Origin of the sequence: Candidatus Accumulibacter meliphilus (assembly GCF_036625345.1) — a bacterium.
Classification (GTDB): Bacteria; Pseudomonadota; Gammaproteobacteria; order Burkholderiales; family Rhodocyclaceae; genus Accumulibacter; species Accumulibacter meliphilus.
In genome coordinates this window covers 56119-286804 of record NZ_JAZKTZ010000007.1, presented here as the reverse complement: position 1 = coordinate 286804, position 230686 = coordinate 56119, and the positions used below count along the sequence as shown (strand labels likewise).

The 230686-nt window shown below is 62.3% G+C and carries 186 protein-coding genes, 3 tRNA genes and 14 pseudogenes (2 of these 203 running past the window's edge); 102 read left to right on the top strand and 101 right to left on the bottom strand.

The genetic code is table 11. The features are described from left to right. The 8 genes from V5B40_RS16155 to V5B40_RS16120 form a co-directional block, all read left to right on the top strand. Window positions 1-749: the 3' portion of a GspE/PulE family protein gene (locus V5B40_RS16155; RefSeq protein ID WP_332355436.1), read on the top strand. Its footprint begins 973 nt before the window's first position; the window shows 749 of its 1722 coding nt (coding positions 974-1722); the start codon falls outside the window, past its left edge; its stop codon occupies window positions 747-749. 5 nt (window positions 750-754) lie between these two features. Beyond that, window positions 755-1957, top strand: coding sequence for a type II secretion system F family protein (locus V5B40_RS16150; protein WP_332355435.1), 1203 nt, complete (start codon window positions 755-757; stop codon window positions 1955-1957). Between the two features lie 4 nt (window positions 1958-1961). Then, window positions 1962-3503, top strand: a complete 1542-nt coding sequence (locus V5B40_RS16145) for a hypothetical protein (protein ID WP_332355434.1) — start codon at window positions 1962-1964, stop codon at window positions 3501-3503. Further along, on the top strand, window positions 3500-4102 hold the full coding sequence (locus tag V5B40_RS16140; RefSeq protein WP_332355433.1) for a hypothetical protein: 603 nt from the start codon (window positions 3500-3502) through the stop codon (window positions 4100-4102). The genes V5B40_RS16145 and V5B40_RS16140 overlap by 4 nt, the downstream gene beginning before the upstream one ends. Before the next feature lie 42 nt (window positions 4103-4144). Further along, on the top strand, window positions 4145-4612 hold the full coding sequence (locus V5B40_RS16135; protein ID WP_332355432.1) for a hypothetical protein: 468 nt from the start codon (window positions 4145-4147) through the stop codon (window positions 4610-4612). Window positions 4613-4740: 128 nt separating this feature from the next. Then, a complete protein-coding gene (locus V5B40_RS16130) occupies window positions 4741-5928 on the top strand; it encodes a hypothetical protein (RefSeq protein WP_332355431.1) in 1188 nt (395 codons plus the stop codon). Then, entirely contained in the window at window positions 5925-6692 is a 768-nt protein-coding gene (locus tag V5B40_RS16125; protein WP_332355430.1) for a type II secretion system protein, read from the top strand. Before V5B40_RS16130 ends, V5B40_RS16125 begins: the two co-directional genes overlap by 4 nt. A gap of 118 nt (window positions 6693-6810) precedes the next feature. Continuing rightward, window positions 6811-8094 (top strand): adenylate/guanylate cyclase domain-containing protein, encoded by a 1284-nt coding sequence (locus V5B40_RS16120; RefSeq protein WP_332355429.1) that lies wholly within the window; start codon window positions 6811-6813, stop codon window positions 8092-8094. Between the two features lie 43 nt (window positions 8095-8137). On the opposite strand, the gene V5B40_RS16115 is transcribed toward V5B40_RS16120, so the two are convergent. Beyond that, window positions 8138-9859, bottom strand: a complete 1722-nt coding sequence (locus tag V5B40_RS16115; protein ID WP_332355428.1) for an ATP-binding protein — start codon at window positions 9857-9859, stop codon at window positions 8138-8140. Between the two features lie 200 nt (window positions 9860-10059). Here V5B40_RS16115 and V5B40_RS16110 point away from each other — a divergent pair, with 200 nt between their 5' ends. Next, a complete protein-coding gene (locus V5B40_RS16110; RefSeq protein ID WP_332355427.1) occupies window positions 10060-10776 on the top strand; it encodes a prepilin-type N-terminal cleavage/methylation domain-containing protein in 717 nt (238 codons plus the stop codon). A 101-nt stretch (window positions 10777-10877) separates the two neighbouring features. Here V5B40_RS16110 and V5B40_RS16105 read toward each other — a convergent pair whose 3' ends face one another. After that, the gene (locus V5B40_RS16105) at window positions 10878-12848 is read right to left on the bottom strand and encodes a monovalent cation:proton antiporter-2 (CPA2) family protein (protein WP_332355426.1); all 1971 of its coding nucleotides are present in this window, start codon (window positions 12846-12848) and stop codon (window positions 10878-10880) included. A 111-nt stretch (window positions 12849-12959) separates the two neighbouring features. On the opposite strand from V5B40_RS16105, the gene V5B40_RS16100 reads away from it, so the two are divergent. The 5 genes from V5B40_RS16100 to V5B40_RS16080 all read left to right on the top strand — a co-directional run bounded on the left by V5B40_RS16100 (window position 12960) and on the right by V5B40_RS16080 (window position 16683). Further along, window positions 12960-13943 (top strand): KpsF/GutQ family sugar-phosphate isomerase, encoded by a 984-nt coding sequence (locus tag V5B40_RS16100; protein WP_332355425.1) that lies wholly within the window; start codon window positions 12960-12962, stop codon window positions 13941-13943. A 64-nt stretch (window positions 13944-14007) separates the two neighbouring features. Next, entirely contained in the window at window positions 14008-14604 is a 597-nt protein-coding gene (lptC, locus tag V5B40_RS16095) for an LPS export ABC transporter periplasmic protein LptC (protein WP_332355424.1), read from the top strand. After that, window positions 14601-15197 carry a lipopolysaccharide transport periplasmic protein LptA gene (gene lptA / locus V5B40_RS16090; RefSeq protein ID WP_332355423.1) on the top strand — a complete coding sequence of 199 codons (597 nt, stop codon included), beginning with the start codon at window positions 14601-14603 and terminating at the stop codon, window positions 15195-15197. The genes lptC and lptA overlap by 4 nt, the downstream gene beginning before the upstream one ends. Before the next feature lie 283 nt (window positions 15198-15480). Beyond that, window positions 15481-16032, top strand: coding sequence for a phasin family protein (locus tag V5B40_RS16085; RefSeq protein WP_332355422.1), 552 nt, complete (start codon window positions 15481-15483; stop codon window positions 16030-16032). A 102-nt stretch (window positions 16033-16134) separates the two neighbouring features. Beyond that, complete coding sequence (locus tag V5B40_RS16080) at window positions 16135-16683, top strand: phasin family protein (protein ID WP_332355421.1); 549 nt, start codon at window positions 16135-16137, stop codon at window positions 16681-16683. 113 nt (window positions 16684-16796) lie between these two features. On the opposite strand, the gene V5B40_RS16075 is transcribed toward V5B40_RS16080, so the two are convergent. From V5B40_RS16075 to hrpA, 3 genes are read right to left on the bottom strand one after another with little or no spacing between them, the layout of a single operon-like run. Next, the gene (locus tag V5B40_RS16075; protein ID WP_332355420.1) at window positions 16797-17555 is read right to left on the bottom strand and encodes a competence/damage-inducible protein A; all 759 of its coding nucleotides are present in this window, start codon (window positions 17553-17555) and stop codon (window positions 16797-16799) included. After that, window positions 17552-18304 carry an EI24 domain-containing protein gene (locus V5B40_RS16070; RefSeq protein ID WP_332355419.1) on the bottom strand — a complete coding sequence of 251 codons (753 nt, stop codon included), beginning with the start codon at window positions 18302-18304 and terminating at the stop codon, window positions 17552-17554. The genes V5B40_RS16075 and V5B40_RS16070 overlap by 4 nt, the downstream gene beginning before the upstream one ends. A gap of 43 nt (window positions 18305-18347) precedes the next feature. Next, entirely contained in the window at window positions 18348-22319 is a 3972-nt protein-coding gene (hrpA, locus tag V5B40_RS16065) for an ATP-dependent RNA helicase HrpA (RefSeq protein ID WP_332355418.1), read from the bottom strand. A gap of 687 nt (window positions 22320-23006) precedes the next feature. Here hrpA and V5B40_RS16055 point away from each other — a divergent pair. From V5B40_RS16055 to V5B40_RS16045, 3 genes are all read left to right on the top strand, one after another. Further along, entirely contained in the window at window positions 23007-23981 is a 975-nt protein-coding gene (locus tag V5B40_RS16055) for a zinc transporter ZntB (protein WP_332355416.1), read from the top strand. A 194-nt stretch (window positions 23982-24175) separates the two neighbouring features. Then, on the top strand, window positions 24176-24925 hold the full coding sequence (gene aqpZ, locus V5B40_RS16050) for an aquaporin Z (protein ID WP_332355415.1): 750 nt from the start codon (window positions 24176-24178) through the stop codon (window positions 24923-24925). An 87-nt stretch (window positions 24926-25012) separates the two neighbouring features. After that, window positions 25013-25561 carry a peroxiredoxin-like family protein gene (locus V5B40_RS16045; RefSeq protein WP_332355414.1) on the top strand — a complete coding sequence of 183 codons (549 nt, stop codon included), beginning with the start codon at window positions 25013-25015 and terminating at the stop codon, window positions 25559-25561. 47 nt (window positions 25562-25608) lie between these two features. Here V5B40_RS16045 and gltX read toward each other — a convergent pair whose 3' ends face one another. Together gltX and V5B40_RS16035 are read right to left on the bottom strand one after the other, a co-directional pair. Then, complete coding sequence (gene gltX, locus V5B40_RS16040) at window positions 25609-26997, bottom strand: glutamate--tRNA ligase (protein ID WP_332355413.1); 1389 nt, start codon at window positions 26995-26997, stop codon at window positions 25609-25611. 77 nt (window positions 26998-27074) lie between these two features. After that, window positions 27075-30047 (bottom strand): sensor domain-containing diguanylate cyclase, encoded by a 2973-nt coding sequence (locus tag V5B40_RS16035; RefSeq protein WP_332355412.1) that lies wholly within the window; start codon window positions 30045-30047, stop codon window positions 27075-27077. Window positions 30048-30475: 428 nt separating this feature from the next. On the opposite strand from V5B40_RS16035, the gene V5B40_RS16030 reads away from it, so the two are divergent. From V5B40_RS16030 to V5B40_RS16000, 7 genes are all read left to right on the top strand, one after another. Further along, the gene (locus V5B40_RS16030; protein ID WP_332355411.1) at window positions 30476-33097 is read left to right on the top strand and encodes a cytochrome c; all 2622 of its coding nucleotides are present in this window, start codon (window positions 30476-30478) and stop codon (window positions 33095-33097) included. A 19-nt stretch (window positions 33098-33116) separates the two neighbouring features. Next, window positions 33117-34088, top strand: a complete 972-nt coding sequence (locus V5B40_RS16025; protein ID WP_332355410.1) for a hypothetical protein — start codon at window positions 33117-33119, stop codon at window positions 34086-34088. Window positions 34089-34119: 31 nt separating this feature from the next. Continuing rightward, complete coding sequence (locus V5B40_RS16020; protein WP_332355409.1) at window positions 34120-36321, top strand: hypothetical protein; 2202 nt, start codon at window positions 34120-34122, stop codon at window positions 36319-36321. A 24-nt stretch (window positions 36322-36345) separates the two neighbouring features. Continuing rightward, on the top strand, window positions 36346-37872 hold the full coding sequence (locus tag V5B40_RS16015) for a cytochrome c (protein ID WP_332355408.1): 1527 nt from the start codon (window positions 36346-36348) through the stop codon (window positions 37870-37872). Between the two features lie 10 nt (window positions 37873-37882). Then, entirely contained in the window at window positions 37883-39358 is a 1476-nt protein-coding gene (locus V5B40_RS16010; RefSeq protein WP_332355407.1) for a c-type cytochrome, read from the top strand. A 411-nt stretch (window positions 39359-39769) separates the two neighbouring features. Beyond that, window positions 39770-40129 carry a hypothetical protein gene (locus tag V5B40_RS16005; protein ID WP_332355406.1) on the top strand — a complete coding sequence of 120 codons (360 nt, stop codon included), beginning with the start codon at window positions 39770-39772 and terminating at the stop codon, window positions 40127-40129. Beyond that, window positions 40126-40530 (top strand): hypothetical protein, encoded by a 405-nt coding sequence (locus tag V5B40_RS16000; protein ID WP_332355405.1) that lies wholly within the window; start codon window positions 40126-40128, stop codon window positions 40528-40530. The genes V5B40_RS16005 and V5B40_RS16000 overlap by 4 nt, the downstream gene beginning before the upstream one ends. 236 nt (window positions 40531-40766) lie before the next feature. Here V5B40_RS16000 and V5B40_RS15995 read toward each other — a convergent pair whose 3' ends face one another. The 3 genes from V5B40_RS15995 to V5B40_RS15985 form a co-directional block, all read right to left on the bottom strand. After that, window positions 40767-41522, bottom strand: a complete 756-nt coding sequence (locus V5B40_RS15995) for a hypothetical protein (RefSeq protein ID WP_332355403.1) — start codon at window positions 41520-41522, stop codon at window positions 40767-40769. A 160-nt stretch (window positions 41523-41682) separates the two neighbouring features. After that, window positions 41683-43059: a patatin-like phospholipase family protein gene (locus V5B40_RS15990; protein ID WP_332355402.1), complete on the bottom strand. Its 1377-nt coding sequence runs from the start codon at window positions 43057-43059 to the stop codon at window positions 41683-41685. A gap of 199 nt (window positions 43060-43258) precedes the next feature. Further along, window positions 43259-44149: a M23 family metallopeptidase gene (locus V5B40_RS15985; RefSeq protein ID WP_332355511.1), complete on the bottom strand. Its 891-nt coding sequence runs from the start codon at window positions 44147-44149 to the stop codon at window positions 43259-43261. Window positions 44150-44432: 283 nt separating this feature from the next. Between V5B40_RS15985 and V5B40_RS15980 the strand changes: the two genes are divergently transcribed. Together V5B40_RS15980 and V5B40_RS15975 are read left to right on the top strand one after the other, a co-directional pair. Beyond that, window positions 44433-45047, top strand: coding sequence for a zinc-binding dehydrogenase (locus tag V5B40_RS15980; protein WP_332355401.1), 615 nt, complete (start codon window positions 44433-44435; stop codon window positions 45045-45047). 222 nt (window positions 45048-45269) lie between these two features. Continuing rightward, window positions 45270-46571 carry an N-acyl amino acid synthase FeeM domain-containing protein gene (locus V5B40_RS15975; protein ID WP_332355400.1) on the top strand — a complete coding sequence of 434 codons (1302 nt, stop codon included), beginning with the start codon at window positions 45270-45272 and terminating at the stop codon, window positions 46569-46571. A gap of 100 nt (window positions 46572-46671) precedes the next feature. Here the strand turns inward: V5B40_RS15975 and V5B40_RS15970 are convergent, their stop codons facing one another. Further along, the gene (locus tag V5B40_RS15970; protein WP_434735882.1) at window positions 46672-47826 is read right to left on the bottom strand and encodes an AraC family transcriptional regulator; all 1155 of its coding nucleotides are present in this window, start codon (window positions 47824-47826) and stop codon (window positions 46672-46674) included. A gap of 168 nt (window positions 47827-47994) precedes the next feature. On the opposite strand from V5B40_RS15970, the gene icmF reads away from it, so the two are divergent. Together icmF and V5B40_RS15960 are read left to right on the top strand one after the other, a co-directional pair. Next, complete coding sequence (gene icmF, locus V5B40_RS15965) at window positions 47995-51264, top strand: fused isobutyryl-CoA mutase/GTPase IcmF (protein WP_332355399.1); 3270 nt, start codon at window positions 47995-47997, stop codon at window positions 51262-51264. 152 nt (window positions 51265-51416) lie between these two features. Next, window positions 51417-52718, top strand: a complete 1302-nt coding sequence (locus tag V5B40_RS15960) for an acetyl-CoA hydrolase/transferase family protein (protein ID WP_332355398.1) — start codon at window positions 51417-51419, stop codon at window positions 52716-52718. 336 nt (window positions 52719-53054) lie between these two features. Here the strand turns inward: V5B40_RS15960 and V5B40_RS15955 are convergent, their stop codons facing one another. Next, window positions 53055-53549, bottom strand: coding sequence for an OmpA family protein (locus V5B40_RS15955; RefSeq protein ID WP_332355397.1), 495 nt, complete (start codon window positions 53547-53549; stop codon window positions 53055-53057). A gap of 207 nt (window positions 53550-53756) precedes the next feature. On the opposite strand from V5B40_RS15955, the gene V5B40_RS15950 reads away from it, so the two are divergent. Further along, window positions 53757-54206: a hypothetical protein gene (locus tag V5B40_RS15950; RefSeq protein WP_332355396.1), complete on the top strand. Its 450-nt coding sequence runs from the start codon at window positions 53757-53759 to the stop codon at window positions 54204-54206. Then, window positions 54203-55186, top strand: coding sequence for a CapA family protein (locus V5B40_RS15945; RefSeq protein WP_332355395.1), 984 nt, complete (start codon window positions 54203-54205; stop codon window positions 55184-55186). Before V5B40_RS15950 ends, V5B40_RS15945 begins: the two co-directional genes overlap by 4 nt. Window positions 55187-55199: 13 nt before the next feature. Here V5B40_RS15945 and V5B40_RS15940 read toward each other — a convergent pair. From V5B40_RS15940 to V5B40_RS15925, 4 genes and pseudogenes are all read right to left on the bottom strand, one after another. Further along, window positions 55200-55412: pseudogene (locus V5B40_RS15940) on the bottom strand (pseudouridine synthase); the annotation flags it as partial. Between the two features lie 27 nt (window positions 55413-55439). Then, the gene (locus tag V5B40_RS15935) at window positions 55440-55847 is read right to left on the bottom strand and encodes a YchJ family protein (RefSeq protein WP_332355394.1); all 408 of its coding nucleotides are present in this window, start codon (window positions 55845-55847) and stop codon (window positions 55440-55442) included. 102 nt (window positions 55848-55949) lie between these two features. Beyond that, complete coding sequence (locus V5B40_RS15930) at window positions 55950-57377, bottom strand: DEAD/DEAH box helicase (RefSeq protein WP_332355393.1); 1428 nt, start codon at window positions 57375-57377, stop codon at window positions 55950-55952. A 486-nt stretch (window positions 57378-57863) separates the two neighbouring features. Beyond that, complete coding sequence (locus V5B40_RS15925; protein WP_332355392.1) at window positions 57864-58097, bottom strand: hypothetical protein; 234 nt, start codon at window positions 58095-58097, stop codon at window positions 57864-57866. A gap of 601 nt (window positions 58098-58698) precedes the next feature. Here V5B40_RS15925 and V5B40_RS15920 point away from each other — a divergent pair. Beyond that, window positions 58699-60207 (top strand): SLC13 family permease, encoded by a 1509-nt coding sequence (locus V5B40_RS15920; RefSeq protein WP_332355391.1) that lies wholly within the window; start codon window positions 58699-58701, stop codon window positions 60205-60207. Between the two features lie 204 nt (window positions 60208-60411). Next, the gene (locus V5B40_RS15915) at window positions 60412-61755 is read left to right on the top strand and encodes a TRAFs-binding domain-containing protein (RefSeq protein ID WP_332355390.1); all 1344 of its coding nucleotides are present in this window, start codon (window positions 60412-60414) and stop codon (window positions 61753-61755) included. An 84-nt stretch (window positions 61756-61839) separates the two neighbouring features. Here V5B40_RS15915 and V5B40_RS15910 read toward each other — a convergent pair whose 3' ends face one another. Both V5B40_RS15910 and V5B40_RS15905 read right to left on the bottom strand, forming a co-directional pair. Then, window positions 61840-62256 (bottom strand): hypothetical protein, encoded by a 417-nt coding sequence (locus tag V5B40_RS15910; RefSeq protein WP_332355389.1) that lies wholly within the window; start codon window positions 62254-62256, stop codon window positions 61840-61842. A gap of 32 nt (window positions 62257-62288) precedes the next feature. Continuing rightward, window positions 62289-65021: a cation-transporting P-type ATPase gene (locus tag V5B40_RS15905; protein ID WP_332355388.1), complete on the bottom strand. Its 2733-nt coding sequence runs from the start codon at window positions 65019-65021 to the stop codon at window positions 62289-62291. A 579-nt stretch (window positions 65022-65600) separates the two neighbouring features. Here V5B40_RS15905 and V5B40_RS15900 point away from each other — a divergent pair. Both V5B40_RS15900 and gpmI read left to right on the top strand, forming a co-directional pair. Beyond that, complete coding sequence (locus tag V5B40_RS15900; RefSeq protein WP_332355387.1) at window positions 65601-66365, top strand: hypothetical protein; 765 nt, start codon at window positions 65601-65603, stop codon at window positions 66363-66365. Between the two features lie 252 nt (window positions 66366-66617). Further along, a complete protein-coding gene (gene gpmI, locus V5B40_RS15895) occupies window positions 66618-68258 on the top strand; it encodes a 2,3-bisphosphoglycerate-independent phosphoglycerate mutase (protein ID WP_332355386.1) in 1641 nt (546 codons plus the stop codon). A gap of 56 nt (window positions 68259-68314) precedes the next feature. On the opposite strand, the gene lysA is transcribed toward gpmI, so the two are convergent. Together lysA and lptM are read right to left on the bottom strand one after the other, a co-directional pair. Then, window positions 68315-69586, bottom strand: coding sequence for a diaminopimelate decarboxylase (gene lysA / locus V5B40_RS15890; RefSeq protein ID WP_434735881.1), 1272 nt, complete (start codon window positions 69584-69586; stop codon window positions 68315-68317). Then, the gene (gene lptM / locus V5B40_RS15885; RefSeq protein WP_332355384.1) at window positions 69583-69765 is read right to left on the bottom strand and encodes an LPS translocon maturation chaperone LptM; all 183 of its coding nucleotides are present in this window, start codon (window positions 69763-69765) and stop codon (window positions 69583-69585) included. Before lptM ends, lysA begins: the two co-directional genes overlap by 4 nt. A gap of 36 nt (window positions 69766-69801) precedes the next feature. Here lptM and cyaY point away from each other — a divergent pair, with 36 nt between their 5' ends. Further along, window positions 69802-70122, top strand: a complete 321-nt coding sequence (gene cyaY, locus V5B40_RS15880) for an iron donor protein CyaY (protein WP_332355383.1) — start codon at window positions 69802-69804, stop codon at window positions 70120-70122. Between the two features lie 39 nt (window positions 70123-70161). Here cyaY and V5B40_RS15875 read toward each other — a convergent pair whose 3' ends face one another. Genes V5B40_RS15875 through V5B40_RS15865 form a run of 3 tightly spaced genes read right to left on the bottom strand, consistent with a single transcriptional unit; the run spans window position 70162 to window position 72612 of the window. Next, window positions 70162-70434: a DUF6587 family protein gene (locus V5B40_RS15875; protein ID WP_332355382.1), complete on the bottom strand. Its 273-nt coding sequence runs from the start codon at window positions 70432-70434 to the stop codon at window positions 70162-70164. Beyond that, on the bottom strand, window positions 70427-72325 hold the full coding sequence (feoB, locus tag V5B40_RS15870; protein WP_332355381.1) for a ferrous iron transporter B: 1899 nt from the start codon (window positions 72323-72325) through the stop codon (window positions 70427-70429). The genes V5B40_RS15875 and feoB overlap by 8 nt, the downstream gene beginning before the upstream one ends. Next, entirely contained in the window at window positions 72322-72612 is a 291-nt protein-coding gene (locus tag V5B40_RS15865) for a FeoA family protein (protein ID WP_332355380.1), read from the bottom strand. The genes feoB and V5B40_RS15865 overlap by 4 nt, the downstream gene beginning before the upstream one ends. 351 nt (window positions 72613-72963) lie before the next feature. On the opposite strand from V5B40_RS15865, the gene V5B40_RS15860 reads away from it, so the two are divergent. From V5B40_RS15860 to V5B40_RS15845, 4 genes are read left to right on the top strand one after another with little or no spacing between them, the layout of a single operon-like run. Continuing rightward, complete coding sequence (locus V5B40_RS15860; protein ID WP_332355379.1) at window positions 72964-74376, top strand: ATP-binding protein; 1413 nt, start codon at window positions 72964-72966, stop codon at window positions 74374-74376. Window positions 74377-74396: 20 nt separating this feature from the next. Beyond that, on the top strand, window positions 74397-74963 hold the full coding sequence (locus tag V5B40_RS15855; protein WP_332355378.1) for a response regulator transcription factor: 567 nt from the start codon (window positions 74397-74399) through the stop codon (window positions 74961-74963). An 18-nt stretch (window positions 74964-74981) separates the two neighbouring features. Continuing rightward, on the top strand, window positions 74982-75389 hold the full coding sequence (locus V5B40_RS15850; protein ID WP_332355377.1) for an RNA-binding S4 domain-containing protein: 408 nt from the start codon (window positions 74982-74984) through the stop codon (window positions 75387-75389). A 26-nt stretch (window positions 75390-75415) separates the two neighbouring features. Continuing rightward, window positions 75416-75835 (top strand): DUF2784 domain-containing protein, encoded by a 420-nt coding sequence (locus tag V5B40_RS15845; protein ID WP_332355376.1) that lies wholly within the window; start codon window positions 75416-75418, stop codon window positions 75833-75835. Window positions 75836-75911: 76 nt separating this feature from the next. On the opposite strand, the gene V5B40_RS15840 is transcribed toward V5B40_RS15845, so the two are convergent. From V5B40_RS15840 to V5B40_RS15785, 12 genes are all read right to left on the bottom strand, one after another. Continuing rightward, a complete protein-coding gene (locus V5B40_RS15840) occupies window positions 75912-80867 on the bottom strand; it encodes an ATP-binding protein (protein WP_332355375.1) in 4956 nt (1651 codons plus the stop codon). 121 nt (window positions 80868-80988) lie between these two features. Then, window positions 80989-81597 carry a nucleotidyltransferase domain-containing protein gene (locus tag V5B40_RS15835; RefSeq protein WP_332355374.1) on the bottom strand — a complete coding sequence of 203 codons (609 nt, stop codon included), beginning with the start codon at window positions 81595-81597 and terminating at the stop codon, window positions 80989-80991. A 33-nt stretch (window positions 81598-81630) separates the two neighbouring features. Continuing rightward, on the bottom strand, window positions 81631-83409 hold the full coding sequence (locus tag V5B40_RS15830; protein WP_332355373.1) for a hypothetical protein: 1779 nt from the start codon (window positions 83407-83409) through the stop codon (window positions 81631-81633). Next, window positions 83406-86942, bottom strand: a complete 3537-nt coding sequence (locus tag V5B40_RS15825; RefSeq protein ID WP_332355372.1) for a protein kinase domain-containing protein — start codon at window positions 86940-86942, stop codon at window positions 83406-83408. Before V5B40_RS15825 ends, V5B40_RS15830 begins: the two co-directional genes overlap by 4 nt. Window positions 86943-87074: 132 nt before the next feature. Continuing rightward, complete coding sequence (locus V5B40_RS15820) at window positions 87075-87422, bottom strand: nuclease-related domain-containing protein (protein ID WP_332355371.1); 348 nt, start codon at window positions 87420-87422, stop codon at window positions 87075-87077. A 125-nt stretch (window positions 87423-87547) separates the two neighbouring features. Next, on the bottom strand, window positions 87548-88501 hold the full coding sequence (gene xerC / locus V5B40_RS15815; RefSeq protein ID WP_332355370.1) for a tyrosine recombinase XerC: 954 nt from the start codon (window positions 88499-88501) through the stop codon (window positions 87548-87550). 18 nt (window positions 88502-88519) lie between these two features. Next, on the bottom strand, window positions 88520-89173 hold the full coding sequence (locus V5B40_RS15810) for a DUF484 family protein (protein WP_332355369.1): 654 nt from the start codon (window positions 89171-89173) through the stop codon (window positions 88520-88522). Continuing rightward, complete coding sequence (gene dapF, locus V5B40_RS15805; RefSeq protein WP_332355368.1) at window positions 89170-90000, bottom strand: diaminopimelate epimerase; 831 nt, start codon at window positions 89998-90000, stop codon at window positions 89170-89172. The genes V5B40_RS15810 and dapF overlap by 4 nt, the downstream gene beginning before the upstream one ends. Continuing rightward, window positions 89997-90605 (bottom strand): GNAT family N-acetyltransferase, encoded by a 609-nt coding sequence (locus V5B40_RS15800; protein ID WP_332355367.1) that lies wholly within the window; start codon window positions 90603-90605, stop codon window positions 89997-89999. Before V5B40_RS15800 ends, dapF begins: the two co-directional genes overlap by 4 nt. Before the next feature lie 186 nt (window positions 90606-90791). After that, entirely contained in the window at window positions 90792-91421 is a 630-nt protein-coding gene (locus V5B40_RS15795) for a glutathione S-transferase family protein (protein WP_332355366.1), read from the bottom strand. A gap of 81 nt (window positions 91422-91502) precedes the next feature. Further along, window positions 91503-92918, bottom strand: coding sequence for a dihydrolipoyl dehydrogenase (locus V5B40_RS15790; RefSeq protein WP_332355365.1), 1416 nt, complete (start codon window positions 92916-92918; stop codon window positions 91503-91505). 63 nt (window positions 92919-92981) lie between these two features. Continuing rightward, window positions 92982-93269, bottom strand: coding sequence for an encapsulin-associated ferritin-like protein (locus tag V5B40_RS15785; protein ID WP_332355364.1), 288 nt, complete (start codon window positions 93267-93269; stop codon window positions 92982-92984). Between the two features lie 449 nt (window positions 93270-93718). On the opposite strand from V5B40_RS15785, the gene V5B40_RS15780 reads away from it, so the two are divergent. Next, window positions 93719-94987, top strand: coding sequence for a plasmid pRiA4b ORF-3 family protein (locus tag V5B40_RS15780; protein ID WP_332355363.1), 1269 nt, complete (start codon window positions 93719-93721; stop codon window positions 94985-94987). A 91-nt stretch (window positions 94988-95078) separates the two neighbouring features. On the opposite strand, the pseudogene V5B40_RS15775 reads toward V5B40_RS15780, so the two are convergent. The 13 genes and pseudogenes from V5B40_RS15775 to V5B40_RS15715 all read right to left on the bottom strand — a co-directional run bounded on the left by V5B40_RS15775 (window position 95079) and on the right by V5B40_RS15715 (window position 107465). Then, a pseudogene (locus tag V5B40_RS15775) lies at window positions 95079-95809 on the bottom strand (DUF4172 domain-containing protein). A gap of 86 nt (window positions 95810-95895) precedes the next feature. Beyond that, window positions 95896-96239 (bottom strand): annotated as a pseudogene (locus V5B40_RS15770) (DNA methyltransferase); the annotation flags it as partial. 61 nt (window positions 96240-96300) lie between these two features. After that, window positions 96301-96780 carry an AbrB/MazE/SpoVT family DNA-binding domain-containing protein gene (locus V5B40_RS15765; RefSeq protein WP_332355362.1) on the bottom strand — a complete coding sequence of 160 codons (480 nt, stop codon included), beginning with the start codon at window positions 96778-96780 and terminating at the stop codon, window positions 96301-96303. Continuing rightward, window positions 96761-99799, bottom strand: a complete 3039-nt coding sequence (locus tag V5B40_RS15760; RefSeq protein ID WP_332355361.1) for a type I restriction endonuclease subunit R — start codon at window positions 99797-99799, stop codon at window positions 96761-96763. Before V5B40_RS15760 ends, V5B40_RS15765 begins: the two co-directional genes overlap by 20 nt. 51 nt (window positions 99800-99850) lie before the next feature. After that, complete coding sequence (locus tag V5B40_RS15755) at window positions 99851-100081, bottom strand: hypothetical protein (protein WP_332355360.1); 231 nt, start codon at window positions 100079-100081, stop codon at window positions 99851-99853. Beyond that, window positions 100078-100572, bottom strand: coding sequence for a DUF4411 family protein (locus tag V5B40_RS15750; protein ID WP_332355359.1), 495 nt, complete (start codon window positions 100570-100572; stop codon window positions 100078-100080). The genes V5B40_RS15755 and V5B40_RS15750 overlap by 4 nt, the downstream gene beginning before the upstream one ends. Beyond that, entirely contained in the window at window positions 100569-101720 is a 1152-nt protein-coding gene (locus tag V5B40_RS15745; protein ID WP_332355358.1) for an ImmA/IrrE family metallo-endopeptidase, read from the bottom strand. The genes V5B40_RS15750 and V5B40_RS15745 overlap by 4 nt, the downstream gene beginning before the upstream one ends. Continuing rightward, on the bottom strand, window positions 101717-103036 hold the full coding sequence (locus tag V5B40_RS15740) for a restriction endonuclease subunit S (protein ID WP_332355357.1): 1320 nt from the start codon (window positions 103034-103036) through the stop codon (window positions 101717-101719). Before V5B40_RS15740 ends, V5B40_RS15745 begins: the two co-directional genes overlap by 4 nt. Next, complete coding sequence (locus V5B40_RS15735; RefSeq protein ID WP_332355356.1) at window positions 103033-105162, bottom strand: type I restriction-modification system subunit M; 2130 nt, start codon at window positions 105160-105162, stop codon at window positions 103033-103035. Before V5B40_RS15735 ends, V5B40_RS15740 begins: the two co-directional genes overlap by 4 nt. A gap of 231 nt (window positions 105163-105393) precedes the next feature. Next, on the bottom strand, window positions 105394-105723 hold the full coding sequence (locus V5B40_RS15730) for a hypothetical protein (RefSeq protein WP_332355355.1): 330 nt from the start codon (window positions 105721-105723) through the stop codon (window positions 105394-105396). 299 nt (window positions 105724-106022) lie between these two features. Further along, entirely contained in the window at window positions 106023-106358 is a 336-nt protein-coding gene (locus V5B40_RS15725; RefSeq protein WP_332355354.1) for a type II toxin-antitoxin system RelE/ParE family toxin, read from the bottom strand. Then, the gene (locus tag V5B40_RS15720) at window positions 106358-106633 is read right to left on the bottom strand and encodes a type II toxin-antitoxin system Phd/YefM family antitoxin (protein WP_332355353.1); all 276 of its coding nucleotides are present in this window, start codon (window positions 106631-106633) and stop codon (window positions 106358-106360) included. The genes V5B40_RS15725 and V5B40_RS15720 overlap by 1 nt, the downstream gene beginning before the upstream one ends. A gap of 520 nt (window positions 106634-107153) precedes the next feature. Beyond that, window positions 107154-107465, bottom strand: a complete 312-nt coding sequence (locus V5B40_RS15715) for an integration host factor subunit beta (RefSeq protein ID WP_332355352.1) — start codon at window positions 107463-107465, stop codon at window positions 107154-107156. Between the two features lie 157 nt (window positions 107466-107622). Between V5B40_RS15715 and V5B40_RS15710 the strand changes: the two genes are divergently transcribed. The 3 genes from V5B40_RS15710 to V5B40_RS15700 are packed head-to-tail and all read left to right on the top strand — an operon-like array spanning window position 107623 to window position 109731. Further along, the gene (locus tag V5B40_RS15710) at window positions 107623-108456 is read left to right on the top strand and encodes a DUF5677 domain-containing protein (RefSeq protein WP_332355351.1); all 834 of its coding nucleotides are present in this window, start codon (window positions 107623-107625) and stop codon (window positions 108454-108456) included. Continuing rightward, on the top strand, window positions 108431-109393 hold the full coding sequence (locus V5B40_RS15705; RefSeq protein ID WP_332355350.1) for a recombinase family protein: 963 nt from the start codon (window positions 108431-108433) through the stop codon (window positions 109391-109393). Before V5B40_RS15710 ends, V5B40_RS15705 begins: the two co-directional genes overlap by 26 nt. After that, a complete protein-coding gene (locus V5B40_RS15700; protein WP_332355349.1) occupies window positions 109390-109731 on the top strand; it encodes a hypothetical protein in 342 nt (113 codons plus the stop codon). The genes V5B40_RS15705 and V5B40_RS15700 overlap by 4 nt, the downstream gene beginning before the upstream one ends. A 614-nt stretch (window positions 109732-110345) precedes the next feature. Here the strand turns inward: V5B40_RS15700 and V5B40_RS15695 are convergent. The 13 genes and pseudogenes from V5B40_RS15695 to V5B40_RS15640 all read right to left on the bottom strand — a co-directional run bounded on the left by V5B40_RS15695 (window position 110346) and on the right by V5B40_RS15640 (window position 125292). Next, complete coding sequence (locus tag V5B40_RS15695; protein WP_332355348.1) at window positions 110346-111806, bottom strand: class I SAM-dependent DNA methyltransferase; 1461 nt, start codon at window positions 111804-111806, stop codon at window positions 110346-110348. Between the two features lie 83 nt (window positions 111807-111889). Then, the gene (locus V5B40_RS15690) at window positions 111890-112555 is read right to left on the bottom strand and encodes a hypothetical protein (RefSeq protein ID WP_332355347.1); all 666 of its coding nucleotides are present in this window, start codon (window positions 112553-112555) and stop codon (window positions 111890-111892) included. 2 nt (window positions 112556-112557) lie between these two features. After that, on the bottom strand, window positions 112558-113952 hold the full coding sequence (locus V5B40_RS15685; RefSeq protein ID WP_332355346.1) for an AAA family ATPase: 1395 nt from the start codon (window positions 113950-113952) through the stop codon (window positions 112558-112560). Further along, window positions 113946-115541 carry a restriction endonuclease subunit S gene (locus V5B40_RS15680; protein ID WP_332355345.1) on the bottom strand — a complete coding sequence of 532 codons (1596 nt, stop codon included), beginning with the start codon at window positions 115539-115541 and terminating at the stop codon, window positions 113946-113948. The genes V5B40_RS15685 and V5B40_RS15680 overlap by 7 nt, the downstream gene beginning before the upstream one ends. After that, the gene (locus V5B40_RS15675) at window positions 115541-118321 is read right to left on the bottom strand and encodes a type I restriction-modification enzyme R subunit C-terminal domain-containing protein (protein WP_332355509.1); all 2781 of its coding nucleotides are present in this window, start codon (window positions 118319-118321) and stop codon (window positions 115541-115543) included. The genes V5B40_RS15680 and V5B40_RS15675 overlap by 1 nt, the downstream gene beginning before the upstream one ends. A 154-nt stretch (window positions 118322-118475) precedes the next feature. Continuing rightward, window positions 118476-120113, bottom strand: a pseudogene (locus tag V5B40_RS15670) (ATP-binding protein). A 22-nt stretch (window positions 120114-120135) separates the two neighbouring features. After that, the gene (locus V5B40_RS15665; RefSeq protein ID WP_332355344.1) at window positions 120136-120342 is read right to left on the bottom strand and encodes a helix-turn-helix domain-containing protein; all 207 of its coding nucleotides are present in this window, start codon (window positions 120340-120342) and stop codon (window positions 120136-120138) included. 61 nt (window positions 120343-120403) lie between these two features. Then, the gene (locus V5B40_RS15660; protein WP_332355343.1) at window positions 120404-120775 is read right to left on the bottom strand and encodes a hypothetical protein; all 372 of its coding nucleotides are present in this window, start codon (window positions 120773-120775) and stop codon (window positions 120404-120406) included. Between the two features lie 307 nt (window positions 120776-121082). Next, on the bottom strand, window positions 121083-121538 hold the full coding sequence (locus tag V5B40_RS15655) for a hypothetical protein (RefSeq protein WP_332355342.1): 456 nt from the start codon (window positions 121536-121538) through the stop codon (window positions 121083-121085). A 3-nt stretch (window positions 121539-121541) separates the two neighbouring features. Further along, complete coding sequence (locus V5B40_RS15650; RefSeq protein WP_332355341.1) at window positions 121542-122123, bottom strand: hypothetical protein; 582 nt, start codon at window positions 122121-122123, stop codon at window positions 121542-121544. A gap of 100 nt (window positions 122124-122223) precedes the next feature. After that, window positions 122224-122379, bottom strand: a pseudogene (locus tag V5B40_RS25310) (hypothetical protein); the annotation flags it as partial. A 292-nt stretch (window positions 122380-122671) separates the two neighbouring features. After that, a pseudogene (locus V5B40_RS25305) lies at window positions 122672-123049 on the bottom strand (phage tail protein); the annotation flags it as partial. Between the two features lie 29 nt (window positions 123050-123078). Continuing rightward, the gene (locus V5B40_RS15640; protein WP_332355339.1) at window positions 123079-125292 is read right to left on the bottom strand and encodes a helix-turn-helix domain-containing protein; all 2214 of its coding nucleotides are present in this window, start codon (window positions 125290-125292) and stop codon (window positions 123079-123081) included. A 336-nt stretch (window positions 125293-125628) separates the two neighbouring features. On the opposite strand from V5B40_RS15640, the pseudogene V5B40_RS15635 reads away from it, so the two are divergent. The 19 genes and pseudogenes from V5B40_RS15635 to V5B40_RS15545 form a co-directional block, all read left to right on the top strand. After that, a pseudogene (locus tag V5B40_RS15635) lies at window positions 125629-126481 on the top strand (IS1595 family transposase); the annotation flags it as partial. A 325-nt stretch (window positions 126482-126806) separates the two neighbouring features. Next, on the top strand, window positions 126807-127052 hold the full coding sequence (locus V5B40_RS15630; protein ID WP_332355338.1) for a helix-turn-helix domain-containing protein: 246 nt from the start codon (window positions 126807-126809) through the stop codon (window positions 127050-127052). Further along, the gene (gene pglW / locus V5B40_RS15625; protein WP_332355337.1) at window positions 127053-131309 is read left to right on the top strand and encodes a BREX system serine/threonine kinase PglW; all 4257 of its coding nucleotides are present in this window, start codon (window positions 127053-127055) and stop codon (window positions 131307-131309) included. It begins immediately after the preceding gene. Window positions 131310-131342: 33 nt separating this feature from the next. Continuing rightward, window positions 131343-133886, top strand: coding sequence for a BREX-2 system adenine-specific DNA-methyltransferase PglX (gene pglX / locus V5B40_RS15620; protein WP_332355336.1), 2544 nt, complete (start codon window positions 131343-131345; stop codon window positions 133884-133886). After that, window positions 133883-134131 carry a PIN domain-containing protein gene (locus V5B40_RS15615; RefSeq protein WP_332355335.1) on the top strand — a complete coding sequence of 83 codons (249 nt, stop codon included), beginning with the start codon at window positions 133883-133885 and terminating at the stop codon, window positions 134129-134131. The genes pglX (V5B40_RS15620) and V5B40_RS15615 overlap by 4 nt, the downstream gene beginning before the upstream one ends. Window positions 134132-134137: 6 nt before the next feature. Beyond that, window positions 134138-135358, top strand: coding sequence for a BREX-2 system adenine-specific DNA-methyltransferase PglX (gene pglX, locus V5B40_RS15610; protein ID WP_332355334.1), 1221 nt, complete (start codon window positions 134138-134140; stop codon window positions 135356-135358). Next, window positions 135355-135810 (top strand): hypothetical protein, encoded by a 456-nt coding sequence (locus V5B40_RS15605; protein ID WP_332355333.1) that lies wholly within the window; start codon window positions 135355-135357, stop codon window positions 135808-135810. The genes pglX (V5B40_RS15610) and V5B40_RS15605 overlap by 4 nt, the downstream gene beginning before the upstream one ends. Then, window positions 135810-137159, top strand: a complete 1350-nt coding sequence (locus tag V5B40_RS15600; protein WP_332355332.1) for a tyrosine-protein kinase family protein — start codon at window positions 135810-135812, stop codon at window positions 137157-137159. Before V5B40_RS15605 ends, V5B40_RS15600 begins: the two co-directional genes overlap by 1 nt. A 145-nt stretch (window positions 137160-137304) precedes the next feature. Then, on the top strand, window positions 137305-138627 hold the full coding sequence (locus tag V5B40_RS15595; RefSeq protein WP_332355331.1) for a hypothetical protein: 1323 nt from the start codon (window positions 137305-137307) through the stop codon (window positions 138625-138627). 40 nt (window positions 138628-138667) lie between these two features. Beyond that, window positions 138668-138988, top strand: a complete 321-nt coding sequence (locus V5B40_RS15590; protein ID WP_291996283.1) for a hypothetical protein — start codon at window positions 138668-138670, stop codon at window positions 138986-138988. Window positions 138989-138991: 3 nt separating this feature from the next. Then, window positions 138992-139366, top strand: coding sequence for a type II toxin-antitoxin system VapC family toxin (locus V5B40_RS15585; protein WP_332355330.1), 375 nt, complete (start codon window positions 138992-138994; stop codon window positions 139364-139366). Between the two features lie 89 nt (window positions 139367-139455). Further along, the gene (locus tag V5B40_RS15580; RefSeq protein ID WP_332355329.1) at window positions 139456-143121 is read left to right on the top strand and encodes a phage resistance protein; all 3666 of its coding nucleotides are present in this window, start codon (window positions 139456-139458) and stop codon (window positions 143119-143121) included. Further along, entirely contained in the window at window positions 143118-145841 is a 2724-nt protein-coding gene (gene pglZ, locus V5B40_RS15575; protein ID WP_332355328.1) for a BREX-2 system phosphatase PglZ, read from the top strand. Before V5B40_RS15580 ends, pglZ begins: the two co-directional genes overlap by 4 nt. A 126-nt stretch (window positions 145842-145967) precedes the next feature. Then, window positions 145968-146312: a transcriptional regulator gene (locus tag V5B40_RS15570; RefSeq protein WP_332355327.1), complete on the top strand. Its 345-nt coding sequence runs from the start codon at window positions 145968-145970 to the stop codon at window positions 146310-146312. A gap of 167 nt (window positions 146313-146479) precedes the next feature. Continuing rightward, a complete protein-coding gene (locus V5B40_RS15565) occupies window positions 146480-148678 on the top strand; it encodes a sugar phosphate nucleotidyltransferase (protein WP_332355326.1) in 2199 nt (732 codons plus the stop codon). Window positions 148679-148956: 278 nt separating this feature from the next. Next, complete coding sequence (locus V5B40_RS15560) at window positions 148957-149373, top strand: hypothetical protein (protein WP_332355325.1); 417 nt, start codon at window positions 148957-148959, stop codon at window positions 149371-149373. Window positions 149374-149403: 30 nt separating this feature from the next. Beyond that, entirely contained in the window at window positions 149404-149826 is a 423-nt protein-coding gene (locus V5B40_RS15555; protein ID WP_332355324.1) for a hypothetical protein, read from the top strand. A 384-nt stretch (window positions 149827-150210) separates the two neighbouring features. Further along, the gene (gene brxD / locus V5B40_RS15550) at window positions 150211-151521 is read left to right on the top strand and encodes a BREX system ATP-binding protein BrxD (protein WP_332355323.1); all 1311 of its coding nucleotides are present in this window, start codon (window positions 150211-150213) and stop codon (window positions 151519-151521) included. Window positions 151522-151563: 42 nt separating this feature from the next. Then, a complete protein-coding gene (locus V5B40_RS15545; protein ID WP_332355322.1) occupies window positions 151564-153726 on the top strand; it encodes a DEAD/DEAH box helicase in 2163 nt (720 codons plus the stop codon). 125 nt (window positions 153727-153851) lie between these two features. Here the strand turns inward: V5B40_RS15545 and V5B40_RS15540 are convergent, their stop codons facing one another. The 3 genes and pseudogenes from V5B40_RS15540 to V5B40_RS15530 all read right to left on the bottom strand — a co-directional run. Continuing rightward, entirely contained in the window at window positions 153852-154007 is a 156-nt protein-coding gene (locus V5B40_RS15540; protein WP_332355517.1) for a hypothetical protein, read from the bottom strand. A 19-nt stretch (window positions 154008-154026) separates the two neighbouring features. After that, window positions 154027-155437, bottom strand: a pseudogene (locus V5B40_RS15535) (ATP-binding protein). A 175-nt stretch (window positions 155438-155612) separates the two neighbouring features. Beyond that, window positions 155613-156380 (bottom strand): annotated as a pseudogene (locus V5B40_RS15530) (site-specific DNA-methyltransferase); the annotation flags it as partial. 140 nt (window positions 156381-156520) lie between these two features. Between V5B40_RS15530 and V5B40_RS15525 the strand changes: the two are divergent. The 6 genes and pseudogenes from V5B40_RS15525 (at window position 156521) to V5B40_RS15500 (ending at window position 161996) form a co-directional block, all read left to right on the top strand. Next, the gene (locus tag V5B40_RS15525) at window positions 156521-157783 is read left to right on the top strand and encodes a site-specific integrase (protein ID WP_332355321.1); all 1263 of its coding nucleotides are present in this window, start codon (window positions 156521-156523) and stop codon (window positions 157781-157783) included. Next, on the top strand, window positions 157780-158754 hold the full coding sequence (locus tag V5B40_RS15520) for a tyrosine-type recombinase/integrase (protein WP_332355320.1): 975 nt from the start codon (window positions 157780-157782) through the stop codon (window positions 158752-158754). Before V5B40_RS15525 ends, V5B40_RS15520 begins: the two co-directional genes overlap by 4 nt. Beyond that, window positions 158751-159758: a tyrosine-type recombinase/integrase gene (locus V5B40_RS15515; RefSeq protein ID WP_332355319.1), complete on the top strand. Its 1008-nt coding sequence runs from the start codon at window positions 158751-158753 to the stop codon at window positions 159756-159758. The genes V5B40_RS15520 and V5B40_RS15515 overlap by 4 nt, the downstream gene beginning before the upstream one ends. A gap of 86 nt (window positions 159759-159844) precedes the next feature. After that, window positions 159845-160753: pseudogene (locus tag V5B40_RS15510) on the top strand (Mu transposase domain-containing protein); the annotation flags it as partial. A gap of 12 nt (window positions 160754-160765) precedes the next feature. After that, the gene (gene istB / locus V5B40_RS15505; protein WP_332355318.1) at window positions 160766-161500 is read left to right on the top strand and encodes an IS21-like element helper ATPase IstB; all 735 of its coding nucleotides are present in this window, start codon (window positions 160766-160768) and stop codon (window positions 161498-161500) included. A 214-nt stretch (window positions 161501-161714) separates the two neighbouring features. Further along, window positions 161715-161996 carry a hypothetical protein gene (locus V5B40_RS15500; protein ID WP_332355317.1) on the top strand — a complete coding sequence of 94 codons (282 nt, stop codon included), beginning with the start codon at window positions 161715-161717 and terminating at the stop codon, window positions 161994-161996. Between the two features lie 140 nt (window positions 161997-162136). Here V5B40_RS15500 and V5B40_RS15495 read toward each other — a convergent pair whose 3' ends face one another. The 6 genes from V5B40_RS15495 to V5B40_RS15470 form a co-directional block, all read right to left on the bottom strand. Next, window positions 162137-162418 (bottom strand): cryptic plasmid protein A, encoded by a 282-nt coding sequence (locus tag V5B40_RS15495; RefSeq protein ID WP_332355316.1) that lies wholly within the window; start codon window positions 162416-162418, stop codon window positions 162137-162139. A gap of 90 nt (window positions 162419-162508) precedes the next feature. Next, window positions 162509-163786 (bottom strand): IS110 family transposase, encoded by a 1278-nt coding sequence (locus V5B40_RS15490; protein WP_332355315.1) that lies wholly within the window; start codon window positions 163784-163786, stop codon window positions 162509-162511. A gap of 478 nt (window positions 163787-164264) precedes the next feature. Next, entirely contained in the window at window positions 164265-164465 is a 201-nt protein-coding gene (locus V5B40_RS15485; protein ID WP_332353654.1) for a hypothetical protein, read from the bottom strand. After that, window positions 164462-165256, bottom strand: coding sequence for an ExeA family protein (locus V5B40_RS15480; protein ID WP_332353653.1), 795 nt, complete (start codon window positions 165254-165256; stop codon window positions 164462-164464). The genes V5B40_RS15485 and V5B40_RS15480 overlap by 4 nt, the downstream gene beginning before the upstream one ends. 1 nt (window position 165257) lies before the next feature. Further along, window positions 165258-166586, bottom strand: a complete 1329-nt coding sequence (locus V5B40_RS15475) for a DDE-type integrase/transposase/recombinase (protein ID WP_332353652.1) — start codon at window positions 166584-166586, stop codon at window positions 165258-165260. 129 nt (window positions 166587-166715) lie between these two features. Further along, window positions 166716-167249: a DUF6431 domain-containing protein gene (locus tag V5B40_RS15470; RefSeq protein WP_332353651.1), complete on the bottom strand. Its 534-nt coding sequence runs from the start codon at window positions 167247-167249 to the stop codon at window positions 166716-166718. Between the two features lie 294 nt (window positions 167250-167543). Here V5B40_RS15470 and V5B40_RS15465 point away from each other — a divergent pair, with 294 nt between their 5' ends. Together V5B40_RS15465 and V5B40_RS15460 are read left to right on the top strand one after the other, a co-directional pair. Next, the gene (locus V5B40_RS15465; protein ID WP_332355314.1) at window positions 167544-168701 is read left to right on the top strand and encodes a transposase; all 1158 of its coding nucleotides are present in this window, start codon (window positions 167544-167546) and stop codon (window positions 168699-168701) included. Window positions 168702-168938: 237 nt separating this feature from the next. After that, on the top strand, window positions 168939-169460 hold the full coding sequence (locus V5B40_RS15460) for a gamma carbonic anhydrase family protein (protein ID WP_332355313.1): 522 nt from the start codon (window positions 168939-168941) through the stop codon (window positions 169458-169460). A 32-nt stretch (window positions 169461-169492) separates the two neighbouring features. Here the strand turns inward: V5B40_RS15460 and V5B40_RS15455 are convergent, their stop codons facing one another. Then, window positions 169493-170281 carry a PEP-CTERM/exosortase system-associated acyltransferase gene (locus V5B40_RS15455; protein ID WP_332355312.1) on the bottom strand — a complete coding sequence of 263 codons (789 nt, stop codon included), beginning with the start codon at window positions 170279-170281 and terminating at the stop codon, window positions 169493-169495. Between the two features lie 667 nt (window positions 170282-170948). On the opposite strand from V5B40_RS15455, the gene V5B40_RS15450 reads away from it, so the two are divergent. Further along, window positions 170949-171542: a Druantia anti-phage system protein DruA gene (locus tag V5B40_RS15450; protein ID WP_332355311.1), complete on the top strand. Its 594-nt coding sequence runs from the start codon at window positions 170949-170951 to the stop codon at window positions 171540-171542. Window positions 171543-171767: 225 nt separating this feature from the next. Here V5B40_RS15450 and V5B40_RS15445 read toward each other — a convergent pair whose 3' ends face one another. The 4 genes and pseudogenes from V5B40_RS15445 to V5B40_RS15435 form a co-directional block, all read right to left on the bottom strand. Further along, window positions 171768-172952 carry a transposase gene (locus V5B40_RS15445; protein WP_332355310.1) on the bottom strand — a complete coding sequence of 395 codons (1185 nt, stop codon included), beginning with the start codon at window positions 172950-172952 and terminating at the stop codon, window positions 171768-171770. A 122-nt stretch (window positions 172953-173074) separates the two neighbouring features. Then, window positions 173075-174916 (bottom strand): IS1634 family transposase, encoded by a 1842-nt coding sequence (locus tag V5B40_RS15440; RefSeq protein WP_332355308.1) that lies wholly within the window; start codon window positions 174914-174916, stop codon window positions 173075-173077. Between the two features lie 155 nt (window positions 174917-175071). Continuing rightward, window positions 175072-175344: pseudogene (locus V5B40_RS25300) on the bottom strand (IS66 family transposase); the annotation flags it as partial. Window positions 175345-175350: 6 nt separating this feature from the next. Beyond that, window positions 175351-175920, bottom strand: a pseudogene (locus V5B40_RS15435) (IS21 family transposase); the annotation flags it as partial. 340 nt (window positions 175921-176260) lie between these two features. On the opposite strand from V5B40_RS15435, the gene V5B40_RS15430 reads away from it, so the two are divergent. The 4 genes and pseudogenes from V5B40_RS15430 to V5B40_RS15415 all read left to right on the top strand — a co-directional run bounded on the left by V5B40_RS15430 (window position 176261) and on the right by V5B40_RS15415 (window position 178540). Further along, window positions 176261-176974: a tyrosine-type recombinase/integrase gene (locus tag V5B40_RS15430; RefSeq protein ID WP_332355307.1), complete on the top strand. Its 714-nt coding sequence runs from the start codon at window positions 176261-176263 to the stop codon at window positions 176972-176974. Beyond that, window positions 176971-177996 (top strand): tyrosine-type recombinase/integrase, encoded by a 1026-nt coding sequence (locus V5B40_RS15425; RefSeq protein ID WP_332355306.1) that lies wholly within the window; start codon window positions 176971-176973, stop codon window positions 177994-177996. Before V5B40_RS15430 ends, V5B40_RS15425 begins: the two co-directional genes overlap by 4 nt. A gap of 55 nt (window positions 177997-178051) precedes the next feature. Then, window positions 178052-178195: pseudogene (locus V5B40_RS15420) on the top strand (ATP-binding protein); the annotation flags it as partial. An 87-nt stretch (window positions 178196-178282) separates the two neighbouring features. Then, entirely contained in the window at window positions 178283-178540 is a 258-nt protein-coding gene (locus tag V5B40_RS15415) for a hypothetical protein (protein ID WP_332355305.1), read from the top strand. Between the two features lie 110 nt (window positions 178541-178650). Here the strand turns inward: V5B40_RS15415 and V5B40_RS15410 are convergent, their stop codons facing one another. The 7 genes from V5B40_RS15410 to V5B40_RS15380 form a co-directional block, all read right to left on the bottom strand. Continuing rightward, on the bottom strand, window positions 178651-178845 hold the full coding sequence (locus V5B40_RS15410) for a hypothetical protein (protein ID WP_332355304.1): 195 nt from the start codon (window positions 178843-178845) through the stop codon (window positions 178651-178653). A 53-nt stretch (window positions 178846-178898) separates the two neighbouring features. After that, window positions 178899-179114: a type II toxin-antitoxin system HicA family toxin gene (locus tag V5B40_RS15405; protein WP_332355303.1), complete on the bottom strand. Its 216-nt coding sequence runs from the start codon at window positions 179112-179114 to the stop codon at window positions 178899-178901. Beyond that, a complete protein-coding gene (locus tag V5B40_RS15400) occupies window positions 179107-179313 on the bottom strand; it encodes a type II toxin-antitoxin system HicB family antitoxin (protein WP_169066478.1) in 207 nt (68 codons plus the stop codon). The genes V5B40_RS15405 and V5B40_RS15400 overlap by 8 nt, the downstream gene beginning before the upstream one ends. Window positions 179314-179432: 119 nt before the next feature. Further along, the gene (locus tag V5B40_RS15395; RefSeq protein ID WP_332355302.1) at window positions 179433-179630 is read right to left on the bottom strand and encodes a hypothetical protein; all 198 of its coding nucleotides are present in this window, start codon (window positions 179628-179630) and stop codon (window positions 179433-179435) included. Further along, the gene (locus V5B40_RS15390; protein WP_332355301.1) at window positions 179627-180460 is read right to left on the bottom strand and encodes a PEP-CTERM sorting domain-containing protein; all 834 of its coding nucleotides are present in this window, start codon (window positions 180458-180460) and stop codon (window positions 179627-179629) included. The genes V5B40_RS15395 and V5B40_RS15390 overlap by 4 nt, the downstream gene beginning before the upstream one ends. Before the next feature lie 292 nt (window positions 180461-180752). Further along, the gene (locus V5B40_RS15385; RefSeq protein WP_332355300.1) at window positions 180753-181118 is read right to left on the bottom strand and encodes a hypothetical protein; all 366 of its coding nucleotides are present in this window, start codon (window positions 181116-181118) and stop codon (window positions 180753-180755) included. 436 nt (window positions 181119-181554) lie between these two features. Next, window positions 181555-181731: a hypothetical protein gene (locus tag V5B40_RS15380; protein ID WP_291996197.1), complete on the bottom strand. Its 177-nt coding sequence runs from the start codon at window positions 181729-181731 to the stop codon at window positions 181555-181557. 400 nt (window positions 181732-182131) lie between these two features. Between V5B40_RS15380 and V5B40_RS15375 the strand changes: the two genes are divergently transcribed. From V5B40_RS15375 to V5B40_RS15365, 3 genes are all read left to right on the top strand, one after another. Continuing rightward, window positions 182132-183016: a formate dehydrogenase accessory sulfurtransferase FdhD gene (locus V5B40_RS15375; protein ID WP_434735880.1), complete on the top strand. Its 885-nt coding sequence runs from the start codon at window positions 182132-182134 to the stop codon at window positions 183014-183016. Continuing rightward, the gene (gene mobA / locus V5B40_RS15370; RefSeq protein ID WP_332355299.1) at window positions 183013-183627 is read left to right on the top strand and encodes a molybdenum cofactor guanylyltransferase MobA; all 615 of its coding nucleotides are present in this window, start codon (window positions 183013-183015) and stop codon (window positions 183625-183627) included. The genes V5B40_RS15375 and mobA overlap by 4 nt, the downstream gene beginning before the upstream one ends. A 370-nt stretch (window positions 183628-183997) precedes the next feature. Continuing rightward, window positions 183998-184714 (top strand): YhcB family protein, encoded by a 717-nt coding sequence (locus V5B40_RS15365; RefSeq protein ID WP_332355298.1) that lies wholly within the window; start codon window positions 183998-184000, stop codon window positions 184712-184714. 184 nt (window positions 184715-184898) lie between these two features. On the opposite strand, the gene V5B40_RS15360 is transcribed toward V5B40_RS15365, so the two are convergent. The 3 genes from V5B40_RS15360 to V5B40_RS15350 form a co-directional block, all read right to left on the bottom strand. Then, complete coding sequence (locus V5B40_RS15360) at window positions 184899-186245, bottom strand: sodium-dependent transporter (protein ID WP_332355297.1); 1347 nt, start codon at window positions 186243-186245, stop codon at window positions 184899-184901. Between the two features lie 102 nt (window positions 186246-186347). After that, window positions 186348-187403 carry a Leu/Phe/Val dehydrogenase gene (locus V5B40_RS15355; protein ID WP_332355296.1) on the bottom strand — a complete coding sequence of 352 codons (1056 nt, stop codon included), beginning with the start codon at window positions 187401-187403 and terminating at the stop codon, window positions 186348-186350. 119 nt (window positions 187404-187522) lie between these two features. Then, complete coding sequence (locus V5B40_RS15350) at window positions 187523-191137, bottom strand: indolepyruvate ferredoxin oxidoreductase family protein (protein ID WP_332355295.1); 3615 nt, start codon at window positions 191135-191137, stop codon at window positions 187523-187525. 106 nt (window positions 191138-191243) lie between these two features. On the opposite strand from V5B40_RS15350, the gene V5B40_RS15345 reads away from it, so the two are divergent. Continuing rightward, window positions 191244-192149 carry a LysR family transcriptional regulator gene (locus V5B40_RS15345; protein ID WP_169066485.1) on the top strand — a complete coding sequence of 302 codons (906 nt, stop codon included), beginning with the start codon at window positions 191244-191246 and terminating at the stop codon, window positions 192147-192149. 323 nt (window positions 192150-192472) lie between these two features. Here the strand turns inward: V5B40_RS15345 and V5B40_RS15340 are convergent, their stop codons facing one another. From V5B40_RS15340 to V5B40_RS15330, 3 genes are read right to left on the bottom strand one after another with little or no spacing between them, the layout of a single operon-like run. Continuing rightward, window positions 192473-192898, bottom strand: a complete 426-nt coding sequence (locus tag V5B40_RS15340; RefSeq protein WP_169066486.1) for a type II toxin-antitoxin system VapC family toxin — start codon at window positions 192896-192898, stop codon at window positions 192473-192475. Continuing rightward, window positions 192895-193161 (bottom strand): hypothetical protein, encoded by a 267-nt coding sequence (locus V5B40_RS15335; RefSeq protein WP_169066487.1) that lies wholly within the window; start codon window positions 193159-193161, stop codon window positions 192895-192897. The genes V5B40_RS15340 and V5B40_RS15335 overlap by 4 nt, the downstream gene beginning before the upstream one ends. A gap of 24 nt (window positions 193162-193185) precedes the next feature. Continuing rightward, a complete protein-coding gene (locus V5B40_RS15330; RefSeq protein WP_169066488.1) occupies window positions 193186-193371 on the bottom strand; it encodes a hypothetical protein in 186 nt (61 codons plus the stop codon). Window positions 193372-193414: 43 nt separating this feature from the next. Here V5B40_RS15330 and V5B40_RS15325 point away from each other — a divergent pair, with 43 nt between their 5' ends. The 5 genes from V5B40_RS15325 to V5B40_RS15305 all read left to right on the top strand — a co-directional run bounded on the left by V5B40_RS15325 (window position 193415) and on the right by V5B40_RS15305 (window position 197022). Beyond that, on the top strand, window positions 193415-194914 hold the full coding sequence (locus V5B40_RS15325; RefSeq protein ID WP_169066489.1) for a CoA-acylating methylmalonate-semialdehyde dehydrogenase: 1500 nt from the start codon (window positions 193415-193417) through the stop codon (window positions 194912-194914). A gap of 148 nt (window positions 194915-195062) precedes the next feature. Continuing rightward, entirely contained in the window at window positions 195063-195563 is a 501-nt protein-coding gene (locus V5B40_RS15320; protein WP_169066490.1) for a DUF3037 domain-containing protein, read from the top strand. Window positions 195564-195706: 143 nt separating this feature from the next. Then, complete coding sequence (locus tag V5B40_RS15315) at window positions 195707-196531, top strand: DUF2092 domain-containing protein (protein ID WP_332355294.1); 825 nt, start codon at window positions 195707-195709, stop codon at window positions 196529-196531. A gap of 6 nt (window positions 196532-196537) precedes the next feature. After that, on the top strand, window positions 196538-196771 hold the full coding sequence (locus V5B40_RS15310; protein ID WP_332355293.1) for a hypothetical protein: 234 nt from the start codon (window positions 196538-196540) through the stop codon (window positions 196769-196771). Next, window positions 196768-197022, top strand: a complete 255-nt coding sequence (locus V5B40_RS15305; RefSeq protein WP_332355292.1) for a hypothetical protein — start codon at window positions 196768-196770, stop codon at window positions 197020-197022. The genes V5B40_RS15310 and V5B40_RS15305 overlap by 4 nt, the downstream gene beginning before the upstream one ends. A 237-nt stretch (window positions 197023-197259) precedes the next feature. On the opposite strand, the gene V5B40_RS15300 is transcribed toward V5B40_RS15305, so the two are convergent. Together V5B40_RS15300 and cls are read right to left on the bottom strand one after the other, a co-directional pair. After that, window positions 197260-199866, bottom strand: a complete 2607-nt coding sequence (locus V5B40_RS15300) for a hypothetical protein (RefSeq protein WP_332355291.1) — start codon at window positions 199864-199866, stop codon at window positions 197260-197262. A 161-nt stretch (window positions 199867-200027) separates the two neighbouring features. Further along, window positions 200028-201458: a cardiolipin synthase gene (gene cls, locus V5B40_RS15295; protein WP_332355290.1), complete on the bottom strand. Its 1431-nt coding sequence runs from the start codon at window positions 201456-201458 to the stop codon at window positions 200028-200030. A 231-nt stretch (window positions 201459-201689) separates the two neighbouring features. Here cls and V5B40_RS15290 point away from each other — a divergent pair, with 231 nt between their 5' ends. The 5 genes from V5B40_RS15290 (at window position 201690) to V5B40_RS15270 (ending at window position 207041) form a co-directional block, all read left to right on the top strand. After that, complete coding sequence (locus tag V5B40_RS15290) at window positions 201690-202016, top strand: hypothetical protein (protein ID WP_169066496.1); 327 nt, start codon at window positions 201690-201692, stop codon at window positions 202014-202016. Window positions 202017-202090: 74 nt separating this feature from the next. Next, window positions 202091-202534, top strand: coding sequence for a glycine zipper 2TM domain-containing protein (locus V5B40_RS15285; protein ID WP_169066497.1), 444 nt, complete (start codon window positions 202091-202093; stop codon window positions 202532-202534). A gap of 73 nt (window positions 202535-202607) precedes the next feature. After that, a complete protein-coding gene (locus tag V5B40_RS15280) occupies window positions 202608-203048 on the top strand; it encodes a hypothetical protein (RefSeq protein ID WP_332355289.1) in 441 nt (146 codons plus the stop codon). A 248-nt stretch (window positions 203049-203296) separates the two neighbouring features. Then, a complete protein-coding gene (locus tag V5B40_RS15275; protein ID WP_332355507.1) occupies window positions 203297-205783 on the top strand; it encodes a tetratricopeptide repeat protein in 2487 nt (828 codons plus the stop codon). Between the two features lie 478 nt (window positions 205784-206261). Continuing rightward, window positions 206262-207041 (top strand): EF-hand domain-containing protein, encoded by a 780-nt coding sequence (locus V5B40_RS15270; RefSeq protein ID WP_169066499.1) that lies wholly within the window; start codon window positions 206262-206264, stop codon window positions 207039-207041. Window positions 207042-207095: 54 nt separating this feature from the next. Here the strand turns inward: V5B40_RS15270 and V5B40_RS15265 are convergent, their stop codons facing one another. The 8 genes from V5B40_RS15265 to V5B40_RS15230 all read right to left on the bottom strand — a co-directional run bounded on the left by V5B40_RS15265 (window position 207096) and on the right by V5B40_RS15230 (window position 217198). Then, a complete protein-coding gene (locus V5B40_RS15265; RefSeq protein WP_332355288.1) occupies window positions 207096-207920 on the bottom strand; it encodes a transporter in 825 nt (274 codons plus the stop codon). Between the two features lie 17 nt (window positions 207921-207937). Next, on the bottom strand, window positions 207938-210178 hold the full coding sequence (locus V5B40_RS15260) for a patatin-like phospholipase family protein (protein WP_332355287.1): 2241 nt from the start codon (window positions 210176-210178) through the stop codon (window positions 207938-207940). Window positions 210179-210337: 159 nt separating this feature from the next. After that, window positions 210338-210592, bottom strand: a complete 255-nt coding sequence (locus tag V5B40_RS15255) for a TIGR02647 family protein (protein ID WP_169066500.1) — start codon at window positions 210590-210592, stop codon at window positions 210338-210340. Window positions 210593-210866: 274 nt separating this feature from the next. Then, complete coding sequence (locus V5B40_RS15250) at window positions 210867-212447, bottom strand: protein adenylyltransferase SelO (protein ID WP_169066550.1); 1581 nt, start codon at window positions 212445-212447, stop codon at window positions 210867-210869. Between the two features lie 82 nt (window positions 212448-212529). Beyond that, window positions 212530-213522 (bottom strand): YcjF family protein, encoded by a 993-nt coding sequence (locus V5B40_RS15245; RefSeq protein WP_332355286.1) that lies wholly within the window; start codon window positions 213520-213522, stop codon window positions 212530-212532. A gap of 128 nt (window positions 213523-213650) precedes the next feature. Continuing rightward, on the bottom strand, window positions 213651-215063 hold the full coding sequence (locus V5B40_RS15240; protein WP_332355285.1) for a carbonic anhydrase: 1413 nt from the start codon (window positions 215061-215063) through the stop codon (window positions 213651-213653). Between the two features lie 153 nt (window positions 215064-215216). After that, complete coding sequence (locus V5B40_RS15235; protein ID WP_332355284.1) at window positions 215217-216881, bottom strand: cation acetate symporter; 1665 nt, start codon at window positions 216879-216881, stop codon at window positions 215217-215219. Further along, on the bottom strand, window positions 216878-217198 hold the full coding sequence (locus tag V5B40_RS15230; protein WP_169066503.1) for a DUF485 domain-containing protein: 321 nt from the start codon (window positions 217196-217198) through the stop codon (window positions 216878-216880). Before V5B40_RS15230 ends, V5B40_RS15235 begins: the two co-directional genes overlap by 4 nt. Before the next feature lie 449 nt (window positions 217199-217647). Here V5B40_RS15230 and V5B40_RS15225 point away from each other — a divergent pair, with 449 nt between their 5' ends. From V5B40_RS15225 to V5B40_RS15185, 9 genes and pseudogenes are all read left to right on the top strand, one after another. After that, a complete protein-coding gene (locus V5B40_RS15225; protein WP_332355283.1) occupies window positions 217648-219609 on the top strand; it encodes an AMP-dependent synthetase/ligase in 1962 nt (653 codons plus the stop codon). Next, entirely contained in the window at window positions 219606-220388 is a 783-nt protein-coding gene (locus V5B40_RS15220; RefSeq protein ID WP_169066505.1) for an ABC transporter ATP-binding protein, read from the top strand. Before V5B40_RS15225 ends, V5B40_RS15220 begins: the two co-directional genes overlap by 4 nt. 136 nt (window positions 220389-220524) lie before the next feature. Then, window positions 220525-221455 (top strand): annotated as a pseudogene (locus tag V5B40_RS15215) (branched-chain amino acid ABC transporter permease). Window positions 221456-221470: 15 nt separating this feature from the next. After that, complete coding sequence (locus V5B40_RS15210; RefSeq protein ID WP_169066507.1) at window positions 221471-222547, top strand: branched-chain amino acid ABC transporter permease; 1077 nt, start codon at window positions 221471-221473, stop codon at window positions 222545-222547. A 97-nt stretch (window positions 222548-222644) separates the two neighbouring features. Next, complete coding sequence (locus V5B40_RS15205) at window positions 222645-223985, top strand: ABC transporter substrate-binding protein (protein ID WP_332355282.1); 1341 nt, start codon at window positions 222645-222647, stop codon at window positions 223983-223985. A gap of 79 nt (window positions 223986-224064) precedes the next feature. After that, window positions 224065-224877, top strand: coding sequence for an ABC transporter ATP-binding protein (locus V5B40_RS15200; protein ID WP_332355281.1), 813 nt, complete (start codon window positions 224065-224067; stop codon window positions 224875-224877). Window positions 224878-224979: 102 nt separating this feature from the next. Next, entirely contained in the window at window positions 224980-226212 is a 1233-nt protein-coding gene (locus V5B40_RS15195; RefSeq protein WP_332355280.1) for a phenylacetate--CoA ligase family protein, read from the top strand. Window positions 226213-226241: 29 nt separating this feature from the next. Then, complete coding sequence (locus tag V5B40_RS15190) at window positions 226242-226724, top strand: hypothetical protein (protein ID WP_332355279.1); 483 nt, start codon at window positions 226242-226244, stop codon at window positions 226722-226724. Between the two features lie 8 nt (window positions 226725-226732). Next, window positions 226733-227899: a CaiB/BaiF CoA transferase family protein gene (locus V5B40_RS15185; protein ID WP_332355278.1), complete on the top strand. Its 1167-nt coding sequence runs from the start codon at window positions 226733-226735 to the stop codon at window positions 227897-227899. Window positions 227900-227927: 28 nt separating this feature from the next. Here the strand turns inward: V5B40_RS15185 and V5B40_RS15180 are convergent, their stop codons facing one another. The 3 genes from V5B40_RS15180 to V5B40_RS15170 all read right to left on the bottom strand — a co-directional run bounded on the left by V5B40_RS15180 (window position 227928) and on the right by V5B40_RS15170 (window position 229816). Continuing rightward, entirely contained in the window at window positions 227928-228377 is a 450-nt protein-coding gene (locus V5B40_RS15180) for a PhaM family polyhydroxyalkanoate granule multifunctional regulatory protein (RefSeq protein ID WP_332355277.1), read from the bottom strand. 170 nt (window positions 228378-228547) lie between these two features. Then, on the bottom strand, window positions 228548-229339 hold the full coding sequence (locus V5B40_RS15175; protein WP_332355276.1) for a class I SAM-dependent methyltransferase: 792 nt from the start codon (window positions 229337-229339) through the stop codon (window positions 228548-228550). An 84-nt stretch (window positions 229340-229423) separates the two neighbouring features. Beyond that, window positions 229424-229816 (bottom strand): hypothetical protein, encoded by a 393-nt coding sequence (locus V5B40_RS15170; RefSeq protein ID WP_332355275.1) that lies wholly within the window; start codon window positions 229814-229816, stop codon window positions 229424-229426. Between the two features lie 181 nt (window positions 229817-229997). Here V5B40_RS15170 and V5B40_RS15165 point away from each other — a divergent pair. From V5B40_RS15165 to tuf, 4 genes are all read left to right on the top strand, one after another. Next, window positions 229998-230082, top strand: a tRNA-Tyr gene (locus tag V5B40_RS15165). A gap of 51 nt (window positions 230083-230133) precedes the next feature. After that, window positions 230134-230207, top strand: a tRNA-Gly gene (locus V5B40_RS15160). 48 nt (window positions 230208-230255) lie between these two features. Next, a tRNA-Thr gene (locus V5B40_RS15155) sits at window positions 230256-230330 on the top strand. A gap of 50 nt (window positions 230331-230380) precedes the next feature. After that, a protein-coding gene (gene tuf / locus V5B40_RS15150) for an elongation factor Tu (RefSeq protein WP_169066514.1) crosses the window boundary here: on the top strand, window positions 230381-230686 show its beginning. Its footprint extends 885 nt past the window's final position; only the first 306 of its 1191 coding nucleotides appear in the window; the start codon lies at window positions 230381-230383; its stop codon lies beyond the right edge, outside the window.

Here is a 230686-nt window from a genome sequence, read left to right as displayed (position 1 = left end):
TCTTCGTGACCGGGCCGACCGGCAGCGGCAAGACGACCACTCTCTACTCGGTGCTCAACCATATCAACTCCGAGGGCGTGAACATCATGACCCTTGAAGACCCGGTCGAGTATCCGATGACCATGGTGCGCCAGACGTCGGCGGCTGATTCGCTAAAACTCGATTTTGCCAATGGCATTCGCTCGATGATGCGCCAGGATCCGGACATCATTCTGGTGGGTGAAGTGCGCGACGCAGAAACCGCCGAAATGGCCTTGCGCGCGGCGATGACCGGGCACCAGGTGTATTCGACCCTGCATACCAATTCGGCGCTCGGCGCCATACCCCGCCTGCTCGATATCGGCATCGTGCCCGACATCATGGCCGGCAATATCATCGGCATCATCGCCCAGCGGCTGGTGCGGCGGCTGTGCGTGCATTGCAAGATCCCCTACCAGGCCGAGGCGCACGAGGCGCGCCTGCTCGGCAACCTGGCCGATGGACCGCGACCGGTGGTCTATCGACCGGGCGGTTGCGAGCGCTGCGAGTTCCAGGGCTATCGCGGGCGCCTGGCGATCATGGAGCTGCTGCGCATCAATGGCGACATGGACGAGCTGATCGCCCGGCGCAGCACTTTCCGGGAAATGCGCACGCTGGCCAGCCGCCAGGGCTTTGCCACGCTCGCCGACGACGGCCTGCGCCGTGTTCTCGACGGTTCGACGGCGCTCGAGGAAGTCGGCCGGGTCGTCGACCTGACTGACCGGATGTAGGATCGGTGCCGCTCTACACCTATAAAGCGGTCAGTCCCGAAGGGCGGATGCTTCTCGGCAGGATCGATGCCCTCAACCTGGTCGACCTCGAAATGCGCTTGCGGCGTATGGAGCTGGATCTGGTCAGCGGCGAACCGGTCAGCCAGCGCAGTCTGTTTGCCCGCGGTGGCGTGCCACGCCGGGAAATGATTCACTTCTGCTTCCATCTTCAACAGCTGGTCCGTGCCGGTGTGCCGCTCATCGATGGGCTGGCGGATCTGCGCGACAGTCTCGAGCACCCGCGCTTCCGTGAAGTGGTGGCCAGCCTGATCGAAGCGATCGAGGGCGGGCAGACGCTGTCGCAGGCCATGGACGGTCACCGCAGCGTCTTCGATGCCGTTTTCGTGAGCCTGATCCGCGCCGGTGAAACGACCGGTCGCCTGCCGGAAGTCTTGAACAGTCTCAACGAGTCATTGAAATGGGAAGACGAACTCGCGTCGCAAACGAAAAAGATGATCGCCTACCCCGCTTTCGTGGGTGCCATCGTCCTGGCTGCCAGCTTCTTTCTGATGGTCTACATGGTTCCCCAGCTCAAGATGTTCGTGAAGAACATGGGGCAGGTCCTGCCAACGCAGACGGTGGTCCTTTTCTTCATCTCCGACCTGATGGTCGACTACTGGTATGTTCTCCTTTTGCTGCCGGCGTTACTGGCGCTCGGGCTGCGCGTCCTGTTGCATACTAATCCGCTGGCACGCTTTCGCTTCGATGGCGTCAAGCTCGGCTTGCCGTTTGTTGGCAACATTCTGCGCAAGATTGCCCTCTCCCGCTTCGCCAACACTTTCGCCCTGCTCTACGCTTCCGGGATCCCGATTCTCGAGTCGATCCGTACGACGCAGGACGTCGTCGGCAATCTGGTCATTCGCCGCGGCCTGGAGCGCGTCGAGCAGTTGATCGGCGAGGGGCAGAACGTGACCGCCGCCTTTCACGCCACCGGCTTCTTCCCGCCGCTGGTGATCCGCATGCTACGCGTCGGCGAGAATACCGGGGCGCTCGACGACGCCTTGATGAACGTCAGCTATTTCTACAATCGCGACGTCAAGGAGTCCGTGGCGCGCATGCAGCAGCTGATCGAACCGATGCTCACCGTGGTCATGGGGGCGCTGCTCGGCTGGATCATGCTCTCCGTTCTCGGGCCGGTCTACGACGTGATCAGCAAGATCAAGGTATAGCACGATGGCTGCCAGTCGCCTCCTCTACCTCAGCGCCCATCACCTGTCGGCTTTTTCCTGGCAATCCGGGGTTTTGGCTGATGAGCACTCGTTCGACGCCAGCGAAGCCGGGCAAGCGGCATTTGCCGACTACCTGGCGGCCAACTCAAGCTGCGTCTTCTCGATCCTGGCCAACGTCTCGGAAGAAGGTTTCCACATCGAAACCATCCCGTTTCTACGCGGCGCCGACCGTGAGGCGGTCATTGCGCGCAAGCAGGGACAACTGTTTTTCAATGCCAAGCTGGTGACCGCGCTTTCGCTCGGTCACCAGAAATCGCGTCGCAAGGACGAGCGCGTCATGCTCGCCGCGCTGACGAGGCCCGAGGTTTTCGCCCCCTGGCTCGATGCCCTGGCCGCCGCCGAACTGGCTCTCGCCGGCGTTTATTCACTGTCGTTGCTGACGCCGAACTTGCTTCGCAAGCTCGGCATTGGCGCCCAGCCTTGCCTTTTGCTGACCATCCAGGACCAGAGCCTGCGGCAGAGTTACCTCGAAAACGGCGAACTGCATTTCAGCCGCCTGACGCCTCTGCACAACAGCAGTATTGGCGGTATCGCGCAGACTTTCTCGAGCGAAGCTCTGAAACTCCAGCAATATCTGGTCGGCCAGCGCCTGATCGGTCGCAAGCAGCCGATCAAGGCCTACCTCCTGGCGCATGCCAGTGCGCGCAAGGCGATCGAGAACAGTTGTGTCGATAGCGAGGCCTTGTCTTTCACAGTCCTCGACATCGAAGACAGCGCACGCAAATGCAAGCTCAAGACCCTGCCCACCGACACCCACTGCGAGCCTCTTTTCCTGAACCTGCTGGCCACCGATCCTCCGCGCGCGCAGTTCGCCAACGATGATCAGCGTCACGGCTACCATCTCTGGCTGCTTCGTTCGGTCGTCCGCAGAGTCGCTTCGCTCGTCTTGTTGAGTTGTCTGCTACTCGCCGGCAAGCAGCTTTTCGACGCCTCGCGGATCGAGAATGAGGTCGCTGTTCTGGCCAGCGAAACCGGACTCACTCGCCAGCGCTATGCCGACATCGTCAAGACCTTTCCGCCGATTCCAACGACGAACGAAAACCTGCGTCGGGTGATCAACCGCTATCAAGAGCTGGAGAGGAACAGCGCCTCGCCGGGGCACCTGTATCGCGAGATCAGTCATGCCCTGGACAGCGCCGAGTGGGTCGATCTGGAGGCCATTGACTGGCAAGCCGGGAAGCCGCAATCGACGGCGGCGCCGGGTGGCGTCAATGTCGTGAGCAGCGAGCTGCAACCGGTCGATCAGGAGACGGCAATTGTCCGCGGAACCCTGCGCCTTGACGGCGACAGCAACCCGCGGCAGGTGCTGGCTGTTTTTAATCGTCTCGTCGCCGCCCTCAGGGCCAGGCCGCAGTTAGAGGTCGAGGTCCTGCAACAGCCCTTCGACGTCGAGTCTGGCAAGTCGCTCAAGGGTGGCGACGCGGCGCTGGAAGGCAAGGAGCCGCGATCGTTCAAAGTGCAGATTCGACGGACGATTGGCTCATGAAAATTGTTCCTGCCGATTTCCGCAAGCTGCAAGCGAGCGTTGTGCTCGCCGTTCTGATGATCGCCGTCGGCGCCCTTGCCCTGTATTTCGCATTTGCGGCCATGAAACGCGCAGAGCAGGGCAGGGTCAGCATCGCTGCCCAGTTCGCGGAAGCCGACGGCAAGCTGAAGCAGGTACGTAACGAAGAGAGCGAGGTCAAACAGAAGTCGATTGTCTTCAACAAGCTGCAAGAGCGTGGCATCATTGGCGATGAGCAGCGCCTCGATTGGGTGGAGTTGCTGAAAGAGATTCGCGACAAGCATCGCCTGATCGATCTACGCTACGAAATTGCGCCGCAACGCATGCTCGAGGGCCAACTCGGAAACGACTTTGTTTTCTTTGCCAGCAGCATGAAACTGGAACTGAAACTGCTGCATGAAGAAGATGTTACCCGACTGCTCGACGACTTGCGCCGGCAGGCAAAGGCACTGATCCGGGTCAAGAGTTGTCGCATCGAACGCTTGCCGGCGACTGGCGAACAGCGTGGCGGTGGCCGGGCGAATCTGCTGGCCGATTGCGAAATCGAGTGGTTGACCTTGCGTGACCTGCGTGGCAAATGAGCGGGAAAGCGCAGGAAAGGGCAGGAAGGGGCAGGACAGTCAATGACCGAGCTTATACCGACAGCAAAGCTCGCCGCGCTGGCGGTGGGTGCCTGGCTACTGCTGCTGGCGACCTGCCCGCCAGGCGTCGCCGAGGAGCAAGCGCTCGGTCGCCTGTTCTTCACGCCGGAACGCCGCCAGCAGCTTGATCGTCAGCGCGAAATGAATGTCCTCGATCAGCAGCCAATTCCCGCCGACCCGACCCTGACCATTGACGGCGTCGTCACGCGCAGCAGCGGCCGACGCACGGCCTGGGTAAACGGCCAGCCCCAGCACGAAAACGACTTGTGGAGCGGCCTGACGGTCACCCCGCGGCACGGCGAGCCGGGCAAGGTGTTGCTCGACATCAGCGATGCGCCAGCGGCGAGAGCACGTGTCGGGCAGACCGTGAACCGTAACTCCGGCGAGGCGACGGACCTGCTCAAGGGCGGTCGAGTCAGCGTTCACTCGACGTCGCGAGGAGCGAGGTAGGCGATGTCGCGGGCTGTGGACGCGCTGCGCCGGGCGGTCGCGGGCAGTCGTACCGTGCGCCAATGAAACGGCCGCGCATCGACCAGCACCGGCCTGCGTGTCGATCACGCCAGGGCGGCATTGCGCTGATGGCCATGCTTACCCTATTAACTCTCTTCGGACTGTATGTGTTCGTTGGGCAGTTGAGTGCAACACGCTTTCTGGCGGCTAACACGGAAAGTGCTGCGGCCGCACTTGCCGAAGCCCGCGACGCGCTGATCGCTGACGCCGTATCTCGCACCTCAATAAGCCCGGGAGCATACTACGCCGCGGGATACATGCCGCTCCCTGATCTGGGAAGCCTTTTTGAGGGCGGAGCACCTAGTGAGGGTGCCGTGCCAACCCTCAATCATACGGGCAACTCCAAGGAACGCTCGATTGTCGGCAAGTTTCCCTGGAAGACGCTGGGTACGGGCGCTCTCCGTGACCAAAAAGGGGAATGCCTGTGGTACGTGGTTTCGGGCCGTTTCAAGATCACGCCGAAGACCGACGCACCAATGAATTGGGATACTCAGGGCCAGATCGATATCATCGACGGCAGCGGTGCCCTGCTTGCAAGCAATCTTGCCGCGCTGGTCGTGGCTCCCGGTCAAGCGTTGGACGGCCAGAGCCGCGCCTTGGGCGATGTCGCTTACGCTGAATGCGGAGGCAACTACGATGCGCGCAATTACCTTGACACTTTTGACAACACCAATGCGGTCAGCGGCCAGCTTAACTACTTCGCCGGTAGCACCAACAACCGCGCGGCTCCCGATGCGAGCAACAAGCGTTTTGTGGTGGCCGAGACTGCCTTTTATAACGACCGCTTTCTGTTTATTAGTGTCGCAGATATCTTTGATCCGCTGATCAGGCGTCGTGACTTTTCTGGCGCGGTCGCCAGTTTGCTGGATAATCCTGCTTTCCAGGCCGACCTGCAGGCCATCGCGCTCACCGGCGCGAAGGGCACCGACAATCTGGACTGCAGTTTCGCAGCAGACCCGGTTTTCTGTACGAGTTGGAAAGAAATGCTGTTCTTGACTCAACTCCCGGCGCCGGCACCGATTACCATCGACGGTGTTGCCTCAGGCAACTGCCGCCGCGTCCTTATCTTCGCCGGCCGCCGGGGGGCTGGCCAGAGTCGTAACGATGATACCCAGAGAGGCCAGCCGAACAATTACCTGGAGGACCCCAACCTCGCGTTGTTCGCTGTCCCCACGGCCGCAGGGACTGCCTTCTCGGGAGTGTCGGCGTTCGACTATCGCACTCCCGCGAACGATATCCTACGGTGCTTGCCATGAGCCGGGGCCATTTCCTGCGGGCAAAGAATAGAGGCTTCACGCTCGCCGAGCTGGCCATCGTACTGGTCATCGTCGCGTTGCTGGTTGGCAGCCTGCTGGTCCCGCTGTCGACGCAGATTGATAGTCGTAACCTTGCTGACACCAGGCGGGCTTTGGCCGAGATCCGCGAGACGATACTCGGCTACGCCGTGGTCAATGGCCGTTTGCCGTGCCCGGCCCTGGCGAACGTTGCCAGTGGCGCGGCGGGCGCCGGGCTGGAAGGGACCCGAGCTGCCAGCGGTTGCACCAATATTGCCGGGGTTGTGCCATGGGCGACGCTGGGAGTTGCAGAGACCGATGCCTGGGGACGGCGCTACTCCTATCGAGTCACTCGTGCCTTCACCAAGGCCGTTCCCCCGCCCGACATCAGCGAGTGCCCCGCGCCCCTGCCGCCGCTACCGCAGAGTGCTGCCTTCGCGCTCTGCTCGCCGGGCGACATGAGTGTGTTGGTGACCGTCGGGGGGGCCAAAATCGCCACCGCTGTGCCGGCCGTCGTTGTCTCGCACGGCAAGAATGGCAAGGGTGCCTACACGGTTCTGGGGACGCAAACGGCGTCCGGTGCCGATGCCGATGAACAGGACAACCAGTTGACCGGCGCGGGGAACACGATGGCCAATCCTGATTTCGTCTACAAGCCAGCGATTCCTGGCTTTGACGACGAAGTCGTGTGGATTGCGCCGGGAGTGCTTTTCAGCCGGATGATCCGGGCCGGCAAGTTGCCATAAGCGGTTTGCCGGCAAGGTCGGAATTTTCGGCGGCAGCGTGGCACCGTTGCATTGACCCTCCGCGTCGATTGGGGTCCAATAGGCCTATGCCTACGTTCTACCTTCAGCAAGCCAGCCGATGAGTGCCGTGCGGACCTTCCTTGACCGCCTGCGTAACGCCGGCATTTGCCCGGGCGACAGCGAAGAACTGCGTCTGCAGAAGTCCCTGCTGTTCTTTGCGACCGGCCTGATCAGTCTGGCGTCGATGGTCTGGCTGTCGATTTATTGGCAACTCGGACCGAGGTTCTCGTCGAACCTCCCGTTTGCCCTGCAGCTCTTGCTGGTCGGGAATCTGCTGGTTTACCTGAAGACTCTGAACTTCAACCTCTTCCGCCTGATCCAGTTGTCCCTGTTCCTGTTTACGCCCTTCGTGGCGCAGTGGAGCATCGGCAGCTTCATCACTGCCAGTGGCATCAGCCTGTGGGCTTTGCTGGCGCCGATCGGTGCCGTGCTGTTCATCGGACCGCGTGCGTCCGGGGCCTGGTTTTTCGCCTACGTTTGTCTGACCACACTTTCCGGCGCTTTCGACTACTACCTCGCCGACGCGGCGAGCAGTTTGCCGCCCGAAGTTCCGGCCGCGACGGCGGCCTTTTTCTTTGCGCTCAACTTTACGGCCGTATCGAGCATCGTTTACCTGTTGCTGCGCTACTCGGACAGCGAAAAACACCGCGCGCAGCAGCGCCTGCAGGAAGCGCACCGCTTGCTGCAGGTCGAGCAGGAGCGTTCGGAGCGACTGTTGCTCAATGTCCTGCCGGCGCCGATTGCTGAACGCCTGAAGAATAGCAGGCAGCCGATCGCGGACGGCTTTGCCGAAGTCTCGGTGATGTTTGCCGATATCGTGAATTTCACCCGGGTCGCCGAAGGAATGACGCCACAGCAGGTTTTTGCCATGCTCAACAAGATCTTCTCGTGCTTCGATGAGTTGGCCGAGAAGTACGGCCTGGAGAAAATCAAGACCATTGGCGACGCCTACATGGTGGCCGGCGGCCTCAACGACGAACGCGGCGACTTTTCGGGCGCTCTGGCCGAAATGGCGCTGGAGATGTGTCGCCTGCTGCACGATGACGTACAACTCAACGAGATGCGTCTCGAACTCCGCATTGGCATGGGTACCGGGCCGGTGGTAGCCGGTGTCGTCGGCAAGAAGAAGTTCATTTACGACCTTTGGGGCGACACCGTGAACATTGCCAGTCGGGTCACCAGCGAAGGTGTTCCCGGCGTGGTTCAGGTCGATGACCGTACTTATCAGCGTTTACAGCATCGCTTCGAGTTTCATCCGCCGCAGACGATTTACCTGAAAGGCAAAGGCAATATGGTCGTCCACCGGCTGATCGGTTGCCGAAGCGGTAGCGCGGCCGCATAGTTATGGGCGGGCGACTGCCCAGGATTCAGGGTGCCTCAATCCCTCACTCTCTGGCCGCTGTTGCGTGACCACTTCGGTGCAACTCGAAGCACACTTTGCCGGGCTCGTTGCAGGCCAGGCGCAATTCGTGACCGCAACTCTCAGCCTGGCGCGCAGCGTGATAGAGGCCGATGCCCAGCCCGTTTTCCGACGCCAGCGGTGCGTGTAGCAGGTCGGCAAGGACTTCCTCCCTGATCGCGCTGCCGCTATCACAAACACTCAGCAGCGAGGCGTCGTCGGCAAGAGCGACGTGAACCTGCAATTCGCTTTCCGATTGGCGTTTGAGCAAGGCGTTGTGCAGCAGATTGTCGGCGACGCTGTCGAACAACGCGCTTGGCACGAGCACCTCGGGGTCGAGGTTTGCGGCAGCAAAGCTGACTGGCTGGCCCGCGTAGCGTTGTTGCTGGATCTTCCACCACATGGCCGCTGGCAGTGCACCGCCCGCCTCGCTCTGCGGCTTCTGCAGCTTGGCCAGTGTTTGCTGCAGGCGTTGCGTGATCTGCGGCAACTGCCGTTCGAGAAGCAGTTCGAGGCGCTTGCTGTCCTCGCCGTTGGCGGTCTGCGCCAGGTAGCAGAGGTTGTGCAGCGATTGCAGCAGGTTCTTGACGTCGTGCGTCAGGCGAGCGCCGGTTTCGTGGATCGCGCGCAGGTAGCTGACCTGCTGCAACTCACGCGCACGCAGCTTGGCGATGTAGTGCTCGTTGGCCAGTTGCGCCAGCAGGTGGAAGTGCCAGACGAGTGCCGGGCTGAGTTTGTGACGGGTGTGCAGGGTCAGCTGTAGGGGCTGCCCGGAGAATTCATGGCAAAAGTGCTGCGACGCGCTGCCAAAAGTGCCGTTGCGAGTCCCGGCTGTCCAGATGCCGCCTTCCACCCAGGGCAGATCGAGCATTTCCGTGAGTGCTTGCGAGAGAAACTTCTCGGGGTTGCTTTCACTGCTCGCCAGTGTCGTCAGGCGGTGCAGCCAGTTCTCGAAGGGCAGGCCGATGCTCAGCAGGTAACGCGAGAAGAAAACGTCGATGCCGGTAAAGCCGGGGCGCGTGTTCCACGTCCAGCCGATGAGCAGCAGCAACAGGGCGATCGTGGTCAAGGTGTTGAAGACGGCCTCGAAATAGCCCGACTGGCGCAGCAGCATGAAGGCCAGGCTGCCGAGCACCAGAACGGCAATCAGCAGAAAGATGAACAGGCTGTAGAACAGGTCGACCATGCCGCCGCCTGGCCGGTCGCTATCTTTCGACAGTGGCAGCAGGGTCATGACCAACAGGAACAGGGGCATTCCCCAGGCAAACTCGGGATCCAGAGACGGCCCGACCAGAGTTGCATTCGCGACCACGCGTGGCACCAGCCAGAAGAGCAGCGCCGCGAGCAGGTACGCAAAAGCGATCAGGTAAAAGATCCGCGTCGGCCGATGATCGATGAACATCACTCGTCCGCCGACCAGAGCGGCCAGGATCACCACCCAGACGATCAGCAGCCACCAGCCGTAGAAGGCGATGCCGCAGCCGAGGAGCAGGGCAATCACCGCCAGAGCGCTTAAATCGAGCCGTCGCTCGGCGTAAATGAAGGGTTGCCAGAGAATGAACAGGCCAACATCTACCAGCCAGCAGAGCGTGCCAAAGGCGCGGTCGGCTTCGGCCAAAAGGGCCAGATGCAGCACGCCGAGCAAGGCGATCAGCAGCCAGCGCTGCCGCTGGCGCAGGATGCTGGCCAGGTGCTGGAGCGGTGTCATGAGCGGCTCCAGGCACGGATCATCAGCCGCTCACGACGTTTCTTGAACGCGTCGGGGAGGCCCTTCATCAGTCCGACTCCCGACACAAGTGTCGAGAAATCGACAGTTCGGGCGGCTTTTGCCGGCGTAGAGGCCAATTCAGGCTGGCATGAAACATGCTTGTTGCTCCATATCACTTTTGATAAACACTGGAGAACGAGATGAACCAGCTGCAACAGCGACAGGCGGGTTTTACCTTGGTAGAGATTGCCATTGTACTCGTCATCATAGGCCTGCTGCTCGGCGGGGTACTGAAGGGTCAGGAGCTGATCAACAGCGCCAAGGTAAAGAATATGGTTGGCGATTTCCGCACCGTGTCGAGCCTGGTCTACGGTTACCAGGACCGCTTCAAGCTCTTTCCCGGCGACCAGACGCAGGCGCAACTCGATCTGGCTTTTGGCGCTGGCGTGGCAACTGCCTGCACGCCGGTTGCCACCGCAGGCGTCTGCGTCCAGAACAATGGCCGCGTCGACGGCGCGTGGAATGCCGGTGGTGCCGGTACCGGTGTCGCCACCAATGAAACTTCGGTCTTCTGGCAACACGCCCGCCTGGCCAACCTGGCCACCGGTGCCACTTTGCTGGCCGACGTCAACTACCGCCCGCGCAATGCCGATGGCGGTTTTATCGGCATCGAGAGCGGTATCGACGCAGCTGGCGCAGCCGCACCGTTCATCGCCGGCATGCGCGGTTCGTTTTTCATCTGTTCGTCGGGCATCCTCGGGCGTTACGTCAAACAGATCGACAGCACGATGGATGACGGCAACACCGCCGGCGGTTCGGTACAGGCGGTTCTCGATACCGATGTCCGTGGCGCGGCGGCCGTGGCTACGGCGGCCATCGTCGATGGCACGCAATATACGGTCTGCTCGTCCTACTGAGCGTCTTGAGCACGCCCCCACACGCGGGGCGCGCTCAGGAGAAATGCATAGCAAGGGAAAGCCCGCCTGCGGCGGGCTTTCCCTTGCCTGCTTTCTAGTGTTTACCCCTTCAGCAAGCGCTCCTCGGCGGCGCTCAAGGCGCGCGCGGTGCCGAGCAGCACGATCACATCGCCGCTGCCGAAGCGGATTTCCGGCGACGGCTCGAGGGCGCGGATGTTACGTCGGCGGACGGCGGTCACTTCAACGCCGAGTTCCTGCAAGCTCAGCTCGCCAAGCGTGCGTCCGACGGCGTGTGCGCCTTCGCCGAGCAGAACCGAATGCAGGCGCGCTTCGTCGCTATCGTGTGCCTCTTCTTCGAGATCGCTCTCGCCGTGAAAGAAGCCGCGCAGCGTCTTGTAGCGTCCGCTGCGCGTCTGGCGGAAGTGTTCGCGGACTTGCGCATTGGGCACACCCAGATGGCGCAGGGCGTGCGCGGCGAGCACCATGCTCGTTTCCAGCGTTTCCGGGACGACCTCGGCGGCGCCAGCGTGCAGCAGTGCGTCGAGATCCTTTTCGTCGAGCGTGCGCACGATGATCGGCAAGTCGGGATTGATCTGGCGAGCGTGTTCCAGCACGCGCTCGGAAACCCGCGCATCGGCAAAGGAAATGATCAGCACGCTGGCGCGGCTGACGCCGGCCGCAATCAAGGTTTCGTGCCGGGCCGCGTCGCCATAGATAACGTTTTCGCCGGCCGCCGTTGCCTCACGGATGCGCTCCGGGTCGAGGTCGAGCGCCAGATAGGTGACGTCCTCCTCTTCCATGAAGCGCGCCAGATACTGGCCGGTTCTACCGTAGCCGCAGATCACCACGTGTTTTTCGGTGTTCATCGATTTCGCTGCCAGCTGCGTCATCTGCATCGAACGTATCAGCCACTCGCTGGCCGCGAAGCGCAACACGATCTGGTTGCTGTACTGGACGATTAGCGGTGCCAGCAGCATCGACAGGACCAGCGCCGCCAGCACCGCCTGCAGGACCATTGGCGGCAGCAGCTGCAGATGGCGCATTTCCGAGAGCAGGACGAAGCCGAATTCGCCGCCGGCGCAGAGCCACAGGCCGGTGCGCATGGCGCCGCCGAAAGTCGAGCCGAACAGCCGCGAAAGACCGAGCACGAGGGCAAACTTGGTCACCAGCAAAGCGCCGAGCACGCCCAGCACCAGTGGCGCGTTGGCGAGCACCAGCGGGATGTCGAGCATCATGCCGATGGTCACGAAGAAGAGTCCCATCAAGACGTCGCGAAAAGGCTTGATGTCCTCTTCGACGTGGTGCCGGTACTGCGTCTCCGAGATCAGGATGCCGGCCACAAAAGCGCCCAGCGCCAGCGACAGTCCGGCCACTTCGGTCAGATAGGCGAGTCCCAGGGTAATCAGCAGCACATTGAGCATGAACAGTTCGGCGGACTTGCCGCGGGCGACGATGAAAAACCATTTGCTCATCAGCCGCTGGCCAAAAAACAGCACCAGCGACAGGACGACCACCGCCTTGAGCATCGCCAGGCCCATCATCGTCGCCATGCGCTCGGGCGACTCGGAAAAGGAGGGAATGAGGATCAGCAGCGGCACTACGGCGATATCCTGGAAAAGCAGGACGCCCATCACTTCGCGGCCATGCGCCTTGTCGAGTTCGAGACGCTCGGTGAGCAGTTTGGTGAGCACCGCCGTAGAGGACATGGCCAGCGCGCCGCCGAGCGCGACACCTTCCTGCCAGCTGAGCTTCAAGGCAGTGACAATGGCGGTGACCACGGCGATGGTCACCAGGACCTGCAGCAGGCCGAGACCGAAGACGATGCGTTTCATCGCGTACAGCTTGGGCAGCGAGAACTCGAGGCCGATCGAGAACATCAGGAAGACGACGCCGAACTCGGCCAGATGCTGCATGCCGCTGACCCCGCCGACCAGATCGAGCGCATGCGGGCCGATCACCGTGCCGACGAGTAGATAGCCGAGTACCGGCGGCAGGTTGATGGAACGGAAAATGATGACCGAAACCACCGAGGCGCCAAGCAGCATCACAATTGTGGGCAGCGTTTCCATCATCCGTTCCCTTGGTCTTCGCGGGCGCTGTTTCGCCAGACGCGTTGCTCGGCTCGGCGATGAGCGCGCCTAGGCCTTCTGTTATACTTCGCCGATGATAACCGCTGTGTTCCGATGAACCAAATCATGCCATCGTCGAAGGCGCTCGACCTCGCCCGACAGGTTCTGCGCATTGAAGCCGACGCCGTGATGGCCTTGGCTGAGCGCATTGATGGGGCTTTCGTGCAGGCGCTGGCACTGATTCTCAATTGTCACGGTCGGGTGATCGTCAGTGGCATGGGAAAATCCGGTCATGTCGGGCGCAAGATCGCCTCGACACTGTCAAGTACCGGCACCCCCGCATATTTTGTCCATCCTGCCGAAGCCAGTCACGGTGATCTCGGAATGATCACCCGCGACGATGTGCTGATCGCGATTTCGAACTCGGGTGAAAGTGCCGAGCTGCTGATGATCGTGCCGATCATCAAACGCCTCGGGGCCAAGCTGATCAGCATGACTGGAAACACCCAGTCGTCGCTGGCCGTCGAAGCCGATGTGCACCTCGATGCCGCGGTCGCGCTGGAAGCATGCCCGCTAAATCTGGCGCCGACCGCCAGCACCACTGCGGTTCTTGCCCTTGGCGACGCGCTGGCGGTGGCGTTACTCGATGCGCGTGGTTTCGGTGCCGAAGATTTTGCTCGCTCACACCCGGGTGGCAGCCTCGGTCGTCGCTTGCTGACGCACGTTCGCGATGTCATGCGCGCAGGATCGGCGCTGCCCGAAGTCGTTCCCACGACCCGCGTGCCGGATGCGATTCTCGAGATTTCACGTGGCGGCATCGGTATGACCGCTGTGCTCACTCCTGAACGCCGGGTGATCGGCATTGTCACCGACGGCGATTTGCGGCGCGCCTTTGCCAAGGGCCTCGATTTGCGATCGCTCGTGGTCGCCGACATCATGGGCCAGAAGCCGCACGCCATCGGTCCGGACCACCTCGCGGTCGAAGCGGTTCAAATGATGGAGCAGTACAAGATCAATCAGCTGCCCGTCGTCGATGAAAGCGGCATTCTGCTTGGCGCGCTCAACATGCACGACCTGTTCAGGGCAAAGGTCATCTGATGGCTGTTGACAGCGTCGCGCTGCCGCCGTCGTTTTCACTTTGCCTGCCGGCGGGGTGCGGGCAATGAAACAGTGGAGCAGCGCAGCGCTGCCGCTCAGTATCCTGCTGGTTCTGGCGGCACTGACTTTCTGGCTACGCTACGTCACCGATTTCACCGAAAAACCGGGCGATGGCAATCTTCGCCACGATCCTGACTACATCGTCAATGGGGCGACCCTGCGCAAGATCGGTGAGTCGGGAAGCCTGGAGTACACGCTGATCGCCGACGAGATTCGTCATTATCCCGATGACGATACGACGCGCATGGATAAACCCAAGCTTGTTTACCTGCAGCCGACCAAGCCGCCGGTGACGCTGAGTGCCGTACACGGAGTGATGGGCCCGAAAGGTGAGCGGGTGGATCTCAGCGAGCAGGTCGAAGTGCACCGTGCGGGTAGCGACCAGAACCCGCCCTTGCTCGTCGAGACGGCCGAATTGACCGTGTTGACCAGTGAGGAAAAGGCGTTTACCAAGAGCCCTGTGCTGATCACGCAGGGCAACTCATGGGTGCAGGGGGTGGGTATGCAGGTCGATAACAAGTTGCAGACTTATTTGCTGGAATCCCGCGTCAGCGGGGAAATTGAAAGCCATTCGGCCAAGAAAAAGAAACCACAGACATGAAGAAGATATTTCGCCTGGCCTGCACGAGCGTCCTCCTGGTGCTCTTGTCGATGCCTGCTCAGGCCGAGCGCGCGGACAGCGAGAAACCGGTGCTGCTCGAAGCCGACCGCATGAGCATCGATGACCTCAACAAGGTACAGGTTCTCGAAGGCAACGTGATCCTGACCCAGGGCACCTTGCAGATTTTCACGGATCGCCTGGTCGTCATCCAGGATGCCGATGGTTTCCAGAAGGGTACCGCTTTCGGAGGGGCGGGCGGGCTTGCCCGCTTCAAGCAGAAGCGCGAGGGGAAAGACGATTACATGGAAGCCGAGGCCGAGCAGATCGACTACGACGCGCGCGCCGACAAAAGCGAACTCTTCAGGCGCGCCTGGGTGAAGAGCGGGCTCGACGAAGTCCGGGGCGCCTACATTTCCTATGACGCCCTCAATGAGAAATACCTGGTTACCACCGGCGCCGGCAAGACCACGAGCGCCACTGGCGCCAGCCAGGCGCGGGTGCGAGCAATCATTCAGCCGCGCGGCAAGAACGTGAATCCTGAGGCGCAGAACGGTGCGCCACTGACCCTGAGGCCTGCGCCAGTTGGCAAGTAGGGCGCCGAAGGCGCTCCCTGGCAGCATGCGCAGAGGCTGAGCGACGCAGCAGAAAATGCCTTTTCCGGTTCCCGTGAAGTGCTGCAGATACGACAGAAACTCATATAAACCAGACATGTGCAGAATTTGTTGCGGCGCACAAAAAACTCTTGACAAGTTTTGGTAAGAGTTTATAATTCTGCTCATGGTGCAGTGCAGCAAACGATCCAGGTGCCAAGAAGGGCGGGATCAATGAGTTTGACATTGCACGTGTTGTGCCCCCATCTTTTTTAGGAGATTGACCATGTTTACCAAACCCGAGCAATTTGCCGCCGCCAACAAAGCTTCTGTTGATGCCATGCTGACCCTTGCCAATACTGCTTTGGCGAGCGCCGAGCGCATCGCCGCGCTGAATCTGAATACCGCTCGCTCGATGCTGGAAGACGGCGTTTCCAATGCCAAGGCAATGCTCGGTGCCAAGAATGCGCAAGAGCTGTTTTCGGTGCAAGCCTCGCTGGCGCAGCCGAATCTCGAAAAGGCTGTTGCCTACACGCGCAGCGTCTACGAGATCTCCGCACAGTCAAAGGAGGAAATCTCCAAGCTTCTCGAAGCGCAGTTTTCCGATTTCCAGAAGCAGGTCTTTGCGCTGATGGAACAAGCCGCCAAGAGTGCACCGGTCGGTTCTGATGTTGCCCTTTCCGCCGTCAAGTCAGCCATCGCTTCGGCGACGTCGGCCTTCGACAGCATGAACAAAGCTGCCAAGCAGGTTGCCGACATCGCTGAAACCAATGTCGCCGCGGCGACCAACGCAACGGTCAAGGCGGTTGGCGCCACCGCCGCGGCTGCCAAGAAATAGGTTTCTGGCCACGCCTTGATTATCTACGGCGGGAGCAGAGACGCAGCGTGTCGCCGCGTCTCTGTAACGCGCCTCATTACTGCCAAACACGGAGATATACACATGGACACCATCGATCTCGAAAAACTGGCCGAAAGCCAGAAAGCCAACGCCCAAGTCATGATGACTCTGGTGCGCACGGCCTTCCACGGCATGGAGCAACTTTCTGCCCTCAACCTTGCCGCCAGCCGCGAGCTGTTCAACAACAGCGCCAACGGTGCGCAGCAGTTGTTGGACATCAAGGATCCTGCGCAGTTGAAGAGCCTCGCCGGTTCAATGGCCCAACCCAATGTCGACAAGCTTCTCGAGTACTCGCGTGGCCTCTACGATCTGTCCGCCAACATGCAGCGCGAAATCACGTCGGTGATGGAGCAGCAGTACAGCAGCATGGCTCAGAAAGCGGCCGACCTGGTTGGCAAGGGAGGCGTTCCGACGCCGATCGCCGGTGACGTCTTCGGTGCCGCCATGAAGCAGATGATGAACGCTTCCAGCGCAGCTTTCGAAAACATTTCGCAGATGTCCAAGCAGATGACCGAAATCGTCGACACCAATGTCAAGGCCTTGAGCACAGCCACGACCAAGGCCGCCTCAGCGCTGACCCCAAAGGCTTAAGTCAGTAGGCTGCACAGGACCCCGGCTACGGCCGGGGTTTTTTCGTTTACGGTCGCCGCGTTTTGTCTGTTGTCAGTGCTGTCAGTGCCATCGCTGTCGTCAGCGGTCGCGCTCTATGGCCGCCACTGCCAGTCGATGCCGCGCCGCTCGACCTCCAGGCGGATACGGCTCATCGCCTGATCGACCAGCGCGTGCTCGCCTTCGACACCCAATTCGAGGTGCCGCCTTTGTCCGTCCGGCGATATCGACGGCAGGCTGAACAGCCGCAGCGTCGGGAAGTCGGCGACGATTTCTTCCATCAGATCGAGCAGCGCACTCTCGTAGCTGTTGGCACCAGTCAGCAGGAACGCTTGCTCAACGCTGGCCAGGGAATCGAAAAGATCGCTGTAGAAGGTTTCGAGTGCCCATTCGACCATCGGATGCGCCATTTGTGGAAATCCGGGCACGAAGTAGTGATCGCGAATGCGAAAGCCCGGGATGCGATTGAACGGGTTCGGAATGATGTCCACGCCGCGTGGGAAAGTGCCCAGCAGCAGGCGAACATCGTTGATCTGGTCGCCAAAACGGGCGCGGATTTCGCGTTCCGCATCGGGATGCAGAACCAGGTCCACGCCCAGAGCTTCCGCCGCGGCCTGCCGCGTCCGATCGTCGGGCGTGTTGCCGATGCCGCCAAAGCTGAAAACCACATCGCCAGCGGCCAGGCTGCGGCGCAGCGTGGCCGCGATACGCGCGCGCGTGTCGCCCAGGTATTCGACCCACGACAGGCGCAGCCCACGCGCGGCGAGCAACTCGGCGACCTTGGCAAAGTGTTGGTCGACGCGTTTTCCCGACAGGATCTCGTCGCCAATGATCAGCGCCCCGAAGCTCCTCATTTCACCTCCTCGATTTTCGGCTGCTCGTCAATCACCGCCACCAGCGCGCCCTGGCGCAAACCCCGCAGGGCTTCAAGGCAGTAGTGGGAATAGGCCAGCGCAGCCAATGTCGGCGTCAGCAGGCCGAGCAGCGGGATGTGCGCCAGCAGCGCCAGGGTGACCCCGAGCACCAGCAACGGGATGCCGTGCTCACGCCTGAGGGCGCGCCATTCCTGGTCGGTGGCATGTACAGTGAGCGCATCGAAGGCAAAGGTGCGTCGCGTCAGCCAGGCCATCCACAGGATCGGCAGTACCAGTCCCAGCCCGGGCACCAGCCATAGCGGCAGGGTCAGCAGCATGCCGACAATGTACAGCAGCAGCGCAGCGACACTGTTCCAGGCCCCCGCGACGACGCTGTCCTTGCCGACTCGTGCCAGTTCGGGGTAGTCGGCCAGGGCGACATGATTGAGCAGCAGTGGCATCACGAAAATCGCCGCCAGCAGCATGGCGGTGATGAATGCCGCCGCGAGAATCAGCAGCCAGCCGCCGAGCACGGCGCCGAGCTTGGCCAGCCACACCGCTCCCCAGCCAGCCAGCCAGGTCATCGGTGGTTGCTCGACGAGGGTCGCAATCAGGCTTTCCAGCGCAAACACCATCAGCGCTATCCAGATCACCAGCGCCACCGCTGCCGGCCCGAAAAACATTAGCCAGACGCGTCCACGCCCAAGCGTGCGCAGGCTGCGTCCCAGCGCCAGAACAATTTCAGTCACTTGCTCACTCTCCATCTCTTACGATCTGATGATCGTTTGGCGATCACTGGATACCCTCCCACATTTTCTGCAGCCGCTTGCTCGACACCGGCACCGGTGTGCGTAGGGCCTGCGCAAAGAGGTGCACACGCAATTCCTCAAGCAACCAGCGGAACTGTTCGACCTGCGCGTCGCTGACCCCCTGCTTGGCCAGCACCGTTGCGCGTCGTTGATAGGCGGTCGCTAGCGGCAGGTACTCCTCGGTCAGCAGTCGGGCGTCGCGAGCCGCGCCATGGGCGCCGCCGGTCTTCAGCTTGTCCAGGCGCACGGCGATGGCGTTCAGGTAGCGCGGATATTGTTGCAGACGTTCGAACGGCGTGTCGACCACGAAGCGCTTGCCGATCAGCCGCGCCAGCTGTCCCTCGATGTCATGCACGGTGCTGCCGTAGGCCTTGAACGCCGGCAGCTTCTTGTGCAGCGCCAGCCAGTCGCCGAGAATCTGGCCGACCAGGCGGCATACCTCCTGCGCCAGCAAGCCCAGCCGCGGTTTGGCTTCCACACAGCGGGCGTTGAAACTCGCCGCGTCGGTTGGCCAGGGCTCGTTCAGGCAGGCGCGCGCGAAAGTCAGCTCCAGCAACTGTCGTCGCAGTTCGTCGAGGGTGCCCAGCGCCATGAACTGCATCGCCATCTGGGTCAGTCCCGGCAGGTTCTTTTCGAGGTACTTGATCTGCTCGCGAAACTGCAGCATGAACAGTCGCAGCAGCCCCCGCGAATGCGCCTGCAGCGCCTCCTCGGGCGAATCGAAGACGCACACCGAGACGCTGTCGCCGTCGTCGGTCAGTCCCGGGTAGCCAAAAACCGTCTGGCCACCGCCGACCTCGACTTCAATCAGCTCGGCCAACTCGCCGAAACTCCAGTCGGTCATTCCCGAAAACTCGGCGGGTGTCTGGTGCAGCTCGGCGAACTCCTGCTTCGCCTCGCGTCCCCATTCGCTGCGCAGTTCGCTCAAGCTGCGGCTCAGGCCGAGCTGGCGGCCGTTTTCGTCGACCAGGCGAAAATTGAAGCTTAAATGAGCCGGCACCGCGTCGGGGCGAAAAGCATCGGGAGTCACGTCCCAGCCGCGCGCGTTCAGCCCGCGTGTTTGCAGGATGAAGTGGACCAGTGCGTTGACCAATGGCTTGTCCGTCGGCGGTAGTTGCTCAACGAACTCGCTGGCGAAGTCAGGTACCGGCACCAGCTTGGCGCGAATCCGCTGCGGTAGGGTTTTTACCAGCTGCTGCACTTTTTCCTTGAGCAGCCCCGGTACCAGCCACTCGCAGCGTGCGCCAGGAATCTGGTTCAGCTGCGCCAGCGGCAGGGTCAGCGTCACGCCGTCGCGAGCGCTGCCGGGCTCGAAGTGGTAGGCCAGCGGGTAGTCGACGCCGCCGAGTTGCAGTTGATGCGGAAAAGCCTCGCTGGTGATGCCGGCAGCTTCGTGGCGCATCAAGTCCTCGCGCACCAGGTGCAGCAAGCGCGGTTGCTCGCGCTCGGCGCCGCGCCGCCACTTGTCGAAGCTGGCGCCGCAGTAGATTCCCTCGGGGATGATCTGGTCGTAGAAGGCAAAAATCAGTTCGTCGTCGACCAGCACGTCGGGTCGACGCGACTTGTGCTCCAGGGTCTCGATGTCGAGCACCAGTTGCTGATTGTTCTGGAAAAAATCCCAGCGCCGAGCGAATTCTTCACTGACCTCGCCGGCGACCAGGGCCTCGCGGATGAACAGCTCGCGTGCCGCCGGTGGGTTCAGCGGCCCGAAGTTCACCCGTCGGCGAGGATCGACCACGATGCCGTACAGCGTGATGCGCTCGAAAGCCACCGCCTGCATCGCCTTCTTCTCCCAGTGCGGGTCGAAATGACTGCGCTTGAGAAGATGCGCACCGACCACTTCCAGCCACGCCGGTTCGATGCGCGCGACGCAGCGGGCGAACAAGCGCGTGGTTTCGCTGATCTCGGCGGCGACAATCCACTTGCCGGCTTTTTTCTGCAGGGCCGAGCCGGGATGGATCAGCATCTTGATGCCGCGTGCGCCGAGGTAATGCGCCGAATCCTCCGACTTGTACCCGATGTTGCCGAGCAGGCCGGCGAGCAGTGCGCGGTGGACGGCGTCGTAGGTCGCCGGGACCTGGTTCACGGGCCACTTCTGTTCGGCCGCCAGGGCGTGTACTTGGCCGTGGATGTCGCGCCATTCGCGCATGCGCAGCGCCGATAGGAAGTGCTCGTGGCAAGCCTGCACCAGTTTGCGCTGCGACTTGCGATGTTCGACTTCGAGCTGGTACCAGTCCCACAGCTTCAGCCAGGCGAGGAATTCGGATTTCGGGTCGGCAAACTTGCGGTGTGCGAGGTCGGCGCTGCCCTGTCTGTCCTGCGGTCGCTCGCGCGGATCATGGACGCTCAGCGCGGCGGCAATGATCAGTACTTCGCGCAGGCAGCCTTCGTTACGGGCGGCAACGATCATTCGCCCGACACGCGGGTCGAGCGGCATCGTCGCCAGTTCCTGGCCGATTGGCGTCAGCGCATTCTCGCTGGTCACCGCGCCGAGTTCGAGCAACAATTGGTAGCCGTCGCCGATGGCCTTGCGCGGGGGCGCTTCGAGGAAGGGGAAATCCTCGATGTCGCCTAGACGCAGCGCCTTCATGCGCAGGATCACCCCGGCCAGCGACGAACGGAGAATCTCCGGTTCCGAATATGCCGGACGGAGTGCAAAATCCTGCTCTTCGTAGAGGCGGATGCACACTCCCGCCGCGACCCGCCCACAGCGCCCGGCGCGCTGGTTGGCGGAGGCCTGCGAGATCTTCTCGATCTGCAGTTGCTCGACCTTGTTGCGGTAGGAATAGCGCTTGATGCGCGCCAGCCCGCTATCGACGACGTAGCGGATTCCCGGCACGGTCAAGGAGGTTTCGGCGACATTGGTCGCCAGTACGATGCGTCGGCCAAGGTGCGGCTTGAAAATCCGTCCCTGCTCTTCGCTCGACAGGCGGGCAAACAGCGGCAGAATTTCGGTATGCGGCGGGTGATGCTTGCGCAGCGCCTCGGCGGCCTCGCGGATCTCGCGTTCGCCGGGCAGAAAGACCAGCACATCGCCCGGCCCGGCACGATCGAGCTCGTCACAGGCGTCGACGATCGCGTCGCAGAGATCGCGCTGGTCGTCACCGCGCTCGCGGCGCCCATCACTGTCACCGCCAGCGTTGCCCGTTGCACCGCCCTCGTCTTGCTGCACGGGTCGATAGCGCAACTCCACCGGATGCAGTCGGCCCGAGACCTCGATGACCGGTGCGTCGTCGAAATGCTGGGAAAAACGCTGGGCATCGATCGTCGCCGACGTGATGATCAGCTTCAGATCGCGGCGTTTGGGCAACAGCTGTTTAAGGTAGCCGAGCAGAAAGTCGATGTTCAGGCTGCGCTCGTGCGCTTCGTCGATGATCAGCGTGTCGTACTGTTCGAGCCCGGTGTCGCCCTGCGTCTCGGCGAGCAGGATGCCGTCGGTCATCAGCTTGATGAAAGCATCGGGCGTGGTGCGGTCGCTGAAACGGATCTTGTAGCCGACCAGTCGCCCGACTTCGCTCTGCAGTTCCTGCGCGATTCGCACCGCGGTCGACCGTGCGGCGATCCGGCGTGGTTGCGTATGACCGATCAGGCCGGTGGTGCCGCGACCGATTTCCAGGCAGATCTTGGGGATCTGCGTCGTCTTGCCCGAGCCGGTTTCGCCGCAGACGATGAGTACCTGGTGCTTGGCAATCAGCGCCGCAATTTCGGCACGCCGCCGATTGACCGGCAGATCGTCGGCAAAGACCGGCGTCGGCAGGCGCGCCCGCCGGGCGGCCACTGCGGTGCGGGACTTCGCTATCAGGTTGTCGAGCTCGGTCTGCAGCGCGTCGCGCTTGGCGCCGAAGCCGTGCCGCAAAGCGCGCGTCAGCGCGCGCAGCTGACGCTGGTCGAGTGCCAGGCAGTCGGCGAAAGGATTCTGCGAATGGCTTGCGGTACGGGCGCTGGTAGGGGTCATCGGTCAGGAAAAGCGGGGTGCTGGCAGGGGCCGTCGGAGTGCTTCGGGCACAGCGGACCATCGCGCACAGAACAGCACAAAAATTGTGCGCCGTCGCGTCGCCCTATAAGGGGCGCCATTTTACCCCAGAGCGTCGAGCGGACTGTGTACTACTGCATGGCTGGCTGTCCTGTTGCACGCCCTTGTTGAGCGGTCGCGTGCCGCGGAAGAATTCGAGACCCCGAAGCGTGCCGTTTCGCAGTATGGTTGCCGCTGCAGTTTCCAACGGGAGAGGGCCGATGCCACTGCAAGACATTACGCCAATCAACAGCGTGCTCAGGGAGTTGAAACCCTTCGACCGACGGCCGATCGATTGCCAGGAAGCGGCATGAGATCACACTTCTCGATTGTATTTTCATGCCTGCTGTTCGGTGCCTCAGCGTTTGCTGCGCCTGCACCCTGGTATCTCTGGCGCAGCAAGCTTGATGGTCAGGTATTCTGCGCTCAGACGCCGCCAGGCGTCGGTTGGCAGCGGGTCGGCGGGCCATACCGGGATGCGCGCTGCGAGAACACGGGTGTGCCCGGCAAATAGTCGTTGGCCGCATCTTTCCTGCGAACTTTTCTTGACCGGAGTAAGTCGGAAGACGGGGCGCAAGCCGGGATTGAGCGGTCGCGATTTACGATCAACCTAATGATTGGGTTTTGAGCATGGGTAAAAAGAAGAGCGGCCTGGTCTTTGCATACATTCTCGACGGGGGGGCCGGCAAAGCGATGAACTGGGATCGGATCAGCAGCTGGGAACCGGGCCAGGGAATCCTGTGGCTGCATCTCGATTATGCCGATGAGGGCGCCAAGCAGTGGCTGGTCGAAGAAAGCGGACTCGATGAAGTGGCGTGCGCCGCCTTGATGGCCGAAGAAACCCGCCCGCGGGTCCTGTCATCCGGAACTTCGCTGCTTTTGATTCTGCGCGGCGTCAACTTCAACGCCGGTGCCGATCTCGAAGACATGGTCGCCATCCGCATGTGGTTCGACGAGCATCGCATCATCAGCATGCGGCATCGGCGGGTGATGGCCATGGACGACATCAACAAGAGTATCCAGGCCGGCAAGGGGCCGGATTCGATCAGCGATTTTGTGGTCATGGCAGTCAGCAAGCTCACCGATCGGCTGGCCGACGTGATCAGTGACATCGATGACAGCGTCGATGAGCTGGAGGACACGGTATTGACCGAGGAAAGTCACGAGCTGCGTCCCAAGCTTGCCCATCTGCGCCGACAAACGATCAGCATGCGACGCTATATATCGCCGCAGCGCGATGTGCTGGCACGCCTGCAGAACGAGCGCGTGCCCTGGCTGAACGAAGTCGATCGGGTGCGAATCCGCGAACTCGCCGAACGCACGGCCAGGTTCGTCGATGATCTGGACTCGGCGCGCGATCGTGCCGCGATTACCCAGGAAGAACTCAACAACGCCCTCTCCGAGAAGATGAACAAAACCATGTACGTGCTGTCGATCGTCGCCGCGATCTTTCTCCCTTTGGGTCTATTTACGGGTCTTCTGGGAATCAACGTCGGCGGCATTCCGGGAACCGAAAATAGCTCCGCATTTGCCCTGGTCAGCGTCATGCTGTTTGTCTTTGCCTTTGCTCAGTACATTCTCTTCAAGAAGATGAAATGGATTTGATCGGCAGGGGAGCGGCCACGGGTGGGCGACGCGGTGCTTGAAGGTGGCTGCTATTGCGCCATTGAAAGAATATTCGGCTAAAATGCGCGGCATCGGTTCCCGGCTTGCCGCCATGTCACTCCACGCTGCGCGCCAAGCTGCTGTTCTGGTACCGGTTATGTGTGCAGGTATAAGGGAGCCGTGAATATTTTCCCGTGCCCGACCGGGCGCTCCACGACCAACAGCGGTCCAATTTCAAGAAGGATAATTCAATGAAGCAATACAGCGCGGAGTTCCTTGGGACATTCTGGCTTGTTCTCGGTGGTTGCGGCAGTGCGGTACTTGCTGCCGCGTTTCCGGAATTGGGCATCGGCTTTGTCGGTGTTTCACTGGCATTCGGATTGACCGTATTGACCATGGCCTACGCCATCGGCCATATCTCGGGTTGTCATCTCAATCCGGCCGTGTCCGTCGGCCTGTGGGCCGGCGGTCGTTTTCCGGCGAGCCAGCTCGCACCCTACATCGCCGCACAGGTTCTTGGTGGCATAGCAGCCGGTGCGGTGTTGTACGTCATTGCCAGTGGCGCTCCGGGCTTTGAGTTGGCGAACGGTTTTGCCTCGAACGGCTACGGCGAGCACTCACCGGGAAAATATTCGCTGCTTGCGGCGCTGGTCACTGAAATCGTCATGACCATGTTCTTTCTGCTGGTGATCATGGGCGCTACCGACAAGCGCGCGCCGGCCGGTTTCGCACCCATCGCCATCGGCCTGTGCCTGACTCTGGTCCACCTGTTCAGCGTTCCGGTCACCAACGCCTCGGTCAATCCGGCGCGCAGCACCGGCGTTGCCATCTTCGTCGGCGACTGGGCGACTGCCCAACTCTGGTTGTTCTGGGTGGCTCCGATCATTGGTGGCGTGCTCGGCGCGCTGGCTTATCGCTTCATCGCTGGCGACGAAGAAAGCTGAAAATGGCCACTCCGGGTCGGCTGGTTCTCGCCCCCGATCCGACGCGGCCCGCTTCACCCGCAAGCTTTCAGCCACAAGGAGATCCAGATGCATCTCAACGCATTGCTGCCGCGCTACCCGGTTCCCGCCCTGAATGTGGCGCTGACCTCCGGCGGGCGTTTCGTCCTCGGTGCGTCACCCGCCGAACACTTCGACCTGCTGGTTTTCTATCGCGGCCTGCATTGCCCGATCTGCGCCAAATACCTGCTCGAGCTCGAACGCCTGGCGCCCGAGTTTGCGTCGCGTGGTGTTCAGATCGTGGCCATCAGCAGCGACGGTGAAGAACGTGGCCGGCAAATGGCCGAAAAAGTTGGCGCCAAAGGCGTGCCGTTCGCCTACGGCCTGAGCCTGCGCAGCGCACGCCAATGGGGGCTGTATATCAGCACTTCGCGCGGCAAGACGTCGATCGGAATCGAGGAACCCGAGCTGTTCAGCGAACCCGGCGTTTTTTTGGTTCGCCCCGATGGGACGCTGTACTACGGGGCGGTCCAGACAATGCCCTTCGCGCGTCCGCAGTTCCAGGATCTGCTCGGCGCGGTTGACTTCGCGATCAGCAAGGACTACCCGGCGCGCGGCGAATTCACCGGCGCAGTCTAGCAGCCGGGCCAGCTGGCAAGCTGGCAGTTCGCGCCTCGTCGTCAGCGTCAGCCGGCGGCAGCCAGTCGCCTGAGCACCTCTTCGCGCGGGAAAAGGGCGACCAGGGCATCGACCGACGGCGTCTGTTCCTGGCCAGTGAGCAGCACCCGCAGCGGCATCGCCAGCTTGGGCATTTTCAGCCCGTGCGCGGCGACGCTGTGCTTGATCAGGGCGCCAATCGCCGCCGGCTCCCAGGCGCTGTGCGGCAGGCCGGCGACGAAGTCGGCCAGCGCCGGCAGAGCTTCCGGCGTCAGATGCTTGACCAGGAGTTCGGTTTTCGGAGTGATGTCGATGTAGAACACTGCGGCCGCGTCGGCCAGCTCATTGAGGTTGGCGACGCGCTCCTGGTAGAGGCTGATTATCGCCGGCAAGGACGGTGTTGCGCTCACCGTCACGCCGCGCGCTTGCAGGCGCGGCAGGACCAGCGCCGCCAGTCGCTCAGGCTCGGCGCGCTTGAGGTAGTGCGCATTGAGCCAGTTGAGTTTCTCGGTGTTGAACTGCGCTGCCGACGGAGTGATGTGGTCGAGGTCGAACCACTCGCAGAACTGCGCCATCGAGAAGATTTCGTCGTCACCGTGCGACCAGCCCAGGCGCGCGAGATAGTTGAGCACCGCTTCGGGCAGATAGCCTTCGTCGTCGTACTGCATGACGCTCACCGCGCCGTGGCGCTTGGACAGTTTCTGGCCATCGTCACCGAGAATCATCGACAGGTGCGCGTATTGCGGTACTGGCACGCCAAGCGCCTGCAGGATGTTGATCTGCCGCGGCGTGTTATTGACATGGTCGTCACCGCGAATGACCTGCGTGATGCCCATGTCGAAGTCATCGACGACGACGCAGAAGTTATAGGTCGGTGTGCCATCGGCGCGGGCGATGACCAGGTCGTCGAGTTCGGCGTTGGCAATTTCGATGCGCCCCTTGACCAGGTCGTCCCAGGCGACAACGCCGTCGCTCGGATTGCGGAAGCGAACCGCCGGCGAGACGCCGGCCGGCGGCGTCGGCAGGACCTTGCCCGGCTCCGGCCGCCAGCTGCCGTCATAGCGCGCTTTCAGTCCTTGCGCACGTTGCTCCTCGCGCAGGCGATCGAGTTCTGCGGGGGCCATGTAGCAATGGTAGGCCGTGCCGGCAGCGAGCATCTCTTCGATGACCACCTGGTAGCGAGCCATGCGCTGCGTCTGGTAGAAGGGCCCTTCGTCGTGGGCCAGGCCCAGCCAGTTCATGCCGTCAAGAATTGCCTGCACGGCTTCCGGGGTCGAACGCGCCAGGTCGGTGTCCTCGATGCGCAGGATGAAGCTGCCGCCGTGGCGACGGGCATAGGCCCACGAGAAGAGCGCGGTGCGCGCGCCGCCAATGTGCAGGAAACCGGTCGGGGAGGGCGCAAAACGGGTGCGGATCATGGCTGGGGGTCGCAGTCTGGCAAAGCGCCCATTCTAACCCTAGACCCGCCGCCGTCCCGCTGCCGTGCCGGCGGCTCTCAGCCGCGCTGTTCGCCATCGTGAAAGCGAATGAAATTTCGCCCGGCCTGCTTGGCTTCATACATGGCCGCATCGGCCCACTGCAGGATCTCGTCCTGGGTGGCTTGATGACCGATGAACAAGGCCACGCCGATGCTCGCCGAGCACTGGTGGGTCAGCGTCGTGGCGCTTTTTCCTGCCGACCGGATGCTCAGTCGATACGGTTGCAGCAGGGCGATACGAATCTTTTCGGCGATGATGGCGGCTTTGTCCATTGACGCGTACTTGTCCGCAGCCAGCTCGCTGATCATCACCACGAACTCGTCGCCACCGAAGCGGGCGACGGTATCCACCTCGCGGACACAGCTCTTCAGACGCCCCGCCGCCTCGACCAGGAGCTGGTCGCCGATGACGTGCCCATGCGCATCGTTGAGCGGTTTGAAGTTGTCCAGGTCGACGAACATCACCGCAGCATGGCAGGGTGCTCGCGCGCTGGCGGCCATCGTCTGCTGTAGACGGTCGTTGAGCAGGCGGCGGTTGGGGAGCGCGGTCAGTGGGTCATGAAACGCCAGTTTGCGCACCTGCTCCTCGGCGTGCTTGCGTTCGGTGATTTCCCGGCTGACGCCGTGATAACCGATGATCGTGCCCTGCGCGTCACGTTCCGGCGTGGATAGGACTTCGAGCCAGATCAGGCTGCCGTCCTGGCAGAGCTGTGGCAGTTCGAAGCGGGTAATCCCGCTGTGCACGCCACGCCGCTCGGCTTCTGCGCGTAGCGCCTGCTTCTCCTTGAGAATGGCGATTCCCTCGGCGGTCAACACTTCTGTCACGTGCCGCCCAATGACCTGCTCTGCCTTGTAGCCGCGCAAGCGTTCGTCTGCCGGGCTGATATAGGTGAAGTAATGATCGCGGTCCTGTCGCCAGACGATGTCGGAGACATTCTCGGTGAGCAGCCGGTAATGGGCCTCGCTGGCGCGAAGACGTTCAGCCGCAAGATTTTGCTCGATGGCGATGCTGGCCAGGCGGGCGGATTGTTCGATCAGCTCGATATGGGTCGCGCTCGGGCTATGCGGGTGACGATGATAAATGGCGAAGGTGCCGAGGACTGTTCCCGGCGATGAGCGAACCGGTTCGGACCAGCAGGATCTCAGGCCGGCGCTGGCCGCCAGCGCTCTGGCGCGCTCCCAGTAGGGATGCGTGCCGATATCTTCGACGATGACGCGCTGGCCGGTAAATGCCGCCGTTCCGCAGGAACCGGCTGCGGCGCGGATTTTCATCCCGTTAACCGCGGCGTTGAAGGCGTCGGGCAGGCTGGGTGCCGCACCGGTAATGAGGCGCTGGCCTTCGTTGTCGACCAGCAGGATGCTGCACAGCATGCCCGGATTGAGTTCCTCGACGCCCTGCGCCAGCGCTTCAAGAATACCGCGTAGCGGCTCGCCTTCCGCCAGCAGTTGCAGGATGCGGCCACGAAACTGCTCGTATTGCTCGGCTCGCTTGAGGGTCGTGATATCGCTATGCGTGATCACTACACCGCGCTCGATGTCGGGACCCAAAGGCATGACGGTCATCGTGAACCAGCGCTGTTCTTGCGGCGAGTGGCAGGCGTATTCGAGACTGAAGGAGGGCAAGCGACGTTCCAGAACCGCTTCGATTCCGCGCCTAGGGTCGGCTGTAGCGTCGGCCAGGGCGGCAGCGTCAAGCGTGCAGAAGTCGAGGTAATTCACGCCGGCTTCGGTATGCGCTGCGGGCTGCCCTGGTTGGCTGCTGTTCTCCCGCGAAAACAGCCGCCAACGCTTGTTGACCGCCTGTATCACGCCATGCTGATCGAGGACGACGATTTCGGCAGCCATGGAATTGAGGATGGTGTTCTTGAAGGCTTCGCTTTCCTGCAACGCTTTTTCGCGATTTCCCAGGGTTTCGACGAGGCGATTGAAGCTGGCGATGAGTTCGCCAACTTCGTCATGGCGGGTTATCGGCAAGGGTTTCGGGAGCGGCTGCGTAGCCGACAAACCGGAGAGCAGCTTGGCGGCCGAAAGCATCGGTGCAAGCTGCCGACCCAATATCCACCACGTTGCGGCGGCTGCCAACAGGGTCAGCAGCAGCGCCGCCAGCAGCATGCGCTGCTGCATCGCGAGAATCGGGGCAAAAGCTTCGGAGGTGGGAAGTATCGCCACCAGGTCCCAGCCTGACACGGCTATTCTCTTGGCCGAGGTCAGTATTTCCGTGCCAACGGCGCTGACGTAGACGATGGGCCCCGAGAAACCTTCGATAAAGCGATCAATCGTCGGATTGACGCCTGGTGCGGGAAAGCTGGCCATGACGCGGCGCTTGTCGGTCGCCGTGATGATCTGGCGGTACTGCGGCGCAACAAGAAGATAACCACCGGTTTTGCCGTAGCGGCCGTCGGTGATGTGGTCGAGAAAGTTGGGTATGGCCAGATTGACGACCCCACTCACGGCGCCAATCACATTGTCACGTGGGTCACGAATGGCTACGCTCATGCCAAAAACCGGCGCCTGCAGTTTCTTCCCTATTACAGGCCGGCTGATCGTCGATTTTCCCAGCTGCAGCGCCGTAGCGACGCTGTCGATGTCCATGTAATTTACCCCCAGCCGCCCCGCTTCGGGAGGAAATTCGGCGACCGCTGTTCCGTCGAGTCGATGGGCAATGATGCCGCCGTTGAATGGCTCTTTTTCGAGAGTCAGGCTCTGCTCCAGGAAGGCCTGCAAGGCGGTGTTGTTGGCCAGCATCTCCGGAGTAATTCTGCTGGCGATTCTCGCCAGAATTGCCAGACGGTCGCCCAATTCGTGATTCAGCTCGTCGGCCAGCAAGGAAACCGTCGACAATTGCTGGTCACCCAGCAGACGTCCCATATCTGCCCGCAACATCCGGCTGCTGTAAAAAGCCAGTGACCAGATGCTGACAAGGAAGATGGTCAGCGTAAACAAGGTGATTCTCGTCTTGAGCGAGCGCTCTCTAAAGCGAGTCCAGTTCACGAGGTTTTCACGCAGTCGATAACATTTTTGAATTGGCGATAGGGAAGCTTAATACATTTTCTGCCAACATGGTTTCTCAAAAAAACTTCCCTGGCAGCGTCTGCCTGTGCGCAGGAGGGCCTACAGGTCCCTGGAACGGCTGGAAAACTTTGAGGCGGCGCCTTGTCGGTCGCCAGGCTGCGTGGAACCACCTTGCGTGTCGGCTGCCAAAGCTTCGTCAGTCGCGGCAGCGCCGAGAGGGCGCCAGCACGATAATTTAACAAGAGCTCTCGGTCGGACGCTGGGACTGAAATCGGGAGTGGCGCCGGGAATGGCGGCGCTTGACAGGGCGGGCACGCGAACAGATACTGCCCTGCCGTCGACTGCATTACCGACGAGTCTCCCACGTTTGGGGTTTCAAGCTGTTTGTGTCCGTAAGGAGAGAACGCATGAAACGTACTCTGCTTGCCGCTTTGGCGGCGACGCTTATTCTCGGTGCTGGCTTCGGTGTTTTCTACCAGCGCGGCAGCAATATCGGCGACGCGTATGCGCAAGGCGCAGCGGCTGCCCCGCTTGCCGCTCCCGCCGAACGAAGCCTTCCGGAAGCGTCGATCATCGACCAGGATGCTCCGTATCACGAAGCTTGCGCTCGCGAAGGACTGAGTGATTCGGAATGCGTCGGACGGCTGATCTGGTTCAAGGCCACTGCCGGTAACGACCGCTTCCATACCTATACGCTTCAACAGCGCATTGGTGTCCTGGTCGACTGGTTCCGCGTCCTGCGATCCGATCAGCGCGACGATCGTTTCTGGGCCTGGGGAATCATCAACGATCCCTCGTGCTGCAAACCTGGCGATCCCGACTGCCCGGCAAAATCGGCCGCCGAAACTTATGGCTTCGACTGGTGCCCTGGCGATGACGTACTCCTGAAGTACGTCGGCAAGCCGGGCTACATCGACCCCGCCTGCGGCCTCAAGGATGCGGCCCTCGACCCGGACGACCCGCACAGCCAGGGCGGCAAGCTCGACCAACGGCACTCGGCCTGCGATCTCAAGTTCGGCACCTCCACGGGTGCCCTGGGGATCCGCAAGTTTCCCAATCCACGCTTCGACGCCGCCAAGTGGCAGGCCTTGAATGGCGAGCCGGGAAGCTGGTCGGGTTTTGACCGTCCACTGATCGACAAGACCGGCATCGCCTCCGATCAACGGGTGAGCCGCTTATCCGATGGCTCGGTCGAGCCGCCATTCCTGATCGGCACTTCCTGCGGTTCCTGTCATATCGCGTTCGACCCGCTCAATCCGCCGGCCGACCCGGCGCATCCCAAGTGGGAGAATCTCAAGGGACTGATCGGCAATCAGTACACGCGCATGTCCGAACTGCTCGGTTCGGGCCTGCCAATGAGCAGTCTCGAGTATCAGATGTTCGCGCACGCCCGTCCCGGCGTCACCGACACTTCGGCGATTTCGCATGACCAGGTCAACAATCCGGGGACCATCAATGCCCTGATCAATGTCGCTCAGCGGCCGGTATTCAAGGGCGAAGTGGTGACCAAATGGCGCAAGGCGGCGAGTTGCGGCAGCGAAACCGACGCCAGCAAGTGCTGGTGCGAACCAGGTCGCGACAACAAGTGCTGGCTGCGCAGCACCCGCGACGACGACACCACGCCGGTCAATCTCGGCGGCCAGAAAGTTGTATTGCCCGGCGTCCATCACATCCTCAAAGGCGGCGAAGACTCGACCGGCGCGCTGGAAGCGATCCAGCGCGTGTACTTCAACATCGGCTCCTGTTCCGAGCAGTGCTGGGTCAATCATCTCGCCGACATGCGCGAGGTGGACCCGGAGCAACGCGGTTTTGGGCAGACGCCTTTCGATATCGGCCAGTGCCGACGCGATTGCCCGAACTTCCGGGCCGTCGAGGACCGCTTGCAGAATGTGCTTGATTTCTTTGCCTCGGCCGAGTCGGATCAGACCGACCTCCACGCGGCGCTGGCCAATGTTCGCCAGGCGGGTTCGACCGGGGTGGCCTACACTCGCGCCGATCTGGTCCGCGACCTGGAAAACGAATTCGGCGCCGGTGCTGTCGGCCGCGGACAGCTGCTCTTCGCCGAGAACTGCGCGCGCTGCCATTCGAGTATTCCGGAGAGCGAAGGCGGCTCGTTCAAGAATCGCGACTTCGCCGCCGCCAGCGAAACGCATCCGCGCCAGGTAAGAGCCGACTTCCTGGGCAACGATCAGGCGACACCGGTCACCGAAGTCGGTACTTTCCGTTGCCGCTCGCTGCACTCCAACCACAAGGCCGGCAACCTGTACATGGAATCGGCGTCGGACACCCTGCGCCAGCGCGAGGTCGTTGCCGACATTCCCGAGCGCGACGAGCTCAAGGATGCCGGTCGCGGCTACCTGCGCAATGTCTCGCTGGTCAATATCTGGGCGACCGCGCCGTTCATGCACAACAACGCCATCGGGCCGGAAATCTGCGGCAAGCCCGCGAACAAGGCCAACGATTTCCAGCGCGCCCGCTATGTCGATAGCGGCGGCCAGCTGCTCGCACAGCAGCCCGATTGCCTGCGCTACGACCCGAGCGTCGAGGGCCGCTTCGAACTCTACAAGCTGTCGATGTTCGAGCTGCTGAACCCGAAGGAGAGAGGCACGAAGCGGACCCTGACCAACGCCGACCTGATTATCGACGTCGGCATCCGACCGCTCGACGGCAAGACCGAGAAGCCGCTGTTCGGTTTCGGGCAGGTCACGATTCCGGCCGGCACCAGCGCCGGTTTCCTGAATGGCCTGATGCACAAGCAGCTGATCGGCGACCTGTTCCTCGCCAAGCGCCACCCGGACAAGCTCGAAGCCGCCGGCAAGGCGAGCCTGTTGCCGACGCTGCAGACGATCGCCGACGAGATCATCAAGAATCCGTCACGCTTCGTCGAAATTCTGCGCGAGCAACGCGATTTCATCAGTGCCAATTACCAGACCTGCACCGAGGAGATCGAAAACCAGGGTCACCGCTTCGGCGAGGATCTTTCCGAGGCCGACAAGAAAGCGCTCACCGCTTTCCTCGCCACGCTGTAAGGAAACGGGAGATCACATCATGCGACTGCCGCACACCTTTGCCCTGAGCCACTTGCGCGCCGCGCGCACCCTGCGCACCCTGCGCAGCCAGCGCACAGACCGGATGTCACGCTTTGCGCTTGGCGCGCTGGCGACGCTCACCGCGCTTGCCCTTGCCGCATGCAGCAAGCCGGAACCCCCGGATATCAAATTCGCGCCTTACGCCAAGAGCTACCAGACGAAAATGAGTCTGGCGCAGGTCGACTACCAGTATCCGATTCCGCCCGCCGAGCTGGCGAAAATCACGCCCGACTATCTGGCGACGCTGGACGAGGAGCAGATCGACCAGATCTACGCGCGCCTGACCGCCGGTCCGATCCCGGACGGCGCTTTCGAAGGCCGCATCCTGCTGCCGCGCGGCAGCAGCGGCAAGTTCCGGCTTTCGGAGCTGGTCGGTGGTTTTGGCGGTACCGTCCTGCACCTCAAGGGCCTCGTCGTCGAGGAGATCGGCGAAGTGCTCTGGCGCGGCAAGGTCTTCTTCCGCGACGAAGGTGTGCTGCGCAACCGCATCGAGGATCTGTCACTGCTCAAGAAGCTCGGCCTGGTCGAAGGCGAGCCGAAGAAGATGAACTACGCGGGCAAGGAAACCTGGCTGCTGTTCCCGGCCAAGCTTTATTGCGGCCAGAGTCTGCTCGACTCGCGGCGAGAGTCGATCATCATCGACTACTTCTTTACTGACGAAATTGCCGGCTACCAGGAAAACCCCGACTACCTCGCCGGCCGGCGCGGGCTCAAGGTGCGCGACGAAATCCGCATGGTCCGTCCCGGCTTTTACCTTGGCCGCGCCTATCTGGACCGCGGCTTTGCGCTCAATTTCACGCTTTACGACAAAGCCACCGACGAGAAGGCGCGGGCGAATTTCGTTGCCACCGGCAAGGTGCAGGAAGACTGCTGGCCGGGAACGCAGCAACGCACTGTCGTCGCTGCTGCTGGCAAGCCTGCCAAGCCCTGAGTCTGGCGCAGCCGGGGCATGGAAGCTGACAATGCGTCTGCCTGCGATGTCGCTGGCGATCCTGCGACGGCTTGCCGCGGGCCTGGCAGCGGGCTTGGCAGCACTCGTCGCCATGCCGGTGCTGGCGACTGAAGCGCGGCCGACGGGGGCGGTGCCGGTGGCCGCGCTGCCGGTCGTCAATCCGGCCGACCCCGGCGAGCATCTCCCGAGCCAGGGGCGTTCGCTTTTCGAGCAACTGTTTGCCGTGCGTCGCGGCGCGTCGGCGGAGATCGAAGTGCCGTTTCCCTTCGAAGCTCTGCTGGCCCGCATCGATTCGCAGTTGCTGCGCGACCCGGCGAGCCCGCTGCCGCCTGCCAAGCGCGTACTGATTCCTCTCGGCCGCTCGCTGCAGCGGACGGCGGCTGCACCGGACTACTTTGCCTATCCGCGCGTCCTGGTGGCCGTCGACAGCCCGCCGGTCGCCGCCGGCATGCCACTGCTCAAGGACCGCCTGTACATCGGCTACCAGGAGCAGTCGGCGGTCATCGAGATCATCAGTTACAACGAGGCCGCCGGGCGCTTCGAATTCCAGTTGCTCAAGGATTACCACGCCGGCAGCAAGCCGCGCCTGGTCTACGCCAACCGCAGCATCTGTTTTGCCTGCCACCAGAACGGTTCGCCGATTTTTTCGCGGGCGCTGTGGGACGAGACCAACGCCAATGCCAAAGTGGCGGCGACGCTGCTGGCCAGCGGTCGAAGCTTCTACGGCATTTCCCCAGACCGCGGCATCGACGTCCCCTACGCCATCGACAATGCCAGTGAGCGCGCCAACGGCTTTGCCCTGACCCAGCTTCTGTGGCGCGCGGGCTGCGGCGGCAATTCGGCCGCGGCGCAAGGCTGCCGCGCCGGCCTGTTCGCCGCCGCCTTGCGACACGCGCTCTCCGGCGGTCAGACCTGGACCCCTGATGCCCGCTTCATGCAGGCGGTTGACAAGCGGCTGCGCGAGCAGGCGCGGCGCCGCTGGCCGGGCGGCCTGAGCGCCGGTAATCCCGACATTCCCAACCGCAACCCGCTGCAGGCGGTTGACAGCTGGCCCGCGGATAGCGCTGCGCGGGCGGCTGTGGCGGCGGTGCCGGCGCGCTTCGATCCGCTCTTGCCCCGCCCAGCCGGGGCGCTGTGGCGACCGGACGCAGCGGATGCGCTGCGGCAACTGGTGGCTGGCCTGGCGGAGTTTGTCGCCGACAGCGACCGGCGGCAATTGGAGAGTGCGCTGGCGCGCTTGGCGCCAGCTGTCACAGAGCGCCTGAGCGTGTCCTGCCGGATCGACAGCAAAGTCGCTTCGCGCTGGTCCTTGCGCTGCACCGCTGCGGGCGGGAGTCTGCTCGCCGGAACACTGTCGATGCAGGCGGGAAAACCGAGCGGAGGGCGGCTGGCACGGCTGACGCTGCCTGCTGGAACGGCCTTGAACGGCGTCGATCTGACGCTCCTTGGCGAGGCGACGCCGAGCGGCGCGACGCTGCTGCCGCAGGTCGGGGGCCTGCCGGCCCGCACCGCAGCCGGCAGTGCCATCGGCAGCATTGGAATTCGCCGCAATGCAGGCGGCGGTGTTGGTGTCGATGGGGCCGACGGCGAGGTGACTCTGGAAATCCGCCACGACTTCAGCGTCGTGCAACAGGCGATCGATCGCCTGGCGGCGGGGCGCGACGCCGCGAATCTGTTCGGCCCCATGCCTTTCCCGCGCGAAAGACTCTTCGCGGCCCTGTTGGCCGAGCTTGGCATGCCGGCCGCGCCAGCGTGCTGCGCGGCCGCCGAGCATTTGCCACCGGCGCAGCTGGAAGTCGCTGCCGTAGCGCCGGGTCAGACGCCGAGCAGCGCCGGCGATCCGCTGCTGCGCAGCTTTCAACCCTATTGCGCCGCCTGCCACCAGACCGCCGAAACTTTTCCGCCGAATTTTCTGCAGGGTAGTCCGGCCGAAGTCGATGCCAGGCTCCGCCACTGCGCCCCGCGCCTCTACGTGCGCCTGGCCATGGCCGATATCCCGCCGGCGCAGCGCGCGAAGACGCCAATGCCGCCGGAAAGCATGTTGCCGGCTTTTGCCAGCGACGCTCAAGCATGGCGCAGCAGCCCGGTGCGCGCCGCACTGCTCGCGCAGGTGACGCAATGGCTGCGCGCCGAAACCGGTCAGTCGCCGCAACTCGAAACGCTGCTCGCCGCCGGCTACGAGGCCCTACGCCCGTGTTTGCCGGCGCACTGAGAACCAGCAAGAGGGGAACACAGCATGAACGAACTGAACGGACAGCAAAAAATAGCGAAAAGCCCCTGGAAGCGACGCTTCATCATTCTCTTCATCCTCACCGTCGTCTTGCCGATGCTGGCCGTGGTCTGGCTGGTACAGCGCTTCGGCGGCGACGTGCCGGTGGACTACGCCAGCCCGACCGAGCACTTCAAGTACGGTTCCACTGGCGGCGAACACGAGATGGGTTTCCCTTACTGGATCTGGCGGGTGCTGCCCGACGTCTGTCCGCAGTATTTGCCCGGCAAGGGCTACCAGTCGCTGGGAATGGTGTTCGAGAAGAACGCCGACGGCAGCGACCGCGACCTGCCGGTCGGCACTTCGCAGCGCCGCTACCAGGGAATCGACCGCGTCTTTGTGAACTGCGCCGTCTGCCACACCAGTACCGTGCGCACGGCCGCCGACCAGCCACCGACGATCATCCTCGGCATGCCGGCCGCGACTTTCAACATGAAAGGTTTCGAGGAGTTCTTCTTCCGCTGCGCCGCCGATCCGAAGTTCTCCAAGGAATTCATCCTGCCGGAGATTGAACGTCAGGGCGGCCAGCTCGATCTGCTCGACCGCTACGTGGTCTATCCGGTGGCCATTGCCATAATGCGCGACCGCGTGCTGGCGCTTGCCGGGCGCTTTGACTGGGTCTTCAAGCAGCACGAATGGGGGCCGGGGCGCGTCGATACCTTCAACTCGGCGAAAGTGATCTTCAACTTCCCGATGGCGCATCTCGACCCCGCCGAGTTCGACGCCCCGGCCGACTTTCCTTCGCTGTGGCGGCAACGCCAGCGCAAGGAGCCGCACGAGATGCAGTTGCACTGGGACGGCAACAACACCACCGTCGAAGAGCGCAACAAGAGCGCCGCCTTCGGCACCGGCACGACGCCGCCGACCATCGACATCGAACGCATCAGCCGCGTCGAGGACTGGATCCTGGACGTCACGCCGCCGAGCTTCAGCCAGTTCTTCCCGGTCGACGCCGAACTGGCCCTGCGCGGCGCGCCGATCTACAAGGCCTATTGCGCCAACTGTCACGGCGCTTCGGGCAGCGATTTCAGCGGCGAGCTGGTCGGCAAAGTGACACCGCTGGCCGAGATTGGTACCGACCGGCGCCGCCTCGATTCATACACCTACACGCTGGCGGTGAACCAGGCCACGCTCTACGCCGGCTACCCGTGGCGCTTCACGCACTTCCGCAAGACTCACGGCTACGCCAACATGCCGCTTGACGGCGTCTGGCTGCGTGCGCCCTATCTGCACAACGGCTCGGTGCCCAGCCTGCGCGAGCTGCTCGAACCGGCGGCGGCACGGCCCGCGAGCTTCTATCGCGGCAACGACGTTTATGACCCGGTCAAGGTCGGCTTCGTCTCCGATCAGCCGCAGGGCAACGGTCCGTCGTTTTTCCTTTTCGACACCAGCGCTCCCGGCAATGGCAACGGCGGCCACACCGGCAAGGCCTACGGCACCGAGCTGAGCGCCGACGAAAAGACCGCCTTGGTCGAATTCATGAAGACCTTCTGAGGAGCCGACGATGAGCATGCGATCCTGCAGGAACTGGTTCCGCGCCATCGGCGTGGTGATCATCGTCACGATCATTGTCGGCGGGGTGATCGGCTACGACCGCGGCTTCCGCGAACGTCCACAGCCCGATTGGGTAACGGCCGATTTCGAGACGCGCTTCAAATACGGCTCGATCGGCGCCGAGCACGACGCCGGCATCCCCTACTGGATCTTCTACGTCCTGCCGCGCGTCTTTCCCGAAAAACTGACCCAGGACGGCAAGGTCCTTCCCGGTGGCTACGCCTCACTCGGCGTTCCCTGGGAGCAGGGCCAGGAACTGCCGGCGGGTTTCAGCAAGAAAACCATCGGCTTTCCGCGCGTGGCCAACAACTGCGCCGTCTGCCACACTACCAGCTACCGCGAATCGCCCGATTCCAACCCGGTCTTCGTCGTCGGCGGTCCGGCGCATACCACCAACGTCGAGGCCTTCTTCCGCTACCTGATCGACTGCGCCAAGGATCCGCGCTTCAATGCCGACATCCTGATGGCCGAAATCAATCGCGTCACAAATCTCGACCTCATCGACCAGCTCCTCTACCGCTTCTTCGTCATCCCGATCACCAAAAAACGCCTGCTCGAACGCGAGCAACAGTTCGCCTGGATCTACCGCCCCGACTTCCCCGACTGGGGCCGCGGTCGCGACGACGCCATGAACCTCACTAAGTACTTCATGATCGGTGCTCCCATGGACGACACTTTCGGTCCCACCGACATGCCCTCGGTATGGAACCTCAAGAAGTACGTCTGGGAGAAAGGCCACCGCATGAATTACGCCGGCGACAGCAGCGACGCCTACTCGGTGATCATGGACTCCGCCCTGGGCCTGCTCGGCGCTGCGCCCGCCAACAAGCAGGAGTTCGTCGAGCAGGTGCAATGGCTGCACAGCTACCTCTCCGAATTGCCACCACCGAAATACCCCTTCGCCATCGATCAGGCAAAGGCGGCCGAGGGCAAAGCCCTGTTCGACGCCAACTGCGCCAACTGCCACGCCAGCGAACTCACCGGCCGGCCGCTACCCCTCGCCGAAGTCGGCACCGACCGTGGTCGTCTTGATTCCTGGAACAAGGGCGCTGCGATCAAGGCCAACCAGGTGGTCAAGGAAATGGGCCTCGAACGCCGCGGCCTGGTTGAGGAAGATCTGATCGGCTATGTCGTGCCTTTCCTCGACGGTATCTGGTTAAAGGCGCCGTATCTGCATAATGGCTCGGTGCCGACGCTGAGGAATTTGCTGGAGCCGGTTGGGCAGCGGCCGACGGTTTTCTGGCGGGGTTACGATGTGTATGACCAAGTGAGGGTCGGGTTCGTTACCGACACGCCCGCGGCCAAGCGCGTGGGGACAATGCTGGATACTAGCAGCAAGGGTGGCAGCAACCAGGGGCATGAGTTTGGGACGGGGTTGCCGGAAGCCGACAAGGAAGCGCTGGTGGAGTATTTGAAGACGCTGTGATGAGGGATCGGCGGCGGAAAGCTTGAACTAACTCGTCGAATCGCGGAGTGGGGGAGGCTAAGTGTACTTCGACAAGTGTCCTGCGAAGGGCAACGATTGATCGGGCCAGGCGTAGCGCATGGCCTAATGGACATACCAGGTTCGTTTCCTATACTGTACTGTAAGTGTTTGAGGCGGACGCGATCTCGAAGCTGATCGAGAAGCGTGAGCTCAGAAGGTGTGTTTTTCGACTCGTCAGGTGCGTAAAAATCTTACTCCCCTCTACAAATCAGGTTGTTACAATTTTCCGACCGGATTATGGGCCTTGACATGCCGGGATATACACCGAAATCGGTGCCGACTAAACGTAGGCCGCAGGTCTCGCCGCCGCTGCCACACGTTGACGTCGACGCCCTTGAGGAGATTTTGTCGATGACACAAGCGTTCCTTAGCTACATGCTGACTGTTGCCTCGATTCTTCTACTGAAGCTGGCGCTTGTCTGGGCCGGCGTGAAGATCGTTCAGATGGGCAACGATCTATTAAGACGGGGAGTTTCCGGTGAGTTCAAGTTCAACGCTTCCCTAAGTGGCGCCAAGGCTGACCTAGCAAGCGCATCTCCCGGTCTCCTCTTTGCCTTGCTTGGAGCCATCGTGCTTATCGCCGCAGTTGTCATAGAAAAGCCCGCTTCAATTTACATTGGAGCAACGGGTGAGCAGACCGTTAATAGCGGTGCGGCATCGCCACCAGAAATTTCTGAGAGTCCACCGACGCTAAAGGAGAGGCAGAAATGATCCACATTACTAGTGCTGTTGCAGCGGCCCTACTTATCGGTTCGTCTTTGGTTTTCCATACATCGGCACGTGGGCAGGGTCAAGATGAGCTTTGGACTTTAGGTGCGGCCGCCTACAAGAAGAAGGATTACGTCGATGCACTGAAGTACTTCTTTGCTTACAAGATACTAGTCGGAGAGAAACTTGACTCTGACGCAGCCAGCAAGAAGGAACTAACGAATGCCATCGCGTACTCGGAGAGAATGCTACGAGCATCGGTGCTTATCGGAACATCAAGTGTTCTCTCCGACAAGAAGATCCAGATCGAGGGCGGATTCAAGGTTGCGAATCCCTGGGCGAAATTCGATACGACGACGGTCGTGGACGTCACAAAGGCAAATGCACTTATGCTTGAGAAGTAGTGCTGCAGCCTAACGAATAAGGATAGATCGTGCGCAGCCGCGATCTGATCCGTTGTGCGCCCAGCATGGGCGCGATCTTGGCGGTGAAAGTCCTCCCGTAAGTTGGCCACAGCAAACGAAGTGAAGCGCAACGGCACGAGGGCGACGGAGTGTGGGGAGGCAGCGTGGAGCGAAACCGCGAGCCGATGGCAAGAACCAGATACGCGCTCATGGTGCTCTCGCCGTCTCTTTATTGACTATGCAAGAGGAAGCATTCGACAAACCTCCTCGGTGACTGCCTGAAACTCCAGGTGAGGTAGCTCAACTGCCTGTCCGTCGATGAGTACATCGGGAAATACAACAACAATGGGGGTTTCCTTGCCGATCGCTATGGGCGCGGTCTTTACAAGATAGCGCCGCGTTCCGCTCAGGCGCTGGCCAAACATGGCTCCTTCATGCAAGGTGTCGTTGGCTCCGCGAAACGCCAATAGTGGCTCGAAGACGTAACGATCAACGCGGGCAGTCATTCCCGGACGCTTTGTTCGCGGTCCTTCGACCGGTGATTCCTCGGACGACGAACAGATGCGGGTCCCGGCCTGAACATTGCACCAGACTTCGTATTCAATGCTTGCGATCTCCACCATTGCCGGCTTCATGGCGCCAGCGGTGAGCTGAATTCTTCCGTCCAGGAAGCGCATTGTCGAGTTGTTGGCCAGTTCGACCGACATGCACAGTTGAACCGCGCTTCCCGGCGCTGGCAGGTACTTGTCGCCGCAGAATGCGATCATCGCTGATGCCTGGTCGCCAAGCTTCAATCCGGCGTAGCCGGGCAGTTGTGCGTAGGTCTGCACGTACTTGCGGCTGTCAGGCGTTGGCTTGTAATACGATGCCACATGACAGCTGGAACAACCGGTCAGCAGAAAGGCGAGAACCAGCAGCTGTGAGCGAAGGATCATGGATGGTCTCTTTTTCCGGCGTGAAGGGGCCCAGGTTCCGGGTTCAATCCGCAACACGCAGGGCTAGGTCTTGACTCTTTCCCAAGGCACGAGGGTAGACCTGGCACCGCGCTTCGCGGCGAGAATGGCGGGCCTTTTCTGCCTCGTGTGCGGCCTCGCCCGCTATCTCGGCAAGCTCGCTCGATGCGACGAGCAGACTCATGCGCACGGGCACAGGTCAGCGGGCTTGCGCCGGCTGACTTCCTCCCAGATCGCGGATGAAGCGCTGAAATTCCTGGTTGCTCAGCAAGAGCTCGCGACCGGCAGCGATCAATTCGTCGACCTGCGCCTCTTTTAACGAAAAGCTGGTCGGAATCTGGTTCAGGAAGAGTTTTCGCTGAGCTTGCGGGACGTTCTTGAAGTCGATGTCGACGAAATAGGATTCGACGGCTTGTCCGGGTGTTGACAGTTCCGCCGCCCAGCCCTTGATGCTGCTTTGCATGAGGGCCATCGTTGCCGCGTTGGTGCGATGCAACTGGACGTCGGTCACCAGGTTGACGGTATCGGCCATCGACGGCGGGGCCTTGCTCAGTTCCATGCCGTATTGCGGCGACGTCGAGGCATTAACCGAGATGACGATGAAACGTCGTCCGGGTATGCCGCCAAGCGAGCCGAGCAGATTTCTTGCGCCGCCGGCCAACTCGATCATTTCATAGACCGCCAGCAGGCCCAGGTTGTCGGTGATGCCGCCGTCGACCAGATGGATATAGCGGCGCTGGTCTTTGAGCGCGTAGCTGTTGAGGCCGTCGACGACATGCGCCAACTGCGGTGAGCGGTTGGCACCGGTCTGCAAGTCGGTCAGGAAGGTTGGTGCGCGATCGCCACAGCCTTTGCGATTTTCGAGCACCAGCGGATGGAACAGGACCGGCACGGCGGATGAAGCAGTGACTGCGCTGGCAATCGGAAACGAAGACAGGTCGGAGCACAGCAGATCAAAGTAATCCTGGAGGAAGGAAAAGCGTACGCCCCGACCGAGGTCGGTGGCATTGATCACGATCAGCGGCCCGTCCCCCTGCTGCAGGTCAGCGAAGGTCGCGCCCTTGAACACATTGCCGTCGTAATAATTGGCGGCCATCTCGGTACGGCCACGTTCGGAGAGCAACATTGCCGGGTCCAATAGTCCCTGCATCAGTTCAACGGAGATGTTGCGGCGCAGGAAGTCCTTCTCGAAATCCGTAAAGATCTTGTCGCCATACAAGCCGAAATACGCGGCCGTGAAACTGCCACCCGATACCGAGCTGATGGTGTCGATCTCGTCCAGCAGCCGTTGCGATTGTCCACCGAGTTCGATGCGGGTGTCGCGCAGCGCCTGCAGAACGCCGTAAGCCAGTGCGGCGGCGCGGGTGCCGCCGCCAGAAAACGCCAGGATCATGGTTGCTTCGTCCGAGCGGCCGGAATGCACCGCTTGGGTGATCGAGTACCTACCGGGTGACTCGTCTTCGGCGAGGATGGGTTCGTTGCTTATCTTGCCGTAAGACGCACAGGCCGAAAGCAGCGGCAGGAAAAGTGCCAGCAAGACGGCGAGGTGCTGGCGGCCGAAGAAAGAACTGTCCATTGGATCCTGTTGAGTTTTTTGCTGCCAAGGAGAAAAGCAGCGCTACGGACGTTAGCGCTGAAGTGACGGACCAGATTGCGCCGAACTTTCCGTCGTATTCAAGGCGCAAGGTGCGACAACCGGGGCATGGTCGACGCATGTAACGGATGTCGCAACACGGAATACAGAATACCGACGAAAAGATATACAAGATGAGTTGTCATTTGGCAGAACGCGCCTTGGGGCCCGGAACGGTGATCGGCACCCGACCCGGGGAAGCGTACTGCGCTGCAGCGAACATGCCAAACCGCGGCGCGAATACCGCAGGGGGCCTGCCGACATAGAAGTTGAAGGGTAGCGAGTAGGTCGTCAAGCGATCGCCCGCCCGCAGCACCGTCTGTACGGCGAAATGCAGGTGCGGCCCGGACGAGTAGCCAGTCGAGCCCGACAAGCCGATTTGCATGCCGGCTTTAACTCGCTGTCCCGGGAAAACATTCACCCCGCCGTGCGCCAGGTGCGCGTAGAGGGCAATGGTTCCATCGCTGTGCTGTATGCGCACTGCGTTGGCCCTGCTCATCAGGTCCGGGTGTCGGCCACCATAGCTCTCACTGGCTTCGGTGTAGACCACGATACCATCGCGGGCGGCGACCACGGGCGTGCGCTCGGGCATACCGATATCGACGGCAAATTCGCTGTCGGGCGTGCGGTGGGTGCTCAGCGGGCCTCCGGGTGCCTGGCCAATGTGGAAGGCCAGTCCGTTGGCGTAGGGCAGGCGATAGATGGCGCCGGCACTTTGTCGCGCATGGTAGTCGCCAAGCATCCATGATGTCTGGGTGCGAAAGCTGTAGCTGGCGCCCGTCGCGGCCGGCCGGATACGCGCCAGGGAGATGTTTCCGCTACCCGGGGGAACCACCGCGTAAAGAGGGAAGGGGCTGTCCGGGGCGGCGTTACGCGAGTTGGCGAGAGAAATTCTGACCGAGACCGCTGCCGCGCCACGATTGCGCGCGACGATACTGTGACTGTTACCCTCCTTGATGCTTTCGAGGGTAAAGGGGTAGTTCTGCTGCTCAGCGGCCATCAGCTTCAGGCTGCAGAACACGACTACGAACATGAGCACGGCTTGTTTCGACACGATCAACACGACATTCCCGGAAATTTTCGTCGAAGCTGATGATACCGCAGGGATCCGCATGCATTTCTCGCTCACGACTCCGCTCAGCTTTCCGCTGACGGCGCCCTAATTGCGATTGACCACGATTGAATCGGCCAATTATACTTTTGCGGCTTGCCGGCCAATGTCTCTGGAGAGCCATAGCGCGCTCATCTGGCCAACGATGGTAGCAGGAGGATCAACAACTTGAGAGTCTTTCAGCTCCAGGATGGCTGGGGCATGCATGCAGCACTTGCAGATGGCCAGCCGCCCCGATCGGCAGCCCGGGCCGGTCGACGCGATGATGGTGGATCTGGTCTGCCTGCCCAAAGGCGGAATGGTCGAAGTGCCGGCCCATCTTGTTGACGAACAGGCGACGCTGCCCTGTGCGGCACTCACTGCGTGGAGCGTGGTCGTCAGCTGCGACGCCAAGCTCAAACCCGCCAAAGCGCTCGGTGCGGACGCCGCATCACCTATCGGACGACACCGAATGGGCGAAGCTGGCGCGCGCTCACCGCTCACCGCTGACCGTGGCTTCGATAATATCGTTCAACTTGGCGGCGAGAGAACGCTGCCGCAGCCCTTGCGCTACATTCGTCCGGGCCGAACCTTGTCGATGATTGGTGTGCTGTCGGGTGCCCGTTTGGCGGCACCGCTGGGACTGGTCGTCACCCGCCTGGGACGTCTGCTCGGCATAAGCGTTGGCTGCCGCAATGGCTTCGCGACGATGCTGCGTGCGATCAACCAGCATCGGCTGCCGCCGGTGATCGATCGCGTTTTTGCTTTCGAGGAACGCAAGGCCGCGATGGCTTACCGCAAGAGCGGTGCCCACTTTGGAAAGGTCTGCATTCGGTACTGACGTGGCGAGAGCGCTTGCCGGCCGGCGATGGCCTGCGTATTAGAAGGCAAACGGGCGGCGTAGGGGGCGCCGCTTTTGATAAGATGCACGGTGACAGTGTTGTCAGCGCCGTGCCGTGGCATTGTCGATGGAACGGCAAGCCTAGTTTCGTCAGTATCCGGGCTGCGGGCGCTTCCGACCGTCGTGGTTGAACAGGGCGTGGAGATGTTCAGAAGACTAGTCGTGCCGGTACGGAAACTGCTGCGGCGGACCTTGAGAAAGCTGTTCAACATCCTCCCCCAGAAGAGGCGTTTTGCTGTCTATCGTAACTTCGTCGAGTGCAATCCAGCACCCAATGAGCGGCTGGTCTTGAAGATCGCCGATACTAAAGAGGAACTGGAAGCCTGCTTTACGCTGCTGCACGATGCCTATGTCGGCAGTGGTTTCATGACCCCGGATCCTTCCGGAATGCGCGTCACGATCTATCATGCCCTGCCGACGACGACCACCTTGTGCGCGAAATATGATGGTCAAGTGGTTGGCACGCTGTCCTTGATCCGCGAGAGCGTGTTGGGTTTCCCGCTGCAGAGGATTTTCGATCTGACTGCGGTGCGTGAGGAAAAAGGGAACATCGCCGAGGTTTCGGCGCTGGCGGTGCACCGGAAATTCCGCCACACGGGCGGCAGTATCCTGTTTCCGCTGATGAAGTTCATGTACGACTATTGCCACACGTTTTTCGACACGCGGCACATCGTCATCGCCGTCAATCCCGGCCATATCGAGATGTACGAATCGCTGTTGTTCTTCCAGCGTCTGACGCAGAACGTCGTCGAGAATTATGATTTCGTCAATGGTGCGCCAGCCGTTGGTGCGACGCTGGATCTGCGCGCTGCCGACGCGATCTTCGAGAGGCATTACGGGTCGAAACCACCGAAGCGAAATCTGCATGCTTTCTTCTTTCGGCGCAAACTAGCCAATATCCAGTTGCCGCAGCGTCGTTTCTACACCACCAACGACCCGGTGCTGACGCCGGAATTGCTCGACCACTTTTTCAACGTGCGGACCAACGTTTTTGCCGAGCTTAGCGATCGAAAAAAGTGCTTGATGCACACGATCTACGATCTGCCTGCCTATCAGGCGGTGCTGCCGGCGGTCGAGGAAAGCGGGCAGGACGATAGCGGGCGGCGGCATCGGCATCGGCATCGGCGTTTTTCGGTGCGCTGCCCGGCGAAGTTCGTGATCCCCTCGGCAGACGGTGTGGCGAGCAAGATCAGCCTGGAAATCATCCAGCTTTCGCGCTACGGCTTTCTGGCACACGCGCTGGTCTCCGTGCCCATCGGTGTCTGGGGTGAAATCACGATTCAGCTTGGCCCCGCGGAAACCTCGCAAATAAAGGTCGCGGCCTCGCGGGTGTCGGAGGGCGGCATCTACGGCTTCCGTCTCGGCGAACCGGATTTGATCTGGCGCAAGTTCGTCAATGCCCTGTACAGCGGCAGCACCCATGCGGACCTTGAAAACGCGACGCGCTTTATGACCGACCGTTGAGGCGGCATCGTTCCAATCCACGTCCCCACTATCGGGACTTCCGCCTGCCATGTGCCCGAGCGCTGCGGTCGGCGCTCTGGGAGCCGATCTGGCGCTTGCTCTATTTCGCTACGCCGTCTGGCGGCGCAGGCGACGCCGCGGCGCCCTGGCGGCGTTTGCTCGGCCCCTGCTTACCAGCATCGGCTGCTGCGTGCAGCCGCCGTCGATAGTGCGCGGGCGCCATGCCGGTCCAGCGCACGAAGGCGCGGTAGAAGGCGGTGGTGTCGGCGAAGCCCAGTTCGGCGGCGATCTGGGCCAGTGCCTGTTTGGTCTTGGCCAGACTGTTGATGGCCAGGTCTCGGCGCAAGGCGTCTTTGCTTGCCTGAAAGCTGGAGCCCTCGTCTTCCAGCCGGCGATGCAGCGTGCGTGGCGACAAATGCAGTTGGTGCGCGATGGCAGCCAGCGACGGCGAAGCGGGCAGGGCATCGCGCAAGGCGCTGCGAACGCGCAGCACCATTTCGCGGTCGCGGCGGTAGAGCGTCGTCAGCTTGCCCGGCGCGCCGTCGAGGAAAGTCTGCAAGCTCGCTTCGTCGCGGCGAATCGGCCAGTCGAGCAGGTTGGCAGCAAAGCTGGCGGTGAGCGCGGGGGTATCGAAAGTCGAGTCGGCCGTGAAGATCAGGGCGTAGTCGTCGGCGTGGCGTGGGCGGGGGTAGGGAAAGGCCACCGCATCGAGCACGATGGCGCGCCCGATCAGCCACGACAGCAGGCCGTGCAGCAGGCGCAACAGCCATTCGAAGGCGAACACGCGCCCGATCAGCAGTGGGCGAGTCTCGGCGATGCACAGGCGGGCCTGCTCGCGGGTGGTCTCGAGGCGGACGCTGAGATCGGGCAGGACCAGGCGCAGAAAGCGGATGCTGCGTTCGATGGCCTCGGAGAGTGTGGCGGCGGTGATCGTGCTGCGACAGAGGAACTCGAAAGCACCGCAGCGCATCGGCTGCGAGAAAAGCCCGAAGCCTTCGTCGTCGAGTTGCGCGTTGATGAGGTTGTAGAGTGCGGCATAGCGGTCGACGGGAATACGTGCGCCCGGGTCGTCGAGCAGTGCCGGGGCGATGTTGGCACGTTCGAGCAGGGGCGCGGTGGGGCTGCCCGCATGCTGCAGACCGGCGAGCATTCCCTCGAGGAAGGCAATGGCCACCGTCGCCCGGCCGCTGGCGGACCCTCGGGGCGCGGCGGTGCTTGTCGGCAGGTGCTTGGCAGTCTTCTCAGGGTAGCGCATGCTCGTCTTCCAAGGCCGTGAATTGATAGCCTATTTCAAGTTGGCGATATTTACACTGTTCAAGGCGTGTCGGGTAATAGCTTTATCGCGGTCAAGTTTCTACCATGGATGTCCCCGTGAAATTCCCGACCACCGAGACCCCTTCAATTTTCGTGGAGCACAAACGCCATGACCGATCTTTCGATTGCCAAGAAGCTTCTACCGTACAAACCCAAGCACAAACTGCGCTTTGTTACAGCGGCTTCCCTCTTTGACGGGCACGACGCGTCGATCAACATCATGCGCCGCATTCTGCAGGGAACCGGTGCCGAGGTCATCCATCTCGGCCACAACCGTTCGGTGCAGGAGATCGTGAACGCGGCGCTGCAGGAGGATGTGCAGGGAATCGCCATCACCTCGTACCAGGGTGGCCACGTCGAATTCTTCAAGTACATGATCGACCTGCTGAAGGCGGGTGGCGGCGAGAAGATCAAGGTCTTCGGTGGTGGCGGCGGCGTCATCGTGCCCAGCGAAATCGCCGAGCTGCATGCCTACGGCGTGGCGCGTGTCTATTCGCCGGAAGACGGTCAGTCGATGGGTCTGCAGGGAATGATCAACGACCTTGCGGAAAGCTCCGACTTCGACCTCTCGGCGCTGGCGCCGCAAGATCCTGAAGTAGTCCTGGCGACGCTCAGGGCCGGCGATCGCCGCCATCTGGCGCAGGTGATTACGGCCCTGGAGAACGGTGTCTATCCGGAAGCGCTGCGCAGGAAGCTCGTTGATGCGGCCGCCGGGCTGAAAGTCCCGACCCTGGGCATCACTGGCACCGGCGGCGCCGGCAAGTCATCGCTGACCGACGAACTGGTGCGCCGCTTTCGGCTCGACCAGAGCGACCGCATCAAACTGGCGATCATTTCCATCGACCCCTCGCGCAAGCGTACCGGTGGCGCGCTGCTCGGCGACCGCATCCGGATGAACGCCATCGAGCACGAGAACATCTACATGCGCTCGCTGGCGACGCGTGAAACGGGCTGCGAGCTTTCTGCCGCCCTGCCCGAAGTGCTCGCCGCCTGCAAGCTGGCCGGCTTCGATCTGGTGATTGTCGAAACCTCGGGGATTGGTCAGGGCAATGCGGCAATCGTGCCGCTGGTCGATGCTTCGCTGTATGTGATGACGCCCGAGTTCGGCGCCGCGTCGCAGCTCGAGAAGATCGACATGCTCGATTTCGCCGATTTCGTGGCCATCAACAAATTCGACCGCAAGGGCGCCGATGACGCCTTGCGCGACGTGCGCAAGCAGTATCAGCGCAACCACGAGGCCTTCGGTCAGCGTACTGCGGAAATGCCGGTCTTCGGCACCATGGCTGCGCGCTTCAACGACGACGGCGTCACGGCGCTTTATCAGGCGATGCTGCCGCGTCTGCTTGAGCTCGGCCTGCCGCTCAAGAAAGGCAAGCTGCCGCTGGTTTCCGTTCGCCAATCGTCGAACCAGCGCGCGATCGTGCCGGCGCAGCGCGTGCGCTACCTGGCCGAGATTGCCGAGAGCGTGCGTACTTATCACGCACATAGCGCCGAGCAGGCCGAAGTGGCGCGCGAGCGGCAGTCGCTGCGCACCGCCAAGAACCTCTTTCAAGCCTGCGGCAAACCGGCTGGCAGCGACTTCGACGAGCTGATCGAATGGAAGGATGGGCAGCTCGACGCGCGCGCTCGCAAGCTTCTCGACATGTGGCCGAAAACCGTGGAGCTGTACGCCCAGGACGAGTACGTCGTCAAAATCCGCGACAAGGAGAAACGCACTCGCCTGACCAGTACCTCGCTCTCCGGGTCGCGCATCCGCAAGGTGTCGCTGCCGACCTACAAGGACGAGGGTGAAGTGCTGCGTTTCCTGATGCGCGAGAATGTGCCTGGCTCCTTCCCGTTCACCGCCGGCGTCTTTGCCTTCAAGCGCGAAAACGAGGATCCGACACGCATGTTCGCCGGCGAAGGCGACGCTTTTCGTACCAATCGCCGCTTCAAGCGCGTCTCCGAAGGCATGCCGGCGAAGCGTTTGTCGACCGCCTTCGACTCGGTCACCCTCTACGGCTGCGATCCCGATGCCCGCCCGGACATCTACGGCAAAGTCGGCAACTCCGGCGTCTCGATCGCCACGCTCGACGACATGAACGTGCTTTTCGACGGCTTCGATCTCTGCGCGCCGACGACTTCGGTTTCGCTGACCATCAATGGTCCGGCACCGATCATTCTGTCGATGTTCTTCAACGCCGCGATCGATCAGCAGATCGCCAAATTCGACAGCGAGAACGGTCGCCAGCCGACCGAAGACGAGATCGACAAAATCCGCGAGTGGGTGCTGGCCAACCTGCGTGGCACCGTTCAGGCCGACATTCTCAAGGAAGATCAGGGACAGAACACCTGTATTTTCTCGACCGAATTCGCGCTCAAGATGATGGGCGACATCCAGGAGTTCTTCGTCCATCACAACATCCGCAATTTCTACTCGGTGTCCATTTCCGGGTATCACATTGCCGAAGCGGGCGCCAACCCGATTTCGCAGCTGGCTTTCACCCTGGCCAACGGCTTTACCTACGCCGAGGCCTATCTGGCGCGCGGCATGCAAATCGACGACTTCGCGCCCAACCTGTCGTTCTTCTTTAGCAACGGCATGGACCCCGAGTATTCGGTGATCGGGCGCGTCGCCCGCCGCATCTGGGCGGTGGCGATGAAGAACAGGTACGGCGCCAGCGAGCGCAGCCAGAAGCTCAAGTATCACATCCAGACGTCGGGGCGTTCGCTGCACGCGCAGGAAATGTCCTTCAACGACATCCGCACGACGCTGCAGGCGCTCATCGCCATCTACGACAACTGCAACTCGCTGCACACCAACGCCTACGACGAAGCGATCACCACCCCGACCGAAGAGTCCGTTCGCCGCGCCATGGCCATCCAGTTGGTGATCAACCGCGAGTGGGGTCTGGCGATGAACGAGAATCCCAATCAGGGTTCGTTCATCATCGACGAACTGACCGATCTGGTCGAAGAAGCGGTGCTCAAGGAGTTCGAAGCCATCGCCTCGCGCGGCGGCGTTCTCGGGGCCATGGAAACCGGCTATCAGCGTGGCAAAATCCAGGAAGAGTCGCTACATTACGAGCACAAGAAGCACGACGGATCCTTCCCGATCGTCGGCGTCAATACCTTCCGCAATCCGAAGGGCGACGCCCAGATCGAGATTGAGCTGGCGCGCTCGACCGAAGCAGAGAAGCAGTCGCAGCTCAAGCGCCTGAAGGACTTTCAGGAGCGCAACGCCGAAGCGTCGGAGGCGATGCTCGAGCGCCTGCAGCAGACGGTCATCGAAGACGGCAACGTTTTCGCGGTGTTGATCGACGCCGTGCGCGTCTGCTCCTTGGGGCAGATTACCCATGCGCTTTACGACGTCGGCGGCCAGTATCGTCGTAGCATGTAGCTTGCAAGCTGGGTTTGCCGGGACGCGCCTTGCCCGCGCGCCCCGTGTGCACCTTTTGCGTGCGTGGCACGGTGCCAGAAAAAAGAGCGTAGTCGGGAGGAGGTCACTCCCGGGATACGGTTTGTTGGCCAACAGCAAGGAGGGGATGGAGCATGTCGGACATTTACCAAAGGATCTACCAGAGCAAGAAAATGACGGCAGCAGAGGCCATGGGTCTGGTCGAGAATGGCGATTTTATCAGCGTGCCAACCGGTGTTGGCGAACCGCCGACCCTGCTGAGTGCGCTCTCCGAGCAGCGCCAGCGCTTTCACGGGGTGACCGTGGCGCAGATTCTGCCGCTGCGAAAATTCGCCTATATGGACCCCGAGACGGTCGACAATGTCCGCCATCTCGCTTTCTTCTACGGCGGTGCGACTCGCCCCGGCGGGCTGGAAGGATGGATCGATTATCTGCCAAGCTATTTCTCGGAAATGCCGTCGCTGATCAAGAACCGGCAGATTCGCGTCGACGTGGTGTTCACCATGGCCTCGCCCATGGACGAGCACGGCTACTTCTCGATCAGCCTGGCCACTGACTACACCATGGCGGCGATCAGTAGCGCGCGGGTGGTGATCCTCGAGGTCAATCCGAACGTACCCTTCACCAACGGCAATTGTCACGTGCATGTCTCGCAGATTGCCGGCCTCGTCGAGAGCGAGGACCCGGTCCTCGAGGTCGGCCTGCCGAAGATCGGCAAAGTGCAGGAGGCGATCGGCGAGTACGTCACCGACATCATCGAGGACGGGTCGACGCTGCAAATCGGTTATGGCGCCATTCCTGACGCCGTGGTCATGCAACTGGTTAACAAGCACGATCTCGGAATCCACACCGAGATGATCGGTGACGGCATCCTCAAGCTGCTCGAATGCGGTGCGGTCACCAACCGCAAGAAAACCTATCTGCCGGGAAAAATGGTCGCCACTTTTGCCCTCGGTTCGCAGCCGCTCTATCGCTTCATGCATCGCAATCCGACGCTCGAAATGCATCCGGTCGATTACACCAACGATCCTTTCCTGGCAGCGCGCAACGACAAGCTGGTGAGCATCAACGCGACGCTGCAGGTCGATCTGATCGGCCAGTGTTGTTCGGAAAGTTTCGGTCCGCAGTCCTACTCGGGTACCGGTGGACAGGTCGACTTCGTGCGTGCGGCCAATCGCTCACGCGATGGCAAGTCTTTCATCGTCCTGCCGGCAACGGCCAAAGGCGATACCATTTCGCGAATCGTGCCGACGCTGACCACCGGCGCGCATGTCACGACCAGCAAGAACGATGTCAACTACGTGGTCACCGAATATGGGCTTGCGCAGTTGCGTGGCAAAAGCGCCAAGCAAAGGGCGCAGGCGCTGATCGGCATTGCTCACCCTGATTTTCGTGGCGAACTCAGCGCCGCGGCGCACAAGTTGAAGTTGCTTTAATGTGAAAGTCGCGCAAGCGACTCACGAAACTCCCTTCTCCCCTCGCGGGAGAAGGGCCGGGGGTAAGGCGGGGAATTCAGGGAGCATGCTCCCCCGGCCCGGCGAACGATTCCGGCGTGCAAGCCGGAATGCGCACTGCAAGTGAGAGGGGGCGGTCATGACTTTCATGATCCGGAGTATATCGACATGTCATGACCGTTAGCGCCGCCACCAGCGAGCACGGCGTCACGGACTCGGGGGCAGCCGTCCCGTCAAGGCTGCCGCGGTTTCGTGATCGCCTGTGCTTGCCGCCAATCTGGCGACGGCCGCGGCGTTGCGGCGTGCGAACTCAGGAACTTAGCGTCTTTCGTACACCAGTTCGACTTTGCGCATGGTCTGACGACAGGCCTCGCTGTCGCAGGCCTCCTTGTTGCTCTGCTCGCTGCCGAGCGGCAGGCGCCGCAGTTGGTTCTTGGCCACGCCGAGCGAGCGCAGCTTGTCGTTCACCGCTTCGATGCGCTTGTCCGCCACCGCCAGGTTGTAGGCCGCGCTGCCGAGATTGTCGGTATGGCCGACCAGGGTCACGATCAGCTGCGAATCATTTTTCAGGCGCAAGGCATTCTCGCGCAGGACGACGACGCCCTCGTGGCCTATCCGTGCCTCACCGAAGCCGAAATAGACCGTTCTCTTCTCGGGTTCGTCGGCGAAAGGCGTGTTCGGGACGGCGGGCGTTACCGGCACTGGTTCGCGAACCGTGACCGGCTCGCTCACGGGTTGATCGATGGTGCTGCAGGCGCTGAGCAGTATGGCGCCGGCAAGGCAGACGAGGCGAAGACGAAGATAAGGAGGCATTGTTGATGCACCTGCAGGTCGAGACACGGCCACTAATGCGGGAGGTGACGCCCGATTCGGAAGATCACTTCCCAGGCGCGAGCCTGCTAGTTTAGCAATGATTCTCCCTGGATGGTTGTGCTGGCGCGTGGTCAAGTTCATCTATATGCCTTGACGGGCTTCTGCCGCCTCCCGATACTGCGCCCTTCGCAACCACTGTCTGCTCCCATGCCTGCCCCTCGCCGGTATCTCTTTCTTCTTGGCCTGTTCAGCTCGCAGCTGCTGGCCGTTCCGGCGCGAGCAGCCGTCGTTGAAAGCGTCGCTTGCCACGTCAGCTACGGCGGCAAAACCCTGATTTTGCAAGTGCAGCCGGTTGTCTCGCCCTATGGCGTCGCGGTCGAGAAAGTGGGTTCGTATTTTCTCTTCCGCGTCGTTTTTCAGAAAGAGCCTGCCGATCTGGCGACGATCAAGGTCTATGTGCTGGCCGCCAAGGACAGCGGCCCGACGCCGATCCATCAGGCGACGCATGCCTATCCACCGCCGCTGGTGAAAGCTGCGCCGTGGGGATTCACCGGGCTCAATCACGTCTATGAGCCGCTCAGGGACGGCGAATTGAGCTACTGGTGCGAGTGGTCGGGTGAGCTGCGGGAGTCGCGCTCCGAGGGCCAGCAGCAATGAGCAGGGGACGCCGTCTTCTCGCCTTGCTGGCGCTCGCTTTCGGCCTGGCGCTGGCCAGCCCGGCTGGCGCCGAGAGCGTGCGCCTGGTCTTCGTCGGCGACGTCATGCTCGACGACGGGCCGGGCCGTCTGATTAGCCGTGGCGGCGATCCGCTGGCGGCGTTTGCGGCGCAGTTGCGAGATGCCGACTACACCATCGGCAACCTCGAATGTCCGATTGCCACGCAGGGTCAAGCCCTGGACAGCAAGATCTACAGCTTTCGCGCCGATCCGCGCGTGGCGCCCCTGCTCAAGGGCCGCTTCGACGCGCTGGCCGTCGCCAACAATCATTCCGGTGACTACGGGCAGCAGGCTTTTCTGGAAACACTCGACCATCTTTCCGGGCAGGGAATCGCCGCCTTTGGTGGCGGCCACAATCTCGAGGAGGCGCACCGGCCCCTGTGGATCGCACGTGGCGGTTTGCGCATTGCCGTACTGGCCTACAACGAATTCAAGCCGCGTTCCTTCGAAGCCGGGGCCGAATGGCCGGGCATCGCCTGGAGCGAGGACAGCCAGGTCGTCGCCGACATCCGGGCCGCGCGGGCGGCCGGTGCCGACCTGGTGATTCCCTTCATGCACTGGGGCTGGGAGCGAGAAGAGCAGCCGAGCGAGCGGCAGCGGCAGCTGGCGCGGACGATGATCGATGCGGGCGCCGATGTCGTCGTCGGCGGCCACCCGCACGTCACGCAGGGCGCCGAATACTACCGCGGCAAGCTGATCGTCTATAGCCTGGGCAATTTTGTCTTCGACGGTTTCGACAATGCCGCCACGCGCACCGGTTGGTTGCTCCGCCTGACCCTGGACAAGAGTGGGCTGATGGCCTGGGAGACCCTGGCCGCGCATATCGACGACGACGGCAGTCCGCAGCCGAGAGCCGGCGTCGTTACTCCCTGCGGTCGCGCCGGGGAGAGCGTCGTCGGCGAGTGCGTCAACAATCCCTGACCTTCGCCGCGGGGCGGCCCTGGGCGCTGCTCAGCGCGAAGAGCAGGACCCCGGAGCTTCCCTTGTCGAGGCGGTGCACCGCGTAGACGCGCTGGCCGAGCTGATCTCGCAGCATCTGCAGCGCAAAGCGTCGCTCGCTGCGGTCGATGCTGCTGCGGTGGACCAGGAGTCCCGCCGGCTTGTGGATGGCGACCAGGTGCTGGTTTTGATAAATGATGGGCAGCACGGCGCCACCGGCCTCAATCATTACGGCTCACTTGCTGCTCGTCGCCGCAGGGAATTCGCCATCGACGTAGTACCAGCGACCGGCTTGCTGCACGAAGTGGCTGACTTCGTGCAGACGCTGCGCGCGGCCGCCGACCCGGTAGCGGGCGACGAATTCGACGATCGCCGTTTCCGGTCCGGTAGTCACGTGGCGGCGCACTTGCAGGCCCAGCCACTGCGGCGCCAGGGCGCCATCAGGATCGACTTGCGTCGGCCGGGTCGATGGGTGCCAGGTGGAGAGAAGGTAGGCTTCGATGGCCAGTACGTAGGCGCTGTAGCGCGAGCGCATCAGCGCTGCCGCGTCGGGTGCTGCGGCCCCGTCGTGCAGGGGGCCGCAGCATTCGGCGTAACGAAGCGCGCTGCCACAGGGGCAGGCACTCTTCGAAGTCTGTTTCATGACCGACTTGTGAGCGGAGTTTGCCATGGATCAAACCGGGGCGGGAGTGGCACGGTTGGCACAATTGGCACGGGCGTCGGGCCAGGCCGCCGCCCATCGCCATCAGCTGCCGCGGCGTGCCGGGCCGCGAAACAGTGCCGCCGTGGCGGCGCCGCCATCCGCTCGTGGACGTTGCGGTGCGCGCGGTGGCGGTGGGTTATGCGCTGCGCTCGGATTGGCACGGGCGGGGGACGAAGTCGCTCCCGGCCGCGCTGGTGGCGTTGCCGCCTTGGCCGGCGTGCGAGCGCGTCCGTCGCGAGCGGGGGCCGCACCGCGGCGGTTGCCGTCGTGGCTGCCGCGCGGCGCTGGAGCGCTTACCGCGGGCGCAGGAGTCGTGCCCGGCTCGAAGCCTTCGACGACCTGTTTCTCGATGCGCCGGGTGAGCAGTTTCTCGATTGCCGCCAGCAGCGGCCGCTCTTCGGCACAAACCAGCGACAGCGCTTCGCCGGAACTGCCGGCACGGCCAGTGCGGCCTATGCGATGCACGTAGTCTTCGGGAACGTTGGGCAGCTCGAAGTTCACCACGTGTGGCAGCTCTTCGATGTCCAGACCGCGCGCGGCGATGTCGGTGGCCACCAGGACGCGCACCGTACCGTTCTTGAAGCCGGCCAGGGCGCGCGTGCGCGCCGGCTGGCTCTTGTTGCCGTGGATGGCGGTGGCTTCGATACCGGCCTTGCACAGGTACTCCGAGAGGCGGTTGGCGCCGCTCTTCATGCGCGTGAAGACCAGCACCTGCTTCCAGTCGCCCGAAGACACCAGATGCACCAGCAGGTCGCGCTTGCACCAGCTATCGACCGGGTGCACGCGCTGCGCGACGAGTTCAGACTCGGCGTTGCGGCGTGCCACTTCGACCATCGCCGGGTTGTGCAGCAGGCCGTCGGCGAGCTTGCGGATTTCTTCCGAGAAGGTCGCCGAGAAGAGCAGGTTCTGGCGTTTCGCCGGCAGCAGCGCGAGAACGCGGCGGATGTCGCGGATGAAGCCCATGTCCAGCATGCGGTCGGCTTCGTCGAGCACCAGGATTTCGACATTCGACAGCTCGACGGTTTTCTGCTGCAGGTGATCGAGCAGGCGTCCGGGCGTCGCCACCAGAATGTCGACGCCGCGGCGCAAGGCGTCGATCTGCGGGTTGATGTTCACGCCGCCATAGATCAGCGTCGTCTTGAGTGACATGTACTTGCCGTAAGTGCGCACGCTCTCTTCGATCTGCGCCGCGAGCTCGCGGGTCGGGGTCAGGATCAGCGCCCGCACGCGCTGGCGTGGCTGCGCGTTGGCGCTGGCACGGGCAGGCATGGTGCTCAGGCGTTGCAGCAGCGGCAGCGTGAAACCGGCGGTCTTGCCGGTGCCGGTTTGCGCACCGGCGAGGACGTCGCGTCCTTCGAGAATCAGCGGAATCGCCTGCGCCTGTACGGGCGTCGGCTCGGTGTAGCCTTGTTCGGCGACAACACGGGTGAGCTCGGCCGACAGGCCGAGCGCGGAAAACGATTGGGTCAAGGTGAATCTCCGGTGAACGACCTGCTGCGGCATGATGCCAACAGAGCCGGTTCAGGCGCTTGGAACTAGGGGGCTGGGTGTGCTGCGGGGCGATCGGCAAGTGCCGATGGCGGATCAACCGCGAGAGGACCGAGCTGCCGACCGGATGAAACGCGGCTCGGTTCTGGGCGGCACTATACACGCTTTGGCACAGGATGACGAAAAAAGCCGCTCGCGTCGGCCAAGGGCCGAGCGCCAGCGGCTCGCCGTGACGGAAGAGCAGCATCGGCTGACGTTCACTTTATTCCAGGCCACCGCACCCGTAGGTTGGGGTGAGGAACGAACCCCAACATGGTTTTGAGCGGTGATTGCGTTGGGTTTGCAGGCTCACCCCAGACTACCTGAGCTGTCGTGCAACGCGGGACCGCGGTACTTTGGTACGGCGCGGCAGCCCGACAAAGTCGCGCTGCCGGGCCGCCACAACGCCAACGAACAGCCTGCCGCCAACTACATCGGCAAGTCCTTCGGAAAGCCGACCAGCTCGTCGTGGTCGAGCTTCTCAATAGCCTCCGGCCCCAGTTCGCGGCTGTTCCACGCGTAATTGAGCTTGGCGTAGATCGTCGGCATCAGTTGCGGTAACAGCTCGTCGACCGCTTCCGGGTCGGATTCCAGTTCGCCGATCGCTTCTTCCAGCTCTTCCATGGCATCGGTGAGAGTGGTGAGAACCCATTCTGCGTCCATTTTCTGTTCCTTCAAGTCTGGTGTGGAGGCGAATCTTAATGTGAAAGTCGCGTAAGCGACTCACAAACCTCCCTTCTCTCCCGGCGGGGGAAAGGCAGGGAGAAAAGGTGAACGGTCATAATTTTCATGACCCTTAATCCGGGAAATCTCGCTTGGCGACGGACGGGGGCAGCGCATGACGAGTTTGCTTCCCCCTAACGGGCATGACATGTCGAGACACCCCTGATGATGAAAGCCATGACCGTCCCCCTCTTCCCCTGACCCTTCTCCCACGAGTGGAGAAGGGAGTTTCGTGAGTCGCTTACGCGACTTTCACATTAAAGATACTCGATCCGGAACGACATCCCCCTCCCTCTTTTTTACCCCTGCGAGAAACGTCGCTGCCGGCGCCTGATGGCGACCCATTAAGCATGGCTCCGTCAGGCGGCCGGCGTCAGCATGGGGCCGGTGCCGCGCCATGGCCTGCGGCGGTGAGCTCGCATATTGCAAGCGCTGCCGTTTTCTTTCATTATCTCAGCGGCAACCTGGTTCGCCCTTTGCTTTTATGCTGTGCATTTTGCATCGTTGCGCAGCTTTCTCATAATCTGTCTGAGGACGCACAATGAGTACAAAAAACAATAACCCAATCATGGACGAAGGCGAAGGTCCACAGGCCAGTATTCCCATTTCCCGAACGCGACTAGCGGCTATTGTCGCGGGGCCGGTGCTGATGTGCGTGTTGCTCGCACTGCCAGCACCGGCAAGCTTGTCGGCAGAGGCCTGGCGCCTGGTCGCACTGGCAGCCTGGATGGTGACCTGGTGGATGTTCGAAGCCGTACCGGTTCCGGTCACCGCGTTGTTGCCGATTCCGGCGATGCCGCTGCTTCATATTGGCAAGGAAGGCGCCGTTGCCGCCAACTATGGTAACCCGCTAATTTTCCTGTTTCTGGGTGGCTTCCTCATCGCTACTGCGATGCAGCGCTGGGGGCTGCATCGACGAATTGCCCTGAACATCGTCAATGTTGTGGGCACCAGCCCGGGAGGCATCGTTGCCGGATTCATGCTGGCGACCGCGGGCCTGTCGATGTGGATCTCCAATACTGCGACCACGGTGATGATGTATGCAGTGGGTCTTTCGGTGGTCGAGTTCGTGAAAAGTCACTCGGATAACGCCGACCAAACCCGTCGCTTTGGTCTTGCCTTGATGCTTGGCATTGCTTACAGCGCCTCGATTGGCGGTGTAGGGACGCTGATCGGGACCCCGCCCAACACCTTGCTGGCGAGCTTCCTGTTGGAGAATCACGGTATTCAGATTAACTTCGCTACCTGGATGTTGCTCGGTGTGCCAGTGGTCGTCGTCCTGCTGCCTTTGACCTGGGTCTTGTTGTGCAAACTCGTTTACCCGACCAAGGACCTGAAGCTTGCCGGCGCGCACGACATCATTAGCCAGGAACTGAAAAGCCTTGGCGTGATGTCGAAGGGCGAACGAATCGTGCTGGTGGTCTTCGTCATCACGGCGCTCCTCTGGATTACCCGTTCCTTTTTGGTCGATCTGACTGGATTGAACATCTCGGATACTTCTATCGCCTTATTTGCGGCAACGCTTTTGTTCGCCCTCCCCGCTTCGGTGGAGAAGGGCCAATTCACCGTCGATTGGAGTGTCGCCAAGAACGTCCCCTGGGGCGTCCTGCTGCTGTTCGGTGGCGGCTTGGCGTTGGCGGGTGCGTTCAGTAGCACGGGCCTGGCCACGGCCATCGGCGATGCGGTGGGTGGTTTGCACGGAGTCGAAATCGGGGTGATCATGTTGGTCACCATCACGGCCATGGTTTTTCTCACGGAACTGACTTCCAATACCGCCACCACGGCAACCTTCCTGCCCATACTGGGAGCAGTGGCTGTCGGCATGGGGGTGAGCCCCTTGGCGCTGACCATACCCGCGGCACTGGCCGCTTCGATGGCTTTCATGATGCCAGTGGCGACGCCGCCCAATGCGATTGTCTTTGCCTACGAGGAAATGCGCGTTCAGGATATGATGAAGGCGGGACTCTGGCTGAATTTCGTGGCAATCGCCGTGATTTATGGGGCGATGCTTTATCTGGCGCCCATGGTGTTCGACTTGGGGATAGGTTGACGGACGGGGTAAGCGGATCGACCGCAAGCGTTCCGTGTCGCATCGGCGCCTCCCACCCGTGACATGGCCAGGTTTGTGGCCGGGTTCAGAATAGAACAAGAGCCCGGCCGCCCGATTGCTCTGGCGCTGATTCACGTCGCTCGCCTGCGGCAGCGGTAAGGCGCTCGGAGAGAGCTGCTAATGCCGTTTGTTCCAAGGAGAACCATGATGCTACCGCTATGTTTCGTACTCATGCCTTTCGGCAAGAAAGCCATTCCTTCCGGCACGACGGTCGATTTCGACGCCGTATTTCATGAGCTGATTGCTCCGGCGATAGAGGCGGCGGGCATGGAGGCGCTGCGTGCCGATCAGGAGGTCAGCGGTGGGGTGATTCACAAGCCGATGTACGAACGCCTGATTCTCTGCGACTTTGCCGTCGCCGACCTCACCGGTGCCAACGCCAATGTCTTCTATGAGCTTGGCTTGCGCCACGGCGTGCGCCCTGCGACCACCGTCCTGCTCTACGCGGGCAGCGAACGCATGTCGTTTGACGTCGCACCTTTGCGTGCCTTGCCCTACCAGTTGGGCGCGGACGGCAAGCCGACCGATGTCGAGGGCGCACGCCAGGCCTTGTCCAAGCTCCTCGAAACCGCCAGGGCTGCGCGCGGAGAAGCGAGTACCGACAGCCCGGTTTTCCAGTTGCTCGAGGGCTACACCGCGCCCGATATCGCCCGCCTGAAAACCGATGTCTTTCGGGATTGTGCGCACTATGCGGTCGAGGCGCGCAAGCAGCTCGCCGACGCCCGGCGCGCCGGCAAGGACGCACTCAAGAAGGCGGCGGGTGAACTCGGCGAGGTGCAGGATCTCGAAGCGGGGGTGGTCATCGACCTCTTTCTCTCGTATCGCGCGCTCAGCGACTGGCAGGCGATGGTCGATCTGGTGGCGCAAATGTCGGCACCGCTGGCGCGCAGCGTGCTGGTGCGCGAACAGCTGGGCTTTGCCCTCAATCGTCTCAAGCGTCGCGACGAAGCCGAGGAGTTGCTGGTCGAGCTGATCAAGGAGCACGGGGCGAGCAGCGAAACCAATGGCTTGCTCGGGCGGGTGTACAAGGACCGCTGGGACGAGGCGCGTAACGCCAACGAACTGCTCAAAGCAAAGGGCTCGTTGAGCAAGGCGATCGACACCTACCTGAAGGGTTTCGAAGCCGACTGGCGCGACGCTTACCCGGGCATCAACGCGGTGACGCTGATGGAGCTGAAGAACCCGCCCGATCCGCGCCGGCTTGAACTGCTGCCGGTGGTCAGCTATGCGGTCAAGCGACGTCTGGCGAACGGCACTCCGGACTATTGGGACCATGCGACGCTGCTCGAACTGGCCGTCCTGCAAAAGGACGAAGACGCGGCAATGGAGGCTGCCGGCAATGCGCTGGCCGCCGTTCGCGAATCGTGGGAGCCGGAAACGACGGCGCGCAACCTGGCCTTGATCCGCGCCGCGCGGGCGGCGCGCGGCGATGAAGTCGCCTGGGCGGCAGTGATCGAGGACGAACTCGACAAGCGCGCGGCCGGCTGACAGGCGCGGTGGCGCTGGGCGAAGCTTCGCCATCCCCTTACCGTTGCTGCCGCTGCCGCTGCCGCGGCGTATCGCGGCTGGTGCCTACTTCTGCCCGGCGAGGGCCGCCATCGCGGCGGCGTGCGTCTTGTCCGCTGCCGCCTTGCGTGCGGCGACATAGGCCTGCAGCGTGTCGTTGATCGACTGACCGGTCTTGCCATAGGTATCGAGGGCCGCGAGCAGCTCAAGCTGGCTGGCCCTGATGTGGGCGGCGTCGCGCAGATGACCGGCGTAGCGTCGGCAGGCCGCGAAAATGGCCGTCGCGTCGTCACCGCTGCGCTTGCTGACCTGCTCGAGCATTACCCGCGTCTCGCTTACGACCGGATCGTCGGCGGCGACTGGGTGATCGAGCGACAGCGAAGTCATCTCCTGGGCAACGCTATCGGTCGACATCGCGGCGGCGCCGCCGCAGCTCATGGCGAGCAGCGAGGCCAGGGAGATTAGGGCGAAAACTTGTTTCATCGAGCGGGAGGCTTTCCGGTGAGTGGCAGGCATCAGTGGGCTTGGCGAGCTTCGCGCAGCCGTTTTTCGATGCCCACGACAATATAGGCGAACAAGCCGACCGCGGCTATTTCCAGCCATTGGCGGAGGCCGATCGGGGCCGTGGCGAAGAGGCGGTTGAGCAGCGGCAGGTAGGTCAGCAGCGCCTGCAGCACGGCCATGGTCAGCACACCGTACCAGATGGCCGGATTGGAGAACAGGCCGACGTGCAGCGCCGAGCGAGTCAGTGAGCGGCAGTTGAAGAGGTACATCGCTTCGACGACGACGAAGACGTTGAGGGCGACCGTACGCGCTTCGGCGAGCGGATTGCCAAGCGACAGTTCGCGCAGGAAGAGGCCGAAGGCACCGGCGAGCAGCAGCAGGCTGACCAGAACGATCCGCCACACCAGCGCGCTGTCCAGAATCGGGGTCCCCGGTCGGCGCGGGCGGCGCTGCATGACATTCGCCTCGATCGGTTCGAAGGCCAGCATCAGACCGAGGAAAACGGCGGTGGTCATGTTGATCCAGAGGATCTGCAGCGGCGTGATCGGCAGTGTGGCGCCGGCGACAACCGCCGCCAGGATCACCAGGCCCTCGCCGAAATTGGTGGGTAGCGTCCAGGTAATGAACTTGACTAGGTTGTCGTAGACGCCGCGTCCTTCCTCGACGGCCGCTTCGATGGCAGCAAAATCATCGTCGGTGAGCACCATGTCGGCGGCGTCCTTGGCGACCTCGGTGCCGGCCTGGCCCATGGCGATGCCGATGTCGGCCTGCTTCAGCGCCGGCGCATCGTTGACCCCGTCGCCGGTCATCGCCACCACCTCGCCATTGGCCTGCAGCGCCCTGACCAGGCGCAGCTTCTGCTCGGGTTCGACGCGCGCGAAGACGTTGACCTCGGTGGCCACCCGGCGCAGCTCCTGATCGTCGAAAGCCGCCAGTTCGACGCCGGTGAGGGCCGTCTCGCCCTCCTTGATGATCTCGAGTTTCCGGGCGATCGACAGCGCGGTGACGGCATGATCGCCGGTGATCATCTTGACCGTTATGCCGGCGGCGTGACAGGTGGCCACTGCGGCGATGGCCTTCGGGCGCGGCGGGTCGATCATTCCGACCAGGCCGATGAACTCCAGGCCGGCATCGGCGCTGTGCTCGTCGAGAGCTGGCAGCGTGTTCGTGGTGGTGGTGAGGCGGGCGATCGCCAGAACGCGCAGGCCTTCCTTGGCCATGGCGCGCGCGGCGTTCTCGATCTCCGCGATCTCCTCGGGGCGCAGCGCCACCGGCTGTCCGGAGGCGTCGAGCATCTGTTGCGAGCGCGGCAGCAACTGTTCGAGAGCTCCTTTGAAGTACGCCAGGCGCTGGCCTTCGATTTCGTGTGCCGTGGCCATGTACTGACGCGTCGAATCGAAAGGGATTTCGTCGCGGCGCGGGAAGCTCTTGTGCAGCGCCGCCTCGTCGAGACCGGCCTTGCGGGCGACGACGATCAGCGCTCCTTCGGTCGGGTCGCCGACGATCGTCCATTGTTCGCCGTGTTCGCGCAGGTCCTTGCCTTCGCTGCCGGTGTCGTCCTCGCTCAGCGCGGCATCGTTGCACAGTACGCCGGCGAGCAGGCACTCGCGCAGGGCGCCGGCGATCTCAGCGCCGTCGCCGACCTTGCCTTCGGGCGCGTAGCCGCTGCCGCTGACCGTCGTCTGCACGCCGCCGGCGTAAAGCTCGCGGACGGTCATCTGGTTTTCGGTCAGGGTGCCGGTCTTGTCGGAACAGATGATCGTCGTGCTGCCCAGGGTTTCGACTGCCGGCAGCTTGCGGATGATTGCCCGCCGTTTGGCCATCCGCGCGACGCCGATGGCCAGGGTAATGGTCATCGCCGCCGGCAGCCCTTCCGGGATGGCGCCGACCGCCAGCGCGACGGCAGCCATGAACATTTCGAACGCCGACGAACCGCGCCACATGCCAACGATAAAGGTGAGTACCGCCAGCAGGCCGATGGCGATCAGCAGCCAGTTGCTGAAAACCGCCATCTTGCGCGTCAGTGGCGTCGTCAGGTCCGGTGCTTCGGCGATCAGTTGCGAGATGCGGCCGGTTTCCGTGCGGTCGCCGGTGGCGACCACCACCCCGGCACCGCGGCCGGTGATCATCACCGTGCCGGCATAAGCCATGTTGCAGCGGTCGGCGAGAACAGTGGCTTCGGGGAGGACTTCGCCGTGCTTGGCGACCGCCGTCGATTCGCCGGTCAGTGCCGATTCGATGGCCTGCAAGTCCTTGGCGCGGAACAGACGCAGGTCGGCCGGTACCTTGTCGCCGGCCGCCAGCAGCACCACATCGCCAGGGACCAGTTCGGTCGATGGCAGACGTTGCTTGCAGCCGTCGCGCAGGACGGTGACTTCGCTACTCACCGAGCGCGCCAGCGCCGCCAGCGCATCCTCGGCGCGGCCTTCCTGGATGAAGCCGATCACCGCGTTGATCAGGGTGACGCCAAAGATGACTCCCGAATCGACCCATTCGCCGAGGACGGCAGTAACCACGCCGGCCACCAGTAGCACCAGCACCAGCGGCTGGACGAACTGCAGAGCGAAGCGCAGCAGAGCCCCCTTGCCTGGCTTTTGGGTAATCCGGTTCTCGCCATGCAGCGCGCGGCGGTCGAGAACTTCGCCAGCGGCGAGCCCCTCGTCGTAGCTCGCTTGCAAGCGCGTCGCCGCTTCGTCAGCGGCGATGAAATGCCAGGCGACCCGTTCCGGAGATCTCTCGTTCACGGCCTTGGCCACTCCGGGTGCGAGCGCTGATCGGCAGGGGCGATCAGCGTGGAGCCGAGTACTGTCGCCGCGGGTAGTCGATATCTGTCGTTCATTTTTCCCCCTTTGCCATGACCGCTGCGCGGGCTTCTGTTCTTGGCAACTGCTTTCTTCAGAAACGCGTTCAGGGCTGTGTTGAAGATTATAAAGCAGCCCTGGACGCGTCGTCGCGGATGTCGCCTGGACAAGCCGGGGGGCTGTGCCGTCGCGCATCCGTTCGCGTAGGTGGCCGAGCAGGTGTGGGTTGGTGCCAAACGATAGTGTCGGAATATTTGACAGTGGATAAGCGGGCGCTTCGAGTTTTCAAGAGAAAACTCTGATTTAATGGCAGATTAAGTACAGGCACAGTCATTGCTTAGGTTTTCTTTAATGTTACGGATCCTTGGCAAAATGGCAGCTTTCAAGCGACCGCATGGGTTCTTCGGCCTTTTGGCCGCGGTCCTTGTTGCAACCCAGGTCGTAGCATATCCACTTGATGACGATCATCTGGCAGCGCACGGCGCTGTCAGTCGCGACGCGTTTGCGGAGTTGCCCGCGGCCGTGAGCGCTGGCGCCTGGTCGACCGAGTCCTTGCCCGGCCTCGACCACGCGGCTTCTGTCCACTTGTTCGTCGACCCGTCGCCGGCTGCGCGTCAGGACGTGGACTTTGCCAAGCCTGCGCAAGCTGACCCGCTCCGCCGGGCGCTGCGAGCGGTGGTCAATGTCACTGCCAGTCGGGAGCGGGGAGCTTCCGCAGCAGCGGTAGTTTTGCCTACGGAACAGCTCGACCCGTTTACCCCCATCCTGGGAGACGAAATCACCGCGGCGGTTTTGAGAATGGAGGAAGGGCTCGCCGAAGTGCTTGGCGAAGCCCTCGACGCGCGTGTCGACGAGGACGGTCGGGTCACTTTTTCCATGGCTGGCGTGGAAGGCTTTCACCTCAGCGCTGGCAACGGGCAGGTGTCGCTGGGGCATGGCGATACGGTGTTCGCTTTCAGCCAGGACAGGAGTGCCCAGCTTGGGCGGCGGATCGCGGCGCTCGATGCGGTCCGCGACGCCGAGCAGGGAGCGCTGCCAAGCTCTTCCAATCTGCTGCGTGATCTGCTTGCGCTCGGCGTACGCGTCGTTCAGTATCCCCTTTTCTGGGTCCTGGTTTCTATGGCGCTGATCGGCAAGATCGCGCTGGTGTTTGCCACCCGGCACAAACGTCGGCGTTTGCCGCGGCTCAAATCGAACGCACAGCCCAAGGTAAAGCAAATCCGCACTCGCGCGCGCATCAAGCTCAAGCGCGTGCGTACCCGAATCCGGCTGCGGCAGTCCGCGTAGCTGCTGGCGGCGCTGCTGCCTTGTGGGAGCTGTGTGCTCTGCCACGGCACGCCGCGCATGCTTGGCGGAGGCAGGCGAGGCCCAGCGAGCTCTCGTTGCGACGACTATTCCTCGTCGATTCCTCGTCGATTCCTCGGCGATCCCGGTCAGCGGGGCTTGGGGGTATACTGGCGCGGATGTCGCGGGTTTGTCGCTTGTCCCGATTCCTGCGACCTGGCTTCTGACCTTTCCACTCCCCAGGAATCCATCATCATGCTGCAGAAATCTGCTTCTTTCCCTGGTATTCAGGGACCTATCGTAACCATCGTCATGGACGGTTACGGGATCGCCAAGTCCGACGTCGGCAGTGCCATCGCCGCCGCCACAAAGCCGACCCTGGATCGTCTTTTTGCCAAGTATCCGAATATCACCCTGCGCGCGCACGGCGTCGCGGTCGGCATGCCTTCCGACGACGACATGGGTAACTCCGAAGTCGGCCACAATGCCATCGGCGCCGGCCAGGTCTACAGCCAGGGTGCCTCCCTGGTCGCCGACGCCATTGCCGCCGGCTCGATCTGGCAAGGCGCTGCGTGGCAGGAAGTCATCGCCAGCGTCAAGGGCGGGGGCGGCGTGCTGCACTTCCTCGGCCTCTTTTCCGACGGCAATGTGCACAGCCACGTCGACCACCTGCGGGCGATGATCGTCCGCGCCAAGGAAGAAGGCGTCAAAGCGGTGCGAATTCATATCCTGCTCGACGGCCGTGACGTTCCCGAGACCAGCGCGCTTGACTATGTACTGCCCTTCGAAGCTTTCCTGGCCGAAACCAACGATGACCGCTTCGACGCCCGCATCGCTTCGGGTGGCGGGCGCATGAACATCACCATGGATCGCTACGAGGCGAACTGGAACATGGTCGACAAGGGCTGGCACACGCACGTCCTCGGTGAAGGCCCGCAATATGACAGCGCGGCTGCCGCGATCGAGGCCCTGCGGGTGGAATTCCCGGGCACGATCGACCAGGATCTGCCGGCGTTTGTCATCGGCAGCGCCGGTGTTCCGGTCGGAACGATCAATGATGGCGACGCGGTGGTCTTCTTCAACTTCCGCGGCGACCGCTCGATCGAGATCACGCGCGCTTTCGAAAATGCCGATTTCGACAAGTTCGATCGCCTGCGCGTGCCCCGCGTGACCTACGCCGGCATGCTCCAGTACGACGGCGATCTCAAGCTGCCGAATCGCTTCCTGGTCGATCCGCCGGCCATTCTCGACACCATGGGCGAATGGTTTGCCAAGGCCGGTATCACCCAGTTCGCCTGCTCGGAAACGCAGAAGTTCGGCCATGTGACCTATTTCTGGAACGGCAACCGCTCGAACAAATTCGACGGTGAAACCTACCAGGAGGTGCCCAGCGATGTGGTGCCCTTCGAGCAGCGGCCGTGGATGAAGGCCGCCGAGATCGCCGACGCGATGATCGCCGCCCTGAAAAGTGGCCAGTACAAGACGCTACGTTGCAATTTCGCCAATGGCGACATGGTCGGTCACACTGGCAGTTTCCGCGCCGCGACGATGGCCATCGAGGCCGTGGACCTGGAACTGGCGCGCATCCTGCCGGTCATCGACGCGCTCGGCGGCGTGGCCTTGATCACTGCCGACCATGGCAATGCTGACGAGATGTACGAAATCGACAAGAAGACCAAGCAGCCGGCGAAGAATGCCGATGGCTCGTTCAAGGCGAAGACCGCGCACACCCTCAATCCGGTGCCGTTCATCCTCTACGACAATGTTTCGGGCGGCAAGCTTGGCCTGCAGGCGAGCGAGACTGCCGGCCTCTCGAACATCGCGGCGACGATTGCCAACCTGCTCGGCTTCGAGAAGCACGCCAAGTGGGACGACAGCCTGCTGGTCGTCAAATAGCGCAGACGACTTGCCTCAGGAAAGTCCGCACGGCCGCCGCAAGGCGGCCGTTTTTGTCAGGGCAGGCGCTGCTCCAGTGCGTAGAGTTCCTCGGCGCTTTCGCGGCGGCGAACGAGATGCGCCTGCTGGCCATCGACCATCACTTCGGCGGCACGTGGGCGGGTGTTGTAGTTGGAACTCATGACCATCCCGTAGGCGCCGGCGGAGAGGATCGCCAGCAAGTCGCCTTCGGCCAGGGTCAGTTCGCGACCGTGGCCGAGAAAGTCGCCGGATTCGCAGATCGGTCCGACGATTTCCCATTTTGCCGTGTCGCCTGAACGTGCTGCCACGGGAACAATGTCGTGCCACGAGCCGTACAAGGCAGGTCGGGAGAGGTCGTTCATCGCCGCGTCGACGATCGCGAAATTCTTCACTTCGCCGGGCTTCAGATACTCGACGCGGGTGAGCAGCACGCCGGCATTGCCAACCAGGCGGCGACCGGGTTCGAGAAGGATGCGCAGGGGTCGCCCCTTGAGCTTTTCGAGCAGTGGCTGCAGGTAGGCGTGCACGCTGGTTGGTACATCAGCGTCGCTGTAACGGATACCTAGACCGCCGCCGAGGTCGATGTGCTGCAGCACGATACCGTCGCTGGCCAGCTGGTCGACCAGTACCAGCAGCTTGTCGAGAGCTTCGGAAAATGGCGTTGCGTCGAGCAGTTGCGAGCCGATATGGCAGTCGATGCCGCTGACTTCGAGGTGCGCCAGTGCGGCGGCCTGCCGGTAGAGTGCCCGTGCTTCGTCGTAGGCGACGCCGAATTTGTTTTCCTTGAGGCCGGTCGAGATGTAGGGGTGCGTACCGGCATCGACGTCGGGATTGACGCGCAGGCTGACCGCCGCGGTCTTGCCAAGCTGGCCGGCGACGGCGTTCAGGCGCTCGAGTTCGGGAGAGGATTCGACGTTGAAGCACAGAATGCCGGTGTTCAGCGCCAGTTCCATTTCGGCGGCGGTCTTGCCGACCCCGGAGAAAACAATGCGCTGCGGATCGGCGCCAGCGGCCAGAACGCGCTTGAGTTCGCCGGCCGAGACGATATCGAAGCCGGCGCCGCGGCGGGCCAGGACGTCGAGCACGGCGAGGTTGGAGTTGGCTTTGACGGCGTAGCAGACGAGGGCATCAAGCCCGGCCAACTCGTGTTGGAACTCGTCGAGTGCATTTTCCAGCGCCTGGCGCGAGTAGACCCAGCACGGCGTGCCGAACTCGCTCGCGATGTCGCTCAGAGCGACCGACTCGGCGTGCAAGACGCCGCTACGGGTGTGGAATGGGCTCAAGGAGTTTATCGGGCGGGGCGTCATTTGCTCGACTTCTCGGTGCTCTCGGGCGCCGTGCTGGTGCTAGAATCGCTCGCAGCCGTTGCCGGACTTGGCGACGGTGTCGTGGCCACGGGTTTCGGGGGTAGCGTCAGCCCACCTTTGCTGCCGCAGCCGGCGAGCGCGAGGGTTGCCAGCAAAGCCAGCGCGAGATATTGCCGCATAGGTCGAATCGCCAAAACGGGAAATGTTAGCACAGGATGAATGATAGCGAATTCAACGCGCTTGCCGACGCAGCGCTGCAGGAGATCGAGGCCGGGCTGGAGCGTAGCGGCGCCGATCTGGACTTTGAAAGGATCGGCGACAACGTGCTCGAAATCGAGTTCGCCGACGGCGGCAAGGTCATCGTCAACCGCCATGATGCGGCCAGGGAAGTTTGGGTGGCTGCCCGGTCCGGCGGTTTTCACTACCGCTGGGACGGCAGTGGTTGGCAGGATACCCGTGGCGGCGAGGAACTGATGACCGCCCTCTCGAAGCTGCTTTCCGAGCAGGCGGGGGAGTCGGTATCCCTGCGCGAGTAGTGTAGGGCTGCTTTGAGGGAGTGGTGGCGAACGAACACGCTACAAATTCCCCTTGTTGATGAAGCGCACGGGCTGTGGTCCTTGTTTGCCGGCGCAGCCGCTGCAGCCGCCACAAGCGCTTTTTGAGCGGGCCGCGGCGCGTCGTTGGCGTAGCGCCACCGCCTCGGGATCGGCTTTCGCAAAGCCCAGGCCTAGCGCCATGGTGGCCGAGTGCTCGGCAAGCGAGAAACGGGCGCCTGCCGGCAGCAGGCGCCAGCCGGCGTAGAGAGCGGCACAGGCGACCGCGGCGTACACAATCAGATCCTCAAGCATGGCCGGCTCCAGTCAGGAGCAGCGCCACCCGATAGGTGATGAAAGACGCGAGATAGGCCAGGGCGAACAGGTAGCCGGCCATCAGCAGCGGGTAGCGCCAGGAGTTGGTCTCGCGCTTGACCGCGGCCAGCGTGGCCAGGCACTGCGGCGCGAAGACGAACCAGGCAAGCAGCGAGAAGGCCGTTGGTAGCGACCAGCCGGCTGCCAGCAGCGGGCCGAGTTGCCCGGCCACGTCGTCACCCGTCGCCGAGAGAGCGTAGACCGTACCCAGCGCACCGACGACGACTTCACGCGCCGCCATGCCGGGGACCAGGGCGATCGAGATCTGCCAGTTGAAGCCGATCGGCGCGAAGATCACTTCCAGTGCCTGGCCCAGCATGCCAGCGTAGCTGTACTGGATGGCCGGGCCGGTAGCGCCTTCCGGTGCGCCGGGAAAAGTCGACAGGAACCATAGCAGTACGGTCAGCGCGAGAATGATGTTGCCGACGCGCCGCAGGAAGATTTTCGCGCGTTCGAGCAGGCCAATCAGCAGGTTGCGGCCGTGCGGCAGGCGGTAGGATGGCAGTTCGAGCAGCAGTGGATGCTGCAGGCCCTTGCTGACGGTCATTTTGAGCACTGCGGCGACGCCCATCGCGCTGACCACTCCGGCAACGTAGAGAGCGAACAACACCAGGCCCTGCAGATTGAAGACGCCGATAGTTGTCTGCGGAATGAAGGCGCCAATGAGCAGCGCATAGACCGGCAAGCGCGCCGAGCAGGTCATCAGCGGGGCGATCATGATCGTCGCCAGGCGGTCGCGCCAGTTGCTGATCGTGCGTGCGGCCATGATCCCGGGAATGGCGCAGGCAAAACTGGAGAGCAGCGGGATGAACGAACGTCCTGAGAGGCCGACGGTCCCCATCAGGCGGTCGAGCAGGAACGCCGCCCGCGGCAGGTAGCCCGAGTCTTCAAGCGCCAGAATGAACAGAAAGAGAATCAGGATCTGCGGCAGGAAGACCAGCACTCCGCCGACGCCGGCGACGATGCCATCGACGAGCAGACTGCGCAGCAGGCTTTCCGGCATATGGGCGCTGAGGAATGCGCCAAAGGCTTCGACACTGGCGGTGATCATTTCCATCGGCAGGCTGGCCCAGCTGAATACCGCCTGGAACATCAGGAAAAGCGTGGCCGCCAGAATCAGCAGCCCCCACACCGGGTGCAGGACGACGCGATCGATACGTTCGTCGAAGCGCGTGTCGATCGCCGGCTCGCGGACGCTGGCGGCGAGAATGCGGCGCACTTCGCGTTGCGTGGCGGTGACGTCGGCGACATCGGGGGCCAGCCAGGCGGCCGGTGGCGGCAGCTCGGCGGCAGGGCGAGGCAGCCGCGCGGGTACGCTCGCTTCGAGCTGGGCCAGCAGTTCGCTGGCGCCACCGCGTCTGACGGCGATGGTATTGACCACCGGCATGCCTAGTTCGCGCTGCAGGGCGGCGACGTCGATGGTGATGCCGCGCTTGCTGGCCAGATCGGTCATGTTCAGCGCCAGCATCATTGGCAATCCCAGACGTTTGACTTCCAGCACCAGGCGCAGGTTGAGCTTGAGGTTGGTGGCGTCGCTGACGCAAACGATCATGTCCGGGCGTTGCTCGCCGGCGAGCGTGCCGAGAACCACATCGCGTGTGATCTCCTCGTCGATACTGACGGCGTTGAGGCTGTAGGCGCCGGGCAGGTCGAGGATACGGAACTGTCGGCCCGCCGGCGTCGTCAGCATCCCCTCCTTGCGGTCTACGGTTACGCCGGGGTAGTTGGCGACCTTCTGTCGGCTGCCGGTGAGCAGGTTGAAGAGGGCGGTCTTGCCGCAGTTCGGGTTGCCCAGCAGGACCAGGCTCATGGCTTCACTGGCGCTGCTCATGCGGTCGCTCTTCCGTTACGCAGTGGGGCGACCAATACGCGCTCGGCTTCGAAGCGACGCAAGGCGAAAATCGTGCTGCCGACGCGTACCGCGATCGGCTCGCCTCCCGGGAAGCCGCGCGCGACGACGCGCACTCGCTCACCGTTGACAAAGCCGATTTCGTACAGCCGCAGCGCCAGCTCACGCTCGGCAGCATCGTCAGCTGTGGTCAGGTCGTCGCTGCTGACAGTCCCTTCGTGACCCCGCGGAAGGTCGAAAAGGGAAATCAATTCCAATGGGCCATTCATGTCGTCTGCCACCTTCCGGCTAGTGCATCGATATCGCTGCGAACGCTTGCCAGCGTTCAAAAAAGACAGTCAGGTCTGGCCTCTGGGGGGGCGTTGTCGCTGTCAGTGCAGTGCAGCAGCGGCAAGAGCCCGAGTGCACAGGGCTGCATTATACATGAGAATCATTCGCAACGAAATGCCGTGGCGTGGTTATTTCGCAGGTTTCGATGTCGCTGGCGGAGACATGCGCAGGCTGGCGACAAGCGGTGCTGGCCTTGACCTTCCTGCGGCAGATCGCCGCAGTCTCGGCAAGGACAAGGGGCAAGGCGTAAAATTGCTGCTTTCGACCGCTCTCTAGCGCCGCCAATAACGATGTTTCCAGCCTTTCAGGAGCAGCAAGGAGAGGAGCAAGAGCCGGCACCGGCATTCATGTCCGGCAGCGCGAACCCTTTGGCGCGCGTGCTCGTGCTGCGCCGCATCGAAGTGCTGACCCAAGCCGTCGTGTTGCTGTTGGCGGTGGCGTGGCTGAAGATCCCCCTCGACGTCGCGCCGATGATGGCGGTCATCGCCCTGCTCGCCGCAGTCAACCTGCTCACCCGCTGGCGGCTGGTCCGCGGTGGCGCGGCCAGCGAAGGCGAAGTCTTCGCCCATCTGGCGATCGACGTCGCTGCCCTCGGCGTCCTGCTATATTTTGCGGGGGGTTCGGCCAACCCCTTTGTTTCGCTGTTCCTGCTGCCGCCGACGCTGGCTGCGGCGATGCTGCCGGCGCGCTACGCCTGGTCCATGGCAGCGATGACGCTGGCTGCCTACACTTTCCTGATCTTCTGGAAGCTGCCGCTGCCGCCACCGCAAGGCGATCTCGCCCAGTTCGACGCGCTGCTCGCCCGTGCCACCGGCGGCGCCAGCGAACACGCCATCCATAGCAGCGGCTTTGCCCTGCACATTCTCGGCATGTGGCTGAACTTCGTGATCAGCGTCGTCGTCGTTGCCTTTTTCCTGACGCGCATGGCGGCAGCGCTCAAGCAGCGCGAACGCGAACTCGCAGTGGTCCGCGAAGCCGTTCTGCGCGACGAGCAGATTCTCTCGCTGGGCACCCTCGCCGCCGGCGCGGCGCACCAGTTGGGGACGCCGTTGGCGACGATGGCGGTGGTCATCCGTGAGCTTGAGCTCAACCATGGCAGCGGCGACACCGAGCTGCGTGAAGATCTGTTACTGCTGCGCGAACAGGTCGATCGTTGCAAACAGACGATTTCGCAGATCCTCGCCTCTTCCGGCCAGGAGCGCGAGGAAAGTCTGCGCTCGCTGGCGCTCGATGCCTACCTGCAGCACGTGCTCGACGACTGGCAGCTGATTCGTCCGCACGCGCGGCTCAGCGCGACGCTGCACGGTGCGCAACCAGCGCCCTTGATCGCCGTTGACCGCACCCTGGAGCAAGCGCTGCTCAATCTGCTCGATAACGCCGCCGACGCCGCCGACACCAATGGCGCCAGCCAGGAAGTGCTACGCTTTACGGCGTCCTGGGATATCGAGCGCTGTCGCATCGAGATCCTCGACGCCGGTCCCGGGCTGAATGCCGAAGCGCGGCAGCGGCAGGGCGAGGCCTTTTTCACCACCAAGGTTGACGGCGGTGAGCGTGCCGGCGGCCTCGGCATTGGCCTGTTCCTGAGCAACGCCACGCTCGAGCGTCTCGGCGGCAAGGTCGAGCTCTTCAACCGTGAGCCGCCGCAGAGCGGCGCCTGCACCCGCGTCACCCTGCCTTTGGCCCGACTGAAAGCGCAAAGCTGAGAACTGAACTGATGCCTGTGATGACCGAGAAAATCCCGAAACTCCCCGAAGACGAGCGTTCGACCCTGCTACTGGTAGACGACGACGATGTCTTCCGTCGCGTCCTGGCGCGCGCCCTCAACCGCCGTGGTTATGCCGTGAGCGTCGCGGCGACGGTCGATGACGCCCTCGCCAGCGCCCTTGATCAGCCGCCCGAATATGCCGTCGTCGATCTGAAAATGCCCGGGCCGTCGGGCCTGGTGCTGATCGAAAGACTGATCGAGCTGGATCCGAACACGCGCGTGGTGATGCTCACCGGCTACGCCAGCATCGCCACCGCCATCGAGGCGATCAAGCTGGGCGCCATCCACTACCTGGCCAAACCCTGTGACGCCGATCAGGTCGTCGCGGCACTCAACAAAGGCAGCGAGGGCGACTCGGCGACGCCGGTATCCGGCTCGCCGCTGTCGGTCGACCGGCTGGAGTGGGAGCATATCCAGCGCGTCCTGGCCGAGCAGCAGGGGAATATCTCGGCCACCGCGCGCGCCCTGAAAATGCACCGCCGCACACTGCAGCGCAAGCTCGGCAAGCGGCCCACGCGAGAGTAGGGGAGTAGGGGAGTCGTCATGGCAGAAACAGCAGATTTCAGCGCCGCGGCGCGGATGCGCATCGACAAGTGGTTGTGGGCGGCGCGCTTCTACAAGACGCGCTCGCTGGCCGCGCAGGCGATTGCTGCCGGCCACGTCAGACTCGCGGGGCAAGCGGTCAAAGCCGCGCGCGAGTTGCAGGTCGGCGTGAGCCTCGAAATCGCCGTCGGCGACAGCGTCTGGAGCGTCGTCGTGCGCGGCCTCAACGCGCAGCGCCGCCCGGCCGTCGAAGCGCAGCAGCTCTACGAGGAAAGCGAGGACAGCCGCGCGTGCCGCTTGGCGCAGCAGGAGGCCCGGCGTCTGGCGCCGGTCCCGGGCAGCGATCTGCGCGGTCGGCCGACCAAGAAAGCGCGCCGCCTGATTCGTGGCTTCAACGACAATTTCTGAGCGCTTGGGAAGTCGGCCGCCAACCCATGAGCTATCGCTTCCTGGCTGACGCTGTCGTCCTCGCGCATCTGCTGTTCATCGTTTTCGTCGTTCTTGGCGGCGGCCTGGTGCTGCTCTGGCCAAGGCTCGCACTGCTCCATCTTCCGGCCGCCTGCTGGGGAGCTTTCATCGAAATCAGCGCTGGGATTTGCCCGCTGACGCCGCTGGAAAATGCCTGGCGGCAAGCCGCTGGCGAGGCCGGCTACGCCGGCAGCTTCATCGAGCACTACCTGCTGCCGATCATCTATCCCGTCGGCCTGACCCGAGACATTCAGTTCGTTCTGGCGGCGGTGGTGATCGTCGTCAACCTCGGTATTTATGGCTGGCTGCTGTATCGCTGGCGACAGCTGCGAGCCGTTGGCGAGGGAGTTGGAGTAGCTGGAGGGCAGAAGACCACCGCGCGATAGAAGGAAGCTGCCACAGCTTGTTCACGAGGCACGATGGCGTCGTCTGGCAGGCCAAGCCCCAGGCTGAAGGCAGTGTTCAACCGTGTTGCGCATTGCCCAGGACAACGGGCGTTGGCGCGCGCATCCCTTCCGAATAGAACCACGCCTTGAACTTGGCCATCTGTTTGATCCGGTCGGTGTATAGCGTCAGCTTGTCCGACGGCGCGAAGATTTTCGCCATCAGCTTGGCATCAGGCTCACTAACTCTTAGCGCCAGGTAGTTGGCGACTGCGGTGAACAGCGAAGAGTCGAAATCCTTCGCCTCTTGCGAGGCTACGACGAAGGATAGCCCGTACTTACGGCATTCCTTGGCCATGGTTGGAATCAGCTTCAAGCGCGCGGCGCGGTGTGCCTCGTCGAATATCACGGCGTGGGTGATGCGGTTCTGCGTGCCGCGCCTGAACATCGACTGATAAAGGTTGTGCAGAACAAAGGTCGAAAACGCTCGTTGCAGCACTTCATTTTGCGAGCTGTGGATCTGTACCAAAGCGGGAGTCGAACTGTCGAGAAGGCTTGGCGCACCTGCAGTCGCTTCGAACAACCCATAATCCCCCAGTTCTGCCAGCCGGGTCATCAGTCCTTTGTCCGGTTTGGCGTCGGCTTTGAGCAGCTCATAAAACGCGCCAAAGGGCGGGATTTCTCCCCGCTTGCCCAAGGCCCAGCCGCGGTCGGCGTAACTTTGCTTGATCGCCTCGCGCACGCGACCGAGTTGCACGTCGCCCAGATCCGGAAAGATCGCCGCGAAGTTGTCACGCAGCAAGGTAACGTTGTCCATGTAGGCCAGCGGCGCATCACTCACCACTTGCAACGGGTTGAAGCCGAGTCCGGCATAACTCACCCTGTGCAGCGAATGGCCCCATAGGGCGCCGAGTTTCTCGTCAATATCCTCGTGGTAGGAGAACACGATCGGCACGATCCCCGATTCCATCAATTGTCGGCACAGCTGGATCAGGCAGGTGGTCTTGCCCATGCCCGGCAGGCCGACGATGAGCAAGTGTGGATTGCCCTGAATGCTCACTGGCCAACGCACCGGCTCATCGCTCCCATCGCGCTGCCCGAGCAGCAACTCGACGGTTTTCGGTGCCGCCGCCAGATTGTCTCCCGCGGTCAGGAGAAGGTCTGGCGGCGAGAGCTCCTCCACGGCGTTCGCTTCATCCTGCAGCGCCAACGGCGTAGTCGCCTCAAGCAAACTGATCCCCTCCCCTAAGGGCATTGCGCCACGCTGTGTCTCAGGTAGACGCGCCGGGCCAAACAACCAGATATCCGTGCCAATTTCTACCGGCGTGGCGCCGCCATATTCGGGACAGAAGACGAAGCCTACTTTGGCCCGATCGAGCTCGAGCAAAGCCGGCAGTGCGTAAGCGGTACCTTCACGCGCCAACTTTGCGAGTTCCCTTTCGATGAACTCGAAGGCTTCGTTGGTCAGCGTGTGCCGCTGCCCTTTGCGTGCGTAGAAGCGCAACACCCGCGCCAGACGGGCGCGCTGCACGGTCTTTTCGAGCAGCGCGGTGTCCGGTCCAAACAGCTTTTCCCAGCGTTGGCAGGACGCATCGAGCTGGCTTTCGATGCTGCTCAACAAATCGAGCGCGCGGGCGGTCTTGAGGTAGCGACGGAACTTCACTTCCACGAACGAAAACTTCAATCCGCCACGCCGAGCCGCCGTCACATACAGCAGGTCGGCGCGCTGCCCACTGGCATCCTTCTCCTTGTTTTCGCCCACCGGGCGGAACAGTTCCGGTACGTCGTCGAGAGGAACGAAAAAGCCCTCCGTGAGGGAAAACCAGGGCGCACCCTCTTCACCGCCAACGACACAATGGCTTTGCGTCAGCGCCAGTGCCACCATTTCCTGGGCCACCGAGCCGGACTGCGTCAGGCGCAAGGCGAGGCGGCCGCTGAGCGCTTTCAGCGCATCCAGCAGAAAGGTGCAGTTACGAGGGCTTGCCGACAAGCCCATTTCGCCCAGAGCGCTGTCCAGCAGGCGCACAATCTCGTCCAGCGAACTGGTGGAAGTAATGAGCTGCAGGAAACCCAAATCGTCACGCTCAGGCACGCAGTCGATCAGATACGCCTCGTACAGGCTCGGCAGGTCGCGCGGGGAATCGAAATACTCGACGCCGGCATGCCGGTCCACCGTCACCACCCAATCGCACAGACGGTGCAGGGCCGCCAGCATTTCGCTGCGCTCGGGTGATACTTCCGTGATCAACACCGGCCAGTCGTTATCGCCTGCGCCCATGCGTTTCGCAACACAGCGCAGCAAGGCCGAATGCGCTTTGACCAGCCGCTCGGAAAATCCGCGTGCCACCGGATGCTTCTCGCCTTCCGGCGTGGGTGAGATGGACGATCGCCAATGCGGCACTGGCGCGGCCTCGAAACGTCGGTCCGGCGTCAAGGCCAGACCATGGACCTCCAGCGCGCCATTGGGCACGCTGGTCATTGGCACACATTCCACGTGAGTGGTAAAGATGTCGAAGGCCAAAGCCAGATGCGCCGGAGTGGTCGGGGTTTCGCTATCGCGCCGCGCCCATGCCAGGCGTGGCAGGTTTACGCCACCCGGGCGGGTGACGCTGTCCAGCAGCCAACGATCCTCCTCTGGTACCACACCAGCACCACTGCGTCGGCGTTGTGCAGTAGCCGCCAGGAAGCGCCCCAGCATGCTGGTTCGCCCATCGGCAGGGTAAAGATCAAGCACAAAAGCTCGTTTTACACCCTCTTCGCGCGCTTCGCCCTCTTCGTCGACTTCTGTTGCTTCCACCTCGCGCAAGGCGCAGCCCAGGGCACGCGCGGCAGGCATGGCATCGCCGGGGCGCAGGGCGTGCACATGCACGCGCCGGGTTTCCGGGTGCAAATTGAGATAGCGCGCGACTTCTTCGCCCAGCAGTTCGGATGCGCTCCGGCCTACCGAGGGTGCCATCAACTCCTCGCTCTTGGCATCGCCATCGCCCAGCAGGCGGGACAGAAGGGCGACCGTAGCCTTGGGCTCAGGATCGTCGGTAGCGGTCATCGCCACGGTATGAAAACCGAGACTGTCGGCGAAAACAAAGGCTTCGCCCTGTGCGAAACCCGGCAACATCGCCGGATAATGGGCGCCGATCAGCGAGCCCAGCAGCTTCGCCACCTTGATCGGCGGCGTTCCTTCCTCATAGCGGTGACGCCACACCAGCATGTCGAATCCCTGTTGCCAGGCGACGCGCAGCGGATGTGTGGGCAAGACGATCAGGCCGATACGTTGGCCGCTGACGCCAAAAACTTCGAGGGTGTGAATCTGCGTCGCGCGCGCGGAAGTGCCCTCCCACCAGGCTGTGGCGGCGGTCACGTATTCGTTGAACACCGGGCGGTCGTTGTAGAGCACCGCCAAAGGACCCAGGCTCGAACGCAGCAACCAATTGCAGAAATCGCGCGAGGCTCTGATGAAACGTTCGCCCACCCTGTCACCGGCCGGACCAAAGGGAATAAAAACAGGCTCGCCGTCCGGTGAGCCATCTGCCCGGACCTTCAGTCGCCAGCGCCCCGGATCGCCCTGATGTACGGCCCAATCGGTCGCCAGGTCGAGCAGCAGCTTCGGGCACAGCACGCGCGCCGCCTTGCCGTCCACCCGGCAGGCAATGTAGCCTTTTCTGTCGGCGCTGAACGTTTGCCTGTCGCCCGGATTGTCGGCAAGCCGTTTGAATGTTTCGTCGTCTTTCGCCACCTGAATGGCGGCCAATGCCAGGCTGGGGAAAACGTTGCCGGCGCTGGATTTGGCTGCTTGATCAGTGACTCCGAAGCACAGGATGAAGTCCTCGCTGACCGCCTGGTGTGAGTTTGCTTCAGCATCGCCTTCCCGCGAGGTTTCGGCCGTCAGCGCCCGAATTGCCACCTCCGCTTCGAAGCGCTCGTTTCCTTCGAGATCGCCGAAATCGTCCTGAGTAAACACGCACTTCTGTAGCCCCCGGCCAGCATGGGTGACGGTTTTTTCCGCCAGCGCTTCGCCACCAGCGCGGATGGCAACGATGTAGTCCACGGCGCCTTTGGCAAGGGTGGCCGGTTCAACGTCCCAGCGCACTTCCAGCCGGACTCGTTGCTGAGGGTTGTCCACGAGCGCCAGTTTGAAAGTCAGGCGGTTATCGTCATCCACAGCCAGGCCGGACCATTGGTACGGTCTGCCGTTTCTTTGGCGCCAATTGACCCAACGGATGGACTGCAAGGTCTCGCTATTGAATAGGCCAGGGCGCAAACGGTTGAGCCAGAGGGATTCCTGCCCTTCGAGGCGCGCCAGCGCGTCCAGCCGGGAAAGGCTGTCCGCCGCACGCAGGAACTCCGCCAACTCACGCCCGACCGCTGCATCCGTCACCGGCAGTTGCAGGCCATCGACCCGCGCTTCCGCCGATTGCCTGTTGCCCTGGCGGGCCAGCAGACGTTCCACCAGCAGTGCGGATTTTTCCAGATCGCCGTCGTCTGGCTTGTCGTCAACCGCCACCGGCCACAGACCGATCTCCGGCAAGGCCGCCCCCAAATCCTCCAGACTCCGAGTCCCACGACACAAATAGGCGAACTCACGCCAGGGTGACAAGGCTTTGTTACGCGCCAGTCGGCGCGCTTTGGACAGGGCCTTGTCGGCAAAGCTCTTGCCGCCATGCGGCAGTTTGTCGCGCGCCAAGGCCTTTGTTCTGGCGAAAAGTTCTGCCTCGACAATCTCCCGTGCCGCGCTGTAGATACCGTCCATACCCGCTCCAGCATGGACGGCGTCCACCAGCAAGAGCACCGCTTCCGCTTTATCCTCGCGCCACTCCACTGCCTTGTCGGCGGTGATCGAGCGAGTGGCCGCGTCCGTAGCATGGCTGACCAAGGCGATCTGCCAGCCTTGGACCGCGAAGCGTTCGTCTGCCGCCAGTTCTCGCGCGACCTCGCCGGGCAGGCAGCGAATGAACGCCATGCTGCCGGGAAGTGCAGGCCCCAACAGATCGCTCAAGGAACGCGCCAGCGTTGGCGCAGTGTTTTCGATCAGGGGCATGTCAATCTCCGAGGGTGGCATGGGCGTGGCGCAACAAGGCCTCAGCTTGCGCGAGACATTCCGTCAGTAGCGCATCGTTCACGCCGTCGCCAGTAACTTGAGAACAGCGGCACGCCCGGCCTCATGCCGAACCAGACGCTGGATCGCCAGCAAGTTTTCCAGACTCATTCTCGTTTCCGATCAGAAATATAGTTCTGCCGCCCAGAATCTCGGCAAGGAAGGTGTCGCCTTCGTTCTGCTTGTGCTGGAATTCGGCAGCCGACAGGACCACCGGGTTGATCTCCCGGCCGATACTGGATTGGGGTTCATGCAGCGCCCGTACCGCCTCGGCGAAGCCAATTTCGCCTACCAACAAGACATCAACATCGCTCCCCGGTCCTTCGTCTCCACGCGCCACGGAACCGAACACCAGTGCCAGGTCAAGCTTTTCTCTCAAGGGGGACAAGGCTGCCTTCAACACATCGGCGAGTCCCGCTGTCTTGCGCAGGATGCCGGCCAGTTCCGCATAGATGGGGCACTGCCGATTGGCGCCGTAGCGCACCTGGTTGCCAATTTCCTCCCGGGTAAGCACGCCTGCCTGGGCGAGGCGTGTGAGTTCCTTGTGCAAGGTACCGGCACTGGTGCCGGTCAGGCGGGCGATTTCGCGCACGTGGTAACGCTGTTCCGGGTGCAGGAGCAAGCGGGCGAGCACTTTCTGGCGGTATTCGCCGAAGAGAAGTGAGCTGAGCATGGTTGTAGCCGTTTTCGATACGATTGAAGCCGTTCATGCTACATCAAACCGTGCGCGCAATTGCTTCATCGACTCCGCGTCGTTCACCCCGACCAGCAGCCCAAGGTCGCGCAGTCGCCTTTCCAGGCACTGCTTGTTGGCACGCAGCAGGTCCTGGGGAACGGACATCCCCGGGGGTTCGCGGTCCACATGAAGGCCGTAGTGGTCGCGCAGGATGTCCAGGAACCTGCGCAGCGTGAGCGGACGAGCAGCTTTGCCTTCGCCGTCCTTGCGCAAATGGCGATGGACGAGAAAATCCAGTAGCGCGTTGGAGAGGACAATCGAACGTAGGTCTACTGCCTTTCGGGTGCCGGCTTCGCTGCGTGAGACGCGGCGTTTGAAGGCAATGCCATTGGGGCGGTTGGGCATCAGGCTGCTATCCAGTGCCTTCATGAATTGGCCTCCCTGTTGTTGATGCCCGTGCAACTCAACCAAAGCTTCCGCCAAGCGCAAGGCTGGATTGTTCTGGTCGTTACGCAGCGCCCGCGCCACCTCCAGCGCCTCATCCGCCTGTTCCAGATTATTGGCCAGACCGATGCAATCTTCGTCGAGTCTTTCCCTGATCGACTCCGCCCGCTCATGCCGTTCGTGGTAAATGTCGCCAAGCAGATTGAACCAGGCTGTCGGATCGGGCTGCCGCGGCGGGAGTTCATTCTTCAGCCTGGAATGGTGGCTGACTCGATCATCCAGCAACCGCGCCAGCATCATCAGCACCGGCAGGCGCTCGTAGCGGGCCTGGCATTCGCTCATCGCTGCTTCCGAAGCGTTGCGCAGTTTGCTGTCCAGTCCGAGCGAACAGTCCACCAGCAAGGGCATCGGCTTCTGTTCCTTCGGTATGCCGCCGGTGCGCTCCCATTCGGACAAGCACACTGCGGTGGACAACAGCAGGTTGACCATGCCAAGGCCAATTCCCGCTTCGAGCATGGGCAAAAGGGCCTGGCGCGGCAGCGCCGTACCATAGACCTCGATGAAGGTCGCGAGATCACCGCGCAGGCACTTGGCCGCGGCTTTAGTGATGGGCCAGCGATTGGCGATTTGGGACTGCTCCCTACCTCTCAGTCTGTCAGGCGCATGGCCGCAGGTCTGGGCCAGACGTACCGCCAGCAGTTCGTCCACGCCGAGGTCATCCGCGGTTTCCTCCTGGAAATGGTCGGAGCCCAGGTTTGCAGCCGAACCATGCACCGACATGTGCCGGGCAAACTGCTTCAGCAAGTGATTTTCGGCGAAACCGACGCCTACCGGGAAACGGCTCCGGCGGGTCTCGGGCACAAGCGCTTCTCCGTTGTCTTGCCAGGCCAGCAGGACCGTCAGCAGTTCTGGAACGCCGCGCAAATGGGCAACTACTTCTGGCAGGTCAACCCAGCTCGCCAGATAATGCGTTGGGAAAACCCGCTGCACCACCTCCTCATGCCCCAACTCATGCTGCTTGTTTTCCAGGCAATAGCTGAGGAGTAGATCGGCCAGCATGGCCGGGCCGTGTTTGTCGGAAAAGCCATCAAAATCGCCGCCAGCGCGAGTCAGCAAAGCCTTGGCAACGTCGACCATTCGGGGTGGCTGCCGATTACCTTGGGGATCCTGCCGCCCGAAGGCCTCAACGAAGTGCCCCCTGCCTCGGCGCTGACCCCAGCGCGCCATGTACAGCATGGCTGGCAACAGGCTCCCCACCTCGAAGTGCTGCGGGGTGAAAGGCAGCGCCGGGAGATAGTTGGCGGTCCATAAAACCCTGGCGCGTGCCGGAGTCAGCACGCTCTCGACAATGGTCTTGGCGTTCATGCGCGTTCCCTCACCAGTATCTGCCGCCCATCCCGCGCCTCCACGCGAACCCGGAACATGCCGGCTTCATCGCCGGGGTGCCAGCCGTGCAATTCGCGCGCGTCTTCCTGCGCCAGGCGCTGAGTGAAGATTTCAAGGTGGGCGAACACGCCCTCCTGCCCGGCTCCGGATAGCTGAGCGCCATCTTTCAGCGCCAGCAGCAGGTGGAAAAGTTCCAGGCCTATTGGCAAGCGCTCCTCGCCACCCGCCGCGTAGCCATAGATCAGCAGCAGATGGGTATGCAGGCTTTCCAGGCCTTCAGCGGTAGGAGGCAGGCGCGCTTCCAGACGGAAACGTTCCCAGGGCTTGACCACCCAGAAGGCACTTTCAGTGGGGGTTCGCGGCTGGATGCGCAGCGGCAGGCCAGCCTCGCGAGAGAACGCGGCCTCGGGCAGGTCCTCCAGCCGGGCGATGCCCAGACACAACTCACGGCAGAGGCCGGCGCGCTCGCCTTGGTTCATCAGCGGCACGGAGCGGAAACGATCCAGATGCTGGCCACCGAACAAAGGCAGGGCATCGATGGGAAGCTGCAATGCCGCGTAGCAAGCATGATCCCACTCGAACCACGCGCGGCGACGGGCAGAGGCCAGCGCGGCGGCGATGTCGTCCGGGCCATGCGGGGTCTCCCTGAGCAGGTGCCGGTCGAGTAAGGGATTGCTGTCCAGCGCCGGGTCGAAACGGGCGAGTTCCGAGAGCAGCTCGCCCTGCCGTTGCGGCGCGTCGGCGGCGAATGCCCGATCCCAATAGCGGGGTGGCATCAATTCCGGCTCGGCATGGAGTTCGCTACAGTCATGCACGCCAAAGAAGATGAAGGCCAGCGCTGCCCGAAGTTCGCGCGCCGTAATGTGGACTTCGCCGCGCAGATGAGCGGCTTGCAGCACATCCACCATTCGGGCACGCAAGCGCGGGCCGGTATGCAGGTCGCGCAATGTCCGCACCGAATACCAGGCGGTGCAACGGTGTTGGGCGGTGCAGCTGGCGCAGCGCGCCCAGGGATCCGGATCCTGGCCAACGCCAAGAAAGCGGTCCAGCAGGGCATTGAGGAACTCAACGCGCAGCGCGCCATCGGCAATTCCTCCCACCAGGGAACGCTGGTTGAGGTCAATCAGGCGAATGCGCGGGTCGATCACCGGTTGATCGTCCTCTTCGTTCTCGAACAGGGCCGCGTAGAGTTGTTCGCGCAGCGGCGTATCCTCCTGGGTATCCAGCCATTCGAGCAGCTTGCCACTGTTGATCGCGAGAATCCGCGGATGGCGCGCGGCTCCATCGAAACCCAGCTCATGACAGGGCTGGAAAAATTGGCCGAGTAGCGCGTTGGCCGACTGACCCCGCCACGCCGCGGAGCCGTCGAGATTGACTTTCAACATGCGCCCATCAAGCAGACGCCGTTCCTGCACGCGCTGCGAAGAGTGGACATCCGGCATACCCAAGGCCGCCAGCAGATGTTGCAGGAACGCCGTTTTGCCGTCGCCGGCATTGCCAAAAAGGATCGCGAGTTTGACCCGATCGTCTTCGATCTCCTGCCGCAGAACCTCATCCAGACGTGTTTCCACGTAGGTGCTAGCAGCGAAGACGGAGTCGAGGCCGCGCGTTTCGCTGTTCCCATGGCGCGAGCCGGGGTAGGCCGAGAGCAGTTCGGCCAGCCTCGGTGCCGTGTTGGCGGAGAACGTCGGCGTGACCGGCAGGTCGCCGACTTCGCGGGTAGTCGCTCCCGCGAGAAACGAGAGTGCCGCGCGGGCGTCTTCGAATCGTTCGCCCTCGATGGGCGTGGTCGCGCGCCTCATGAACTCCGTTGCTTGCTCGACCCCGGTGATTTCCACGTCTTCCCAATTCAGACCGCGGTTCTTGATGCGCTGCCCAGCGAAGTCAAAGGGAGTCTTGTCGAACAGCACATGGAAGAAACTGGCGGCCAAGGCGAAAAGATCATCGCCTGGCTGAATCGAAGCCGTGCTTTCGACGCCATGGCTGGCGTACAAGGGATTTCGGCTGCGTACCTGGCTGCCGCTTTCAGTGACCGTGTCGTAATCAGTGAGCACCACTTCCCCACCCTGGACGATGATGTTACGCGGGCTGACATCGCCATGCACCAGACCAACCTGATGCAGTGCCCAAAGGGCATTGCTTAGATCGCGCAACCAACGTAGCAGCAAGTCTTGCAGAGTGGTTTCGCCCAACTCTTCAGCGTGCAAGGCGAGTACGCCGGCAAGATCTGACAACGGCATGCCTTCCACCCATTTCATCAAGGCGACGAAGCGGTTTGGCTGCCACTCGGGGGCGATTTCGTGGATGGCGGAAAGGTGCGGGTGAACGGTATAAGCGCGCGCTTTTCGATAGGCGCGCAAGGCGAGTTCGGCATCGCTCTGGTGATGGATCAGTTTGGCGACGTAGCTTCCATAGACTTCATCGGACTGTGCATCCACCTCGATGACTTTGAAGGTCTGGCCGATGCCGCCACGCCCAAGACGACTGATGATCTTGAACTGGGCGCGCTGGAAAGGCACTACCGTGTCTTCGTCCCAGTATTCTGGCGCTGGAAGTTCGGGCTTTGGCTTGGCAAGTGGCGCGGTATTTCGTTCCAGCACAGACGCCAGTTCGGCAAGTGACTCGCGTCCCTCGGGATTCAGAGCACAGCCTTGCTCAAGGAATTCACGCGCATCCCGAGCACGGGGCTCGTCCGGCGGGAACAGCGTCATCAGGCTGGCACACAAGGCAAACACGTCCGAGCGGGCGTCCGCAGCACCCAACCCGCCTTGACGGACTTCCGGAGCAACAAACCGAGTGTCCTCGCCGAAGTCCATGCGGGCCACCGAAATGGTCCGCGCCTGATCAAGGCGGGCCAGACTGAAATCCGTAAACAGAGGGCAGCCGTTGTGACGGACCCGCAGGGTGCGCGGAGTGATGTGGCGATGAAGGATACGCTGCAGCCCTTGGTCGTCAGGCTGATGAAATTTGCCCAGAGCCAAGAGCGCTTCGCGCGCGTAGCGCAATCGGTCATCGAGACTCCAATCCGGATCCTCAGCGCGATGGGCAAGTGTGGGGGCGGCGGGATCAATCAGAGAAAACCAATACAACTCGCCAGGAAAACGTTCGGCGTCCTGAAACGAATCAAGCAAACTGGGCAGGTAGGGCGACTTCTGCCACTGCTGCATGACTTCATACTCACGCCGGGCGCGGTTCTCTGCGTCTTTCTCGTCAGTGGCGGAAAGGTCATAGAGATGCAGGATTACCTTGTCGCGCCGGGTGGGATGCTGGCCGCGATAGGCGCGGTGGAATGGGGCATCTGGCGTTGGCAAGCGCTCCAGATTGATCAGCCCGGCGAAGCTGCGCAGGTCGCCGGTCAGCGCGACCCGCGCTGCCGGTTCCAGGAGCAAGGCGGCACGTTCGATTTTCTCGGGAGCCAGTTGCGAGGCCCCATCGCCATTGACCAGATCATGCAACTCGCTGAGCCCAAATACCTGAACGCCACGCACATTGATGCGCTGTCCTGCCTGCATGCCTTTTCCGCCGCGTGTGAGCAAGAAGCGAGGAGCGACGAAGCCGGGATCGAAGGCGGCTTTCAGTTTCCCGGCGACACGCTTGGCCTTGTCGTTGATGCGATCGGCTTCGTCCTCGGCGACATGAGGGTTCTACCTGAGCCAAGTCGAGTCCCAATGCTTGACCTCGACCACGAACACTCCCTGGGGGCCGATGACGACCTGATCGATCTCGTCGGAAAGGCGCATGGCATGGCTGGAATGGCTGATATTGGAGAGCAGCACCCAAGGGCCTTGGAGGCCTTGTAGCTTGCTCTTGACTTTTTCGATTGCGAGCCCCTCGCTCGCGTTGACCGGCGCTCCGCAGGGAATGTGTCTGAAGCCTGATGTTGCCATTCCGCCTCCGGAAACATTGGTGCTCAACCCGGATGGATTGTAAGCGGTGGCGTTAGCGGGAAGTGGACGGACAGAAAAAGAAAGGGAGCCTTGTTCGTCGGGCAAGAGCAGCATTGCTCCACTGAGCAGGGCGATGTATCTGCGGCACCACCTTTCGCGGCAAAGGCGCGGCCTCCCGCCGACTCCCCGCTCAGTATTGCTTCGCTAAGGTCGCTTTCGGACGGTCGGCACTAATCCGTCTTCCGCTTCGCGCGCGGATGCGCCTTGTCGTAGACCGCGGCCAGGTGCTGGAAGTCGAGGTGCGTGTAGACCTGCGTCGAGGCGATGCTGGCGTGGCCGAGCATTTCCTGGACGGCACGCAGGTCGCCCGACGATTGCAGGACGTGCGAGGCAAACGAATGGCGCAGCATGTGCGGGTGGACCCGTGCCGGCAGGCCTTGCACCAGGCCACGTCGTGCCAGTCGCAGCTGAATCATGCGCACGCCGAGACGCTGGCCGCGCTGGCCGACGAAGAGAGCGGCTTCGTCAGCGCTGGTCAGGCGATGGCGCTGTTCGACCCAGATGGCGACCGCTTCCCTGGCCTTGCTGCCGACCGGCACGAGGCGCAGCTTGCTGCGCTTGCCGAGGACGCGCACTTCGCCGGCCAGCAGGTCTTCGAGGCATGACAGATCCAGTGCCGCGAGCTCGGCCAGGCGCAGGCCGGAGGAGTAGAACAGTTCGAACATGGCCTGGTCGCGAATCGCCAGCAGACTTTCATCGGCCACTTCGAGCAGGCGATTGGCTTCGTCGGGGGAGAGGGTCTTGGGGAGCGCCTTGGGGCTTTTCGGTGGGCGCACGCTGTCCACCGGGTTGTGCGTGGCCGACCCGCGTTGTCCGAGCCAGCGATAGAAGCCGCGCCACGCGGAAAGCGTGCGTCCGAGCGAGCGGCCGCCCAGGCCACGCGTGTGCAGCTGCGCGACGAAGCGCCTGATGTGATGGGTCTGGATGGCGTCGAACGCGACGTCGGAGCGGGTGTCTGATGGCGCTGCATCGCCGGTTGCTCGCGGCAGTTCGCCGATCAGGCGGCAGAGCGACTGCAGGTCACGTCGGTAGTTGTCGACCGTGTGCGGCGACAGCCGCCGCTGCTGCGCCAGTTCGTCGAGGTAGGCGCCGACGCTGGCACTGCGCTCGCTGGCTGTGGACACGGCGATGTCTTTCAGCGCTTAGCGCAGGACGCGCGCCAGCGCCGCCGACGCCATTTCACCGAGGCGCTCGAGGTAGATCGTTCCCATGCCGTTGTAGAAACGTTCGCCGTCCTCGCTGCCCATGGCGATCATGCCGATCGTGCCGCCGCCGTTGCGCATGGCGATCAAGGCTTGTGAGCGAATGTGCAGGGAGGCTTCGCCGAACCATGACGAGGTCTCGAAGCCGGTGGTCGAGCCGCAGTAAGGGTGCCCCAGGGTTTCGGAAAAAGCCTGTAGTTCCTTGCTGACCTCGGTGAATTCAGGGAGCTCGTCGCTTTCGGTGGGGCGATCCCAGAGGCGCACGGCGACGTGGGGAACGGCAAGATCGTCGCGCAGGTGAAAATTCAGCGTGTGCAGCACCGACTGGAAGCTGTTGGCGGCGATCATGCCCACCGCCAGACGGTGCATCTTTTCGCTAATGGCATCGTTTTCCTCGCCGAACTGCAGCAGCTCGCCCATCTTGCTTTCGAGCTGCTTGTTCTTGTCGCGCAGCGCGAGCATCTGGCGCTCGGTGATCGAGATCGTCCGCCCCCCATGCGGGTGCGGAACGACCATATTGGTCATCAGCTCCGAGTGCTCTTCGAAGAACTGGGGATTGCTGTGCAGGTACTCTGCGACTTCGCTGGATTTCATATTTCGATTTCTCCCTTGAATACGGTGACTGCGGGGCCGGTCATCAGCACCGGGGTGCCGGGGCCATTCCAGGCGATACTGAGCAGGCCGCCACGCATTTCGACGCGCACCGGCGAATCAAGCAGGCCGCGGCTGATGCCGGCGACGACGGCGGCGCAAGCGCCGGTGCCGCAGGCCAGGGTTTCGCCGGCGCCGCGTTCGAAAACGCGCAGGCGAATCGCCTGTCGCTCGACCACCTGCATGAAGCCGGCATTGACGCGCTGCGGAAAGCAGGGGTGTCTTTCGAGCAGTGGTCCCTGTTGTTCGACGGCTGCCGTATCGACGTCTTCGACCAGCTGTACCGCGTGCGGGTTACCCATGCCGACGGCGGTGATGGCGATTGCATGGTCGGCGATGCGCAGCGTCTGCAGGACATCGTTGCTGGCGCTGATGAACGGTATTTTCGCCGGCGCCAGGACCGGTTCCCCCATGTCGACGCTCACCATGCCGTCGTCCTCGAGGCGCGGGACGATGACCCCGCCCATGGTTTCGACGCGGATCTCGCGCCGGGTGCTCAGCCCCTGCTCATGAACGAAACGCACGAAGCAGCGCGCGCCGTTGCCGCACTGCTCGACTTCGCCGCCGTCGGCGTTGAAAATGCGATAGCGGAAATCGACGCCCGGCTGGCGGGCTGCTTCGACGAGCAGAATCTGGTCGCAGCCGACGCCGAAGTGGCGGTCAGCGAGCAGGCGCAGTTGTGCTGGCGTCAGTTCGATCGCCTGACGAATGCCGTCGAGCACGACAAAGTCGTTGCCCAGTCCGTGCATTTTCACAAATGTCAGTTTCATGCCTGTTCAGGATCCGGCGGCGTGCCCGCCGGCATGCGCTCGGCAAGTGGCGGGGGACGGTGATGACGGTCATGGTCCGGGGTATTGCGACCTCTGATGACCGTTAGCAATGGTTTGGCCATTATAAAGTCGTCCATCACGTAGCCGCCGCCAATATCGACGCAGACCGAGTCACGGACGACGAAGCCCTGTTTGCGGTAAGCGGCAATGGCTTTTTCGTTGCCCTTGTTGACGGCCAGGATCAGCGTTTCGCAAGCGGCCGCCTGCGCCCGTGCGACCACCTGTTCGACCAGGCGACGGCCAATCCCGAGACGCTGTCGCTGTGGGTCGACGTAGAGCTTGTCAAGCTTCATTTCGCCGGCTGTGGCGGTCAGCAGGCAGGAGACGAAGCCGGCCAGCTGACCATCGACGCTCGCCTGGTCCCACCATATCGTGGGCGTGCCCAACTCCTCCTTCACCAGCTGCGCGCGGTAGCGTTGCTCGAGCATGTAGTCGATCTGTTCCTGGCTGATGATTCCCAGGTAGGTGTGTTGCCAGACGCGGCGTGCGAGCGCGGTGACCGCTTCGACGTCAGCAGCAGCAAGGGGTGAGATGAGGACCTTCATTCTGGCTCCGAAGCGATCCGCGCGTCGACCCGGCCCGCGTCGCCAGAGCGCCGGCAGCAAGTTGCCGCCGGCGAGTGGCGGCGAGTGGCGGCGAGTGGCGATCAGTGACGACGCGTGATGAGCGAAAAGGACGAATTGTACCGGCCCAAGGCCCGGCTGGTCGCCTGCACGTGAAGCTCGGAAGCTCTACAGCCTGGCGCTCGGCCGGGCGCTGACGGTGGCGTACCAGCGCAGGGCGTTACTGGCCTCGGCAGGCAGCACGATCTTCAGCCAGCCGGCGAAATCGACGAGCACCAGGGCCATGATGTCGGCCGCGCTGTAGCGATCGCCGGCAAGGTAGTCGCGTCCGGCCAGCATTTTGTCGAGCTGGGCGAGGAAGCGTTCACCGCGCAGCTTGCCGCGTTCGCCGAGCGCCGGGATTTGCGCGTAGTTCTCGGCGCCGGTCAATGCCCGGTCTTTCATTCCCGGCAGGGTGTTGCGTACGGCCTCGGTAATCGCCTGCCAGCCATCGTTCTCGATGTGCCACAGCAGGTCGGCGATCAGTGCCTTCTCGGTCGGCGTCGAGCCGAGCAGCGGCGGATTGGGTACGGTTTCTTCGAGATAGCGCCAGCAGCCCTGCGTCGAGGTCAGTCGTGTGCCGTCGTCGAGTTCGAGGACCGGTACGCTGCAGTAGGGATTGATCGCGCGGTATTCGGGCGAGAGCTGTTCGCCGTTACGGAGGTCTAGCTCGCGGGTCGGGATAGCGAGTCCCTTTTCGGCGATGAACACGCGTACCAGGCGAGGGCTGGGGGCAAAGTTGCAGTCATGGAAAAGCATGGCGGGTTCTCCTGTCGATGGGCCGGTTAACACGATATCGTTGCCGGGGGCGCGGGGTCAATCTGGGCGCAGTTACGGGTTTCAGTCCAGCGCCTCGGCCTGGTACGCGCCGCAGGAAGCAAGGTCGGAGTCGCTGCCCGCAGGCAGCTGCGCCGACAATTCGCGCAGCGCGCTGCGCATGCCTTCTTCGAGCACCGGGTGATAGAAGGGCAGGCGCAGCAGCTCCTGCACGCTGAGTTCGCGTTCGATGGCCAAGGCAAGGACGTGCGCCATGTGCTCGCCGGCAGGTACGCACATCTCGCCACCGAGCAGGCGGCCACTGCTCCGCTCGGCATAGAGGCGCAGCAAGCCCTTGTTGTTTTCGGCGGTGCGCGCCCGGCCCTGTCGCTTGAAGCTGGCTTGCCCGATGAGCACCTGGGCCGCATCGAGTTCGGCGAAGCGCTGGCCGACGACGGCAACATTGGGGTCGGCGAAGACGATCGCCAGCGGCGTGCGGCGTCGGAAGCAGCGCAGCTCGGTGGACGTGGCGTTGATGCCGGCGATGTGACCTTCGTCGGCGGCCTCGTGCAGCAAGGCCGCACGCCCGTTGGCGTCACCGGCCAGAAAGATCGGCAGGTCGGCGATCTGCAAGGTGTTGGGGTTTACCGGCGGCATGCCGCGCGCGTCGAGCTCGATGCCGAGTGCTTCCAGGCCGATGCCGGCGATGTTCGGGCGCCTGCCAATGGCGGCGATCACCCGGTCGACGAGGACGCGCACGGTGCCGCTGCGCACTTCGATCCCGTCGCTGGCCGACGACAGCTCGGCGCTGGCCGTGGTGTGCAACGGGAACTCTTTCTGCAGCAACTCGCGCAAGGCAAGATCGACGGCATCGTCGCTTAGCCCTGCGAGTCGCGGGTTGGCCCCGAAGCCGGTGACTTCGACGCCCAGCCGCGATAGCGCCTGCGCAATCTCGACGCCAATGGCGCCCAGGCCGACGACCGCCATCCGGCGCGGCAGCGTCTCCATTTCGAACAGGGTGTCGGTGGTCACGATGCGCTCGCCAAAGGCGCGCCAGGCGTCCGGGATCAGCGGGTGACTGCCGCTGGCGATGATGATCCGCCTGGCGTGGTAGCGGCGGTTGCCGACGGCAACTGTCTGCGCATCGAGCAGCGTGGCGCGGCCGGCGAGGCTGCGTTCGCCCAGGTCGTCGCTGGCCCTGACAGTGCCGGCGACAAAATCGTCGCGCAGAGCGCGCACACGGCGCAGTACCGCTGGCACGTCGATGCTCAGCGCGGCGCCGCCGCGAATGCCGAAGGCGTCGAAGCTGTGCCGACGATGGAAGGCGTTGGCGGCCTCGATCAGCGCCTTGGAGGGCATGCAGCCCACTCGCGCGCAGGTCGTGCCGTAGGGGCCGTCGTTGATCAGCAGGAAGTTCTCGGTGCGCTTCTGCACCTCCCGCAAGGCGGCGAGGCCGGCAGATCCGGCGCCGATGATGATGACGTCAAGGGTCTTTTCCATTCGCAGGTTCCTCGCTGGGAAGCTTGTGCGGCGTCGCTGGCGGGCTGGCGATGGCGCCAGCGATCAGTCGTGATCGAGCTTCTTGTCAGTGAATAGCGTGTCGCGCAATTCCTTGTCGAAAGTGGCGTCGTGGCGGCGGATCCATTCGAGAACCATCGCCGCGTGCTCCTTCTCCTCGTCGCGGTTGTGCTTGAGGATGGCGCGCAGCTCAACATCCTTGCAGGCATCCATGCGCTGGTTGTACCAATCGACCGCTTCGAGTTCCTCCATCAGCGAGACAATCGCCCGATGCATGTCGCGTGCTTCGTCCGTCAGTTCCGAAACGGGTTCGTGGTAGCCTTCATTTGCCATTTTGCAATCCTCCGACAAGCCTTCGGGTTGAACAATAAATCGAGAATGAATCGGCGCTGGTCGCGTTTCCGGTAATGATCATAGACCAACAAGCGTCATCGCAGAAGCATGATGGGGTGTCGGCACCAGCATCGCGGGAGCTTTTCCGGCACGGCGCCCAGCGAGTCGTCTCCACTTCCCGGAAGCTCGTGCCATGCGCGCACCAAGGGTCGGGTCGATCGGCGAGAACCGCTTTCAGCCTTGTTGGAAAGCGATGGCCCCAGGCTCAAGTCCGATCCGGCGAGATCAGCTGCACGTCGGGAGAAAACGGGCGCTGTACTTTCTTCTCCCGCGAGGGGAGACGGGAGTTTCGTGAGTCGCGTGCGCGACTTTCACATTAACATGTGTGACGCTGCCGACTGCCAGTCTCTCCCTCCACCAACGCAATCATTCAACAAATCGACTCCCTCATGGCGAATTTCCAACTGACTGACGCAGACCGTGCCGTGTTCTCTGCCGTTGCCGCGGCAAAGGCGCCCCCTGGCACCATCGTGCGTGATTTCGAAGCGCTACTCTCTTACCTCGGTGCGGACGGCATCCCGGTTTCGCCAAAGGAATGTGAGTTTGCCATTGCTCGCTTGCCCGAACTCAATAGCCTCTTGACTTATCCGGCGCCGATCGGTCTCAGCCGCGGCAGGCAGGCCTCCTATCCGCATGTAGATGGCTTACACCTGCTGTTGCGCTTCAGTCGGCTGGGGAGGATCGATCGTTCACGCAGCACGCCGCGGATGGTTCTAGATACGGCGATGCTCGCCAAGTGGCAGTTGCTCAATCCCACGGAGCAGTATTTCAGCTTGCTCGAACGCTGGTGGCATCTTGCAGATGGCGAGAACGACTTGTGGGGGTCGGCAGCCGGCAGGTTCGCGGAATACCGTTACGACTTCTTGAAGCGCAAGCGCCCGCACAGCGGGGCGAGCAAGCAGGAATCGCCCGACCCCTTGTCATACCTCCTCGGCAGCAGGCAGATCGCGCTCATGCAACTGTTCGGTCTGCTTGACATCGAGTCGGAAGCGGCCGTTGTCGGGCGAGGATGGAAGATCAAGCGAATGGCCGCGACGCGCTGGGGCTTGTCCGCCAGTGCCACCTATCTTAAGGCTTCCGGCTATAGCACCGGTGCTCTGCTGGAGCGCCTTCTCGTTCCTTCGGTCGAGAACTCGGCCGCGACGGAAGAACTCAGCGACGCGGATGCCGGGTTGTCGCCGTTTTATTCTTGGGCGAAGGTCGTGGTTCCGTCATTTCCGGCCTGGAGGAATATTCTCGGGGGAGTCGATGCCGTCGAGCCATTCCGCGGCAGCATGACCTTCAAGGTTTCACTTGGGCAGAGCGTATGGCGTCGCATCGTCGTGCCTGCGGCAAGCAGTTTCGAGGATCTTGCCGAGTTCATTCTGGATACCTTCGAATTCGACGATGAGCACCTGTACCAGTTTCGCTACCAGGACGAGTACGCAAGCCTGCGTATGCTCGCCGACCCGCGCTGTAGCGACGTCTATGACGATTGCGCAGACGAAGTGACACTGGGAGAGGCCGGGCTGCTTCCTGGGCAGCTTGTCGAATTCCGCTACGATTTTGGCGATAACTGGCGCTTCAAGGTGCTGCTCGAAAAGCGGGACGCGTCGGAAGGCGGAGGGAAGCCCGAGGTTCTCGCCGAACACGGCAAGCTGCCACAGCAATATCGGTGACCGCCCGTTGCGGAATTCTCCGCCTTTGGCGAACGCTGCCCGCGGCCACGGCAGCCCTCGGATGCTTGCCTTGCTGTACGGGCTACGCGTTTCACTGCGAGGTCAGCGAAGAAGAATCTCCCTCTTTGTGATCAGCCAGGCGTCCCTGTGTATTGAGCTGGTATGCCGTGCTGCGGCCATCGCCAGGTATCTTGCGTAACACGCGCCAGAGGAGCAGTTCGTTAATATCGCGCAGCGCGGTATCGACCGCACGCTGCAGGTTGTCGAGGAAGCACCGCAGCCAGTCGGTCACTTCCAGCGCACCCTTTTGCGTACGTTCCAGGATTTCGTAGTAGTCCTGTCGCTCGCGCTGTATTTGCGCTGACAGACTGTAGAAGCGTTGCGGGCTGCCATCGGCGCGGGCGCGAGTCCGCTATAGCCGGTCGGGAACAGTGCCGCGTGCCAGCCAAGCAGGCATTCTCGTGTCAGGCTCGCGGTGCTGCGCGTTGTCGCGTCAAGTACCATCTCGACCACGCCCTCCACGTGGCGATCGACTGCTGCCAGCGCTCCGACGTCCACGCCCAATCGGCGGGCGATGGACGAGCGCACGGAGTCGGCGTCGAGCCGCTCGTCCTCGATTTCGCTGGTCTTGAGGACATCCTCAGTCAGCGTCGTCAGGCTGGCCTGATCGCGCAGGGCAATGCCGACCTCGGCCAGCCGACCGAGAAGCAGACCTTGGGCCCGACTGACATCTGCCAGTGGCCCCGCCAGGGCCGACAGGTCGTAGCGCCACGTCGGCCAGTCAGCGGCCTGCCAGATGTAGGTGTAATCTCCCTCAGTCATGCGGTGATTATGGTCAGCTTTCAGCGCTGCGACAAGGTATTCGCCGCAGACGGCGCGGCGAATGTGTCCTTATTCTCCGCACGACCTCAACCAAGGACGTTTTGAATGCCAACCGCCTCGCTGGCCAAATCATCGAAAGCCAGGCCATCCGACTCCCGGGTGGCGTTCTTTCCGGTTGGTCCTGACAGCGGCGAACGATGGTATCGACGTACTTGGGGTCCAGTTCTATCAAGCTCGCGGACAGGCCAGACTTCTCGGCCGCGATCAACCTCGTTTCAGCACCGCCGAAGGCGTCAAGCACCAAGTCACCCGGGCGGCTCTAATTGCGGATCGCACGCTCGACGAGCTCCACCGGCTTCGTCGTCGGATGCAGATCGTTCTTGACCGACTTCTTGATCTGCGACACGTCGCTCTGCTCACGGTCACCGCAGCAGCCCATTGCGGATCGTTTTCCAGAATGTCGACCAGGACGTTGGTGTCGACCAGCAGCATCATCCCTCGCCACGTAGCAGCGTCATCAGATCGTCGGTGCGCCACTTGACATCGGCCTTGCCGCGGGCCGCCTCGAAGCGGTCGGGCTGCTGGCCCGCCCGCCTCTCGACCTTCTGAATGACCAGCTCCCCCTCGCGATTGACAGCGAAATCCACAGCACAACCGGGCTCGAGCTTGCGCGCATCACGAATCTGCTTGGGGATGGTGACCTGGCCTTTGCTGGTCAGCGTGGTCGACATGGCGATCCTCTTTGTATTACGCAATGCATCAATGTGATACCCGCGAGCATGGCACACAAGCGGCGCGATTCCGGTGAGCGAAGCCAGGCTGTTTCCCGGATAGTTTGTCGAACTGCGCTGGGATTTTGGCGACAACTTGCTCTTTTCCGCCTCATCGCTAACGCGCAGCGTCAAATCGCTGGATTGCCACGTCGGCTGCACCTTCTCGCAATATGCCGGTTTACCCAGGCACCTGTTCATTGCGCGCCTTCCCTGCGGACAGTCGCTCATAAACCTGGCACCCGAGCCACTTGGAAACGAGTTCCTGCATATCCGGCTTACCCATGTAGTCGGTGAACAGCTCTTCATTCAGATCCATGCGTTCGATGAACAGTGACTCCAGGACCTGCCGGAATACCAGTTGGAACTTGTCCAGCGAGTTGACTTCGGCTGCTTGCCGCAAGGACTCGTTCCGGCTGGCTGCCTCGGTAATCTGGTCGAAAAACAGTTGGTCTGCTTCGTTGAGTTCACCACCGAAACGCTGGTTGATGAAGTCTATCAAGCGTGACAACGAAAGGCGTTCCTCGCGCACCATCCCGGAACCCACCTCGCGTGGCCCGTCGAGAGCTTTGGCGTAACCCTCGTTCAGGCTGATTGAGCCTTCGCTGATCTTTTGCAGCCGGTAGTAATCGAGTTCGACTTCCTCGTCGAACTGGTATCCCGGCCCGCTCTTTCGCTTCGGAAGTTTCAACGCGAGGTGGCGCAAGTAGGTGAAGAGCTTTTCCAGATCGCTGTCCTGGTAGGGAATCACCTGGCTGAGGAAGCCGTACAGGTTCCGGAAGGCCTGGAGCTTGCCTCGCCAGAGTTCAGCTTCCTCCTCTTCCGTGTTCTGCAGTTGCTTGAAGCGAGCGACTGCCTCGTCGAGCACCGCGTTCATGGCTTTATGGTCACCGGGGCTTTGCCGCTGCTTGGGCGCAAAGAAAATTCGTGAGAAGTCGTCCACCTCCAATTGCCGGTAGATGCCAGTCGCATCAAGGTCGGCTTTTACCTGATAGAGCTTGTCCGGATCGACTTGCTCACCCATCACCGAGCCTTCGTAGTACTGCCGGAAGGCTTCCTGGATCTCTGCCGGGTCGTTGACGAAGTCCAGCACGAAGGTGTCGTCCTTCAGCGGATGTGTCCGGTTAAGGCGCGACAGGGTCTGCACGGCCTGGATGCCGGCCAGGCGTTTGTCCACGTACATGGTGTGCAGCATGGGTTGGTCGAAGCCCGTCTGGTACTTCTCGGCCACCAACAGCACCCGATAGTCAGGCCTGGCGAAGGTCTCGGGCAGCTCCTTCTCTGTCACGCCGCCGTTCATCGCGACCTCGGTGTACGACTTTTCGGGGGTCTTGTCGTCTTCCACCGTGCCCGAGAATGCCACCAGGCTCTTGATCGGGTAGCCCATCTTCTGAATGTAGCGGTCGAACTCCTGCTTGTAGCGCACAGCCTCCAGGCGCGAGCCCGTGACGACCATGGCCTTGGCGTGGCCGCCGATCTTGTGCCGCGTGAAATGCTGGAAGTGTTCCACCATCACCTCGGTCTTCTGGCCGATGTTGTGCGGGTGCAGGCGCATGAAGCGGGCCAGCGCCTTGGCCGCCTTCTTGCGCTCGACGTTGGGGTCGTCCTCGGCCTTCTTGAGCAGCTTGTAGTAGGTCTTGTAAGTGACGTAGCTCATGAGCACGTCCTCGATGAAGCCTTCGTCAATGGCTTGACGCATCGTGTAGCGGTGAAACGGCTCGCCGTTGCGCCCGAAAATTGCCAGCGTCTTGTGCTTGGGCGTCGCCGTGAAGGCGAAGAAGCTCATGTTGGGCTGCCGGCCACGCTTGGCCATGGAACGGAACAAGCGCTCCAGTTCGACCTCGCCCTCCTCTTCGGCCATCTCCTGGGCCTTCTTGCGCAATTCGGCGCCGCCCAGCACGCCCTTGAGTTCGGTGGCCGTCTCCCCCGACTGCGAGCTGTGTGCTTCGTCGATGATCACCGCGTATTTGCGCGTCGGCAGGTGGCTCCTGCCGCCCTCGCCGCGCTCCTCACTCAGCTTGGCCAGCTGCCCGGAGACGAAGGGGAACTTCTGCAGTGTCGTGATGATGATCGGCACACCCGCTTCCAGCGCCTCTGCGAGCTGCCGCGAGTCCTCGTCGATCTTCTGCACCACGCCCTGGCGGTGGTCGAACTGGTAGATCGTATTCTGCAACTGCCTGTCCAGCACCACGCGATCGGTGATCACCACCACGCTGTCGAAAAGCCGTTGGTCCTGCCCGTTGTGCAGGCTGGAAAGGCGATGCGCCAGCCAGGCCAGGGTGTTGCTCTTGCCGCTGCCGGCCGAGTGCTCCACCAGGTAGTTGTGGCCGACACCCTCCGTTGCGGCGGCGCCCACGATCTGGCGCACGGCTTGCAGCTGGTGGTAGCGCGGAAAGATCAGGTTTTCCTTGCGCAGCTTCTTGCCGTCGTCCGCCACTTTCTCCTCAACATCTACATGCAGAAAGCGGGCAAGCAGGTCCAGCAGGCTGTCACGCTGCAGCACTTCCTCCCACAGGTAGGCCGTCTTGTAGTTGCGACCGGCCTTGTCGGGCGGATTGCCGGCGCCGCCGTCCGCACCCCGGTTGAAGGGCAGAAAGTGCGTTGCCGGGCCCGCCAGCCGCGTCGCCATGTGCGCCTCTTCCGTGTCCACTGCGAAGTGCACCAAGGTTCGCTTGGTGAACTCGAAGATGGGTTCACGCGGATCGCGGTCGTTGCGGTACTGGTGGATGGCATTGGCCACCGTCTGCCCGCTCAGCGGGTTCTTGAGTTCCAGGGTCACCACGGGGATGCCATTGACCGACAACACCACGTCCAACGATTTCTCGCTCTTCGGACTGAAGTGCAGTTGTCGGGTCAGGCCGAGCCGATTGGCCTGGTAGCGCGCCTCCAGCTCCGGGTTAAGTCCGTGCGCCGGGCGAAAGAACGCGACACGCAGGGTCTTGCCGAAACACTTGAAGCCGTGCCGAAGCGTGGCTAGGGCACCATGCGTGTTCAGCCATTTGCACAGTGATTCCAGAACGCGGTCCCCGGTTTGCGCACCGTGCAGGGCATCGAGCTTCTTCCACACGCTCTCCTGGGTGGCTTGGATGAACGCCAGTACCTCCGCTGCGAAGATGCTCCGCTCGCGATCGAAGCCCTGGCCATCGACGGGTGTATAGCCATTGCCCAGCAAAACCGACTCAATGGCGGTTTCAAAGGCGGCCTCGCTGGTTCGGTTCACAAGATCATCCTTTACTCCCTCAACGCTTAAGTTAAAGATGCCAAGATTTCTTTAACTTAAAAGCAACTCAAGGTAACGTTGAAAAGCATAGCGCTGCTCGCCGTGCAGCGCCTCAAGCTTCTCCCGAAGCCTGGCTTGGGCAGTGCGAATGAACCCCGGCGCTTCAACCGGCAGAATCCCCCGATGACGGTCGAAGCCTTTGCCGTCGACCCAATTGTGACCGGCGTCCGGCACGACCGATTCGATGGCGGTTGCGATAGCGGCTTCGCTGGAACGCGTCATGGCTTCTTCCCCAAGACAAACTTGGCCTGTTCGCGCCGCAACATCTCGTAAGGCGTCGTAAAACGCAGATTCAAGCCGCTGCAGACGTTCGGTATCTTGATTCGTTTTGCCGAGTTCGCCGGCACCTCGTGGGTGACAACCGTTTGCCCGCGCGCCAGCGCATGCGCGATGAGGTAGAAGTCCGCCACCTGCAAGAAGGTGTTGATCGCCGCCGGCTCGTACTGCTGGCCGGTGATCCAGGTGCTGACGGCGCCGAATTGCGCTGCGACCGCCGCATCGGTCTTGAGGAACATGCCGTCGCCGTGATCGCGTACCGAATCGGTGAGTTCATCACCGCCGGCGGCGATTTCGTCGCCTACCTTGTCGATACTGGCCACTTTTCCCGCGGCATGGTTTTCGAGCAGCCATTCCCCGAAGGCGGGGCAGAAGTCCAGCCCGTAGTGCAGATTCTTGGCCTGAATGAACACATTCGCATCGAGCAGGTAGATCACAGCATCACCCCCAACTCGCGCGCAGCCTGGTAGAACGTAGCGGATTTGCGCACGCCCAGCAGGCGGAAGGCATCCTGAAACAAGGTCTGCCCTTCCAAGGCGCTGCCTACCAGGGCCCGCGCAAAGCGCTTGCCGGTGCGCGCACCCAGGGTCCGGTAGAAGTCACCGCCGCCGCCAGTGCGCTCCAGCGTGCGCAGGCGTTCGACTTCCTTGCGGTAGTGCTGCCATAGTGTGGCTGCGTTGATCAGGCCTGCGTCGAACAAGCGCCGCAGCGCCACCAGCGTACTGACCTTGAACAGCCGAGCCAGGCGTTGAATTTCCTGTTCAATGGCTGCCTCGCGCTGCACCGCTTCTCGCATGACCGCCAGCGGCATCAGCAACTCAGCGGCGACCTTGTTACACCAGCGTTCGGTAGTTCGCTCAGGCACACGGCCGGCTTCAGCATCCGATATGCCGCTTTGTCCCAGGGCCAGATGGGCCAGTTCATGCGCCAGGCTGAACATTTGCGCTGCTTTGCTATCGCCTGCGTTCAAGAACACTAGGGGAGCTAGGTGATCGGCCAGGGCGAAGCCGCGAAACTCGTCGACATCGAGCTTGCGGTGACTGTTGGCACCGACAATGGAGCTGGCCATCACCAGCACGCCGGCATCCTCGGTGCGCGCGATCAATTGCCGCAGGGCATCGGTCCACGTCGGCAAGGTCTGTCGCTCGGTAACAGACAAGTCCAGCGTATCGCGCAGCTTCTCAGCCACGGCTTCAGGGACATCACCAACGCGGACCTCACCGACGAAGGGTACAGGCGGGAGACCATTGATCTGGGCGTACTCGCGAAACCAGTCCTGGCGCCGCTGGCACAGGTAAACGGTATCCAGCAGGTCATTGCTCGGTTCGCGCACGGGCGCGTCGCGCAAGCTCCGGAAGTCCGGCACCGGCAGTTCCATGCGCGGTGGTTCGGGCAGGAAAAAGTAGCCGAACGGCGTATGGGTCATGCGGGCGAAATCTTCGATTTGCCTCAGCGTCGGTTGCGCCTCACCGCTGAGCCACAGCGGCCACTTGCGAAAACGCTTCACCAGCGCAAAATCGTCCAACCGCGCCCGCTCGGCGGCCCAGCGCAGCACCGGTATCGAGGCGGGTACGGTAAGGTTCATGGCTGCAGCTCCTCAAGCGGAATCTGGCCGGTCACGGCGGCGGTGATCAGGGCGGCGCGACGTTCCATCAGTAGATTGAGTGAGTTTTGAATCTCCGACTGAAGCGGTTCAGCAACATCAAGCGACTTCCTTATATGGGCGCATATTTCCAACTGCTCACCGGTTGGCGGAACAGGAATTCTCATGTTGGCCAGTTGTTCGCAAGTGATTGCCCCTTTGGTACTGCCTGCACCATCGCTGTCGCTGCGAAGAAACGCATAGGCATGACCCAACCAGTGGCATAGATAACCCGGATGGAGCGCGTCGCAGTGTGGCTTGATGAACGCGAGATGCTGATTTATCGTGGCCTCGATGCCCAGCAGTGACGACAAGGCGCGCGTCCTTCCTTGTCCGGTGATGCCGACCAGTACAGCTGGCGGCTGGATCTTTGGCAAGTGGCATTCTTTCAGTGCGGTTTCAGTCACGAACCGACTTGCCTTTATGACGAGCGGCTCATTCACGACGGAGCTGTTCAGCCATGGGTAGCCATCGTCGCTCCAATAGCTGGCATTTTCAACCGAAGGTGTCGAGCCGTTGCCAACGACGGCCAAGTATTTGATGGGCTGAACTTCCCAATGCGCAGGAACCTCGCCCAGCCAATCCTGATCGGAGGGTTTCAGCGGGGCGTTGGGGTCGAGGCCGCGGGTGACGACGCGGCTGATGAGGGCGGCGCGCTTTTCTTCCAGCAGCCCCAGCATGCGTTCCTTCTCGGCGATCAGCCCGTCGATGCGGGCGATTTCGCCATCGAGGTAGTTGGCGATGCGAACTTGCGCTGGCAATGGTGGCAGAGACAGCACCGCAAGACCGATCGAATCTTTTGGCAAGCCGTAGCGTGTGACGCCAGTAGCTTCAAGTTCAAGCTGAAGGGCTACGGGCCGCGACTGCAAGCAACGGAACAGGAATCGCCCGTCGAGAACCTCTTTCCTCGGACGAATGAATGCGAGGTGATAGCCACAAACAAAATCGTCCGCAGTGCCCTCCACATACGCAGGAACGGCGATGTCGTTCCAGGATTCAGAGTCCTTCGTGATGACTACATCGCCAACCTCCAGGTGAAAGCGCTCGATTTCTTGCGGCGTGGCAGTGGCTGCCATCAGTTCCATGTCGGGCGAGACTCGGTCGTTCTTGTATACATCCGTGTAGTTGCACAGACGAACCGGCAATTCGTCGTCGAAGGAATGCTTGTCAACGTTGCTGACAAAAAAATTACAAGTAGCCTTAAGCGGCACGCGTCGCCACCCCTCGGGAAGCAAGGCCAGAAGGTCGGTGCCGTTCACTCCGTTACCTCCCGCAGCAGCTCCAGGATCCGCTGCTCCACGCCAGCCAGTTCCGCATCGATCTCGTGCAGCGGGCGCGGCGGCTGGTACTGGAAGAACACGCGGTTGAAGTTGATCTCGTAGCCGACCTTGCCGATGCCGCCGTCCTGCTCGTCCAGTGTGTCGCGGTCGATCCAGGCGTCGGCCACGTAGGGGCGCACTTCGCGCAGCACGTAGCTGACGATGTCGTCCTTCAGCGAAATGTTTTCGGCGTCCTTCAGCGCCGGGTCGGGTTCGTACTCGATGTGCTTGCCCCTGCCATCGGCATGCAGGCCCAGCAGGGCGTAGAGCGCATCCTTGCCGAGGTCGGCGGGCAGCGTCTGGCCGGGAAGCAGGGCGGCGCCGTCCAGCTGCTCGACCTTGTGATGCTTGGCGATGACCGGCGCGGCCTCGGGGTCCACGATGGTGAAGCAGTCGCGGAAGATCTTCTTCTGCGCCGTGCCCTTGGCGCCCCTGGTCCAAGCTTCGACGTCACTGGGCAGGGTCTTTAACACCTGCTGCACGTCATCCCACGCTCGGTTCCAGTCCAGCTGCGGTTCGCTACCAAGCCGGTCTTGTACTACCTGCAGGGCATCGAACAACTCGGGGCAAGCGTCGAGAAATCGCTCACGTGCTTCGCCGGTGATCTCGAAGCGCAGACGCAGTGGGCGATGGACGGTGATGCGGCGATAGCCGAAATCCGCGTTGTCAAACACGCGGCTGGTCTTGCTGTCCTTCAGCGCGCCATGTTCGCGGGTGATGGTGTCGAGAGCGGCCTGATCCAGAAAGCGGCGCTTGTCGCCGAGGCTGCGCTTCATCGGCGTGTAGCGCTCGCGCGCGTCGATCAACTGAATCTTGCCCTTGCGGTGCGGCCCCTTGCGGTTAGTGACCACCCAGATAAAGGTGCCGATGCCGGTGTTGTAGAACATCTGCTCGGGCAGGGCGACGATGGCTTCGAGCTGGTCACGCTCGATGATCCAGCGGCGAATCTCGCTCTCGCCGCTGCCGGCACCGCCGGTAAACAGCGGCGAGCCATTGAAAACGATGGCGGTGCGCGAACCGGGCTTGTTGCGGTTGCCGGGAGCGTAGTCCTCGAACTTGCTCATCATGTAGAGCAGGAACAGCAACGCGCCGTCGTTGATGCGCGGCAGCTTGCCGCTGTAGCCGCGGAAGCTGGGCCAGCGGTCGATGATCTTCTTCTCCGCCTTCCAGTCCACGCCGAAAGGCGGGTTGGCCAGCAGGTAGTCGAAGTGCTGGTCGGGGAAAGGGTCGTCGGTGAGGGTGTTGCCCAGCACTACCTGGCCATCCTTGTGCCCCTTGATCAGCAGGTCGGAGGCCGCAACGGCATAGGAGCGCGGGTTGTAGTCCTGGCCGAAGACCTTGACCGTGGCCTGTTCGTTATGGGCACGAATCCAGTTCTGTGCTTCGGCCAGCATGCCGCCGGTGCCGCAGGCGGGATCGCAGATTGTGACGATGATGCCGGCCTGCGTGAGCACCTGGGTATCGGGCTCCAACAGCAGGTTGACCATGAGCTGTATGACTTCGCGCGGCGTGAAGTGGTCACCTGCGGTTTCGTTGGCAGCTTCGTTGAAGCGGCGGATCAGGTCCTCGAACACCAGTCCCATGGTGATGTTGTCGACTGTGCGCGGGTGCAAGTCGATCTCGGCGAACTGGGCGACGACCTGATAGAGGCGGTTGGATTCTTCGAGTTTCTCGATTTCCTTCTCGAATTCGAAGCGTTCGAAGATCCTGCGGACATTCTCGGAGAAGCTGTTGATGTAGTCAGCCAGGTGGCGGCCGATGTTGTCCGGGTCGCCCTTGAGTTTGTGGAAGTCGAGCTGGCTGTGGTTGTGGAAGCCGAGCGGCTTGCCGTCTTCATCCTTCGCCAGGTTGTTGAGAACGGCGTCGATGTTGGGTATGCGCTTGGCACGGAGCTCGGCGTAGCGTTTCAGCACCGCGTCCTTGCTGAGCGTCAGCACCGCGTCGAAACGGCGCAACACGGTGAGCGGCAGCATCACGCGCTCGTACTGCGGCGGGCGATAGGGGCCGCGCAAGAGGTCAGCCACGGACCAGATGAAGTTGGCGAGTTGTTGGAAACCGGTGCTCATAAACGAATCCTGCAATTAGTTGCCGCGTGGGGGATACGGCATGTGGTCTCGTCTACCCCGTGTCTTGCTGCTGATCAGAATCGTTCTCATTTTGCCCATTGGCTTGGCGCAAGCACTGCAACCGGAGCAAACAGAAAATGACGCCCTGACAAACGCTTGCGACAGGTTCTCGTGCTGTTTGACGCGTCAGCTTGGCCCAGGTCTGGCCGATAAGCCGAGTTTTGAGCCAAGTTACGGAAGACCGTAGCGTGTCCCACTTCGTATCCCCTCTGAGTGCAGCTTGCCATCTTTGAGCAGCTGTTCGATACCGCGCCGGATACGCGAACGCGGAATCTCCAGACCGCTGCGCTGGTGAATATCACCAATCCTGGACTGCGGGTAGCGCCCAACATCTTCCACAATCAGAGCCAGTAGCCGGAGCGGCTTGATGCGCTTGAGTGTGGTGCCGCCAACAAAGTCCAGGCTGCGCAGCAGCACTGCTTCGACCGGGGCTAGCTCTACTGTATTGGCTTGTTCGCAGGCGGTGAGCGCATCGTAACAGGAGGCCGCATCAACGGCCAACGCTTGAGGCTTTGCGATGGCCCAAGCTGTCAAATGCAAGCAGCGGTGATTTGTGCATCATGCGCCAAGGGGGAGGCGGCGCGATGCTTACTCCATTTCTCAAGTCCCCTGTTTTTGGTGGTGGACGCTTGGCTTTTTGATCGATCAGCACCTGTACGGTGGCGTCGAGACAAACAAAAAGCCCCAGCCGAGAACGGCTGAGGCTTCGTGTCTGGTGGTGCGTGGTTCCCTGGAAACAAACTCGCTATCGGGGCGTGTGAGTACTGGTGCGGGTAGCTGCGGAAGACTGCGTTCGGCCGTTAGGCCCCGAGCAGACGGCGCGCAAGTAACGATTGCATGTCCCGCCGACCATCGGCGATCACATAAATGAAGACCTTCTGACCCATGACGCGGTAGATCACTCGATAGGGCTTGAAGGCGGTCTGCCTATAATCCCGGATGCCGAGGGCAACCAGTTCCTTGGGGTAGGCACCACGCTCCGGGAAGGCAGTCAGGCTCTCTACAACCTCCAACAAACGATCAAGGACGTAATCGGAATTGGCCTTGCAGTCGAATTCAGCGATGTAGCCGTAAATCGATTCGAGATCCTGCTCGGCACCCGCGGTCAGCACTACCTCGTACTTGGGCCCAGCCATTACCTGGCTGCCGGTTTGGCCCGCAACCTTGCGACAACATCACCCACGGGCTTCACTTTCCCAGCTTCGATTTCCGCATTACCCAGAGCGAGAATTTTCAGCAGCGCCAAGGTTTCCTGTGTTTCTTCGTAGGAAGCGACATCCTGAATGACCGCCTTGGCTTCGCCATTCTGGGTGATGACGAGCGGCTCTCGCCCCTCCGTCAGCTGAGCCAAGACTTCGGCGGCGTTTGCCTTGAGGTAACTGATGGGTTTGATTTGAGACGAGTAGCGCACGGCCTGCCTCCTCGATACAATGGAGACTTAATATAGTCCTTATTCAGTCTTGCTGCAACAGCTGATCAATCCGCTCGCGCACCCAACCAAAGCGCAGATGTTCCGACTGCGTAACCGGTACCTCTGCGCGTGTCGCGGCCAACCTGAAACTGGCCGCCATCCGCTGGCGTGAAACCGGGTGTTCTTCGAGCCGTTGATGTAAAGCTGGTTTTTCTGGCTCTATGCCGTTTCGTGTGGAACAAGCCGCTGACCACCGCCGCCAGCCGAGGTGCTCCGCGATCCAGAGCCGTGATGTTGCCGGTGTCCGCGCCGGCGTTGAGGACGCGGTCAAGGGCGGGCGAAGCGTATCTGTCCGGGTAATGGGGTTTTTGGCCAATCAAGGTGATCGGCTGTCGCGCTCAACCTTCACCTTGAGGCGCAGAACTCAGAAACCGTTGTGCTCGTTGTGGAAGGCTACGCGTTCAACGAGGCTGGCGAGGTGGTCAAGTTCGGCGGGGGCGTCAGGCATGGAAGGGTGTGGTCAGGCCGCCTGCTGAAGTGGTGTGTTCCTGACTGACACCTCGACGCGTTCCCGCAGTTGCTTACCAGCCGTGAAGTGGGGTGCATATTTCGCGGGCAGCGGAACCGTGACCCCGGTTCTTGGATTGCGCCCGGTTCTCGCTGGACGGTAGTTCAGCCGAAAACCTCCGAAACCACGGATTTCGACTCGATCTCCTTGTGCAAGGGAGCGCCCGATGGCGTCAAGGATTTCCTTTACGGCGATGTCGGCATCCTTCACCGTCAGCGCAGGAAAGCGGGATGCGATGGTGGCGATCAGATCAGCGCGGGTCATAGGGCGCATTCTACCGTCGGCAGCTTGGGGTGCCTGACATTGCCGGGCAAGGCTGACCACAGAAACACCTAACCTTGGACTTCTTCTCCAGGTCTTGTACTCACCGGAACGGACCCAGGGTGTATCCTGCTTCTTCCTCAGTCACCACGTCATCAGCATGAACCGCTACCTCGGTGTTGACTCACTACGAACGATCGCTCAGGTGCGTGCACGCGAGCCAGAGTGGTTTGCGCTCGCCGACGATGTCGGTGCGTACGCTGGTGACTTGATGCATGACCTACACGTCCCGCGTGGGGACAAACGATTGTTGCTCGCAGCGTTGCTGTACCGACGGGTCACTGGAGCCTTCGAGGCCCTGATGGTTCTGGCTGAGCGCGGTATGTACACCGAAGGTCTGGCGACGCGCCGAGCCATGCTTCAAGCGCTGTTTGTACTGGGCGCGATTTGCAATCAGCCTACGCTTGTCGAGGACTACATCAAGAACGATGAGCATCGCCGCCGAGATATCTTCAAGAACATCAAGAAGCTCAATCCAAAGCTTCGTGCTGCGTTGGCTCCCGAACTGACCCCTGAAGTAGTAGATCAGAGCGTCGCTGAACTGGAGTGCTCGACGAAGTGTGTCACCCATCTTGGGCCTGGACGATACGCGCAAGCCGCGAAGCTGAACGACCTTTACCTGACGGACTATGCGTTCCTGTCAGAGGCAGCCCATCACGTCGCCAAAGACCTGGAAAGAAATATCGCGCTCGACGCTGATGGGGATGTCGATGGTTTCTATTGGGGGCCCGAACCCGACCGACCTTCTACGCTGCTCTTTCCCGCGACCGACCACATGCTGATGGCCGCCCATACCGTTGCAACCATGTTCAACTTAGACCGTGCGCCCCTTCTGGAGCAACTTCGGCAGCGCGTAGAAAACATGTTCAAGCGTCTTGTTAGCGGCTGCGTCGATCCGCGGAAATCTGGTGGCGACGAGAGCGGTGGGACGTGAACGACTCAGGCGTGAGGTCACCGGCGAACGGATCCGCGACAAGATCGCCGCCAGCAAACGTAAGGGCATGTGGATGGATGGCTCGTTGCCCTTGGGCTACGACGTGGAGAGCCGGCTGCTGGTGGTCAATGAAGTCGAGGCCCGTCTGGTCCGGCGCATCTTCACCGAATTCACGCGTTGTCGCTCGACGACCGATATGGTGCGGGATCTCACCGCCGATGGCCAGACCACCAAATCGGGGCGGCCGATCTTCAAGCAGATGCTCTACAAGATGATGCACAACCGCATCTATCTGGGCGAGATCCTCCACAAGGAGAAGTATTACCCCGGCCAGCACCAGGCCATCATCGATCGAGGTCTTTGGGATGCCGTCCATGCCATCATCCTGGCGGAGAACAATCGGCAGCGCGCATCGGAGACCTTGCGGCGCCGTCAGCCCGAGGCCTTGCTGCTCGGCCTGTTCTATACGCAGGACGGCGAACGTTTCCAGCCCGCCTTTACCCGCAAGGCCAATGGCAAGCTGTATCGCTATTACGCACCGATCCGCAAGGTGCGCTTCGGCGCCAAGGCCACGGGCGCCGGCAGGCTACCGGCGGAGCCCATCGAGCAGTTGGTGCTCGCCCAAGTCTACGCCGCGCTGAGGGCGCCAGAGGTGGTGCAGTCGGTATGCGACACGGTCGCGGCGACAACGCCAGAAGTGACCGAGCCGGAAGTGGTGCTGGCCCTGCGACACCTTGAAGACGTATGGGACCAACTCTTTCCGGCCGAGCGCCAGCGCATCGTCAACTTGCTGATCGAGCGGGTGACCCTGCGTAACGAAGGAATCGAAATTGTCTGGCGGGATATCGGATGGGCCACCCTGGTGGGTGAGATGCTGCCTGGCACGATTGGCGCGGAGTTGGCGGAGTTCGAGCAACTGCAGGAGTGCTTGACATGACGAAGATCATTCAAACGGGCGCAGCCGTCCAGCAGCAGGGTGCGAAGCTGACGACCTTAATTCCGCTTCACATCAGGCGAAGCGGCGGGCGCAAGGTCGTGATACCGGCGTCGACTTCTTCCGATTCGGCAGCGGAGCACCACACGCCAATCCTCACGGCGCTGTCGCGTGCATTCCACTGGCAGCGGTTGCTCGACGAGGGGCGAGTCAGCAGCGGGGCCGAGATCGCGCGCCAGGAGGGACTCAATCAGAGCTCCGTCAATGAACTGCTACGGCTGATGTTGCTGTCGCCGGAAACGGTCCGGCCCTGCTCGCGGGGCAGCAGCCGAAAACCTTGACCCTTGCATGGCTGAAGAACCACGAGCTGCCGGCGGATTGGGATGCGCAGCGGGAGGTGTTCGGCGGGCTCGACACGTAATGCGAGTTTGAAACCCCGCCGGTAGGCATTGTTGATTCACAACTGGTGGTCAAAAAACACAATAAAAACAACGACCCAATCCTTCGGCTACCCGAAGGATAAACGGAGAATAGAGAGGAATCGGGGCCGCGCAGGGCACGAAAACGCGCCCGAGACCACAGGTCGAGCCAACGCATCCTGCTGGAAACCCCGCCAACACTGGCGTTGCGGGCAACAAAAAGCCCCGACCGAGAACGGAAGGGGCTTCGTGTCTGGTGGTGCGTGGTTCCCTGGAAACAAACTCGCTATCGGGGCATGTGAGTGCTGGTGAGAACAAGAGCGGAAACGTTCGGCAGGCCATTCAGCACCTTCACCGCCAGCCCGATGTCGACATCGAGGGCAGACGGTGAGTCGTATGGCGGTGCCGACTGGCCTCCCGAGCTTATGAGCACTGGCGCGGGCTGGTGGGCAACGATCCAGAAATTCCAGAGAGTTGGGCCTACACGGTGTCACGGAACCGCCGAAGGGCAGTCGGCAGTTCGCCAGCACCGTGAATCACTTACCCCGCAATCCGGCAGCGACATCTCGAAATGAAGCCAATGCGGCCTCCAGGTGCTCAATGATCTCCTGCTGCAAAACATCCGGCGGCGGCAGATCGTCGAGGTTGTCCAAGCTGTCGTCTTTCAACCAGAAGATATCGAGACTGGCCTTGTCACGGGCCATCAGGTCTTCGTAGCTGAACAACTTGAAACGTTCGGTGGCGACGCGCTCGTGGCGGTTTTCCGGGTTGTAGCAGGTGATGAAATCCTGCAAGTCGTCCAGCTTGAGAGTGCGTGTCTTCAGCGTGAAATGCTTGTTGGTGCGCAAGTCGTAGAACCAGAGCCCCTTGGTGTGGATATGGCCGTCTTTGGGCTTGGCGTCGAAGAACACCACGTTCGCCTTCACGCCTTGCGCGTAAAAAATGCCTGTGGGCAACCGCAGCACGGTGTGCACATCGCAGTTCTCCAGCAGCTTGCGTCGGATCTTCTCGCCGGCGCCACCTTCAAATAGCACGTTGTCCGGTAAGACCACCGCCGCTTTGCCATTCGCTTTCAACATGCTGACGATGTGCTGCAAGAAGTTGAGCTGCTTGTTCGAGGTAGTTTCCCAGAAGTCTTGCCGCTCGTAGGTCAGCGCCTCCTTGTCTTCCTCGCCTTCTTCATTGGTGATGGTCATGCTGCTCTTCTTGCCGAAGGGCGGATTGGCCAGCACGTAGTCCACCTTGAGCCTGGACTCGGCGATCAAGGCATCCGAGCGCTCTACCAAGGGTTCGCCATCGAGCTCACCGATGCTGTGCAGGAAGAGATTCATCAAACACATGCGGCGCGTGTTGGGCACGATCTCGTTGCCGTGAAATGTCTTGTCGCGCAGGAACTCTTTCTGGCGTTTGTCCAGCTTGGCGCCGGGGCGAGTCAGCCAGTTGTAGGCGCCCAGAAAAAAACCACCGGTACCGCAAGCGGGATCGGCAATCGATTTCATCGGCTCCGGCCGCACGCAGGCCACCATCGCTTCGATCAGAGCACGCGGCGTGAAATACTGGCCCGCGCCGCTCTTGGTGTCTTCCGCGTTCTTCTGCAGCAGGCCTTCGTACAGATCCCCCTTGGTGTCGGCACCTAGGCTGATCCAGCTTTCGGCGTCGATCAGCTGCACCAGGCGCGAGAGTTTGGCCGGATCCTGGATCTTGTTCTGGGCCTTGAAGAAAATGGCGCCAAGCATCCCCGGCTCCTGCCCCAGCTTGTGCAGCGTAGCCAAGTAATGCGCCTCCAGCGGCTCGCCCACCTTGGAGGTCAGGCTCGCCCAATCGTAGCCCTTGGGAATATGGGTGTCGCGGTTGTAGGGCTCCTGTGCGTATTCGTGCGCCAACTTCAGGAACAGCAGGTAGGTCAGCTGCTCCAGATAATCTCCGTACCCGACGCCGTCATCGCGCAGGGTGTGGCAGAAATTCCAGACCTTCTGGACGAGGGTGGATGTGTTCATGACGAGTTAATGCCTATTCGATTTGGGCGATCACCGGCAATCGCGGGTAATTTCCCTGTCTACCCCGGGGGAAACAAGAACGGTCAATCCAGGACATGCAATTGTTTGAGCGCCTGCTTCAACTCAGTTTCCATGGAGGCAAACGCGACCAGATCGCGCAGTCGCTGCAGGCTAGCTTGCTCGCCAAGCGCATTCAACAATGGCGAAACACCCTGTCGCCTGTGTCGTCCCGGAGGCAGGGTCACGCTGAAAGCGTTGTCTAGGGTCGCCTTGGGGTCGGCATCTGATTCCAGAGCCTTGGCCGTTCTTGGCAGCCCCATGTCTTTATCAATGATGGTGGTACCAAAAACACGACGCAAGGCATCCCCATCAGCAATCGCCCAAGCCTCGGTTTCCCTAACTGGGATCACCGCAACCCCCAGCCCCTTCCCCTGGAATTCCTGCCGCAACAGGTCAAGCGCGGGTTGTGCCAGCTGCTCGCGCATCCTGCCGGGATCGCCACTACCGTCTGCATGAACAAAGATAATCCGCCACGCTCCGCCCGCCAATCTGGCGGCATCCCGAATACGAATTTCGCGAGATGCTTCGCCGGACGTGACAGGATGGTCCAAGGGCAGGACATCGGTGACCTCCACCGACTGGTTGGCCTCCTGTGCGCAGATATCCTCGCAAAGCCGTCGCAGCAAAGGACAGAGAAAGTAGTAATCCGTGGGACCTTCAGCGTAGAGGGCAAGACCGAGGTAATGCATGCTCAGCCCTCCGTGGTCACGGTTTCCAGGACTTTCCTGACTTCGTAATCCGAGACAAACCCCTGGGGCACTTCGTCGCCACTGAACAGCGAGAGCTGGGGTTTGGGCCGTACCGGACGCAGCCGAGTCCGGCGGCGCTGCTCATTCTTTGCGGGATCACTGACGGTCGCGGTATCGGCAAACAAAATGAAGCCATCGGTGGCATGCCACTCCTTGTCCAACAACGCGGACAGCACTACCGGTGAATGGCTGTTGAGCAGCAACTGGCTCAAGGGAACCGACAGGTCATCGGCGAGGGACTCGCGCGGATCGGTCACCATGTCCCGTAAGCGCTGCACCAGTTGCTTGATGCGTGCCGGGTGGACGCCATTTTCCGGTTCCTCGAAGCAGATCAACCCCCGATGGCGAGGGTCATGCAACAGCGTCAGCAGGGCCAGCACCCGCAAGGTGCCGTCGGAAATCACCCGAGAAGAGAAAGGCAAGCCGTCACGCATGGTGAGTTCGATGCGGTATTCACGGCTTGCCTCATGTAGATCCGCGTCCAGCTTGGCGATGCCCGGAATCAGATTGTTCAGCTCCGCCGCGATATCGCTTAGCGCGCCACCGGGATGCATTTCCGTCGCTGTCTCGGCCTTCAACTGTGCCAGAACTGCGGCTAGGTTCGACCCATCCGCATTCAGCACATCGGCGGCCGTCGCCGGCACCGGCCGGCGTAGCAGCGCCGGGTCGAGTTGCAGCAAGCGCCAAAAGCGCATTTCCTCGCGCAAGGCGAACAGATGTGGAAACTCTGCATTGGTGATGCTGTAGAGCACGGTTGCTTCTGCCGCACTGGCCGGCCGGTTGCGTCCCTGCTTACCGTCCTGATGCACGCTGAAGGTCAGCCCCTCCAGCCGATCTTCCGTCGTCAGCCAGGGCTTTTGTCGGGTGTATTTGAGATGGGTGGCGCGAAAACCCTTGGAGGGCTGCAGCGACTCGGCCCAACGGTCCTTCTTACGTATGATCGGCATAACCGCTTCATGGGCCACTTGGATACGTTCGATGCCCGGTTTGATTTCGCGGCGTTCCAGGGTGACTTCGTAGCGCATGCGCGTGTGAGAGAGCTTCACCTCGCTCCCCCAGGGGTCGCGCACCATGGCATCAACCAACACTTCCGCGGCCAGGCGTATCTGACGGGAACGCCCCTCCGAGGTCTGGCGAAATAGCTCGAGCGGCTCGCCGCGCATGTCCTTGACAGCTTCCGATACGTCCCGCGTGGCCAGACTCGCCAACAATTGAATCACGTCGAACAGGTTGCTCTTACCGGCCGCGTTGTTACCTACGACCACCGTGAAGGGCGCCAAGTCGATGACCATATTTTCGAAGCTCTTGAATCCATCAACTTCCAGGCGAGTCAGCATGTCGAGTCCTTCCGTGTACGGGGTCGCTTGTCGGCACGGGATGATGAACGATCCAGCCGCTCTGAGCGTAAGCGCGCCAGCAACTCGCTGGCCGGTTCGTCGTTCGGGTCTTGCGGCACCAGATGGCCAGCGAAGGCGGCACGCAGGATGTTCTGGCGTTGGGCGGTGGATTGTTTGAAGGCGTAGTCTATGGCTTGCTCTTGGCTCACTATCGAATTCATGGCTATTTCAATATCGACGAGAAGCGCTTGCTGCTCGTCTTGCGGGGGCAGCGGAAACGGCAAGCTACGGCACACCTCCAACGTTAAATTGGTCTGCCCCGCCGTTGTCTTGGACCGAGCTTTGAGCCACTGCTGAGCCACAGGCGATAGCAGATAGCGACAGACGAACCACGGCAGCACACCCTCAACGGCGCGAAATATCGCGATGGCCTGATTGATATTCCACTCTGCAAAAGTTGATGGCACCATGGCAACCTGCCCAAGTGGCGGGCCAACGATGTTCATCAGCACATCGTTGGGATAGACCGTCGAGCGAGCCAAGAAGCCCTGATGCGTCTCCACAGATACAAAGACTTCGTCAGCCAAATCAAGCTCGCCACGATACGTAAGGTTTGTGACACGCAGAAATGGAATCGTCTTCTGCCCGCCAAAATCCAGGCCCTTCGGGGGCGTCGTTCCCTTCGTGATGAACTCGCAAAGTTGCTCGCCACTCGCCCAGGCCCACACCTCCGGCAAGTCCGACAATTCGGTGGTGTCCGGCTGCACCGGCGTGAGGTATTTGTTCCGCCAGTTCGTGGGCGGGGTTTTGCCTTGCTCCTTGAACTTGGCGAGCTGCTTGGCTTCCCAGCGTGCACGGCGTTCAGTGAGGATGCGCACCAGCAGTTGCGCGCCGGTCTCGGCGGGTGCGTTTTGCGTGCGCCACTCGGCGGTGAGTGCGCCTTCCACGGCGGCTTTCAGGAGCGATTGGCGGTATTGCGCGAGCTTCTTCTGCGCCGCCTTTAGTTCGGCCACGCCTGCATCGAGGTCGGAGAGCAGTTCTTCGAGTTTTGCGACGATGCGGACTTGTTCCGCAGATGGCGGCAAGAGAATTGGAATCGTATTCGCTAAGGTTTTCGACGAGATGCTCGCCTGATTCACGTGGTTGGTACACCGATGCTTCATGTACCCTGACATCCACAGAAAGTGAAGTTGTCTGGCCACAAAGACCGGGGCGATACCACTTTCAGGGCGCACTCGAGTCATATGATTTGAAAACGCAAATCCCGCTTCTCGTCGAGAGACGACTGCGGTCTTTCCAATAAGCGCAGCAGAGTTTGTATTGTTAAAAAGAACGTCATCCAACCTAAGCTCAACGCCATTGCTCTCGGCTACTGATTTGACAACGCTGAGATCGATCTGCCCGTCACGGCCCACGTTCATAGGACGCAGATGTGGTACGCCGGAACCATCGGAATTGTGCTTTCCACTGGCAAACCCTGGGCTCACATCGATCGCAATTTCAGCCAGCGCCACCCTCTCCCAATTCGATGGTGGAGATGCTTCCGCAAATGGGTAGTTCTGCATTGCCTCTTCGCTGAAGTCACTCATTACGCCACCAACTCCTCACTCATCTCACTCATCAGCCCATCCAGCTCCTTGCCAAACAGCCCCCAGGCCTTCTGCAACCCGCCCTTGTCGGCCAGTTCGGCGTAATCAAAGTCGTCGCGGCTGATACTGCAACTGCTGGCGATGTGCTCTTTCATCAGGCGCAGCCACTCAGTCTGCTCCGGCGTGAAGGCAGTGCCGCGCTGGGCGTTGTGGCGGAAGATCCAGGCTTGGAAGCGCTTGTCCACTTCGTCGGCGAAGGGTTTGAGCTCACCGTCCAACCCCAGGGCGAAGCGCACTAGTGACACCAGATCGGTGAGCTGGCGTTTGCTGTCGCTGCCTTTCACTTGGGTGGCCTGCACGCGGGCGTAGGCGCTCCACAGGCGCTCCGTGGTGAGCATCAGTGGCGGCTTGCTCAGGCGCTCGTGCAGGTCTTCGATCATATCGAAGGTGAGTGCTCGGCGCTGGTAGGGCTGCTGGTAGAAAAAGTCCAGCGCGGCGATTTCGTCCTTGTGCTGCTTCAAGTAATCGGCAAAGGTTTGAATCACTGCTTTGGCCTGCGCTTCGGCCTGCTCGGAAAACCCGGAGAAGGTCACCTGATCCAGGTTGATGTGGTCGATGATCTGCTCGCGCTCGCGACGGGCACTTTCGATCTCGTCGCGTAAAGCGGGTTGGTCGAACGGGACGCAGGCGGCGGCCACGCGTTCGGCGCGGGCGGCTTCAATCTCTTCCGGCAGGAGGGTGTCTTCAGAGCGGGTGATGCCCTTGGCTTTGGCCGTAGCCAGCGCGGCTTGCACGATGGCATCGGGGTTCAGCGCGGCAATCAGACCCTTACCCAGTTCAGCCATCGGGATACCACCGCTGGCCTTTTCGACGCGCGCCTGCGCCTTGTCGTCCAGTTGTTTGGCCAGACGCACCAGGCGGTTGGCGAGCGAGAGCACGGTGTCGTCGTCGCGGCTGCCCATCGCCACGCCCTGCAACAGGTCTTTCAGCGCCACACCGGGCTTCTTCTCCAACGGGCGGCTTTCGGTCTTGAGGGATTTCTCCACACCCACGGCGTCGATAAGCACGAAGCGGGTCTTTGCGCCTTCTGCGCTGTTGCTGACGCGCTTGAGGCTGTCGCCATCCAGGCTGCGCACGCCCCGGCCCTTCATTTGCTCGTAGTAGCCCTTACTGCGCACGTCTCGCATGAAGAGCAGCACTTCCAACGGCTTGACGTCGGTGCCGGTGGCGATCATGTCCACGGTGACGGCAATGCGCGGGTTGTAGTCGTTGCGAAAGCTGCTGAGGATGCTTTCGGCGTTTTCTTCGGCGCGGTAGGTGACCTTCTTGCAGAAGGCGTTCCCTCGACCGTAGACCTCGCGCAGGATGTTGATGATGTCGTCGGCGTGGCTGTCGGTCTTGGCAAAGATCAGGGTCTTGGGCGTCTCTTTGCGCGTGGGGAAGATCTGCGTTTCCACGGCGGTTTTCATGGCCTGGATCACTTTGCGGATCTGGCTCACGTTGACCACCGAGCGGTCCAGCTCCCTCCCGGTGTAAGCTGTGTCTTCTTCGGTTTCGCCCCAGCGTTTCTTGCGGGTTTGGCGGTCACGGTGGTCCACCCATTCCTTGGCCTTGAGCTCGGCGCCTTTCTGGGTGATTTCGGTTTCGATCTCATACACGTCGTAGCCGACGTTGACGCCATCGGCCACGGACTGCTCGTAGGTGTATTCGGCGACGATGTTCTCGTTGAAGAAGCCGAAGGTACGCTTGTCGGGCGTGGCGGTGAGACCGATCAGGCTGGCATCGAAGTAGTCGAGCACCTGCTTCCACAGGTTGTAGATGCTGCGATGGCACTCGTCGATGATGATGAAGTCGAAGGTTTCCACCGGCACGGCCGGGTTGTAGCGGACGAACTTTTCCTGTTTGTCGGTTTGCTGCACTTCGTTGAGTGACACGTCTTCGGCCGATTCGTCAATCGGCTCGCCGCTCAGGATGGAGTACATGCGCTGGATGGTGCTGATGCACACCTGCGAGTGCGGGTCGATGTTGGGTGAGGCCAGCCGCTGCACGTTGTAGAGCTCGGTGAACTTGCGGCCATCATCCGGCGGTGTGTAGGCCATGAATTCCTGATGGGCCTGTTTGCCGAGGTTGCGGGTATCGACCAGAAACAGGATGCGCTTGGCGCCGCCGAACTTGAGCAGGCGATAGACCGAGGTGATGGCGGTGAAGGTCTTGCCTGCGCCGGTGGCCATGTGCACGAGGGCGTGGGGTTTGTTCAGCGCAAGAGACCTCTCCAGCCCGGTGACGGCGCTGATCTGGCAGTAGCGCAGGTTCCTTTCAGGCAGCACGGGCATTTGCTCGGCCAGGCGTCGGCGCAGGGTGTCAGGCTGCGCCAGCCAGGCGGCCAGCGTTTCCGGCTTGAAAAAGTGGAAGATTTCGCGCGAACGCGGCGCGGGGTCGGCGTTGTCGGTGAAGCGGATGATCTGGCCGGTGGCCTCGAACAGGAAGCGCAGGGGTGTGTTGTCCTTGCGCCATTTGAGATTGGCGGTGGCGTAGCGCTCGGTTTGAGCTTCCGCCGCGGTCAGGTTTTCGCCCGCGCTGTCCTTCTTGGCTTCAATCACGCCCACCGCATGGCGGCTGACGAACAGCACGTAGTCGGCCGGGCCACTATCGGTGGGGTATTCGCGCACGGCTACGCCCAGGCTTGCCGCCAAATTGAGCTGCTTCATGTCCTGGATGACCCAGCTGGCCTGCCCCAGCTTCTGGTCAATCTGCTGGCGTGCCTTGGTTTCCGGCGTCATGCGTGTTCCTCCTGTGCTCCGTACGCGTCTATCGCCCACGACGCACGGTGCAAGGGCAATACAACTCTTTGATTGATGGGGCCGGTGCCGGCGTATCGCCCACCGGCTATCGCCCAGCAATCGCCGATATGGCGCAAGTTGTCCGATAGCCGGTTCATGACACCGCCCAGTACCGCCGCCAGCGGTAGTTGCCTTCGAAGCGCACCGCCCCCCGCCCGATCAAGTCTTCCAGCGCGCGTTTGACTTGCTTGGGGTGAATCTCGCGACCGATGCGCCGGTGGATGTTGCCGATGGCGGACTCGGGGTAGCGCTGCAGGTCTTCAAGCACCAGTGCCGTCAAGCGGTGCGGCTCAATGCGCTTGAGGGTGGTCTCGCCGGTGAAGTTGAGGCTGCGCAGCAGGCTCGGATCAACAAAATAGCGCGTGGCCTGGGTGCGGCCGGCGCTCTGCACCAGATGCCAGTCCAGCAGGCGTTTGAGCCATGGCTGCAGTGCATCGACAGATGACAGTTCCAGCGTGGTGGCCAGCTCGCGGGCAGTCAGTGCGTCGTGCTGGGCCAGCAGGCCCAGGGCGATGCGCTCGCGCTGGGTGAGCTGGTAGGTCTGGTCGGCCTTGGCGATGAAGTCGATCACCTCGGGCTTGAGGATGCGGCGGCGCACGGTGACCTGAACACGGTCGTGCGTTTCGATCAGCTCCGGTGCTGGGCGGCCTTGCGAGAGCAGCACCTCGAAAATCTTGTCGAAGCCGCTGCCTTCGCGCTCCATCAACTTGAGGTCGTGAAACAGGCGGGCGAGATGCTCGTTGCGGCGCACCGTGGTGTGCAGCACGTTCTGCGGCGTGACGCCCAGTGGCAGCGGGCCGGGGTTGACCACTTCCAAGCGGTCCGGGTGCAGATTCAGGAAGATGTCGCCGCGCTGGGTGTAGGGGCGGTGCACCAGGGCATTGACCAGCAGTTCGCGCACCACGACTTCATCGAAGGCGGGCACGTTCTGGCGAAACAGGCCATCGGGCAGTTCGTAGCGCTCGCGGAAGTCGGGCACTTCCAGCCAGACAGCTTCGATCAGTTCCATCGGGCTTTGCGTATGGTCATCCCACACCAGCTTGTTGACCTTCTGGCCTTGCTCGTCGTACTTGATGAACTGGATGACCGGTGCCGTGGTCAGTTGGGCGCGATGATGCTGTTGGCCAAGGCAGAGCACGCCCAGGTGGGTGAGGTAGGTGCCCTGCGCGAGTTGGTAGTGATCAAGCAACTCGTCGTCGGTTTTTCCTTCACCGATGGCTTGACGCGGTCGGATGCTCGCAGTGCGCTGACCAGTTTGTCACGACCTTGGCCGGATCGGCGTCGGCACGTGGAACTTGCAGCGTGGTCTGCGTTTCCCACGGCAGGCCGCGGAACGTTCGGAGGCCAGCCGAAGCACGTCGTCGCCGGTAACGGGCTTGCTTTGGTCGGCCACACGCAGGAAGTAGCGGCCATCGGTGGTGGATGCCACGGCGATAGACCGTGGGATGCGAGATCGATGTACTGGCCGCCGTTCGGCGAAGTGACCACGTCGGCAGCACGCTGACATTGACGGTGCGCTCAGCAATCTTGCGCCGGATGGCATCGGGCAGGTCGGCAGGGATAACTGTTGAGGGCGGCTGCGCATCCTGTTCATCCTCGATGCCCAGCAGCAGGCGACCGCCCGTTGCATTGGCAAAGGCAATGCAATCCTTGGCGAACTCGTTCCAGTCGGCCGTCTTGCCGGTCACTGCCGCAAGGACTTCTGGTCGAGGAGTTGACCTTCCTGACTCAAGAGACATCCCCCAATCTATTGTTCATGGCCTGCCGCCTCCGGGCTGACCTTTTCCTTCGTCGGCACCAGCGGCACGTACCCAGCCATCCACTTCGGAAATCTTGAACTTCCACAGCCGCCCAATCCGGTGAGCCGGAAGACCTTTACTGTCGATCCATCGATAAATCGAGTCCCGCGTCACCCCGAGATGCGCGGCGATTTGCTCGACTGAAACCCATGGCTCACTCACGGCGGAACTCTGGCAGCAGCGGTTGAGGATTGAGTCGCATAAAGTCGCAATGAATGGTCCATCACAGCACCTCCTTCACTTCCTTGGCCACCTCATCGATTCCCGCATCCCGGTTTCTCTCGATGAAGTTGAAGACCCAGCGCACGATCGCCCACCCTGGCAGGCCGCAGCCGAAGATCAAGCCGCCGAGCGCCACGAGCCCGGTCACCGAATCCACCCACTCCTGCAGCCGGAAATACTGGACGGCGATCGCACCGCCACCGATTCCGGTGACGACGGTGCTGATCAATCCCACCGCCCACTCGCGCGTCGAGCGAGGCGGCGTCATCAGCATCACGACGATGGCCGAGAGCAATGCTCCGCCGGCCGCCGCGCCTCCGGCCGCCTTGAACGCCGCGGCCCCGGCGACGCCACTACTGGTTGGTTCTGGCACGATGACTCTCCAATGCAAAAAAAGACCGCCGAAGGCGTGTGCCTCGGGCGGTCGGTGGTTGAAAACGGGTTGTGTTCGACGCGGCGAGTTCGGCCGAGGTGGCCTGTCAGGTATCCGGCGTCACGCGAACGACGTTGGATCCATCGGCCAGCAGCAGCGCACGTTTCCCCTGCGCCACCACTACACCGCTTCCGCTGCCGTCTTGAACGTCGTCGCAAACGCCACCGCTGTTGCTGCAGTAGACGATGCCCTCCCAGTCTGTTCGGCACGATCACGCTGCGGTTGCCCGTGAGCACGCCGGTCGTGGTCAGGTACCGAGCATCGCGCCTCTGCCGCCGTCAGCGTTACGTCGGCCGCCACCGCGACACTCGCCCTGCCGGGCAAGTACGCTGGCGCCACCCAGGCCCGCTGATCGGTGTAGCTCGTCACCGATGACGCCCCGGTGACGGCGGTGTAGAGCGGAATCGATCCGCCGGTGAAGCCCACGGTATTCCTCGACACCACGCCCGCGCGCGTGGCCTCGATGTAATTCGTCGCGCTCGGCGAAAGCACCAACGCCGCCGCGTTGTTGGCTAATCGCGGTCAGCACGCCATCGACCATCATCACGCCGCCGTAGTAGAACCAGTTGAGCCCCGAGCACAGACTGGCGCGCCGCCCGAACAAGGTCGCCGGGCTGCCGGCGTCGAACAGCGCATTTGCCGTCACTTCCTTGGACGACTGCGATTGCGCGATGAGATCCAGATGGGTGGTGCTGCTGGCCATGGTCTACCTCGTGATGGACGTGGTGAGCGGATATCCCCGGCCAACGGTGGCCGAGATCTGAGAGAGCTTGAGATACAGCGTCGCCTGGTTGGCGCCGAAGTCGCTGACCTGATCGGCGCTGGCATACACACAGGAAGGCGCGCTCGCCGTGATCGTCCGCTTCACCGCCGCGTAGCTGCCGTCGGCGTAGACGTCGATGGCGTACGACTCGGTGGCCTCGCCGAGCGACGCATCGACGTAGTCCCGCCACTCGCCGCCATCGCGCGTGCGCCGAATCCAGGTCAGCGACCAGTCGTTGCTCGAAGGATCCCGGTTCCCGGTCAGCGCGATCGGCGACAGCGGCTTGAGATTGACCCCCTGGTACGCAAAGGCCCGGTTGGCGTCGGTGCTGATGTCACGATCAACGGTCACTCCGCGGTACAGGTACGACAGGCCGATCGACCCGGAACTCATCGCGATGGCCGCGACATCGGCGGTGTCGAGCAGCACCAGCGCATCGCCGACCGCGTGCAGCCCCATCGCCCACTCGCTGCCGAACCGCCCGCGCAGCAATAGGTTCTGCAGCACGTAGCTCGTGCCGCTCACCAGCGTGCAATCTGCGCCGCGATGATCTCCCAGCGCCCGTCGCCCCGTACGCAAAGTGGTTCGCTCCGCCGAGCATCGCCAGCTGCGTCACGCTGAATAGTTCGCCTTGCGTCAGCGTCACATTGAGCACGCTGGCGTTGTCGATCACCCGGTGCTCCACCACCCCGATGCTGTTGGTGCAGGTTCCCAGCGCCGAGCCCGGTGGCCCGAAGTCCTGCAGACTCGCCCAGGTGCTGCCGGCATCGGTCGACTGCATCAGCACGCCGCCTCGCCACCCGCCAGCGCACCGTCATCGCCACCAGGAACGACGGCCCCGACTGCGCGCTACTGACCATCGGCACGTCCATCAGCACATACACCGACGCACCCACCGGCGTGATCGTCGTCGTCCCGCTGACCGCCGGCGAAGCACCGACCGCCGTCGGCGTGTAGATCGCCGCGCTGGCGTATTTCGCCTGGCACGCAATCCGCCCGTCGCTGGTGTAATGGATCGCCGTCAGGCGCAGGCTGACGTTGCCCTCGGGCGTGACCAGCGTCACCACGTCGCCCGGCTCCAACTGGTTGTACGTCGGCGGCAGCGTCACCGCTACGTCGTAACGCTCCAGCCAGTAGAGATAGAGCAGCACCTCCGCCTTGCCGGCCGCCTCGGTCGCCGTCAGCACGATCGGCAGATCGAGCACCAGCGCGTTGATCGCCGCCGTATTGAGACGCTCGGCGTACTGCGTGCCGGCGTTGTGCTCACGGTCGTAATCCAGATGCTGCACCGTCACCCGTCGCGGCAGCTGCGAATCCATCTCCCGGCTGGTCGTGATCTGCACCCCGGCGCGTCGGCCTTCGCCCCGCGCGTCGAGGTCCGCCGCGGGAATCGTGACCACCGACGCCCCGCCGCGCACAACAAAGCGGATCACATACCCGTGCTGAACCACGTCGAACGGCCAGGCCGCCTGCAGCGGTTCTATCGCCGCCCGGATCGCGCCGATGCTGCCGACGCGGTAACCGCGCACCGACGCGAGTCAGCGCGGTTACATCGATGTCGCCGCTGGTGAGCAGGCCCGATTATCTGCAGGCACTCGGCGGGGTCGAAAGAACAAAACCGACGATGGCCGACCTCGATGCGCAGCCATTTTCCGCCGGGGATCCTGGCGCCGAGACCAGTGAGCTTACGGCACAGCTGTTCTTGGGCATAACGGCGTGCGGGTTGCTGTAGCGGCTCCAGGCGAACGACCACCCAGTGTTCGTCACTGCGTACCCAGCCATGGCAGTTGAAAATCGCATAGAGCAGGTCCACCCGATCGCTATCCTTGGCATAGCTGTCGTCAAGCCAATCGAGAAGCTGGCGGCGCACGTTCCATACGGAACTCGTGACGAAGTCGAAGAGATTCTTGCCCTCGTTATCGATGGCGTTGAAGGAGCGGTAATCGGACAGCCCCGTGACATTGACGCGCTCGGGCAAGCGAGCCTTGTCAGCCTGGAGTTGTTTGAGTTGCGTTTCGCTCACGGCGATGGCCGCAGCAAGCCGCCGATGCCGACTGTTGTGGCGCTCACTTCCGTCCCGATTGAAGCTGGGTTGAGTCTTGGCCTGTTGCTTGTAAAGCTTGGCGAGATGGCCCTGGGTGCTCGCAATCTGCTGCGCAAGCCCTTTGATCTGGGGATTGGCGATGTCCTGTTTGTCGCTCTCGGCCAAGCCGAAACCCGGATGGTAATGATAGGGATGACGCCCCTTGATGTGTTTGAAAGTGTTCTCCGAGGCGCCCCAGCGACTGAGCATCGCGGTCAGCACCTCTTGCGGCGACCACTGAAGGTCAGCGTCCCAGCAGAGCACGCTGATGCGGTGATTGGTACGCAAATTCCACAACACCACCCGACGCAGGTCGAACGTATGCGCCAGCTCGGCCATGCCGGTGTCGGGATCGGGATCGGGATCGGGATCGGTTTTAGGTGGGTAGAGGCACGCCTTGGTCTCTTCGAGCAGGCGATAATCCGTGCCGTTCATCGACACGCTGTGCGTGAAGTCTGCGGCCGGCAAGGCCCTGAGCCGCGCAGGATTGGCGTTCTTCTCCCAAGTGATGAAGGGGGTGCGGCGGCGCACGAGTTCGCTGAAAAAGCCCAGCCCATCGCCCTCACGGTCGAAGACCTGTACCGGCGGGGTTCCCAGGGACTGTTGTCGCGCATACTCGCCAAGCCTCAGAATCTGGGCGCGCAGGTCTCCCTTGCCCTCCTGAATGTCGAAATAGACGATGCGCCCCTGTTCGTCACAAGTGACCAGATTGGTCTGTCCGGGCATCGGCATCCGCCGCTGTGTATTCCAGGCCGCATGCACCTTGTCCTGTCCGGTATAAGGCAAGAGATGACCGTCCGTAAACCACAGCCGGGTGGCGACCAGGCCGCAGCGGATCTGATCGGCAAAAAACGCCTTCAGCAGCGCACCGGCCCGAGACTTGCCGGCGACGTCATGGAACCAGGACCACAGCGTGTCGAGAGCGGGTAGCCGCCCCAAGCCCAGGAGCCGTCCCGCCTCCTCGCGCCGCTCATGTTTGAGCTGCTCGATGGAGCGGATGTTACGCACCGCCATCAGCACGAACACCTGGAAGATGCGCCAACCGTTCCCGAACAGCTGGGAGAGCCGTTGCATCCACTGCCATTGGCTCATCAGGACCAGCAAGACAGGGAAAATGCCGGCATAGCGGCTGGCTTCCCAGTCATGGTGTTCCGCATAGGGAAGCTCGATCACTGCGGCGGGAACCTGTTCCGGTGAGGCCTGCTCCGCGACTGTCTGGCGGCTCGGCTGATCGACACGCACGACCTCTTCGAGGGGCGCTTCCTCCAGCGCACACCGCGCCGCGGCTTCGCCATCCCACGCGAGTTCCTCTTGGGTCACTTCCGCGGTCAGCCGCTTCTCGGCACGCCGCAAAGCTTCGAGTTCGCGGGCCTTGGAGCCGGGGCGGCGTTTGTCAACATGCAGCCGACCTTGCCGTTCTTCGCTCACGCTGCGGCTCGGACTATAGCCATGCAGCAGGCCGGTCACCCCAAATAGCCGATAGCACTCGCGATAGTTGTGGAGCGTCTGGCGACTGAGATTGAGCACCTCGGCCAAGCGCGTCTGGTTCAGCTTCCTCTGTAATAACTCAACCACCAGGAGGCGCCGCTCGGCCTTGTCGGCAAGATTCACCCGTTTGCTCAGACTGCCATGATGATAAAGGTCACCCTGGCTGCGAGGGCCACGCGGAAGGTGCAGACAATAGCCTCTGCCCAAGTCGAAACGGCCTTCCTGCTTAACCGCTGGTTCCAATAACTCGCTCTGCGTCACCCCTCACCCCCAGGTCCCCGCTGCCTGACGCGATTCTAGCATGAGATTTATGCTTATTGCACTTCTTATTGCGTATTTACAATAGGCTATAGGCCGTGTTGTCCAATAAACGCTTTCCGTTCCCGGCCTGGCGAACGTCCAAAAAACGACGATAACGCCTTTGAATCATGCGGTTAGCGGGGCGTCTGAGTCGAAGTTCCGGGAGGTCTGCATTGTGCGGACGAGCACGTTATCAAGTTTGGTCGCGATGAGACCCAGGAACATCGCCAGAGGTACCGCTGTAAGTCCTGTGAAAGGTACTTTGACGACTTAACCGACACGATCTTCGAAGGGCATCACCTACCCTTGCGCACTTGGATCTTGTGTTTGTATTTCATGGGGTTGAACCTGTCGAACACGCAAATCGGCAAGGAACTGGGCCTCAACAAGGACGACGTTCAGAAGATGGCGACCCAACTTCGAGAAGGGGTAGTCAGTCGCAAGCCCGCCCCAGCGCTCCAGGGAACCGTTGAGTGTGACGAGGTCTATGTGGTGGCGGAGCACAAGGGACATCCTTTGGCAGTAAAAAAAACACCGTAAGGGCCGCAGAAACCGCCTGAAGGGGGCTCGCGGTCGCGGCACGCTTGCCAAGGAGAAGCCTCCGGTTTTCGGCATGATCCAGCGCGGCGGTCAAGTCGTCATCCGCATGCTCGAAAACGTCCGCCAAGTCATGATACAACCGCTGATCCAGGCCACCATCGCGCCGGGCACCCTAGTGCTGACCGACGAGTATGACATCTACGGCCGTCTGCCTGAGTGGGGCTACAATCACAAGACCGTCTGCCACAGCGCCCGCGAGTACGCCCGCGATGAAGACGGCGACGGCTTCCATGAGGTTCACGTCAACACCATCGAGGGCTTCTGGTCCTTGCTGCGCTCCTGGCTGCGGCCTCACCGCGGCATCTCCCAGGAAAGTCTTCCTCTCTACCTCGGCTTCTTCGAGTTCGTTCACAACGCCAAAAATCGCGGAAAGCGACTTCTCGAATCCCTCTTGGGGTTGCTCCTCAGCTAACAACCCGAAACCCATAATGAGCCAAAGATATTTGCAGAAGGGGCGCTCAGCCCTCCGGCCCGGGCTCGTCCAACAAACGGATCAGATCGTGGCTGCGCACGATCTATCCTTATTCGTTAGATATGCCTGGAGCCATCATCCGGCAGCAAATATCAAACCTTCACTACCTTCACTACCTTCACTACCTTCATCACCTCGTCTCCCAGTTGGTTGATCACCTTCACGGCGATTCGCCCGGACTTCGGCTTGTCGAACGGCCGCGAGGTGCCACTGCTGAGGGTTGCTGTGCTACTCTGCGCAGCACCCCGCCATAAATCGAGATTTCATGGTCCGTTGCCACCTCGTCGAACTGATGCGCCGCCACCAGCTGAAAACGACCGAGTTGGCGCGGCTGGCGCACGTCAATCGCAGCACGGTGGCTGCATTGACGCGCGATCGGGCGACCCGGGTCGATCTCGCCGCGCTGGAGCGAATCTGCACGGCCCTCGGCTGCGGGCTCGGTGATTTGCTGGAAATCGTTCCGGACGAGCCTCCGCAAAACGACAACCTGCCGACTGCCGGAGCGACCTGAATGCCCATGAGCCTCAGTCGCTGGCAGGCCGTCGCCCAGTCGCAGTTCGCCTGGGAGCGCGAGGCACTGGACTGGCTGCGCAAGCAGCTTCCCGATCGCGAACCCTGGCACGCCTGGACCAACTTTGAATTCATCGACGAGGAGGGCAAGGTCAACGAGGTTGACGCGCTGATCCTCACGCCGGCGGGTCTCTTCCTCATCGAGATCAAGAGCCGGCCCGGCGTCGTCACGGGCGACGCGCACACCTGGCTGTGGGTCACCGACGGTCGTGAACGGGCCTACGACAACCCGCTGATCCTCGCCAACCGCAAGTCGAAGCGACTGGCCAGCCTGTTGCGGCGGCAGCCATCGGTATTCAAGGCGAAGCTGCGCTTGCCCTTTGTCGAGCCGCTGATCTTCCTGTCGGCCACCAGCCTTGACTGCAAACTCGGTGGCACGGCCCGCTCGGGCACCTATCTCCGCGGTCAGCCGGACAGCGAGTCCGATACCGGGATCATCGACGCGCTACAAAACGGAACCGCCAGTGGCCGCGCGATTCAGCTCAGCCGCGTCGATCATCAACACGCCCGCGTGCTCGCCCGGGCCATGGCAGAGGCCGGCATCAGGCCTTCGAACAAGCATCGCAAGGTGGCCGATTACCAGCTCGGCGCGCTGTTGTCGGAAGGAGGCGCCTACCAGGACTGGGAAGGCACGCATACCGCGATGGAGGCCGTGCGCCGGCGTATTCGCGTCTACACGGTCGCTGCTGCCGCCACTGCCGATGCGCGCAAGTCGCTGGTTCGCCAGGCGCAGCGCGAGTTCCAGATTCTCGAAGGCATCGATCACCCCGGCATCGTCAAGGTCAAGGACTACCAGGACAGCGAACTCGGCCCGGCGCTGATCTTCGATCACGACCCCAGGGCCATCCGGCTCGACTTCCTGCTGCGCGAGAGAGGCCAACTGCTCAACGTAGACCAGCGCCTGCAGATCGTCCGTGACCTGGCCGAGACGCTCAAGCACGCCCACCAGAAGCGCCTCTACCACCGCGCCCTGTGTCCGCAGAGCATCCTCGTTCAGGATGTCGCCGGCGCAACGCCACGGCCGCGCATCATGAACTGGCAGACGGGCACGCGCGAGGGCACGCAAGGCAGCGACAGCGTCGATCCGGCGCGGCGCACCGTCGGTGGCACCATGCACGTCGAGGAGTATGTCGAGGACCCCGGCCTGGTCTATCTGGCTCCGGAAACCTCGCAGTCCGAGGCGCAGCACGGCCCCAGCCTGGACGTCTTCAGCCTCGGTGCGATCAGCTATCACGTCTTCTCCGGCCGGCCGCCGGCAAGCTCGGTGCTCGATCTCGCCGAAAAGTTGCGTATCGGCCAGGGCCTGCGCCTGTCGGATGTGCTGGACGGTTGCGGCAAGCAGCTGCAGGACCTCATCCAGTACAGCACCCATCCCGACGTGATGGGCCGCTACGGCAGCATCGACGAGTTCCTGCAGGATCTCGACAAGGTCGTCGATGAACTGACCACTCCGGAGCCCGAGGCCACCGTCGATCCGGCCGGTGCCAAACCCGACGAACGCATCGAAGGCGGCTTCACGGTTATCCGCAAAATGGGCCGGGGCTCGTCGGCCGACGTGCTGCTGGTCCGCGAGGACGCCAGAAGCGAAGAGCTGATCCTCAAGGTCGCCCTCGACGCTAGCCTCAATGACCGTCTCAGCGCCGAGGGCGAAGCGCTCGCCAAGCTTCGTCATCCGAACATCGTCGAGTGGCAGCGCACGCTTACCGTCAATGGTCGGACGGCACTGCTCATGCACCAGGCCGGCGAAAAGACCTTGGCATTCGGCATCCGCGAAGAAGCCCGCCCGTCGCTCGACCTGCTGCAACGTTTCGGTGAACAGCTGATTCAGGCGGTCGACTACCTCGACCAGCAAGGCGTCCCCCACCGCGACATCAAGCCCGACAACATCGGCATGTCGCAGGCCGGCTCCCGCGGCAAGCTGCAACTGGTGCTGTTCGATTTCTCGCTTACCAGCAGCTCGGCCGAAAACATCGCCGCCGGCACCCACCCCTACCTCGACCCCTTCCTCTCGCTGCGCAAACCGGCGCGCTGGGACCTGCAGGCGGAGCGCTTTGCGCTCGCCGTCACCCTGCACGAAATGCTCACCGGTGTGCTGCCGCGCTGGGGCGATGGCAAGACACAGCCGTCGATGCTCGATTGCGAAGCGACGCTGGCCAGCGAGCGTTTCGACCCCTTGTTGCGCGACGCTTTCACCACCTTCTTCGCCAAGGCGCTGAACCGCAATCCGCAGAAGCGCTTCGACAATGCCGAAGAGATGCTGCGCGACTGGCGCCACATTTTCGAGGCGGGCGCGTCGGCAGGCCAGCAGTCGGCTGACCCCTTCGAAGCCGTCGCGCGCCTGGCCACCGCCAGCACCAACATGGCCGAACTCGGCTACAGCGTCGAAGCGCAGAACGTGCTCGAAGCGATGGCCATCCACAACGCGCGCGAGTTGCTGGCCGTCGATCGCGTCCGCTTCCGCTATCTGCGCGGCGTCGGCGATCGTATCCGCAAGGAAATCCGCCTCAAGGCCAAAGCGCTGGCGGCCATCCGGCCGGATCTCGTGCAAGGCCGCCCAACGCTGCACGAGGTCGACGACGATGCGGCCGCGGCCGGCGCCATCAGCGTCAACGAGCTGGCCGCGCAGTTGCTGCCACGTCGCCCGGCCGGCGACGATCGTGTCGAAGAAGCCGCACTGGCCATCTACCTCGGCCTGGAAGAGGCCGAAGCTTCGACCCCATGCACGCCATCGCCCCTGTGGACGCCGCTGGGCGTTGCCGCCAGCGCACTGGCGATCGACCGCAACGAGCTTTCCGCCGCCTTGCTGAAAGCCCGCGAGCGCTGGCTGAAAACGCCGCAGCTCACCGAACTGCGCAACCACTTCGAAAGCCTGCTTTCCACCCAGGGCGGGGTGATGACGGTACCCGAGCTGGCGTCGGCGCTGCTCGCCATGCGTGGCTGCGCGTCGCAGGACGACGCCGAGCGGATGCGTCTGGCCACCGCCGTCGTTCGCGCCTGTTGCGAAGCCGAAGCCCATCTGGAGCGTCTGCGTTTTCAGGAGTTCGAGCACCGCCCCCTGCCGCTGATCGCCGTTTCCGCAGAACTCGCCGAATACGCCCGCCGGCTCGGCGCGTCGGCAGACGCCTGTGCGCAAGCCGAACCCTTGCTGACCCCGCAGCGAGCCCTCGAAACCCTGCAGTCGGTGTCCGCGCCGGAGGCCAATCCGGCGCTTTCGGCGCAGCGCCTGTTGCGCCTGGCCACCGCCGCAGCGCTGCGCGCGGCGCTGTCCAGCCGGCAGGAAATCTATCCGCGCGGCATGGCCGCTTCTCTGGCCTTGCGCCAGTCGCTCGGCGCGCTGATGGGGGTGCGTTTTCTCAAGCCGAAGGATGTGCAGGATCGCGTTGCCGGCCGTTACCCGGAAGCACAGCCGCTGCCGCGCCGCCCACTCCTCGACACACTGCTGGCCGACGTCGGGGCGCTGCTGGTGTGGAGCGACGATGCCCCGGCCGGTCCGGGCTACCTGCCCTCGACGCAAGCGCTCGGCCCGTCGGCGGGTACGACCACGCAATACTCCCGCGCCACCACGGCCATGGAACGCGCCTTGCCGGCAGCGGATGCTGGCGCCAACGAGACCTCCGCCGCTGCCATCGAGGCAGAAAAGCTGGAAGAACGCCTCGCCCATGCGCAAAAGGCGGGTGGCCTTCTCGTGCTGACCGTCGAGCCGCGGCTGGCGCACCCTGTCGAAGCCGAATTGCTGCGCCGCTTCGGCCGTCAGCGGCTGAGTTTCGAGGCGCTCATGCTCAAGGCCCTGCGCCAGCAGGCCGCAGTCTTGAAGGTCAATTGGAATGTCGTGCTGATGGCCGACGCCGCCACCCCCGCCCCCGCCAGCAGCGACTGGAGCCGTCTGATGCGCCTGGTGCACAAGGCATTGCCGCAGGTAAAGCAGGCGCTCCTCGAAGCCACCGCCCCGGTGCTGCTGGTCAATTCCGGTCTGCTCGCCCGTTATGACTTGATGCCGCTGATCACCGACCTGCGCGACGAGGTCGGCCGGCCGGGCAAGCTCGCCAGCCTGTGGATGCTGCTGCCGATGGCGGCCACCGGTCTGCCGACCATCGACGATGTCCCCGTACCGGTCATCACTTCCAGCCAGTGGGCGAATGTTCCCGTCGCCTGGGCCAGGAACCTGCATCGTGCACCCGCCGCCGCCGCCGCGGCTTGAACGCAGAAATTGCGCACGAATTGAAGCCCTCCGATGATCGATGCCAAAATCCTGCTCGCTGACCTGACCCGCCTGCTCAAGCGCCTCGAACACGACCTGCGCGAACGCGCGCTCAGCCACGCCAGCGAAGTGCCGGAGTTGCGCATCCAGCTTCAGGCCGAGTGGCAGGCGGCGCGTGACGCCGGGCGCACGGCCGAGACTTTCGAATCCTGGGCCGGGCAGGTCATCACCCAGGCCGGGGTGCACTGGCTACTGAGCTGCGTGTTTTTGCGCTTCATCGAAGACAACGCGCTGGTGGAGCGGCCATGGATCGGCGGCACGCCGCAGTCGGGCCGGCTGGCCCTGGCACGCGACCGGCATGACGCCTACTTTCGCGGACACCCGCACCAGAACGACCGCGACTACCTGATCGAGTGTTTCAGTGAGGCCGGCGCCTTGCCGGGCCTGCACACTTTCTTCGACGGCGCCCACAACCCGGTTTTTCGCCTCGGCATCAGCGGCGATGCCGCGATGGCGGTGATGCAGTTCTGGCAGGAGGTTGCCGCCGATTCCGGGGCGCTGATTCGCGACTTCACCGATCCGGCCTGGAACACCCGCTTTCTTGGCGATCTGTACCAGGATCTGAGCGAGGCCGCGCGCAAGCGTTATGCGCTGCTGCAGACGCCCGAGTTCGTCGAGGAGTTCATCCTCGACCGGACGCTCACCCCGGCGATCAACGAGTTCGGCTATCGCCAAGTGCGCATGATCGATCCCACCTGCGGCTCGGGGCACTTCCTGCTGGGCGGCTTCCATCGCCTGGTCGAGGAGTGGGCAAGCAAGGAGCCCGGCCGCAATCGTCGCGACGTGGCCCAGAAGGCGCTGGATGCGGTGGCCGGCGTTGACCTGAATCCGTTCGCCGTCGCCATCGCGCGTTTCCGCCTGCTGCTGGCCGCACTGCAGGCCTGCGATGTGCAGCGAATCGCCGAGGCGCCGGATTTCAGGATTCATGTCGCCATTGGCGACAGCCTGCTGCACGGCACGCGCTTTGGACTGACTGCCACGGACGACATGTTCCAGGGTGCCGAACATTTTGCCGATACCGGCCTGGCGCATGCCTACGCCAGCGAAGACCTGGCTGAAGTGCAGGAGATTCTCGGCCGCCAGTACCACGCGGTGGTCGGCAACCCGCCGTACATCGTCGTGCGCGACGCAGCGCTGAACGCGGCGTATCGCCGACAATACGCCAGTTGCCACATGTTGTATTCACTCGGAGCTCCATTCACCGAGCGCTTCTTCGAATTGGCCCTTAGTGGGCATGACGGCCAGGACGCTGGCTTCGTGGGTCTGATCACCGCCAACTCGTTCATGAAGCGAGAGTTCGGCAGTAAACTCATTGAGGAAGTGTTGCCGCGGCTCGACCTGAGCCACGTGGTCGACACCTCGGGCGCTTACATTCCTGGGCATGGGACGCCAACGGTCATCCTGTTCGGCCGGCACCGGACGCCGGTGGGCGAAGCCGTACGTACGGTGATGGGCATTAAGGGCGAGCCGAGCACGCCGGACGATCCGGCACAAGGGCTAGTATGGTCGGCGATCGTTGGGCAGATCGATCGGGCAGGGTCGGCGAGCGACTTCGTCAGCGTGGCCAACACGGGGCGCGAAGTGTTCGCCAAGCATCCGTGGAGCATCTCCGGTGGTGGAGCGGCCAAGGTAAAGGAATTGCTTGAAACTTGTGAGAAACGCCTTGGCTCGCAGACGACCGCAATTGGTCGAGTTACTCATACCGGGGCGGACGATGCCTATTTCGGCCGCAGGACCGATTGGCAACGACGCGGAATCGCTTCTCGTAGCGTGGTACCGCTCGTTGAAGGCGATGTAGTTCGAGACTGGCGTGCCACATCCGACACTCAGCTGCTGTTTCCATATGACGATCAGTTGACCGCGGCACTTGAAATCGGCTCCAGAGCTGAGCGGCACCTCTGGCTCTATAAACCTTTCCTCGCTATGCGTCGTGAGCCCGGCGGGACTCATGAAGAGATCGGCCTTACGTGGTTTGAATGGAGTCGCTTTCAACGGGAACGATTCCGTGTTCCCTTGAGCATTGGTTTTGCCGAGGTCGCTACGCACAACCACTTCGTGCTCGACCACGGCGGCAAGGTCTTCAAACAGACAGCGCCGGTGATCAAGCTGCCCGCCGGCGCCAGCGAGGACGAGCACCTGGGGCTGCTCGGGCTGCTCAATTCGTCGGTGGCGTGTTTCTGGTTGAAGCAGGTTTGCCAGGACAAGGCAGGAAGCGGCATCGGCCGCGGTGTCCAGAACGAGGCATGGGAGGCTCGCTACGCGTTCAATGCCAGCAACGTGGCCGAGTTCCCGCTGACCGACCAGCGTCCACTGGATCTCGCCCAAACCCTCGACCACCTCGCCCAGGAACTCGCCGCCCTCAGCCCGGCGGCGCTACTCGCGTCGTCCTGCCCCGACCAGGAACCCGCCGGGCCGTCTCGCCGCCGCGCGCCGCCGCCGCAACTTGCCGGCAAGGTCAGGGAGCTTGGCGATGTCATGTGTTCCGTTTCTCCCGCCGAGTGGGGAATCGAGGAATGATCGTACTCGACTTGAGTTTCGACGAATGGCTCGAACACGTGGAGCAGGCCGGAATTGTTCGCTTTCTGCCAGTCACCCACCGAATTGGCGCAGCAGCGGTCGCACTGCCAGAGCATCACAAGGATCCGCAGGATCGGCTGATTATCGCGACAGCCTTGCATTTCAAGGCGAAATTGCTCAGTTTTGACGGCCAGTTTCCGCTTTATCGGGAACTGAATGGCGTGTTACTGCCGACCAATGTCTGAGGCGCCATGACCCTGCACACCCGTGAGAGTCTCGACACCGCCCGCGCCCGTGCTGCAGGCCTTCGCCGCCAGATGGTCGCCGCGCAGGAAGAACTCGACTGGCGTTGCTACCGCCTCTACGGCCTGCTGCCGGCCGGCGGCGATGCCTCGGCCTACGAGCACCCGACGCCGCCCGAGGTGGCCCTCGGCGAGCGCGCCTTCGAAATCGTGCTGGCCCGCCGCATCGCCGCCGGCACCGAGACCACGACGTGGTTCGAGCGCCACGGCTCGATACCCGTCACCGAGATCCCGGTCCGCTGGCCCGAGGGCTACCGCCAGGTCGTACAGCGGCGCATCGACCTGATCGGGAACGACCGCAACATCGGCCTGATCGAGCGCCCCGAGTACAAACGTCGCTGGAACATGCCGGCGTGGGATTCGCTGGAGCAGGCCGCGCTGCGCGACTGGCTGCTGGCCCGCCTGGAGTCTCCTCGCTATTGGCCGCGCCTGGACGGCAGCGGCAGCGACGCCACTCCGCAGCTGCTGTCCACCAGCCGGCTCGCCGACGCCGCCGGGCGCGATGCCGAGTTGATGCAGCTCGCCGCGCTGTACGCCGGCCATGCCGACTTCGACGTCAATCAGCTCGTCGCCAAACTCGTCGCCGCCGAGTCGGTCCCCTTCCTACCTGTGCTGCGTTACACCGACACCGGACTGCGCAAACGTGCCCAGTGGGAAGACACCTGGGCCCTGCAGCGCCGCGAAGATGCAGGCGAAGATTTGATCCGCAGCGTCGGCAAGATCCCGGTGCCGCCCAAGTACCAGAGCAGGGACTTCCTGAAGACCGACTTCTGGCGCCTGCGCGGCGGCCTGGACGTGCCCAAGGAGCGCTGGATCAGCTACCCCGGCTGCGAACGTGGCGCCGACGGCAGCCTGCTCATCGCCTGGGCCGGCTGGGACCATCTGCAGCAGGCCACCGCCCTGGCCGCGTACTTCATCGACATGAAGGAAAACGAGGGCTGGAGCCGCGAACGCCTGCAACCCCTGCTCGCCGGCTTGCTGGAACTGGTCCCCTGGCTCAAGCAATGGCACAACGACATGAACCCAGATTTCGGCGCGCGCATGGGCGACTACTACGAGAGCTTCGTCACCGACGAGGCGCGAGCGCTGCAATTCACGCTCGATAACCTTCACGCCTGGAAGCCGGCGGCTACCGCTGCCAGACGAGGACGGAGAAAGGCCAAGCAATGAGTTTTGCTACACCGGCAGCGCAAAGGCCCGTGGACTACAAAGCGGCTGCACGTCGTCATCTTGCTGACGCGTCGGTGCTGATGCACGCCGAGAGTGCACCGAATGCTGGACAGCTATTGGGATTTTCGGTCGAGTGCGGTCTCAAGGCCTTGCTTGTCGCGACTGGCGCGTCAGTTGACCAGGACGGAAACATCCTGAAGGCGAGCGGGTTCCGTGAGCACCTGCCGAAACTGGCAACGCTGATCTCGGCCATCGCGACACTGCCCGATGGCCGACTCGTGGGTAGCTTTCAGGCACGGATGCCGAGTCTCGCTGCGCTGCAAGATTGGCACGTCGATCACCGATACTGGCGGGAGTCGGCGCTGCCTCTGGCATCCTTGTCAGCTTGGGAACTGGCGGCCCGGGAGGTCGATGCCATGCTGGATCAAGCTACTGCAGATGGAGTGCTGTGATGAAAATCGTTAGATTCAACGACGCCTTGCGTATTGCGGCGCTGGCGGCAACCGATGCCGGGCTGCCTGTGCAGTGGCCCGTCGGTCTGGTGCGAGATGTCTACGGCCGACTCCGGTTTGCCGTCAATGCCGAGCGCGCAGATTACCCGGAGCCTGCCCGCCTGCAACTCGAGTCTCGCACTGCTCAACTTGGGGCGTTTGCAACCTCGGAGCGGGTTCTATTTCGCGACGACTTCTCGGATGCCGACGCTTTGTTCTCGCATCCTGACTGGCATCAGACCCTTGTGGTAGGCAATGTTGAGGACGAAGAGGAGGAGGGCGGCCTGGCCCCGGAGATTCCAGTGCGCTTGCTTGACAGGCAGGTCACTGGCCAGGACTGGCTGCGCACCGAAGCGAGCGAATCGGGGGCCGCGCACCCGCCGCGAATCGTGTTCTACGGGCTCAAAGGAGGCGTTGGTCGATCGACTGCGCTGGCCATGCTGGCATATCGCCTGGCGCGCGACGGCAAGCGGGTCTTGCTGATTGACTTTGACCTCGAATCGCCCGGCCTGTCTGGGTTGTTGCTCCCGGAAGAGCGAGTGGCGCCTTTTGGACTGGTGGACTGGTTTGTCGAGGATGCCGTCGGTCAAGCTGATGACGTCTTGTTTGACCTTGTTTCGGACAGCCCGCTCGCAGAGCAGTCGACGGGGTCTATTCGGGTTGCTGCCGCGATGGGCAACGGCGAGACCGCCTATTTGGCAAAACTTGCGCGTGTCTATGCCGATGTGCCCAATCCCGGTGGTGGTGTGCAGCGATTCGCGCAACGCATGCAGCGCGTTGTGGAGGCTCTCGAGGCCCAGGAAAAACCGGATGTTGTGCTGATTGACAGCCGTGCCGGCCTTCATGATGTGGCGGCGGTATCCATCGCTGGCCTGGCAACGGTGGCACTGCTTTTCGCCACCAACTCTCCGCAAAACTGGCAAGGCTACCGGCAGCTTTTCGCCCACTGGCAACACCGGCCGGAAGTCCTGCGGCACATCCGATCGCGACTTGCCATCGTCCAGGCGTTGTTCCCGGAGACTGATCAGGCGGCGAGAGCCGCACGATTTGTGCAGCAGTCGTACGACCTGTTTGCTGACCATCTCTATGACCAGATCGAGCCGGGCGACACAACCCCCACCGATGCGTTTACGTTCGACATGAATGACCAGGCTGCACCGCACTTTCCATGGCGCGTGCGATGGAGCCCCAGGTTGCAGGAGTTCGACCCGCTGCTTCGAGTTGAAGATGGGGGCGCGGACAACACGGATATCGAGCTGGCGTTCGGTCCCTTTTTTCAAGAAGTGATTTCTGCAGTATCGGGAGGCTGAGATGCGGGAGGCGGAACGACTAAGACAAGCGCTGAGGGAATCACTGCCTGAAGTCGATCACGCGGGCGCTGATCCAGATCGTGAGCCCGCGTTTACTTACGTACCTCCCAGCCACGCCAAGGCCCTGGATCCGGACGTAAGCGTCGTGGAGGGGATCCGTGGTTCAGGGAAGAGCTTCTGGTGGGCGCATCTTTCATCCGAACCACATCGCAAGTTCATCGGTGCCGCCTTTCCAGAGACGCGTTTTGGCGACCAGGTGAAAGTCGAGCAGGGGTTTGGTGCGCAGCCATCGTCAACGGACGCTCCGAGCCAGGAGGTTCTAGCGGAGCTTGTGGAGGCAGGCTACTCGGCGCGGGCCATCTGGCGCGCCGTTCTCGCCCACAAGGCGCAATTTGGGGCTCCCTTTCCAGCGGCAGCCAAGTGGCGAGATCGAGTTCAGTGGGTCCGATCGAACGCAGAAGACTTCGATGAACTCCTGCTGAAAGCTGATCAAGCGCTGCAAACTGATGGCAAGACCCTTGTCATACTGTTTGACGCCCTGGATCGACTGGGGGACGAGTGGGCCACCATTCGTCCCTTGGCGAAAGGACTGCTGCAGATTGCGCTGGATGTCCGTGCAACGAAAAGAATCCGCCTCAAGGTTTTCGTGCGCCCTGACATGCTGCAGGACCGCGAAATCATCGGTTTCCCGGATGCCTCGAAGTTGCTCGCGCGCAAGGCGGCTTTGGTATGGCGACGGGCCGACCTCTATGCCCTATTGTTCCAATGCATGGGCAATGCAAATAACGGTGGACGAGAATTCCGGCAAGTGTGTCAAGACAGTTTAGGGTTGGCCTGGACAAGTTCGGTTGATGCGTGGGTATTGCCATTGTCCTTGCGCACGGACGAGGCAGTTCAGGAGCAGGCCTTCATACAACTTGCTGGCAAGGCCATGGCGTCGGGACCCAGTGGATACAAGCGCGGCAAACCCTACACCTGGCTCGTCAACCACCTTCAAGACGGACTCGATCAAGTCAGCCCGCGAAGCTTCTTTGCGGCGATTCGACTCGCTGCAGACAAGACGTCCGATGCCACTAGCCTTCCTCTCGACTACAAGGCTATTCAGTCTGGAGTACAGGCTGCGTCGCAGATCCGGGTCAATGAGATCACCCGGGAAGACTACCCGTGGGTGGAGATCGTGATGCAGCCGCTCAAGGGCAGGCTAACCGTCCCATGTACGGCCAAGGATGTGGAAGTGCTCTGGAACAACGACAAGACGCTGCAACAATTGCGCGACCGACTGAAGCAGTCTGGACTTGGCGTGAAACTTCCGCCCCAAAAGCTCGACGAGGGTGTTGAAGGCGTGCTGAGTGATTTGGAGTCTCTAGGGCTGATCAAGCGCCTGTCCGATGGTCGCGTGCAGATGCCCGACGTGTACCGCATTGCATTTGGTCTCGGCCGTCGTGGCGGGGTCAAGCCGTTGAGATGAGACGCTTACTTGCCTATCGGCAATGCAGATCGACCGTTAAGTGTTTGCAGCCGGGCGAATTGAACAAAGGAGTTTTCGCATGCAAGCTATAGAACTCGAAACCACGATTTCGGCCCAGGGCAGCATCTTGCTGCCTCCCGATTGCCAGGCCTTCTACGGCCGTCATGCGCGGATGATATTGCTTTTGGATGATGAAACGCCGACCCCCGCGCCGCAAACCCAGCGCACTGAGCGTCAGGCAGCCATGCGTCAGGCGCTGGACGCCGTTGCGCAGGCCGGAATGTTTGCCCATATCGACGACGCCGCCGACTGGCAGCGGGAGCAACGCGCCGAGCCCACACAACCGGGGCGCGAGGACTGAGCCATGTGGCTGGCTGACAGCAATATCCTGATTCGCGCCGTAGCACGACCGGGTCATCCACTACAGGACTGGCTACTGAATAATCTGCCCGCAATTTCGCTCGTTACGCGTATCGAAACGCTTGGCTATCATCGCCTTGGTGCCGACGAGGAAAAGTTGCTGCAAGCCTTGTTGGGTGCATTCGACGAGTATCAGATCGGGCCGCAAACCGTCAGTCTCGCCATTAGTCTGCGACGGCAGCGGAAAATGACGCTCGGCGATGCCCTGGTCGCCGCGACCTGTCTCGAACACGGGCTGCAATTGGCGACACGGAACGTCAGAGATTTCGACTGGATTCCCGGCCTTCGCGTCGATTCACTGAGCGAAATTCCACTTTGATGCCACCTGCGAAGTCGCCTTCCGCCAAGCTTGGCGGCCTCTGGCCCGTGCCTGGTTCCGGATCTGCCGCGTTGGGAGAAAGAGAATAAATGCCCCTGATCAGAGAACTGATCGCCATCCCGGAGCAGGTGCACCAGGGCGACTTCGTCCTGAAGCTGGCCGAGGGCGTGGCACATGCCGAAGCGACGCTGCGCGACTACGTCGTGACCCCGCAGCTCAACGCCTGCTTCAATGACGCGCTGAACTTCATCAAGCAGTCGGTGCAGGGGGGCAGCAGCAAGGCGGCGTACCTGCATGGCAGCTTCGGCTCCGGCAAGAGCCACTTCATGGCCGTGCTCAACCTGCTGCTCGACAACAACGTGTTGGCTCGCTCGCTGCCCGAGCTGGCCGACGTCGTGGCGCAGCACAATAACTGGACGCAGGGCCGCAAGTTCCTGCTCGTGCCGTATCACATGATCGGCGCGCGCAGCATGGAGTCGGCGATCCTCGGTGGCTACGCCGAGTTCGTGCGCAAGCGGCATCCTGAAGCGCCGATCCCGGGCTTCTACCTGTCGGAGCGCCTTTTTGAAGACGCGGTGCGCATGCGCGAGCGTCTCGGTGACGAGGCCTTCTTCCGTGATCTGAACGCAGGGTCGGACGATGGCAACGGTGATGACAGCGGCTGGGGTGAGCTGAGTGGCGGCTGGGATGCCACGAGCTTTGAAGCCGCGATGCTCGAGCCACCGAGTGGCGACGACCGCGTGCGCCTGGTCGGCGATCTGATCAGCTGCTACTTCACGGCCATTGCCGACGTTGCCGAGAGCCGCGGCGAGGCCTTTGTGCCGCTCGACGACGGCCTCAGCATCATGAGTCGCCATGCCAGGGCGCTTGGCTACGATGCGGTGATCCTGTTCCTCGATGAACTGATCCTGTGGCTGGCCAGCCGGGCGGCCGATGTCAGCTTCGTCAGTAGCGAGGGTACCAAGCTCGTCAAGCTGGTCGAAGCCGGCAACGCCGATCGGCCGATTCCACTGGTCAGCTTCGTCGCGCGGCAACGCGATCTGCGCGAACTGGTCGGCGAGAACCTCGCCGGCTCGCTGCAACTGCAGTTCAGCGACGTGCTGCGCCACTGGGAGGCGCGCTTCCATCGCATCACGCTCGAAGACCGCAACCTGCCGGCGATTGCCGAGAAGCGGCTGCTCAAACCCTTGTCCGAAGCGGCCCGGCAGACTCTGGGCAATGCCTTCGACGAATTTCAGAAAGTCAGGCCCGAGGTCTGGAACACCTTGCTGACCGAGACCGCAGACAAGGAGATGTTCCGCAAGGTCTACCCCTTCAGTCCGGCACTGGTGCAGACCCTGATTGCCGTATCGGAGGCCTTGCAGCGTGAGCGCACGGCCTTGAAGCTGATGCTGCAACTGCTGGTCGATCGGCGCGATGACCTGGAACTGGGCCAGATCATCCCGGTCGGCGACCTCTTCGACGTGATCGCCGACGGCGACGAGCCGTTCTCGGAAGCGATGCGCATCCATTTCGACAACGCCAAGCGGCTCTACAAACAGAAGCTCCTGCCGCATCTGGAGCGGCAGCATGGCGTGACCTGGGAAAACATCCGCATCGGCGACGCCGACCCGGCCAGGGCCCGAGTGCTGCGCAACGATGCGCGGCTGATCAAGACGCTGCTCCTAAGCGCCCTGGTTCCCGAAGTCGATTCCTTGAAAGCCCTGACGGCACAACGCCTGGCCGCACTGAACCACGGCACGATCCGTTCGCCCATTCCCGGCCGCGAAACCCAGGACGTGCTGCGCAAGTGCAAGGAGTGGGCGGCTGACATCGGCGAGATAAAGGTCACCGACGATACCAACTCGCTGATCTCGATCCAGGTCACCGGCGTCGACATCGAGCCCATCGTGCGCGGGCCGGCGGCCTCCAGCGACAACCCGGGCAACCGTCGGCGCCGCGTACGCGAGATGCTGTTCGAGCAACTCGGCGTGACCGACAGCAACGACCTGTTCGCCACTTACACGGTGCTGTGGCGCGGGACCAGGCGCGAAGTCGAGGTGCTGTTCGAGAACGTCCGCGAGCTGTCGGACGACAAGCTGCGTGGGCGCCCGGGTACCTGGACGGTGGTCATCGACTTCCCGTTCGACGACTCGACGTTCACCCCGGCAGACGACCTGGCTCGTCTCGGGAAGTATCGCGGCGACGACACGCAGACGCTGGTGTGGTTGCCGTCTTTCTTCAGCGGCAAGGCGCAGCATGACCTGGGCCGCCTGGTGGTATTGGACTACATCCTGACCGGGGAGCGCTTCAACGAGCTGGCCGCCCACCTGGCGCTGGTCGATCGCGCACCGGCGCAGGCGCTGCTGCGCAACCAGCGTGACCAGTTGCAGCAGCGCGTTCGGCAGTATATCGAGGTCGCCTACGGCATCGCCGGCGACTCGCGCGATGCGGTAGTGAATCCGATGGCGCCCGAAGATCAGTTTCGCTCGCTTGACCAGACGCTGACGCCGCTGCCGCCGGTCGGGGCGAACCTCAAATCGGCCTTCGAAGCTCTGCTCGACCAGCTCTTCAGACACCAGTACCCGGCGCATCCGGTCTTCGATGCCGAAGTGAAACCGGCCGCCGTAAAGAAAGTGTGGCCGGAACTGGAGCGCGCCATCGCGACCGCCGACGGGCGCGCGCCGGTCGGCGACCGCGTGCTGCGGCAACTGATTCGCTCGATCGCCGACCCGGTGCAGTTGGGCAAGACTGGCGAGACGCATTTCGTTCTGGGCAACCACTGGCGCTCGCACTTCCTCCGCGAGCAGGCCAAGGAGAGCGCCGCGATCACGGTGGGAAATCTGCGCAGGTGGCTGGACCAGCCGCTGGCGATGGGCTTGCCGAGCGAAGCGCAGAACCTGATCATCCTCAGCTTCGCCGGGCAGACCAACCGCAGCTTCGTGCGCGGCAAGGTCCCCTACACGCCGAGCATCGATCAGATGCCGGACGACCTGGAACTGCGCGAGCAGACGCTGCCCGACCCGGGCGACTGGGAAACCGCCTGCAAGCGTGCCGCCGCGCTGTTCGGCCTGACCATCCCGACCTCGCGCAACGCGGGCAACGTCGCCAGGCTGGCCGAAGAAATGCAGGCCAGGGCGCGCGAGGCGCGGGAGTCGATCGGCAGCCTGGTCAAGACGCTGACCGAGAAGTCCGCCTTGTACCCGGTCGCTGGCGACAACCATCGCCTGCAGACGGCACGTTCCGCGCTGGCCTTGCTTGCCGGGCTGTTGAATGCCGAAAGCGCGGCAGTGGTTACGACCCTTGCCGGTGCAACGATCGAGACCTCAGAGGTCGCCATGTGCCGGACACTGGCCAGGGCACGTGAACTGGATGAAGCGGTTCGCACCGGAGCCTGGGACATCTTCGAGGCGATGAAAACGCTGAGCGACGAGCGGCAAACCGCGGCGCGAGCAATTGTCGCCAAGGTGTGCGAGACACTGGCGGCCGACGAGCATGCGATTGGCTTGAAGGCGGCGCTCGACGAGCAGCGTGGCAAGGCCGTGCGCTTGCTGACCGTGGCATCGACGCAACCGCCTCTCGGCCCGCCACTGCCGCCGAAAACACCCAAGCCGGCGTCCAGGCCGCCGGAGATCGTGGAGGAGTCCAGGGCGGCTGACCTTGAAAGCACGCAGGCGCTGGCCTTGCTCGACGATCTGCACGCCAAACTCGACAAAGACACGGACCTGCGGCTGTCGATTTCGTGGCGGCTCGAACGGCCGGGGAGCAGCGAGTGACCGGACCAGCAGGACCGCTGACCTTGCCGCAGATCGAGGCGCAGGCGCTCGCGGTGCTGGAGCGTGCGAGCGACGCAAAAGTCATCGCCATCCAGACCAGGACGAAGGCGGCGTGGCCGGACGCCATCAAGCTGTCGGGCCGGCCGTTCCGGCTGCGTTGGTGCGAAAGTCCGTTGATGGCTCGCGAAGCGCTGTCCAGCCTGGAAGAGGGGGCCGACGAGCAGGCCGGGGCAGGGCTCATCGTGCTGACGCCGCTGTCTGCACGCGACCTGGGCGGCGACGTCGTCGCGCGACTGGCCCGTGCGCAGGTCTTTCAGCCCGACGCCTGGGGCATGGTGCAGCAGCTTTTCAAGGCGCGCGAGGTCGACGCGCGACTCGGCCGTTTCCGGTGGATGGCGCAACTGCTCGTTGAGCGCTCCAGCATGGGTGCCTATCCGCCCGTGCCCAACGGTTTCCTCGATATGGACACGGCGTGGCGTCATGTCCTTGGCCGCTGTTTGAGTCTGCAGGCAGCGAAGCCGGATGCGGCAATGCTTTTGAACTGGTCTCTGGGCGCCGACTCGGCCGGGTATTTCGAAGCTCTGCCCGATCAGGCCAAAGCGCCGATCGCCGCCTGGTTTGGCGATTCGGCCGGAGCGGTAGGCGGGCTGGTCATGTGTTGCGTAATGGCCGGTAACACGCAGGATGCCGTCCCGCTCGGACTGGTGTGCGGCGTGGTGTTGTCCGCTCAGGGCGAAGGCGTGCATGAGCTTGCCGCCGCCGCGATACGTCTCGAACGCTTCATGGGGGACAAGCGCATCGGCATTGCCGAGGGGCGCGCGTGGGCGAAGGATGCGGCAAGGTGCCTGAAGACCTTGACGCCGGCCTTGCGTCACGAGGTGATCGAACGCGCCGAGTGGCTGTTGCGCGAGCTGCATGTCGATGCCTACGCGCATCTGAGCGATGTGCTTCCACTCGGCCTGGAGCAGCGGCTTGCGCTACTCGCGGATGCGCTCAAGGCCTTCATCGCCGGGCCGGCGACGGCACAACTTCAGGTCATCGAAGGCGCGACCGATTCGGTCACACGCCATGCCCATGCCGATCCGACAAGCACACGCATGCTGCGCGTGAACATGGCCGTTCGCCTGTGTCGATGGATGATGGCCGAGCGGCCAGACAGCAAAGGTTCGAGCGGGCGTCAGGCAAGCGGCTTCGCCGAACTCGCGCAAGGCTATGCCCACCAAGGCGCTTTCGTCGATTGGGCACGGTTCAAACTGCTCGGCGGCGACGAGCTGCCGGGCCTTTCTTCAGCTTTTGTTGCCTTGCGCGACGCGGCACGCATAAAAGCCGAGGCCTTCAATCAAAGCTTTGCCAAAGCCCTGCAGGTCTGGAATCGCGAGCCCCGGGCAGAGCCTGCATGCATGCCGGTGGAAGCGATCGTCGAACGCTTTCTCGCCCCACTGGCAAAGCAAAGCCCGGTACTGTTGCTGGTGGCCGACGGACTGAGTTACCCCATTTTTCGGGAGCTTTTCGAGGACCTGGAGACCCAGGGCTGGGATGAGCAGGTCACGTGCGCGCCGATGACACTGGCGGTCGGCATCGCCGCCTTACCGACGATTACCGAAGTGAGCCGGACTAGCCTGTTGTCGGGCCGCCTGGTGGTCGGCGCAGCAGCGCAGGAGAAAAGCGCGTTCGCGACGCATCCTGCCCTCGTCGGCGCGTCGCGCGCCGGAACCAAGCCGGTGCTGTTCCACAAGGGCGATCTCTCAGACGCCGAAGGCTTGTCGTCGACGGTTCGCGATGCCATTGCCTCGACGCAGCAGCAGGTGGTGGCCGTCGTCTACAACGCCGTCGACGACCACCTGAGCGGCTCGAACCAGATCCAGGTGCGCTGGACGATCGACGATCTGCGGCTGCTTGGGCCCTTGTTGGGCGAAGCACGTCGAGCGCGGCGGGTGGTGGTGGTCACCGCCGACCATGGACATGTGATCGACGATGGCACGGTGCAGCGTGGCCAGGGGGAAGGCGATCGCTGGCGGCTGCCGTCGGGCACGCCGGACGCGAGCGAGCTGCTCTTCGAGGGTGGTCGCGTGAGAACGCCGTCCGGCGATGCGGTGGTCTGCACGTGGTCGGAAGGCGTCCGCCACGGAGCCAAGAAGAACGGCTATCACGGCGGGGCATCGGCACAGGAAGTCGTCGTGCCGCTGAGCGTGTTCACACCACGCAACATGGTGCTGAAGGGCTGGCAGGTCGCGGCAGCGCCACAACCAGATTGGTGGGCGCCGCTGGAGGCCGCATTGCCAGCAGGAGGCCCTGAAACGCCGGTGCTCCCGAAGAAGCCGCCCAAAGCGAAACCGCTGGCTGCGCCCACACCACAGATCGACCTGTTCGCTGGGACGCTACCTGAGGCGTCACCCGACCCCGCAGTGAACTGGATCGACGCTCTTCAGGCGTCGCCCGCCTACGCGGCGCAGAAAGCACTGGCGGCGCGCGTGGCGCCGAGCGATGCCGACGTGCGCTCCTTGCTGGAGGCATTGGCGGCTCGTGGCGGAAAGCTTTCCAAAGCAGCACTTGCGCAGCGGCTTGGCATGCCCGCGATGCGCATCAGTGGCTTTGTCAATGCCGCCAGGCGCGTGCTCAACCTTGATCAAGCCGCGGTACTGGTACTCGACGAAACGGCGGCTACGGTGGAACTGAACCGGGAATTGTTGGGGCGGCAGTTTCGGGTGACGGTGCGATGAGGGGCGGATTACGGCGGAAACCGCCGGGGGTTCCAGGCGCAAACGCGGAGGCGCCTTACCTCTTTAACTCGCTGGAACAGCTCTTGGCGGACTTCTGGACCGCCGTCGATGATTGGAGGAAGTGACATGACAAACACCGTAACCATCGGCGTTGCGTCGCGCGAAGACATCAATGCTCGCTTCATGCGCGCAATGACCACCGGTGAGCGCACGGCCCCTTTTATCGGCTTTGTCGATGAGCGGGCGCTATGGCGCACGCTGACGCCGCTGCGTTGGGACATCCTCAAGGTAATGACGGCTGCGGGTCCGCTCCCATTGCGGGAAATTGCACGGCGCGTGGCACGCGACGTGCGTGGTGTGCATACCGACGTGCACACCTTGCTGGCCGCGGGGCTGATCGAGCGAGACGAAGCAGGGTTCCGTTTTCCTTACGATGCGGTGCATGTAGATTTCATTCTGACGGCGGCGTGACTGTCGAGAACGTTAACGCTTGCGGCAAGAAATGAAAGATCTGGCGCTTTGTCCCCTGCCGGCTAGGAGCTGACGCTGAAGAACTTTACCCAAAGCAGGCACTGACCCTATCCGGGTGTATGCTATGCCCCTACGTCGCGTTGAACAGACAATGAAGGAGTCTCATCATGGCGAACCCAACGCAGGGCATGCAAGACCCCTCCCCGCGCTCGAAGGAAGCGGCGGCCCACGTAAGTACTGACCTCCTCGTGGCGTCGAACGTCGCGATACTACTTGCAGGAGGCAAAGGGACGCGGCTACGCCAGTCTGGTCGAGGACGCCCAAAGCCCCTTCTTACCATATCCGATGAGCCGATTATCAACTTCCTCGTTCGGAGCTTGCTTAAGCTGGATGGCGATCATACCGTGAGCAAGATCTATATCTTGCTCACGAAAAAGCAACACCTTCCGGAAACCCTGTATCACCCGGAATCAGTGCTGCTCAACCTTAAGGCTGACTTTGAATTATGGGAAAAAACGTGGTTCTGGGAGCAAAGAGACCGGATCGACCTCGTATTCGAGGAAGACCTTCCCGTGAGCGACGATCTCAAGGAGATCTTTAAAAAAAAGGGACGGCCGGAGGGCGCCGTAGCGGGTCTCGCATTGCTACTCAACGAGGCCGGACCCTCCTTGCTACGATCCTCCTCACGCGTACTGGTCGCAGCGGCCGATAATTTCCTGCCAGAGGAAGACCTCGGGCAGTATTTCGCGCTGTGCACTCCGGACGCTTCGGTGAACGCCTACAAGGACTTGGGTGATCCCGCAAAGATTCGGGACAAGTTTGGGTGCATCACCACCGAAATGGACGGAGCTACCGAATGGATGACGGCATACGCTGAAAAACCATCAGATCCTGGTCCAAAGGATACCAAGGCATCGGTGGCCTTGTACTGTTTCCCAAGGAAGCACTTTGCGCTCCTTTCCGAGTACGTGACCTTCGTGCGCAGCCAATCATCTGACGACCGGCAGAAGCGCCTCGGTGCGCCCGGTTTCTTCATGGAATGGCTCGCGGGTGCAACGTCACGCGCAACAACGATGGGTATGCCTCGTACCGCGGGCGTGAAAGCTCGCAGAGTACAGGGGCGCTGGTTTGACATCGGTGATCCGGCAGACCTAAGAATCGCCAGTTTTTGGCACACGCACTCTGGGCGTCTGGAAACCGTTGAGGATCTCACGGTTGCACGGGAAACAGGGCAGTTAGATGACAACAGTTTCCTCCTCGTGCGTCGATTGGAGATCGACCCTGAAACGCGGACCATTCGAATATGGCACTCCTCCGACGATATGCTTTGTTCGTTGCGACCAGACGGACGGAAACTGAAGACAGTGCAAGAAATTGCTGCCCAAGCGACGAACGCGACAGAGCAGTGGGAGCGTATTCGCGCCGCGCTCGAGGGGCGCGAGAGAATGCCCAGGAAGGACCTTGAGTCTCCGCTCCTACTCTCAGCTGGCGTTTTTCTTTTTGACTCCCATGGCGCACAACAAGGTCAGATGCTGAGCGCGAATCGAGCGCTTGTCCCCTTTCTTGAAAAGGACATCGCTTCAAACGTAGACCGCAGACGGGTAACCACGCCTGCCGGACGCGTGGATTCGCTCGACGTTCAGCAGGTTTGCCTGGACGAAATGCGTGAGGAGTTCATCTTCTATGGTGTAGGAGCGGATGGTTTAGCGAAAGTATTCTGCTTGATCGATGACTCAGATGACGAGAAAGCCGCACGCTTGGCAGTGCTCGCTGTAGTGCGGAAGAGTCGACTACAAATCCCTGGGATTAACCTCAAGGACATCGATCTATCCGGATCTGTCGAGCGCCTGACCGAACCGGTTCACCTGTCCCAAATAACCCCGAATTTCTGCTGGAAGTTGGAGACATTCCTCAATCGTGAAAACTCAATAGGTGAAAAGGTTGAACGAAAGGTCTATTCCAGAGATGGCTTTGCGGTGATCCCAGACGAAGAAAATCACACCCTCGAGTTTAGAATAATCCGCTGGGGCAACATTACCGGGGTTCAAACCACCAAAGTTTTCCCGACCGTGTCAACAATGCAAATAGGGCGGCTCCGCGGGATCGCCGACGGTGACGGGTACCATCGTATTCCCTTTGTACTTACGGCCGAAGATCTCATCAAATACGGGCGTGAAGTACGCACCGGCCAAGTTGACGGCCTCAGATCCGTCCTTCAGAAGTCACAGCGAGAAGTGGCCAGAATTCTTGCCGTCGGTGATCGACGCGACGGTCGATTCGAGCAGTTTGAGACAGCGCTGCCATTCCTCTTCACCACGACATCGGTTAACTTTCTACTGGAGAAGCTTGAGGCGATTGTCGGCTAGGGACTGATCTAACTTAACGATGAACTCGACAATCATGCTCCCTCCATCCCTTCGGTCGCATGCTTACGAGTTATCGTCAGACCGTTAGCCGTCTTCACCGCAATCTCGGGACGTGGCCACGGAATGGGAACCGTAGCTAATCGACATCTGACTTGGCTCATGAGGTGATAGGGTCGCTACTTGCTCTTGGGTCAAGCTCGTACTGGACGACACGGCCTGAAAGGACTATTGTTTGGGAACCGACCTTACCCTCTGATAGATATCAAGTGGAGAAATTGGTGAGTGGAGAAGAAAATGCGCGAACAGGATACGAACGTACGGCCTTCGCCGTAGCTGCCTTATTAACGCCTGTAGCGGTCGCAATTGTGGGAAGCGTCTATTCAAACGCGATTAAAGAACGCGAAATACAGGGTAAGTTCGTCGAGTTGGCCGTTGGTATTCTGCGGGAGGCCCCGACAGATCAAACAAAACATCTCCGCGAATGGGCGATAAAAATTCTCGACAAGCACTCCGGAGTTCCGGTTGGACCACACGCTACCGAGGATCTGTTGGAAAATATCCCGATACCCGGACCCCGGAGAAATAATCCTACCTGTATCGCGCTTCTTCGACAAGCCGATCAACTGATGCGTGTTGGCGAGCACGTTGGCGCTGTTTCTTACCTCAAGGAGGCGGACCAGCATTGTGGAAAATAGTGAGTCATATTCATACGAAAGGATTCATCAATGTTTTCAACTCGACGTCCGAGCACTGCCATAAATACGCTGCTTAGCGTGGCCTATTCCCTTGCTCTAATCGGATGGGCAGATGCTACTAGTGCGCAGTCGATTAGATCCCCCAACGGAAAATTCGAGGCAAGGGCCGTGCCATCATCCGATCCAAAGGACGTTCATTACGAGGTAAAGGAGGTCCCATCTGGGAGGGTTATCGTGACGACGTTCGCTCAGTTTAAGACGCCTAACGACGTAAAGGCTGGCGCTTTCAGTGAGGACTCAAAGAGATTCGCCGCCGCATATCACTACGGGCACGATGGCACATACACATGGATAGGTGTTTGGAACCTGGAGACGGGCAAGTTGCAGGGCGATCCCCTCCGCTCGAAGGGGTTTACAACTGATGTCGGTGCGGCGCTAAAGAGCAGGCCGTAGTGGTCGGCGTAGACCAGAGGGCAGAGATCGCCATTCGAGGCAAGGCGGCTCCTAAGTCACTTCAGCTAAGTGCTTGATTCTATGTATGCCACGCGGAGTGACTTCGGGGCGGTTTTCGGCCGGTGGCCCGATTACTTCGCTAACCCGTCGCTCCAGGCGACCAACCGCATAAAGCCGCGTTCGTCGCCTGAGCTTTCAGGTTGAACGTCTGCTTTCTCCGGCGCTGGCGGTCGGCTATGGGTCGGACGCGGTCCTTCACAAGCCAAGGAAACATCGCTTCAGCAGTACTCGTCCGAACCCCGGGTCGAGTTTGCATCATTATTGGCAGCTTTGCGCCGCTTCCACGAGTCGGTTCGGGATCAAGTAGGCAATGAGAGTTTACAAGTGATCAGCCCGCAGCGCCGAGCCGAGGTCATCGAGGCCTTGAGGCGAGGAACAGTGCCCAAAGCTGGGCTGGATGCGCTGGCCGTGGGCTATGGCCGCCTGCAGGGAACACTCGATGAAGAGTTAGGCGCCGTGGCGTCCGGACGCGGGGCGTTCAAAGCTATCCGCGGCGAGTACGGCTCGGGCAAGACTTTTTTTGGCCGTTGGCTGCAGGAACGAGCCCGATCGCGCGGTCTCGCGACCAGCGAGGTGCAAATCTCGGAAACCGAGACGCCGCTGCATCGCCTGGAGACGGTATACCGCCGCTTGGTCGAACGCATTGCCACGGCGGACAGCGGCGAAGGCGCGTTCCGGGGCATCGTCGATGGCTGGTTCTACGCGCTGGAGCGCGACGTGCTGGAAGACAGCAGCCTCGACCCGACGGACGAGGTGAGCTTGCTCGCCAGGACCGAGGCACTGATGGAAGCGAGGTTGGCCGGCGTGAGCAGGGTGGCGCCGGCTTTTTCAGCCACGCTTCGCGCCTACCGCCGCGCGCTACAGGCCGGCGACAAGGCCACGGCCGATGGGCTGATGGCCTGGCTCAGCGGCCAGCCCAACGTCGCGGCATCGATTCGGCGCTCGGCTGGTGTGAAGGGCGATATCGATCACTTCGGCGCGACCAATTTCCTGTCCGGCTTGCTGACCATGCTGCGCGACTCGGGCTATGGCGGCCTGCTGCTGGTATTGGACGAAGTCGAGACCCTGCAACGCATGCGCGCCGATACCCGCGAGCGGGGCTTGAATGCCTTGCGGCAGTGGATCGACGAGATCGACGCCGGTCGTTTTCCAGGGCTATATCTCCTGATCACCGGAACCCGGGCCTTCTATGAGGGGGCTCAAGGCGTTCAGCGCCTCGCCCCGCTGGCACAACGACTGCACGTCGATTTCGGTACCGACTCGCGCTTCGACAACCCACGCGCAGTGCAGGTGCGCCTGCCAGCTTTCGGGCACGATTCGCTGCTCGAAGTGGGATGCAAAGTGCGCGACATCTATGCCGAAGGTGCCGTTGCCGGCGATCGGGTCCATGCTCTGGTGGACGACGCTTACGTCGAATCCCTGGCCAAGGCTGTTACAGGGAACCTTGGCGGCAGGGTCGGCGTGTCTCCGAGGTTGTTCCTGAAGAAGCTGGTTGCCGACGTGATGGATCGTGTCGATCAGTTCGAGGATTTCGACCCCCGCAAGCACTATGCGCTGACCATCTCTGAGAACGAGATGACCGCGCAGGAACGTGCGTCCGTGGGCGTCAGCTCGGTCGATGACATCGAGTTGTAAGCAGCTGGGCGCTCCGGGCGCTCTGGGCGGCAATCAGTGAGCGTGGAAGCCTTTGAGCGTTTGCACGGGGCGTTGCAGTACCACATCGTCAACTCGCTGCGCTGGGCCGGCCTGCGCTCGACGCAGGCCGAGGCGGTAGCGCCGATCCTCGAAGGCCAGCATTGCCTGATCCTCGCGCCGACGGCCGGGGGCAAGACCGAGGCGGCAATCCTTCCCGTGCTGTCGTGCATGGCGAGCGAGGAGTGGCCGGGGACCAGCGTTCTGTACGTGTGCCCGATCAAGGCGCTGCTCAACAACCTGGAGTCACGCTTGTCCGGCTATGCCGGCTTCGTCGGCAGGACGGTGCAGGTGTGGCACGGGGACGTCGGGCAAGGAAGCAAAGCACGGGCCAGGCGCTCGGCGCCGGATATCCTGCTGACCACACCGGAGTCCCTCGAAGGGATGCTGATTTCGACGAAACTGGATCGAGCCTCATGGTTCGGCGGTGTTCGCGTCGTGATCGTCGATGAATTGCATGCCTTTGCCGGTGACGACCGCGGCTGGCACCTGCGCGCAGTGATCAAACGGATCGAGGCTTACGCCAGGCAGCCGATGCAGAGGATCGGCCTGTCGGCGACGGTGGGCAACCCGGATGAACTGCTGGACTGGTTTGCCGGAGCAGGTGAGCGCCAGGTCGTCGGCTCGTCGTCGGTCAGCACGGACGCCGATGTCAGCATCGATCATGTCGGCTCGATGGCCAATGCGGCGACGGTGATCGCACGCTTGCACCGTGGCTCGAAACGTCTGGTTTTCTGTGACAGCCGCGCCAGGGTGGAAGAACTGGGGGTGGCGCTGCGTGGCCTGAACACCCGTACCTTCGTGTCGCATTCGTCCTTGAGTGCGTCCGAGCGAAGGCTTGCCGAGACCGCGTTCGCCGAAGCGCAGGACTGCGTGATCGTCGCCACCAGCACGCTGGAGTTGGGGATCGATGTCGGTGACCTGGACTACGTGATTCAGATCGACTCCCCGGGCACGGTTTCCTCGTTCCTGCAACGCATGGGGCGCAGCGGCCGGCGTGCCGGCAGCCGCCGCAACACCCTGTTCCTGACAACCACGGACGAGGCTTTCCTGCTGGCTTGCGCGATCACCACGCTGTGGTGCGAGAAGTATGTCGAGCACATCAAACCGCCGCCGCTACCGTGGCACATGGTGGCGCAGCAGATGATGGCGCTGGTGCTCGAATACCCGGGCCTACCGGCGCACGAAGTGGTCGGCGTGGCGCGAACTCAGTTCCCCGAACTCGATCGGGAAACGGTAGCGACGGTGTTTGCTTTCATGGCGGCCAAGGGCATCCTGTTCGTCAGTAGCGGCCTTGCGTCGATGGGGCCTGAAGGCGAGAAGCTGTTCGGGCGCGCTCATTTCCTTGACCTGCTGGCGGCGTTTGCGAGCCCGATGACGCTAGCGGCACGCCACGGTTCCAGCGAGCTGGGTCATGTCGATCCGCTGGCGGTTCAGCAGCACGGCCCGACGGTCCTGCTGCTTGGCGGCCGAAGCTGGAAAGTGATTTCAGTTGAGTGGTCCAGGCGCACGGTGTGGGTGGAGCCGAGCGACGAGAAGGGCAAATCGCGCTGGCTCGGGACGTCTCGCTGCCTGGGTTTCGAGGTCTGTCAGGCCATGCGCCGGGTGTTGTTGAAGGAAGGCGATGTGGAGTTGGGCCTGTCGAAGCGGGGCATTCGGCAACTCGATGAAGTCCGTGAGCTGATCTCCGCGCCAGAGCGCCAGGGATCGCTCCTGCTGGAGCAGCTGCCGTCCGGACGGCAGCGTTGGTGGACATTTGCCGGCGGTGCAGTCAATAGGGCATTGGCGCTGAGACTCGCTGAGCTTGGAAGCATACGGGTGGATGATCTGTGGCTGGAGACAGGCATCGGGGTCCCGGTAATGAAGCTCATGCAGGGTCGAATTGAGCCTGTGGCAATAGCAGCGTATGGCGCCAGCCTGGCGGCGCGCGCCCAGTTGAAGTTCGCTGCTTGTCTTCCCTCTGACTTGGTGGCCGCAGTTGTTCTAGGTCGCTCGCTCGATGAAGCGAATCTGCAGCGACTCGTGTCAGGAGCGCTCGGTGGCGTGGGTAACGGTCATGACAGTCGAGATACCCCGGATGATGAAAGTCATGACCGTCCCCCTCTTCCCCTGACCCTTCTCCCGCGAGGGGAGAAGGGAGTTTCGTGAGTCGCTTGCGCGCCTTTTCATTAAGGGCACTAGCGTGGGGCTTTCACCAGCATGATCAGGAGAATGGCCATGACCGCGGCCGCCCCTGCCGCAGGCGAGTCCGAGCTTACCTGTGCGAGAGGGCATCAGCGACCTTCGCCCGCTCCAGTTTGTGGAAACCCATGCCGAGGTTGGTCGGGTTGATCTGCAAGTCGAACGCCGTCGTTTTCACAGCCCTTCTGTTCGTCGCCGGTCAGGCGCGCCAGGCTGTCGGTGAACGTATCTGCGATGCGGAATTCCATGTCTGCTTCCCTGCCTCGGTTACAGTCCGGCCGTCAGGTCGACGAGGCTCTGTGGCAATACGTCGCGCTCCTGCAATGCCGCCCTGACGCTCTCGCCAATGTCGGGGGCGATGGCCACATACTCGCTGGTCCACCCTTTGAACTTCGGATGCACGGCAAGGAAGCGGTCGGCGCCCGTCTTCAGCGCATCTGCCGAGCCAATCAGACGTTCGGGGTTGCGCTTGCAGGTGCCGAAGCGAATTCGTTGTTCGTCTTCGTTCACCGCCACGAGGTCGATTTCGACGTCGGAGCGATCCCAATAACCACGGATGCGCTCGCTGAGCGCGAAGTCGCCAATACCCAGGCGGCTGCGCTCCTCGTATAGCTGGCCCGCGAGGTCTTCCAGCGCGTAGCCCTCGACGTCGGTTAGACGCCCATCGGCCTGGTCGATCAGGACGTCGATAGGCCAAAAAAGCGACCGCCGAAACAGGTCGCTGCAAGGCCGACAGCCAGGCGCGCAGGAAGTTGTCGCGGATGTAGTAGCGGCCGCTGCGTGCCCGCGCCGGCGAGAAGATCGGCAGGCGCCGCTCGATCATGCGGTAGCGTTCGCTGAGAACCTTCAGATAGCCCCCGACCTGGCGTACCTCGCCGGGACCGGAAAGCTCGACCATCGTCGCTTCGATGTCGGCGTTGGTGCAGCCCGGATGTCTGGCCAGGTACTGCAACACCATGTCGTAGCGTCCGCGCAGTTCGCGCAGAAACCAGTTGTCCGCTTCGTTGCGCAAGGGCGAGGAACTGGAGAAAAAGAGGCTGCGCAGCAAGGGTCGGCGCTCCGCGTTCAGCGCCCCCTGCTCGTAGGCGTCGCGGTAAAACTTGGGTACACCCTCGAACAGATTCCACAGAAACAGCAGCCGTGAAGGGTCATCGTTGGCGTGGACGCGCAGGATCTCGAGCACCGAGGCGATGTCGAGATGCCCCAACTCGATGGTATCGGTGCTGCGGTTGAACAGCGGAGCGTCCCGGTCCTCGAGCACAGCGGTCATTTCTGCGTGCAGCGAGCCGAGCACGATCAGGCCGCCGACGACCTCGGCCGCACGCGCAGCAAGGCGATCGACTTCCGCTTGCAGCAGCGAACAGAAGTCGGCCAATTGTTTGCGGTGGAAATATTGGAACTCATCGAGCGCCACCACGTAACCGGCGCTGGCCAGCCGCCCGATCAGTTGTGCCAGTTCACCGAGGCTGGAAACCCGCGCGTCGATACCGAACGTCTCCAGATAGCCGTTGCAGGCGGCTACGACACCTGCAGGGTCGGAATCCGGGATTTGAATGTAGAGCGTTCTGTCGATAGCGGCTGCGCGCAGCGCCTCCTGGATCCGCGCGGTCTTGCCGATACGCCGTCGTCCGGAAATCTGCAGGAAGAACCACCGCCGCCGCTCGAGAATGCGCTGCATCTGTTGCAGCTCGGAGCGGCGGCCATAGAACGACCATGGAGCCATGTCAGTCATGTCGAATGCGTTGCGCGCCTTAATATAAAAGTTTTTACCTTAACCGAAGAACCGCAGCAAACTATTGAATAATAGATAGAAAGAGCTGTTCACGAGAAGTCCAGAGGGCATGGCAGCAAAGCTAGGCCCTGAACACCTTCATCACTTCGTCCCCCAGATGATTGATCACCTTCACCGCGATGCGCCCGGATTTCGGCTTCTCGAACGGCCGCGAGGTGTCGCTGTTCAAGGTCGCCCAGGCCTCCGGGTCGATCTCGGCCTTGAGGGTTGTCTTCAGGGCCTTGTAGGGGTCGTTGGCGCCGAGGAAGTAGGCGTGGCGGACGAAGAAGCTCTCTTCGTTGTAGTCGGTGTCGATGAACCAGCAGGCGATGCCGTCGGCGCCGTCGCTGACCACTTCGCCGGTCTGCGGCTTGAAGACGTCGACGCCGTTTATTTTCAGTCGCAGCTTGCCGTCGGGCGAATTTTCGTTGTCTCTGAGCAGCGTGATGTCCGGCTCGCCGAAGATCACGAAAAGGTTGCCCTGGCCGGTGTTCTTGAGGTCCTCGGCCATGTGCAGGTCGGCGTTCATGCGCGCCTTGAGTACCGGGATACGGCCGAGCTTGCTGAAGTCGGTGGCGTGCGCCTCGTAGTTGAAGGCGCAGGCGATCAGCACGTCGAAGCCGCCATCGCCGGCTTCGCGCGCGGCGGCGACGAGGTCGGCGCGCTGGACGGTGCCGAACTCGGGGCCGATGAAGATCGCCGCGCGCTTGTCGCTGCCGGTTTCGGCGCTGCCTTCCAGGTAGCGGCCTTCGGCGCAGACCAGATCGCCGGGCCAGGGGGTGAGGGCGGTGAAACCGATCCGGCCCTCCTTGTGCGCCTGCTGCACGCCGGCGGTCTTGAGGTTGTCGAGGTTATGTGCCTCTCGGCGTTATGTGCCCGAACGACCGGAGAACCCCGTGAGCGCTTCAGCCACTGACGTAGCCGGCAACATAACCATTTGGCGTAGGCGGATGATGACTCTCCTTTTTGGATTTCTCAATGGAGGTTGTCATGTTCGAACGGTATTACATTAAGCCATCGACGATTGATCGCATTCGTGCCAATTGGCTCGCACCGCAGATCGAGCGTTATGTCGAGTGGATGGATGGACAAGGCTACGCCGGTCGTAACGTCTTTCACCGGGTTCCGATACTCTGCCAGTTTGCCAAGTTCGCGAGGGAGCACGGGGCGACCGATCCCGTAGCCGCGAGCTTGCATATCGAGGCCTTCACCACACACTGGCTCGCCGAGCACTGCGCGGGTTGCAAGACGGATGAAGCGCGGCACCGAGTGCTGAACGATGCCGGCAGCCCGGTGCGACAGATGCTGCAGCTGGCGATCGACGGTGACGTCAAGCCGAAACGTTCCACGAAACCTTTCCCGTTTCAGGAAGAAGCGCCAGGGTTTCTGCGTTATCTGCGCGAAGAGCGTGGCTTGCGGGAAACCTCGGTCTACCATTACCAGCACTATCTCAATCGCTTCAGGGCTTACCTGCATCGGATTGGTGTCGCTTCCCTTGGCCACCTCTCGCCGGCACTGCTCGCGGCTTTCGTGGTCGATAGTGTCCCGGGCATGGCCCGCACGAGCCGACGCAATCTGTGCGGTGCACTACGCGTATTTCTGCGGTACGGTTATCGGGAAGGGGTGGTCTCTGAAAACCTTGCCTCGGCAGTCGGAATGCCGCAGAGCTACCGCCTGGCTGACGTGCCCCGCTCCATTACCTGGGACGAGGTGCGCCGAATGCTGGCAGCGGTGGACCGGCGTAGCGGCGGTGGGCGTCGAGACTACGCGATCTTGCTGCTCCTGGTGACCTACGGGTTGCGGGCGCACGAAGTGGTAAAGCTCACCCTAGAGGACATCGACTGGGAGCGCGAGCGCTTCCAGGTGTCCGAGCGCAAGGCTGGACATTGGAGCGTCTATCCGCTCGCTGGCGTGGTCGCAGAAGCATTGATCGATTACCTGAAGAATGGTCGCCCGCAAACCACGGACCGTCATCTCTTCTTCCGCACGATCGCACCTCGCCGGCCAATCAGCAGTGCCGCGATTTCATCCATCGCCCATCGCTACCTTATCAAGGCGGGTATCCAGGTTCATCGGCCCGGGGCCCATACCCTGAGGCATACCTGTGTACAACGACTGATCGATGCCGAGTTTCCGTTGAAGACCATCGGCGACTACGTGGGACATCGCTCTCCGGACTCCACCAAAATCTACACCAAGGTCTCGATTGCCGCTCTGCGGGAAGTGGCCATGGGTGATGGAGAGTTGCTATGAAACCGCGCGCATCCGACCTCAATAGTGTCCTGTCCGAGGCCATACGTACCTTCGTGGAGTACAAACGGGCCTTGAACCGCAAGTACCGGAGTGAAACGCTTGCCCTAAATTTGTTTGACCGCTACCTCTGTGATCAGCGCGTTACCCGGTGGGACGAGATCGATAGTCAGCTGATCGACCGCTTTCTCGCCTCTCGACCCCGAAACAGGCCACGCAGCTATAACCACCTGCTCGGTGTCCTAAGTCGCTTCTTCGGCTGGGCCATCGTGCAGCGGCTCACGAAACGAAATCCCGTGAGCGCCAGGCCACGACGTGAAACTAGCGCGCGCATTCCCTATCTGTTCGACCTGGACGACGCGAAGCGCCTACTCGAAGTCGCTCGTGCGCTACCCGATCGACCCAAGGGACCGCACCGTGCCCTCGTCTATGAAACCATGTTCGCGCTGCTCTACGGGGCGGGACTTCGCGTTGGCGAGGTCGCCCGCCTCAGGCTCGGCGATGTCGATTTCACGCGCGATACCCTGCTCATCCGCGAGACCAAGTTCAGCAAGACGCGAATCGTTCCGTTGGGTCCAAAACTGGCACAACGCTTACGGCAGTATGTTGAACATCGCCACGAGAGCAAAGGTTGCGCCGATACACCGCTGTTCTCGTTTACCCAGCGCGGCTGCGTGCACGAAGGGACGATTAGTCAAACGTTTCACGCTCTCCTGCCCAAGTTACACCTGCGCATCCCGCCGGGCGTGTCTTCCCCGACGGTGCACTGCCTGCGGCACTCCTTTGCCGTCGGGACGCTGCTGCGCTGGTACCGGGAAGGAATCGATCCCAACGAGCGCCTGATTCATCTCTCCACCTTCCTCGGTCATTGCGACCCCAGTTCGACCGCGGTCTACCTCACGGTCACCGACAAACTCTTGCACGAAGTCGACCAGCGCTTCCACGCCTTCGTGCCGAAAGGCGGTGAGCGATGAAAAGCCTCGGGCAACTACTGCACTCGTTCTTCGAGGACTACCTCAAGGTTCAGAAGGGGCTTCGCCCATCCTCGGTAAAGAGCTACCGTGACACCCTCAAGCTCTTCATCACCTTTGTCGCAACCACCCGCCGGCGCCCGGTGACACGGCTGGCCGTGGCTGACCTGAACTCCGACAGGGTATTGGAGTTCCTGAGCATGGTCGAGGTCAAGCGCGCCAATCACGCGCGCACTCGCAATCAACGACTGGCTGCGCTGCATACCTTTTATCGCTACGTCGCCACGGCTGAACCCGAAATGCTGGCACAGGCCGAGCGCGTTGAGGCTATTCCCAGCAAGCGCACTCAAGCGCCGGAAACGCGCTACCTGGAGCCCGATGAAATCGATGCCGTGTTCACAGCACTACCCAGGCAGGGCTCACTGGCTCTACGCGATCGGGCGCTCCTGATGTTCTTGTACAACACCGGCGCACGAGCTCAGGAAGCTGCCGATTTGCGCGTGGGTGACGTGGACCTTGATGGCCCCCTTCGCGTTCGCCTGCATGGCAAAGGCGATAAGTGGCGCGCATGCCCTATCTGGCCGGAGACCGCAGTGCTACTCAAGCAACTCGAAAGTGTTGAGCAGGGCGATCCGGAGCAAGCCTTGTTTACCTCGCGTCGCAGGCAAGCGCTGACGCGATTTGGGATCTACAAGATCGTCAGGCGGCACACCAGGATGTTGCGACCCAAACGCTTCCATAGCCAACGCTATGGGATCTCCCCGCACGTCTTCAGACACAGCGCAGCGGTCTCCTTGTTGGAGAGCGGCGCCGACATCAACGTGGTTCGTAGTTGGCTTGGCCACACTTGCCTTGAGACCACCAATCGTTACGCGGAGATCACTCTGCGCACCAAACAGGCTGCGCTAGCCGCTTGCGCACCACCTGTGAATCCCGATGGAATATCCCCCTCCAGCATCGGATGGCGCCACGACCAGGACCTCATGAAATGGCTGCAATCGCTTTGAAATTTATGTGCCATTCATCGCGGGCACCGCCTTGCACAGCAGCGATCGGCAGACCGCAGGGCACATAACGCCGAGAGGCACATAATCCCGACAACCTCAAGAGCGGCGTCACCACCGCCTGCTACTACGAGCCCGAACTCAACCCGACCTACCGCGACCTGGCCACCCATTACGGCACCGCGGTTCTACCCGCCCGGCCCCGTCGCCCGAAAGACAAGGCCAAGGCCGAGGCCGGCGTCCTCCTGGTCGAGCGCTGGGTCCTGGCGCGTCTGCGCCACCAGCGTTTCTTCAGCCTCAACGAGCTCAACCGCAGCATCGCCGAGCTGATGAGCTGGCTCAACCAGCGGCCGTTCAAGAAGTTGCCCGGCTGCCGCCAATCGGCCTTCGTCGAACTCGATCGGCCCGCTTTACTGCCCTTGCCGGTGACCCGTTACGAGTTCGCCGAGTGGAAGGTCGTCAGGGTCGGCATCGACTACCACGTCGAGCTCGTCGGCCACTACTACTCGGTGCCGTATCGCTTCGCCCGCACGCAGGTCGATAGCCGGCTGACGGCGAGCACGGTGGAGCTCTTCCACCGCGGCACGCGCATCGCCAGTCATGTGCGCAACGACAGCCGCGGCCGGCACAGCACCGCCGATGCGCACATGGCACCGGCCCATCAGGCGGTGCAGGGCTGGAATGCCCCGCGGCTGCTCGACTGGGCCCGGCGCATCGGGCCGCACGCCCAGGGTGTCGTGCAGAGCCTTCTGCATTAACGCCGCCATCCGCAGCAGGCTTACCGGGCCTGCCTGGGCATCCTGCGCCTGGGCAAGGCCTACGGGGACGACCGCCTGGAAGCGGCCTGCGAGCGGGCCATCGCCATTGGCGCGACGTCCTACAGCAGCCTGAAATCGATCTTGAAGAACGGCCTGGACAAGCAGCGGGTGAGTGCCCCCGCCCAGACCCATTTACCCCCGGAGCACGCCAATGTGCGCGGCCCCGGTTACTACCACTGAAGGAGCTTTGCCATGCTGAATCATCCGACCGTCGAGAGACTCCACCAACTGCGCCTTCCGGGCATGGCCCGGGCACTGGCCAGCCAGGCGCAAAGCCCTGAAATCGGCCAGTTATCGTTCGAGGAGCGCCTCGGGCTGCTGGTCGACTGCGAGGCCGCCGAACGCGAGTCACGACAGAATACGGCGCGTCTGAAACGCGCCGGACTGAAACAGGCGGCGACGCCAGAAGATGTCAATTACCGGCATCCGCGCCGACTCGACCGGGGACTCTTCGCCCGCTTGATGACCGGGCGCTGGGTGAAGGATCACCAGAACGTGCTGATCTGCGGGCCGACGGGGATCGGCAAGACCTATCTGGCGTGCGCCCTGGCCAACCAGGCGTGTCGGCAGGGGCATTCGGTGCTCTATGTGCGCTTGACGCGTCTCTTGCCGGCGCTGGCGATCGGCCGTGGCGATGGCAGCTACCTGAAGTTGCTGGCGCAGTTGGCCAAGACCGAGGTGCTGGTGATCGACGAATGGGCCCTGGCGCCGCTTTCCGACGACAGTCGTCGGGATCTCCTGGAGATCTTCGATGACCGCCATGGGACGCGCTCGACAATCATCACCAGCCAGCTGCAGGTCGAGCATTGGCATGCCTCGATTGGCGACCCGACCCTGGCGGATGCGATCCTCGACCGGCTGGTCCATCAGGCGCATACGCTGGACCTTGATGGTGAATCGCTGCGCAAGCCGGAGCAGCCGGTATGAACGCCTCCAGCAAGCTCGACAAGTTACCCACCGCCGCCCGCCAGCCCGCCTGCTATAGAAGGAGCGCAGCCTGGCGGGCGGCCGTGGATAACTCTGCGCGGTGTCACTCCTTGCGCCCAAAGCGCGACACGGCCTGCGCCCTTGATCGCTGCCCTACTGGCACGGCACCCCCTCATCAAACCGTTACTGCGTAACGCTCAACAGGACCATCAACATGGCAAAAACCAATGCTCAACGGCAGTCGGAGTATCGCGCTCGTCACTTGAAAGATCTTGACGGCCAGGCCGAGCGGCTGAATCTACTGGTCAATCTTCACGCCAAGCGTGCCTTGGAGCGCCTGGCGGCTTGTTACGCAGTAACGCAACGCGAGGTCCTTGAAGGCCTGCTTCGTGAGGCGAACCTCGCCGCTTTGAAGCGCGCGGCGCGGGTGCACAATGGCGAGAATGAATACTACGAAAAGCGCCTTCGATTGGACAAAGAGTCCGTTACGCAGTAACGCCGAACGGCTGCCTTTGCGGACCAAAAACTTGACCTCAGCACGAGGCTCAGAGTAAAACCTTTCAACCCCGCGTCGCTACGCTCCGACTGTCCAGGTTCGCGTGGAATGGGTGTCCAGTTTACGCCCTGAGGTACTCGTCAAGGGTTTTTTGACGGCTGCGTGAGGCTGACCCGCCTTTCCAACGTGGGGTGCTTGAGCAGCGCTCGCATGTCGTTTAGATAAGCCTGGACCTGGTCCGGTGAGGGTCCGGCGAGGCTGTCCGGTGGCACCAGGCCAAGGCACTTGGCGAGGTTGGACGGATAGCACTTGCGCCTGCCCGCCAAGCGGCTGCAGGCCCTCTCAAGCGCAGGCTCGCCGACTTGTTGAATCAACCACGCGAGGGTCCGACGATCGCGTTCGGTTTCGAGAATGACGTTCATGATCTTCAGCTCCGGTGACGTGGTGCCGGTTCAGCCGACCGCCGGCACCGTGGTGCGTTCATGTCCTGGGCAACATCGCTTCTCTGCCGGTCAATGCGTGGCAGGCGATGGCAACGCCAAACTCGCCAGCAAGGGTGAACCTCGGCGCTGCAAGGCATTCAGGTAGGCCGACTCGTCATACGGCGTGCGCAACTGCCAGCAACGGAAGAGAATGCGTATCCACTTGAAGGCCAAGGCCCGAACAGCGGTCTGATGCGCGCAGCCTTTGGCGCGTTGTTGCCGATAGTAGGCGCCGGCCCAGAAGGAACGGGTGATGGTCTGGGCGGCCCACTCGACGAAGGTCTGGCGCAGGAACGTCGGGCATTGCAGCCGCCAATGCACCCAATGCTGCTTGCCACTGCTTTCCGTCACCGGCGCGACGCCGACAAACATCTGGACATCGGCGGCGGTGGCGAAGCGCTCCCGTCGTTCGCCGAAAGCGACCAGCAAGCGCGGCGCCAGGTTGGGACCGGCGCCCGGCAGTGCCTGGAACAGCGCGTAATCCGGCAGGGTCGGGGCGACGGCCTCGATCTCGGCATCAAAGCGGGCGATGGCCTTCAGCGTGACGCGCAATTGGTCTACCAGACCCTCGACCATGAGCGCTTTCGGCTTGATGACTGCCGCATCGTCGGTGAGCGGTGCGGCACGCTGGAGGGCCGCCAGGCGTTCTTCGATCAAGCGGGGTTGGTAGCAATGATGTTCCCGGAAGAAGGTGAGCAGTGTCGTCCGGCGGGCGCGTTGCAGCTGCTTGAGGCTGGGCCAATGGCTCAGGAAGTCGCAGAACAGGGCACTCGCTTTCTCGTCGAACCACGCGTTGGCCAGGGGAAAGTACTCCTTCAGCGCGCTGGTCAGGCGGTTGGTGATCCGCGTCTGCTCATCGACGAATTCCCGTCGCTCTTCCAGCAGGCGTTCGAGCGTGCGAATGCCGACGCTCTGTGGCTGCAAGGCTTTCAGCTTGTCGCGGTGGCACAGAAGGATCTCCAGGGCGATTTGCGCATCGGCCGGATCGGCCTTGGCGTGGCTGGGCTGGAAGGCCTGACGATACTTCGCCAGGGTGGCGGGATTCACCGGAAACAGGACAAAGAAGTCATGTTTCTGCAGCGCGTAGACCAGCGGTCCGCGGACGATCTCGAGACAGACGGCCACCGCCTGGCCGTGAAAGCGCTGCCTGAGCGCGGCGGCCCACTCATCGATGGCGTCGGGGCGATGGGACAGCACGGCGAATTCACGCTGGCGGCTTCCGGCCGCTTGCAGGCAGATGTCGTGTTTCGCATCGGCCCAGTCGATGCCGATGAAGGCGGCGAATTCTGGGTTGGGTTCAGGAGTCATAGTTCATACCTCCAAGTGCTAGAGTGGAGGAACGGGACGTGCCTGCCTGGGCGCTGCGAAAGCAATATAGAGAGTCGATGAAGCGACAATCCCTGAGTATTCGTTATCGCGCTCAAGCGCACCCGCGGATTCGAAACCAAACTGGTGAACATCGAACGTTTGCGTGGAATTATTCGTAATCCGCGGCTGCATGTCCCGCTTTCACCGACAGCTACCTGCCGGCGGTAGTTAGACTACCGAAAGCGGAACCACCGCATGTGCGCTCGGCAAGGGGCGACCACGCCATGCGTGCCCTTCAAAAAGCCAATGCTGGCGTCTTGTCGGCGTGCTCGCCGACAAGACGGTCGGCTCGCCTGCTGGCTGTTACGTCCTGCGCTGATTTAGAGCCCTCGGCCCAAGCTTTTCGAGGTTGAAACGCTGGCCGAGTCCCACGCTGCGACGGGAACATCTATCCCGGCGGCAGCGTGGGATGAAGGCGCTACCGAGGCGGCAGCGGCGGGGTCCGCCAGGGGGCTTCGGGATCGTACAGATTCATCTGCCGCTGGTGGTAGCGGCGCAGCTGTACGAAGTAACGGCTTTCGCATGCGACGGCGAGCTGGTTAAGGAATTCACTGAGCGCTGCCGCGCTTTCATCGGAGAGCCCATCGGGGAACAACGGGAGAGCAGAGCGGCGGCTCATCGCAATTCCTCGATCGCCAACTGCAAGAGATCGTCCGGCAGATGATTGAGGCCGCGTGGTACCGCCAGGCGCATCGCCGTGCGCAGAATTCTCCCGGCGTGCCGCGGTAGCCCCTTGCTGGCCTGCCGCAAGATCTCCAGGCCCGAATCGCTGAGCAGCGTATGCGTGCAACCGGCGCTCTTCAGGCTGTGCTGGATCAGTTGCGCAAAGCGCTCGCGTTCGAGCACCGGTTTGAGCTTCACGCGTACCTGAATGCGCCCGGCCAGCGCCGCATAAGGCGCCCGCTCCAGTGTTTGCGCCAGTGCCGGATGGCCGATCAACCAGACCGACATCACATCGCGTGTATCAAAAGCGAAGTTGAGAAAGGCCGGCAAATCGCGGAAGAACTCCAGCGGCAGATTCTGCGCCTCGTCGATGATCCATACCGGCACCAACTGGCGGCCATCGACCAGTTGCAGAATCCGCTCCTTCAGATCGCGCCATAGCTGCGCCCGCCGATAGCCCGCTTCCACTCCCAGAGCGCGCGCCAGACCGCGATAGATATCGAGCCGCCCGAAATCCGTCTCCGCCTGATAGATCACCAGGTGGCGATGCGGATTCAGGCCGCGGGTCAGCTGGCGCAAGGCGGCCGTCTTGCCCACTCCCGGTTCGCCGGTGATCAGGCCGACTCCGGGCGAGTGCAACAACCAGGCGAAGCGCTCCGCCAACAGCCCCAGCGCACCGTCATCCCACAACTCGGCCGCTTCCTTGCCCAGCGGCGAATGCCGCAAACCAAAGTGTTGCAAGTCCATTTCACTCCCCCTTGCAGTCGTAATATTGCTGATAGATCAGCTCGATCAGATTCGGGCCGCTCTTCGTCGGGGGCGCTGGGTCAGTGTTCGCCGGGTCCGGCTGGCGTCGCCGACGTGTGGCGTTGGCCAGTGCATCGAGCGGCGTCGCCGCGCCGATCGCTTTCCCTTCCTCGTCCTCGACGCCGATCACTACCTCGGTATGCGGATCGACCACCAGAGACACCGTTTGACCGGAGAGCTCGAACGGCACCTCGAAGCGTTTGCCGTGATACGACACCGTGCCATCCTTGCGCACCAGACGGCTGACGCGATGCCGGAACAAGAGATCGAGCTTCGCCGCCAACGGCCCGAGCGGGCGAATCCTGGACAGGTCCTGCTGGTAACGTGCCAAAGGGCTGATGCCGTCCAGACTGGCATGCGGGCGGCGGTGATAAACCTGCTCGAGCCAAGCCCACAAACGCGCGTTGAGATCGTCCAGGCTGGCGATATGGCGCTCGTCGAGTTCGCTGAGAAACTGATCGCGGCAGGTACGGTGCCAGCGCTCCAATTTGCCCTTGCCCTCGGGCGCGTACGGCCGGCAGTGAATGAGATGGATGCCCAGCCGGGCGCAGATCCCCTGCAAAGTTTCGGCGCGATAGGCGGCGCCATTATCAACGACCAACTTGAGCGGAATGCCGCGCCTGAGCACCGCCTGCTTGAGCACGCCTTCGATGTCCAGAGCGGTCTCGCCAGGGCAGAAGGCGCTGTGCGTGAGCAACCGGGAAGCGTCGTCGAACAGTGAGACGAGATAGCTCTTGGCGAGTTTGCCGCCGATCGGGACGCGTGGGCCGTGCATCACGTCGCCATACCAGATCGCCCCCGCGGTCGCGGCGACAAAGCTGCGTTTCTCTTCCGGCAGGCTGGCCGAGCCGCTGATTCGTGACAGACCGTGCTGCTGCAGCAGACGGTGAATGGTCGAGCGGGCGAGGCCGCCACGGGCGACGGTGCCGGCCGCTTCGAGCAATTGGCGAATCTGGCACAGCGAGCGCCGCGGGTTGTCGCGCTTGGCGGCAAGAATGGCGGCCTGGGTGGCGGCGGAGAGCTTCGATTGCCCGCGGTCGGCGCGTACCTTGGGCGTCAGCCCATCGAGTTTGTGGAGGCGCCAGGCGTAGTACCAGGCCTGAATCGTCTTCTCGCTCAGATGCCGCCGACGGGTGCCGGGAATGGCGTATTCGCGGCTGGCCAGCTCGCGCAGAATCTGTTGCAGTTCTCCCCGCTCCAGCCGCTCGCGGCTAATCAGCGGACCCAGGACGGACAGGCGAAACAGGGCTTTCGGATCAATCGGGTTCATGACCACTCCTTGTGATAAATCGGAGAGGTGATCAAACCAGAAGGACCCGGATAATGACAGGAGCAAACTGTGTGGGGACCCCGCCCGGGCGGGGTCTGCCCTGTCCACCGCTCGTTCAGGATCAGGACATCACGGGATGTTCAGCTCTTGATCAAGGAGGGTCATGGCTTGCACCAGCCCCATGGATTCGAATACCCGACGCCAGAAAGCGCCGAAGTCGGCGGCCCGCCCGAGTTCGGCACAGCGGGCGCGCAGGTGAAACTCGAACAGCAGGCTGCTCTTCTGTAGCCAGTCCCACCAGCGACCGGCGGTACGCCGGTCCGGCAGGCTGCCGAGTGCACGGCGCTGATCGGAGCGTTCGCTCAACTGCCGTTCGAGGTGGGCTTGCTGCACCGACCAGTCATACCAGCGGCGCGGTGCGATGCACGCCGGCAGACGTGAACAGGTGCGCCGACAACCAGAGCAACGGTAGCGGCAGATCGGTATCGGATTGAGTGAAACCTGCCCGGCTCGCCGGTCGGCCTTGCGCTCATAGTGCCCGTGTGGCCAAAGGATCTTGAGCCCGCAATGCGGGCAGCACGGCGGCCGATACACTTCGGGGGCTTGCCTGACGGCCTCAAGATGCTGCTCGATCGTGTCGATGCCGGCTACAATTCGCTGCATGGGCTGGGCTCTCTTCTATCTCGGTTGTCTTGATAACTTCCCACGATAACAGAGGTGTCCCGGCCCATCTTTCGTTCACGTCGTCCCAGCCTCGTTCAGGCAGCACGCCTTCCTTCGCTCTCGCCGTTCATGGGATAGGCGACGCCGTCAGTTACTGGAGAGCGGCGGACGTAACACTGGCTCGCTCGACCATGCTTTTAGAATAAATTGAAGAGCGTGTCTGGCAGTTGCCTCTGGCCCTGCTCACACTTGGTTGAGTAACTATATTGCGTGGAATACACAGCTGCAGCATTCATGCTTCAGGGCTGCGTGATTCAGCACGAACTGCTGCCCGAGTTGAGGGCTGAAGGTCCGCTGACACCGAAGTTGGAGAAGGTCGTGCACATCCTGGAATGGGTGCGCATTGAGGAATTCACGGGATCGAACTGGTGTGGCGTGGGGCGTCCGCCGGTAGAGCGGGCGTGGCTGGCGAACGCTTTTGTGGCTAAGTCAGTGTTGGGGCTCAATACCACGGTAGGGCTGATTGAGCGCCTGACGATAGACCGTGCGCTGCGACGTATCTGTGGCTTTCCTCTGTGCAAGAAACTGCCTTCTGAAGCCACCTTCTCGCGCGCCTTCGACGAGTTTTCTCAAGCGGATTTGGGCCAGCGGGTGCATGAAGCCCTCGTCAAGGCCCATCTCGGGGATGAACTGATCGGACATATCAGCCGCGACGGTACGGCCATTGAAGCACGCGAACATCCGTCCCGGAGCGAGGCGGCCGTGGCCGAAGTGGTCCCAGCGGCACAGCCCTCGGTGCTCCCGAAGGAAGAGAGCCCTTCCGAAGCGAGTGCGCCAGTGCCAGAAACGCCACCAGCGGCGAAGAAACGTGGCCGCCCCCGGCGCGGCGAGACACGACCACCCGCGAAGGAGTCGCCGATCCAGCGCCAACGCGGGCAGACGTTGGCGCAAATGCTCGATGAGATTCCGACGGCGTGTGATCGCGGCACGAAGTGCAACGCCCAAGGCTACAAGGTCAGCTGGAACGGCTATAAGCTGCATCTCGACACCGCCGACTGTGGCGTGCCCATCGCGGCGCTGCTCTCAAGCGCCTCGATGCACGACAGCCGTGCCGCCATTCCGCTATCACTGATCAGTGCCGAGCGGGTGACCAACCTCTACGATGTCATGGATGCGGCCTATTGCAGCACCGAATTGCGTGAGCACTGCCGGAGTCTCGGCCACGTTCCGCTGATCGATCACAATCCGCGTCGCGGCGAGAAGATCGAATTCGCACCGGCCGAGGCCATTCGTTACAACGAACGTACCGTCGCCGAGCGCAGCAACGCGCGGCTCAAGGACGAATTCGGCGGCAACACCATCATGGTCAAGGGCGACGCCAAGGTGATGGCGCACTTGATGTTCGGTATCCTGGCGCTGACCGCCGACCAGTTGATGCGATTACGAGAATGACCGCCTGTGTTTCCTCTCCGACCGCTGTGCATCCGATGATGCAGGGCGGTCGTCGCCCCCAATGAGACAAATAATGCCATCAGGTTAGCCGCTCGGCCACGGCAACGTCCCTCGCGACAAAAATCGTTCCCAGAGAGCGAATCCCGCGGCCCAGCAGTTCCCGTGGGGAGTTTTGCAAGAGGCTCAACTGCTTACAGGCTACAATCTGCAGTCCGCAACAACCGCGAGACCCCAGCCATGCCCATTTACGCAATCGGCGCCCGCCGCCCGCAACTCGACCCACAGAGCTGGGTCGCCCCCACAGCGATCGTCATCGGTGACGTCCGCCTGGCGAAGAATGCCTCGATCTGGTGGAACGCCACACTTCGCGGCGACAACGACCCGATCAGCATCGGCGAAAACAGCAACATCCAGGACAACTCGGTGCTGCACACCGACGAAGGCGTGCCGCTCACCATTGGCCGCAACGTCACCGTCGGCCACCTGGTCATGCTGCACGGCTGCAGCATCGGCGACTGCTCCCTGATCGGCATCGGTTCGGTGCTGCTCAACCATTCGGTGATCGGCAAGGGCTGCATCGTCGGGGCCAACACGCTGATTCCCGAAGGCAAGGTCTTTCCCGACTACTCGCTGATCGTCGGCTCACCGGGCAAGGTGATCCGACAACTCAGTGACGAAGAGGTCGAGCGCCTCACGCATAGCGCCGACCACTATGTCGCCAACTGGCAGCGCTACCAGAGCGAACTCCAGGCTCTGTAGAAAGCGCAAGCGTGCCCCAAACGCACGCCTCGTCATCGCGAACGAACAGTTGCGCTCGTGCCAGACAGGGCAATGCCCTCCGCGCGATGGGCCGCGGCCACTTCCTCCTGGACGATGTCGAAGATCGAGCGGAGGCGTGGGTTCAAGTGGTCGACGACATCGCTGACGTCCATCACCGCAGGAATACGCAGACCACGGTGCTCTGCGCCGCGTCCAATCTGCTGGTTGCGGATGCCAACCTGATTCAGGTGGCGCGCCAAACGGGGTTCGACAAGGAGAAACAGCGTCTGCAGGCCGTGGCATTCAGCCAGCGCGAAAACCGCCATGTACAGACCAACCAGCAGATACGGGAAACGCGGTTGGTCGGGGGTGCCAAAACTCGAGTCACTCAGGGTTCCGGCCGTTTTCTCCTCGCCACGGCGGCGCCGGTACTGGCCAACTATGGCAAGGCGCGAGACCTCGGCAATGCGCTCCCGCGGCACAGCGGCAGGATCCATGATCGCGCGATCGAGCGTCTCAGCACAGGTTTCCTCAAACGGCAAGGGGTGAAGGAGTTCCCCTGGGCGGGCCAGAACGAGCCGCACATAGCCGACGAAATCGCCCGATGAAACGCTACGCACCAGGCAATGCAGGGAGTGCGCGTCGTAGTCGTCGGTCTCCCTGGCATCGCTGCGCGTGGCCTCCCAGCCGAGATCCTCGCAATAGACGCTGTGGCGCAGGCCAAACGCGGCGTTCTGCTGCATCTCACTGAGCGCTGGCACGATTTCAAAGTACTTGCTGAAGCCCTCGCCCGTGTTCGTAGTTTCTGTCGGGTTGATCATCGCGGTTCCCCTGGTGCAAAGGAGTGCAGGACAGCTTGAACAGTCAAGCCGGAGGCATCGTACAGGTCGAGTTGTTGACCAGCGGCGCGGCTTGCCCACCGGTCACAGCATGGCGGCTGAGATTATGATCTAGTTCTTGCGTGCCGTCATGGCAAGAACGCAGCCCTGAAGCATGAATGCTGCAGCCCGGTATTTTCAAGGCCTGGGGGTGCGTCGCAAGAAAAAACCTTCGCGCAAGAGGGCTAAACAGCCGGGCGGACTTCTGGCAGGATAGGTGGAGCGTAATCAATCTGCGCTTCAGTCGGAGGTTTTGCGATGCTTGCAACGAGTGCGGGGGAATGGGTGCACTGTGGTCGCGTGTTCAGCGCGACGGAGATTGCCGAGCTCTGCGCGACGGTCGCGTGGCTGCCGGGATTGGCACGCAAGGAGTTGGCGGCGACAGTGTGCGAGCACCTGGGCTGGACCACACTGACGGGGACGGCGAAGATCAGCGCCTGCCTGGACTTCCTGGAGCGTTTGCAGGCGGCCGGGTTGCTGGTACTGACTGCGTTGAGGCCCTCGCCGCCGCGCCGTTGCGCGCCGCCATCGGCATCCGCCGCCCCAGTCGCCCCCGTTGCCGAGCCGGCGGTGCACTGCGCCCTGTCGGCGCTCGCGCCGGTGTCCCGAAGTGGTTCGCGACGCGACCCGGGTGGCGCAGTGGGATGCGCTGGTGGCGCGTTGGCACCCGCTGGGTTTCCAGGGGGCCTTCGGCTACCGGCTGCGCTACTTCATCACGGCGGGCGACCGGCGGCTGGGCTGCGTCCTGCTGTCCGGTGCTGCCCGCGCGGTGGCCGTGCGCGATCAGTGGATCGGCTGGACGGCCCAGACCCGCCGCGAGAACATGGCGCGGGTGGTGAACAACAGCCGCTTCCTGATCTTTCCGCACGTCCGCGTACCCCATCTGGCCAGCCATGTGCTCGGGCAACTCGCGCGCCGCGCACGCGCGGACTGGCTCGAGCACTGGGGCTTCGAGCCCCTGCTGCTGGAGACCTTCGTCGATCCGCGTCACTATGCCGGGACCTGCTACCGTGCCGCCGGTTGGCAGTTGCTTGGGGCAAGCAGCGGGCGCGGGCTGGCCCGCCCCGGCCGGTCGTATCACAGCTGGCCTTCCACAACGGCCTGGTCATCCCGCTGCTCAGCGAGTTCCTCGAACAGACCCTGGCCCCTGCTTAACCTACCCCAAAAAACCTCTTGCATAATCAATTGCTTGCAGGGCAAATGAATTTCTAATGGCACAACAAGCGCGTAATGTGCTGTCAGGCGAGCCTCTTGCAAAACTCCCTACGGGAACTGCTGGGCCGCGGGATTCGCTCTCTGGGAACGATTTTTGTCGCGAGGGACGTTGCCGTGGCCGAGCGGCTAACCTGATGGCATTATTTGTCTCATTGGGGGCGACGACCGCCCTGCATCATCGGATGCACAGCGGTCGGAGAGGAAAAACGGGTGGTCATTCTCGTAATCGCATCAACTGGTCGGCGGTCAGCGCCAGGATACCGAACATCAAGTGCGCCATCACCTTGGCGTCGCCCTCGACCATGATGGTGTTGCCGCCGAATTCGTCCTTGAGCCGCGCGTTGCTGCGCTCGGCGACGGTACGTTCGTTGTAACGAATAGCCTCGGCCGGTGCGAATTCGATCTTCTCGCCGCGACGCGGATTGTGATCGATCAGCGGAACGTGGCCGAGACTCCGGCAGTGCTCACGCAATTCCGTGCTGCAATAGGCCGCATCCATGACATCGTAGAGGTTGGTCACCCGCTCGGCACTGATCAGTGATAGCGGAATGGCGGCACGGCTGTCGTGCATCGAGGCGCTTGAGAGCAGCGCCGCGATGGGCACGCCACAGTCGGCGGTGTCGAGATGCAGCTTATAGCCGTTCCAGCTGACCTTGTAGCCTTGGGCGTTGCACTTCGTGCCGCGATCACACGCCGTCGGAATCTCATCGAGCATTTGCGCCAACGTCTGCCCGCGTTGGCGCTGGATCGGCGACTCCTTCGCGGGTGGTCGTGTCTCGCCGCGCCGGGGGCGGCCACGTTTCTTCGCCGCTGGTGGCGTTTCTGGCACTGGCGCACTCGCTTCGGAAGGGCTCTCTTCCTTCGGGAGCACCGAGGGCTGTGCCGCTGGGACCTCTTCGGCCACGGCCGCCTCGCGCCGGGACGGATGTTCGCGTGCTTCAATGGCCGTACCGTCGCGGCTGATATGTCCGATCAGTTCATCCCCGAGATGGGCCTTGACGAGGGCTTCATGCACCCGCTGGCCCAAATCCGCTTGAGAAAACTCGTCGAAGGCGCGCGAGAAGGTGGCTTCAGAAGGCAGTTTCTTGCACAGAGGAAAGCCACAGATACGTCGCAGCGCACGGTCTATCGTCAGGCGTTCAATCAGCACTACCGTGGTATTGAGCCCCAACACCGACTTAGCCACGAAAGCGTTCGCCAGCCACGCCCGCTCTACCGGCGGACGCCCCACGCCACACCAGTTCGATCCCGTGAATTCCTCAATGCGCACCCATTCCAGGATGTGCACGACCTTCTCCAACTTCGGTGTCAGCGGACCTTCAGCCCTCAACTCGGGCAGCAGTTCGTGCTGAATCACGTTCCAGCGTTGCATGATCAGTTCGCGTTGGGTAGTATCCATTTTGCGGGTGTTATGATGTTGGTCTTGAGAAACCCATCATGCCAGAAATGGCCGCCTGCGTCCTCCGCTTTCGCCCCCAGCGACGAAAAAATCAGCCCTGCAGTGTCAGTTTTGCAAGAGGCTCAGGCGATCAGTTTTCGGAGTCCTCCGGGTTGTGAGTGGATGCCCAAGGCGCGATAGATGGCCATTTGCTCTGGCTCGGCGTTGGTGGCCTTGCGGACATGGAGCGTGCGGCCATCGCGCTGGCGGAAAGTCGTCGTCGTCCGGCACTGCATCGAGAGGGTCTCGCGCAAAGTCGTCCAACTGTCGTGAATGCCAGCCGCCTTCAGCTTGACGCGAAGGAACTGCACGCACTGGTAAGCCAACACGGTAATGAACAGATGGCCGTCGGCGCGATCTTCCTTGTGATGGTAGATCGGGCGCAAGCCCAGCTCGCTCTTCAGGCTGCGAAACACACTTTCCAGGTCAGTCAGCAGAGTATAGGTGCGCCAGAGCCGCTCTTCATCCCAGTCGAGTTGATTGGTACGCAAGCAATAAACGCCTGGGTGTGTCGCCTGGCTCCCCTCGCGGGGCACCTTCTGCCAGGTGATCCCGGTGACGCGCTTGCCCGACTCGTCCGTCACCAGGTTTACCGTGTAATGCTGGCTGGTGCCGCGACTCTTCTGCTTCAGTCGACCGAGTCGTTCGAGCAATTTGTCTGGGCGTTTCTCGGCACGCGGTTTGGCCAGGCCATCGAGCATTTGCTGCAATCCGGCTTCGAAGCGCTGGCTGAAGGATTCGAGCATTGCCTCCTCCTTGAGTTGGCGACCCGGTGAATGGCAATTCAACTGAAGCTCTTGACCGTCTTCACTGAGCGTCTTCTGCAAGTGCAACGGTTGCTCGTCGGCGGTCTCGATCGTGATCGCCTGTGTTTCATCGAACTGCCGGGTTCCCCCGCGACGAACGACCAGGTAGCGATAACCGTGTTCGACCAGCCAGGCGACATTGGCTTCGCTGGCGATGCCCGCGTCCATGATCACCAGCGCCCCTGCCGGGGCGGCCAAGCCGGTCAGCATGCCGGCAAGCGTGCCGGCTTCGCTGACATTGCCTTCGAAGGTCTGCGAGCGGCGCACAAAACCACTGCCGTCGAGCACCAGGCCAAGGGTCACCAAGGGGCAATCGCTACGCTTCTCCTTGGAACGGCCACGCTTGGCCTTGCGATTGCTCGGGACTTCGCCTTCGAAGTAGGTGTTGGTCAGGTCGTAGAGCGTGATCGTCTCTTCCAAACCAAAGAGCGTGCGAACGCGGCCAAACAAACGTGCTTCAATCACCTCCCGATGCTTCATCAGGATGTCCGAACCCCGGTAAAGACCCATGTGTGACATCGACAGGAAGTCGACGTCGATCAGTTCGCCCAAGGCGCTGTGCGTCTGCAGCCAGTTCCAGGTTGCCCGCTCGGAGCCCGGATGGGCCATTCTGCCGATCAAATTGCCGATAATCGACGCCCGCAGAACGCCATTAACGCCCAACTCCCGCAACTGGTCGATGATGCCCAGTTCGGCCAGCGCATGCAGGCCGACGTGCTCGACGCCGACCGAACGCGGCTGCATCGTTTGCAGCGAGTCAACATCGACTTCGACGAATGTCGCCGGCGGACGCGGGTTTTCGGCAGGGTCGCTGGCCTCTGTCGCCGACGCGTCGCTCATCGGCGCCCGCACGATCAGCTGCCCGGCGTAGCGCTGGGCCGCACTTTCGATATGACCTGTGCATGGCAACGGCAGCAGCGCTTCCTGGGGGTGTAGCAACTGTTCGATACGACGACACAGTATCGGCCAGTCTTCCTGCTTGATCGCGAAATTACGCCCGAGATTCAGCAGGGTGATCTGACGGACCTTGCCTGCGATGCGTTCGCCACGCACCAGCCGGTAGGTGAAGTAGCCCTCGCCGGTGACCTTGTTGTTCGTTCGTGTCTGTCGGATATACATGCCCACGATCGTACAAGAAATGCAAGGGAAAAAACCAGAACGTCAAAACTATTATGGCACAACATTTCACCTCCGGAAAACCGCCTCTTTCAAATCAACGACTTAAAATCAGCGCGGGCTAGAAAAACCCGAAATATGACAGCGAGGTGTTAAAGGGAGGCCAAGACATTGCTGCGATAAGCCCAGAGAAACGCGCGCTTGGTCTTCCCTTTGCCTGGATCCAATTGCTGAACCGGGGTTTCATCCGCATGCAGCATCGTGCCTTCACGCAGCAATTCGGCGAGGCGATCGCCGAGCGGTTCGAGCGCGACGCCGATACGACCCACCCAGTCGGCCAGCGTCGAACGGGCCAGCGACACCCCGGAGCGAGCCGCCTGCTGTTCCAGACGATAGAGCGGCAGGTGATCGATGTACTTGCCGACCATGACCTAAGCCAGCAAGGCCCAGGCTTCCTGGCTGGACTTCCAGACCACCCGCCGAAAGCTGCGCCGGGAATAGCGCAGGGTCATGACAAACAGACGCGGCCGACGATAGCGCTCACTGCCGGGGTAAAGGGTCATCGCCCCCTCGCCGTAGTCGACCTGCGCCTCTTCGCCGGCGGCGAATTCCAGGCGATCAAACTGGGCCGGCTCGTGTGCGATCAGCGTCCCGGCAAAGCGCTTGACGCTGTTATAGCTGGCCGAAAAGCCGAACTGATCGACGAGGTCCTGGTAGATCGCCGTGAAGTTGCGGCGAAGCTGTAACTGCGCCTCGATGAAGGCGCGGTGCGGCTCACAGGCGGAAGTCGATGGCCGGCTCGGCGCCGGTGGCAGGGGTGGGGGAATTTGACCGGGAGGGCCGGTGGCCACCCCGGGGGGATTTGCCCCTTCGCTCGCAAAATGCCGCGCCAGACTGCGGATCGTCTTGCGATCGATTTCGGTGATGCGGGCAATTTCGCGCTGACTCTTTCCTGCCGCCAGCAGGGTAAAGACCGTGGTTTGCAGATGTGGCTTCAAGACGTTCACTCCAGACTCCCCTCAAAAAGATCGAGGGGGAAAGATAACGTCCTGCCGGGGATGTCCGAAAGCGCTAAAAGCAGAGCCCTATTGCTCCGTCACGCGACCTTCAGGGTGGGGGATTTTGAAGTGACCAAACGTGGGGGAAGTTGACCGGCCAACGGGGGTAGAGTCGTATCTGGCTGTGCGCCGCGCGTGCGGATTCGCGCTGCATTCCGAGGGCCACCTGCTGAACAGCTTCGCGGCTTTCTCCAGCGCGAGAGGCGAAGAGCACGTTTGCTCACGAATCGCCATCGAGTGGGCCGGACTTTCCCAAACGCTTCACCAACGCGCCCGCCGGCTCGGCGAGGTGATCCGCTTTGCCCGCTACATGCGAGCGGAAGACCCACGCCATGAGCTACCCGAGCCCGTTTTTGGTGGCGAGTCGCGGCAAAGGCCAACGCCTTACATCCTCTCCAGAAATGAAGTGGAGCGCTTGGTGGCGGCAGCGTTTCAGCCGGTTTACCAGGGCTTGCGGCGCGACACTTACAGCACGCTTTTCGCGTTACTTGCCTGCACAGGCCTTCGCGTCTCGGAGGCGATCGGCTTGTGCTATGAGGACGTCACCGCTGATGGGCTGGTGATTCGATCCTCCAAATTCCGCAAGAGCCGCCTCGTTCCGCTCCATGACACCGCCCAAGCGCACCTCGTGCGCTATCTCGAACGACGACGTCGTCAGCCTCCATTCGATGATCCTCACCTATTCGTCTCCATGCATCGAAAGCCGCTGCGCTTGGGGAATGTCGAATCCGCATTCCAGACGGCCGCCCGGAAAATCGGTCTGCCGCGCAACCGCGGGCAGCCTCGTGCGACGCCGCATTCGCTGCGTCATACCTTCGCCGTCCGAGCCCTGGAGACTTGTCCGGATGATCGCGATCACATCACGCAACATCTGTTGTCGCTGTCAACCTATCTCGGTCATGCCCAGGCGGCCAACACGTATTGGTACCTTGAAGCAACGCCGGAGCTGATGCGAAACATCGCCGAGCGGTGCGAACGCTTCCTCACCGGAGAGCGGCCATGACCACGACTCCGATCGCACCCCACATCACGGCCTTTCTCCAACAACGCCTGCCCCTCGAACGGAATGCCAGCGACAACACCTGTGAGTCGTACGCCTACGCATTCAAGCTGCTGTTTGAGTACGCCAGCGATCGCCTCAAGGTGGCACCCTGTGCGCTCAACCTTGAGCAGCTCGACGCCGGTCTGGTAAGCGCCTTCCTGAATCACCTGGAAACCACGCGCGGCAATGGAGCGACGTCGAGAAATACGCGCCTTGCCGCGATCCGCTCGTTCATGCGTTTCGTGGCTTATCGCGTTCCTTCGGCGATGGAGCAGATTCAGCGCGTCCTGGCGATTCCGCTCAAGAAGGCCGAAACGCGGCTGGTTCGTCACCTTACAGGTGATGAAATGCAAGCGCTTCTGCACGCGCTCGTGCCCGACCATCGAGAAGGCATCCGCGACCGCGCCATGCTCCATCTTTGCTATGCGGCAGGATTGCGCGTGTCGGAGTTGGTCGGTTTGCAACTGGCCGATCTGAGTTTACAGCCGCAGGCAAGCGTACTCGTTCATGGTAAGGGCAGAAAAGAACGTTGCTTGCCGTTGTGGAAGGAAACCACCTCCGCTCTACGCGCATGGTTGGCAGTACGCGGAGACGTGCGGGTGCCCGAACTGTTTGTGAATGCTCAAGGCGAGGCGATGACACGTTCCGGCTTCGAGTACATCCTGCACAAACACGTGGCAACGGCCTCGCAGCACTGTCCCTCGCTGTCGACCAAACGCGTAAGCCCTCATGTCTTGCGACACACCTGCGCGCTGACGGTCTTGCAGGCGACCAAGGATCTCCGAAAAGTGTCTCTTTGGTTGGGGCATACACATCTCCAGACCACCGAGATGTACACCCGCGTCGATCCGTCGGTAAAGCTCGAAGCACTGGAATCCATCATCCCGCCCAAACTACGCTCCGGGCGCTTCAAGGCGACCGATCACTTGATCGCCCTGCTCAAGACCCGCTCCCTTATGCGCAGCGAACAGCCCAAGAAATAGCATCAAATCAGAGCCTCTGACCAAGGGGCTCTGCATAATCTTCAACTCCGCATTAAATCTTGCCTACAAGCACTGGGCGGAAATCTTCAACCACGACAGCACGCTGACCTCGGCGCTCCTCGACCGACTGCTCCACCATGCGGAAACGGTCATCATCGAGGGCAAGAGCTATCGCATGAAGGACCAGATCGAGGCATGACTGGCGCTGCTTTCCCGTCGATTGGCGCAGAACCGTCGCTCGCCGACCCCAATCCGGGCGGTGTTACGCGGTAACGGGCGAGAACGCATGGCGACAACTTCGGCAGAAAGACAGCGCGCCTATCGCGCCAGGCGACCCTGCGCCGGGGAAAACGGCGAACGCCGTTTGCAGAACTGGGTCTCGACCGCGGCGGCCCTCGCCCTGGGTCGCTTGGCCCGCCACGCCAGGATCACTCGACGAGCCTTCCTCGAAAAGCTCCTTCTCGACGCCGATCAGGTCACCACACGGGCGATGAGCGACGAGGTCTTCGATCAGTACTTCGCGTTACCGCGCAACAAACGGTAAGTCGCCCGTGTTTGGCCAGATCCAACGTGCCGAAACCCCCGCATCGAAAGCCCGATCTATCGTCTGAACGACCGTCCTGAACCGCCAATCGCCGCTCTCACGGCTACTCCTCACGCCCGAATTTCAAACGGCCCAATTCCACCGAAATTCACGCTGCCGCGCACATGACACCAACCGTTCGTACTGGTTGCGGGTTTCCCACCACGCCAGAGTAATTTGCTGGTGGGCAGCGCCGAGGATGGTCTTGCTGGGTGAGCCGTCAGGTAGCTGATGACGGATGTTTCCACGTAGATTTTGCGCTTCATGAATGCAGTCCTGGCTCAGGAAACTGTGGTGCGTCCCCTGTTTTCCGCCACGACTACAAGGCCGCGATGAATTCATCGGGTGACACATCGGCCTGGCGCAAGACGCCTGTCAATGTGCCGACTTTGACTTCACTGTGCATGGGGACGACGCAGCCTTTGGAACCACGGCGCATGATGACGTGACTTCCAGATTGGCGCAACTTCTCGAAACCCAGCCGCTCCAACGCCCGAACTGCGGTAGCACCCGAAACACGCGGCAGCTTAGGCATGCGCGGGAACGCTGAACGTTGTTACCAGCGGACGCCCTGGCGCAGGGATGGGAAACTGCGACAGATACAGTTCCGTAGCCTCTTGCAGGTTGGCGATAGCCTCTTCAACGGTTTCACCTTGCGTAGTGGTACCAGTCTCAGGATTCAGGGCAACGTAACCGCCTTCTTCGGCGGGAGTAAGTACCGCGGTCAGTTCCATGGTTTGACTCCGGTGGGGATAGCGTAATTATCGCTCATTGCGGGTAGTGGTGCCCAACGTAGAGGTGATCGGCGCTGCGCGGCCTTATCGCGCAGCGTCCCTTGGAGCGCACAGTTGGGCTATTGATTAGCATTTAATCCGACCCTGGCCCCTTTTCCGTTCTTCCTTTTCCGTTCTTTTCCGTTTCTCTTTTCCGTTTCTTTTCCGCTTTTTTCCGCTTTTTCCGCTTTTCCGTTTCTTTTCCGCCTTTTCCCTGCTTTTCCCTGGGATTCCTTTATGTCCCCGATTCCTTCCACGATTCCTTCCGCTAAACTCAACTCACTTTCCGCCTCCGGCGCACACCCAGGAGACCCAGACCTGTGCCTAACAGGGCCAGCGTGGCGGGCTCTGGGATAATCACCTCATGAGCTGCCGTATCCAACCTACCGAACGGGAACGGCTGGAGCGGCTCTCTGTCCTCACGGATTTGGTAAAGATACACTGCATCGGGCGCCGTAGTAGCAAAAGTACCGATCATTGGATCATTCTCGCTGACCCCACCGGTAATAGTGTAGATCGTCCCAATTGGAGGCGGAATATTGAGCAGCATCATGTTGCTCATCCTCGCTGCAAAATCTCCAGGAAATGCAAAACCTCCTCGAGTATCGTTGCTAAAGACTTCGCCGACGTCAACGATTCCGGAGGTCCCGCCGAAAGGATTAAAATCGACCCACACATCAAAAAAAACATCGAAAATGCTATTCGCGGGAAAATCAATCTGCCCATCTGGTGTTCCCGTCTTGTCTTGAACCTGCCCCCGCGTCCGTTGCAGCCCCGGATAAACTCCGGCGTTCATCCCTGCTCTAAGCTCGGCGTAAACACCGCCCATGGTTCCCGTCAAAGTAAGGCTCAAGATCTCAGTATTGATCGTGTCGAGACCACCCTGGGGAAAGGCGGCATTGGTCGGGTCGCTGCGAGCTACCGTCGGCCCAGTACCCGTAAATACTAAAGCGCCGAACGGTGTATCAACCACCGTATGCGTCCCAAGTGAATTAAAAGTGTAGCTTGGTCCAGTCGGTTCGGTCCACATGGCAGCCGATACCACACTAGGTAACAACGACATCACGAATACGCCGTGGACAATCAAACTAATTGAGCATCGCATCATTCACACTCACTTTCTTTGGCTTAGTTGAGAAACAGGGCCTTGATCATCGTTCCAGCCAAGGCCGAGTGCTGCGCTTGGTGAAAATCCTGCGAGAGAGTGGCAGGGCCGTCGAAATCTCGTACCCTTGGAAGGGCATACTAGCCGAGAAGGAGAGATTCGGAGGAGATTCGGGGACAGATCACAGTTTAGAACTGAGTTTTGGACGTCGTGAATGCGATCCTGGCTCCGGAAAACCATGGTGCGTCCCCTGTGTCCCGCCATCCTGAACGCGTGCCAAATCACAGGCGCCGATCTACGCGGCAGGTTTGCTGGCGCGGGCCGGTGACTTGCGTTCGGATTTCTTCTTCAGGCCCAGCGAGGCGACCTGATCGGAATTGGGGCCGAATTGGGCGATGACCTGGTCTTTGACGCCGAGAATGAGATTGTGATGCTCCCACTGGATGGCAACGCTGGCGTCGCGAGCGGCGTTGAAGGCGTTCTGGGCGCGCAGTTCTGCTTCCTGGGCGGCGTGCATGGCCTCGTTCTTGGCGGCCAGGGTGGCGAAACTGTAGGCCGGGTTGGCCGGGCCGTAATCGGTGATCGCCTTGACCGCCAGGAAGGTTCTTTCATCTGCCTGGAGGATTTCAGCCTGCAGACGAACGTTCTCGTTCTTTGCCATTTTTCCTCCCGGAAGATGAAGTTGCCGAGGAGCGGATTACCCTTGGAGAAGAGAATAGGTCCGGGCCGCCAAAATTGTCAACACGTTTCGTGGCGCGTGCGCGCAGCGGCCACCGGGCCCGCTGATAATGCGCACAGCTTGATCCGTGCCGGCAATCTCTGCTGCCGAATCGGCCACGGGATGAGCAGGGAGGCGCCCGCAGGCATCGGGGAGGCATCCCGACGTATCAGGGAAGCATCGTGACGCCTCGTGGAAGCATCCCGACGCCTCAGGGAAGCATCGTGACGCCTCGTGGAAGCATCCCGACGCATCAGGGAAGCATCGTGACACCTCGTGGGAACATCCCGACGCCTCGGGGAAGCATCGTGACACCTCGTGGGAGCATCCCGACGCATGCGGGAAGCATCCCGACGCCCCGGGGAAGCATCCCGACTCGTCAGGGAAGCTCCGATCCTTGCATCGACGCGGCCGGCATGGGTTTGCTGGTGGGCGGCCCCGCGGACGACGAGCCCTTGTCTCCCCGGATGTAGAAGATCAGCGTGTTGTCGAGCTTGCCCTGGCGCTCGATTTCGGCGATCACCTTGCCCGCCTTGTCGTCGGCGTGCTCGGGCAAGATTCGGGGACGGGGCAGATTCGGGGCAGGCCACGGTTTAGAAGTGAGTTTGGGACGTCGTGAATGCGATCCTGGCTCCGGAAAACCGTGAACACTGAAGTCGTCGGCCAGTGACAGGGTGGCCGGCTCCGGCAGGGGAATTTCGTCAACCGCTACCGGCGCCCGAGCCGCCACCGGCCCCACCCGCTCCTCGCGCTGCGTGATCCAGCGCTTGCCCGCGAGCGTCTGGCGGGCGAAGCACAGCGCCAGCCGCGGCCTCGGCGTCCGGCAAGATCTCCTGTTTCATCGCCTCGTCCATTTCACTCTCCGCCGGCTGTGCGCGGCGATCCGGGTAAGATACCGCTTCTCTGTAGAAGCGCCCACCAATGCGGCGGCTACGCCGTGTCGACAATAGTCCGCCATGCGTGCTGAAACCGATGCTGTTTTCGAAATCCCGCTGAGCGATGCGCCGGACGCAGCGCGGCTGTCGCTCACCCGTGCGCAATGCCCGGCCACGGCCAGCGCCATGGTCGTCGATCACCAGGGCCGGTCGCGCGTGGTCGAGGTGCCTGGCGAAAACGCTCTGACGGTGTACCTCGACAAGCAGGAAATCGTCACTCTGATGACCCTCGGTCAGGCGCCGGAGGCCTTGATCATGGGCTATCTGCGCAACCAGCGACTGGTCGAATCGCTCGCCGATCTGCTCAGCGTACACGTCGATTGGGACGTTGGCGCCTGCGCCGTGCACACGCGCCAGGGCCGGGGCAGCGAGCTGGCTGCACGCACGGCCACGCGCATGGCCAAACGCACGGTCACCACCGGCTGCGGGCAGGGAACGATGTTCGGCGACTGGCTCGACGAGCTGCAGCCGCTGCACAGCGAGGCCACGCTGGCGGTGAGCACGCTTGACGCCGCGCTGGCACGGGTTCTGGCGCTGGACACGGTCTACAAGCGCGCCGGTTCGGTGCACGCCTGCGCGCTGCTGCGCAACACGCCCGCGGTGCCGCTGGTCTATCACGTCGAGGACGTCGGGCGGCACAACGCGGTCGATGCCATCGGCGGCCTGATGTGGCTGGACGAAGAAGGCGGGGCCGACAAGATTTTCTATACCACTGGTCGGCTGACTTCGGAGATGGTCATGAAAACGGTGCAAATGGGCGTACCTTTCCTGGTCTCGCGCTCCGGTCTGACGCAGATGGGCTTGTCGATGGCGCAGGAAATGGGCATCACCCTGATCTGCCGTGCGCGGGTCGGCCGCCATCTCGTCTACTCGCATGGCGAACGCATGACGCGAGGCGAGGCATGAGCCTTGCCTCGATCCCGATCCCGATCCCGATCATTGGCCTGATTCTCGCCGGTGGACAAGGCCGCCGCATGGGCGGTGTCGACAAGGGGCTGGTCGAACTCGACGGCCGGCCGATGATCGCGCAGGTCATCGCCCGCCTGCGCCCACAGGTCGATGTGCTGCTGATCAACGCCAACCGCAACGCCGACACCTATGCGGCGCTCGGCGCGCCGGTCGTCGCCGACCGCCACGCCGGCTTCGTCGGCCCGCTGGCCGGCCTCGATGCGGGCCTGCACCACGCTGGCGAAGATGATCGCGAGGCCTGGGTGCTCACCTGCCCCTGCGATTCGCCGGCCGTGCCGCTCGATCTGGCGGCCCGTCTGCACCGTGCCGTGCTGGCCGCCGGGGCCGATGTGGCCATGGCCCGTGCCGACGGGCAGTTGCAGCCGGTCTTCCTGCTGGCGCACACGCGCAGCGCCGCAGCGCTGGCCGCGTACCTGGCCGGCGGCGAGCGCAAGATCGACCGCTGGGTGCTGGCCCAGAAACACGTGCTGGTGGACTTCGACGGCTGCCCCGAAGCCTTCGCCAACATCAACACCGCCAGCGAACTGGCGCAACAGCAGAAAGACTGAGGCCGCCGGGGGCCGGGATAGCAGACTTTGCTCAACGCCAACTCGCGCCAGGCAAGGCCGCAGAAGCCGTCGAAAAGACGTTGCGGCCAGTGATGCGGGCGGAATTGCACGCCGCCGGAAAGCTGGAAAAGGCAAGCAGGGAACTCGCGAAATAGCGGCTGGCGTGGAATGTTGGCGGGCAAGAAACGCTAGTTTTTGCTTCGCGCGCGGTGCGTCTTGCCAAAGGCCGATATACTTCGCCTTGGCAGTGTGCTCTTTTTGAGCACTGAAAACATATCCAGCAAGGCAGCCGTGCCCGCGGCGCAGACGGTCGGCGCATCGACAGAGTTTGCACGCTGGCGCGTCGCCATTCACAGAGGGAGGTCTTGGCATGACGGGCATGACGGAACAGACAATGTGGCTGATCGGTGGGGCGGCAGTGTTTGTCGCGGCCTTAATCGGGTTTTTCGTGGGCCGCAGCCCGCTCGGCGGAAAAACCAAACAAGTCGCGGTTCTGGAGGCGGAAGTGTCTCGCCAGCAGGAAGAAATCGCCGGTTACAAGCGTGATGTCGAGTCGCACTTCGACAAGACCGCAACTCTCGTCGCTTCGATGGCCGGCTCTTACAAGGACTTGTTCGAGCACCTGTCTTCAGGTTACGAACAGCTTTCCAGTGGTTCCGCGCGCCAACTCTTCCGGGACCGGGTGGTGAGTCTGCTGGTGGGCAATGCGGGCGCTACGGCGGCCACCGATGTGACTCCTTCGGACAAGGTATCCGCTGCGCTTATCGCCGCTGGCGCGCAACCGCTTGAACGCGCCTCGATGGGGCAGGCTGACGGTGCAGCAGCCGAATCCGAGCTGGAAAAAGCCGTCGCAGCAGCCACCACTGAGGGCGCTCCGGCGCAGGAAGCGGCGAAGAGCAGCAGCGCAGGCTCGGCAACGCCGGCGGCCAATGCGAGCAAGCCCGGTGGCGAAGAGAAAGCAGCAGCGGAAGAGCCGGTCGAGTCTGCCGAGAAGGCGGCTGGAGCTGCCGCTGAAGGTGGCCAGAAGAGCGCGGGGAAGGATGCCGGGAAGGATGCCGGCAAGGGTGGCAGCGCCGCCAGGTCATGAGTTTATTGCGTTCCCGCTCCTGATCTCCGGGAGAGGAGGCGCAGCCGCCCGGGAATCGCCCCATGCGGGTGAATGGGTGAATGCGAGGAGCGCACAAGCCAGCCGCTCAATGAAAACGCCCGGCACGGGCCGGGCGCGTTCGTCAACTGCATGATGCTGAAGATGCGCTCGATGCGCCTGCCGCTCAGAGGCTGGAGATGAAAACCACCAGCACGCCGATCGGGGCCACGAAGCGGGTGATCAGATTCCACAGCGCGAAGCCGCCGCTGCTCAGGCCGAGTTCTTCGCGCACGCTCTCGGCTTTGAGGCACCAGCCGACGAAGACGATGGCGCCGAGGGCGGTCAGTGGCAGCAGGAACTTGCTGGTCATCTTGTCGAGCAGGTCGAAGATGTTGTTGCCAAAGATCAGCACGTCGCTCCACAGGTTGAACGACAACAGCGCGGCGATGCCCAGCGCCCAGGTGGCGACACCGGCCACCAGCGTCGCGCCGATACGGGTCAAGGGGGTGCGTTCTTCAAGCAGCTCGACCGAGGGTTCGAGCAGCGAGATGGCCGAGGTCAGCGCGGCGAAAGTGAGCAGTGCGAAGAACATCACGCCGAGAAGCAGCCCGCCAGTGACCTTGCCGAAGACCAGCGGCAGGGTGACGAAGACCAGGCCCGGTCCGGCTGCCGGGTCGAGCCCGTTGGCAAAGACGATCGGGAAAATCGCCAGCCCGGCAGCCAGGGCAATCACCGTGTCCATGATCGCCACCGTGCGTGCGGCGCGCAGCAGGTCCACCTGTTGCCCGAGATAGGAACCGTAGGCAATCATGATGCCCATGCCCAGCGACAGTGTGAAGAAGGCGTGGCCCAGCGCAGCGAGGAGGACCGCGCCGGTGAGTTTGGAGAAGTCGGGCGCGAACAGATAGGCGAGTGTCTGCGCAAAGCCGCCGGAGGCTGCGCCGTAACCGACCATCAGCGCCAGCAGGATGCCCAGAGTCGGCATCAGGATGCGCGACGCGCGTTCGAGGCCGCCCGAAACACCCATCGCCACCACCCCGACCGTCAGTCCCATGAATACCGTGTGCCAGGTCAGCAGACTGCCGGGATCGGCCAGCATGCCCGAGAAGGCGGCGTCTGCAGTCTCCTTGCCCATGCCGTTGAAGCTACCGCTGCCGGCATCGATCAGGTAGGACAGTGCCCAGCCGCCGATGACGCTGTAGAAGGAGAGGATCAGGAAGCCGGCCAGGGTACCGCTGACGCCGACCATCACCCAGGCCTTGCTGCGGCCGTTGCTGCGCGCCAGGTCGGCCATGGCGTTGATCGGGTTCTCCTGCGCGCGCCGGCCGATCAACCACTCGGCGACGATGATCGGCAGGCCGATCAGCGCAATGCAGACCAGATAGACGGCGACGAAGGCCGCGCCACCACTCTGCCCGACCATGTACGGGAATTTCCAGATATTGCCCAGGCCAACCGCTGAACCCACTGCGGCGAGCACGAAGCCCATGCGCGACGACCACTGGTCGTGGCCTTTCGTCGTAAGTGACATTGTCTCTCTCCTGTCGGTGTTGCATCCTGCATGGGCCACGGATCCTGCTCGGTTTCCTGTTGTCACGAGCCGTGGCTGCGTTGCGGCCTTGCGCGTTGTCGATCAGCCCTTGAAACGCTCCTCGGCCAGGGCGTCGGCCACTTCGCCGGTAGGCCGTGCTTCCTTGTCGGCGCGTTCGAAAATCTCCAGCAGCGTGTCGTGGATGCCTTCCAGGTGACGCAGCAGGGCAGGGCGGTCGAAACCGATCCGTTCGTGATAGATGTCGATGATACCGCCGGCATTGATCACGTAGTCCGGCGCGTAGAGGATTCCGCGCCGCATCAGCTCGCTGCCGTGGCGCACTTCGGCCAGTTGATTGTTGGCGGCGCCGGCGACGATGCAGGCGCGCAGCTGCGGGATCGTCTCGTCGTTGAGAATGGCGCCCATGGCGCAGGGGGCGAAGACGTCCACGTCGGCGGCGTAGATGGCTTCCGGGGCCAGCGCGCGGGCGCCCAGCTCCTCGCGCGCACGCACCAGGTTCTCTTCATGGATGTCGGCGACCCACAGTTGCGCGCCGGCGTCCGTGAGCTGGCGGGCAAGGTCGAAGCCGACGTTGCCGACTCCCTGGATGGCGACCCGCAGGCCGTCGAGTGAGTCGCGACCGAGCTTGCGCTTGACCGCCGCCCTGATGCCGAAAAAAGTGCCGTAGGCGGTGGCCGGTGAGGGGTCGCCGCTGCGCATGCCTTCGGCCTCGTGCGACGGCTTGTCGATGATGCCGGCGACGTGCGGCGTGCGCTCGGCGAGATACTTCATGTCGGCGACATTGGTGCCCGAGTCCTCGGCGGCGACGTAGCGGCCGTTGAGCCGGTTGAGCGCGCGCGCAAAGGCGTCGAGCAGGGCCGGCGTCTTGTCGGTGCGCGGATTGCCGATGATCACCGACTTGCCGCCGCCGAGCTGGAGGCCGGCCAGGGCCGATTTGTAGGTCATGCCGCGCGCCAGGCGCAGGACGTCGCGGATGGCATCGTCTTCGCTGGCGTAATGCCACATGCGGCAGCCGCCGAGCGCCGGGCCGAGATTGGAGTTGTGCACGGCGATGATGGCTTTCAGGCCGCTGGCGTCGTCGCTGCAGAAAACCACTTGTTCGTGATCGGCAAAATCACGCAGGGAAAAAACGGACATGGCAAATTCCTTCGTTGGTCGTGAGGGAGGCAGCAATCCCACAGCGGTTGCTTGTGGCGACCTGTGCGGAAGTGCCGAGGGAGGTGGGGTGGGGGGCCAGGTGCTGAAACGACTCTCGATCAGGCCGAGACTTTGCTGGTCGGGAAGTGCTGCATGCGCTGCACGCCCGGCAAGCTCTGGCCAGTGAAGCGTGCGAGCAAAGTCTTCTGCTGCACACGGGCGTGCTCGACATAGCGCTCGCGGATGTGGCCGAAGCCACGCACCTGCTCGGGCAGGCTGGCCAGTTCGACGGCCAGTTCGTGCTTGCTGGTCGTGAGTCCGGCGAGCAGGGTTTCGATCAGTGCTTCATAGTCGGCGATCAACTGGCGATCGAGCTTGCGCTCGGCACTGCGCGCAAAAATGTCGAAGCGGCCGCCGCGCAGGTGTTTGTAGCCGGCCAGGATACGCATCGCCTTGAGCATCCACGGGCCGTAAGTGCGCTTCCTGAGCTCCCCGGTGGCCGGGTCCTTGCCGGCCAGCAGCGGCGGTGCGAGGTGGAAGACCAGTTTGTAGTCGCCTTCGAACTGCGCCTCGACGCTCTTGAGGAAGGCGCTGTTGGTATATAGCCGCGCCACTTCGTACTCGTCCTTGTAGGCGAGCAGCTTGTAGTAGCCGCGAGCGACGGCTTCGCCGAGCAGCGAGATTCCCGGCGCCAGCGCTTCTTCGGCGGCACGCACGCGTTTGACCAGCGCCAGGTAACGCTCGGCGTAGGCGGCGTCCTGATACTCGGTGAGCTGCTCCTGGCGGCGGGCAATCAACTCGTCGACGCTGTTCGACACGCGGTGGTGGTCCGGAACATGCGCCGGTTGCGCGGCCTTGACCACCGCCGCCCTATCGACCGCCGCGACGCGGCCCCACTGGAAAGCCGTGGTGTTGGAAGCGACCGCCGCGGCGTTGATCTCGATGGCGCGCAGGATGGCCGCGCGTGACAAGGGCACCAGGCCTTTCTGCCAGGCGAAGCCGAGCATGAACAGGTTGGTGGCGATGGCGTCGCCCATGATTGCTGTCGCCAGTTGCGAAGCTTCGAGGAAATCGGCGTTCTCGCTGCCGACGGCGTCGGCAATGCGCGCTTCCATGCCGTCTTGCGGGAACTGCGGGTCCGGGTTGGCGACGACGTCACCGCTGCGCGCCTGCGCGGCAAAGCCGCGCACGAAGTCGCTGGTCGTGCTCTGGTCGCGGTTGATGACCACGCGAGTGTGGCCGGCGCGCATCTTGGCGATCGATTCGTCGCTGGCGGCGACAACCAGGTCGCAGGCGATGACGGCGTTGGCTTCGCCGGCGGCGACCCGCGCCGCGTAGAGTTGCTCCTGGCGGTCGGCGATGCGCACATGTGACCATACGGCGCCACCTTTCTGCGCCAGTCCGGCCATGTCGAGGACCAGCACGCCCTTGCTTTCGAGGTGCGCGGCCATGCCCAGCAGGGCGCCGATGGTCACCACGCCGGTGCCGCCGACGCCGGTGATCAGCAGGCTCCAGGGCGTGGCCGTCCCCGGCAAGCTCGGCTCGGGCAGTTGCGCGAACAGGGCTTCGCTCGGCGTCGCTGCCTGGCCTTTTTTCAGCGCGCCGCCTTCGACGGTCACGAAACTCGGGCAGAAGCCTTTGATACAGGAGAAATCCTTGTTGCAGGCCGATTGATCGATGGCCCGCTTGCGGCCGAACTCGGTGTCGACGGCGACCACCGACATGCAGTTGGATTTCTCCGAGCAGTCGCCGCAGCCTTCGCAGACCAGATCGTTGATCAGCACCCGCCTGGCGGGATCGGGAAACTTGCCGCGCTTGCGACGCCGGCGCTTTTCGGCGGCACAGGTCTGGTCGTAGATGATCGCCGTCGTGCCCGGCACGCCGCGCAATTCGCGCTGCACCGTGTCCAGCTCGTCACGATGGCGCACCGGCGTGCCGGACGGCAGCGCCGCGGCGCCGCTGTATTTCTGCGGCTCGTCGGTAACCACGACGATGCTCCCGATGCCCTCGGCAGCGATCTGGCGGGCGATGATCGGTACGCTCAGCGGGCCGTCGTGCGGCTGCCCGCCGGTCATGGCGACGGCGTCGTTGTAGAGAATCTTGTAGGTGATGTTCACCCCGGCGGCGATTGACTGGCGGATGGCGAGCAGGCCGGAGTGGAAATAGGTGCCGTCGCCGAGGTTGGCAAAGACGTGCTGCGTGCTGGTGAACGGTGACTGACCGACCCAGGCGACGCCTTCACCGCCCATCTGGCTGAAGGTCTGCGTCGATTCGGGCGACAGCCAGGTGGCCATGTAGTGGCAACCGATGCCGGCCAGCGCGCGCGAGCCTTGCGGGACCCTGGTCGAAGTATTGTGCGGGCAGCCCGAGCAGTAGTGCGGAATGCGGGCAATGGCGCGGTTCGGTTTGGCCAGCGCGGCTTCTTTTTCTTCCAGGAAGGCCAGGCGCGCGGCGACGCGCTCGGAGGTGTAGTAGATGGCGATGCGCGCGGCGATGACGCGGGCGATCATCGCCGGCGTCAGCTCGCCGGCCGCGGGGAGCAGCCATTCCGAGTGCGGTAGCGACCATTCCCCTTTCTCGTCGAACTTGCCGATGACACGTGGTCGCGCGGATTCGCTCCAGTTGTAGAGTTCTTCCTTGATCTGGTATTCGAGGAACTGGCGCTTCTCCTCGATGACCAGGATCTCTTCCAGCCCTTCGGCGAAGTGGCGAATCCCTTCGGCCTCCAGCGGCCAGACCATGCTCACCTTGTACAGGCGCAGGCCGATTTTTGCCGCTACGGCGTCGTCGATGCCGAGGTCTTCGAGGGCCTGGCGCACATCGAGATAGCTCTTGCCGCTGGTGACGATGCCCAGGCGCGCGTTCGGGCTGTCGATGATCACCTTGTTCAGCTGGTTGGCACGGCAATAGGCCAGCGCGGCGTAGAGCTTGTGGTGCAGCAGGCGCTTTTCCTGTACCAGCGGCGGATCGGGCCAGCGCAGGTTGAGTCCGCCGGCGGGCAGCTTGAAGTCGGCGGGAATGACGGTTTCGACGGCGAAGGGGTCGACATTCACCGCGGCCGAGGTCTCGACGGTGTCGGCGAGCGCCTTGAAGGCTACCCAGCAGCCCGAGTAGCGAGACAGCGCGAATCCGTGGATGCCCAGGTCCAGGTATTCCTGGATGTCGGCGGGTGCCAGCACCGGCATCATCAGCGCCTTGAAAACGTGCTCGGTCTGGTGCGGCAGCGTCGAGGACTTGGCCGCGTGGTCGTCGCCGGCAATCGCCAGCACGCCGCCGTATCTCGAGCTGCCCGCGGCGTTGGCGTGACGAAAGACGTCGCCGCTGCGATCGACGCCCGGCCCCTTGCCATACCACATGGCGAAAACGCCGTCGCAAGTCGCGTTCTGGTCCAGCGTGACCTGCTGCGTGCCCCACACCGCGGTCGCTGCCAGGTCTTCGTTGAGCCCGGCCTGGAAGTGGATATGCAGGGGTTCGAGAAATTTCTTCGCGCGCCAGAACTCGTGGTCGACGTTGCCCAGCGGCGAGCCGCGGTAGCCACTGACAAAGCCGGCGGTGTTCAGCCCGGCGCGTTCGTCGCGCGCACGTTGCAGCATCGGCAGACGCACCAGCGCTTGTGTTCCGTTGAGGTAGACGCGGCCGCTGGCCAACTGATACTTGTCATCAAGTGCGACGCTGCGCAGTGCGCTGTGTTCGCTGTGTTCGCTATCGTCAGCGTTCTTCGGCGATGCATCCATGTGGCTGTCTCCTCGATGGACGGGTCATTCTGATTTTGAGAGATGATAGGAAATCGTTGTGCTATTGTAAAATCACAAAAACGCACGCGAGATATCAGAAAATCAGATGACAAGCGACGTCACCCTGCGCCAGTTACGCTATTTCGCGGCCGCTGCCGAGAGCGGTCAGTTCTCGATGGCGGCGGCGAGCCTGTTCGTTTCGCAGTCGGCGATCACCAACGCCGTCCTCCTCCTTGAAGACCGGCTGGGGGTCAGATTGTTCGATCGCAAGCCGCACGGCGTCGCGCTCACTGCCGAGGGGCACAGCTTCTATCAGCACGCGCGGCACATTCTCGACTCGCTGCAGGACGCTCTGCGCGAACCGCGCTTTCGCATCAACGATCTGCACGGCGCGATCCGCATCGCCGCCACCTATTCCGTACTCGGCTATTTCCTGCCGCCGCTGTTCGCCCGTTTTCGCGCCAACTACCCGGACATCGATTTCGACCTGCACGACATCGGCCGGCGCAAGGTCGAAGCGGCGGTGCTCTCCGGCGACCTGGAACTGGGAGTGGTGATCCTCTCCAACGTCGAGGATCGTGAGCGTTTCGGCCACCACGTCCTGATGCGTTCACGACGTCAGCTGTGGGCCGCCGCCGGTCACCCGGTGCTGGAAGAGCCTTATCCCGCGCTGGCCGACGTCGCCCGCCAGCCCTACATCCTGCTCACCGTCGACGAGGGCGAGGAATCGAATCGCCGCTACTGGACCGACAACGGCCTCAGCCCGAACATCGCTTTCCGCACCAACGGCATGGAGGCCCTGCGCGGCCTGGTGGCGCACGGTTTCGGGGTGACCATCCTCAGCGACATGGTCTATCGCCCGTGGTCGCTAGAAGGCAAGAAAATCGAAGCGCGCCCGATTCTCGATGCCATCCCGCATCTGGAGGTCGGCTTGATCTGGGCGAAAGACGCGGCGCTCGCCGAGCCGGCCGAAGCACTGCGGCAGTTTCTGATCCAGGCCTGCGGAAACTGATTCGAACGGCTCACCGACCGTCAGCCGGCTCGCAGGGCTGATTCGATCAGGGTACTGGCCAGCCGCAACTCTGTCGGGCGCGAAATTCGATGAGATTGGCTTGGAGGCGGTCGCAGAGAGCCATCAGTTCGTCGACTTTGGCGACGATGCGATGCTGTTCGGCGACGAGAGGGAGTCCGAAGCGGAACGCGAACAGCTTGTCGGATTGAAGCTTGCATGTTCCGTGCGTGGCGCGTTGTACCAGAGCAAGAATGCAAGAATGCGCGTCTGGACGCCATTCGGTGCCCCGGCGATGAGGCCGAGGTGCTCGAGCAGCTGGGCGCTCATGTGGAAGCGTCTTCCAGCAGCGCGATCTGGCCGAAATGCGCCGCCTTGTCGTAGTAGCGCCGGTCGGCGGTAACGAAGGTGGCGTCCGTCTCCAGGGCAGTGGCGTGGTAAAGGGTGTCGAACAGGTGGTGGTTGAGAGTCTGCGCAAGGTCGATGGCGCGGCGGTATACGGTAGTGGTGTCGATGAATTCGATGCCTTCGAGGAGGCTGAGGTCGTCGAGGCTGTCGGCAGCGAGTGTCGGCGCGCGGCGGACCATTACGCCGGCAATCTCGGCTTTCCAGTGCGCGGGCTGCGCAAACGACACGTCTCCCGCTTTCAGCTGGAGGAGGAAATCAAGCGCTTCGAGCGTGTCGGTTTCGTCGCCGGCGTCGGGCAGAAACCACTTGACCGCGACGCTGGCGTCGATGACCAGACGCTTCATCGCCGCGGAATTCCGTGTGTGGCGTCGGGTTCGCCGCGATTTTCATCACGCAACTGGAGAATTTCCGCTGTCGAGGTCGGCACGGCCGTCAGCCTGCGCAGCAGGATGCGCTTGATCGCTTGATCGCTCTGCTGCTTGCGTTCTTCCCTGGCGATGGCTTCATCGAGCAGTTGGGCGACGATGGAGCTCTTGTTCCTGTCGGCGAACATCCGGTTGAAGCGCTCCTTGATGTCGTCGGGGATGCTGAAGTTCATGGTGGCCATGACGCCCTCCGGTTGTTGATATCTTCAACAATCAGGGTAGCGCTTGCCGAAGCGGACGGCAAGCGGGGCGCGCATTTTAGTCACCACGCGCGCGGCTTTGATCACCAGTAGAGCTACGGTCTTGGGCAAGTCCTGATTCATCGTTTGCACTTTCCAGTCGAGCTCGCTGTTGTGTTCATGAATCCGATTGACACGACGATTGGCGCGCACCTAGGATGGACCAAATTCACGATCAGGCGCGGTATCCTCAGCTATGACAAATCCTGGACAACTGCAGCACTTCATCAATGGTCATCGGGTCCCTGGCGGTGATTCGCGCTGGGGCGAGATCTTCAATCCGGCCAGCGGACAAGTCACGGCGCGGGTGCCGCTGGCCAGCGCAGAGATCACCGGCAAAGGAGTCGCTGCGGCCGCCGCCGCCCTCGCTGAGTGGTCGGATACACCGCCGCTGCGGCGTGCGCGCGTGCTCTTCAAGTTTCGTCAGCTGCTCGAGCAGCACCTCGACGAGCTGGCGGCGATCGTCACTGGCGAGCACGGCAAGGTGCTCGACGATGCCCGGGGCGAGATTATTCGCGGCATGGAGGTCGTCGAGTTTGCCTGCGGCATCCCGCAGCTGTTGAAGGGTGAATACTCCGACCAGATCGGGAGCGGTGTCGACAGCTGGTCGCTACGCCAGCCGGTCGGTGTCTGCGCCGGCATCACGCCCTTCAACTTTCCGGTGATGGTGCCGATGTGGATGTTTCCTGTGGCGCTGGCCTGTGGCAATACCTTCATTCTCAAGCCTTCCGAACGTGATCCGTCGGCCAGCCTGTTCATTGCCGATCTGTTGGCGCAGGCCGGGCTGCCACAGGGCGTGTTCAACGTCGTGCATGGCGACAAGGAGGCGGTCGATGCCCTGCTCACCGATGCACGTGTTGCGGCGGTCAGTTTTGTCGGCTCGACACCGATTGCCGAGTACATCTATGCGACGGGAACGGCCAACGGCAAGCGGGTACAGGCGCTCGGCGGCGCCAAGAACCATATGGTGGTGATGCCCGACGCTGATCTCGAGCAGGCGGTCGATGCGCTGATCGGCGCCGCCTATGGTTCGGCTGGCGAGCGCTGCATGGCGATCTCGGTGCTGGTAGCGGTCGGCGCGGTCGGCGAGCAGCTGGTGCCGGCGCTGGCCAGGCGCGTGCATGCGTTGAAGGTCGGTCCGGGCACCGATCCGGGCGTGGAAATGGGGCCTCTGGTGACCCGGCAGCATCTCGACAAGGTGCGTGCCTACGTCGATCTGGGAGTTGCCGAGGGGGCAGTGCTGCTGGTTGATGGGCGCGACCTGCGGCTTGCCGCTCACGACGAGGGATTCTTTTTGGGCGGCTGCCTGTTCGACCGCGTCTCCCCCACCATGCGCATCTATCGCGAGGAGATCTTCGGGCCGGTGCTGTGCGTCGTGCATGTCGCCGATTTCGAGGCCGCCGTCGCGCTCATCAATGCCCACGAATATGGCAACGGCGTGGCGGTGTTCACGCGTAGCGGCAATGTCGCCCGCGAGTTCGTGCGTCGCATCGAGGTCGGCATGGTCGGTGTCAATGTGCCGATTCCGGTACCGATGGCTTTCCATAGTTTCGGCGGCTGGAAGCGTTCCCTGTTCGGCGACCATGCGCTCCATGGCCCGGACGGGGTACATTTCTATACCCGCCTGAAGACGGCGACTGGTCGCTGGCCGCAGGACATGGCGAGTGGCGCCAGTTTTGTGATGCCGACGCATTGACTGCTGCCGCCGCTCGGTCGCACAGACCGGCCGGGAAGGCCGCGATGCTGCTGCGCAGTTGCCGCAAGAAACGACCGGGGAGATGCGTGAATCTCGAACGCGACTTGCCAGCGATTGACCAGGGCGCCACTTTCGGCAAACCCGCCGGGTGTGGACTCTGCGGGCGCCGTCGCTGGCGGTGGTCCGCATCGGCAACGCCGCTGGGCGGGCCACCATGAAAGAGTTCGCCTGCCAATACGCCTTTCTGCGCTTTCGTCCCTTTTCTGAAACGGGCGAATTTGCCAACGTGGGCGTCGTTCTGATGGCCGCCGAGGCCGGCTTTTTCGACTTTCGCCTGCTCAAACGTTACGGTCGAATCACACAGTTTTTCTATCCCTTCGACCGCGAGGTGTACCTCAACGGGCGCGAGTTGTTCAAGGAGGAACTGCAGCGTTTTGCCGGCCAACTGCGCTCTGACGCGCTCGATGGCGGCAGGCGAGCGCCGAATCTGCTTTTGGCGAGCAAGCGCTTCGCCGAACTGGTCCGCCCGCGCGACGCCATGTTCCACTTCGACCAGCAGCGGCTCATTCTCGCCGCTGACCCTGAGGCCAAGCTCGACGCTCTCTACGACCACTACTGCGAGCGCAATTTCATGAGCAGGGAGTTTTGACCCCTGTCGGTAGTGACCGGTTTTCGTTCGAGCGGCCGCAGCGCATGCGGTACTCGGCTGGTTCTGGCGGTGGCAGCGTCGGCGTTTCTCTGCTAACGTAAGCAGCTTGTGTATTTCCATGCCGATTGAGGAGAGATGTGCTGATGAGACCGAAGCGTTTTCGGATAGTAGTGATCGCTGCTGCGCTCCTGCTGCTTCCTTTTTACAGTGGCGCGCAGCAGGTCAGCCCTGCTGAGGGCCAGGCCAGCGCGACTGCTGCCACTTCCGTAAGCCCTGCCGCTCCCGCAGCGCAGGCGGTTATTGAACCCGAAGCCATTGCTGCGCTCAAGCGCAGCAGCGAATTCCTGCATACACTGAAGTCATTCAACATTCGGGTCGATGCCAGCACCGACGAGGTCCTCGATAGCGGCCAGAAAGTGCAGTTCGGCTCGTTCGCCAATATCTCGGTGGTCAGGCCCAACCGCTTGCGGGCGGACGTGATCGACGATGAGAAGCAGCGCCAGTTCTACTACGATGGCAAGACGCTGACGGTGTACGGCAAGCTGGTGAACTACTACGCCTCGGTGAGCGCGCCCAAGACCATCAAGGAGATGTTGTCCTTCGCGGAAACCAAGTATGGGCTGGAGTGGCCGTTGGCCGACGTGCTGGCACCGGAGTCCCTGGCGGAAAATGTCAAAGCGGCCTTCTTTGTGGGCCAGGGCCGCGTTGGGGGTGTCCTCTGCGACCATTATGCTTTCCGTCAGGACGAGGTCGACTGGCAGATCTGGATACAGGAAGGCAGCAAGCCCTTGCCGAGAAAGATCGTCATTACGAGCAAGAATGAGGAAGGGGCGCCGCAGTACGAGGCGGTGTTGAGCTGGAAACTGTCACCCAGGCTGGGCGATCGCGTGTTCCGTTTCGTTCCGCCCAAGGGCGCCAGCAAGATCGTCTTTCGCGAGCTGGAAGTCCAGCCGGGCAACGAGAAGTGAGGTGAGATGATGAGCCAAGTCCAATCGAAAAAACGCTTTTCCGGTCGCTTTTCGCGTGCCGTATTGATGTCGCTGCTGGCTGTGGGCGCGCATGATTTCTTTGCTGCTTCGGAGGCCTTTGCGCGCGGGGGCACACACACCAGCGTCAACCGCAGTGCCAATGTGAACCGCAATGCGAACGTCAATCACAACACCAATGTGAACCGCAATACGAACGTCAATCGCAACGCACCAACGTGAATGTCAACCGTAACGTGGACGTCGATGTGAATCACCGCGGTGGCTACCACCCGGTAGGGACGGCAGTGGCGGTTGGGGCTGCCGTAGCAGTGACCGCCGTGGTCGTCGGCTCGATAGTTAACACCCTGCCGCCGAGTTGCGTACCCTACGTCTATGCCGGCATGACTTACCAGCAATGCGGCGGGACCTATTACCAGCCGCAGTATGCAGGCAGTTCGGTGACCTACGTGGTGGTTAACCCGCCCTACTAAGGACGCCTCACAGCTGCCGGGCGAAACTGTTCTGGCGAAGTGCGCGGGAGAAAGCTCGGGAGGAAAGAAGCTACTCTCTACTCTCCGTGCGGAACCTACCAGGCTGCCCCCTGCCGATGCAGGGCTGCAGCCTGGTGCGCTTTCTGGCCCCTCTGCTCGGCCTGGGAAGTCCATAGCCGGGATTCGGGAGGCAGCGCGTCCGTCAGTTCATGTTTGTCAGGATTGCCAGGCCTCGCCTTAACGCCGCCCACCAAAACGGCCGCCGAAGCCGCCGCCAAAACGGCCACCGAAGCCACCGCCGCCAAAGCGGTCGCCGCCGCCCCAGCCACCGCCGCCAAAGCGATCGCCGTCAGCGAAGCCGCCAGCGCTATAGTGACTTTCAGCGTTGCTGCGCGCCTGCTGGTTAGTATCGGCCCAGGAGGTGTCGCCGCCTGCCGATTGCCAGCCGCCGGAAGCGTGTTGTTGCCAGCCGCTGTCGCTGTTGCGGTAGGCGCTGCCATCTGCGCCCGCGTAATGGTTGCCCATCAGGCCGTTCGAGGTGTAGCTCTTGGTCTGTCCGGTCTGGGCATCGTAGGCCGTAGTCGTGTGCTGCGCGCCAACGCCCTCAGGGCCCGCCGTGGCGGCGGCGGTTTTCGAGATCGAGCTGCCGCCCGGGCCGCTGGCCGAGGCGCTGGAGGCGTACGAGCGCTGCCCGGTTTCGGTGTTGTAGGTGCCGCCGCGTGCGACATTGCCGCTCGTGCCGCCGGCGGTGTTGACGGTTCGGTCGTAAGCGCGCTGTGCCTGGCCGGTGTTGGGGTTGTAACTGCGACCGGCGGCGTAGGCGCCGCTGCTTCCGGTGCGCGTGTTGTTGTAAGTGCCGCGGGCGGAGCTGCCGACCTTTCCATCAGCATTGGCGTACCAGTTTCGCGACCCCGAATAGACGGTGTTTCCCCAATGACCATAGACGTCGGCGCTGGTCGAGCCACAGCAGGGATAGCCCCAGTAGCCGGGGTGGTACCAGGCGCCGCCCCAGTAGGGTGCCGCCCAGGCGGCAGTTGCCAGACCGAGGCCGTAGCCATAGGCAAAGCCCACATAGGGGTTGTAGATGGGGGCCGCGGCGAGGCCCCAGGTGTAGGGCGCCGCATACCAGACGGAGCCGATCCAGGGCGTGTAGTAGTAGCCGGTGCCATAGACGACAACGCCGTCGGAGCTGACCACGTTGCCCAGGTAGCCGGGCGTATAGCCGACGTAGACGACCTCCTTGCTGGCACCATAGACGTGCACGTAGGTCACGTAGTGCAGCGGCGAGTTGGTCGGAATGTCATAGATCACCGGTGGAACGCTGCTGGCGACGAACCACGGGCCGGTGAGGCTGCTGGCCGTAAACCAGACGCCTGCCTGGACAGCGAAATAGCTGCTTGGCGTCACCTGGATGATCGGTACTTCGGCGTTGCTGACGTAGCGCAAGGGCGTGGCGTCGATGGCCTGGAACTGCGGTGCGCCATCAAACACCGGCGTGAATTTTGGCCCATTGCTCAGCGGCACGTTGGCGGTGTGCGGAATCGAGTTGGCAATCAGAGTTTCCTGCGCCTGTGGTGTGCCGGCCACCGAGGCGAGAACGACGCCAGCCGGTGCGCTCCTGGGGATGCGGCTGAAGTCGGCGGGCAAGGCATTCGCGGCCGTGTAGGTCCACGGGCCGGACAAGGCCGAGGCGCGGTACCAGCGTCCTGAGAGGAGAGTGTAGTAATCGTTGTTGGCGGTATTCACCAGCACGTCGGCAGTCGTGTTTTCTGCCCACAGCAAGCCGGTGCCGGTGATCGGCACGAAGTTGGGCGGCCCCTTGAAGACGATCAACTCAGCGGGTACCTGTCTGACGTAGAGCGTTGGTACGCCGTTCTGCAGTGTTGGTTTCGGCTCGGCTTGCGGCCCCCCGTCAAGCAGATCGACGTGGCCTTCCTTGGCCAGTTTCTGCGCCAGTTCGTTGAGTTCGTTGAGTTCCTTGACTCCGGGTGGTTCGCCACTGGCCAGGGTCCACGGGCCTTCGAGCGCGTCTGCCGACAGCCAGCCGTCGAAGACATGCAGGTACCAGCGGCTCGCGCCGCGGCTGCGAACGATCAGCGCCTGGGTGTTGATCACGCGCTCGAAGTGCGTATCGGCAAGGGGCCGTATCGCCGGCGAGCCATCGATCGGCACCAGGATGGCCGGCGAATTGCTGACGATGACCTGTGGTGGTTGATTGTTGACCTGCGCCGGCCGCGCTTTCACGGTGCCGGAGGCCGCCAGTTCGCCGGCGAGCAGTGGCAGCGACATGCTGGCCATGACCGTCGGCAGTTGCGTACGCAACTGGCGCAGGACATCGAGTCCGTGATCTGGGAGCGTCGGAAAGCTGGCCCGGCTCAGGCTGAGGTCTTCCAGTGCGACACTTTGTGTGAGGCGATCGACGCCAGTGCGTGCGCTGCCCCAGATCACCCCGAAAGCTGGTTCGCTGGCCGCTGTTTTCTTCACCGCGACGGCGGCACGGAAGTTGAGCGTGTTGCCTTGCCAGCTGTCGACCTGCGGCAGGTAGACCAGCGCCGTGGCTCCGGCAATTTCGGCCTGGCGTGGCCAGCCATCGCTGCCTGTTGGCGGCGCCGCTGGCGGCTGCGCGGCAGCGCCCGGAACTGGCGGAACGGGCAAATTGCCCCACGAATCGGCGCTTCTTAGCGCACCGTCGAAGGCGGACTCCGGGTTCAGGGGAAGCGCATTACTCATCCCGGGGTCATCCGGAAAAGGCATCGACTGCTGGTTGGCACAGCCGATCGGGCCGGCCATGATAACGCCGATCAGGCACGCGAGAAGACGGGGTTTCGGTAGTTTGATGGTCATGGCGTTCCTCTGCGGGGGCCGTAGATCAGGAGTTGGAATTGTGGCGGCGTAGTATGGATTGGCATGCTGGCAGGGGTCAATTCGGGGTTCGCGTGCGCAGGGTTTGCGGAGCGCCTCGCGAAGGCGTGGCGTGCGTCGGCTCGGTGCTCGGGAATCCAGGCTCAGAGCAGTGGGCTGAGTACCTGCACTGCATTTTCCAGGCGGCGGCGCCAGTCTGGCCGGCCGCGCCAGCGCGCCAGCTGCAGTGCTTGCGATTTGCTCTCGTACTGGCTTTGCATGGCGCGTGCCGTGGCCGCGAATGCAGGGTCGTAGGTGAGCATCGAGACTTCGAAGTTCAACTCGAAGCTGCGCAGGTCGAGGTTGACCGTTCCGAAGATGGTGATCTCTTCATCGACGACCATGCTCTTGGTGTGCAGCAGGCCGGCACGGAAACGGAGAATGGTGATGCCTACTTCCAGCAGGTCCTCGACGTAGGCGTTGCTGGCGTAGCGGACCAGCGTCGAGTCGATTTTTTCGGGTACGATGAGGATCACCCGTACGCCGCGTATGGCGGCCGAGCGCAGCGCCGTGAGCAGCGTTTCGCTGGGAATGAAATAGGGCGTCGTCAGGACGATTTCGCGCCTGGCGGCATAGAGTGCGGCGACCAGCAGTTGTTCGATGTGCTGCGTGGACGACTGTGGTCCGGAGGGGAATATCTGCACGTGGCTGTCACCGGCAGGGGCCAGTTCAGGGGGGGGCGGCGGCGCGAAGGGGGTTCCGGTCTGCAGGGCGGTGAGCGAGAGTGAAACCGATTCCAGTATCCACGCCGCCGGTCCTTCTATGCGCACCATCGCGTCAACCCACTCGCCGACGCCGGCGTCCTGTTTGAAGAAGCGGGGGTCGGCGATGTTCATGCTGCCGGTGTAGGCGATGCGGCGGTCGATGACCGCGATTTTGCGGTGGTCGCGGAGGTCGAAGCGGACAAACAAGGCGCGTAGCGGATTGACCGGCAGGATTTCAACGATGTTCACGCCCGCGTCACGGAGTCGGCCAAGTGCTTCACTCTTGAAAAAAGAGCGGCTGCCGAGTGAGTCCATCAGCGTCGAGCAGGGGACGCCGCGTTGCGCCGCGCGGACCAGCGCGGCGACCAGATCGTCCACAAAGCCGCCCGAGCTCCAGATATAGAACTCCAGATGGACCGAGCCGCGGGCAGCATCAATGTCGGCGATCAGCGCGCGCATGATCGAGCTGCTGTCGGTCAGCAGTTGCAGGCGATGGCCTCCCATCAGAGGCAGTCCGGCCGAGCCGGTGGCAAGCCTGCTGACGCTCTCCGCACCGGTACTCAGCACGCCGGGGTCGACCAGGGTCGACGCCGGGATGTCCTGCGCCCAGAGCAGCAACTGCGGTTGCATGGCGATCGCCCGATCCATCCAGGTCTTGCCGAGACGGCGTTCGCCGATCAGGAGATACATCAGGACGCCGACAGCGGGAATCGTAATCACCAGCAGCAGCCATGCCAGTGCTGTTCCGTGCGAGGTCCGCCGGGAAAAGATGCGCAGTGAAACCGCTATCACGGCGATCAAGTGCAGGACAGTGAGAAGATCGAAGACCATGCGGCGGAGTATGAGACGCTCGCCCCTGTGCGGTCAACAAGCCGTCTCCGCGCGACGCCCGATACGGCGCTGCGTCCCTGCTGCCGCCAGAAGGTGATCGATCATCTGTGCTAATCTGCCGGCGTTTGTCGGGTCGTGCTGTGCAATCTCTGTCGTCAGCCAAGTCGAGGCAGGAGTTGCACAAGATTCGCCAGGCCGTGAGTTGGGCCATCAACAAAGGAGAGAGGCACCATGAGAACTGCTGATCGCTATCGATTGTGCGTGGCGCCGGCTGTCCTGCTCGCCTGCCTGCTGGCGGCTGCCAGTGCGGTCGCGCAGGGCAACGCTGTCGTTCCGGATCCGGTCTTGTCGCCGGGCGCCATCGCGCCCGACCCGGCACTCTCTCCGGAACAGATGAACCCGCCACCGGTGCCGTCGGTCGACGCGGTCCGACCAGACGCGGCACTGTCGCCGGAGCAGGATCAGGGCGGGACGGTGCTTTCTCCGGATGCGGTCGCTCCCGACGCCGCACTGTCGCCGGAAGAGACCACGGAGGAACCCGCCCTGTCACCCGATTGACTGCAAGTAACGGCAAGGACCTGACGTACAATACCGCCTGCCATGCAGGTCAATAACCCCAAGGAGGTGTCTAGATGTTCCAGAAAGTTTCGTCCTACGTTTCGACCCTGGTGCTGGTTCTGGCACTCGCCGCTTGCGCCACACCCGGAGCACAGCCGGGTCAAATGGAAATACGCGCGGGCGTCGTCGAACAGATCATTAATACCGAGTTGTCCAGCGATCACCATTCGGGTATTGGTGCTGTCGTCGGCGGCCTTGCCGGTCTCGGAGTCGGCAGTCTGATTGGTGCCGGCACCGGTCGCGACGTGGCGATGGTCCTGGGTGCCGTGGGTGGTGCCGTCGCCGGTCACGAGATCCAGAAGAAGTACGACAAGCCGATTCCGGCACAGCAGGTGATCGTTCGCGTTGGCAGTGGTGTACTGGTGTCGGTGACGCAGCCCGTCAACCCCGCCATCGGCAAGGGGCAGCGCGTCTTCATCGAAGGCAGCGGCGAGGACGCACGCGTCGTTCCGCGTTGAGCGTGAATTGACCGTCGGGTGTCGGCCTGGCACGCCGGTCGACACCCCTGATTCAGATCCCGGATAAATGACCATGCCCTTTCCTGTCGCGAAACCTGACCCGTCTCGTTACGAACGAAGCTCGGGGGCCTTCCTTTTGCCTGCCAGGGCGATTGCCGGTGCTGTGCTGAGTGCGCTGCTCATTGGCGGATGCGCGCCCGATGCTTTTCTGCCCGACGCCCCGTATGAAGACTTTCTCAATCGGGTTCAGAGCAAATGCCTGTATCAGAGGATCGGCAACGTCGAAATCACTTCCGACTTCCTGCAGACGCCATATTTCCTGGACCTGACGTCGCGCTTCTACAACGGCGAGATCCCCCAGGCAGCCTTCGTCGAGAACCTCCAGGGAGCTTATTCTGCAGAGCCCGGTTCGCCGGGCGTGAACTGCCTGCTTGCCCAGATGCCGTCGCAGGGCGGGCCCGTGCCACCGGCGATGGGTGGTCCGCTACCGCCGGCGATGAGCGGTACGCGCTAGTCCGAGCAGTGCATTGGCGGCACTAGCTGCCGCCCCCTTGACGATCCGCATCGGCCGATTCCGCCGATGCGTTGGCGAAGCGGCACTCGAGCACGACAGCCTCTGACGAATTTTCCGGCTGACAGAGCACGCACAGAACAATGAGCAAACGATCCAGAACGAATCCCGGCGCGCCCGCCACGCCTCCCGCCGCCTTACCTGCAGCCCCAGTCGTCAAGCCGGCAAGACCGAAAACATTCTTGCTGGTCGTGGGTCTGGCGCTGCTGCTGGTGATTGCCGCAAGTATCTTCATCGCCATGCGTCAGGATGCGGCGCCGCCGACGTCGCAGGCGCCTGTCGCGCCGCTTGCCGCCTCGGAGCAGCCGCCACCCTTGCCATCACCTGCTGCAGCGCCTGTTGCCGCCAGCTACGTCGGGGCAAGCCGCTGCCAGAGCTGCCACGAGAGCGAATTCAGGGCCTGGAACGGTTCGCACCATCAACTCGCCATGCAGGACGCCACGGCAGCCACCGTGCTCGGTGACTTTGCCGATGCCAGCTTCAACTACCAGGGTGTCGCGTCGACCTTCTTCAAGAGCGCCGATGGCCAGTTCATGGTGCGTACCGATGGCCCCGACGGCAAGCTCAGCGACTACCCGATCAGCTACACCTTCGGCGTCTATCCACTGCAACAGTATCTGATCGCTTTCCCCGGCGGGCGCTATCAGACGCTGCCGATTGCCTGGGACGCGCGGCCGAAAAGTGAAGGCGGGCAGCGCTGGTTCCACCTCTATCCCGAGCAGAAGATTGACCACACCGATCCGCTGCACTGGACCGGCATCTATCAGAACTGGGCGCTGCAGTGTGCCGAGTGCCATTCGACCAATTTGCGCAAAGGCTACGATGCCGCCAGCAACACTTACCACACCACTTACAGCGAAATCAACGTCGCCTGCGAGTCCTGCCACGGCCCCGCTTCGGCGCATGTCGATTGGGCCAGCAAGGCCAAGCCCCCTTACGCCGCGCAGGACGACAAGGGTTTGCCATCGCTGAAGAGCCGCTGGAACGAGGCCTGGAAATTCCCCGCCGAGGGCGCAAAATTCGCCGTGCGTGCGCAGCCGGCCGACCCCGCGGGCATGAACAGCTGCGGCGCTTGCCATTCGCGTCGCTCGACCCTCAGCGAAGGCGGCAAGGCCGGCGCGGTGCTCGAAGATAGTCACCGCCTGGCGATGCTCACCGCGCCCAACTACCACCCCGACGGGCAGCAGCGTGAAGAAGTCTATGTCTGGGGCTCTTTCCTGCAGAGCAAGATGCACCAGAATGGCGTGACTTGCATGGACTGCCACGAACCGCATTCGCAGAAACTGCGCGCCGAAGGCAATGCACTGTGCACGCGTTGCCATCTGGCCAGCGAGTTCGACGTGGCCAAGCACCATCAGCACCAGGCCGGCGGCAAAGGTGCGCAGTGCGTTAGCTGTCACATGCCGAGCCAGAACTACATGGTCGTCCACGCCCGGCCCGATCACAGCCTGCGCATACCGCGCCCAGACCTCTCTATCTCGCTGGGCAGCCCAAATGCCTGTACTCAGTGCCACACCGACAAGCAGCCCGACTGGGCAGCCACCAGCATGGACAAATGGTACGGCAAGGCCTGGCGTGAGCGCCCGCATTACGGCAGCACCCTGCACGCTGGCGAGACGCAAGGTGTGCGCGCCCTGCCAAGGCTGCTGGAACTGGCCAGCAGCCCGGCAGCGCCGGCCATCGTCAGGGCCACCGCGGCGACCCTGGCACAGCCCTACGTCAATCCCGGCACGCTGCCGGCTACGCGTGCGCTGCTCCAGGATGCTGATCCCTCAGTGCGCATCGCCGCTCTCGGCATGCTGGCGCCGGTCGACCCGCTGAATCGCGTGCTTGGCGCTTCCGCCTTGCTTTCCGACCCGGTCCTCGGCGTGCGCATCGAGGCCGCAAGTCTCCTCGCCGACGTGCCCGATAGCCAGATCCCCTCGGCTCGGCGCGCAGCACGCGAAGCCGCCTTGCAGGAATACGAGGCGGCGCTGAAGCTGGAGGCCGACTGGCCATCGGGTAATGTCAATCTCGGCAACCTGCGCTTGCGCCAGGGACGTGTCGACGCGGCTGTCGCTGCCTTCCAGAGGGCGATCATGCTGGATCCGCAGGCGGTCGGCGCCTATGTCAATCTGGCCGATACCTGGCGCCAGCAGGGGCGCGAGTCGGAGGCCGAAAAGATCTTGCGCGATGGTCTCGTGGTGCTGCCACGCAACGCCGACTTGCACCACGCCCTGGGCCTGCTGCTGACCCGCAAGGGGGAGAGCGCCGCGGCGCTGCAGGAATTCGGCGAAGCCGCCCGGCTGGCGCCGGACAACGCGCGCTACGCCTATGTGCAAGCCATTGCCCTGCACTCCGCCGGCAAGCGCGCCGAAGCCCTGGCGCTGCTGCGCGCCGCCAATAAACGTCACCCGAGTGATCTCGAGATCCTCAGTGCGCTGATCTCGATGAATCGTGAGGCGGGCGACCGGCGGGCGGCACTAAGCTACGCCAGGACAGCCGCCGAGCTTCTGCCCGACGACCAGAGCGTGAAGCAACTGCTGAGCGAGGCGATTGGAAGGCCGATTGCGCCGGATAAGGCGCGATTCGAACTATGTAACTGTTTAACACAGAAGACGGGCGAAAAGACAAGCAAGATGGTATGTTCTTTGACAGAAATCGCCGAAGACCATTCGATCAATTTCTTCAGCCCTTAGCCGACTTCCCATCGCCTGGCCCATGACCGCTTTTGCGTGTGCGCCATTAGGCATTGTGGAGAGGCACTCATTTTTCCTCCACATTTGCTGCTCAGAATGTCTCCATTGGCCGGCCGATGGATGTCTGCCAAAGCACAGGAGCGATCTGATGATAAATGTAAGACAAATTTTGGCGCGCACAAGCTTGATGGCTGCTCTCGCGTGCTTTTCCGGCCTGCTTTTAGCGCAAGCGCCTGAGGGTCAAGGGGGGCCGCGCAAACCGCCGCAGGAAGCACTTGATGCCTGCAAGTCATTGAGCGCTGGCCAGGAGTGCGGTTTTACCTCCCCGCAGGGAAGCGTCAAAGGTTCCTGCTGGGCTCCCGAAGACAAACCGCTGGCGTGCAAGCCGAAGGATGAGCCGAGCCGCGGATCCCAAGCAAAAAATCAATAAACGCTTGCCTGATACGGGTCGTCGTACAGGATTGAAAAGGAGTTCATCATGAGCAGCATCGGCAGTGTTGGCAGCAGTAACAACAGTTTCATGATGCAGAGCACGAGGCAGCGCCCGGATACGAAGAGCATGGCCGGGGAGTTGTTCGCGCAGTTGGACACATCCGGGCAGGGTTACCTCCAGAAGTCAGATCTTCAGGCAGCCTTCGACAAGATTTCTTCCACCTCCAGTTCCTCGTCAAGTGCGACCGGCACTTCATCGACGGTTGATGAACTATTTTCAACGCTTGACACGAACAGTAACGGAAAAGTCTCCAAGGAAGAATTCACCGATACTCTGACAAAACTTCAAAACGACCTGGAGCAGCAATACCAGGACGGTCGTATGCAGAAGGCGATGCAGGCGGGTGGGACAGCGGGGATGGAGGGGATGGGCGGCAGGCCGCCACCGCCGCCGCCACCCGGCGACGGACCGAGCATGAGCAAGGACGAACTGAGCAGCACCCTCAATGAAATCGGCACGTCCGACAGCCGAAGCACTCTGCTGTCCGCTATTCTCCAGAGCTTTGATCAGGCGGACAGCGACGGCGATGGCGAAGTCAGCTTCCAGGAAGCGATGGCCTTCCAGCAGTCGAGCGGCGGCGCCAGCGGCTCGGCTGCGACGGCGTCCATCGATGCCAGCCTTGGCGCTGCCTCGTCAGCAGCGGCGAGCGGCAATTCCGAGGCCAAGGTCATGATGCAGATCATGAAGTTGATGCAGGCCTACAACATTGGCAATGAGCAGAGTCAAGACGGCAGTCTGCTGGCTTCGCTGTCGGTTTCGGCGTAGCCCGTGCGAAAGTCGCGCCAGGTCATGACCGTTGATACGGCAATTTCTGTGGGACTACTTCGGAAACATCAACTGCACCTGGAAGCGCAGTTGCCAGTTGGCGGCATTGTCGGGATGGGCGACATTGTAGTAGGCACTGAGCTGGGTGTTTACAGGTAGTTTGCCGAAGTGGAAAATTTTGCCGACGCCGCCGCCCAGCGGCACCGTCCAGCGCTGGCTGTTGTCGGCCTTCCAGTCGGCGGTGACGATAGGCGCCGAGGTGAGATAGAAGCCGCCTTCGAAGTTGTAGTTCAGGAAAGGCTGGAGCAGGAAGTTGTTGTAGCTGGCGTCACTTCCCGAGCCGACCGACCAGACGTTGTTCGCCAGGAAGCCGTACACCCAGGGGTCGCCTTTCTCGAGATGGAGTAACACGAACGACGGGCCAAGTCCCCAGTGGTCGTTGCCGAGCGAGTCGTTGCTGTTGGTTGGCATCTGCACGATCGCGCCGGCGCCCCAGATGGCGCCTTTGGGCACGGCAGGCGACAGGAAGGCCGTCAACTGGATGTCGCCGATGCCGTTGGTCCGATCGCCGCCGGGCACGAAAGCGGGCTGCGAAATCACCGGCATGATCGTGCGCGTGATGACGTTCCATTCGCTGTTGACCTCGATCGGAATCACCGGCTGGACGTTGAGAATGTTTTGAGTGCCGTCGCGTGGTCCGACGTTGAAGTTGGTGTTGTTCTGGAAGGGTACGCTGATCAGGTTGCCGACCGGGTTCTGCGCCAGTTTGGCGAGTTCCTCGGCGCTCATTTCGGCGCGCGCCGGCGTGGTGAGTGCCGTCGCCAGGGCGAGGGGGCCGAGAACGCGTCGCGCCGCGCTTGGAATCATCTTGGATTGCATTGTTGCGCTCCTAGCAGTCAGGGTGTCCCGAGGAACAGGTAGAAATTGGAATAGCCGCCGATCGAGCCGGCATTCGAGTAGCCGTAACCCAGGTAGACCGGACCAAAAGGTGTTTCGCCGCCAAGATAAACGGCTGCGCCGGGAATCCAGCCTTTCAGCTCGGTTTCGGTGAACGGCCTGCCGACCTTGGCGGTTTCCAGGGCGGCTCCCAGGCGCAGGTCACCGCGCAGGCCAAGCGGCAGGCGGCCGATGATGCGCTCGGCGCGGATGCTGCCGTAGCTCATATCGTCGCCCTTCAGCTGCCCGACGGCAAAGGCCGTCATGTTGAGCATGCCGCCGAGTTGTCCGAGATCGTAGACCGGGAGCTCTCCGACCGGCGAGCCCTGATACGACAGGCGGCTGGCCAGCACCCAGTCGCCGACGCTCAGGTAGCCGCTGGCACCGGCGTCGAGCCTGCTGAAGCCGCTGGCTGGTGAGTCGAAGTATTTGACGCTGCTGGACCAGCCATTGGTTGGAAAGTAGATGCGGTCGGTCTGGTCGAAATCGAGTCCGGCAAACCAGCCGCCAAAGGTCTTCGACTCCGCCGGCAGGAATGGTGCGCCTGTCTGGATCGTGGCTTTTCGCCAGTTCTCCTGCCAGCCGAGGCGCGCCTGGCCGAGCAGCCCGACGTTGATGCCCGCCGCTACCTGGGCGGCGCTTTGGCTGAGGGCGTATTCGGCGAGTTGGTCGTTGTTCTGGTAAATGCCGGTCGATGTGCTCTGATAGTTGACGTTGGCCTCGACGAAGTAACGCTGGCGTGCGTCAATGGGTTGGTAAAAGTCGGCGCCAATCCCGGTTGTTGACCCGATCTGCACATAACCGAGGAATTCGCCGCCCAGGCTATTGAGCCAGGTTTTCTGATAGGCAGCGCGAATGGCGTAGGTGGAGTCGGTCTGGAAGTTGCTTTCGAGGTTGATGCCAAAGCGCAGGTAATCAGGGCCCCAGCTTTTCTCCATCGGCGTCACACGCAGGATTTCGCGGTTACGCAGGGTGTCGTCCAGCGCATAATCGACCTGCTGGTAGTAGCCGTCGCCATAGGCGCGCATCAGATCGGCATCGAGTTTCACCGGGTCGACGGTGTCGCCCGGCTTGATCTGCAGGTAGCGCTCGACGACTGCCGGGTTGACCAGCTTGAGTCCGGCGATCTGCACCTCGTTAATGCGCGGTGCGGGGCGCATCGGCGGCTGAACCTGGGCGACCCAGGCGGCGTAAGCGGTTTCGCTGACCGCCAGCGTGCGCAGGCGATCGGCGACCGCCTCGGTTGCGGCAACGCCGCGATCAGCCGTTTCCGAACTGCGCTTGAAGTCGCCCGCCGTGATCCCCTCGAGATCGGGCTTGATGTAGATGTCGGTCGGCTTGAGCGTCGCCAGCGAACGGGTGACATTCTGTTCGGTGAGGATGTTGACCATTTGTGCCGAAACGCTCAGCAGGCCGCTGATATCTTCGGCCTTGAGCAGTGGTGAGCCGACGTTGACGGCGATGATGATGTCGGCCTGGCAGCGGGCACGCGCTTCGTCGATCGGCACGTTGTCGACCAGGCCGCCGTCGACCAGTTTCTTGCCATCGGCTTCGACTGGCGCCATCAGGCCGGGAACCGACATGCTGGCGCGCATCGCTTGCGACAGGCTGCCCCGACGGAAGACCACTTTCTCGCCGCCGACGATATCGGTGGCAATGATTGACAGTGGTAGCGGCAGGGTCTCGATTTCACGTTCGCCAAGATAGTCGCGAACCAGGGTATTGAAAAACAGCTTGATCTTCTGACCCATGACGATGCCGGGTTGCCCGTTCACGCCTTGCGGACCGACACCCGTTTCCGAACCCGGCAGGAAGCGCTTGTCGTACACTTTTTTTCGGAAGTTCTGCTGGTCCAGTGGTGGATCGTCGCGGAACAGGTCATCCCAGTCGGCTTCAGCCAGCTTGCTGCGCATGGTTGCCGGACTCAGGCCGCTGGCGTAGACGCCTGCGACCAGGGCTCCCATGCTGGTGCCGGCGACACAGTCGACCGGCACGCGCAGTTTTTCAAGGACTTCGAGGACGCCGATATGTGCCGCGCCGCGCGCACCGCCACCGCCGAGGACCAGGCCAACGCGCGGCCTGGCCAGTTCGCTGGCGGCCGTTTGCGCGGCAACACCGCCGGCAAAAAGAAGGATTCCGGCGGCGAAGGCCATGCGTCCCAGCCTGACTGCCACGGTCGATTCGAACACGCTTGTACTCACTCCAAACTCCTTGTTTTGATACCCGGTCGACCAAACGCTTGCCGCGAGTCGAAGGCTGCGCGTGCCCCCGTCGCCACGCGGTTGACGCGGCATTTACTGTTTCAGCGGCTCGACGCGAAGGTGGCCGACACCGCCCCGGGTGGCGTGACGGCCAGCAAATTACTGCAGAGCGGTCATCGGCAGCGAGTCGAGAATGGTCAACGCGGCGTGCGCATTCTCGGCTGCATCGCGGCCCAGGCTGGTGAGATAACCGCCATCGACCTGCGTCAGCAGGCCTTTGGCGTGTAGCCGCTCGGCGGCAGCGATGACTTCGGGTGCTGCGGCCTTGTGGATTTTCAGGCCTTGCTGCGGGCTTGCCAGGTCAAAGCGGGCCAGGATGTTCAGTTCATTGACCAGATCGGGCGTGAAGGGCATGGCAAGTCCTCGTTTGGTTACGGCGCGGTTGCGCTTGGGGGCTACATTCTAACGGTCATAGCATGTCGCGACACCATTGACAATCGAAGTCGTGACCGTTTCCCTCGCTGGCGGCGTACATTCCGGCTTGCACGCCGGAATTGTTCGACCGGCAGGGAGCATACTCCCTGAATTCCCCGTCTCACTCCCCTGGCCCTTCTCCCGCGAGTGGAGAAGGGAGGTTCGTGAGTCGCGGGCGCGACTTCCAGGGAAAGGCGACCTGGATGCCTCACTCTCAGGAACTGCATGAGAGCGTCGAGCAGCCGGCTTTATGGCGTGCCCAGTCGGGGCGTCGGGCGCTGAAAGCTGCGCGTCCCGGCTGCTCGTCGAAAGGGTGGCGCAGGACTTCGAGCAGTTCATGGATCCTCTGCGTGTCTCCCTGTTCGGCGCGCTCGATGGCCTGTTGCGCCAGGTAATTGCGCAGTACGAAGCGTGGGTTGGCCTGATTCATGGTGGCCATGCGGCGCTCTGCCGGCTGCCCGTCGTGGCGCAGGCGAGCGCTATAGCGCAGCAGCCAGCGCGCCAGGTCGGGTGCAAATTGCTGGCGGAGATCGTCACGGTAGAAAGCTTCACGCAAGGCTTCGGGGTCCGCTTGGCCGATGTCGAGCTGCGCCAGCTGGCGGAAGAACCCGGTCATGTCGATCTCGGCCAGGCGCATCAGTTCGAACAGGTCGGCGAGCAGCTCGCCATCGTCCGGTGTCCAGCTGCGCAATCCCAGCTTGGCGGCAAAAGCCGTACAGAACTCGGCCGAATAGACTTCGTCGTAACGATCGATAGCCGCTGCCAGCTCTGCGACTGGCGCCGATCTTGTCGGCTTCTCTGCCTTCGGCAGCAACGGAAGCAGCGCGTCGGCGAGTCGTTCGAGGTTCCAGCGGGCGATTTCGGGCTGGCGGGCAAAGCAGTAGCGGCGGCTCGAGGCATCGGTGGTGTTTGGCGTCCAGCCGGGGTCGAAGTTGTCGACCCAGCCGTAGGGGCCGTAGTCGATGGTCAGGCCGAGGATGGACATGTTGTCGGTATTCATGACCCCGTGGACAAAGCCGACGCGTAGCCAGTGAGCCATCAGGCGGGCGGTGCGCTCGCAGACTTCGTGGAACCACGCCCCCAGCTTTTGTTCGCGTGTGCCCACCAGCGCGGGGAAGTCGCGGGCAATGGTGAAGTCGACCAGGCGCTGCAGCAGTGCGTGCTCGCCGCGCGCCGCCAGCAGCTCGAAATGCCCGAAGCGAGTAAACGAGGGCGCCACGCGGCAGACGATGGCTCCGGGCTCGGCGATCGGATGGCCATCGTAGAACATGTCGCGGACGACGTTCTCACCGCTGCCAACCAGACTCAGCGCGCGCGTCGTCGGCACGCCGAGGTGATGCATTGCCTCGCTGCACAGGAACTCGCGGATCGACGAGCGCAAGACCGCGCGCCCGTCGGCGCGGCGGGCGTACGGTGTCGGGCCGGCGCCTTTGAGTTGCAGTTCGAAACGCTGCCCGCGCCGATTGACCGTTTCACCGAGCAGGATCGCCCGGCCGTCGCCGAGCTGCCCGGCCCATTGCCCGAACTGATGACCGCCGTAACAGCTTGCATAGCCAAGCATGCCAGGCAGCAAGCGGTTACCGGAAAGGGCGCCGAGCATCGCCGGCGAGGCCATGTCCTGGTCGTCGAGATCAAGGTCGGCGGCCACTTCGCGCGAATGGGCGAGCAGCGTCGGTGCCGCGACCGGTGTCGGGGTGACCGGCGACCAGCAGGCGCCAAAGACTTGCCGCGGCTGGTTGCGCTGTTCGCTATCGCCCGGCAGTTCGCGAACGAAGCGGTTATCGAAGTTCAGCATGAGCGCTGCCATAGGCACTTGCCAAGCCGGTACGGTGGCGGCGATGGCGCATCCAGAATCGACGCCTCACCTTCGCCCATCATCAGCCCTGGCGAACCAGGTCGACGATCTGGGCGCTGTCCAGCGTGCGTGCGCGGGCCTGCATCTCGGGCAGATAGCGGCTCTGCAGGCCCTTGGCTTCAGCGAGCACGTTGTCGAAGCTTGCGCGCAGCATCTCGCTGGAGAAGCTGCGACCGCCGGCATAGTAGCGTCTGGCGACGTGGCCGAGGGCGTAGGTGCTGGCAAAGCTCATTCCCGAGCTCACCGCCTGCTTGCCCAGGCCGCGCAGGAAGCCACCGCCGACCTTGCCGAGCAGGCCGCCAAGCAGCTTGCGTCCGGCCTGTTCGAGATACTGGGAAGTCAGACCGACGCCGAGGGTGGCGAGGAAGTCCTTGATATGCCCGCGGTCGAGCTCGAAACCGTAGGACTTGCCGACGCGGTACACGAGTTTCATTTGCAGCGGAATGATGGCCATCGTCGACAGCGACTCGGGCAGCAGTTCAAGCGCGCCGTTGAGGATCGAGGCCTTGAGAATGGCCTGGTCCATCTCGGCTTCGCTCATCGTCGAGGCGTAGCCGGCAGCCACTGCCTCAGGTACCACGACGGTCCGGGGCGTGTCCGCGGTCGTCGGCGCTGCGCTGTCGCTGGCTGTCGCCACTGGCAGTGCGGCGACGGCTTCCGCCTGCTGGCTGTAGGCACTGGCCTGCTGCTGGTCAAGCGCCAGGGCGCCGCGCAGCTCTTCGAGAAAGGCCTTTTCGGCAGTCGATTGCAGGCCATCGGAGTCGCACACACAGACCGCCATTTCAAAAGCCAGTTGTTGCGTCTCGGGGGTAGTCAGCGCTGCCGCGGCCGATGCTATCGTTACCCGTTTGAGCAGGACATCCTGATAGAGCGCTGCGATATTGATCGATCCCTCGCCGGCCAGGGCGTCGGCGATGCGCTTGATCTCGGCACGTTCGCTTTCGTTCTTGCCGCCGTCGGCAAAAGCGGCCATCAGGCTGAGGGTGAGGATTGCTTGTTGCTGCTGCTCGTTCATGCGCGGTCTCTCTGATCAAGGTGGGAGGTGGGCGGTGGGCACGGCGAGTATCGACAAGTTCCGCGGCACAAGCAAGCGCTGCGCAGCGGTTTTTGGGGGTGGGAGCCGGTAGTCGCCTACGACCGCGATCAGCGCGACTCCTTGATCATTCGCGAATGCTTCGGCTGCACCGGTCGGGCGTTGTAGGGGTAGAGGCGCGAAAAGATCCGCAGTTGCTCGGGGGACAGCTGTTGCGTTTGTTTGAGCACCAGCCAGAGGACATCTTCGCTACAGGGGGGGGTGGTCAGGGACCCCATGTAGGTGTAGTAACTGCGGTCCTCGGGAATCAAGCTGGCGAGATCGATGCCCTGCTCGGGTGGTTGCACGTATTCGTTCTTTTCCAGGGGCAGGTTGTTCCATACACTCTGGATCAGCGGGTTTTCCAGGCCCTGTTCGAGGAGCACGGCGACGACGGCCAGATCGCCGTCCTCCGACTTGTGCACCAGGTGGATGACCATCTCGAAGGATTGACCGTCTACGCGTTCTTCGGACGGTCGGTGAAAATGGAACTGCACCAGATCGTAGGTCTTGCCGAGCAGGCCGATGTGGCTGCCGCCGACATCGACCTGTACCGTGTGGCCGTTGTCGATGACGCGAAATTGCGAGGGACGGTAGGTGAAGCGAATCGGCTCGAGATCGACGCGGAAACCGTCGCGGATATCGATCGGCGACTGCCGCTTGCCGTTGGCGCAGGTGGCGTAATCGGGCCGCAGCTTGCCCCAGTTTTCGGGCCGACCCTCCCCTTCGTAGGACCATGGAATCTGCGCGTGCGCGTAGGCGGCGAGGAGATCCTTGGATTCACCCATGCTGCTGCCTGCTGGCGAGCTGGCTGGGTGCTCGTCGGCGAGGCGTGTAGCAGCGACCTGCCTCGGCGGCCGGCGTGCGGCGGCCGTGGTCGATGCGGTGACTGTGGCGGCTGTGGTGGTGGATTGGCGGGCGGGAGCTCGCGTTTCTTCGGGCTCCGTCTTTTCCGCGGCGCGCGTGTTCAGGTTGGCTCGTTGCACTTCCTGGCGCACCAGGGCCTCGTTGGCCTTGCGTAGTTCGCCGGCGGCCGCGCTGACTTTCTCGGCGGTTTTTCTGGCCGCCTGGAGGGCGTCGTTTCCTGCTTTGGGTCGGCAGACTTCGCGCAGCAGCTTATCGTCGAGCATGCCAGTACGCACGGGCATTTCGACCTGCACCTTGACCTCCTCTGCACGCAGTAGTTCACCTTCGACCTTGAAGTAGCGTCGTTGCAGAGTGCTGTAGCTGCGCGTCGCGCAGTCGTAACGGTTGACGGCTTCGACGATGCGGTAGGACGAAGAGGTTCTCGGATCAACGATAGGCTTGTCGAGGACGATTCGCCCGCGTGCTTCGGTCTTGCCCTGATCGACTTTCTTGATGCTGGCTCGGTCGAGCTCGACGCGCCGGCCCGGTTCGTCGGAAATGAGCTGCCAGCTTGCGGAAGCCGCTACAGGCGCGATGGCCACGAGAGCCATGGCAAGAAGCCTGAGGTCTGAAAGCATGGGGAACTCCCTCAATTCGCGCTATGCATCACTGTGTTCACGGCCAATTCCGATGAAACTTTAGGCGATTTGGCGAGCTGGCAGGCAAAAAAAACCCTGGCGGGCCGTTTGGCGCCGCCAGGGTTTGCTTGCGTGAGGCTGGTGATCGACTACTTAGTGGCTGGCACCGGAAGCACCAAAGCCGGTCTGGGCACGTACGTACTGGTCTTCGAAAGCGTCACGTTCCTTGGCTGCCCGGGCGCTGCTGTCCGAGACCGAGAAGACGTAGGCCAGGAAGAAGGCGATGGGCATCGCGAACAGCGCCGGCTGCGTGTAGGGGAACAGCGGCGCTGCATTGTGCAGCACGTCGACCCATACCGCTTTCGAGAAGACGACGAAGAGGACCGCGGAAATGACGCCGCCGTAGCCGCCCCAAAGTGCGCCGCGAGTGGTCAGCCCCTTCCAGTACATCGAGAGAATCAGGACCGGGAAGTTGGCAGCGGCTGCGACACCGAAAGCCAGACCGACCATGAAGGCGATGTTCTGCTTCTCGAAGGCGATACCGAGGATGATGGCCAGGATGCCGAGGGCGATGGTCGCCATCCGCGAGACCTTGATCTCTTCCTTGTCGGTACATTCGCCTTTACGGATCACGCGCGCGTAGATGTCGTGCGCGATTGCCGAAGCGCCGGCCAGGGCCAGGCCCGAGACCACCGCCAGGATGGTGGCGAAGGCAACCGCCGCCAGGAAACCGAGCAGCATGTTGCCGCCGACGGCATGCGCCAGGTGCATGGCGACCATGTTGCCGCCACCGATCAGCGCGCCCTTGATGTCACCGCCTTCAAAGTACTCGGGGTTCTGACCGACCAGAAGAATGGCAACCAGGCCCATCAGGAAGATGACGTTGAAGAAGAAACCGGCTAAGCCGGAAGCGTAGAGCACCGACTTGCGGGCTTCCTTGGCGTTGCCGACGGTGAAGAAGCGCATCAGGATGTGCGGCAGACCAGCGGTACCGAACATCAGGCCAAGACCGAGGGAGAGCGCCGTCACCGGATCCGAGAGCAGGCTACCCGGTGCCATCAACGAGGCACCCTGCTTATGAACCGCCTGCGCTTTTTCGAGCAGGGTGGTCAGCGAAAAGCCGAACTGTGAGAAGCCGAGAATCAGCACCAGCGTACCGCCGAAGAGCAGCAGGCAGGCCTTGATGATCTGCACCCAGGTCGTCGCCACCATACCGCCAACGGTCACATAGACCATCATCAGGATGCCAACGGCGAAGATGGCGTAGTTGTACTCGAGGCCGAAAAGCAGCTTGATCAACTGCCCGGCGCCGACCATCTGGGCAATCAGGTAGAAGATCACCACCACCAGCGACGACAGCGCAGCCATCGTCCGCACGCTCGGGTCGAGACGGTAGGAGGTGATGTCCGAGAAGGTGAAGCGGCCCAGGTTACGCAGTCGTTCAGCCATCAGGAAGAGGATGATCGGCCAGCCGGCAAAGAACGCCATCATGTAGATGTAGGCGTCGTAGCCGCGGCTGAAAGTCATCGCCGTGAGACCGAGCAGGGTCGCCGCCGACATGTAGTCGCCGGCGATTGCCAAGCCGTTCTGGAAGCCGGTGATGCCACCGCCGGCGGTATAGAAGTCAGCGGTGGACTTGGTGCGGCCGGCTGCCCAGTAGGTGATGCCCATGGTCAGGGTCACGAAGATCAGGAACATGATGATCGCGTGCCAGTTGGTGGGCTGCGTCTTGATTTCGCCTTGCAGGGCGGGGCCTGCGGCCACCGCCAGGCCGGCGAAAGCGAGCAGGGCGAGTGCCGTTGTAAATCGCTTGCTCATTTTGTCTCCTTCTGTGCTTCTTTGATGATTTCGGCCGTCAGGTCGTCAAACTCGCCATTGGCGCGGCGGACGTAAAGGAAGGTCAGAAGCCAGAAAAAGACGAACATCACCATTTCGGCCGTATAGCCGATGGCCCACATCGACCCCTCGGCGATCGGTTGCCCGAGCATCTTGGGATTGAAGGCGACCAGCAAGAAGAAGCCGTAGAAAATAACCAGCACGATGGCTGACAAGGTCCAGGCGAAGCTCCCTCGCTTCTGAACCAGCTGGTCGAACTTCGGATTGCGCCGAATTCGATCGTATATAACACTACTCATTTGTACTTATCCTCCTTGTTTGTCTTGCGAAATAATTGTGAAACCAATTTTCCAGATGTTGACAAGACCACTCCCCTCGGGGCGTCGAATACTAACCTAGATCCCTGCGTGGTTCAATCCACTGCTCTACCGAGTGGTTTTTCCCGCGCAGTGGCTCTGCCGATGAAGGGGGCTGGCGCTGCCTTGCGCCAGACAGCGAAGTTGCAGTGTCCGTCGAGGTCGAGGAGGCGCTGCCGCGGCGTGCTTGGTTCGTGAGCAGCAAAGCTTCGCCGAAGCAGCTGCCATCCGACAGTCCCACGCAGCTGGCGGCCTTGCCGGTACGGCAGTTGCTGATGGTGATACTGCATTGCACAATGACTGGCGAAAAAAAAAGACTAGAATCGCGCAGAACAATATAAGCAAAAGCGTGCCGTCACGATAACGGCCGTGAATGCACCGGAGGAGACAATATGCCGGAAACTGCGTCGTCGCAAGCGCTGGATACCTTTCCGCGCTTGCTGTTGAAGCATGCCCAAGTGCGCGGCGGCAAGGTGGCCATGCGCGAGAAGGACCTCGGGATTTGGCAGTGCTGGACCTGGCAGAATGTTGCCGACGAGGTGCGCGCCCTGGCCTGCGGCCTTGTCGAAATGGGCTTCAAGCGGGGCGAGAGCGTGGCCATTGTCGGCGACAACCGGCCGCGCATGTACATGATGATGAGCGCCGTACAGTGCCTTGGCGGGGTGCCCTTGCCGCTCTACCAGGACGCCGTGGCCAACGAGATGCTTTTCGTTCTGGTCGACGCGGAAGTCCGCTTCCTGTTCGTCGAAGACCAGGAGCAGGTCGACAAGGTGCTCGAACTGCAGGAGCAGTTGCCGCAACTGCGCCACGTCTTCTACGACGATCCGCACGGCATGCGCCACTACACGCAGCCCTTCATCCACGATGTGCGCGAGCTGATGGAGATGGGGCGGATACACAACCGCAACCATCCCGATCTGCTGACCAGTGAGGTCGCCGCCGGCAGCACGAATGACGTCAGCGTCATGCTGTATACCTCGGGGACGACCGGCAGGCCAAAGGGGGTGTGCCTGACGCACCACGCCTTCATCAGCGCTGCCCGCGGTGGCGCCGATTTCGATCATCTGACGGCCGACGAAGACATTCTCTCCTACCTGCCGATGGCCTGGGTGGGCGACCATCTGTTTTCGTTTGCGCAGGCGATGATCACCGGTTTCACCATCAACTGCCCGGAGTCGGCCGAGACGGTGATGAACGATCTTCGCGAAATCGGCCCGACCTACTACTTTGCACCACCGCGCGTTTTCGAGAACCTGCTGACGCAGGTGATGATCCGCATGGAAGACGCCAGCGCCATCAAGCAGAAGATGTTCCACTACTTCATGGCCGTGGCGCGGCGCAGCGGTGCCGCGATTCTCGATGGCAAAGCGGTGTCCTTCGCTGATCGCGTGCTTTATGGACTGGGCAACTTCTTTGTTTTCGGGCCGCTGAAGAATGTCCTCGGACTGAGTCGCGTGCGCGTCGCCTATACCGCCGGCGCGGCGATCGGTCCCGACCTCTTCCGTTTCTACCGCTCGATCGGCATCAACCTCAAGCAGCTCTACGGGCAAACCGAAACCTGTGCCTACGTCTGTCTGCAACCCGACGGCGAGATCAAGTTCGACAGCGTTGGCAAGCCGGCACCCGGGGTCGAGGTGAAGATTGCCGACAACGGCGAAATCCTGGTCAAGGGTCCGATGTTGCTCAAGGAGTACTACAAGCGGCCGGACGCGACTGCCGAAGCGATCAATGCCGATGGCTATTTCATGACCGGTGACGCCGGCATGTTCGACGACGAGGGGCATCTCAAGATCATCGATCGCGCCAAGGATGTCGGCAAACTGGCCAACGGCGCCATGTTTGCGCCCAACTTCATTGAGAACAAGCTCAAGTTTTTCCCCTTCGTCAAGGAGGCGGTGGTTTTCGGCGATCGCCGCGAGATGGTCTGTGCGTTCATCAACATCGACATCGGCGCGGTTGGTAACTGGGCCGAGCGGCGCGGCATCGCCTATTCGGGCTATACCGATCTGGCCGCCAAGGTGGAGGTCTATGGGCTGATCCAGGAGTCGATCGAACAGGTGAATTCCGAGCTGCTTGGCGAAGGTCCGCTGGCCGATTCGCAGATTCATCGTTTCCTGATCCTGCACAAGGAGCTCGATCCCGATGATGACGAGTTGACGCGCACGCGCAAGGTGCGCCGCGGTTTCGTCGCCGAGAAGTACGGGGTATTGATCGACGCGCTCTACGCTGGCAAGGGCAGCCAGTTCATCGAAACGGCGGTGAAGTTCGAGGACGGGCGGCAAGGCAAGGTTGCCGCCGATTTGGTGATCCGGGATCTGAAAACCTTTGCTATTGCCGGGAGGGCCGCGTCATGAGTCGGCAGATCGGCGAGGTCGTTCTCGACCTGAAACAGGTTTCGCTGTCCTTCGGCGGCGTCAAGGCGCTGACCGACATCTCGTTTGATGTGCGCGAACACGAGATCCGGGCGATCATCGGCCCCAACGGTGCTGGCAAGAGTTCGATGCTCAATGTGATCAACGGCGTCTATCGGCCGCAGGAGGGCGAGATCATCCTGCGCGGTCAGCGGTTCACGAAAATGAACCCCTACAAGGCTGCCCAGGCCGGGATCTCGCGGACTTTCCAGAACATTGCCCTGTTCAAGGGAATGAATGTCATCGACAACCTGATGACCGGCCGCAACCTGAAAATCAGGAGCAACCTGATTCAACAGGCCTTCTGGTGGGGGCCGGCGCGACGCGAGGAGCTCGAGCATCGCGCCAAGGTTGAGGAGGTGATCGACTTCCTCGAAATCCAGCACATTCGCAAGACGCCGGTCGGACGACTGCCTTACGGTCTGCAAAAGCGCGTAGACCTCGGTCGCGCGCTGGCCATGGAGCCGAGCATCCTGCTGCTTGACGAGCCAATGGCCGGTATGAACGTCGAAGAAAAGCAGGACATGTGCCGCTTCATTCTCGACGTCAATGACCAGTTCGGGACGACCATCGTGCTCATCGAGCACGACATGGCGGTGGTGATGGATATCTCCGACCGGGTCGTCGTTCTCGACTACGGCAAGAAGATCGGTGACGGTGATCCGGACGCGGTCCGCAACAATCCGGACGTCATCAGCGCCTATCTTGGCGCCAGCCACTAACGGTCATGACCTGTCGAGAAACCCCAGATGATGAAAGGGATGACCGTCCCCCCTCTTCCCCCAGCCCTTCTCCCTCAGGGGCGAGAAGGGAGGTTTGTGAGTCGCCTACGCGACGTCCACGGTAAGGAGTGATGCGATGGGTTTCTTCCTGGAAACATTGATCGGTGGCCTGATGGCCGGCATGCTCTATTCGCTGGTGGCGCTCGGCTTCGTGCTGATTTTCAAGGCCTCCGGCGTGTTCAACTTCGCGCAGGGGGCGATGGTCTTGTTTGCCGCTCTGGCCATGGCCCGTTTTGCGGAGTGGATTCCGGGCTGGTTCGGCCTCGAGGGTTCGTACCTGGGAACCGCCGCAGCCTTCGTCGTCGCCGGGGCCTTGATGTTCGTGGTCGCCTGGTTGATCGAACGCCTGGTCTCTGCGCCATCTGGTCAATCAGGAGGGCGCGACGCTGCTGATGGCTACGCTGGGCATTGCCTATGTTCTCGAAGGCGTCGGCAGCAGCCTTTTCGGCAGCAGCATCTATACGATCGACGTCGGCATGCCCAAGGATCCGGTGTTTCTCTTCGAAGGGACTTTCGCAGGCGGCCTGCTGATCAACAAGGAGGATTTCATCGCCGCCTTGATCGCCGCCGTCCTGGTCGGCCTGCTAACCCTTTTCTTCCAGAAGACGACCACCGGGAGGGCCCTGCGGGCGGTGGCCGACGACCATCAGGCGGCACAATCGATCGGCATTCCATTGAATCGCATCTGGGTGATCGTCTGGTGCGTCGCCGGTCTGGTTGCCCTGGTCGCCGGCGTGATCTGGGGTTCGAAACTCGGGGTCCAGTTCTCGTTGTCGACGGTGGCCCTGCGGGCGCTGCCGGTGGTCATTCTCGGCGGCCTGACTTCGGTTCCCGGCGCCATCATCGGCGGCTTGATCATCGGTGTCGGCGAGAAACTCTCCGAGGTCTACATCGGGCCGATGGTTGGCGGCGGCATCGAGATCTGGTTTGCCTACGTACTGGCTCTGGTCTTTCTGCTGTTCAGGCCGCAAGGCCTGTTCGGTGAAAAGATCATCGACCGCGTCTAATCGGGGAGCAGGCAAGTGCTATATAGAGAAAACGGTCAGTTCAAGACTTCTTACGCCGCCGACCAGCAGATTTTTCCGATCACCCAGGACCGCTGGGCGATCATCGGCATCCTGGTGTTCGCCTTCGTCGCCGTCCCGCTGCTGGTCGACGAGTACATGTTCCGTGCCATCCTGATTCCCTTTGTAATCCTGTCGCTGGCCGCTCTCGGGGTCAATATCCTGGTCGGCTTCTGCGGGCAGATCACGCTCGGTGCCGGCGCCTTCATGGCCGTCGGGGCGTACGCGGCGTACAACTTCCACATTCGTGTCGAAGGCATGCCCTTGCTCGTGTCACTGCTGCTTGGCGGCCTGACTTCCGCCGCCGTGGGCATCGTCTTCGGGATCCCGAGTTTGCGTGTGCGCGGTCTTTATCTGGCGGTTGCCACCCTGGCGGCGCAGTTTTTCACCGACTGGGTTTTTCTACGCGTTCCCTGGTTTACGGACAATGCCTCATCGGGCTCGGTTTCGGTTTCCAACCTGCAGGTGATGGGCTGGCAGATCAACAACCCGCTCAACAAATATCTGTTTTGCCTGGCGATCCTGACCGTCTTCGCACTGATGGCAAAGAACATGACGCGTAGCGCCATCGGCCGGCAGTGGATGGCGATCCGTGACATGGATGTGGCTGCCGAAGTGATCGGAATTCGGCCGCTGTTTGCCAAGCTCTCGGCATTTGCCGTCAGTTCCTTCTTCGTCGGCACGGCCGGCGCGCTGTGGGGCTTCGTACACCTCGCCTCGTGGGAGCCGGCCGCCTTCTCGGTCGATCGTTCGTTCCAGTTGCTGTTCATGGTCATTATTGGTGGTCTCGGTTCGATCATGGGCAGTTTCTTCGGCGCGGCCTTCATCGTCGTTCTTCCGATCGCCCTTAATCAACTGCTGCCGGCGATCGGTGACCTGGTCGGCGTCGAAATATCGACCGCGGGCATCTCGCACGCCGAGTTGATCATCTTCGGCGGCCTGATCGTCTTCTTCCTGATCAAGGAGCCGCACGGCATAGCGCGCCTGTGGTCGACCGGCAAGGAAAAGCTGCGGCTCTGGCCATTCCCGCACTGATGCGCGGGGAGCGGGCCGCTTCACATTTGTAATGGAGTTTGTCGCAGTCGTAGGTGTTGTTGCAGTGGTATCGCCATTTCAATAAGAGGAGACACGAATGAACTTATGCAAGCTCGTACTTACTGCTTCGCTCGGCGCCATCGCTCTGTCGTCGCTGGCGACCGCGCCGGCGGCGGCGCAGCAGGCCAAGGAACAGTACTTTCCGGTCCTGGTGTACCGCACCGGCGCCTACGCTCCAAACGGCGCTCCCTGGGCCAATGGTTATGTTGATTACCTGAAGCTGGTCAACGCGCAGGGCGGTATCAACGGCGTCAAGCTCATTTTCGAGGAGTGTGAGACGGGTTACGCCACCGACCGCGGTGTCGAGTGCTACGAGCGTCTGAAAGGCAAGCACGGCGGTGCGACGAACTTCCAGCCCCTGTCGACCGGCGTTACCTTTGCGCTGACCGAAAAGGCACCGAAAGACAAGATTCCGTTGATCACCGCCGGTTACGGCCGTAGCGAATCGACAAACGGCGCGGTCTTTCCCTGGAACTTCCCCTTGCTTGGTACCTACTGGGTTGGCGCTGACGTTGCGATTCAGTACATCGCCAAGCAGGAAGGCGGCGCCGACAAGCTGAAAGGCAAGAAAATCGCTCTGGTGTATCACGACAGTCCGTACGGCAAGGAACCGATTCCGGTCCTCGAGGAATTGGGCAAGAAGCATGGTTTCCAGGTGCAACTGCTGCCCGTGGCGCACCCCGGCGTCGAGCAGAAAGCAACCTGGCTGCAGATCCGGCAGAGCAAGCCCGACTACGTTCTGCTCTGGGGCTGGGGGGTGATGAATTCGACCGCTCTACGTGAGGCGCAGGCGACCGGCTATCCGCGTAACAAGATGCTGGGCATCTGGTGGGCGGGCGCCGAACCCGATGTCAAAGACGTTGGTGAGGGGGCTAAAGGCTATAGCGCGCTGACTTTGCAGCATGGCGCCGAGCACAATTCCAGGATCGCCAAGGACGTTCTTGCTGCCTTGCACGCCAAGGGTGAGGGGACCGGACCAAAAGAGGAGGTCGGCGACGTGCTCTACATGCGTGGCCTGATTTCGGCGATGCTCGCCGTCGAAGGGGTTCGCAAGGCCCAGGAGCGCTACGGCAAGGGCAAGGTGATGAGCGGCGAGCAGGTGCGTTGGGGTCTCGAGCATCTCGATCTCGACCAGAAAACGCTCGATGCAATGGGTTTCGCCGGCGTGATGCGTCCGGTGAAGACTTCCTGCCTGGACCACATGGGATCGTCGTGGGTACGCATTCAGACCTGGAACGGCAAGAAGTGGGAGTTCGTTTCCCCCGACTGGTATCAGGCCGACGACAAGACTTTGCGCCCGATGGTCATGCTCGCCTCCGGCAAGTACGCGGAAGAGAAGAACCTGACGCCGCGCACGCCTGAGGAGTGCAACAAGTAGGTGCCGTGGACTCGTCACCGCGAGTCCTTTGTCAGCCCTCCCGCTTGCGGGAGGGCGGCCCGCTGAGCGAAGAGACGCCATGAGCACTGCCAACATCCTTCTCCGAGTCAATAGTATCGAGGTCATCTACAACCACGTGATCCTGGTTCTCAAGGGCGTTTCCTTCAGCGTTCCCGAAGGCGGTGTCGTGGCGCTGCTTGGCGGCAACGGCGCCGGCAAGACGACGACCCTGCGCGCGGTCAGCAATCTGTTGCACGGCGAGCGCGGCGAAGTCACCAAAGGAAGCATCGAGTTGCGCGACGAGCGCATCGAGGCGCTGACGCCGGCCGACCTCGTTAAACGCGGTGTCATTCAGGTGATGGAGGGGCGGCACTGCTTTGGCCACCTGAGCATCGAGGAAAACCTGCTCACTGGTGCCTACACGCGCCGCGATGGCAAGGCGGCTATCAACGAGACGCTGGAAAAAGTCTATTCGTATTTTCCACGCCTGAAGACGCGCCGCAGCAGCCAGGCGGCCTACACTTCGGGTGGCGAGCAACAGATGTGCGCCGTCGGCCGGGCGCTGATGGCCAAGCCAAGCATGGTGCTGCTCGACGAGCCGTCGATGGGTCTGGCGCCGCAAATCGTCGATGAGGTGTTCGGCATCGTCAAGGATCTGAATCAGAAGGAAGGCGTGACCTTCCTGCTCGCGGAACAGAACACCAATATGGCGCTGCGTTACGCAGACTTTGGCTACATCCTTGAAAATGGCCGCGTGGTGATGGAAGGTGCAGCCAAGGAGCTCGCTGCCAACGAAGACGTCAAGGAGTTCTACCTCGGCCTGTCGTCGGCCGGGCGCAAGAGCTTCAAAGACGTCAAGCACTATCGTCGTCGCAAGCGCTGGCTTTCCTGAACCGCCCGTGGGCTGCCGCGTCGCGCTGTCTGCTTCGACGGCGGCATGGCGGGCTGTCTTCACTGTTTGGCGCGAACTTTCTTATCGTGTGAGTGACAAGCCATGGATTACTACGATTCTCTGGAAACGCGTTCGCCGGCCGAGCGCGAAGCCTGGCTGATGGGACGCCTGTCGCAGCAGCTTGAGCATGCCAAGAGGAATTCAGCGTACTGGCGTCAGCTGTTTGCTGGCCTTGCCGCCGACACCATCGATTCGCGCGCTGCACTGGCAACGCTGCCGGTGACGCGCAAGAGCGAGCTCGGCGAAGTGCAACGCGCGGCACTGCCTTTCGGTGGCCTGACGGCGACGCCAATGACCGGCTTGTCGCGGGTTTTTGCTTCGCCGGGTCCGATCTATGATCCCGAGGGCCGTGGCCAGGACTGGTGGCGTTTCGCGCGCGTCCTCTTTGCCACCGGGTTCCGGGCCGGCGATCTGGTGCACAACACTTTTTCCTACCATTTCACACCGGCCGGCTTCATGCTCGAAGGCGCGGCACAGAAACTCGGTTGTCCGGTTTTTCCTGCCGGCGTCGGCCAGACCGATATGCAGGTGCAGGCGATTGCCGACCTCAAGCCGGTGGCGTATGTCGGCACGCCTTCTTTTCTGCGCATCATTCTCGACAAAGCCGACGAAGTAGGCGCCGATGTCCGCTCATTACGCAAGGCGGTCGTTTCGGGCGAAGCTCTGCCGCCGACGCTGCGCAAGCTGCTCAACGATCGTGGCGTGATTGTTCGCCAGGCCTATGCGTCTGCCGACCTGGGCCTGATTGCCTATGAGACGCCGAGTGAGGAGGGCCTGGTCGTCGAGGAAGAGGTGCTGCTCGAAATCGTTCGTCCCGGTACCGGCAATCCGGTGGCCGAAGGGGAGGTCGGCGAAGTGGTGGTGACCAGTTTCAATCCGGATTACCCGCTGATTCGCTTTGCTACCGGCGATCTTTCGGCTTTTCTGCCGGGGATCAGCCCCTGTGGCAGGACCAATGTGCGCATCAGGGGCTGGCTGGGGCGCGCGGATCAGACGACCAAGGTCAAGGGGATGTTCGTACACCCTTCGCAGGTCGCGGCGCTTGTTGCGCGGCATGGCGAAATTGGCCGCGCGCGGCTGGTGGTCGACAATGCCGGCGGTCAGGATCGAATGACCCTGTACTGCGAGGTCGCGCAGCCCTCGGACGCACTGCAGGCGGCGCTGGTGGCCAGCATTCGCGAGCTCACCAAGCTGCGTGCTGAGGTGGCTTTCCGGGCTGCGGGTGCCTTGGCCAACGACGGCAAGGTGATCGAAGACCTGCGCAGCTACGAATGAGGCGCGTACTGGCCATCATTGGCGGTTCATTGCTGGCTGCGGCGCTGCTCGCTGACGACGCTGCGCCGGCGGCAAGCGCTTCCGCTCCTGCCTCCGCGTCGCAGCTCGGCGACTGCGTGATCTTCAGTGAAGGTGGCGCCGGCCGGCTGCTGAAGGCGCCGACCTATTGGCTGAAAGGCTCGATCGCCGCGCTTTCCCGCCAGCGGCGGCAGCTTGATCGCTGTCCACACATCGGCAAACCCGCTGCCGCCTATACAGCAGCCGACCACGCGCGCCTGGCGGCCGCGATGCCTTGCGTGGAGCCGGCTCCGGTGAGCGTTGTGGACACGCTGCCCCGGGAGGTCGAGGTGACGCGCGTGCAGGTGCTGGTCTCCGAATGGGAAACGCCGTGGTCGCATCAGCACGGCACGCCAGGATGGCTGTTCCGCGGTCAGTTCCTGGAGCAGACCCTGCAGAAGGGGGCGCTGATCGACATGGATGCGGCCTGGCTTGAGCGCTGCGAGGGCGAGTGATGAGTGCGATGAGTGGTGCACCCCTGCGCGGAGTGCGTGTTCTTGATCTGACCCGTCTGCTTCCCGGCCCAGTGGCGAGCTTGCATCTGGCCGACCTGGGCGCCGATGTGATCAAGATCGAAGATCACGGGGCTGGCGATTACGCGCGCTTGCTCGGCGAGGGCCCGGCTGGGGTCAGTGCTTTCTATCGCAGCGTCAACCGCAACAAGCGCGGTCTATGCCTCGACCTCAAACAGGAACAGGGGCGGGCCGTCTTGCTGCGTCTGGCGACTACTGCCGACGTGCTGGTCGAGAGTTTCCGGCCCGGGGTCAGCGACCGGCTCGGCATCGGCTATCCGGCGCTGCGCTCGATCAATCCCAAGCTGGTCTATTGCGCGATCACCGGCTATGGCCAGAGTGGACCGCTGGCGATGACCGCTGGACACGATCTCAACTACATTGGCCTGGCGGGCGTCCTCGATCAGATTGGTGTCGATGGGGGGCCGCCAGCGATCCCGAATCTGCAGATGGGCGACTTGTTGGGCGGCGCGATGAGCGCCGTGATGGGTATTCTCGCGGCCTTGTTCGATGCTCAGCGCAGTGGCCAGGGTCGCCTGGTCGACGTGGCAATGAGCGACGCGGTTCTGGCACACAACCTTTTTCCGTTGTTCGCCATGCAGAGTGCTGGCGGCCTGCTCGAGCGCGGACGCGATCTGCTAACCGGAGGTGACCCTGGCTACGGGGTATACGCCACAGCGGATGGTCGCTACATGGCTGTCGCGCCGCTCGAGAAGAAGTTCTGGGACGTCTTCTGTGCGGCACTGGAACGCCCCGACTGGAAGCCCCTGCATGCGGCGCGCGGCGCGATCGCGCTTGCCTTACGCGGGGAAATCGAGACCCTCTTTGCCAGTCGCACACAGGCCGACTGGAGCAACTTCTTTGCCGACATCGATTGCTGCGTGACGCCGGTACTCGCTGTGGCGGAGGCTCTCGAACATGCGCATTTTGTCGCGCGTCAGATGGCGGTGCACGCTGACGGGGTTGTCCAGTACGCGCCGCCGGTGAAGCTCTCGGGCTGGGTTTTTGCGGTCGAGCGCGCTGCGCCCGCTGCCGGCGAGCACGGCGAGGAGATCCTGCGCGAGGCAGGGTTTGCGGAGAGCGAGATCACCGCCATGCGCGCGGCGTCGATCATCTGACGCCGCGGCCGCTGGCTTGTCCCTGTGCTTAGGGCTTCTTCGGTGCGTCGTCGCCTGAAGCCGCCTGTTGCGCGGCGGCCGCAGCCTGCTTCATCTGTTCCTGCATCTGCTGCATCATGGTCCACGGCCACATCGCCGCCTGCTTTAGGGCATCGGCGCCGCCTGCCGCGCCGAGCAGTCCCGGCTGCGCGTCATCGCTTCCGCCAGCGGCACCGGGCGTGAAATTGGCTCCCATCTGGCCCATTGCGCGCACAGCGTTGAGCGTCACACATTGCATTTCGAGGCCCTGAATAGTCATTTGCAGCATCGACAAATTCATTTTCAGCCAGCTCTCGACGGCTTTGAGATCCTTGACCTTCTTCTCGATTTCGTCAACGTCCAGCGTCGGGGTGACCATGCCCGGCAAGGAAAAGCCCATATTGCCAAACATTTTTTTTGCGAAGCTCATCGGATCGGTTAGAGAATCGTTACTGGACATTTTTTTGGCTCCGGTGGTGATGGAATCGGTCATGTTAGCAAAGTTTCACCGTCTCCGGGGGGGGGGGCGCCGATTGTTGGGCATTGCTGCTCGCTGGCCACCGTGGCGGCCGCGCTCGGTGCGCGCATGAAGCGCACATGAAGCGCGCATGAAGCGTCGTGCCGGCGCGCTCACAGGCGGTAGCAGAACAGTCGCGTCTGGCGCGCGTCGTCGACTTCGATGACCTGCTCGGCGGCGACATCGGGCACCGCGAAACTGTTACTGATGAACAGCGTTCCGGGGCGCATTTCCCGCTGCGCCTTTTCCCAGAGGGCGGCCATCGGGACCGGCGAGAGGAAGGCATAGACGACGTCGTAGGCGCTTAGTTCGGTGCGCCAGAGGTCACCCCAGCGCCATTCGCAGTTGCCTAGCCCGGCCATGCGCAGGCGTCCGCAGGCCCAGGCCGCTGGCGCATTCTCGACGCCGGTGAAGCGCGCATCGGGCCGCTGCCGGGCGAGCGGACCGAGCACGCTGCCGAGGCCGGCGCCAAGGTCGAGAAAGCGCATCCCGGGGAGCTCGCGGGTCAACGCGGCGAGGGTTGCTGCGGTGGCTGCGTTGGACAGGAAGAGCGGTATCTGGCCACCGACTGCGCCGCGATAGACGAGTAGCAGTACGAAGAACAGCAGCAGGTACCAGCCCGGGTCAATGCCGATCATCGAAGCCGACCACGCCAGTGGACCGAAGAGCGCGTGGATCAGTCGCCACCACCAGGCCTGACGCGTGAGACTGGCGAAGAGCAGGGCGGTGGCGCCAATGGCCAGGGCTGTTTGTGGCCACGGCAGCGGCTCGTTGCGCAGTCCGTAATATGGCCAGGCCAGCGACAGCACGACGAGTGTCGCGGCGAGTTGCAGGGCCAGTTGACGAAGTTGCGAGGCAAAGACGGGCGGCCCGGCGTCAGTGGATTCGGGTGCGGGTGAAGACAAGGTCTTGCTCCGGAGGATTGGGCGCTGCGTTGGAATGTCGGCAGGGGCTGCATGAGCGCATGGCCCGCGCTGCCGGCCTGCTCGCTAGCCTGCCACAGGCGCGAACGGTTCTCGTTGTGCGTCGCCCAGGCGAACTCCTGGCCGCCGAAACTGCCGGCAATCCCCAGCACGATCTGCGCTTGTTCGCTGACCGCCGTCGGCCGTGATGATTTGCCCGTCGGCCAGGATCACCGTCATGCCCGGCACATTGTCGCCCGGGTCAATCGGAACTAATAGCCCGCTGCTCGTCAGGGCTGCGTTCAGCTGCAGGCGCGTGACCCCGACTTCGACCGAACTACCGACGCCATAGGGGATGATGGGTATGCGAATCGACTCGCCCTGCGAGAAACGCGAGCCAAAGCGGTCTTTCAGGGTCGCCACGAGATGCTCAGCGAGGGGCGGGTGCTTGGGCAAAGGACTGTTCAGTGAGGGGCTCATCGCGCCAGGAGGATCCTTTTTTCGTGCTACGGACAGGGACGCAGGCGATTTTACGCCCTTGAGTGCGCGAAAGTGTCAAAAGAGCTGTACGCGGTCTTTCCTTCTCGTCTATAATCCTGCGCTGCTCGAAAAACAATTTGACAGTTATTTTCCCAGGTGCCACAATCCTGGGTTCTGAGCTGGAGGGATACCCAAGTGGCCAACGGGATCAGACTGTAAATCTGACGGCTCTGCCTTCGAAGGTTCGAATCCTTCTCCCTCCACCAAAAATACCGCTGTTGGTGGTCTTGTTTTAGCGTGCTTCGGGTAATGGTTTTGCGGGTGTAGCTCAATGGTAGAGCTGAAGCCTTCCAAGCTTATGACGAGGGTTCGATTCCCTTCACCCGCTCCACGCGCGCCACGTTATGGCCGCAGAACAGCATCAGGCATCGCGCACGCCGCCCATGTAGCTCAGCGGTAGAGCACTCCCTTGGTAAGGGAGAGGTCGACAGTTCAATTCTGTCCATGGGCACCACTGTTTGGTGTCGTAGATTCACTAATTTTTAACGTCTTGAGGTACCGGTAATGGCCAAGGGAAAATTTGAACGTACGAAGCCACACGTCAACGTGGGTACGATTGGGCACGTTGACCACGGCAAGACAACGCTGACGGCGGCGATCACGACCATTCTGTCGAAGAAGTATGGCGGTACCGCCAAAGCCTACGACCAGATCGACGCGGCGCCGGAAGAAAAGGCGCGCGGGATCACGATCAATACCGCGCACGTCGAGTACGAGACGGCAAAGCGCCACTACGCGCACGTCGATTGCCCGGGTCACGCTGACTATGTGAAAAACATGATTACCGGTGCCGCGCAGATGGACGGCGCG

Excerpts from the sequence above, each read along its gene's own strand:
- V5B40_RS15795 (WP_332355366.1), bottom strand. The coding sequence starts at position 91,421 with ATGCTTTTCCATGACTGCAACTTTGCCCCCAGCCCTCGCCTGGTACGC.
- V5B40_RS15195 (WP_332355280.1), top strand. The coding sequence starts at position 224,980 with ATGGATTACTACGATTCTCTGGAAACGCGTTCGCCGGCCGAGCGCGAA.
- V5B40_RS15365 (WP_332355298.1), top strand. The coding sequence starts at position 183,998 with ATGACGGGCATGACGGAACAGACAATGTGGCTGATCGGTGGGGCGGCA.
- V5B40_RS15315 (WP_332355294.1), top strand. The coding sequence starts at position 195,707 with ATGAGACCGAAGCGTTTTCGGATAGTAGTGATCGCTGCTGCGCTCCTG.
- V5B40_RS15290 (WP_169066496.1), top strand. The coding sequence starts at position 201,690 with ATGAGAACTGCTGATCGCTATCGATTGTGCGTGGCGCCGGCTGTCCTG.
- V5B40_RS16080 (WP_332355421.1), top strand. The coding sequence starts at position 16,135 with ATGGACACCATCGATCTCGAAAAACTGGCCGAAAGCCAGAAAGCCAAC.
- V5B40_RS15945 (WP_332355395.1), top strand. The coding sequence starts at position 54,203 with ATGAGCAGGGGACGCCGTCTTCTCGCCTTGCTGGCGCTCGCTTTCGGC.
- istB (WP_332355318.1), top strand. The coding sequence starts at position 160,766 with ATGCTGAATCATCCGACCGTCGAGAGACTCCACCAACTGCGCCTTCCG.
- V5B40_RS16145 (WP_332355434.1), top strand. The coding sequence starts at position 1,962 with ATGGCTGCCAGTCGCCTCCTCTACCTCAGCGCCCATCACCTGTCGGCT.
- cls (WP_332355290.1), bottom strand. The coding sequence starts at position 201,458 with ATGGTCTTCGATCTTCTCACTGTCCTGCACTTGATCGCCGTGATAGCG.
- lptM (WP_332355384.1), bottom strand. The coding sequence starts at position 69,765 with ATGCGGCAATATCTCGCGCTGGCTTTGCTGGCAACCCTCGCGCTCGCC.
- V5B40_RS15875 (WP_332355382.1), bottom strand. The coding sequence starts at position 70,434 with ATGCTTGAGGATCTGATTGTGTACGCCGCGGTCGCCTGTGCCGCTCTC.
- V5B40_RS16135 (WP_332355432.1), top strand. The coding sequence starts at position 4,145 with ATGACCGAGCTTATACCGACAGCAAAGCTCGCCGCGCTGGCGGTGGGT.
- V5B40_RS15475 (WP_332353652.1), bottom strand. The coding sequence starts at position 166,586 with ATGAACCCGATTGATCCGAAAGCCCTGTTTCGCCTGTCCGTCCTGGGT.
- V5B40_RS16105 (WP_332355426.1), bottom strand. The coding sequence starts at position 12,848 with ATGATGGAAACGCTGCCCACAATTGTGATGCTGCTTGGCGCCTCGGTG.
- V5B40_RS15405 (WP_332355303.1), bottom strand. The coding sequence starts at position 179,114 with ATGCCTAAGCTGCCGCGTGTTTCGGGTGCTACCGCAGTTCGGGCGTTG.
- V5B40_RS15185 (WP_332355278.1), top strand. The coding sequence starts at position 226,733 with ATGAGTGGTGCACCCCTGCGCGGAGTGCGTGTTCTTGATCTGACCCGT.
- V5B40_RS15715 (WP_332355352.1), bottom strand. The coding sequence starts at position 107,465 with ATGACCCGCGCTGATCTGATCGCCACCATCGCATCCCGCTTTCCTGCG.
- V5B40_RS15170 (WP_332355275.1), bottom strand. The coding sequence starts at position 229,816 with ATGAGCCCCTCACTGAACAGTCCTTTGCCCAAGCACCCGCCCCTCGCT.
- V5B40_RS15570 (WP_332355327.1), top strand. The coding sequence starts at position 145,968 with ATGACAAACACCGTAACCATCGGCGTTGCGTCGCGCGAAGACATCAAT.
- V5B40_RS15495 (WP_332355316.1), bottom strand. The coding sequence starts at position 162,418 with ATGAACGTCATTCTCGAAACCGAACGCGATCGTCGGACCCTCGCGTGG.
- V5B40_RS15955 (WP_332355397.1), bottom strand. The coding sequence starts at position 53,549 with ATGCCTCCTTATCTTCGTCTTCGCCTCGTCTGCCTTGCCGGCGCCATA.
- V5B40_RS15935 (WP_332355394.1), bottom strand. The coding sequence starts at position 55,847 with ATGAAACAGACTTCGAAGAGTGCCTGCCCCTGTGGCAGCGCGCTTCGT.
- V5B40_RS15615 (WP_332355335.1), top strand. The coding sequence starts at position 133,883 with ATGATCGTACTCGACTTGAGTTTCGACGAATGGCTCGAACACGTGGAG.
- V5B40_RS15250 (WP_169066550.1), bottom strand. The coding sequence starts at position 212,447 with ATGCTGAACTTCGATAACCGCTTCGTTCGCGAACTGCCGGGCGATAGC.
- V5B40_RS15460 (WP_332355313.1), top strand. The coding sequence starts at position 168,939 with ATGCCCATTTACGCAATCGGCGCCCGCCGCCCGCAACTCGACCCACAG.
- V5B40_RS15425 (WP_332355306.1), top strand. The coding sequence starts at position 176,971 with ATGACCACGACTCCGATCGCACCCCACATCACGGCCTTTCTCCAACAA.
- V5B40_RS15790 (WP_332355365.1), bottom strand. The coding sequence starts at position 92,918 with ATGGAAAAGACCCTTGACGTCATCATCATCGGCGCCGGATCTGCCGGC.
- V5B40_RS16085 (WP_332355422.1), top strand. The coding sequence starts at position 15,481 with ATGTTTACCAAACCCGAGCAATTTGCCGCCGCCAACAAAGCTTCTGTT.
- V5B40_RS15960 (WP_332355398.1), top strand. The coding sequence starts at position 51,417 with ATGTCGGACATTTACCAAAGGATCTACCAGAGCAAGAAAATGACGGCA.
- V5B40_RS15565 (WP_332355326.1), top strand. The coding sequence starts at position 146,480 with ATGGCGAACCCAACGCAGGGCATGCAAGACCCCTCCCCGCGCTCGAAG.
- V5B40_RS15845 (WP_332355376.1), top strand. The coding sequence starts at position 75,416 with ATGAGCTATCGCTTCCTGGCTGACGCTGTCGTCCTCGCGCATCTGCTG.
- V5B40_RS15470 (WP_332353651.1), bottom strand. The coding sequence starts at position 167,249 with ATGCAGCGAATTGTAGCCGGCATCGACACGATCGAGCAGCATCTTGAG.
- V5B40_RS15410 (WP_332355304.1), bottom strand. The coding sequence starts at position 178,845 with ATGAAGCGCAAAATCTACGTGGAAACATCCGTCATCAGCTACCTGACG.
- V5B40_RS15725 (WP_332355354.1), bottom strand. The coding sequence starts at position 106,358 with ATGGCTGGGCCCAAGTACGAGGTAGTGCTGACCGCGGGTGCCGAGCAG.
- V5B40_RS15755 (WP_332355360.1), bottom strand. The coding sequence starts at position 100,081 with ATGACGCGTTCCAGCGAAGCCGCTATCGCAACCGCCATCGAATCGGTC.
- V5B40_RS15950 (WP_332355396.1), top strand. The coding sequence starts at position 53,757 with ATGCCTGCCCCTCGCCGGTATCTCTTTCTTCTTGGCCTGTTCAGCTCG.
- V5B40_RS16005 (WP_332355406.1), top strand. The coding sequence starts at position 39,770 with ATGACACAAGCGTTCCTTAGCTACATGCTGACTGTTGCCTCGATTCTT.
- V5B40_RS15580 (WP_332355329.1), top strand. The coding sequence starts at position 139,456 with ATGCCCCTGATCAGAGAACTGATCGCCATCCCGGAGCAGGTGCACCAG.
- V5B40_RS15230 (WP_169066503.1), bottom strand. The coding sequence starts at position 217,198 with ATGAGTAGTGTTATATACGATCGAATTCGGCGCAATCCGAAGTTCGAC.
- V5B40_RS15850 (WP_332355377.1), top strand. The coding sequence starts at position 74,982 with ATGGCAGAAACAGCAGATTTCAGCGCCGCGGCGCGGATGCGCATCGAC.
- V5B40_RS15630 (WP_332355338.1), top strand. The coding sequence starts at position 126,807 with ATGGTCCGTTGCCACCTCGTCGAACTGATGCGCCGCCACCAGCTGAAA.
- V5B40_RS15310 (WP_332355293.1), top strand. The coding sequence starts at position 196,538 with ATGATGAGCCAAGTCCAATCGAAAAAACGCTTTTCCGGTCGCTTTTCG.
- V5B40_RS16000 (WP_332355405.1), top strand. The coding sequence starts at position 40,126 with ATGATCCACATTACTAGTGCTGTTGCAGCGGCCCTACTTATCGGTTCG.
- lptC (WP_332355424.1), top strand. The coding sequence starts at position 14,008 with ATGAAACAGTGGAGCAGCGCAGCGCTGCCGCTCAGTATCCTGCTGGTT.
- V5B40_RS15340 (WP_169066486.1), bottom strand. The coding sequence starts at position 192,898 with ATGAAGCGTCTGGTCATCGACGCCAGCGTCGCGGTCAAGTGGTTTCTG.
- V5B40_RS15685 (WP_332355346.1), bottom strand. The coding sequence starts at position 113,952 with ATGCTGACTCGCCTGGAAGTTGATGGATTCAAGAGCTTCGAAAATATG.
- mobA (WP_332355299.1), top strand. The coding sequence starts at position 183,013 with ATGAGCCTTGCCTCGATCCCGATCCCGATCCCGATCATTGGCCTGATT.
- V5B40_RS15585 (WP_332355330.1), top strand. The coding sequence starts at position 138,992 with ATGTGGCTGGCTGACAGCAATATCCTGATTCGCGCCGTAGCACGACCG.
- V5B40_RS15270 (WP_169066499.1), top strand. The coding sequence starts at position 206,262 with ATGAGCAGCATCGGCAGTGTTGGCAGCAGTAACAACAGTTTCATGATG.
- V5B40_RS15440 (WP_332355308.1), bottom strand. The coding sequence starts at position 174,916 with ATGTATATCCGACAGACACGAACGAACAACAAGGTCACCGGCGAGGGC.
- V5B40_RS15855 (WP_332355378.1), top strand. The coding sequence starts at position 74,397 with ATGACCGAGAAAATCCCGAAACTCCCCGAAGACGAGCGTTCGACCCTG.
- V5B40_RS15200 (WP_332355281.1), top strand. The coding sequence starts at position 224,065 with ATGAGCACTGCCAACATCCTTCTCCGAGTCAATAGTATCGAGGTCATC.
- V5B40_RS15350 (WP_332355295.1), bottom strand. The coding sequence starts at position 191,137 with ATGGATGCATCGCCGAAGAACGCTGACGATAGCGAACACAGCGAACAC.
- V5B40_RS15675 (WP_332355509.1), bottom strand. The coding sequence starts at position 118,321 with ATGACGCCGGAAACCAAGGCACGCCAGCAGATTGACCAGAAGCTGGGG.
- V5B40_RS15745 (WP_332355358.1), bottom strand. The coding sequence starts at position 101,720 with ATGAACCTTACCGTACCCGCCTCGATACCGGTGCTGCGCTGGGCCGCC.
- V5B40_RS15540 (WP_332355517.1), bottom strand. The coding sequence starts at position 154,007 with ATGGAATTCCGCATCGCAGATACGTTCACCGACAGCCTGGCGCGCCTG.
- V5B40_RS15785 (WP_332355364.1), bottom strand. The coding sequence starts at position 93,269 with ATGGCAAATGAAGGCTACCACGAACCCGTTTCGGAACTGACGGACGAA.
- V5B40_RS15835 (WP_332355374.1), bottom strand. The coding sequence starts at position 81,597 with ATGCTCAGCTCACTTCTCTTCGGCGAATACCGCCAGAAAGTGCTCGCC.
- V5B40_RS16110 (WP_332355427.1), top strand. The coding sequence starts at position 10,060 with ATGAACCAGCTGCAACAGCGACAGGCGGGTTTTACCTTGGTAGAGATT.
- feoB (WP_332355381.1), bottom strand. The coding sequence starts at position 72,325 with ATGAGCAGCGCCAGTGAAGCCATGAGCCTGGTCCTGCTGGGCAACCCG.
- V5B40_RS15695 (WP_332355348.1), bottom strand. The coding sequence starts at position 111,806 with ATGAACACATCCACCCTCGTCCAGAAGGTCTGGAATTTCTGCCACACC.
- V5B40_RS15925 (WP_332355392.1), bottom strand. The coding sequence starts at position 58,097 with ATGGACGCAGAATGGGTTCTCACCACTCTCACCGATGCCATGGAAGAG.
- V5B40_RS15400 (WP_169066478.1), bottom strand. The coding sequence starts at position 179,313 with ATGGAACTGACCGCGGTACTTACTCCCGCCGAAGAAGGCGGTTACGTT.
- V5B40_RS15865 (WP_332355380.1), bottom strand. The coding sequence starts at position 72,612 with ATGAATGGCCCATTGGAATTGATTTCCCTTTTCGACCTTCCGCGGGGT.
- V5B40_RS15455 (WP_332355312.1), bottom strand. The coding sequence starts at position 170,281 with ATGATCAACCCGACAGAAACTACGAACACGGGCGAGGGCTTCAGCAAG.
- V5B40_RS15520 (WP_332355320.1), top strand. The coding sequence starts at position 157,780 with ATGAAACCGCGCGCATCCGACCTCAATAGTGTCCTGTCCGAGGCCATA.
- V5B40_RS15355 (WP_332355296.1), bottom strand. The coding sequence starts at position 187,403 with ATGTCCGTTTTTTCCCTGCGTGATTTTGCCGATCACGAACAAGTGGTT.
- V5B40_RS15255 (WP_169066500.1), bottom strand. The coding sequence starts at position 210,592 with ATGCCCTTCACGCCCGATCTGGTCAATGAACTGAACATCCTGGCCCGC.
- V5B40_RS15555 (WP_332355324.1), top strand. The coding sequence starts at position 149,404 with ATGTTTTCAACTCGACGTCCGAGCACTGCCATAAATACGCTGCTTAGC.
- V5B40_RS16015 (WP_332355408.1), top strand. The coding sequence starts at position 36,346 with ATGAACGAACTGAACGGACAGCAAAAAATAGCGAAAAGCCCCTGGAAG.
- V5B40_RS15375 (WP_434735880.1), top strand. The coding sequence starts at position 182,132 with ATGCGTGCTGAAACCGATGCTGTTTTCGAAATCCCGCTGAGCGATGCG.
- V5B40_RS15285 (WP_169066497.1), top strand. The coding sequence starts at position 202,091 with ATGTTCCAGAAAGTTTCGTCCTACGTTTCGACCCTGGTGCTGGTTCTG.
- V5B40_RS15225 (WP_332355283.1), top strand. The coding sequence starts at position 217,648 with ATGCCGGAAACTGCGTCGTCGCAAGCGCTGGATACCTTTCCGCGCTTG.
- V5B40_RS15920 (WP_332355391.1), top strand. The coding sequence starts at position 58,699 with ATGAGTACAAAAAACAATAACCCAATCATGGACGAAGGCGAAGGTCCA.
- V5B40_RS16140 (WP_332355433.1), top strand. The coding sequence starts at position 3,500 with ATGAAAATTGTTCCTGCCGATTTCCGCAAGCTGCAAGCGAGCGTTGTG.
- icmF (WP_332355399.1), top strand. The coding sequence starts at position 47,995 with ATGACCGATCTTTCGATTGCCAAGAAGCTTCTACCGTACAAACCCAAG.
- V5B40_RS15485 (WP_332353654.1), bottom strand. The coding sequence starts at position 164,465 with ATGAGCCGCCGCTCTGCTCTCCCGTTGTTCCCCGATGGGCTCTCCGAT.
- V5B40_RS15780 (WP_332355363.1), top strand. The coding sequence starts at position 93,719 with ATGGCGAATTTCCAACTGACTGACGCAGACCGTGCCGTGTTCTCTGCC.
- lptA (WP_332355423.1), top strand. The coding sequence starts at position 14,601 with ATGAAGAAGATATTTCGCCTGGCCTGCACGAGCGTCCTCCTGGTGCTC.
- V5B40_RS15830 (WP_332355373.1), bottom strand. The coding sequence starts at position 83,409 with ATGAACGCCAAGACCATTGTCGAGAGCGTGCTGACTCCGGCACGCGCC.
- V5B40_RS15245 (WP_332355286.1), bottom strand. The coding sequence starts at position 213,522 with ATGAACGAGCAGCAGCAACAAGCAATCCTCACCCTCAGCCTGATGGCC.
- V5B40_RS15910 (WP_332355389.1), bottom strand. The coding sequence starts at position 62,256 with ATGAAACAAGTTTTCGCCCTAATCTCCCTGGCCTCGCTGCTCGCCATG.
- V5B40_RS15390 (WP_332355301.1), bottom strand. The coding sequence starts at position 180,460 with ATGATGCGATGCTCAATTAGTTTGATTGTCCACGGCGTATTCGTGATG.
- V5B40_RS15220 (WP_169066505.1), top strand. The coding sequence starts at position 219,606 with ATGAGTCGGCAGATCGGCGAGGTCGTTCTCGACCTGAAACAGGTTTCG.
- V5B40_RS15800 (WP_332355367.1), bottom strand. The coding sequence starts at position 90,605 with ATGAAGGTCCTCATCTCACCCCTTGCTGCTGCTGACGTCGAAGCGGTC.
- V5B40_RS15810 (WP_332355369.1), bottom strand. The coding sequence starts at position 89,173 with ATGAAATCCAGCGAAGTCGCAGAGTACCTGCACAGCAATCCCCAGTTC.
- lysA (WP_434735881.1), bottom strand. The coding sequence starts at position 69,586 with ATGACGCCCCGCCCGATAAACTCCTTGAGCCCATTCCACACCCGTAGC.
- V5B40_RS15490 (WP_332355315.1), bottom strand. The coding sequence starts at position 163,786 with ATGACTCCTGAACCCAACCCAGAATTCGCCGCCTTCATCGGCATCGAC.
- V5B40_RS15605 (WP_332355333.1), top strand. The coding sequence starts at position 135,355 with ATGAGTTTTGCTACACCGGCAGCGCAAAGGCCCGTGGACTACAAAGCG.
- V5B40_RS16130 (WP_332355431.1), top strand. The coding sequence starts at position 4,741 with ATGGCCATGCTTACCCTATTAACTCTCTTCGGACTGTATGTGTTCGTT.
- V5B40_RS15325 (WP_169066489.1), top strand. The coding sequence starts at position 193,415 with ATGACAAATCCTGGACAACTGCAGCACTTCATCAATGGTCATCGGGTC.
- V5B40_RS15235 (WP_332355284.1), bottom strand. The coding sequence starts at position 216,881 with ATGAGCAAGCGATTTACAACGGCACTCGCCCTGCTCGCTTTCGCCGGC.
- V5B40_RS15655 (WP_332355342.1), bottom strand. The coding sequence starts at position 121,538 with ATGGCCAGCAGCACCACCCATCTGGATCTCATCGCGCAATCGCAGTCG.
- V5B40_RS15500 (WP_332355317.1), top strand. The coding sequence starts at position 161,715 with ATGGCAAAAACCAATGCTCAACGGCAGTCGGAGTATCGCGCTCGTCAC.
- V5B40_RS15445 (WP_332355310.1), bottom strand. The coding sequence starts at position 172,952 with ATGGATACTACCCAACGCGAACTGATCATGCAACGCTGGAACGTGATT.
- V5B40_RS15980 (WP_332355401.1), top strand. The coding sequence starts at position 44,433 with ATGCAGCACTTGCAGATGGCCAGCCGCCCCGATCGGCAGCCCGGGCCG.
- V5B40_RS15985 (WP_332355511.1), bottom strand. The coding sequence starts at position 44,149 with ATGTTCGTAGTCGTGTTCTGCAGCCTGAAGCTGATGGCCGCTGAGCAG.
- V5B40_RS15180 (WP_332355277.1), bottom strand. The coding sequence starts at position 228,377 with ATGTCCAGTAACGATTCTCTAACCGATCCGATGAGCTTCGCAAAAAAA.
- V5B40_RS15765 (WP_332355362.1), bottom strand. The coding sequence starts at position 96,780 with ATGAACAGGTGCCTGGGTAAACCGGCATATTGCGAGAAGGTGCAGCCG.
- V5B40_RS16020 (WP_332355409.1), top strand. The coding sequence starts at position 34,120 with ATGCGTCTGCCTGCGATGTCGCTGGCGATCCTGCGACGGCTTGCCGCG.
- V5B40_RS16115 (WP_332355428.1), bottom strand. The coding sequence starts at position 9,859 with ATGACACCGCTCCAGCACCTGGCCAGCATCCTGCGCCAGCGGCAGCGC.
- V5B40_RS15335 (WP_169066487.1), bottom strand. The coding sequence starts at position 193,161 with ATGGCCACCATGAACTTCAGCATCCCCGACGACATCAAGGAGCGCTTC.
- V5B40_RS16055 (WP_332355416.1), top strand. The coding sequence starts at position 23,007 with ATGGGTAAAAAGAAGAGCGGCCTGGTCTTTGCATACATTCTCGACGGG.
- V5B40_RS15205 (WP_332355282.1), top strand. The coding sequence starts at position 222,645 with ATGAACTTATGCAAGCTCGTACTTACTGCTTCGCTCGGCGCCATCGCT.
- V5B40_RS15990 (WP_332355402.1), bottom strand. The coding sequence starts at position 43,059 with ATGGACAGTTCTTTCTTCGGCCGCCAGCACCTCGCCGTCTTGCTGGCA.
- cyaY (WP_332355383.1), top strand. The coding sequence starts at position 69,802 with ATGAATGATAGCGAATTCAACGCGCTTGCCGACGCAGCGCTGCAGGAG.
- V5B40_RS15240 (WP_332355285.1), bottom strand. The coding sequence starts at position 215,063 with ATGCTTTCAGACCTCAGGCTTCTTGCCATGGCTCTCGTGGCCATCGCG.
- V5B40_RS15915 (WP_332355390.1), top strand. The coding sequence starts at position 60,412 with ATGATGCTACCGCTATGTTTCGTACTCATGCCTTTCGGCAAGAAAGCC.
- pglX (WP_332355334.1), top strand. The coding sequence starts at position 134,138 with ATGACCCTGCACACCCGTGAGAGTCTCGACACCGCCCGCGCCCGTGCT.
- V5B40_RS15480 (WP_332353653.1), bottom strand. The coding sequence starts at position 165,256 with ATGGACTTGCAACACTTTGGTTTGCGGCATTCGCCGCTGGGCAAGGAA.
- V5B40_RS15415 (WP_332355305.1), top strand. The coding sequence starts at position 178,283 with ATGGCGACAACTTCGGCAGAAAGACAGCGCGCCTATCGCGCCAGGCGA.
- V5B40_RS15265 (WP_332355288.1), bottom strand. The coding sequence starts at position 207,920 with ATGCAATCCAAGATGATTCCAAGCGCGGCGCGACGCGTTCTCGGCCCC.
- gltX (WP_332355413.1), bottom strand. The coding sequence starts at position 26,997 with ATGATCCGCACCCGTTTTGCGCCCTCCCCGACCGGTTTCCTGCACATT.
- dapF (WP_332355368.1), bottom strand. The coding sequence starts at position 90,000 with ATGAAACTGACATTTGTGAAAATGCACGGACTGGGCAACGACTTTGTC.
- V5B40_RS16125 (WP_332355430.1), top strand. The coding sequence starts at position 5,925 with ATGAGCCGGGGCCATTTCCTGCGGGCAAAGAATAGAGGCTTCACGCTC.
- V5B40_RS16045 (WP_332355414.1), top strand. The coding sequence starts at position 25,013 with ATGCATCTCAACGCATTGCTGCCGCGCTACCCGGTTCCCGCCCTGAAT.
- gpmI (WP_332355386.1), top strand. The coding sequence starts at position 66,618 with ATGCTGCAGAAATCTGCTTCTTTCCCTGGTATTCAGGGACCTATCGTA.
- V5B40_RS15385 (WP_332355300.1), bottom strand. The coding sequence starts at position 181,118 with ATGGCAAAGAACGAGAACGTTCGTCTGCAGGCTGAAATCCTCCAGGCA.
- V5B40_RS15680 (WP_332355345.1), bottom strand. The coding sequence starts at position 115,541 with ATGAGTGACTTCAGCGAAGAGGCAATGCAGAACTACCCATTTGCGGAA.
- V5B40_RS15735 (WP_332355356.1), bottom strand. The coding sequence starts at position 105,162 with ATGAGCACCGGTTTCCAACAACTCGCCAACTTCATCTGGTCCGTGGCT.
- V5B40_RS16010 (WP_332355407.1), top strand. The coding sequence starts at position 37,883 with ATGAGCATGCGATCCTGCAGGAACTGGTTCCGCGCCATCGGCGTGGTG.
- V5B40_RS15465 (WP_332355314.1), top strand. The coding sequence starts at position 167,544 with ATGCTTCAGGGCTGCGTGATTCAGCACGAACTGCTGCCCGAGTTGAGG.
- pglX (WP_332355336.1), top strand. The coding sequence starts at position 131,343 with ATGATCGATGCCAAAATCCTGCTCGCTGACCTGACCCGCCTGCTCAAG.
- V5B40_RS15515 (WP_332355319.1), top strand. The coding sequence starts at position 158,751 with ATGAAAAGCCTCGGGCAACTACTGCACTCGTTCTTCGAGGACTACCTC.
- V5B40_RS15840 (WP_332355375.1), bottom strand. The coding sequence starts at position 80,867 with ATGCCCCTGATCGAAAACACTGCGCCAACGCTGGCGCGTTCCTTGAGC.
- V5B40_RS15280 (WP_332355289.1), top strand. The coding sequence starts at position 202,608 with ATGCCCTTTCCTGTCGCGAAACCTGACCCGTCTCGTTACGAACGAAGC.
- V5B40_RS15360 (WP_332355297.1), bottom strand. The coding sequence starts at position 186,245 with ATGTCACTTACGACGAAAGGCCACGACCAGTGGTCGTCGCGCATGGGC.
- V5B40_RS15825 (WP_332355372.1), bottom strand. The coding sequence starts at position 86,942 with ATGCAGGCAGGACAGCGCATCAATGTGCGTGGCGTTCAGGTATTTGGG.
- V5B40_RS16025 (WP_332355410.1), top strand. The coding sequence starts at position 33,117 with ATGCGACTGCCGCACACCTTTGCCCTGAGCCACTTGCGCGCCGCGCGC.
- V5B40_RS15300 (WP_332355291.1), bottom strand. The coding sequence starts at position 199,866 with ATGACCATCAAACTACCGAAACCCCGTCTTCTCGCGTGCCTGATCGGC.
- V5B40_RS15525 (WP_332355321.1), top strand. The coding sequence starts at position 156,521 with ATGTTCGAACGGTATTACATTAAGCCATCGACGATTGATCGCATTCGT.
- pglW (WP_332355337.1), top strand. The coding sequence starts at position 127,053 with ATGCCCATGAGCCTCAGTCGCTGGCAGGCCGTCGCCCAGTCGCAGTTC.
- V5B40_RS15700 (WP_332355349.1), top strand. The coding sequence starts at position 109,390 with ATGACGAAGATCATTCAAACGGGCGCAGCCGTCCAGCAGCAGGGTGCG.
- V5B40_RS15710 (WP_332355351.1), top strand. The coding sequence starts at position 107,623 with ATGAACCGCTACCTCGGTGTTGACTCACTACGAACGATCGCTCAGGTG.
- V5B40_RS15690 (WP_332355347.1), bottom strand. The coding sequence starts at position 112,555 with ATGCATTACCTCGGTCTTGCCCTCTACGCTGAAGGTCCCACGGATTAC.
- V5B40_RS15345 (WP_169066485.1), top strand. The coding sequence starts at position 191,244 with ATGACAAGCGACGTCACCCTGCGCCAGTTACGCTATTTCGCGGCCGCT.
- V5B40_RS16030 (WP_332355411.1), top strand. The coding sequence starts at position 30,476 with ATGAAACGTACTCTGCTTGCCGCTTTGGCGGCGACGCTTATTCTCGGT.
- hrpA (WP_332355418.1), bottom strand. The coding sequence starts at position 22,319 with ATGACCCCTACCAGCGCCCGTACCGCAAGCCATTCGCAGAATCCTTTC.
- V5B40_RS15600 (WP_332355332.1), top strand. The coding sequence starts at position 135,810 with ATGAAAATCGTTAGATTCAACGACGCCTTGCGTATTGCGGCGCTGGCG.
- V5B40_RS15970 (WP_434735882.1), bottom strand. The coding sequence starts at position 47,826 with ATGCGCTACCCTGAGAAGACTGCCAAGCACCTGCCGACAAGCACCGCC.
- V5B40_RS16120 (WP_332355429.1), top strand. The coding sequence starts at position 6,811 with ATGAGTGCCGTGCGGACCTTCCTTGACCGCCTGCGTAACGCCGGCATT.
- V5B40_RS16075 (WP_332355420.1), bottom strand. The coding sequence starts at position 17,555 with ATGAGGAGCTTCGGGGCGCTGATCATTGGCGACGAGATCCTGTCGGGA.
- V5B40_RS15860 (WP_332355379.1), top strand. The coding sequence starts at position 72,964 with ATGTTTCCAGCCTTTCAGGAGCAGCAAGGAGAGGAGCAAGAGCCGGCA.
- V5B40_RS16100 (WP_332355425.1), top strand. The coding sequence starts at position 12,960 with ATGAACCAAATCATGCCATCGTCGAAGGCGCTCGACCTCGCCCGACAG.